Here is a 226725-nt window from a genome sequence, read left to right as displayed (position 1 = left end):
ACAGCTCTGGACGAGGGCGAGATCATCACCTCTGTCCGCTTCCCGGTACCGCAGGCTGCAAGCTATCAGAAGTTCCTGCAGCCCGCGTCCCGCTTTGCGCTTGTCGGTGTCTATCTGGCGCGGTTTGCCGATGGGGTACGCGTTGCCGTGACCGGGGCCAGCGAAGATGGAGTGTTCCGGTGGTCCGAAGCGGAAGAAGCCTTGAACAAGGAGTTCCGCGCGGATGCGCTGACAGGGCTGAGCATCAACCCGGCCAATATGATCGCTGACCTGCATGGCAGCAAAGCGTACCGCGCGCATCTGGTAAGCGTCATGACCAAGCGGGCCATCGAAGCCTGTATGTAAAAGCCAAACAATCCGAGAAGCCCCGGTGTCATCGCCGGGGCTTTTCTATGTGCGCCTGATTCTGGGGGGCTGGGACGGCCGCCAATAAGCACCCGTGTCCTCTCGGGACTTTTGGTACGCGTCGACGCGTTCGCGCGCGGCGTCTCCGCCAGCTTTGAACAAGTGGCCCAGAAGGCATTCCAAAACAACCATTGCCCCGGCGTAGCTTGCAAAATGATGAAGCGAACGGGTGCTGATTGGAAAGACAACATCCGGTTCAATGCCGGGGGCGACCACCTCGCTGTCGGCGATCAGGATGATCGGCATGGATTTGCGCCGGGCCAATCGCATGGACTGGATGGTATCGGACGAATAGGGGCTGACTGTGATCGCGATCAGGCAGTCAGAGTGGGTGGCGTCCAACAGGTCATCGGTCGCGGAACCCATATGGCGCGGGACAAGGCGCAGGCCGGGGTGCGCCATTCGACCCGCGTAAGAAAAGTAGTACGACAAAGCATAGCTTGCACGCGTGGCCGTAACAAAACACCTGTCAGAGCGTGTCATGATCTCAACCGCTTGTTTGACTTTGGCCGGGTGCATGAGCCGCAGGGACCGCATGACCACGTTTTGCGCGTTCTGAGCGAATTGGGCCTGAGCCGCGCTGAAGGTATCGCCGTCATGCAGATCGCTGAGCCAGGATTGCCCCATATGGTCTTCGCGGTCGGTCACTAGGGCGGTGCGGAACGGGGCGCGGAGGGCCTCGAACCCGTCGAACCCCATGCGATGGGCCAGGCGCACCAGTACGTTCGAGCTGACGCCGATCTTGGCGGATGTTTCGCGGATTGGGTCCAGTCCGAAGTCCGCGGGGTGGTCGAGGATGTACTTTGCAGCTGCCTGCAAACCGGGTGGCAGATCGTCAATCTGGTGCCGCAGGGAGTCGATAAGCTGGTTGAGAGATTGAGTCATTCTTCCAGAAAAACAAATGTTATGAAGATTGCAAATTGAAAACATGCTCTGGACGGATAACTGAGGGGCAAGTTGCTAAGGATGGTCTAATGTCTGAACCTGCGTCCGATACTCAAACAGCGCCAGGGCCTTATGTGCTTGTCGCCCCGAACGGCGCGCGCCGTGGACTAGGGGATCACGCGGAATTACCGGTTGGCTTGGACCAAATCGTTGCCACTGCAAAGGATTGCTGTCGGGCAGGTGCGAATGGCATTCATCTTCACGTACGCGATGACCGGGGACAGCACACGTTGGATCCAGGGCGTTATATGGAAACCATGGCCGAGCTGCGGCGCGCAGTACCGGATTTGCAAGTCCAGATAACAACCGAAGCAGCCGGTGTCTTTGATGTGGCCGCGCAATTGGATTGTTTGCGGACGGTGCAGCCGGAATGGGCCTCGATCTCGGTGCGAGAGGTTGCCCGTGCACCCCAGCTTGCCGGCACTTTGTACGGTTTGTGCGAGGATCAGGGAACACGTGTTCAGCACATCCTTTACGACCGTGAAGACGCAGCCCTGCTGGCGGACTGGCAGGCGCGAGGGATCGTGCGCAGCGAGCAAACAGACCGGTTGTTGGTTTTGGGGCGATACAGCGCAGGCCAACAATCCGCGCCAGAGGATCTGGACAAGTTTCCGCAAGACCCCTCGCAATGGATGGTCTGCGCTTTTGGGCGGCAGGAACATGCTTGCCTGTTGGCGGCGGCCAAACGCGGAGGAGACGTTCGGGTCGGGTTCGAAAACAGTTTGACCGACGGGGACGGAAATACTTGGGCAGACAATGGAGCGTCGGTAGCGGCGCTGGTCGCGGCTTTGAAAGGAGCGCATGAATGAGTAGTCATGTTTTTCCACGTCACACCAAATCGGAACTGCCGGTCGCTGTCGGGGGTGACGGCTGCTACCTGATCGACAATCAAGGTCGGCGTTACCTGGATTGCGGTGACGCGGCGGTGTCATGCCTGGGCCATTCGAACCCTGCGGTGATCAAGGCCGTGCAGGATCAGGTTGAACAGATCGCCTTTGCTCATACCGGTTTCATGACGTCGGAACCGGCCGAAGCCTTGGCGGACCTGCTGGTCAAGCATGCGCCGGGTGATCTGGATCGTGTGTATTTCGTTTCCGGCGGGTCCGAGGCGACCGAGGCTGCGATGAAGTTGGCCCGGCAGTACTTTCTGGAAATCGGACAGCCCGAGCGTCGCCGGGTGATTGCGCGGCGGCAGAGTTACCATGGCAATACCCTTGGTGCTTTGTCGGCAGGTGGTAATGAATGGCGGCGGGCTCAGTTTGCACCCATGCTGATTGAGATGACGCATATCGCGCCGTGTTACGAATATGCCGAAAAGCCCGATGGTGAGAGCAGCTTTGACTATGGCCAGCGCGTCGCCAACGAATTGGAGACCGAGATTCTGCGCCTGGGCCCCGAGACGGTTATGGCCTTCATGGCAGAGCCGGTTGTCGGGGCAACCCTGGGCGCGGTGCCAGCCGTTGAAGGGTACTACAAACGTATCCGCGAGATCTGTGATCAGTATGGCGTCTTGTTGATATTGGACGAAGTGATGTGCGGCATGGGGCGGACAGGGCATCTGTTTGCCTGCGATCATGACGGAGTTGCGCCGGATATCCTGTGTATCGCCAAAGGCTTGGGGGCCGGGTACCAGCCGATCGGGGCGATGATGTGCACCGGTAAAATCTACGACGCGATCCGCGACGGGTCGGGATTCTTTCAGCATGGTCACACCTATATCGGCCACCCGGTCGCAACGGCCGCGGCCTTGGCTGTGGTTACCGAACTGACAACGCGCGAACTGCCCGCGCGGGCGGGTATCATGGGGGATAGGCTGCAAGCCGCGCTGCAGGCCGAGTTTGGCCAACACCCAAGTGTCGGCGATATCCGAGGCCGGGGATTGTTTCGCGGGGTAGAGCTGGTCGCAGACCGTGAAACGAAAACGCCATTTGACCCGTCGCATGGCGTTGCAGGCAAGATCAAAAAGGCTGCACTGGCCGAAGGGCTGATTTGCTATCCCATGTCTGGCACCCGGGACGGGCGGCTGGGGGATCACGTTCTGTTGGCCCCGCCATTCATCATCGAAGACAAGCAGATTGACGAACTGGTCGGAAAGCTGAACCGAGCATTTGCTGCGTCGATCCCGGCGTGACGGGTTTCCCAGCTCCGTTAATCGCACGAAAAAAACCCTGTCAGAGAGGTCTCTGACAGGGTTCCAAAATCGAAAAGCGCGGGGCTTATTTCTGCGGCAGCGGGCCGATCATCATGATCATCTGACGGCCTTCCATTTTGGGCATGTTTTCGATCTTGCCCAAATCCTTGATGTCTTCGGCGACACGCTCCAACAGCTCGCGCCCGAGATTCTGGTGTGCCATCTCACGACCGCGGAAACGCAAAGTAACTTTGACCTTGTCGCCGTTTTCAAGAAATTTGAACACGTTCCGCATCTTGACGTCATAGTCATGCGTGTCGGTGTTGGGCCGGAATTTGACCTCTTTCACCTCGATGATCTTTTGTTTTTTGCGGGCTTCGCTTTCGCGCTTCTGCTGCTCATATTTGAACTTGCCAAAGTCCATGATCTTGCAGACCGGCGGGTTCGCGTTGGGCGAAATCTCGACCAGATCAAGTCCGACATCTGCGGCCATCTGCATGGCTTTTGCGGGATGAACCACCCCGACGTTTTCGCCTTCGGCGCCAATCAGGCGAATTTCGGGGGCACGGATCTTATCATTGACGCGGGGGCCGGTGTCTCTCTGCGGCGGCGCGTTGTGAGGTCTGCGAGCTATGGGTTCATTCCTTTGATGATTGCAGAAATTCGAGCCCGAAATCTAGACTGGCCTGCACGCCGTTTCAAGCGGCATAAACAACAGCCAACGTGAAAATTCCGGGTTTTGTCAGAGGTTTTTGTGGGTTCCGGGGCAAATCATCCCGGAACCGGCGTGTTGGATTAACCAACAAAGGCTTTTTCGATGACGAATTCCTTAGGTTCAGAGTTTGCGCCTTCGCGCAGACCGAACTCTTCCAGAATCTCTTTGATGTCCAGGTTGAACGCCAGCGAACCACAAACCATGGCGCGGTCAGTGTCCGGGTTGATCCCGCCTTCGATACCCAGATCGGCAAATACGGTGCCGTCTTTCAGCAGGTTGGTGATGCGGCCCATCTTGGGGCTCTCTTCCCGTGTGGTGGTTGGGTAATAGCGGATTTTGTCCGCGAAACCTTCGCCCATCAATTCGGCCAGCAATTCGTCCTGGCGGATGCTTTCAATCAGCTGACGGCCATACTCCAGCTCGGCCACTTCGCGGCAGGTATGGGTGATGATGACCTCGTCATAATCCTCGTAGGTCTGCGGTTCACGCAGCAGCGACGCGAAGGGCGCGAAACCGGTGCCGGTGGCAAAGAACCACAAGCGCTTGCCGGGCAGCAGGGCATCGTGGACCAGCGTGCCAACGGGTTTGGGCCGCAGGATGATCTGATCACCCGGTTGGATGTGCTGCAGCTTCGAGGTCAGCGGGCCGTCCTGCACCTTGATCGAGTAGAACTCCAGCTCTTCGTCCCACGAAGGCGAAGCGATCGAATAGGCGCGCAGCAACGGCTTGCCGTTGTCGCCCAGCAGACCGATCATCACGAACTCACCCGAGCGGAACCGCAAGGACGCGGGGCGCGACACCTTGAAGGAGAACAGGCTGTCGGTCCAGTGTTTGACATCTGTTACTGTCTGGGCGTCCGGAAGGACGGGGGCCTTAACGGCGGTTGCTTCGGTCACGGGCTTCATCTCTGTCATCGTTGTCACTGTCGGCTGGGTAAACCGACATCTCCGTTTAATCTTTGATCCAAGTCAGGAAAAGGGGCTTAATGCCCCTTTCAAGTCACAAGCTGGCGATTGTCGGTCTTAGCCGCGCAGGCGGGCCTGATAGTTGTGGTTCTGCCAATCGGAACGGGCAAGCCACTGATCTTCGGGCTGGCGGGTGGCCAGCGCGTTGTCGATCTCGACCTCGTCAAATCCGCTGCGGCGGGCCATGGCGTATTGATCGGCCAGAACGTGGCCCTTGGCGCGCAGCCGACCTGTATAGCCTTTCAGCCGCAAGACGCGGGCGATTGTAAATCCGCGACCATCAGCCGAGGACGGAAAGTCCACGCGGACCATCTGGGCGCTGCCCAAACGATCAATCAGCTCATCCGGGTCCGTGTCCGACGCGACGTCCAGCGCCACGACATCATTTGCCGCGTCTTCCAGAGTGACAAAGCCGTCGGTCCAGTCATCGGGGGCAAAACCCCCATCCGTTACGATTACGTTCATGTTTTCTCTCCAGCCCGCACCATCTTGCCGTCGACAAAATGGATGCCGCATTCTTCTTTGTTCTGATCGCGCCAGCGTCCGGCGCGGGGGTCTTCGCCTTCTTTGACCGGTGAGGTGCAGGGCGCACAGCCGATCGAGGGGTAACCTTTGGCCACCAGCGGATGCCGGGGCAGGTTGTTTTCGTCCATGTAGGCACGCACATCTTCGGGCGCCCAGTGGGCCAGCGGGTTGACCTTGATCCGGCCAGTGCCGTCTTCGACTTCAAAAAAGTCGAGCGCGGCGCGGGTTCCGGACTGAAACCGTTTACGCCCGGTGATCCAGCCGTCATATCCCGCCAAAGCCTTTTGCAGCGGGAAGGTCTTGCGCAGGTTGCAGCAGGCATCCGTGTCGCGCAGGCGCAGTGCGCCATAAGGGTCTTCGCGTTGTACGTCCTCATCCTCGGCCCGGATGATCTGGACGTTCTTCAGGCCCAGACGTTCGCTGACCTCGTGCTGGTATTCCAGCGTCTCAGTAAACAGCATCTGCGTGTCCACGAACAGAACTGGGGTCAACTTGTCGACCACAGCGGCCATGTGCAGCAACACCACCGATTCCGCCCCGAAACTAGAGACCAGAGCAAGCTCTTCGATCTCGTCCAACGCACCATGCATGACATCATGGGCGCTGTGGTGGCGGAACCGGGTGTTCAGCGCGTCGACCTGTTCGGTCAGTTCCGCGCGGTCTTTGCCCAGTTCCGTCTGGATCAGGTCAAGCGGCATTGGCCTGCGCCTCGGGGTAAAGCGCCGCTTTGAACGGTGCCATGCCTACGCGGCGATAGGTTTCCAGGAACGTTTCTTCGGCGCTGTCACGCTGTTCCAGATAGGTGTCCACGATGCGCTCGACGGCTGGCACGATCTCATCATAGGCAAAGCCCGGACCGGTGCGGTCGCCAACGGCGGCCGTTTCGGTCGCGTCACCACCCAGAGTGATCTGGTAGTTTTCGACACCAGCGCGATCCAGACCGAGGATGCCGATATGGCCGACATGGTGGTGACCACACGCGTTGATGCAGCCCGAGATCTTGATCTTCAGGTGACCGATGTCATGTTCCAGCTTCAGCTCGTCGAAGCGGGTCGCAATCTCTTGCGCAACCGGGATCGAGCGGGCCGTGGCCAGCGCGCAGTAGTCCATGCCCGGGCAGGCGATGATGTCGCTGATCAGGCCGATATTGGCGGTGGCCAGCTCGTATTCCTTAAGCTTCGCGTGGATCGCGGGCAGGTCCGATTTGTGGACATGCGGCAGGATCACGTTCTGCTCGTGGCTGATGCGCAGCTCGTCATAGGCGAACTCTTCGGCCAGATCGGCCATTACGCGCATCTGCTCAGCAGTCGCATCACCCGGTGTCTGGCCGTGCTTCTTGATCGAGATCGTGACGATCGCGTGGTCCGCGTTCTTGTGCGGCGCGATATTGGTGTCGACCCACGAACGGAAAACCGGATCGTTGGTGTAGGCGCTTTCAAACGATGCAACCGAGCCCTGACGGAAATCCGGCGCAGCAAAGTGGCCCTTGATCTCTTCCAGCAACGCCATGTCAGCGCCTTTGAACTGCGGGCGCACCTGCAAGAAGCGCTCGTTCACCTTGGCGCGGATCGCGTCGATGCCATGCTCATGCACGGTGATCTTGATACGTGCTTTGTACTTGTTGTCGCGGCGACCGATTTGGTTCCAGACGGAAATCGTGGCTTCTAGATACGCCAGCAGGTCGTCGAAGGCGACGAATTCGGACAGTTCCTTGCCGATCATTGGGGTACGGCCCAGACCGCCACCCACGATAACGCGGGCACCCAGAACGCCGTCACGCTCGACCAGTTGCAGGCCAATGTCATGCGCTTTGATCACGGCGCGGTCGTTTTCCGATCCGGTGATGGCGATCTTGAACTTACGCGGCATGAATTGGAATTCCGGGTGGTCGGTGGACCACTGGCGCAGCAGTTCAGCATAGGGGCGCGGATCGGCGATCTCGTCCGCGGCGGCACCGGCGAAATGGTCGGCGGTTACGTTTCGGATGGTGTTACCCGAGGTCTGGATGGCGTGCATGCCAACTTCGGCCAGCGCGTCAAGCATATCCGGTACGTCGTTCAGCTTTGGCCAGTTGTACTGGATGTTCTGACGTGTGGTGAAATGGCCATAGCCCTTGTCCCACTTTTCAGCCAGCAGGGCCAGTTGACGCATCTGCGCGCTGGACAGCGTGCCATAGGGGATAGCGACTCGCAGCATGTAGGCGTGCAGCTGCAGGTACAGGCCGTTCATCAGGCGCAGGGGTTTGAATTCGTCTTCGGTCAGCGAGCCGTCGATACGACGCTCGACCTGTGCGCGGAACTGTGCGTTGCGCTCAGCCAGGAATTCTGTGTCAAACTCGGAGTAGCGATACATGTCTAGCTGTCCTTAGTTGCAGCCCCGGTACTTTGGGGCCTTGAAAAGGGGAGAGAGAGAAGGCCAGAGGTCAGGCCCGGGGCTGCGTGGATGTTTCTTGTTTGCCGTGGGCATAGTTGGACGGGCCGGTGCGGCGGAAGTCTTCGCGGAAGTGGGTCGGCTCGGGGCCGTACTCACCGGCGACTGCGTCGGCCAAATAGGCACCGACGATCTTGTTGGCCTGACGCGCGGCATCCAACAGGCGGACCTGCGCGTGAGCTTCGTCCGTGATCAGCTCGGCCTCGGACAGTTCGCGCGACCAGCGGTCGTCTTCGGTTTGATAGATCACATCACCTTCCAACAAATCGTTGGCAGTGACCACTTTGGGGGTAAAAGCGCGGGCCATCAGGCGTGCTCCTTCTTGAATTCAGTCAGGGCCTGGGCCGCTTGGCGCGGGGCAAGGCCGTAGAATGTCAGTGTTGGGCCGTCCATCTCGGCGGCGTTCAGATCGGTGGGCAGCTGATCCAGAGTCGTTTCCAGAACCCGCTGATCGGGGCGCGAGGCGTTTTCGATCAGGGTCACGGGCGTCTGGCGGTCGGCACCGTGCATGATCAGGCGGCCTTGGATAAAGCGGGCGGATTTCTTGCCCATATAAATCGCCGCGACCGAACCCGCGCGTGCCAGCGCAGCCCAGTCGTGATCGGCAAATCCCTTCATGTCGTGGCCGGTCAGAAACCGAACCGAAGAATTGCGTCCGCGCCGCGTCAGGCTTTGTCCAATTCCGGCCACAGCAGCGGATGCTGCGGTGATACCCGGCACGATCCGCCACGAGATGCCAGCGGCCTCAACCGCTTCGATCTCTTCATCCAGGCGGCCGAACACGGTCGGGTCACCGGACTTCAGACGCACGACGCGATGGCCATGCTGGGCGTAATCGACCAGCAGGGCATCAATGTCTTCCTGTTTCCAGGACGGACCGAAGCCGGCCTTGCCCACATCGACAAGTTTTGCGGTCTTGCCAGCCAGTTCCAGCACCTCTGCGCTGATCAGGCGGTCATGCAGAACGACGTCCGCGCGCTCGAAAGCATTCAGCGCTTTGAGCGTCAGCAATTCCGCATCGCCCGGACCTGCGCCGACAAAGTCGACATGGCCGTTGGCATTATGTGATTGCGTAAGCTGCATTTCCGGTCTCGGGCGTTGTTTGACTTAGGTTGCAATATAGGAAATATTCCCGCCAAAGCGCCATATGGGCGGATAAATAAGGACAAACGTTCTGTTTGGGTTGGCCTTGGGAACGTTTGTTTCGAAACAAAAGGAAAAATGGAATGTCGGTGCGGATTGACGATACGGATCGGAAAATTCTGATCGAGCTGCAGCGTGATGCAAGCCAATCGCTGGACGAAATAGCCGCGCGTGTGGGCAGTTCCAAGACCCCGGTCTGGAATCGGATACGCAAGCTGAAAGGGGCAGGAGTGATCGGCCAGCAGACCGTTCTACTGGATGCCGAGGCGCTGGGGTTCGAGGCTACCTTCTTTGTGCTGATCCGCACCTCAGAGCACGAGGCTGATTGGCAGCACAAGTTCCTCAAAGCCCTGCGCGACAGGCCCGAAGTGCAAGAGGCGCACCGGCTGGCCGGGGACATTGATTACATCCTCAAGGTGCGGGTCAAGAACGCGCGCGCCTATGATGAGTTCTATCAGGCGCTGATCTCAGAGGTTCGTGTGCATAACGTGACCGCGCTGCTGTCTATGGAAGAGATCAAATCGACCACGATGCTGCCGTTGAACGCACTGATCGAAAACTAGGTTTGCACCATCAATTTGGTTAGCCCGTGAAAATGGTAGGTGTTCGAGTATTCCGGTTCAGCGCTCAGGCGCAGGTTGGGGCAACGGTCGAATAACACGGAAAGGCCAATGCGCATCTCCATCCGCGCCAGTGGCGCGCCAACGCAGAAATGCAGGCCGCCGCCGAAACTGGTGTTCGTGACGATAGGGCGCGTGGGGTCGAACCGGTCGGGGTCGGACCAGACCGCAGGATCGCGGTTCGCAGCACCCAGCAGCAAAGCAACCTCATCGCCGCGTTTGAAGGTATGGTCGAACGCCTCGATGTCTTCATAGGCATAGCGAGTGAACATATGCAGCGGAGGATCGTAGCGCAGGATTTCTTCGACCGTGCCGTCGATGGTATCTGGCATGAAGGCTTGCCGCCCGATACCCAATTGAAGAACCGTTTTCACTCCGTTTCCCAATGAATGAACCGTCGCCTCATGCCCGGCATTTAACAGCAGTATGCACGTGGCCACCAGTTCGTCGCGGGAGAGTTTCTCTCCATCCTCCTCAGCGGCAATCAATCGTGTGATCAGATCGTCCTGCGGGTCGGTGCGTCGTTGCTCGATATATCCCATCAAAAAGTCGGTGAATTCCTGCGATGATCTTGCCGCGACGGTCTCAGTCTCGGGTGTGCGGCTGGCCTGATACATCGCCACCATGTCATGCGACCAGCGCAGCAGGCTGGGTGCCATATCCTCGGGCACGCCCAAAAGGCGGCAGATCGTGATGACCGGGATCTGGGTGCAAAACGCGGGCAACAGGTCGAATGGCGCATCAGGAAAAGAATCGATCAGCGCGTGGCTGAGTTCATGGATCGTTGGCTCCAGCGCCGCAATCGCGCGCGACGTAAACGCGCGCATCACCAACGCACGCAAACGCGTGTGCCGGGGCGGCTCGGCTTCAAGCAACGAGTGCGCCTCGACCGCCAGCCAAGGGGCCAGATGTGCGGGGCCGGGCGTTTGCAGTTCCTCAGGCACCTCACGGCCAAAACGGCGATCTTTTAGCAGGGCGGACACTGCGCGATGCGATACCGCTGCGACCTTGCCGTAGTCCTTCCAGTAGACGAGGTCGCCATACGCGCGGGCCTTATCATAAAACGGATAGGGATTTTGAACGAAACCCGGATCGACCGGAGATTGAATGACCGTCTTCATGCGGCGCAGACTTGCCATGCGGCGCGCTGAATGCAAGACCCTATGTCATGCACAGAGTTTGGGTCATCCTGGGATTTCTGTTTGCCGTCGGGCTGTTGTCCGCTGGCGTCTGGTCCTATGGCTATCGCCAGGCGCTGTCGCAACTGAGCGAAAAGGCCGAAGCCGATCTGGAATTGGCCGCAGACCGGCTGAGCACTCAGATGCAGGTTTATCAGGAACTGGCGGTGTTGATGGCCACACATCCCGTTCTGCGGAGGCTTGAAACACCTGCACAGAAACGGGCGGCGCGGGCGATACTGTTGGATGTGGCCGACAAGACCTCGGCCGTTAACATGATGTATCTGGATCGCAGCGGTAGGGTGCTGGCCTCGGCCCAGCCAATCGCTCAGGAAAGCATGTCTGACCATCCAGCGTTTCAGCGCGCCATGCAGGGGGCGATGGGCAGCGCACACGGGGTCGTGGATGTCAGCGGGGATCGCACCTATTCTTACGCGGCTCCGACCTTTGGCCTTGATGGTCGTGTCGAAGGTGCGTTGATCGTGGTGGCCGATGTGCAGGATGTGGAACAAACCTGGCGCGGCAGTACCGAGGCGGTGTTCTTCATCGACGGGGACGGCGTTGTCTTTATCTCGAACCGGTCGGACCTTCTGTTCTGGCAACGGGACGAGGGGCAAGTGGGTCTGAAACCTCCGGGTGGTGAAGCGGTCGAGTTCGCCTCGGTCATGGTTGGCCCACATGAGGTGTGGCAGTTGAACTGGGGGCGTTACCTGCCCAGCCGGGCATTGCACCTGATGCTGGATCTGCCGGTGATCGACATGACAGCCGAAGTGCTGGTGGACGTGGCGCCAGCACAGCGTCTGGCAGGGCTGCAGGCCGCGACGGTCGCTGCAATCTGTTTGGCCTTTGGTGCGCTTCTGTTTCTGGCGACCGAGCGCAGGCGCACATTGGCTGAGGCAAACGCCGTACTGGAAACCCGTGTCGCGCAGCGGACGCAGGCTTTGACAGCCGCCAACATGGCGTTGCGACGCGAAGTGCGTGAACGCGAGGACGCCGAGGCTGCCCTCAAACACGCGCAGGAAGAGTTGATTCAGGCCGGTAAGTTAAGCGCTCTGGGGCAAATGTCGGCGGGCATCAGTCATGAATTGAACCAGCCTCTGATGGCAATCCAGCAATTCGCGGATAACGGGTCGGCGTTCCTGTCTAAGGGGCGCGAGGAAAAGGCCTCGGAAAACCTGACGCGGATCTCGGCCATGGCCGCTCGGATGGCGCGGATCATCAAGAACCTGCGCGCCTTTGCCCGAAATGAAAGCGAACCGATGGGCAAGGTCAATCTGGTGCAGGTCATCGACACGTCGGTCGAACTGACTGAGGCGCGATTGCGAAACGAAGGCGTGCGGATGGACTGGCACCCCCCTAAAAACCCTATCTTCGCTTGGGGTGGCGAGGTGCGCTTGGTTCAGGTCTTCGTCAATCTGATCAACAACGCCGCAGACGCCATGAGCGGCCAAGACGACCGCCTTATCCGCATCAGAATAGAAGGCGGCGACAAGCTGGCGGTGACCGTGCGCGACATTGGGCCGGGTATTGAAAACTCGGAAAAGCTGTTTGAGCCGTTTTATACAACCAAGGCCGTCGGGTCGTCCGAAGGGATGGGACTCGGGCTTTCGATCTCATATGGTCTGGTTCAGAGCTTTGGCGGTAATATCCGGGGCACCAATCTGGAGACCGGCGCTCAGTTCACGGTCGAGCTTGAACCGTTCTCGGAGCACGAAGTCGCATGACACGGAAAATTCTACTTGTGGATGACGATGCCGCTGTGCGAGAGGCCCTGGCGCAGACTTTGGAGCTGGCGGATTACGATCCAGTTACAGCAGGATCATTCGTGGCGGCCAAGGATCACATCTGTGCGGACTTTCCCGGTGTGATCGTGTCGGACATACGGATGCCCGGCCGTGATGGGTTTCACCTATTGAACTATGCCCGCGAAGTTGATCCCGATCTGCCGGTCATCCTGCTGACCGGCGAGGGTGACATACCGATGGCAGTTCAGGCCATGGGGCAGGGCGCGTTCGACTTTCTGGAAAAACCCTGCGCTGCGGCGGACTTGCTGTCGGTGTTGGAGCGCGCGGTGGACGCTCGTACGCAGGTGATCGAACAGCGCGTTTTAAAGTCCGAGCTAGAGCGCGGGGATCCGGCCGCGCGGTTGCTGTTCGGCTTGTCCGCACAGGCTGAGGCATTGCGTGAACGGGTCCGGTCCGTTGCGCCCACAGGCGCTGAGGTGCTGGTCACCGGACCGCCGGGCAGCGGGATATCCAAAGTGGCCGAAGTGGTGCATCTGATGTCACCGGTCGGTCAGGGGCCGTTTGTCAAACGTCCGGCGTCAGGACTGACGTCCGAGGGTCTGGCGCGGGTCTGCGAGGATGCAGCAGGCGGCTCCTTGTTTCTGGATGAGGTCTCGGCCATGCCAGAAGCCACGCAATACACCGCTTTGGAATTGGTCGAGCAACGTCCCGGCGCACGGATTGTGGCGGGGACAACCGCCGATCTAGCGGTGTTGTCAGAGCAGGGAAGGTTCAACGCAGACTTGTTCTATCGGTTGGATGTCATGCGCGTCCGCATCCCGTCTCTGGCCGAACGGCCCGAGGACATCCCGGTTATCTTTCGCCACTACGTCGCGCAAGCGGCTGAGCAGGCCGGGATCGCCGAGCCCGAGATCACCTCGGAACATCTGGCGTTGCTGATGGCCAGTGACTGGCCGGGGAACGCGCGATCTTTGATGTCGGCCGCAATGCGATTTGTTCTTGGTATGCCCGAAGAAGTCGCACGCGCAACTGATCTGGGATTGAGTGAGCAAATGGCGCGGGTGGAACGCTCGTTGCTGGTCGCGGCGTTGGGGCGGCATAACGGCAAAGCCTCGGACGCTGCGAAAGCGCTGAAGCTGCCGCGCAAGACGTTCTACGACAAGCTGGCGCGGTATCAGATTCGCCCTGAAGACTACCGCCGCTAGAATTGCTCCCGCCTGCTTTGACCGCATTATCATGCGTTTAAAGCCGTTGGGCCGGGCAGCCCGCTGACGCGGGCTGCGGTCGGTCTTGCGGGAATCATTCCTGTGGATTGCCCACGTTGATTCGCAGCTCGTGCGGAAATCCGCACAGCGCGCTCTGAGCGTGTGCGGATTTCCGCACAGGTGAAAAGGTCCGTGTCACTAGAAGCAGGCGATGCGCCTTTTAAGCTTATGAAATAATGTAAAAAAACATGGTGTGATGAAAGTTTGAACAAAAAGTTGAGCGGTGATCCGCGATTCGGTTCACTTCGCGGCATACGGCGTCCTTTTGGGCGTCGGCGAAAGGTTTCATGGAAGTCTGGGAGGAAAAGACAGATGAAATTCCTTACTACTGCTGCCACCGCATTGGCGCTGAGCGTTACGGCATCGGCCGCCATGGCCGCCTGTGACGATGGCGAGATCGTGGTCAAGTTCGCGCACGTGACGAACACGGACAAACACCCCAAGGGCATCGCGGCCTCACTGTTGGAGCAGCGCGTCAATGACGAAATGAACGGCGTGATGTGCATGGAGGTCTATCCGAACTCCACGCTTTATAACGACGACAAAGTGCTTGAGGCGATGTTGCAGGGCGACGTGCAACTGGCCGCGCCGTCGCTATCCAAGTTCGAGAAATTCACCAAGCAGTTCCGTCTGTTCGACCTGCCGTTCATGTTCAAGAACATCGACGCCGTTGACGCGTTCCAGGCCTCGGCTGATGGTCAGGCGATGAAAGACAGCATGCAGCGCCGCGGCCTGCAGGGGCTGGCGTTCTGGCACAACGGCATGAAGCAGATGTCGGCGAACAAACCTCTGGTCGATCCGTCGGATGCAGATGGCCTGAAGTTCCGCGTTCAGTCCTCGGACGTGTTGGTTGCGCAGATGGAAGCCATCGGCGGTAGCCCGCAGAAAATGGCGTTCTCGGAAGTCTACGGCGCGCTGCAGCAGGGCGTTGTGGACGGGCAGGAGAACACCTGGTCGAACATCTACGGCAAGAAGTTCTTTGAAGTTCAGGACGGCATCACCGAAACCAACCACGGCATCATCGACTATCTGGTCGTGACCTCTGTGGATTGGCTGGACAGCCTGGATCCCGAAGTGCGTGATCAGTTCCTGACCATTCTGACCGAAGTGACCGAGACCCGGAACAAGGAAGCCTTTGCCGTGAACGAAGCGGCCAAAGCCTCGATCACCGACGCGGGCGGCATCATTCGTGAGCTGAACCCCGAACAGCGTCAGGCCTGGGTCGACGCGATGAAACCCGTTTGGGATCAATTCGCAGGTGACGTTGGTCAGGACAAGATCGACGCTGCTCAGGCGATAAACGCCGGGTTCTGATCCCGGTCCAGGCCGCGCGTCCGGGAACTGGGGAGTAATCGACGCGCAGGCCGGGCGGGCCGTATAGAGGCCCGCCAACCTTACTCTCATCACCAATAATGTGGGGACAGATATATGTCTGGTTCGAAACCCGGCCAAGGCGGGCTGGTCGACCATATCGAAGAGACCATGATTGCGGCGTTGCTGGGGCTGATGACCGTCGTGACCTTCGCCAATGTCATCGCGCGCTTTGTATTCAATTCCAACATCTTGTGGGCGCTTGAGCTGACAGTGTTCACCTTTGGCTGGCTGGTTCTTCTGGGCGCATCTTACGCGGTCAAGAAGCACGCGCATCTGGGTGTAGATGCCATCCTGAACATGCTGGGCCCGGCACCACGCCGTATTTTGGCGCTGATTGCCGTTGCGTGCTGTTTGGTGTTTTCGCTGCTGTTGCTGAAAGGCTCATACGACTATTGGGCAGTGTTTGCGGACTTGCCGCCCACCTCGGGCCGCTGGTTCCCGACCGGGTTCAATTTCGACGCGCGCAGCCAGAGCTTCTACGAGGTGGACGATATCCCCATGGTCGCGCCGCTGCGTTTCCTGGAAGACATGATCAACTATGGCGAGGGGTACGAAAAACTGCCCAAGGTGGTGCCGTATCTGGTGCTGCCGGTGTCGATGCTGCTGCTGGTGATCCGCTTTGCCCAAGTCGCAGTACAAATCTGGCGTGGTGAGACAGACCGTCTTGTCGCCAGCCACGAAGTCGAGGACGAGATCGAAGAAGTCCGCGCTCAGCAAGGAGAGCATGACTAATGGACGTCGTACTTTTATTCTCGATGGTCATCGGCCTGCTGTTGATCGGTGTTCCGATTGCCGTGGCGCTTGGCCTCAGCTCGACCCTGTTCCTGCTGATCTATTCCGACAGTTCGCTGGCGTCAGTCGCGGGTACACTGTTCGAGGCGTTTGAGGGGCACTTTACGCTGCTTGCGATCCCGTTCTTTATCCTCGCGTCGTCCTTCATGACGACGGGCGGTGTGGCGCGGCGGATCATCCGGTTCTCGATTGCTTGCGTGGGGCATTTGCCCGGTGGTCTGGCGATTGCGGGCGTGTTCGCCTGTATGCTGTTCGCTGCGCTCTCCGGGTCTTCTCCGGCAACTGTGGTCGCCATCGGTTCGATCGTGATCGCAGGAATGCGGCAGGTTGGCTATTCCAAGGAATTCGCCGCCGGTGTGATCTGTAACGCGGGTACTCTGGGCATCCTGATTCCGCCGTCCATCGTGATGGTGGTCTACGCTGCGGCCGTTGAGGTTTCGGTCGGGCGCATGTTCCTTGCGGGCGTCATTCCCGGCCTGATGGCGGGCCTGATGCTGATGGTCACGATTTACGTCATGGCCAAGGTCAAAAACCTACCCAAAGGCGACTGGAAAGGCTGGGGCGAGATCTTTGTCTCAGCGCGCGAAGCCGGGTGGGGTCTGTTCCTGATCGTGATCATTCTGGGCGGTATCTACGGTGGTATCTTCACCCCGACCGAAGCTGCCGCGGTTGCTGCCGTCTATGCTTTCTTCATCGCCAGCTTTGTCTACAAGGATATGGGGCCGCTCAGCACGGAAGAGGGCACACCGAACCTCCCGTTGCTGAAGAAGCCTTATGCATTGCTCACGGCGTTCTTCCACCCGGACACCAAACATACCCTGTTCGAGGCTGGCAAACTGACGGTCACGTTGCTGTTCGTGATCGCCAACGCGCTGATCCTGAAACATGTGTTGACCGACGAGCAGGTGCCGCAGCATATCGCGAGCGCCATGCTGTCCGCAGGTCTTGGGCCGGTGACGTTCCTGATCGTGGTCAACGTCATCCTGCTGATCGGCGGTCAGTTCATGGAGCCGTCGGGCCTTTTGGTGATCGTGGCACCGCTGGTGTTCCCGATCGCCATCGAACTGGGCATCGACCCGATCCATCTGGGCATCATCATGGTGGTCAACATGGAGATCGGAATGATCACCCCTCCGGTTGGTCTGAACCTCTTCGTGACCTCGGGCGTCGCTGGTATGCCGATGATGAGCGTTGTGAAAGCGGCCCTGCCGTTCCTGGCGGTGCTGTTCGTCTTCCTGATCATGGTCACGTACATACCGTGGATATCGACCTTCCTGCCGAACACCTTCATGGGGCCGGAGATCATAACGAACTAGCGATACACGCTACCTAAGAAAGGCCGGGTCTTCGCAGATCCGGCCTTTTTTATACCCCGTATTTGTTCAAATAATCCGCGACCCATTCGATCCCGCCAAAGGCGCGGCGGCGGCGTGAACCCCAATAGCCGATGCTGTCATCCAACAGCTCATTCGGGTTGGGGCGGCCATTGAAGATCACGATTTTCGGCCTTTTGGGGCGCTTTTTGTACTTTTTGAAGATCAGGCCAAACGGCCAGTAGTAAACCAGATGGATAATGCCGATGCACCAATTCTTGGGATAGCATTTCCGGTTGGTTGCAAGGGCCGAAATATAGTTCTGGTCGTTCTCGTATTTCGGCAGGTCCTTGGCCCCATCGAAGTCATCGAACAGGTGAAACTGCTCGGCCGGGACGTATCCAACGATCGACGAATTCCCGCGTGTCACCTTGTTCATGACCCACGGAATATGGTCCCAGATCACAGCGGGGATCATGCGCCAGACAAACCCGCGGAATTTGGGCATCAGGTATAGCCCGCCTTTCTCAAGCATAATTGTCAGCAACGGATCCAACTGCCCAGTGACGACCAGATCCAGGTCGAGGAAAAGCGCGGCGTCGTACTCTCCGACAATCTCACGGTCGAACATCAACAGCTTGGGCCACTTGCCGTGAATCCAAAGGTCTCTGTCCAGTTGAGGGAAGGCAAGGGGGGCTACCTTGATGCCCGGCTTTAACCCTTCGGTATTGTCGGTGATACAGATGAAGTCATGGTCCAGCGACATATGGTCCTGAACCGCAGCATACAGCAAATTGACGTAGTCAGGACCAAAAGCCTCGCCCCATTTCATGCAGATGATGCATGTCTTTGGCGATTTTGGGACGGCACTTTCCATTCTTATTCCTTACCAGTGGAGGTTCTGAACAGACGCAGCTGAAGGTAAAAAACACATCGCTCATAGGGCCATGCACCTCGCATCCCCTTGAAACCCGGTCAAGAGAATTTATCTGATGGATTGAGGACGACCTCGCCAATTTGGCCGATCATTCGGGACGACCCGAACAGATACGAGGTGTTCTTATGCCCTGGATATTATTGTTGTTCGCCGGTCTTCTGGAAATCGTCTGGGCGGTTGCCATGAAACAGTCCGCCGGTTTTTCGCGCGTGTGGCCCACCGCTGTGATGGGTGTGTCCATGATTGGTTCATTTGGGCTGCTGGCCCTTGCGATGCGGGATTTACCGCTGGGTACGGCATACACGATCTGGACGGGTATTGGCGCGGTCGGCGCTTTTATGGTTGGCATCATGTTTCTGGGCGAGGCGCTGACTGCACCCCGCCTGATCGCGGCGGCCCTGATCATTGCAGGGCTGGTCACCATGAAACTGGCCTGACCTCAGGCTTTTTGCAGTGCGTCGATGATGCCCGAGAAGTCCTGCGCCTTCAGACTAGCGCCGCCGACAAGCGCGCCATCTACGTTTGAGACTGCAAAGATGTCACCGGCGTTGCTCGGTTTGACTGAGCCGCCATACAGCAACCGGACCGAGCGGCCGACGCCTTCGCCGAAACGCCGTTCGAGCCGGGCGCGGATAAAGTCATGGACCTCTCCGATTTCGTCCAGGGTGGGGACCTTGCCGGTGCCAATGGCCCAGATCGGCTCATAGGCGACGATCAGGTTTTCGCCGGTCGATTGATCGGGGATCGAGCCGGACATCTGACCGCCGATTATGTCCAATGTGTTTGCAGCGTCGCGCTGTTCCAGGCTCTCGCCAACGCAAATGATCGCTTTCAACCCTGCGTCCATCGCGGCTCGCGCCTTGGCGCGCACGTCTTCGTTTTGTTCGCCGTGATCTTCGCGCCGTTCCGAATGGCCCAGAATGACGGCGGTCGCACCTGCATCCAGCAGCATCTGAGCGCTGATATCTCCGGTATGTGCGCCCGAGTCTGCAGCGTGGCAATCCTGACCACCCACAGTGATCGCCGCGTCCTGCACGACATCGGCGGCACGGTGCAGCAACGTGGCGGGCGGGCAGATCAAGACATCCACCGAAGCGCTGGGGTAGGAGGCGGCCAGCGACTGAAGCTCGGGCAAAGCAGCCGTGGTTCCGTTCATTTTCCAGTTTCCTGCTGCCAACTTACGCCGCATAGTGCTTACCCCCAAGATTAGTCATTGTTTGCCTTCGGATAACACCGGAAGCCCCACCTGACAATTCCGGTTGCAAAGGTGCGAACACAACGGCAGTTTTCCCGCCAGACAGGAGGACCCGATGATCGACGATCTGGATCTGGAGAAACTGGACCGGCGCGAGGCGTCGGAACTGGCCAAACTATTGCGCGCAGTGCGCGAGGTCGGGTTCCTGACTGTATCGAACACGGGTCTGCGCGCCGAACAGGTGCGTGACGTGATCGAGGCCTATCGGGATTTCTTTCACCTGCCCGAAGCCCAGAAAAAGACAGTAGACATGGCGGTGACCGGCTCGAACCGAGGGTGGGGTGCGCCGCATTCCGAACAGGTCGACCCCAACGCCAACCCGGATTTCAAAGAAGTGTTTGACTGCGGCTATGAACTGCCGCCCGGCAATGCTTATGCTGACAAAGGGCTGAGTGTTTATGCGCAAAACCTTTGGCCTGAATATCCTGTTGAATTTCAAAGCACTATTCGGATTTATTACAGCGATGCATGCAGCGTAGCGATGCGGATCCTAAGGGCGATTGCTGTGGCCTTAGGACGTGATGAAGCCAGTTTTGACAGGGCATTCGACACGCCTATGGCCTTGTTGCGCGGCAATTTCTATCCGGAACGTCCCTCGTGGGCCGGGGATCGTGATTTTGGCATTGCGGCGCATACCGATTACGGGTGTCTGACCTTGTTGGCCACCGACGGCTCCTCGGGGCTTGAGGTTCGTATGCCGGACAACAGCTGGCAACCGGTCGCAGCCGAGCCCGGCACTTTTGTCATCAACTTCGGTGAGATGCTTGAATTTTGGACCGCCGGTCAGGTCAAAGCGACTGAGCATCGCGTGGTCGGCGGCACACAGGAACGCATTTCCGTGCCGCTGTTCTTGAACCCATCCTATGATACGAACGTGGCCCCGCCGGGATCAGGTCAAACAATCAGCGCAGGCGAGCATCTGACGAACAGATACAACGAAACCTATGTCCACCTGCAGACGACTTAGGATTGCGAGGACAGCGCGTCGTCGAATTTGATGGATTCGCCGCAGCCGCACGCGTCGACAACGTTCGGGTTGCGGAACTTGAAGCCGGATTCCAGCAGCGAGACTTCATAGTCAATCTCGGTTCCGAACAGGAACATCTGCGCCATCGGCGCGATCATGATGCGGGCACCATCCTGTTCAACCACTTCGTCGTTGGTGTCAGCTTCATCAACGTAGTCCATGGTATATTCCATGCCTGCGCAGCCGCCTTTTTTCACACCAATGCGCAACCCGGCATGACCGCCGGACGCCATCAGGCGTGCGATTTGCTCGGCCGCTTTGGTCGTCAATGTCACGGCTTGTTTGCCGGGAATGCCAAACATGGTGGTCTCCGTTGCGCTCAGGTATCCCTAATCTAGGGCTCCGAGGCGTCAGGCTCAAGACATAGCAGGCCTGCTGACCTAACTTTTACTTTCGTTGTGGCTGCAGGAGGGGTTAGGCGAAAGTAAACTTGCGTCAAATACGTCCTTCGCCTTAGCCTGATTGCAGGATCACCGAACTTCGGAAAAAGGGTATTTGAACATGACCAGGCACGGGCAGTTATTGTTGAAAAAGCTAACATTGAAAACCGCTTGCGCGGTTCTTTTAAGCGCAGGTGTGGCTTCGGCCGCTGATGAAAAGCGGCATCCGGTGAACTGCGCGACGGCAGAGGGCGATCTTCGGGCCATCGCGTCCGAAAAGAAACACGCCCAGGATCAGCAAGCCGAAAGCATCATTGCAGTCACGCCAGCGGGGGCGTTGCTTGGACTGGTGACCGGGACGGAAAAGAAGCGGCTTAGCATGCTGAACGGCGATTACGTCAAAGCGCTGGACGAACGCGCGGCCGAGATCAAAGAAACCTGCAACGTGGAATAGCGTATGCACCTTTCCCAAAAGAACAGGCCGCCCAAAAGTGGAGCGGCCTTTTTATTCAATATCTTAGGAAGCAATCCTAAACTTACGTTACATGAACCCAAGTTCAAGGCGGGCTTCGTCCGACATCATCTCCATACCCCAAGGGGGTTCCCACGTCAGTTCGACATCAACCTCTTTGACGCCAGCGACGGGTTCGATGGCCTCGACGATCCAGCCGGGCATCTCGCCCGCAACCGGACAGCCCGGCGCAGTAAGGGTCATGATCACCTTCACTTCGTTTTCTTTGGTGATGTCGATCGTGTAGATCAGACCCAAGTCATAGATATTCACGGGAATCTCGGGGTCAAAGACGGTCCGGCAAGCCTCGACCACGGGCTCGTATAGTGGATGATCGATGGTTGAAGGTGCAATCAAAGGCGTTCCTTCAAACTGTTCACTTGGGTGCGTCATTCATGCCTCGGGGCTGTTACCTGAGCAAATATATAGGGAAAGCATAGGGCAGCGTCCAGTGGTGCCGTGGTACCAACGGACGCTGCGTCTCTTAGATCATTCGTTGATGTCGTGGTTGAAGGTTTTCACCTGACCATGGGGCAGGGCGAACATGCGCCGCAGGATCAACCAGGCCACAAGCGACAGAACGGCAAAGATCAACAGAAGCACGGGAAGGCTTGGTGCAAAGCCCGGAATTACAAGCAAAAGCCCCGTAACGGCCGCGCCAATCGCAAAGCCAAGAAATATGAACCCCGGCAGCACGATCTCGAGTATGCCCAGAGCCAGAGCTCCGGCCAGCCAAATCCACCATGTCAGCCAGAAGGGATCCGTCATTACTTTGCTCCTTTCAGCATCTTAAAGGCATCGCCAAAAGCTTCCAAGGCGTTAGCGGGCACCACGATCGTCTGCGAACCAGTGCCGTTACCCAGCGCGTTCAGAGCTTCGACCTGTTTCAAGGCGACCTGATATTGCGCGGCCTCGATCCCATTGTCTTGAATGGCTTTGGCGACCACACCGGTTGCATAGGCTTCGGCCTCTGCTTGGATACGGCGCGCCTTGGCCGTTTGTTCCGCGGCATAGAGTTCAGCATCAGCGCTCAGTTCGACGGCGCGTTTCTGACCCTCGGCTTCGGTCACCTGCGCACGGCGCGCACGTTCGGCGTTCAACTGCTGAAGCATCGCATCGCGGGTGGCCTGATCCAGATTCACGTCCAGAATTTCAGCGCGCGTCACTTCGATGCCCCAGTCGTCAACAGCCGTTTCGACGCTTTCCTGGATGCGCGCAATCAGTTGCGCCCGGTTGGATTGAACCTCGTCGAGGTCCATTTTACCGATCTCCGCCCGCACAATACCTGCTACGGTTGTTGCAATCGCGCCATCGACGTCGCGGATACGGTACACAGTTTTTTCAGGTTCAAGAATGCGGTAGAAAACCGATGTATCGATTTGCACCAGAACGTTGTCCTTGGTGATCGCGTCTTGTGTCGCATTGGGCAGCTGACGCTCCAAAATGGATATCTTGTGGCGTGCAACATCCAGAAAAGGGACGATAAAATTGATTCCTGGGCCAAGGACCGAATGCAGGCGGCCAAAGCGTTCAACCACGTATTTTTCAGACTGTGGCACGATCTTGATGCCTTTGAAGATCACGACGACAACCAAAACCGCGGCGAGCACGTAAATGATATTTGATGTCAGCAATCCAATGATCTGGTCTTCTGTCATAACTGTCCTCTGTTTTTGTGTACTATGGTATACACTTGGGGATTGTTTGGCCAAATTTCAACTCAGGTATGGCGGGAATGGATGCGGATGCAAATCGATGAAACCATGTTTTCCGAACGGAAATTTGCAAATGTGGCTGCTTTGCATCCGGCCGCCGATTGCGCTATCGGGCGGGGATGAAACTGATTATTGACACGGATCCCGGCATCGACGACGCGATGGCCATCGCCTATGCCGCGGCAGCCCCCGATATTGACCTGATCGGGTTGACCACCATTTTTGGGAATACACATGTCCACCAATCCAGCCGTAATGCGCGGTTCTTGTTGGATAAACTGGGTTTGCAAGCGCCGGTTGCTGAAGGTGCCCCGTTTCCCTGGGGCGCCGAAGGTCATGCGCCGTCGGAACATGTGCACGGCCCGGAAGGGTTTGGCGACATCACCGAGATTCCGCAGGTCGGATCGAACCACCCTTTGGCGGCGGCGGAATACCTGGTGGATCAGGCGCGGGCGCATAGGGGCGAATTGGTCGTGTGCGCCGTTGGCCCGTTGACAAACATTGCTGATGCAATGCGACTGGACCCCGAGTTCGCCAGCAACCTCAACCGGTTGGTTATTATGGGCGGGGCGGTCTTTTGCCCGGGCAACATCACCGAACACGCAGAGGCCAATATCTATCATGATGCAAAGGCGGCGGATGCGGTCTTTGCGTCTCCGCCCGATACGGTTCTGGTGGGACTGGATGTAACCTTGAAGACGCTCTACGAAACTGCGGATTTCGAAGCATTGGCCGAACGCTCGGTCGAAATGGGCGGGTTCCTGCGGGACATCTCAAGGTTTTATCTGAAGTTCTACAAGGACATCGGCGGGTTGGAAGGCTGTGGTTTGCATGACTCAACCGCTGTGATCGCCTGCACGCATGCGCCCATGTTCGAGATGGTGGAAACCGGTATTCGCGTCGTCTCAGACGGACCACAAGCAGGGGCCACTGTACCTGATGGCGACAGACCATCTGTTCGTGTGTGCCGGGACGTGGACGGGGCAGGGGTTGTCGAGTTGTTCACCGAGCGTGTCGCGACACTGCCCTGACGGCTTGCAATAGCAGCGAAGATCAGGCAATTGCTGCCCGGTTCAGCGACCCTGAGGCATTCACATGACAGACCGTTTCTCTTTTGACCTGAAGGCCACCGATGGCAAGGCCCGCACCGGAGTCATCCATACTCCGCGCGGTGACGTGCGCACGCCTGCATTTATGCCGGTCGGCACGGCGGCCACGGTCAAAGCGATGATGCCGGAAAGTGTGCGGGCCACGGGCGCGGACATTTTGCTGGGCAACACGTACCATCTGATGCTGCGCCCGACCGCCGAGCGGATCGACCGTTTGGGTGGACTGCACAAGTTCATGAATTGGGAGCGACCGATCCTCACGGATTCCGGCGGGTTTCAGGTTATGTCGCTGGCCGGGTTACGTAAACTGACCGAAAAGGGCGTGACCTTCAAATCTCATATCGACGGGTCAAGGCACGAATTGACGCCCGAGCGGTCGATGGAGATTCAGCGCCTGTTGGGGTCGGACATCGTGATGTGCTTCGATGAATGCCCGGCGCTGCCTGCGGACCGGGATCGCATAGCTGAATCGATGCGCCTGTCGATGCGGTGGGCGCAGCGGTCGCGGGATGCTTTTGGGGATCGTCCCGGACACGCGCTGTTCGGCATTCAACAGGGCGGTCTTGAGCAAGACTTCCGGGAGGAATCGGCCGAGGCGCTGAAAGAGATTGGCTTCGAAGGCTATGCCGTCGGCGGTCTGGCCGTTGGCGAGGGGCAGGAGGCGATGTTCGATGTTCTGGACTTTGCCCCCGACATGCTGCCGGTGGACAAGCCGCGCTATCTGATGGGTGTCGGCAAGCCGGACGATATTGTCGGGGCGGTCGCGCGTGGAATCGACATGATGGATTGCGTTCTGCCGTCCCGTTCGGGGCGCACGGGGCAGGTGTTTACGCGTCACGGTGTCGTGAACATCAAGAACGCCCGCCACGCTGATGACCCACGCCCGCTGGACGAGCACTGCACCTGTCCGGCGTGTTCGAACTATTGCCGCGCGTACTTGCACCATGTGTTCCGTTCGAATGAGATGATCTCGGGCATGTTGCTGACCTGGCACAACCTGCATTACTTCCAAGAGATCATGCAGGGCATGCGCGATGCGATTGCGGCAGGCACTTTTGACGCCTGGCAGGCCGAGTTTCACGCGCAACGCGCGCAAGGGGACATTGAGCCACTTTGATGGGCGTTTGGCGATTTGATGACCAAAATCGCCGATTAGTCCATCAGGCGCCTTGCAGTCCCGAACACCTCGGGTCATTCTCATCACGAGAGATGGCGGTGAGGTTGAAATGGGGCACATACTGCCCCACCTTTATCGTCCAAGACAGGAGACGGCCGGGCGTTGCCTCTATGAGGGACCAGAGCCGTCTTGCCAATGATAAGGATAGAGCATGCAAGAGCCCCTGAACTCCTCATACCCAGTGCTGCCGCTGCGCGATATCGTGGTCTTCCCGCATATGATCGTGCCGCTGTTCGTCGGTCGGGAAAAATCCGTCCGCGCACTGGAAGAAGTGATGCAGGACGACAAGCAGATTCTGTTGTCCAGTCAGATCGACCCGAGTGATGATGACCCCACCGTGGATGGCATCTATCGGTCGGGCGTGCTGGCCAATGTGTTGCAATTGCTGAAATTGCCGGACGGTACCGTGAAGGTGCTGGTCGAAGGTCAGGCACGTGTGCAAATCACGGAATTCCTTGAAAACGAAGATTTCTTTGAGGCCCGTGCCGAGTATCTGACCGAAATTCCGGGCGATGTCACCACGACCGAAGCGCTGCAGCGCACGGTCGCGGATGAGTTCGAGCGTTACGCAAAAGTGCGCAAGAACATCCCCGAAGAAGCCTTGACCGCCGTGGGCGAAACCACCGAACCCGCCAAGCTGGCCGATCTGGTGTCGGGTCACTTGGGCATTGAGGTCGAGCAAAAGCAGGAACTGCTGGAAACCCTCAGCGTCAGCGAGCGGCTTGAAAAGGTCTATGGCCTGATGCAGGGCGAAATGTCGGTTCTGCAGGTCGAGAAAAAGATCAAGACCCGCGTCAAATCCCAGATGGAGAAGACGCAGCGCGAGTACTATCTGAATGAGCAGATGAAGGCCATTCAGAAGGAGTTGGGCGATGGCGAGGACGGCAGCAACGAAGTCGCAGAGCTGGAAGCCAAGATCGCTGAGACCAAGCTGTCGAAAGAGGCGCGCGAAAAGGCCGAAGGCGAGCTGAAGAAGCTGCGCAACATGAGCCCGATGTCGGCTGAGGCCACCGTTGTGCGCAACTATCTGGACTGGATTCTGGCTCTGCCGTGGGGCACCAAATCCCGCGTCAAAAAGGATCTGGGACGCGCGCAGGAGATTCTGGATGACGATCACTATGGCCTTGAAAAGGTCAAAGAGCGGATCGTTGAGTATCTTGCCGTTCAGCAGCGTTCGAAAAAGCTGAAAGGCCCGATCCTGTGCCTTGTTGGCCCTCCGGGTGTGGGTAAGACCTCGCTGGGTAAGTCGGTTGCCAAAGCCACGGGGCGCGAGTTCATTCGCATCTCGCTGGGTGGTGTGCGCGACGAATCCGAGATTCGCGGTCACCGCCGGACCTATATCGGTTCGATGCCTGGCAAGATCATCCAGGCGCTGAAAAAGGCAAAAACCACGAACCCGCTCATCCTGCTCGACGAGATCGACAAGATGGGTCAGGACTTCCGTGGCGATCCGGCCTCGGCGATGCTTGAAGTGTTGGACCCGGAACAGAACAGCACGTTCATGGATCACTATTTGGAGGTCGAGTATGACCTGTCCAACGTGATGTTCCTGACCACGTCCAACAGCTACAACATGCCTGGGCCTCTGCTGGACCGGATGGAGATCATCCCGCTGGCCGGTTACACCGAAGAGGAAAAGAGCGAGATCGCCAAGCAGCACCTGATCGGCAAGCAGATCAAAAACCACGGTCTGAAGGCCAAGGAATTTGAGCTGACCGATGAAGCGCTGCAGAAGATCATCCGCACCTACACGCGCGAGGCGGGTGTGCGGAACCTCGAACGTGAAATCGCAAAAGTGGCCCGGAAATCGCTGACCAAGATCGTCAAGAAAGAAGCCGACGAGATCACCGTGACGCCGGAGAACCTTGATGACTTCCTGGGCGTGCCAAAGTACCGCTATGGTCTGGCTGAACAGGACGATCAGGTCGGTGTGGTCACTGGTCTGGCCTACACTTCCGTTGGTGGCGATCTGCTGCACATTGAGGCGCTGAAATTGCCGGGTAAGGGTCGGATGAAGACCACCGGTAAGCTGGGCGATGTGATGAAGGAATCCATCGATGCGGCCTCGTCCTATGTGCGGTCGATTTCGCCCCAGATCGGGGTCAAGCCGCCTAAGTTCGACAAGCTGGATATTCACGTCCACGTACCGGATGGGGCGACGCCCAAAGACGGTCCGTCAGCGGGCTTGGCCATGGTGACGTCTATTGTGTCCGTGTTGACCGGTATTCCGGTTCGCAAGGATATCGCCATGACAGGCGAGGTCTCGTTGCGCGGCAATGCGATGCCGATCGGTGGTTTGAAAGAGAAACTGCTGGCGGCGCTGCGCGGTGGTATCAAGACCGTTCTGATCCCGGAAGAGAACGAAAAGGATCTGGCCGAAATCCCGGACAATGTGAAGGAAGGCCTGAAGATCGTTCCGGTCAAGCACGTGTCCGAAGTTCTGAAAGCAGCACTGGTCCGCGAGCCCGAGCCCATCGACTGGGATGAGGCCGCAGAAGAGGCAGCGGCCGCCGCCGCAAAGACTGCGGACAGCGCAGGTCCGGCGGCGACAACGCACTAAGTGTGACAAACACACAAAAAAGGCGGGGGAGACCCCGCCTTTTTTTTGTTACAGGCCGATGACGGGCTGTTTGGGGTCCAGAATTTCCTCTTCTGCGATATATTTCTGGAACTTTTCGACCGACAGGGCCGAGCGTACTGCGAGCCCGAAAATCACAGCTGAAAACAGGATGCACAACGCGATGTCCCATCCGAAGAGGATTTGTTTTTGCGCACCTTCCCCGAACTGACCCAGATACGAGATCAGGCCGATTCCGGCGAAATAGGGCACCAGCCAAAGCGCCTCGGTCACGTCCATCTCATCCAGGCGATTTCGGAACCGGGCCAGCAAGAGAGCGCCGCCGACGATAAGTGCGATGCCGAGCCGCCAGACCGTATCCCAACCGCTCCAATAAACGATCAGGGTTGCGATGGAGAAGGCCGAAACGGCAACGATTTTCACCATCGGGATGCGGATCGACCTTGGGTGATCCGGCATCAGGTGACGCAAGCACACAACCGCGATGGGACCCACCGCGAAGGACATTACGATGGCCGCGCCATTCAGGGCGATAACCGTGGTGAACGGCACCGTAAGAAGAAACAGCACGCCAATCAGGTAGTTCAGGGCCAAGGCCCAGAGCGGCACCCCGAACGAAGATAACACTTGCAGCCGTTTGGGGAGAAAGCCATTTTTGGACAGGGCAAGCGCGATCCGCGCGTTTGATCCCGTGGATACAAGGCCATTCCCAAACGGGCCAATGATCGAGCCGACGTTCAGCACGCTCAGAAACCAGACGATCCCGACGGACAGGATCACTCCGTCCAGCGGTCCCTGACCACCAAAGGACAGGTTTGCCCAACCGTTCTGTATCAACGTCGGATCAAGAGCGCCGATAAAGGCGATTTGCAGACCAATATAAATAGCCGCGCACAAAACAATGGACAATACCAAGGCGGCCGGGATGGCGATCTTGGGGTTCTTGACCTCTCCGGCCATGTCGACCACGTGGCGAAAGCCTATGAAGGAGAAGATGACTCCGCCCGTTGAAACGGCTGCCATGATTCCTTGCAGGCCGTAGGGCGCAAATCCGTCCGGTGAGGTGAAGTTCGCGGTATCGAAACGGCTGGCAATCAGAAGCACCGAAAGCACAATCGGGATAGCGATCTTGGCCCAGGTGAGGGTCGCATTGACCTGCGCAAAGAACTTCACACCCAGCGCATTGATCACCACGAAAAGCAGCATGAAGAACAAGGCCACCGTGATACCCGCGCCGGTCAGGTCACCCGTGTCGGCGGCATGCAGCCACGGCGCATAAGGCGCGAGATATTTCAGCATTGCCTCGACCTCGATCGGGGCTGTGGTGTTGTACCCAATCCAGGCGGTCCATCCCATTGCCATGGAAACGATATTGCCGTGCGAGAACTGCGGAACGCGCGCGATGCCTCCGGGAATGGGCAACATGGCCGAAATCTCGGCAAAGGTTATCGCCAGAACGAACATGGCCGTCGCACCGATGACCCACGACAGGATCGCGGCTGGCCCAGCGTGTTGAACCGCAAGCAATGGACCAAATAGCCAGCCAGACCCGATGATTCCGCCAACCGAGATGAAGGTCAGGCCAAGAAGGCCAATGTCCCGCTTCAGTTTGGCCATTTCATTAACCCCGCCGATCAGCGCCGCTGAAGGTTACGGCGGACAGAAGGACGATACGCAACAGATGCGCGACCTGGCAAGCTTTGCCGATTCAAGTGCTTAGCTGGCGCAAGGGCTCAATAAGAGGATGGTGGGTGATAAGAGATTTGAACTCCTGACATCTTCGATGTGAACGAAGCGCTCTACCACTGAGCTAATCACCCGTAGACGGTGCAGTTACAGCGAGTCGGAAGGCTTGGCAAGATGGTCGGGTGCGAAATCGGGTCGTTGGTTCCACAAGCGGGTTTTTCACGGTCGCGGGCAGGGGGCCAATTCGGAAAAAATCAGCTTCTTCGAAAAAACTTCAAAACGCCGCTTGACGATGTCGGGGCGTAGCCATAATACACCCAAACGTTCAGCGATGAACGAACAGCGGGCGGTTGTAGCTCAGATGGTTAGAGTACCGGCCTGTCACGCCGGGGGTCGCGGGTTCGAGCCCCGTCAACCGCGCCACTGCTGTCAGCCTGGATCCGGGTTAAGGGATCACGAAAATAGATGCGCGGTTGTAGCTCAGTTGGTTAGAGTACCGGCCTGTCACGCCGGGGGTCGCGGGTTCGAGCCCCGTCAACCGCGCCATTTTCTCCTTCGCTTAGGGCAATGTGGTTAAGTTTTGTACGGGCAGCGATGCCTTGAAACGCATGATGTCAGGATGTGTCGGCAATAAACCGATTGTTCACACTTTGTTCTAACTTTTCTGTTGGAGACTCAGCCCGGCTCGCCTATTTCTAAGACACTTGTGTGTTGGGGGCCAAAATGGCTGAGCTTAAGAATATCGAGGTGCGCGGCGCGCGCGAGCATAACCTCAAGGGGATCGATGTAGACATCCCGCGGGATCAGCTGGTGGTGATCACCGGTTTGTCGGGGTCTGGCAAGTCGTCCTTGGCCTTTGACACGGTTTATGCCGAAGGCCAGCGCCGTTATGTCGAAAGCCTGTCGGCCTACGCGCGCCAGTTCCTCGACATGATGGAAAAGCCGGATGTTGACCACATTAGCGGTCTGTCCCCGGCGATTTCGATCGAGCAGAAGACAACCTCGAAAAACCCTCGTTCGACCGTCGGCACCGTGACCGAGATTTATGACTACCTGCGTTTGCTCTTTGCCCGCGCAGGGACGCCTTACAGTCCGGCCACCGGCCTTCCGATTGAGGCCCAGCAGGTTCAGGACATGGTCGACCGCATCATGACGATGGAGGAGGGGACGCGCGGTTACCTTCTGGCTCCGATCGTGCGCGACCGTAAGGGCGAGTACAAAAAAGAGTTTCTGGAATTGCGCAAGCAGGGTTTCCAGCGTGTGAAAGTCGACGGAGAGTTCTACGAACTGGACGAACCGCCCACGCTGGACAAGAAATTCCGCCACGATATCGACGTAGTCGTGGATCGTCTGGTCGTACGCGAAGGGATGGAGACCCGGCTGGCCGACAGTCTGCGCACGGCCTTGGACCTGGCCGATGGCATCGCGATTCTGGAAACCGCCCCCCGCGAAGGCGACCCGGAACGGATCACGTTCAGCGAAAACTTTGCCTGTCCGGTCAGCGGGTTCACGATCCCCGAAATCGAGCCGCGCCTGTTTTCGTTCAACGCACCGTTTGGCGCTTGCCCGGATTGCGACGGTCTAGGGGTCGAGCTGTTCTTTGACGAACGCCTTGTGGTGCCTGATCAGACGCTCAAGCTGTACGATGGGGCACTGGCGCCGTGGCGCAAGGGCAAGTCCCCATACTTTCTGCAAACCATCGAAGCGATTGCGCGACACTACGAATTCGACAAGAACACCCCGTGGAAAGATCTGCCAGCCAAGGTGCAGCAGGTGTTCCTGCGCGGCTCGGGCGACGAAGAGATCCAGTTCCGCTATGACGAAGGCGGGCGGGTCTATCAGGTGACCCGAAGCTTTGAGGGCGTTATCCCCAATATGGAGCGTCGCTATCGCGAGACCGACAGCGCGTGGATCCGGGAAGAGTTCGAACGGTATCAGAACAACCGGCCCTGCGGCACCTGCGAAGGGTATCGCTTGCGGCCCGAAGCTCTGGCCGTCAAGATCGCGGGTCTGCATGTCGGGCAGGTGGTTCAGATGTCGATCAGAGAGGCTCTGGCCTGGATCGAGGATGCGCCGAACCATCTGAGTGTTCAGAAAAACGAAATCGCCCGTGCCATCCTCAAGGAAATCCGCGAGCGGTTGGGTTTCCTGAATAACGTGGGTCTCGAGTACCTTACGCTGTCGCGTTCAAGCGGCACTCTGTCCGGCGGTGAAAGCCAGCGCATTCGTCTGGCCAGCCAGATCGGGTCGGGTCTAACCGGCGTGCTGTACGTTCTGGACGAGCCCTCTATTGGCCTGCATCAGCGTGACAACGACCGATTGCTGGGGACCCTGAAAAACCTGCGGGATCAGGGGAACACCGTGATCGTGGTCGAGCACGACGAGGAAGCCATTCGCGAAGCCGACTACGTGTTTGATATCGGCCCCGGTGCTGGTGTGCACGGTGGTCAGGTGGTCAGCAAGGGCACGCCTGCGGAAATCGCGTCGGACGCGGCCTCGATGACCGGTCAGTATCTCGCGGGCGCGCGAGAGATTTCGGTTCCCGCAGAGCGCCGGAAGGGCAACAAAAAGAAAGTCACCGTTGTCAAGGCGACCGGGAACAACCTCAAGAACGTGACCGCAGAGTTCCCATTGGGTAAGTTTGTTTGCGTCACGGGTGTCTCTGGCGGTGGTAAGTCCACCCTTACGATTGAGACATTGTTCAAAACGGCCTCGATGCGGCTGAACGGCGCACGACAGACGCCTGCGCCCTGTGAGACGATCAAAGGGTTGGAGCACCTTGACAAGGTCATTGACATTGACCAACGACCGATTGGGCGAACTCCGCGTTCGAATCCAGCGACTTACACCGGTGCCTTCACTCCGATCCGCGACTGGTTCGCCGGTCTGCCAGAGGCCAAAGCGCGCGGGTATAAGCCGGGGCGGTTCAGCTTTAACGTCAAGGGTGGCCGGTGTGAGGCGTGTCAGGGTGACGGCGTCATCAAGATCGAGATGCACTTTCTGCCCGACGTCTATGTGACGTGCGAAACCTGCAAAGGAGCGCGGTACAATCGCGAAACTCTGGAGATCAAGTTCAAGGGCAAGTCGATCGCCGATGTGCTTGATATGACAGTGGAGGACGCGCAGGAGTTCTTTAAGGCCGTTCCCTCGATCCGCGACAAGATGGACGCGCTGGCGCGTGTTGGGTTGGGTTACATCAAGGTCGGTCAACAAGCCACAACCCTGTCCGGGGGTGAGGCCCAGCGGGTTAAGTTGTCGAAGGAACTATCTAAACGTTCAACCGGTCGAACGCTGTACATTCTGGATGAGCCGACCACCGGCCTGCACTTCGAAGATGTTCGTAAGTTGTTGGAAGTGCTGCACGAACTGGTGGACCAAGGGAACACGGTTGTCGTGATCGAGCACAATCTGGACGTCGTCAAAACGGCGGACCACATCATCGACATCGGCCCCGAGGGCGGCGACGGCGGGGGTGAGATCGTAGCGACCGGAACCCCCGAAGAGGTGGCCGAGGTCGAACGCAGCCATACCGGCCGGTATCTCAAACCGATGCTGGAAGGCAAAAAAGTAGCGGCCGAGTGAAGTTCGCGCACAGAACAGTCTTGGCGGCTGGTTTTGTTATTTCAGGAACTTACGCCGCCGCCGGTGTTTGTTCGTTGGCGCAACTGCACTGCGAATGCAGTGCGCTGTTTTCGGTGATAGAAACTGACGACCCAAAGTTTGATTCCAGATTGCGTGAGATCGCTTCACGCCTGCGAGTCGAAGCATATCCCGGTAATGGTAGGCAGCCGGTCGACGCTTATATTAACAGCTTGATAAAACAGTGGCACGCAACACCCTTCGATCACGATGGTTCTGTAAAGCTCGCCAACGCATTGGCCAGATGCGACAGATTTGTATCGGGCGATGTAAAACCGCCCAAAATCATAGTCAGCCCATAACTGGTCAAACTACGACCGCCCGCGCTTTTCGAACCGCGGAAGCATCGCCGAGAAATCCTTGCCCAGACCGTTTTCCGACTCAACAAACTGTTCATACAGTTCGGTTGCAACCTGACCCATTGGCGTATCTGCATCTGAGCTTTCGGCGGCCTGCTGGCTGAGACGTAAGTCTTTCAGCATCAGTTCCGCGGCAAACCCGGGCTGATAATCATTGTCCGCTGGACTTGCGGGTCCGACGCCCGGCGCCGGGCAATAGGCGTTCATTGTCCAGCTATAGCCCGAGGATGTGCTGACCACGTCAAACATCTTTTGCCGGTCCAGTCCAAGTTTGTCTGCCAACGCAAAGGCTTCGCAGGTGGTTATCATGGTCACGCCCAGGATCATGTTGTTGCAGATTTTTGCGGCCTGACCGGCACCGGCCTCGCCGCAATGCACGGCCTTTTGGCCCATGATCTCGAACAGAGGGGCAGCCTTTTCGAAAGCCGCGTCACTGCCACCGGCCATGAATGTCAACGTTCCTGCAGCCGCGCCACCGATACCGCCCGATACTGGCGCATCAACGGCTAAAACACCTGCATCCTTCGCCTGATCCGCTACGGCCCGCGCGCTGTCGACATCGACGGTGGAACAATCAATCCAGGTAGAGCCCGCGCTCATCGTGGGGATAATTTCACCCGCTACAGCCCGCAGGATTTGCCCGTTGGGCAACATGGTGACAACGATGTCTGCACCTGTCGCTGCCTCAGCGCCAGAGCTGGCCATGGTTACGCCTGGTACGCTGACATCCGCCATGTCGAAACCGACCACGTCATGCCCCGCTTTGGCGAGGTTGGCCGCCATCGGATTGCCCATGTTGCCAAGGCCGATAAACCCGATCTTCATTGTTATTCCTCCTCGAATGTCAGAGTGTCCGCACCCAATGGCTGCAGCATGTTCGAAACGGCCACGGCGGGGACGCCTTGGCCCTGATGCTGCCAGCTTGGGTTGCGATCCTTGTCTATGATCTGCGCCCGAATGCCTTCCAGAAAATCCCCGTGCTCCATCGCGCGATAAGTAAAGCGATACTCCATCTCCAATGCCTTGCGCATGGTCAGAGTTGGTGAGCGAAGCCGGTGCAGGATTTCCACGGTGCACGCCATGGACAACGGGGAGTTCCGGCCGATCAACTTTAACGCTGCGGCGGCATTATCATTGTCCGAGTTTTGAAGGCTGTTCAGGATATCACCAAGGGTCTCACCGCCAAAATCCGCGTCAATCTGGGATTGAAGGGTGGTCAGATCGCCTTCGGGCGGGGTCTCGGAATGGGTTTCAAGGCTGTCGGTGCTCCCGGATGCCTCGAGCATTTCGATCAGGTCTTGCCAGTGTTCGATCGGGATGTAGTGATCCGCGAACCCGGCCAAAATCGCGTCGGCAGGACCCATCCTTTGCCCGGTGATGCCCAAGTATTCCCCCAACCGTCCGGGCGCGAGCGCCAGCATCAATGTGCTGCCCACATCCGGAACCAACCCAATTGAGCATTCGGGCAGGGCGATTTGCGAGCTTTCGCCGACGATGCGATCGCTGCCATGGCAGCCGATGCCAACTCCACCACCCATGGTGAAGCCCTGCAGAAAACTGACCACCGGCTTGGGATATTCGAAGATCAGAGCGTTCAGACGATATTCATCCCGCCAGAACGTGCGCCCGTATTCATAATCCCCTTTTATCCCGGTGTCATAAAGCTGGGCGATGTCACCGCCGGCGCAAAACGCCTTTTCGCCCTCGGCGTCCAGTATGATCAGGTCTACGGCATCATCTTCGCGCCAGTTGCGCAGGGCGGTGTCTATGGCCATGCACATATCATAGCTAAGCGCATTCAAGGCCTTAGGCCGGGTCAGAGTAATGCGCCCGGCGCGGCCCGTGGTGCGGATGTAGATATCTGACATGACGTCCTCAGCGTTGAGAAAGCATCTGGCGCGCGACGATGACGCGCATGATCTCGTTCGTGCCTTCCAGAATCTGATGCACGCGAAGATCGCGCACAAGCTTTTCGATACCGTAATCGGCCAGATAACCATAGCCGCCATGCAACTGCAGGCACTGGTCGACAACTTTCGATCCCGTCTCGGTGACAAACTTCTTGGCCATGGCGCAGAACTTGGTGGCATCAGGCGTGCCCTGATCCAGTTTCCACGCAGCTTGTCGCAGGAAAGTCCGGGCGGCCTGCAGTTCGATCTCCATATCCGCCAGCCGGAATTGAAGCGCCTGGAATTGGTCGATGGACTGCCCAAAGGCCTTGCGTTCCGACATATACTGCAGCGTCATGTTCAGTCCGGTTTGGGCCGCCCCCAATGAGCAGGAGGCGATGTTCAGGCGACCGCCATCCAGACCCATCATCGCGTATTTAAAGCCGTCGCCTTCGACCCCGACTAGATTGTCAGAAGGGATTTTGCAGTCGTCGAACTGCACCTGGGCAGTGGGTTGGCTTTTCCAGCCCATCTTCTGTTCCAGCGCGCCAAAGCTGAGGCCGGGGGCACCATCCTCGACATACACGGTCGAAATACCCTTTGGCCCGTCCTGACCAGTGCGCACCATGCAGACATAGGCGTCCGAATATCCGCCACCCGAGATAAACGCCTTGGTGCCGTTCAAAGTGTACCCCTCGTTCGTACGTTCGGCGCGGGTTTTCAGTGCGGCTGCGTCGGAACCCGATCCTGGCTCGGTCAGACAATAGCTGAGCACGGTGTTCAGGCTGAGAACATCGGGCATGATCCGAGATTTCAGTGTGTCACTGGCGAAACTGTCCAGCATCTTGGCACACATGTTGTGGATCGACAGGAACGCCGCGACCGAGGGGCAGGCCATAGACAGCGCCTCGAACACAAGTGTGGCGTCGAGGCGGGACAGACCCGATCCGCCGCTTTCTTCGGAAACGTAAAGACCGCCGAATCCCAACTCACCAATTAGGGGCCACAAATCTTTGGGGATGGTGCCTTCGGCCTCCCACTGACGGGCGAAGGGAGCGATGTGTTCCTGCCCAAAATCATAGGCCATATCGAAGATCGCGTTCTGCTCTTCGGTCGTTGCGAAATCCATGGTGTGCCTCCCACGCTGCCCAATGAATTGAACGAGTGTTTATTTCCCAATCCTTACAGAAATTTTGCACGACCAGCAATCACCTGCATGACATGACAGCCAAGAGGCAGCGGATGTTCAAAGGTCCTGATGAAACTCTTCGATCAGGTGTCGGACGACCGCCCGTCCTGGGTCTTCGCCTTTGGCAGAGGCTTCGGCATGAACGCGGCGTTGACGGGTCGACGATGTGCCGTTCTGGGCAATTTGCACCAGTTTCGCCAGTTCAGGCATGGTGCCCAGTGCCTCGGCATCTTCGGCCAGCATCCCCATCAATTCACCCATAAGTTCAGGCATTGGCTTGATGGAACGTTCGCCAAAGTCGATCATCCCTTCGCCCACGCCATAACGTTGCGCGCGCCAACGGTTTTCGCCGATCAGGAAGCGGTCATATTGCCGCCAGCGCAGGTTTCGGTCCTTCAGCCGGCACAGCATCCGAGTTAGGGCCTGCACCATAGCGGCAAGCGAGAGGGTGTGTTCCAGCCGTGGCTGCACGTCCATGATGCGGGTTTCCAGCGTAGGAAACCGGTGCGACGGGCGCAAATCCCACCAGATTTTCGTCGTGTCCTCGATCACACCCAACTCAACCAGAACACCCGTGGTGCGTTCATATTCGGACCAGCTTGAGAAGACCGGCGGCAGGCCGGTGCGGGGCAGGTTGTCAAACACGGTCAAGCGATAGGACGAAAGACCTGTGTCCTCACCATTCCAATAGGGGGATGAGGTCGACAGGGCCAGCAGATGCGGAAGGAAGTACGAAAGCTGCGGCATCAGATCGGCGCGCAGGGCCTGATCTGCCACGCCCACATGGACGTGCATGCCGCAAATCAACATCCGCCGCGCCACGCCACCCAGCGCGTGTTGCAACGCGTCATAGCGGTCTTTGCGCGTGTGATGCTGTTTCTTCCAATCGGCAAACGGATGGCATGAGACAGCGATCGGGGCCAGATTGTGCTCGGCTGCACGCTTTGAAACGCATGACCGCAGGCGCTTCAGATCCTCACGCGCTGAGCTGATGGTGACATGGGGCCGTGTTCCGACCTCAATCTGGCATTGCAGGAATTCGGGGCTGACCTGTCCTTCGAAATCGGCCTGGCAGGCTTCCATTAGTCCCGCTGGAGCTTCGGCAAGTTCAAGGCTGTCGCGATCGACCAGCAGATACTCTTCTTCGATGCCCAGCGTGAAGTCTTGCTGCATTCCGGCCCTCGCAATTGTGTTCGGACCAGTGAATACGGAAATCGCCTTTTTGCCAAGTGTTTGCCTGTCGGGTTCTTGCAGAGGCCCTATCCGCACGGGTAAGGAGGCGGTGAACATGTGACCAAACCCGGAGCCCTTCGTGAAACCCAGGAAATTCCCGCGGCTGAACGCCGTTCTCGACCGGTTTGGTGTGAAGCTAATCGACAAGGTGACCGAACGCGATGAGCGTGCCCGCCTTGAGGCGTTTGAACGGGCAGGTGGGTTGACCCGTCCGGCCTACGCCCTGTCACCGGGGATGGAGGGGTTCGACATCAGCCAATTGGTGGTGGAGCATCAGGAACACGCTGAGGCGCTTAGTGCATTGAAAGACCCGGAGCGGAACAAAACCGGTTATCGCATCAATAACGGCTACTACGACAGCCCGGATGCGGATGCTCTGTATCTGATGATCCGCCGGTTCAAGCCCAAGCGCGTGATCGAGGTCGGTTGCGGCAACTCGACCCGTGTAACCCGGCAAGCGATCATCGATGGCGGTCTGGACACAGAAGTCACGGCCATTGATCCCTATCCAAGGGCGGATATCGCCCATGTGGTGGACCGGTTCGAGCAGAAACGGCTGGAAGACGTCGACCCGGCCCTCTTTGAGCAGCTTGAGGCGGGCGATGTCCTATTCATCGATTCCAGCCATGTTGTGCGCATGAGCAATGACGTCGCGCATTTGTTTTGTCGCATCATTCCGGCCCTGAAACCCGGTGTCGTGATCCACGTGCACGATGTTTTTCTGCCCTATGAATATCCCAAGCGGTTCTTCTATGACTGCCCAGGCTGGGGTGAGCAGTACATGCTCCATGCTTTGTTGCAATCTGGTTCATATTCAATGCTTTGGCCTGGATTCCTGTTGCAACAGGATCGCCCGGACGCCGTCGAAGCCCTGCCGTTTCTGAAGGACGGCCGCGCCCAGAGCATCTGGGTTCAGGTAAAATAATTCTGATCCTTTTGTGATCCGGTGCGTCAAAACGCCCGTACCCCTTTCCATAACAAGCTGGAGAGGAGTTTACAGCCATGTTCCGCCGTACGTTTATGGGCGCCGCCGCCGCACTTGCACTTGCACTGCCCGTCAAAGCGCAGGCCGCAGATATCGTTGACACCGCCGTATCGGCCGGGTCGTTCAACACCCTGGTCGCCGCCGTTCAGGCCGCCGGTCTTGTCGGCACGTTGAAAAGCGATGGTCCGTTCACCGTATTCGCGCCCACAGACGAAGCGTTTGCTGCGCTGCCCGAAGGTACGGTGGAAACACTGCTGCTGCCGGAAAACAAAGACCAGCTGGTCGAAATCCTGACTTATCACGTGGTTCCCGCCAAGGTGATGTCGGGTGACATCGCAGGTAAGCGCGCGAAGGTGCTGACCGTGCAGGGCGACCGCCTGAGCGTGAACGCCAAGCGCGGTGTCAAAGTGAATGATGCCGAAGTTATTCAGGCCGATATCGAAACCAGCAATGGCGTGATCCACGTTGTGGACGCAGTCATCCTACCGGAATAAGAGTTTTCAAATAAGAAAAAGCCCCGGTCCTTGTGGCCGGGGCTTTGTCGTCAGACCAGTCTGACCTGAGTTCCGATTTGGACCAGCGGATAAAGCTCTTCGACATGCTGGTTGTACAGACCGATACAGCCTGACGAGCTTTGGCGTCCGATTTTGCGGGTGTCATGGGTTCCATGCACCAGGTAAGCCGGCCACCCCAGATACATCGCACGTGTGCCCAGCGGGTTGCCCGGTTCGCCGCCTTCCATCCGAACCGGCAAAAGCGGATCACGTTCGCGCATCGAGGCGGTCGGGGTCCAGCTTGGGTTTTCGGCTTTGCGAACAACCTTGGTATATCCACGTTTGGTCAGTTCCTCGCTCATGGGAACCGAACTTGGATACAGCTTGTAGGTGCCATCCGGGCCCCAATAGTGAACCGCACGGCTGGTGATATCGGCCAACAAAGCGCCTACACCCAACGTATCAAAGTGGTCCTGCCAGCTTTGCTGTGAGAAAGACGAGATGTTGCGGCGCACCGGCAATTGCGTGCTGATCGCCTCTTCGGTTGTGGGGAACGCATCTGTGCTTTGGGCACGCACAAGGGCAGGCGCTGCTACAAGGGACGCAGCCCCCAGCAGGGCCGAGCGGCGGGTCATACGGGAGTTGGACACGAAAGCCTCCGACAGTTCAAACTGCTTAATCACATGATTGCGAGTAAATTATTTGCGGCGGATGGGAATTTCCAGCCTTTCAAAGCTGAATTTATCGTGAAGGCGCAGGTTTTATGAGGTTATGGCGAGTCTTTGCCACAGAAAAACCCGGCCGGGATCGGCCGGGTCTGGTGTTTTGCCAGCCTGGATCAGTCCATGGCCTTGAAGTTGAACTCGCCACCTTCCTTGATGCCCGACGGCCAGCGGGCCGTGACGGTTTTGGTGCGGGTGTAGAACTTGAAGCTGTCAGGTCCATGCTGGTTCAGGTCACCGAACATGGATTTCTTCCAACCACCAAAGGTGTGATAGGCCAGCGGAACCGGGATCGGGACGTTGATGCCGACCATGCCGATATTCACACGGCTGGCAAAATCACGCGCGGTGTCGCCATCGCGGGTGAAGATCGCGGTACCGTTGCCGTATTCATGATCCATCGCAAGTTTCAGTGCTTCTTCGTAGGAACCCGCGCGCACGGTCGACAGAACCGGGCCAAAGATTTCCTGTTTGTAGATGTCCATTTCAGGCGTCACGTGGTCGAACAGGTGCGGTCCGACAAAGAAGCCGTCCTCATAGCCCTGCAGGCTGAAATCGCGGTTGTCGACGACCAGTTTGGCGCCTTGTTCGACGCCCGAGTTGATCAGGCCAAGAATACGCTCTTTCGCGGCACCCGTGACAACCGGGCCCATGTCGACATCGTCGCCAGCGGTGTAAGGGCCGACTTTCAGCTTTTCGATCCGCGGAACCAGCTTTTCGATCAGTGCATCGGCGGTTTCTTCACCAACCGGAACAGCGACCGATACGGCCATGCAGCGTTCACCCGCTGCGCCGAAACCGGCACCGACCAGCGCGTCTGCAGCCTGATCCATGTCGGCGTCAGGCATGACGATCATGTGGTTTTTTGCGCCGCCAAAACACTGCGCGCGCTTGCCATTCGCGGTTGCGCGGGAATAGATGTACTGCGCGATCGGGGTCGAGCCAACAAAGCTAACGCCCTGAATGATCTCGCTGTCGAGGATGGTATCTACGGCCTCTTTGTCACCGTTCACCACCTGGAAGACGCCCTTGGGCAGTCCCGCTTCGACGAACAGTTCGGCCAGCATCAAGGGAACCGAGGGGTCACGTTCGGACGGCTTCAGAACCACGGCGTTGCCGCAGGCCAGCGCCGGACCAACGTGCCACAGCGGCATCATTGCGGGGAAGTTGAACGGCATGATCGAGCCGACGACGCCCAAAGGCTGACGCATGGAGTACATGTCGATACCCGGACCTGCGCTGTCGGTGAATTCGCCCTTCAGCATCTGCGGCGCGGCGATGCAGTATTCGATCACTTCCAGACCGCGCTGCAGGTCGCCTTTGGCGTCGGGGATGGTCTTACCATGCTCGCGGCTCAGCGCTTCGGCCAGTTTGTCCATGTCGCGGTTCATCAGGTGAACCATCGCCATCATGACCCGTGCGCGTTTCTGCGGGTTGGTCGCGCCCCATGCAGGCTGTGCAGCGGCGGCGCTTTCGATGGCCGCGGTCGTTTCTGCCGCGCTTGCCATTGGGCACTTGTACTGCACCTCGCCAGTGGCGGGGTTAAAGACGTCGTCAAACCGACCCGAGGTTCCGGCGACGTTTTCGCCGTTGATGAAATGGGACAGCTCGGTCATGGCAGATCTCCTCCGAATAGAATTGCGCGCAGGATAGGCTTGCATAATTTGCATGAACAGAGGCAATGTCTCAAAGAAGTTTTGCAAAAATGCAAAGGGCGGGTTTTGACACCAAATTGGGATGACATGCGGGTCTTTTTGACGGTTGCGCGCGAGGAAAGCCTGTCAGCCGCCGGACGGCAGTTGAAAATCGATCCCGCGACGGTTGGGCGTCGGATTGCACGTTTAGAGGCTTCTTTGGACGCCCCGCTGTTTACCAAGTCGCAGCAGGGCTATTTGCTGACAGAAGCGGGCGCGCGGTTGATGGAACACGGCTTGAAAGCCGAAGAGGCGATGCGTGCTGCAGCAGGAGCCATGGCGGGCACGTCCAAGACGCTCAGCGGTCAGATACGGATCGGCGCGCCGGATGGATCGGCCAACTACCTTTTGCCTCAGGTTTGCGCGAAAATCAGCGATGCCAACCCGGATCTGGATATTCAGATCCTTGCCTTGCCACGTGTGATCAACCTGTCCCGGCGCGAGGCCGACATGGCCGTAACTGTCAGCGCACCAACTGCGGGCAGTCTTTTGGTGCAGAAGATCACCGATTATAAACTGCATCTGGTCGCAACGCGCGACTATCTGGCTGCGCATTCCGAAATCCGGTCGCTCGAGGATATCAAAGGCCATCGTATGATTGGCTATATTCCCGATATGATCTTTGACCGCGAGCTGGACTATCTGGTCGATATCGGTGTTGACCGTGTTCCGCTTGCATCGAATTCGGTGTCGGTGCAGCTGCGTCAAGTGACGTTGGGCACAGGTATCTGCGTGGCGCATGATTTCACGCTGCCATTCCATCCGAACTTGCAAAAAATCCTAACGGATCAGGTGAGTTTGACCCGCAGTTTTCACCTGGTGCGCCATCAGGGTGACCAGCGGAACGAACGCTTGAACCGTTTTGCACAGGCCCTGTCGCATGGCATTCGTGAAGAGGTTGAGCGGCTTGAAGCCGAAGTGTCACCTTGACAGGTTTATTCATTCCGGCAACGCTTTGGAAAACAGGACATTATTTCGGAGGTTAAGCATATGCTCGTTCAGGCCATTCTGAAGTCCAAGGCCACCGGAGGGGTCGTCACTGTTGCGCCAACGATCACGGTGTCTGACGCTTCGAAGATCTTGTCGGAAAAGCGCATCGGTACAGTGGTCGTGTCTGAGGATGGTGGCGAGACGGCAATGGGCATTCTGTCGGAACGTGACATCGTACGCGAACTGGCCGCCAGTGGTAGCGGATGTCTGAACCAGCCGGTCAGTGCCTACATGACGCATGATCTTGTAACGGCCACGCAGCAAGACACTGTTCAGGACATCATGAGCCGTATGACCGAAGGGCGATTTCGCCACATGCCAGTTGTCGAAGAGGGCAAGCTGGTGGGGATCGTGACGCTGGGCGATGTGGTCAAGGCTCAGTTGGCTGAACTGGCCATGGAGAAGGACGCTTTGCAAGGCATGATCATGGGCCACTGACATCCTATGACCTAACGCTGCCCCTTGCGTCCGCGGCAGAGTTATGTTTGCTGGCGCAGAATGATTGTTGCGCAGGAGGCCCTGATGAGGGTTGGATTATATCCGGGAACTTTCGATCCAATTACTCTGGGTCATATCGATATCATCCGGCGTGCTGCGGCGTTGGTCGACAAGCTGGTCATCGGTGTCGCCATTAACCGTGACAAAGGGCCTTTGTTCTCATTAGAAGAACGCGTGGCCATGATTGAGGCCGAATGCGCCCATCTGACCGAGCAAACCGGAACCGAAATCGTTGCGCATCCCTTTGAAAACCTGCTGATCGATTGCGCCCGTGATGTCGGAGCGCAGATCATCGTGCGCGGTCTGCGCGCGGTTGCGGACTTTGAATATGAATTCCAGATGGTCGGGATGAACCGGGCGCTGGACGACTCGATCGAGACCGTCTTTTTGATGGCCGAGGCGCGGCATCAGGCCATCGCGTCCAAACTGGTCAAGGAAATCGCCCGGTTGGACGGGGACGTGTCGAAATTCGTCACGCCCGCCGTCAAAGCCGCTCTGACAGAGCGTTTAAGCTAGGGCGCCCATTGCGGCTGCGGTGTCCAGCATCCGGTTCGAAAAGCCCCATTCATTGTCATACCAAGCCAAAACGCGCACCAGGGTACCGTCGGTCACCTTGGTTTCTGGCAGTGAAACGGTTGAGCTATGCGAGTCGTGGTTGAAATCCACCGAAATCAACGGGCGGTTCTCGGCCGCCAGAACTCCGGGGATTTTGGCCGCGGCATCCACGAACAGTTTGTTCACTTCTTCTTCGGTCGTGGGGCGCGAAACCTCGGCGACCAGGTCGACCACGGATACGTTCGGAGTGGGGACCCGAATGGCCTGACCGGTTAGCTTGCCAGCCAGTTGTGGCAGGACAAGCCCAACGGCCGAGGCTGCGCCGGTTGTGGTCGGGATCATCGACAGGGCAGCAGCGCGCGACAGGTAGGGGTCTTTGCCCGCCGTGTCGTGGACTGGTTGGCTGGCGGTATAGGCGTGCACCGTGGTCATGTTGCCATGCACAATGCCAAGGCCCGCATCCAGTGCGGCGGCCACGGGCGACAGGCAGTTGGTCGTGCACGAGGCGTTCGAAACAACGGTGTCCTCAGCGGTCAGTTCGTGATCGTTGACGCCAAACACAATGGTTTTCACCGCGCCGTCTCCACGAGCAGGGGCCGAGATCAGCACTTTTTTCGATCCGTTTTCAAAGTGACGAGACGCGGCTTCGCGTGTGCGGAACACGCCGGTGCATTCCAAAACCACGTCGATGTCCGACCAATCCAGCTTTTCGGGCTCACGTTCACTGGTCAGACGGATTGGGCCTGCACCAACATCCAAGCCGGCTTCGGTCAGAGTGACCGGTTTCGAATAGCGGCCATGCACGCTGTCGAATTCGAACAGATGTGCATTCATTTCGGGCTTTGCCAGATCGTTGATGGCTACGATTTCAACATCCGTGCGGCCCGATTCCATCACTGCGCGCAATACGCCGCGTCCGATCCGTCCAAATCCGTTGATTGCCAGCTTGAGTGTCATGTCCTGCTCCGTCCGAAATTTGGCAAAAATGAAGTTAGCGCTAACAACGCTAGTTGAGCAGAAAAGTCAAGCGAAACCTGAGTCAGCGCCAGAAGGCGAGCCAGTCCAGAAAGAAGTATAATTTCTTGCCGAGGAACAGCAGGTGTTCGGTTCCAAACAGCGCGTAGTCGATCAAAAACAGGCTCAGGATCAATAGGGCAAGCCAAATGGCGATTTGATTGGTCATGATGGCCCCGGACGAAAACGCCCGCCCAGATAACCTGAGCGGGCGAAAAGGTTCAAGATTTCAGAGGTATCTTAGTTAAGCCGACCCATCGCAACAGCGACGTCCGCCATACGGACCGAGAAGGCCCATTCATTGTCGTACCATGCCAGAACGCGGACCATGCGGTCGCCGACAACGCGGGTCTGGTCGGGTGCGAAGATCGAGCTTTCCTCGGTGTGGTTGAAGTCGGTCGAAACCAGCGGGGCAGACTCATAGCCCAGAACGCGCTGCATCGAGCCCTGCGCGGCTTCGCGCACGATGGCATTCACTTCCTCGGCTGTCACGTCACGCGAGGCGCGGAAGGTCAGGTCAACAGCTGAAACGTTCGGGGTCGGGACGCGGATGGCGGAACCGTCTAGACGACCTTTCAGGTTGGGCAGAACCTCGCCCAGAGCTTTCGCGGCCCCGGTCGATGTCGGGATCATCGACATTGCTGCAGCACGGGCACGGTACAAGTCGCTATGGCGACGGTCCAGCGTCGGCTGGTCGCCGGTATAGGCGTGGATCGTGGTCATGATGCCGTGTTCGATGCCGATACCTTCGTCCAGTACCTTGGCAAGCGGAGCAAGGCAGTTGGTGGTGCAGGATCCGTTCGAGACCATTTTGTCGTCAGCAACCAGGCTGTTGTGGTTCACGCCGTAGACGATGGTCTTGTCAACGTTTTTGCCGGGGGCGGACAGCAGAACTTTTTGCGCGCCGCGCTCAAGGTGCGTGTTGGCCTTTAGTCCGTCGTTGAATTTGCCGGTGCATTCCAGAACGACGTCACAGCCGTCCCAGTCCAGCTCGCTCATTTCGTAGGTCGAGAACATCTCCATCGGGCCGCGGCCGAGATCCATGGTTTTGCCTTCGATAGCGACGTCGCGGGGAAAGCGGCCGTGGATGCTGTCGTATTTCAGCAGATGCGCCGTGGTTTCCAGCGGACCAGTCGCATTGACCTTGATCACTTCGATATCGTTCCGGGCGGATGCCGCGATATGCGACAATGTACAACGGCCGATGCGGCCAAAACCATTGATGCCGACCTTGATGGTCATGTGACGTCTCCAACTGCGCTTGCTTTGCAGGCCATATAGCCGCCATTGCCTATTCTCAAAAGAGTAAAAGTGACATATTTTTAACGTGTTAGCGCAAACCTACGCCGGTTGCGCTAACGCTTGCGCTAGCCGTCGGATCAGGTAGGCTCCGAGTGCGGCAGGTGAGATGAAAGGAAGCACCATGAGCGGTCTGTTGGCCCTGTTGGATGACGTTGCGGGTATTGCAAAGGTTGCGGCGTCGTCCGTGGATGATGTGGTCGCAGCAGCAGGCAAGGCGGGGGCAAAGACGGCCGGGGTCATCATCGACGACGCGGCAGTTACCCCGAAATACGTTCAGGGATTCGCCCCGGCGCGGGAACTGCCGATCATCTGGCGCATTGCACGTGGGTCTATTTTTAACAAAATCATCTTATTGCTGCCCGTCGCCTTGTTGCTGTCCAATTTTGCCCCGTGGATGATCACGCCCTTGCTGATGCTGGGGGGGTCATATTTATGTTTCGAAGGGGCCGAAAAGATTTTCCACGTCCTTTTCCCGCACGGCAGTCATGTCATCAAAGAAGATATGGCCATTCGCGATCCCGGTCACCTTGAGGAACAAAAGGTCAGAGGGGCGATCAAGACCGATTTTATTCTGTCCGCCGAAATCATGACGATTGCGCTGGCGGCGGTTGAAGCTCCGAATCTGTGGATGCAAGCAGCCACTCTGGCCGTCGTCGGCATCGGTGTCACAGTGGCAGTTTATGGCTCGGTGGCGCTGATCGTAAAGATGGACGATGTTGGGTTGTACCTGGCTCAGAACGCCTTCACCCCGATTGGCCGTGGATTCGGTCGTGGATTGGTCAAGGCGATGCCGGTGGTGATGAAGGTTCTGTCCGTCGTCGGTACAGCGGCAATGCTGTGGGTGGGTGGATCTATCGTCATTCATGGGATGGAGGTTCTGGGCTTTGGCTGGTTGGGCCACCACATCCACGATTGGGCCCATGCGATCGGTCATTCCGTATCCGAACAGTGGGTTGGGGTGGTCGAATGGGTTTCCAAGGCAACGATGGACGGCGTGTTCGGCTTGGCCTGGGGGATGGTGTTGATTCCTTTGGCGACCAAGGTGATCTCGCCTGCTCTTAAGGCGATCAAAGGCAATTCCGAGGGGCACTGACGCGAGGTTACTGATGTTCCGCGCGCGAACGCTACATATTGTCGGCGCGAGCTGAAGGAACCAGAGCCCATGTCCGAACTTACACTGTCCCAGACACTTAAGTCAGTTGCACGTGTCGACGAAACGTTGAACTACCCGTTGCCGCCGAACTGGATGCAGGGTCGGACGGGTTTTGGCGGGTTCACGGCCGCGCTCTTGCTGCATACGGCGCGCGCGCAACACCCGAATTTACCGCCTTTGCGCTCTGCCATGATCAATTTTACGGCTCCGGTTACCGAAGGGCCCGGCGTCAATGCTGAGGTCCTGAGGCAGGGCCGCAACGTGACGACGCTTTTGTCGCGGGCGCAGGTCGGGGGTCAAACGGCTGCTGTCGGAACCTTTTCTTTTGGAGCCCCGCAACAAAGCCAGATTGCGGTGGAACACCCGGCGCAGATCGCGCCAGTTCCGGAGGACACGCCCAGTTATCTGCCGCAGGGTCTGACCAAGGCACCAATCCCATTTCTCGATAACTTTGACCTTCAGTTGATCGACGGACAACTGCCCTTTGCCGGTTCCGACAGGGGATATAACCGCGTCTGGGCCCGTCATAGGGACCCGCAAATGTGGGACAGACTGGAGGGATTGGTCGCTCTGGCCGATGTACTGCCGCCAATGGTTTTCCCGCTGTTGAAAGCGCCGACAGTCAATTCTTCGATGAACTGGATGATAAATCTGTTGTCCGAGTCTGTTCAAACCCGTGACGGGTGGTGGTTGATGGAGAACCAGTTGACCGCTGGCCGCGATGGCTACAGCTCACAAGTGATGCGGATGTGGAACACGGATGGAGAACTGGTGGTCGATGGCATGCAGTCCGTAATAATCTTCGGCTAAGCCTTTCTAAAGCAAGTAAAAAGCCCCGGGCAGTTCCGGGGCTTTTCTTGTTTCTGACAAGGGGGTGCGGGTTTACCCCAGCAGTTCCTTAACCTTGGCAACTGTTGCCTCGGCTGTGATACCGAAGTGTTTGTACAGCTCACCTGCAGGTGCAGATGCACCAAAGCTGTCCATGCCGATAAAGCCTGCTTTGGCCTCACGACCACGCTCACCCAGCAACCAGCGATCCCAGCCGCCGGCGCGGACTGCGGCCTCGATTCCGACACGGACCGGGCCGCCCGGCAGGACGCGCTTACGATAGGCTTCGTCCTGCTCGGCGAACAGTTCCATCGACGGCATCGAGACGACGCGGGTACCAATGCCTTCGGCCTCAAGCATTGCTTTGGCTTCCATCGCCAGAGACACTTCGGAACCGGTGGCGATCAGAATGGCCTGACGTTTGGAGTCCGCATCAGCCAGAACGTAAGCGCCTTGTGCGGTCAGGTTCTTGGTCTTGTGGTCCTTGCGAACGGTCGGCACGCCCTGACGGGTCAGCGACAAAACCGACGGGCTGTCCTTGAAGGTCAGCGCCAGTTCCCAGGCTTCCGCTGTCTCAACCGTATCGGCGGGGCGGAACACATAAGTGTTCGGTGTCGCACGGCTGATTGCCAGATGCTCAACCGGCTGGTGGGTCGGACCGTCTTCGCCCAGGCCGATCGAATCGTGGGTCATCACGAAGACCGATGGGATTTTCATCAGCGCGGCCAGACGCATGGAGGGGCGGGCATAGTCGGTAAACGCCATGAACGTGCCGCCATAGGGGCGGATGCCACCATGCAGCGCCATACCATTCATTGCAGCGGCCATACCATGTTCGCGGATGCCGTAGTGGATGTAACGGCCCTTGCGGTTTTCCGGCAGGAACACGCCCATATCGGCGGATTTGGTGTTGTTCGAGCCGGTCAGGTCAGCAGAACCGCCAACGGTCTCGGTCATGATCGGGTTCACGACGTTCAGAACCTTTTCAGACGAGGCGCGGGTGGCCAGTTTCGGCTGATCTTCCGACATCTGCTTTTTGAACGCGCGGATGGCACCTGCCAGCTTCTTGGGTGCTTCAAACGCGTATGCGCGGTTGAACTCGGCCTGTTTGCGCTCGGACAACTGGGCAAAACGCTCTTCCCATTCTGCTCGCTCGGCAGCGCCGCGGGCACCAATGGCTTCCCAGGCCGATTTCACTTCGGCCGGGATTTCAAAGGCAGCGTGCGGCCAGCCATAGCCGTCTTTGGCAGCTTTGAGCTGATCCTGATCCGTCAGCGCGCCGTGACCCTTCGAGGTATCCTGTGCTGCGTGACCCAGAGCGATATGGCTTTCGCATGCGATCATGGTCGGTTTGTTCGACTGTTTTGCCTGGACGATGGCTGCATCGATCGCTTGCGGATCGTGGCCGTCGATTTCAATCACGTGCCACCCCGAAGCCGCAAAGCGGCGAACCTGATCGGTGCGGTCGGCGATATCAACAGTGCCGTCGATGGTGATGTTGTTGTTGTCCCAGAAGACAATCAGCTTGCTCAGTTCATGACGACCGGCCAGCGTTATGGCTTCTTGGCTGACACCCTCCATAAGGCAACCGTCACCTGCGATCACATAGGTATAGTGGTCAACGACTTTTTTGCCGTAATGCGCGCGCTGGATTTCCTCGGCCATGGCAAAGCCAACAGCGTTTGAGATACCCTGACCCAGCGGCCCGGTGGTGGTTTCGATCCCGTCGACCAGGAAGTTTTCCGGGTGACCTGCGGTCTTTGCGCCCAACTGGCGGAAGTTCTTGATCTCATCCAGCGTCACGTCGGCATGGCCGGTGAGATACAGCAGCGAGTAGACCAGCATCGAGCCGTGACCTGCCGACAGGATGAACCGGTCGCGGTCCGGCCAGTTCGGGGCCGTGGCGTCGAATTTCAGGTGCTTTTCAAACAGCACGGTCGCCACATCGGCCATGCCCATGGGCATGCCGGAATGGCCGGAATTGGCGGCGGCGACGGCATCAAGAGTCAGGGTGCGGATGGCCGCAGCCTTGTTCCAGTGTTCAGGATTGGCATTGCGCAGCGCAGTCAGGTCCACGGGCGTTGTTCCTTTGGATTACAGGCAGATGGGGCGCTCAATACCATTCACCCCTCAAAGTGCAAGCAGAACCCGGGGTTGCGGTCCGTTGATGCTTCAAGAATGCTGTCCAAGTGGTTGAAAGCAAACAGTGGGTATTTTCCGTTCCGTTCGGTTAGACTAGGGCAATACTCGGCCCGTATTGATTCGGACGGGCCCTCGAAAAAGTGAACCTTGGTAAAGAGGTGGCAGGGGCATGAGCCAAATCGAAGACTTACAGCGCCGTATCATTGCCGCGATGGATAGGATCGGAGCCGGAATGGACGCGTTGCGCGACGCGCCGGTTGCAAGTGGTGACCAGGATTCCGAGTTGCGCACGGCGCTCGAAGACGAACGCGTCGCAAACGCGCAGTTGGAAGAGCGGCTGAAATCTCTGAAAGAACGGCATGAAAAGGAAGTCGACGCCATGCGCGCCGACATGGAGGCGCTGAAATCTGCGCCTGCCGAAGATCCCGAGAATGGCGCGTTGCGTCAGCAGTTGGCCGAGGCGTCGGCCAAACTGGCCTCTGTCGAGGCGGCCAGAGCTGAATTGGCCGAGGCCAAGGCTGCGCTGGAAAACCACGATGAACTGGCCGCACTGAAATCGGAAAATGAAGAGCTCAGGGCGGTTGTCAGCAAGGCACAGGCCCTGGAACAGGAAAACAACCGCTTGCAGTCTGAACTGGCCGACAGCGAGCGAGTGGCCGAACTGAACGCCGAGCTTGAAATGCTGCGCGCCGAACGCACCAGCCACGGTGCGGCGATGTCGCGTCTGGATGATGACCTGCAGCGCATGCGCAAGGCTAACGAACAGTTGCGCGAGTCCGTGGATGAGTTGCGCGCCGCCAGCGAAGGCGGCCTGCCAGATGCCGAGCTTCTGAACCGCGCCACGGTGGCCGAACTTGAGGCGACCAAGGCTGCACAGGCAACAGACGCCGCCGAGGCCCAGGCTGTACTGGCTCGGCTGGAACCATTGCTGTCGCAGGCTAAACTGGCTGAGGGAGAGGTAGAATAATGCCCGAATTGACCATTCATATCGGTGGGCGCGGCTTTGATGTCTCGTGCCAGGATGGCGAGGAACAGTTCCTGCAAACTGCCGCCAAGATGTTGGACGATGAGGCGCAGGTTCTATCCGATCAGATTGGCCGGATGCCCGAGGCGCGGATGCTGCTGATGGCTGGCCTGATGTTGGCCGACAAAACTGCAGCGACGGATGACAAGCTCAAAGCGGCTGAGGCCAAACTGTCTGCACTCGAGGCTGAGTTGCAGGGACTGCGCAATCAACCTGCGCCCGAACCCGAGCGGGTCGAGGTCGCCGTAGTGCCGCCTTCCGTCACGGACACACTGGCCGAACTGGCCGCCCGGGCCGAAGCACTGGCCACGGTGATCGAGGAGAAATCGACAAAATGAACGCGTTGAAAACCGTTGCGATTGCAGGCCTGTTCGGTCTGCAGGGCGGGGCTGTGTGGGCGGATATGGATATCCTGCCGGTTACGTTCACCTGCGAAAATGGCGTGCCGCTGGAGGTTGCGTATTTCAACGCGCCGGATGGGTCCAGCGCCGCTGCAATGCTGGTGGACAACCAATTGGTCGCTTTGCAGCAGGTGCCCAGCGGATCGGGCATTCGCTATGAATCGCAGGGTTCCAACGGGTCTTACATCCTGCGTTCAAAAGGATGGGATGCGACCGTCAGCTTTCTGGCGACCGGTGGGGCCGCCAGTGAGCAGGTTGTTCTACAGAATTGCTCCAGCCGCTGATCAGGCGTTCGCTTCGCGGATCTTGTCGGCCGCTTCCTTGTTGTAGCCGACACCGTTTTCGTCAAACAGCGTGTCCAACTCGCCGGACAGGGTCATCTCGGTGATGATGTCGCAACCGCCGACGAATTCACCTTTGACGTAAAGCTGCGGCACGGTCGGCCAGTCCGAGTAGTCCTTGATCCCCTGACGAACTTCCTCATCGGCCAGAACGTTCACATCAGCATAGTCGACGCCCATATAGTTCAGCACTCCGGCGACGCGGGATGAGAACCCACATTGAGGCATCTCTTTGGTGCCCTTCATGTAGAGAACCACATCGTTGGCTTTGACGGTTTCGTCAATCTGGGTTTTTACGTCAGTCATTTCGCGTTTCCTTTGCTCTTCGGCATAATCGCTTTGGCGTACTCTTCTGGGTTCTTCCGAACATGGGTCTGCGCCGAGTTAATTGCACCGTCATGTGACTTGTAGGAGGAATGCAGGAGGTGCTTTCCATGCTCGGGTTGCGATCCTCGTCTTGATTTGCGTCCAGTCTTTGAATTGTTCCACGCAATGAGCGCGATCAGCAGAACAAAGACGGATACTGCAATTGAGATTACGATCGCATGCTCCATGTCACTCCGGCACTTTGGTGGTCAGCGCCAGCGCGTGCAGGTCTCCGTCGGGACCGTCCATCTTGCCTTTCAGGGCCGCATAGACAGCACGTTGCTGTTGAACTCGGTTCTTCCCTCGAAAGCTCTCGTCCACGACCATCGCGGACATATGGACGCCGTCATGCCCGCCAACCTGAATTTCCGCATCCGGGAAGGATTCACGCAGCAGGGCTTCGATTTCGTGGGCGCTCATCGGCATGTAGGTTTCTCCTGAAGGTCTTTCCCAAGATGTAGAGCGCGCGGACGGGGCGCGCAAGGGTGTGATGGGAACCAAAAAACAAGAAAACCTGCGCCGGGCAGGGCGCAGGTTTCTGAAGGCTTCACGCGCCTGGGCGTCAGGCCACGGCCTCAGCAAAGCTGCTGCGGAACGTGGTGGCCAGTTCTTCCAACGAGGCTTCCGAGCTGCCGATCCGGACCGCTTCTCCGGTGAACCGTCCGACTGAGACCAGCGGCACTCCCGCCTGACCAGCGGCGATCATCAGTGCTTCGGCCTGATCGAAGTTACAGGCCACCAGATAGCGCGCCTGATCTTCGCCGAACAGGAATTCGGTCGAGGCGTCGTCGAGGTGGACGCCGACGCCCGCGGATTCAGCCAGTTCAAACGCGGCCAGAGCCAGACCGCCATCGCCCAGATCGGTGCAGGCCTTGATCATGTCCCGGTTGGCGCGGATGAATTCTCCGTTGCGCTTTTCGGCGTCCAGATCGACATGCGGCGCATCGCCGTCTTCGCGGTTAAACACTTCGGCCAACAGGGCGGATTGGCCCAGATGGCCGTTGGTGTCGCCGATCACCAGAGCAACATGACCCTCGCGAACTTCGTTGCCGATGATTTCGTCAGTGTGGCTCAACAGGCCGACAGCGCCAATAGTCGGGGTCGGCAGGATCGCTTGACCATCGGTTTCGTTATAAAGCGAGACGTTACCGGACACGATTGGCATATCCAGCGCGGCGACGGCTTCGCCAATGCCTTGGATGGCGCCGACGAACTGGCCCATGATTTCTGGTTTTTCAGGATTGCCGAAGTTCAGGTTGTCGGTGGTCGCCAGAGGTTTGGCCCCGACAGAAGTCAGGTTGCGATAGGCCTCGGCCACCGCTTGCTTGCCACCCTCAACAGGGTTTGCGCGGACATAGCGCGGGGTCACGTCACTGGTGAAGGCCAGAGCTTTGTCGGTGCCGTGCACGCGGACCATGCCAGCACCCAATCCCGGTGTGCGGGCGGTGTCGGCCATGACCATGGTGTCATACTGTTCGTAGACCCATTGCTTGCCCGCGTAGTTGGGCGAAGCGAGCAGGGCGCGCAGACCGTCAATCGGATCAATCTGGGGCACCTCGGCCAGTTCTTCTACCTCTGGCGTCGCCTCCCACGGGCGGTCGTATTCAGGCGCAGTCGAGGAGAGTTTCGACAGGACCAGATCGGCTTTGACTTCGCCATTGTGTACAATCAGGAAGCGATCCTCGGCAATCGTTTCGCCGACGATGGCGAAATCGAGATCCCATTTCTCGAATACGGCGCGGGCCTCGGCCTCAAGCTCTGGTTTGAGGACCATCAGCATACGTTCCTGAGACTCGGACAGCATCATCTCATATGCCGTCATATTCTCTTCGCGCTGGGGCACATTCTCCAGATCAAGGCGCACACCCAGACCGCCCTTGTCGCCCATCTCAACGGCGGAACAGGTCAGACCAGCCGCGCCCATGTCCTGGATCGAGATCACGGCGCCGGTCTGCATCAGCTCGAGCGTGGCTTCCATCAGGCGCTTTTCAGTGAAAGGGTCGCCGACCTGAACGGTGGGGCGTTTTTCTTCGATGGTGTCATCGAACTCAGCCGAGGCCATCGTCGCGCCGCCTACGCCGTCACGGCCCGTCTTTGCGCCCAGATAGACGACGGGCATCCCGACGCCTGAAGCAGCCGAGTAGAAAATCTTGTCACTGTCGGCCAGACCAGCGGCGAATGCGTTCACAAGGCAGTTGCCGTTATAGGCCGGGTGAAAGCGAACTTCGCCGCCGACACAAGGCACGCCGAAACAGTTGCCGTAGCCACCGATGCCTTCGACCACACCGTTCACCAGTTGGCGGGTTTTGTGGTGACCGGGTTCACCAAAGGACAGCGCGTTCATCGAGGCAATCGGGCGAGCACCCATGGTAAAGACGTCGCGCAGAATACCCCCCACGCCGGTCGCCGCACCTTGGTATGGTTCGATATACGAAGGGTGGTTGTGGCTTTCCATCTTGAACACCACGGCCTGACCATCGCCGATATCGACCACACCCGCATTCTCGCCAGGGCCGCAGATCACCTGCGGGCCAGAGGTGGGCAGGGTGCGCAGCCACTTTTTCGAGGACTTGTACGAGCAATGCTCGTTCCACATGGCCGAGAAGATGCCCAGTTCGGTGAATGTCGGCTCGCGCCCGATGATCTCGAGGATCATGTCATATTCGTCGGGCTTGAGCCCATGTGCGGCGATCAGATCGGGTGTGATTGCGGGCTCTTGCATCTTCTGTCCTGTGTCCAAGTGGGCCGAGATTGCGCGCCTTGTAGGGCAAGGACGCGCCGGTGGGAAGAGTTAAGACCTGCGAGGCATAGTTTGACGCGGCCCGAGCTCAAAAAAACGGCCGCCGGGCAGGGTGCGCCAGGCGGCCGTTTTGGTCTTTATGGTGTCGTGCCTTTATTCCGGTGCACCGTGGGCAGAGCCGGGTTTCTGAGCCTGCTGCTCTGCTTGCTGGTTGGCAGCTTCACCGGCAGCAGCGCCAATGGCGGCCTTTTGCTCGTCACTCAGATGGTCGGCATCCTCAAGGCCCGGAATGGCAACGCGCACCTCGCGGCGGGCAAAGTCGATGCCGTTTTCCTTGAACGCGGCCTTGACCCGGTTGAAGATTTCCTTGCGCAGCGTGAATTGTTTGCCCGGCTTGGCCATGAACTTGCCGCGGATGATCATGCCGACATCGTCAAAGTCGAACACGCCCTGAGATTTGAAGGGCTGCAGGAAGCCATCCTTGTGGGTCTCATCCTCCATCATCTCGGCACCGATCTTTTTGAAGATCTTCTTGACCTTGTTCGGATCCGTGTCGAAGGGCACCGTGAACTTCAGCTTCATGATGACCCAGTCGCGGCTGTAATTGGTCAGCTTCTGAATCTCACCATACGGAATGGTGTGCACCGGACCGCGGTGGTGCCGCAGTTGCATGGAACGGATCGAGATTTTTTCGACCGTACCTGTCGTGCCGCCCACGTCTACGTATTCACCCACACGGAAGGCGTCGTCGATCAGGAAGAAGATGCCGCCCACGATGTCCGAGACCAGTTTCTGCGCACCAAAACCGATGGCCAGACCCAGGATACCGGCACCAGCCAGAAGCGGCGTGATATCCAGACCCAAAGCCCCCAGAGCGAGCAGGGCAAAGATGACAGCAATCGCGACCTGAGCAGTTACGCGCAGCAACGGCAGGACCGTCGCCAGGCGCGAACCGCCCGAACCACCGCCTTCGCCGGCTTCTTCGTCAGGGCTTTGTTCAGCTGCGGTCTGCTCTTTCGCCAGACGACGGTTGATCCAGAGCGATACGATTTCGTTCAGGATGTAGCCAATCGCGATGATGATGAAGAACTGGATCACCTCACTGCCGGCGTCCGAACGCCCGCCCGCAACTTGCTGAAGATCCAGATCCCACGCATCCGCGATCATGAGGATCACAAAGATGCCCGCAAGAACGCGTCCGATGCGGATGTAGCTGCGCTTAGTGGATTTATAGGCGCGTTCAGCGACAGGACCGTCGCCCAGCATGGGCGGTTGAAGGTGCCGCACCAAGCCCCGGATCAAAGTGTCCAGAGCAGGCGCAATCAGCAGCCAGAACATTGTGATGAAGTGCGCACCATGCGCCAACAACGCAAAGACTGCCGGGTTCCGCTGCGCGGCCAGATACTCGACCAACAGCCAAATGCCCGCAGACACACCGATCGCAAAATAGGGGTAAAGGCGCGCAACCTCTTCGTCGAATTTGGTGCGATCTGGGTCCGAGCCGCGCATCATATCGGACAGGCCGTCGCGGGCCCGCCATGCGATCAGGCCGACATAGATGTGGATCGCGGTGTTCAGCCAGAAGCCCAGACGGGACTCGCCGGGCGGAACGCCATTCAACGCGTTGAAGTCCAGAATGAACATCGTGAAGCCGATCAGAAGGAACAGGCCGATCAGGTTGCGATGCAGGTATTTTGCCCAATGATCGTCAACGTTTACCAGCCTCAGCCGGTGCTGATTGGGTGCCAGGATAAACCGGGAAATCGCGGCGCCCAGGCGTGGAAACCAGATCAGGAAAAAAACAAAAGGTGCCGCCTGCGCGATCTGTTGTTCGTCCAGCAACCGCCTGCCGACAAACACCAGTGTATAGTAGAAGACCAGAAGACCCAGAAATTCGAATATGAACCGTTTGAACAAAAAGGTTACCGCACCACGCAGATCCGATGAGGCATCGCCATCGATCACGTGGACCCAGCGGCGGGTCCAAAGGCCGACCAGTTTCTCGGCCGCATATCCGATTGCCAAAGCAAGAAATGTGAAACCGAACAGCGTCATCAAGCCGTTCGCACCGAACGTGTTTCCAAAATTGGAAAACGCTTCGACCTGAGCAGAGATCAGGACGGGGATTTTACGGATCACATCCAGCCAGGACGCGATCATGCTGTTGAAGGTCTCAGTGGTCGCCTGAATGAGGCCGCGCCGAGTAGGAGTTGCCTCGGCTTGTTTGGCGGCTACCGCGTCCAGTCGTTCCAGCAGGATCGCACGGACCTGATCATCGGACATGCGCGCTACCAGATCGTCTACCTGATCGGGTGTCAGATCTTCGGGAATGGTGACCGGGGCCGGCGTGCTTGTGCCGGTGGTGGTGCTGTGCTGTGCAAGCACCGGCCCTGATAACAAAACAATGGAAAACAACGCCATTAACAGGCGAGTGAGGTGAAACATCGAATCTGTCCTCGACCTAAAGTCTTGATGATTTTTTCGGGATCATACGACTAAGTGCCGGATTTTCCCAGATGTTTCACCGACTGGAACGCGAAATCAGAGCCAAGGGCAAAAAAAAGGCCGAGCACTAAGCTCGGCCGAAGTCCAACAGGGAGGTATGAAGATGATGAGCGTTTCAGCATCACCACCTTCGAGTGCTGATTTAGGGAGCAGTCTGTGAACGATCAAGGGTTTTAAGACTGACCATTGCACATGTCCGCTATGCTATTTGCGCATAGCTACAGTTTTCCCATTTGTTTCAGGTGTTTGCGCTGCGCAATGATCTCATCTTGGACAAAGTCACGGAAGGCCGCGACGCGCTTGGAATGGCGTAGTTCCTCGGGGTAAGCCAAATACACGGGAACATCGGCGGTTTCGATGTCCGACAGGACCGTCACGAGGTGCGGGAAGTCCTGAGTGACGTAGTCCGGCAACACGCCGATCCCCAGGTTGTGCAGCACACCCTGCAAAACGCCAAAGTAGTTGTTTACTGTCAGCAACGAGGTCGGGTTATACGTCATCAGATGCCGTACCATCATCGCGCTGGCACCGACCTGAGGAGCCGAAGGTGTCTGGCAAATCAGCCGGTGGTTCGAAATTTCTTCGGGCGTGGCTGGATTGCCGTGCTCTTCCAGGTATTCCTGCGTCGCGTACAGCTGCATTTGAACCGTCATCAGGCGTTTGCGGACAAGATCGGCCTGGCTGGGCTCTTTCATGCGGATGGCGACGTCCGCCTCGCGCATGGGCAAATCCAGGACACGCTCTTCCAACATCAGGTCGATGTTGAGATCGGGGTATTGCTCATAGAGTTTCGGCAGACGGGGGGCCAGCCAGAGCGTTCCAAAACCGAAGGTCGTCGTGACCCGCAAAACGCCAAAGACTTCTTCTTCGCTATCGCGAATGCGCGCGGCCGCGGCGTCCAGACGTTTTGACATGGCGGAGGTTGCGTCAAACAGCAACTCACCCTGTTCGGTCAGGATCAGACCTCGGGCGTGGCGGTGAAACAGGGTCGAATCAAGCGACTCTTCAAGCGCTCTGATTTGGCGACTGACAGCAGATTGAGACAGATTCAGCTTGTCTCCTGCATGAGTCAGGCTGCCCGCATCGGCAACCGCGTGAAATATCCTTAGCTTGTCCCAATCCATCGCCGCAACTTTCGTTATCCTTCCGAAGCCCTATATGAAATAGGTAACAAGTTCTACATTCAAACAGTTGAAAGGTTACAATAACTGTGCAGCGGACGCTATACAGGTCAGCATTTTTGACCTAAACTGCAAAGGAATGAAGCACACTGATCTGACGAGGGGAGGCGTCTGATGAGTCAGCCACAAATATCACTGAATGACCGTTTCGACCTTGAGAAGAACCCGGTCCTTTTGAACGGCACGCAAGCGCTGGTGCGTTTGATGCTGATGCAAAAGGCGCGCGATCGGCAGGCCGGGCTGAACACGGCGGGTTTGGTTACCGGTTACCGCGGGTCGCCACTGGGTGCAGTCGACCAGCAGATGATGCGGGCCCAAAAGCAACTGGCGGACAGCGATGTCACCTTTCAGTTCGGCCTGAACGAAGACCTTGCGGCCACGGCGCTGTGGGGCAGCCAGCAGGCGGGTCTGCGGGGCGATGGCAAATTCGATGGTGTGTTTGGCCTGTGGTACGGGAAAGGACCCGGTGTGGATCGTTCCGGTGACGTGATGCGCCACGCAAACATGGCTGGCACTGCCAAACATGGCGGCGTACTGATGGCGATGGGGGATGACCATACCGGCGAAAGCTCGACCGTTCTGCACCAGTCCGAGTGGTCGCTGGTCGACATGTATATGCCGGTGGTCAGCCCGGCGGGTGTGCAGGAAATTCTGGACTATGGGATCTACGGGTTCGCGCTCAGCCGGTTTGCGGGGGTTTGGGTCGGCCTGAAGACGATGAAAGACACGATCGAGGTTACTTCGGTCGTCGATGGCAGCCCGGATCGAATGAACGTGGTGGTGCCAGAGTTCGACATGCCCGAGGGCGGTCTGAACATTCGCCTGGGCGACACGCCACATCTGCAAGAGGCGCGGGTCATTGATTATAAGCGTTTCGCGGCCGAAACTTTCTCGCGCGCGAACAAGATGGACAAACGCGTCTGGGGCAAATCCGGCGCGAAAATCGGGTTTGTTGCGGCGGGCAAGAACTGGCTGGATCTGACCCACGCCATGTCCTTGCTGAATATCGATGAGGCCGAGGCCGAGCGATTGGGGATCACCACCTACAAGATCGGCCAGACATTCCCGCTGGACATGACAGGGTTCCATGACTGGGCCGAAGGGTTGGACCTGATTGTTATCGTTGAAGAAAAACGAAAACTAATCGAGGTGCAGGTTAAGGAAGCCATCTTTGACGACCGCCGTGGCCGCCGTGTTTACGGCTGGTACAAGGGCGGAGCCGGGACGCTGCACCGCGAAGAGCTGTTCCCGACACGCGGTGCCTTGGACCCGATCATGATTGCCGAGAAACTGGGCGACATTCTGATCGAAGAGGGGCGCGATACCGATGGCGTTCGCGCCGGCATGGCCAAATTGTCCGAGGCGCGCCGGGCAGACAATGCCGAGGAAATTGCAACGCGACTGCCGTATTTTTGCTCGGGCTGTCCACATAACAGCTCGACCAAACTGCCGGAAGGTAGCCGCGCCTATGCAGGGATCGGGTGTCACTACATGGTCCAGTGGATGGATCGTGAGACCACCGGGTTCACCCAGATGGGCGGCGAGGGCGCGAATTGGATCGGCGAAGCTCCGTTCTCGACCACCGACCATGTGTTCCAGAACCTTGGTGACGGAACCTATAACCATTCGGGTGTACAGGCGATCCGGGCCGCGCTGTCGGCCGGGACAAACATCACCTTTAAAATCCTGTTCAACGATGCGGTTGCCATGACCGGTGGGCAGGGCAACGAAGGCGACTTGAGCGCCGAAAGGATCGTGGCCGAGGTCAAAGCGATGGGCGTCAGTAACGTCGCGCTGGTCTATGACGAAAAGGAAGACGTGAATTTCAAGGCCCTGCCATCCGGCATCGAAACCCATGAGCGCGCTGAATTAATGGACGTGCAAAAGAAGTTTCGCGAGATCGAAGGCGTCTCGGTCATCGTCTACGTCCAAACCTGCGCTGCCGAGAAACGCCGCCGCAGAAAACGGGGCACTTTCCCGGACCCGGATAAGCGCGTCTTCATCAATTCGGACATTTGCGAAGGTTGCGGCGATTGCGGCGTGCAATCGAACTGTGTCTCGATCGTTCCCAAAGAAACCGAATTGGGCCGCAAACGTGCCATCGACCAATCCAGTTGCAACAAGGATTTCTCTTGTTTGAAAGGGTTTTGCCCCTCGTTCGTGACGTTGGAAGGGGCCAAAATCCGCAAGGAAGCCACAACCGAGATCGATCTGCCTGATCTGCCGATGCCGCAACTGCCGGCGATCAACGGCACGCATAACGTGGTCATCACCGGCATCGGTGGGACCGGGGTCGTCACTCTGGGCGCGGTGCTGGCGCAGGCCGCTCAGATCGACGGCAAGGGTGCCGGAATGATGGAGATGGCGGGGCTGGCCCAAAAGGGTGGGGCCGTCCACATCCACTGTCGTTTGGCCAACAAACCCGAAGACATCAGCGCTATTCGTGTCGCTACAGGCGAAGCGCACGCGCTGATCGGGGGTGATCTTGTTGTCTCGGCCGGGGCCAAGACCCTTGGACTGACGCGCACGGGGCAAACCGGTGCCGTGGTGAACAGCCACGAAACGGTCACGGGGGACTTTACCCGGGACACCAATTTCCAGATCCCCGGTGATCGGCTTGAATTGGCATTGCAGGCGCGGCTGAAAGACGATCTGTCGCTGTTCGACGCCACCGATCTGGCCCGCGCGGTTATGGGGGATTCGATCTATTCGAACATGATGGTCTTGGGCGCGGCCTGGCAGCGCGGGCTATTGCCGATCAGCCATGAGGCAGTGCTTCAGGCGATTGAGCTGAACGGAACCGCAGTTGAGCGTAACAAACGCGCGTTTGACATCGGTCGCTGGGCTGTATTGCACCCGCAAGAGGTCAGCGAAATCCTCAGCCCGAAACTGACCGAACTGCCCAAGACTCTGGACCAGTTGATTGAGTTCCGGACGACCCACCTGACTGAGTATCAGAGCGCGCGCTTGGCCAACCGATATCGCAAGTTGGTTGACGGGTTCGAGAACGAGACGGTCAAGGAAGCAGTTGCACGAGGGTATCATAAGCTTTTGTCCTACAAGGATGAATACGAAGTTGCGCGCCTTTTGCAGCGCAGCCGTGAACAGGCCAAGGCCGAGTTCGACGGAGACTTCAAAATGACGCTGCACCTCGCGCCACCGATCCTAGGCGGCAAGGACAGTGACGGACGTCCGCGCAAGCGCGCGTTCGGCGAATGGATGTTGGGCCCGCTCAAGCTGCTTTCGCGGATGAAAATCCTGCGCGGCACACCGTTCGACATTTTTGGATACAGCGCTGAACGCCGGATGGAGAGGGCGCTGATCAAGCAATATGAACGCGACATCAAAGAGATAGCGCCCTTGGTTACACCACAGACGCGCGACGCAGTGGTCGCTTTGGCGCGATTGCCGCTTGAAATTCGCGGCTTTGGTCCGGTGCTTCGCGAAAATGAGGCTAAGGCCGCAAAAAGGCGCGAGGAATTGCTGGCAACCATTCGGAACGGAGGGCCGGAGTTGCGTGCTGCGGCGGAATAACCCGTCACAAGGCTGTCACGAAAGCTAGGCAAAATTGTCACTTGCTATTATCTAGCAGGTGCCAACAACCGGAGTATTCGATGCCTTCGTCCCGCCACGTCGCTCGTGACATCTCATATTCTTATTCCGCCGAAACCAAGGGCGGACGCATGTTCATTCGGCTGATGGAAAACACCACCGGCCGATTGCGCCTGATCAAGCGCGCGGACGGATATGAACAAGAGGTTGCGAATGGCCGCGACTTCTGGTCGGTCATGGTGGAACGTTACGGCCTGTCGCTGAACGTTGTGGATGGGGCCCTGTCGAACATTCCAAAGACAGGTCCTGTGATCCTGATCGCCAACCACCCGTATGGCATTCTGGATGGTTTGATGATGGGTCACATGCTGTCCGAAGCCCGAGGTGACTTTCGCATTCTGGCGCATCGCGTGTTTCGCAAGGCCGAAGATATCAACCGCATCATCCTGCCGATTTCGTTTGATGAGACGAAAGAGGCGATGAAGCTGAACCTAGAAACTCGAAAAACAGCATTGAACTATCTGGGCGAGGGTGGGGCCATCGGGATTTTCCCGGGCGGTACGGTCAGCACGGGCGTAAAGCCGTTTTCTCACCCGATGGATCCGGGTTGGCGCGGATTTACGGCGCGGATGGTGGCCAAGTCGAATGCGACCGTTGTGCCAGTGTTCTTTGACGGCCACACCTCGCGCCTGTTTCAAATCGCCAGCCATTTGCACAACACTCTGCGCATGGGCCTGTTGATTAAAGAGTTCAAAAAACGCGTAGACACACCGGTTGATGTGGTGATTGGAAAGCCCATTGGCCGCGATGTTTTGGACCCCTTGTCCAAGGATACACGCAAGATGATGGATTTCTTGCGCAAAGCCACGTATGAGCTGTCCCCGAAGCCGTTGAAGTCGTATGACTACGGTTATGAATTTGAGGAACGGCATCGCGCCTGAAGGGGCAAATGGCAGTAGGCATCTTTGATTCTGGTCTGGGCGGTCTGACCGTCCTGAACGCCGCGCAGAAACGTCTGCCCGACGTGGATTTTTTGTATTTTGCGGACAGTGCGCATGCGCCATATGGCGTGCGCGATGCCGAGAACATTTATGATCTGACACGCAGTGCTGTCCGCGACCTGTGGAACCGGGGGTGTGATCTGGTGATTCTGGCCTGCAACACGGCCAGCGCGGCTGCGCTCCGTAGGATGCAGGAAGAAGGTGTGCCCGAAGGCAAACGGGTCCTGGGCGTCTTCGTTCCCCTGATAGAAGCACTGACCGAGCGGGAATGGGGCGACAACAGCCCGCCGCGCGAGGTTGCGGTCAAGCATGTTGCTTTGTTTGCCACTCCGGCCACTGTCTCCAGCCGCGCCTTTCAGCGTGAACTGGCGTTTCGCGCCATCGGAGTGGACGTCGAGGCACAGGCCTGCGGCGGTGTTGTAGACGCGATCGAAGACGGCGACATGATCCTGGCCGAAGCGCTCGTTCGGTCTCATGTGGACGCCCTGAAGCGCAAGATGCCGGAACCTCAGGCGGCAATTTTGGGCTGCACACATTACCCGCTGATGGCCGAGACGTTTCAGCAGGCGCTTGGCCCTGATGTTCAGGTGTTCAGCCAGGGTGATCTGGTGGCAGAAAGTCTTGCGGATTACCTGCAGCGACACCCCAATATGCAAGGTGAAGGGACGGGCGGTTTTCTAACCACCGGCAAACCCGATTTTGTGAGCGATCGGGCAACGCAGTTCCTCCGACGACAAATCACCTTCGAGGCCACCTGACTTAGGTCAAGGACGACGCCGAACCGATTCCATAAATCATCGACCGTCACATCGGCGGTCGTACTCAGTGACACACTTGAAGCAAGAGGTCTCACATGACCCACAAAATCGCAATTCTGGGCGCATCCGGTTACACCGGCGCCGAACTGGTGCGGTTGATCGCCGAACACCCGAACATGGACATTGTCGCGCTGTCGGCCGAGCGCAAAGCCGGCCAATCAATGGCGCAGGTTTTTCCGCATCTTCGGCATATGGACCTGCCGGATCTGTGTAAAATCTCCGAGATCGATTTTTCGCAGATTGACCTGTGTTTTTGCGCCTTACCTCACAAGACCAGCCAAGAAGTCATCCGGGATCTGCCCAAAACCCTGAAGATCATCGACCTGTCTGCCGATTTCCGGCTGCGTGACCCGGACGAATACGAAAAGTGGTACGGGAACCCGCATGCCGCGCTGGAGCACCAGGAAGAGGCGGTTTACGGCCTGACCGAGTTCTACCGGGAGGACATTCGGAATGCCCGTCTGGTTGCTGGCACGGGCTGTAATGCGGCGACGGGGCAGTATGTTCTGCGGCCATTGATCTCGGCTGCCGTGATTGATTTGGACGACATCGTGCTGGACCTGAAATGCGCAGTTTCAGGGGCAGGGCGCTCACTGAAAGAAAACCTGCTGCACGCCGAGCTGAGCGAAGGCTACAATGCCTATGCCATCGGTGGAACACATCGGCATCTGGGTGAGTTCGATCAGGAGTTCTCGGCTTTGGCTGGTCGGACCGTACACGTGCAATTCACGCCACACCTGATCCCGGCCAACCGGGGTATTCTGGCGACCACCTATGTCAAAGGGGATCCAAGCAGCGTGTATGAGGCGCTGACCAAAGCCTACGAAAACGAACCCTTTATCCAGATGCTGCCATTTGGCGAGGCCCCGTCGACCCACCATGTGCGGGGCTCGAACTTCTGCCATATCGGTGTGGTTGGTGATCGGATCGAACGCCGCGCCATCGTGATTGGAGCGCTGGATAACCTGACAAAAGGTAGCAGTGGGCAAGCCTTGCAGAACGCCAACCTGATGTTAGGTGAGGATGAAACCCGAGGCCTCATGATGGCCCCACTATTCCCGTGAGGACGGTATGAAAACGCTCAAGAAACGTCGTCGAGTTCAGATTATCATTCTGGCAGCTGTCGCTTTGGCGCTGTCGACGGCGCTGATTGGGTATGCGATGCGGGACGGCATCAATTTCTTCCGTTCTCCCAGCCAGGTCATCGCTGAACCGCCCGCGCCGTCCGAGGTGTTCCGCATTGGCGGACTGGTCGAAGAAGGTTCTATCGTTCGCGGTCAAGGTGAAACAGTTCGGTTCGTGGTGACCGATGGCGGCGAAAGCGTGCCTGTTGCATTTACCGGGGTGCTGCCGGATCTATTCTCGGAAAACCAAGGTATGGTCGGCACGGGCTCTTATGTGAACGGTGTCTTTGAAGCCACTGAAATTCTGGCCAAACATGACGAAACCTACATGCCGAAAGAAGTGATGGATGCTCTGAAGGAGCAGGGCGTCTATAAAGGGGACGAACAAAGCTAAACTCGGCATTCAGTGTCTGAAAGATGTAGCAGGGGCGTTGCGCCGGTTGGCCGGGCAGCGCCCTTAGGCGTTTTTGGATGTTAACAGGATTGATGGACGGTTTCCCCACACAACTGGCTGGGGAGGCGTCATGCAATCAGTACGGCAAATCGCAGACGACATCGTGGGGCGTGAAGGGGGCTTTGTGGACGACCCGGATGATCCGGGTGGCGCGACGAAACACGGCGTCACGGTACACACGATGCGGCATTTGGGGTTGGACCTGTCAGGTGATGGCGTGATTGATGGGCTGGATGTACGGCGACTGAGCAAAGCTCAGGCGGTCGAAATTTTTGTGCGGCACTATTTCGAGAAGCCCCGTTTGGGGCTGCTGCCCGAGGTCGTTCAACCGTCAGTGTTCGATATGTACGTCAATGCCGGTAACCAGGCGGTGCGGATCCTTCAGCGTTTACTGCGTGACATGGGGTTCGAGCTTGTTGTTGACGGCGTTGTTGGTCCTCAGACCGCCCGCACTTGCCAACGCGCGGCCGAACCGGATCCGGTGACATTTGCGGATGCATACGGGATTGCGCGGCGGAACTATTACTTCCGTCTTGCAGATCGCAGGCCGTCATCGCGGAAATATGCCCGCAGCCGGGCCGGGGGCAAAGGTGGCTGGATCACGCGTGCAGAGGAATTCGTATCGCCAACATACCACTTGTCGGACGCAGAGTTTCAACGGAGGGTTTCGGGATGGGATTGATCTCAGGCGTGTTGGCCTTTTTGTTTGGAAACGACCGGAACATTGTCCGCGAAACAGCTGAAGTATTTCGGGAAAACGCCGAAAACGGAGCCCAGCGGAGCCTTGCGACCCGTCAGCAAGCGGTCCAACAGTTTGGGGCAGAATTCCAGCTGGGACAGAAAACGCTGTTCAATCGCTTTGTAGATGGTCTGAACCGATTGCCGCGACCGGCAATGGCGCTGGGAACGCTCGGCCTGTTTGTCGCCGCGATGGTCGATCCCATTTGGTTTTCCGCTCGCATGCAAGGGATCGCCTTGGTGCCTGAACCGTTATGGTGGTTGTTGGGCGTTATCGTGTCCTTCTACTTCGGCGCACGTCACCAAGCCAAGGTGCAGGATTTGCAGCGTGAGATTTCCGCAACGATGATGCGCACGCCCCAGGTCGTCGAGAATTTGAAAACCCTGGACGAATTGCGTCTCAGTTTAGTTGGTGCAGCCAGCCCCGGATCTGATACCGAGTTGGCCCGGCAAGCCGAGCGACCAGAAGGGAACCCCGCGCTCGAACAGTGGCGACGCAATCGCAGGGGCTGACCCGCGACACTATGTTCGGAGTGTCAGGTCGAAAGTGATTGGTGCTTGTCCTGCAACCGGATTATATCCGGAGGCATGATTACAGAACTCGGCCATTTCGCTCTGATCCTCGCGTTTCTAGTCGCTATCGTGCAATCGATCGTGCCTCTGATTGGCGCGTCAAAACGGTGGGTCGGCTGGATGAGTTTTGCCGAACCCGCCGCAATTCTACAATTCCTGCTTGTCGCGTTTTCGTTCGGTGCGCTTGTCTATGCCTTCGTGACTTCGGACTTTTCGTTGCGCATCGTCGTTGAAAACAGCCATTCGGCCAAGCCGATGCTGTACAAGGTCAGCGGGACATGGGGTAACCACGAGGGCTCGATGCTGCTGTGGGTGCTCATCGTCAGCCTGTTCGGTGCGATGGCCGCGTTTTTTGGTGGCGGTTTGCCGCCAACGCTGAAGGCGCGTGTTCTGTCGGTTCAGTCGATGATCGCCGTGGCGTTTTTTGCGTTCATTCTGTTCACTTCGAACCCGTTCGATCGCCTGATCGTTGCCCCGTTTGATGGGCGCGATCTGAACCCATTGTTACAGGACCCCGGCTTGGCCTTCCACCCGCCTTTCTTGTATTTGGGATATGTAGGGCTGAGCATGGCGTTCAGCTTTGCAGTCGCCGCCCTGATCGAGGGCCGCGTTGACGCGGCGTGGGGCCGCTGGGTGCGCCCATGGACTCTGGCCGCTTGGGTGTTTCTGACCATCGGCATCGCGCTTGGGTCCTGGTGGGCCTATTACGAACTGGGCTGGGGTGGCTTCTGGTTCTGGGATCCGGTCGAAAATGCCTCGTTCATGCCGTGGTTGCTGGCCGCTGCATTGTTGCATTCGGCCATCGTAGTCGAAAAACGCGAGGCGCTTAAAAGCTGGACGATCCTGCTGGCGATTATCGCCTTCGGCTTCTCTTTGATCGGAACGTTCATCGTGCGCTCGGGCTTGCTGACATCCGTGCACGCCTTTGCCACAGACCCCGAACGCGGCGTCTTTATTCTGATGATCCTGGTTGTCTTTATCGGCGGCGCGTTGACTCTGTTTGCGGCGCGCGCGCAAGCGATGGAGGCCAAGGGTGTATTCGGAATGGTCAGCCGCGAAAGCGCACTAGTGCTGAACAACATCCTTCTGGCGGTCAGCTGCTTTGTCGTATTCTTTGGCACGATGTGGCCAATGGTGGCTGAGATGGCGTTTGATCGTAAGCTTTCGGTCGGGGCGCCGTTCTTCAACGCAGCGTTCACGCCGTTCATGGTGGCGTTAGGGCTTGCCTTGCCAATCGGGTCAATGCTGCCGTGGAAGCGGGGCAAACTGGGCAAAACAGCCTATTCGCTGCGTTATGTTTTCATATTGTCCGTCGCGTTGGCCATGCTGGTTTGGGCCATGCAGACCGGGCGCAGTGCGCTTGGACCCGTTGGTCTGTTCCTGGGGGCATGGATCACCTTTGGCGCAGCTTTCGACCTGTGGAGGCGCACGGGCCGCAACGGCAGCCTCAAGCGCCTGTTCCGACTGCCGGGTGCGGATTGGGGCAAAGCCGTCGCGCATACCGGTTTGGGCGTCACCATTTTCGCCATTGCCGGCCTGACCGCGTGGGAGGTTGAAGACATCCGCGTTGCGCAACCCGGCGAGCCGTTCAAGGTGGGGCAGTTCACCCTGACACTCGATGATGTACGCGAAGTGGAAGGACCCAACTATTTCTCGACCACTGCAGATGTTCGGGTGGAAAAGAACGGCCGCTCCATGGGTATGCTACATCCCGAGAAACGAAACTATCCTGTTGCACGGATGCCCACCACTGAGGCCGCGATCGATTATCGTTTCTTGGGTGATCTGTATGTCGTGATTGGCGACCAGCAGGCCGATGGCGGCTGGGTCATGCGTACGTATATCAAACCTCTGGCAAACTGGATCTGGGGCGGGTGTATCCTGATGGCGTTGGGTGGTTTCATCAGCCTTTCCGATCGCAGGTTCCGCGTTGCCGCCGGCGCGCGCAAGGCCCCTTCGGGCGGAGTACCCGCAGAATGAAACGCCTGATCCTGATTTTCGCTCTGATCGCATCGCCACTATACGCGGTGCAACCCGATGAAGTGTTGGACGACCCGGTTCTGGAGCAGCGCGCCCGCGACCTGAGCACCGGCCTGCGCTGTCTGGTCTGCCGAAACGAGAGCATTGATGAAAGCAACGCTGAACTGGCTCGTGATTTGCGCCTACTGCTGCGCGAACGGTTGGTTGCTGGCGACACCGACGAACAGGCGATCGCGTTCATCGTGGATCGCTACGGTGAATACGTTCTGCTGAAACCGACTGTCACCGGGTCGAACCTGATGCTTTGGCTGGCCGGGCCTATCATGCTGCTGATCGCTGCCGCGGTCGGCTGGAGCTTTTTGCGCAAGCGGTCACAAGCTGCTGGGGCCGAAGCCAAAGATAGCCTCAGCGACGCTGAGAAAGAGCGCCTGCGTCAGATTCTCGAGGACTGACCCACCCTATTTCTTTCCCTTGACCTCTAATTGAGTCAGTCTTCTGTCGTAGCATGGGAGAAGACTACATGGATTATGAGGCTATACGGATTGAAATCACTGACAATTTGGCAGTGGTTACCCTGAACCGACCTGACAAGATGAATGCGTTGACCGCTCAGATGCGGGCAGAGGTCACCCATGCGATGACCCACGCGGCTCGCCATGCGCGGGCCATTGTGCTGACCGGTGCAGGGCATGCGTTTTGTTCGGGTCAGGATCTGGGGGATTCGTCGACAACCGGCAAGCTCGATATCGAGAGGACCCTGCGCGATGAATATGACCCGATGCTGGAATCCATCTACAACTGTCCGGTACCGACCGTCGCGGCCGTCAACGGACCTGCGGCCGGGGCAGGGGCAAACATAGCGCTGAGCGCCGACGTGGTGATCGCTGCCGAAAGCGCGTATTTCCTGCAGGCTTTTTCGCGCATTGGTCTGATGCCGGATGCAGGCGGAACCTGGTTCCTGCCGCGTCAGATGGGCTTTGCCAAGGCGATGGGGGCCGCGCTTTTCGCCGACAAGATCAGCGCCCGGCAGGCGGACGAGTGGGGGATGATCTGGGAAGCGATTCCCGATGCCGAGTTTGACGCCCATTGGCGTAAACGCGCGGCGTATCTGGCCAAGGGTCCAACAGCCGCGTTCGGCGCAATCAAGCAGGCGATCCGAGGCACTTACGACAATACTCTGCCGCAGCAGCTAGAGGTCGAGGCGCATCTGCAGGGCGAATGTGGTCGTTCGCGCGATTTTGCCGAAGGTGTCGTGGCCTTCATGGAAAAACGCCCCCCGAATTTCGAGGGGCGCTGATCACGTTAAGCCCGGCGGCGGCGGCGCGTGCGCCGCTCTGGCACTGCTGCGCCCTCTTCGGTGCCGTCCGAAGCGGATGAGAACGGGCCCAGGGCATCCGCAATCTGGTCCAGAGTTGGGCGCGTTCCGCGGTTGGTTGTGTCCAACGCCTCACGCATTTTGCGCAGGTGATCGGGCATGGTGCCGCAGCACCCGCCGATGATCGTAGCGCCCGCATCCCGTGCCATGGCGGCATACTGCCCCATCAACTCGGGCGTGCCGTCGTAGTGGATGTGACCATCAACGTATTTGGGAATGCCCGCGTTGCCTTTGGAGATCACAGGGCGTTCCGTTCCTTGTGCCGCGAAGCCCAATACCGTGCGCAGAATATCTGATGCGCCGGTGCCGCAGTTGGCCCCGAAGGCAATCGGTGGATTTGGAAGGGTTTCAACCAGTTGCGCCAGATCCGCCGAGGTTACACCCATCATGGTACGCCCTGCGGTGTCAAAGCTCATGGTGCCGCACCAAGGCATGTCAGCTAGGGCAAAAGCTTCGGCAGCGGCTTTGAACTCTTCGGGTGCGCTGATGGTTTCGACCCACAGAACATCAACACCGCCGGCCTTAAGGGCTTCGGCCTGTTCGTGGAACATCTCGACCGCGCCTTCGTGGGACAGGCTTCCGACGGGTTCCATGATCTCACCGGTCGGGCCAACTGACCCGGCGACAACAACGGTGCGGCCGGCCTTGTCGGCCACTTCGCGGCCAAGTTCAGCGCCGATCCGGTTCAACTCACCAACGCGATTGTGCGCATCGTGCAGCTTCAGTCGCGCCGAGGTGCCACCAAACGTATTGGTCAGGAACAGGTCACTGCCGGCGTCAACCGACCCTTGATACAGGGCCCGGATCTTGTCCGGGGCCTCGACATTCCACAACTCGGGCGCGTCACCCGATTGCAGACCCATGTTGAACAAGTTCGTGCCCGTGGCCCCATCGGCCAGCAAAGCGTCTTTTGTTTCCAGAAGTTTATTGAGCGCGTTTGTCATGGGGGCATTCCCAAAGGGCCGTTTTTGGCCGTTATAATTTAGACGCCCCGTGTCTCATGACCGGGGCGTCAAATCAAATTCATAAAACTCATGAAGATCATGAGCAGAGTGGCTGGTTACTCGGTTTCGCTCATCACCTGAGCTTTGGCTTCGGGCAGAAGCTCGGCCATTTTGGCGCGGATCTCGTCATCCGAAGACAACGAGCCCAGATCACCCGATACCTTGCGGACCACGTCTTCGTGGCCAGCTTCTTCCATATCGGCGATCACAACCGTTTTGGCATAATCTTCCGCAGCCTCACCGGACTTGCCCAGTTTTTCTGCAGCCCAGAGGCCCAGCAGCTTGTTACAACGCGCCTGCGCCTTGAACTGCATTTCCTCATCATGTGCGAATTTTGCCTCAAAAGCGTTTTCGCGTTCGTCAAAAGTGGTCATTGGTTGGGGACCTCATATTCCAGAATCTTGTTAAACAGATAAAAAAATCACACTGGAATGTATAGCGAAAACAGCCGTTGCGCGACCAAATGTACTGTGCAACCAAATGTTGCAGGGGGCTGCATAAGGCTCCGTATAAGTATAGTATTTTAGGAGAATATGATGGCTCTTTTTTCGCGACTGCGGGGCGGCTCTTCTCAAGACACGTCCATTGCCCGTGCGGTCTTGGCCCCCGCTGTTCTAACGATGGCTGCGGATGGCCGTATCGACGATGCTGAAGTTATTCAATTGACCAACATGCTCACATTCAGCCCGATCTTTTTGCCGCTGGGTGGCAAAGCAACTGGCGAACTGATCAAGACAGTTCTGAAAGACCTGCAAAAAAGCGGCCCGGACAAAGTGATTACGGAAAGTGCGCAACTTTTGTCGCCTGCCTTGCGGGAAACAGCGTTCTGTTTTGCAATGCGCGTCGCGATGGCCGACGGAGTGCTGGAGGAATCCGAAAAAAACGTGCTGTCGGGCACTGCCTCGCGCCTGCAACTAAGCGATCAGGCGTTTGAAAGCATCGTTCACGTCGTCACCATGATGCAAAGATCAGCGGCGGCATAAATGGGAGCAAAGGACGGAGACGAGGATCGCGTCGGATTCAGTGCCTATATTTTGCTGTCTGAAGCTATTCAGTTCAATTCAGCCGAGATCGAACAGGCCCTGCTTGAAGATTACCCGTCGCTGGAACTGCGGACTGAGACCGGGTTCGGGATGAATCAGGATTGCGATACCGATCAATTCATCACCACGCCGATTCTTTTGGGTGCCGAGGGGGCGGACAGCACAATTGCGACACTGATCCGCTTGCCCGGTTATGGCACATGGGATCCGGAACAGCTCACACCTTGGCAAAGGTTGACCTTTCCCGAGGTGACGCAAGCGCTGCAGTACAACAAGTCTTACATTTGTGTAACGACCGGGGCTAAAGCAGGCGATGAAATACAAGCGTTTCGGGCGGCCCGTCTATGTTCTTGCATAGCAGCTCTTTTCGCCAAGCTTCCCGTTGCGTTAGCCGTGTATTGGGAAAGCGCTGATCACTTCTTACGCCCGTCAGACGTGGTCGCCATGGCCGACAAGGCGATTTCGGACGACATTCCGGTTGAACAATGGGTCGGCATGCGCCTGAACGGGTTTAAAGACAATGGCAAACAGCTCGTGGGGGGTGTCACCAACGGCCTGAGTCCGCTCAAGGGGTGTGAAGTGAGCCTAGCGGCCGCGCCGATTGATCTGGAAAACGCGGCCGCAACGCTTAGCATGACCGCAGCAATGTTGGCTGCCTTTGGCCACAGCTTCAATGATGGCGATACGCTGGGACACGAGGGACAGTCGCGCGAGGACTCCATGCGTATCCGGTTCGCGCCCAAGGGCACGAACGGGTCTTCCTGTGACGCATGGGTGCTTGTGCACCCAAAAAGCCCGTTTGACCACGAAGAGGAAATTGGAGAGATGCACAGCAGTCCTCCGCCGCCGGGGCAGGAAGTTCAGGTACGATCTAGAATGGGTTTCTTTAAACGAATGATGAGAGGTGGGCGCGACGCCTGACAACTTGCGGGTAGCGGCGCGCTGCACTATGAGGGCGGCAACTGCGCGGTATTCGCGTATTGCCGATATGGAAGGGGCCCCGATGGCGCGTCGCAAAAAGATCTACGAAGGCAAAGCGAAGATTCTGTATGAAGGCCCCGAACCGGGCACGATCGTCCAGTATTTCAAAGATGATGCCACCGCATTCAACGCGGAAAAGAAAGACGTCATCGACGGGAAAGGTGTTCTGAACAACCGCCTGAGCGAGTTCTTCATGACCGGCCTCAATCAGATTGGGGTGCCGACACACTTTATCCGCCGCCTGAACATGCGCGAACAACTTGTTCGTAACTGTGAGATTGTCCCGCTTGAGGTCATCGTTCGCAACTATGCGGCCGGTACGATGTCCAAGCGTTTGGGTATTGCCGAAGGGACGCAACTGCCACGCCCGATTGTCGAATACTGCTACAAGGACGACTCGCTTGGCGATCCGCTGGTGACCGAGGAGCATATTGCGGCCTTCGGCTGGGCCAGTCAGCAGGACATGGACGATATCCTAAGCCTCGCGCTACGCGTGAATGATTTCATGAGCGGCGTGATGCTGGCCGTCGGCATTCGGCTGGTCGACTTCAAGATCGAGACTGGCCGCGTGTTCGACGGAGATTTCCAGCGCCTGATCGTGGCAGATGAAATCAGCCCTGACAGCTGCCGCCTGTGGGATATCGAAACAGGCCAGAAACTGGACAAGGACGTGTTCCGACGCGATCTGGGCAACCTGACGGACGCTTATTCCGAGGTTGCGCGTCGTCTGGGCGTCTTGCCGCAAAGCAACGTCACAAAGCCTACGCTGATCAACTGATCGGCTAAATAAAAGGCAGAACCATTCAAAGCGCTGCGTCGAAGGACGTGGCGCTTTTTGCTTTGGAATTGGTTGTTTGACACGATGGGTTACTGCCTTCATTGTCGGACTGACCTGAAACCAAGGTAAATTCATCCCATGGCCGAACTCTTTGATCACGCTGTCTTTTTGAAGTACTTCGCGGCATTGATGGCCATTTTCAATCCGCTCTACGGCATCCCGATCTTTCTGAGCATGACCCAAGGCTACACGGCCGCCGAACGTAAGCGCGTTGCCTTGATTGTCACGGGGTCTGTGGTGGCATCGTCGATTGCCGTCGTGCTGGTCGGAGAGGAGATTCTGGCCGTCTTCGGTATTGATGTCGCGTCATTCCGAATTGCCGGTGGCCTGATAATCCTTGGGATCGGAATGTCGATGCTGAATACCGCAGAACCCTCGCAAAGCGATCAAAAAGCGGTGGATGCAGGCCACGAGAAAAAGTCCAACATTGCCGTGGTGCCTCTGGCCATTCCTCTGACCTTTGGGCCGGCCACGATCGCAACGACGATCGTGTTTGCGCATACCTTGTCAGATGGCGCGGAAATCGTGACGCTGGGTGCCGCTATTCTGATCGCCTGTGCGATAACCGGGGTCGGACTGCTGTTTGCCGTTCCGATTTCACGGTTTCTGGGTTCGACAATGATCAACGTCCTGACGCGGGTAATGGCGATCATTCTTGTGGCAGTCGCGGTTGAGATGGTGCTGACAGGTGCGTTTGACGCGGTTGATGCCCGCTATCCCGGGCTGACTGGCGGGAATTGAGTTTGGACGTGCCACAAACTGTGTGCCGACAAGGGTTGTCGAACGCCCATCGGCAGGTTATCCCCCGCGCAACGGAACGGGTCTGAACCGAGGCCCTCAGCTGGAGTTGCGAGAATGAAAGCACGTGTGCATGTGATGCTCAAAAACGGGGTTCTGGACCCGCAGGGTGAGGCAGTGCGTCACGCATTGGGTGCCATGGGCTTTGATCAGGTCGAAGGCGTGCGTCAGGGCAAGGTCATCGACCTTGAATTGGCCGAGGGCGCGACCGAGGCGGACATCACCGAGATGTGCGAAAAGCTGTTGGCCAATACTGTCATCGAGCGCTACGAGATCGAACTGGTCTGAACCGATGCGGGCTGCGCGTCTGATCACCTATCGTCAGCCCCTTGAGCTGGCGACCGTTGCTGACCCGGAACCGGCAGAGGACGGCGTTGTCGTGCGTGTGCTGGCCTGCGGCGTTTGCCGCTCGGATTGGCACGCGTGGTCAGGCTCGGACCCCGATGTTGTTCTTCCCATGACCCCGGGGCATGAATACTGCGGCGAGGTGGTCGCAGTCGGCCCGCGTGTCAGCCGTTGGAAGGTCGGGGACAGGGTGATCGCACCTTTTATCCTGGCTTGTGGTCATTGCCCGGATTGCGCCCAAGGACATCAGACCATCTGCGCGGATCAGGTCGTGCCGGGCTTTACCTGCGACGGGGCTTTTGCCGAATATATTGCTGTCGCGCATGCAGATGCCAATCTGACGGCGCTTCCTGATACGCTTGCTCCGGAAATTGCAGCGGCGCTGGGGTGTCGCGTTACAACTGCATGGCAGGCGCTGGTCGGGCGCGCGCAGTTGCAAGGCGGGGAATGGCTGGCCGTATACGGCGGCGGCGGTGTTGGGATTTCAACGCTGTTGCTGGGCAAGGCGTTGGGCGCACGCGTTGTCGTGGTCGATATTGCCGACGACAAACTGGCCTATGCCAAAAGCCTTGGCGCCGACGCGGTGGTGAATGCTGCAACGGACGATGCGCCTCAGGCCGTCAAAGACATCACCGGCGGTGGTGCTCATGTCGCGATTGAGGCTTTGGGGATTGAAACCACCACCGTTGCTTCCCTCAAGTCTCTGCGCAAACTGGGGCGTATGGTACAAATCGGCATGCCAACCGGCGATCATGCCGAGATGTCCCTGCCGATGGATGTTCTGTACTCGGGTCAATTGGCCGTCTATGGAACGCGGGGTATGCCAAGCTGGCGGTATCCCTCACTTATTTCGCTGATTTCTGGCGGATCAGTTGATCTGAGCCCGCTCGTGACGCGAAAGATAACCTTGAATCAGGTGAGTGATGAGCTTGCCGCTTTCGACCATCCAGCACCGCCGGGTGTTGCCGTGGTCACCGATTTTGTCTCGTAGGAGGGCCCGCCATGCGCGCAGCTGTCATCGTATTCCCCGGGTCCAACTGTGACCGTGATCTGGCCGTCGCTTTTGAACAGGCGGGGTTTCAGGTCGATATGGTCTGGCACAAGGATGCCGCACTGCCTGCGGGCGTGGACATTGTCGGTGTGCCGGGTGGTTTTTCCTATGGTGACTACCTGCGCTGCGGTGCCATCGCCGCGCAATCGCCGATCTGCAAGGCCGTGGTCGAACATACAGAACGTGGTGGATATGCGCTCGGCGTCTGCAACGGGTTTCAGATCCTGACCGAAACCGGCATCCTGCCCGGTGCACTGCTGCGCAATGCCGGTCTGAAATACATCTGCCGTACAGTCGGCCTGAAAGTGGAAACCAGCGACAGCGCCTTTACCGAGGGCTATAACGCTGGCGATGTGATCGGTATCCCAATCGCGCACCACGACGGCAACTTTTTCGCGGATGATGAGATGCTGGCCAAACTGAAAGACCAGGATCGCATCGCGTTCACCTATACCGAGAATCCGAACGGCTCGGTCGGTGACATTGCCGGTATCCTGTCCGAGAACCGCAGGGTCTTGGGGATGATGCCACACCCCGAACGTGCGGCGGACGAGGGTCACGGTGGAACTGACGGGACGGCATTGTTCCGCGCATTGTCTGGCGTTCTTGCTCCCGCGTGACTTGAGCTTGCGCCCCAGCCCGCGTAACTTTCCGGGATGAGTTCCGAAGTTCGCTCTAGCTGGTCCTTTCTGACAAAACCATTTCGCGGTGCGCCATTGGGTTGGCGGCTGCGGGCGGCGGTCATTTTCTTGTTGATCGCGACGGTTACGACAGTTTACGTGACCAACCGGCTTCTGACCGACCGTTTTACCGAGTCAACTCGGAACCGCGCCGAGGTGCGGCTGGCCCTGTACTCCGGGAACCTGCTAAGTGAACTCCGCAGGAACGCGATTGTTCCTCAGCTTCTGGCCCGCGATCCCACCCTGATTTCTGCCCTGCAATCCAGTGACTATTCGCTTTCTACTCAGCGTTTGATCTCGTTCGTCGAAGAGATTGGCGCGGCGTCGCTGATGCTTTTGGACGGGGATGGGCGGTCGGTTGCCGCAACCGACCGGGCGCGGTTGGGTGAGGCGCATCGCAACTCGCCCTATTTCATCGACGCGATCCGGTCGAACTCGACGATCTTTACGGTGATCCAGACCGAGTCCGGCGGCTACAGCTTTGTCTATTCACGCAGAATCGAGGCCAACTCTGAGATTCTGGGTGTTATCGTGGTTGAGGTCGATCTGCAGAAATTCGAACGTGCCTGGGCCGGTATCTCTGATGCGGTGATGGTGACCGACAGTACCGGAGCCATCATTCTGACGACCGAACCGCAATGGCGCGGCCTTGAAGAAAATGCCGCAATGCTGCGCCAGCCTCCGCAGGGTGCCATTCAGCGCGCTATTCGGGCAACGACCGATTGGACAGCACTGCCGCCTGATGCCTATCTGCAGGGCGAAGCGGTGATGCGGATGGAGACGCGCATCCCGTTCCGGGGATGGAAAATGACGTCGTTCACCACCTATCAATCGATTCGCGAAAAGGTGAACAGCGTAATCGCGCTCGAGATCATGGGCTTTGCGATTCTTCTGGCGTTGACCTTTTACGCGCTGAGCCGCCGCGCCACGTTCCGCATGGCTTTGTTCCAGCGCGAGTCGGCAGAGCTTCGCGCATTGAACACAAGGCTAAAGCGGGAAATTGCTGAGCGCGAACGGGTTGAAAAGACGCTGGAAGTTGCCGAACAGACCCTGGCCCAAAGCTCGAAACTGGCAGCCCTGGGCGAGATGTCAGCTGCCGTCAGTCATGAGCTCAATCAACCTCTGGCTGCAATGAAGACATATCTCGCCGGCGCGCGCCTGTTGTTACGCCGCAACCGCTCGGAAGAGGCGCTGGCAAGCTTTGGCCGGATTGACGGGCTGATCGAGCGGATGGGGGCGATTACCCGGCAGCTTAAGTCCTATGCGCGAAAGGGGGCGGACGCGTTTTCCCCTGTAAATCTTAGCGAAGCACTGGCCGCATCCCTGTCGATGATGGAGCCTCAGCTGAGGCAGCGGCATGTCAAGATTACCCAGATCCTGCCGGATGAACCGGTGTTGGTTATGGGGGACCGAATGCGGATCGAACAGGTCATGGTGAACCTCTTGCGCAACGCGCTGGACGCCACCAAATCGGTAAGCGAGCCGGACGTGGAAATCATACTGGCGGCAGGTGATATGGCGGTGCTGACCGTGCGCGATAATGGCTATGGAATCGAGGACATCGAAAACCTGTTCGAACCGTTCTATACTACCAAGCAACCCGGTGATGGGGTTGGTCTGGGGCTTGCCATCTCTTCCGGGATCGTGAACGACCATGGCGGACGGCTGACTGCTCGCAACAGCCCGCAAGGTGGGGCGGTGTTCGAAATGCAGTTGCCGATACTTGGAAGCGACGGCCTTGAAGCCGCGGAATAACGAGGAATGATTATGGCACAGGCCATGAAGATCGCCATTGTGGATGACGAACAGGACATGCGCCAGTCGATCAGCCAATGGCTGGCACTGTCGGGATATGACACGGAAACCTTTGCCAGCGCCGAGGATGCGTTGAAGGTTTTGGGACCCGAATATCCGGGCATCGTGATCTCGGACATCAAAATGCCCGGTATGGACGGCATTCAATTGCTGAAAAAGCTGATGGGCGCAGACAGTACGCTGCCGGTCATCATGATCACCGGCCATGGCGACGTACCCATGGCGGTTGAGGCGATGCGCGTTGGTGCGTTTGATTTCCTGGAAAAACCCTTCAACCCGGACCGCATGTCGGAACTGGCCAAACGTGCCAGCAATGCGCGGCGTTTGACCCTGGACAACCGGGCCCTGCGGCGCGAGCTGTCGGGTGGCACGCAGATCATGAACAAGCTGATCGGGGCGAGCCCGGTCATGGAGCGGCTTCGCGAAGACATTCTGGACCTGGGGCAGGCCGACGGTCATGTGCTGATTGATGGCGAGACCGGTACGGGCAAAACCCTGGTGGCACACGCGCTTCATGCCGTTGGCAGCAGGGCGGGCAAGAAATTCGTTCTGGTCTCTTGCGCGGCGCTTGAGGAAGAAGCGCTGTCCAAGCGCCTGTTCGGCCCGATGATGCCTGAAGACGCACAATTGCCCGCCATCGAAGAGGCGCGCGGTGGCACCCTTGTGTTGGAGGATGTCGAAGCGCTGAGCGATACGCTTCAGGCGCGCCTTTTGAGCGTGATGAACGATCAGGGAACCCCGGCCGAGACGCGTATCATCGCAATCTCCAACCTGCAGGAGGCAGGCAAGACCAGCGAAGACGTTCTGCGCCCCGACCTGTTCTATCGCCTAGCAGCGCTCCGGATCACCATGCCGCCATTGCGTCAGCGGGGAGAGGACATCCTGACGCTGTTCACGCGGCTGAGCGAGCAATTCTCGGAAGAATACGGGTGCGAAGCGCCGCAGGTGAGCGCTCAGGAGGCTGCTCAACTGTTGCAAGCCCCCTGGCCAGGAAATGTACGTCAGTTGATTAACATCGCGGAACGTGCGGTCCTTCAATCGCGCCGCGGCTCGGGCACGATTGCGTCGCTATTGATGTCCGATCACGAGGAAATGCAGCCGGTTATGACGACCGAAGGCAAGCCTCTCAAGGAATATGTCGAAGCGTTCGAGCGGATGCTGATCGACAATACGATGCGTCGCCACAAGGGCTCTATAGCCTCTGTAATGGACGAGTTGTGCCTGCCGCGCCGGACGCTAAACGAGAAGATGGCGAAATACGGGCTGCAGCGCTCGGACTATCTGTAAGGCAAAGAGGGGGCCAGCCCCCTCTTGAGCCTGCGGCTCAATTCACCCCCGGGATATTTTTGGCCAGATGAAGAGATCCCGGGGCCTCGTATTGGTCTTCTCGCAGTTTGCCCATTGTGTTTTCCACAGGACTGCTTTTATTGTGTCCGAACGGGCAGGGCTAATTTGCGCCCAAAAGTCCCGAATCTTTGAGTTTCGCTGCTCTGCTGTGGATGGTGATCAATCCCGCGCGGCAAAGCAGACCGATTGTGCCCCATAGGGGCAGTAGAACGCCTGAGCCCGCAGATGTGGGCGAAAGGAACAAATGGGCAGGCAGCGGCCAGAGCCGCACCTGTCGGAGAAGAACCGCGATGACGCGCGCGCAACGATTGAGTGTACGGGCAGGGGGCCACAGCGCCAGACCCTGCCGCGCGCCGTCCGATATCGCCCTGACAAGACACCACCCCAAAAGCGCCTGTCCTCCCGGACGGGTAAGGACAACGCGTTTGGCGCGGTGCACCAAGGAAACATGGCTAAGAAAATGCTTATCGATGCCACCCACGCGGAGGAAACCCGCGTCGTGGTGGTTGACGGAAACAAGGTCGAGGAGTTCGATTTTGAATCCGAAAACAAACGTCAGCTTGCTGGCAACATCTATCTTGCAAAAGTAACTCGGGTTGAGCCGTCCCTGCAGGCGGCCTTTGTGGATTACGGCGGAAATCGGCATGGTTTCCTGGCGTTTTCCGAAATTCATCCTGACTACTACCAAATCCCTGTCGCTGACCGTGAGGCGCTGATGGAGGAAGAGCGCGCCTATGCCGAAGCAATGAAGGCGCGGGATGAGGCCGAAGAATCCAAGCCGAAAAAGCGTCGCTCGCGGTCGCGGACGAAAGCCGCGGATGTGAAATCCGATGATGCGGTCGAGTCGATTGAGGTTTCGAACGAACCCACCGGCATGGAGACAATTGATCTGGATGAAGGTGAAGAGGGGGCAGATGTGCCTGTGCCTGAAGGCACCTCTCCGGTCGAACTTGTTGCTGAAACGCCTGTCGAAGAACCAGAAGATACAGTCGAAGAACCTGCTGAGGCTGAATCCGACGCAGTCGAAGACGAAGCGCAAACTCCAGTAGCGGAAGATTCGTCGGAACAGGAAGAGCCATCAGAGGCCGCGGCCGAAGAAGCCGCTGAGCCCGACGCGCCAGAGGCTGTTAAAGAACAGCAAAAAGACGCAGACGTTGAGGACGCTCAGGCGTCCGCAGAGGTCGAGGAAGAAAGCGCGAAATCCGAAGACGCTGATGAGACCGAAGCGCGTTCAGATGCGACGGAGAAAGACGACTCGATCGAATCCGTGGCCGACGAAGATGACAGCGAAGACATCCGTCCGCCGCGCAAACCGCGGCCGCGCCGGTACAAGATTCAAGAAGTCATCAAAGTTCGTCAGGTCCTGCTGGTGCAGGTCGTCAAGGAAGAGCGTGGGAACAAAGGCGCTGCGCTGACCACATACCTGTCGCTGGCCGGTCGCTATTGCGTTCTGATGCCCAACACAGCGCGCGGTGGCGGGATCAGCCGCAAAATCACCAACGCGCCGGATCGCAAGAAGCTTAAAGAAATCGCTGCGGATATCGATGTGCCGACGGGTGCTGGTCTGATTATTCGGACCGCGGGCGCCAAGCGTACGAAATCCGAGATCAGACGCGATTATGAATACCTCCAGCGTATGTGGGAGCAGATTCGCGAACTGACCCTGCAATCCATTGCGCCAGCGAAAATCTACGAGGAAGGTGATCTGATCAAAAGATCGATCCGCGACCTCTATAACCGTGAGATTGATGAGGTTCTGGTCGAAGGCGAAGGCGGATACCGCATCGCAAAGGACTTCATGAAGATGATCATGCCGTCCCACGCCAAGAACGTGAAGCGGTATGAGGACGCGCTGCCGTTATTCGCACGCTATCAGGTGGAAAGCTATCTGGCCGGGATGTTCAACCCGACCGTACAGCTGAAATCCGGCGGCTATATCGTGATCGGCGTGACCGAAGCGCTTGTGGCGATTGATGTGAACTCGGGCCGGGCCACGAAGGAAGGGTCGATCGAGGAAACCGCGCTTAAGACCAACCTTGAGGCCGCCGAAGAAGTCGCGCGCCAGCTGCGTCTGCGTGACCTCGCAGGTCTGATCGTTATCGACTTTATCGATATGGACGAGCGCAAAAACAACTCGGCTGTCGAAAAACGTCTGAAGGAAAAGTTGAAAACCGACCGTGCGCGTATTCAGGTGGGCCGCATCTCGGGCTTTGGCCTGTTGGAGATGAGCCGTCAGCGTCTGCGCCCCGGTATGCTTGAAGCGACCACGCAACCGTGCCCGGCGTGTCATGGCACCGGTCTGATCCGCTCGGACGACAACATGGCACTGTCGATCCTGCGTCAGATCGAAGAAGAGGGCACCCGCCGTCGCTCTCGTGAAGTATTGGTCCGTTGCCCTGTCAGCATCGCCAATTTCCTGATGAACCAAAAACGCGAGCATATCGCGCAAATCGAGGCACGCTATGGTCTGTCTGTGCGCCTGGAAGGTGATGTGCATCTGGTCAGCCCCGATTTCTCGATGGAGAAGTTCAAGACCGCCAGCCGGGTTGTTCCCGAAGCCAGTGCGCCTGTGGTCTCGGTCGATGCGTCCCTGATGGATCTCGTCGACGCGGACGAAGAAGAACAGTTCCAAGAAGAGGCGGTTCAGTCGGAAGAAGAGACCAAGCCCAAGCGCAAACGCCGCCGTCGTCGTCGGAAGAAAAGCAATGGGTCCGGTGAAACCCCCGAGGTGAATGCCGAAGAGGGTGACGCAGCGGCTGCTGAAGCCAAGACCGGCGCTGAAGACGAAGCGAAACCCGAGGGTGAAAGCGCTGAGCCTGCGGAAGAGGAAAAGGCGGCAAAGCCGAAACGCCGCCGCGCACCCCGTCGCAAGAAGAAAGACGCAGAAGCGGTTGAAGCAGCAGAAGAAACTGCTACCGAAGCTGCAACGGAAGAAACTGCGGAACAAGCTGTTGCGGAAGGCGCGGATGCACCGGCGGAGACTGCTGTTGAGGCTGTTTCGGAAGAACCGCCATCGGAAACGGCTAAAGAAGCTGCCGAAGATGCGGAACCGGTTGCTGCCGTAGCCGAGCAGCCCGAGCCCGACGCGGAAACCGTGGCCGAGGTTGAGCCCGTTCAAGCAGAACAGCCAGAACCAGCGGCGGAAATCGCCTCCAATGAGCCGCAGGAGCCTGCGGACGTAGCGGTCGAAGAGAAACCCGAACCGGTACTGGAGGTCGTAGCCGAAGAACCGGAGCAGCCTGCCAAGCCGAAACGACGCGGCTGGTGGTCGCTAGGTCAATAACCAGAAAAGGCGGGCCAGGTGCCCGCCTTTTTCTTTTCAACCCTCAGTCGGATTTTTGGATCAGATAGATCTGGTGCCCGTCAGCTTCTTCCTGCGATAAAAGTTGATGGCCGCTTTCGACGCAGAAATGCGGGACATCGACTATAGCGGCCGGATCATCAGCCAGCACACGCAGCACGGCCCCGGCAGGCATAGATTTCAAGCGTTTGCGCGCTTTGAGAACGGGCAGAGGGCACAAAAGTCCCAGCGCATCGAGTGTTTCTGACGGATTTGACATAAGGTTCAGATATTTCCACTTTGGCGCGGTGTCCAGCATGCAACCACGAGGATGTGACCGAATAGCCCCGTGACGCCGCCGCTCAGGTAACATATGTGCTGATGCATGTTCGGAATTGACATCATAGACGCGGGCCTGCTGCCTGCCATGTTCATCGCGCTGCTGGGTGGTCTGATCAGCTTTCTGTCGCCTTGCGTGCTGCCCATCGTGCCGCCTTATCTGGCGTATATGAGCGGCGTGACAATCCATGAGATGCAGGATCAGGCCCAGGCGCGGCGTAAGGCTACTCTGGCTGCTTTGTTCTTTGTTCTGGGCCTATCCACGGTGTTTTTGCTGTTAGGGTTCACGGCCTCCGCCTTCGGGGCCTTTGTGCTGCAGAATCAAGTTCTGTTTGCCAAGCTCTCGGGCGCGGTGGTGATTGTCTTTGGTCTGCACTTTCTGAACGTATTCCGGATCCCGTTTCTGGACCGCGAAGCGCGGATCGAGACCGGCGATTCCGGTGGGTCCGTATTTGGCGCCTATATTCTTGGTCTGGCTTTTGCCTTTGGCTGGACCCCATGCATCGGGCCCCAATTGGGGGCGATCCTGTCGCTTGCAGCGTCCGAGGCCTCGGTCGCACGTGGTACTTTGCTGCTGGGTGTCTACGCCGCTGGTCTGGGTATTCCGTTCCTGCTGGCGGCTATGTTCCTTAACCGCTCGATGTCGGTGATGAACCGGATCAAGCCCTATATGGGCACGATCGAGAAGGTGATGGGCGGCTTGTTGCTGTTCGTCGGCATCATGCTGATCACCGGCCTGTTCACCGAGTTTAGCTGGTGGCTGTTGGAAACCTTCCCGGCATTGGCGAATTTCGGGTGATCCACTGATCCGGCTTACCTTGACGCTCAGCCTGCGTTAACCTGCACCGCAGAAGGTAAGGCCATGAGCAGTCGGAATAATCATCCATTGGTGCGCAAACGCCGGGTATTCTACATTCCCGGCTACGATCCGATTCCGCCGCGCCGCTATCGCGAGCTCTACCGCACCGAAAGCGCCCTGCAGGCCGAGATCTCTGACTACCAGATCTCGGTATCAGCGAAATCAGGTGATGGTCCCTATGGCTGGCACGTGACATCCAGGCAGGGCGGGGTCGAGGTGTCGGTGGACCTGGATGTTCTGGTCTGGTCCGATATCGTGCGCGACAGTATGTCAACGTCGATCCCAGCAACTTACCTGCAGCTGTTTCGTACCGCGTGGACCTATATCTCGACCGGTACGCTGCGGCGTCTGATGCGGTTGCGAAAGGGGCCGGTGATAGCGGCCCTATATCCGGTTGGGATGCTTTTGGCGCAATTGTTTCTGGCGATTGTTCTGACACTCGCCCTGTCGTGGGCATTCCGCCCGTTCCTAGGATGGATTGGGATGATCCCAGCCGTTGCTGCGGCCTGTGGGCTGCTCATCTGGTTTCGCAAGCTCGATGGCAAGTTATACGCCTATTATCTGATGCATGATTACGCCTATTCCGCGCGGCTCAGAGGCGCGACACCGAACGAACTGCACCAGCGTTTGCGCAGCTTTAGCGCTCAGATCCGCGACGCGTTGCAGTCGGATGTCGATGAGGTACTGGTCGTCGGTCATAGCTCGGGCGCGCATCTGGGGGTAAGCGTGCTGGCCGATCTGATCCGAGCGGGTGGACTGCGCAAGGATAGGCCAGAGCTTTCATTCCTGTCATTGGGGCAGGTGGTGCCCATGGTCTCGTTCCTGCCAGACGCCCAGGATTTGCGGGCGGACCTGCAGCTTCTGTCTACGCAAGATGACCTGACATGGGTTGACGTCTCAGCCCCCGGTGACGGGTGTTCCTTCGCTTTATGCGATCCAGTCGCTGTCAGTGGTGTCGCGGGAACGGGCAAAAAATGGCCGCTGGTCCTGTCAGCCGCGTTTACCCAGACGCTGTCGCCTGAACGGTGGGAGGCGCTGCGCTGGAAATTCTTTCGCCTGCATTTCCAATATCTTTGCGCGTTCGATTATCCTGAACGATACGACTATTTCAGCATCACAGCCGGCCCTCAAACCTTATGGCAACGGTTTCGGGATCGCACTCCGTCGAAATCCAGGGTGGAAGAGGCGGTCTCGAAATACACAACGGTGAAGGCATGACACCGCCCAAGCCCTCACCACGCCCGGACAAGGTCTCGCTCTGGCGGTATATGAAGCTGTTCCGTAAGGACATTCTTTCAGCTCAGCCGCAAAGACTGTACCGCGCCTGGATGGCCGAGTTTCGTACGCCTTTCTTTCGATCCTACCTGATAAACCAGCCCGAACTTATTGATACCGTTCTGAAAAAGCGTCCCGAAGATTTCCCTAAATCGAACAGGATCAGTGAGGGGTTGAGACCCTTGCTAGGCGAGTCCGTGTTCCTGACAAATGGCGAGACTTGGAAGCGTCAGCGGCGGATCATCGATCCGGCGTTCGAAGGCGGTCGCCTGAAAGATACCTTTTCTGCGATGCATGTCGCGGGTCAGGCCGCAGTGGACCGTTTGCACCCGCAAGTTGGCGCGGTCGTGGAATGTGAAGAGATCACCAGCCACATCGCGGCAGACGTGATCTTTCGCACGTTGTTTTCGGTCCCCATTGAACACGAGGTGGCAGCGCAAGTCTTCGATAAGTTCCGGAGCTACCAACGCGAACAGCCTATTTTGAATCTCGCGGCCTTTGTCCCGCTGCCAAAATGGTTGCCGCGTCTTCACTCAAGGCGCACCCGGAAAAATGCAAAAGAAATCAGAAGGCTAATCCAGCGTCTTACAGCAGAACGCACCGAGCTGATCGCGCGCGGACGTGCTCCTGATGATCTGGCGACTAAGATCATGACGACGCGTGACCCTGAAACTGGGCATGGTTTCGACACGCAGGAAATGGTCGACCAGGTCGCGATCTTCTTTCTGGCGGGCCATGAAACCAGCGCCTCGGCACTGGCTTGGACGCTGTACCTGATGGCGATGTACCCCGAATGGCAGGCCAGGGTGGCCGAGGAGGCCGTGGCGCTCGACACGGCTGACTTTGCTGTCATGTCCCGACTAAAGCTCAGCCGGGATGTGTTCCGCGAAGCGCTGCGGCTTTATCCGCCGGTTCCCATGATGGTGCGCGAAGCCACCTGTCCCGAGCGGTTTCGCGACCGGGACGTGCCCGAAGGCGCGCAGATTGTCATCAGCCCATGGCACTTGCACCGTCAGGAAAGGCTCTGGGACCGCCCGGATGCCTTTGACCCAACCCGGTGGGAGACCGAGAACGGTAAAACCTGTCAACGCAACGCCTTTATTCCGTTTTCGGCTGGTTCGCGGGTGTGCACAGGGGCGGGGTTCGCCATGATCGAAGGCCCACTGCTTTTGTCTATGCTGCTAAGGCACTATCGGTTCGAACTGGTCGAAGGCCAAACGCCCGTTCCCGTGGCTCATTTGACCGTTCGATCGAAGGACGGCATTTGGTTGCGGTTGGTTGAGCGCTAACAAACTACCATCGCTGATCGGCTTGCTGTATGCGGTTTGAAAATGCGGAATCATATTGAACGGGAAAGTCTTATGTCCTTAGCAGAACAGCGCGCACAAATGTCCAACGGCGCAGGTTTTATCGCAGCATTGGATCAAAGCGGTGGTTCGACCCCAAAGGCGCTGGCGCTGTATGGCGTGGACGCCTCGGAATACAGCTCGGATGAAGAGATGTTCGGTGAAATCCAGCAGATGCGCGCGCGGATCATCCTGGCGGATGACTTCACCAAGGACAAAGTGATTGGTGCTATCCTGTTCGAACGGACCCTGGGCGAGGAAATCGACGGTCGAAAGGTGGCCGACTATCTCTGGTCGGTGAAAGGCATCGTGCCATTTCTCAAGATCGACAAGGGCTTGGAAGACCAAGCAAATGGCGTTCAGATGATGAAACCCATTCCCGGTCTCGCAGACACGCTGGCCAAAGCAGAAGGTGTGTTCGGTACCAAAGAACGTTCCGTCATTCACGAAGCCAACGCCGAAGGCATCGCCGCTGTGGTGGCGCAGCAATTCGATGTCGCGCGTGAAGTCGTCGCCGCAGGCATGGTTCCGATTGTCGAGCCCGAGGTGAACATCAACTCGACGTCGAAGGCCGAAGCCGAAGACATTCTGAAAGCTGAAATCCTGAAGAACCTCGACCAGTTGGACGATGGGCAGGACATCATGCTCAAGCTGACCATCCCCAGCCAGGCGGACCTGTTTGACGAATTGGCGGATCACCCGCGTGTTCTGCGTGTGGTGGCCCTGTCGGGCGGCTATTCGACCGAGCAGGCCTGTGATCTGCTGGCGCAGAACGGCAAGATGATCGCGTCTTTCTCGCGCGCTTTGACCGAAGGCCTGTCGAAACAGCAATCCGATGCCGAATTCAACTCGGCCCTGGGTGGAAACATCGACAAGATCTTCCGCGCGTCTGTCTGAGCGCTAGACGGGTTTGGTGAAATCGCGGCGCAAACGCGCCGCTTTTTCCCGCATCACGCAGTCTGTAGCGTGGTCATTCACCAAACCCATCGCCTGCATAAAGGCGAAAACGGTCGTGGGGCCGACGAACTTCCATCCGCGTTTCTTCAGATCCTTGGACATGGCCACGGATTCAGGCGACGTCGAGGCGGTCTGAGGGGCAGGCGGCACCTCTGCCTCATATCGCCAGACATAAGTGGCCAGAGAACCCTCGGCGGCGATCAACTCTTGTGCGCGACGGGCGTTATTGATGACGGCCTCGATTTTTCCGCGGTGGCGTATGATGCCGGCATCTTGCAACAGCCGAGCGACGTCCACATCACTAAACGCAGCCACTGCATTGATTTCAAAGCCTTTGAACGCTTCGCGAAAGTTCTCGCGTTTAGCTAATATCGTGCGCCAGCTGAGACCTGACTGAAAGCTTTCGAGGCACAGCTTTTCGAACAAGCGCTGGTCGTCTCTGACCGGGTAACCCCATTCCTGATCGTGGTACTCAAAAAACTCGGGCGCGGCTTGGCACCACGCGCAGCGCGTTTTGCCATCTGGTCCGTCAATAGTGCTGGTCATCTAAGTTCCCCATTTGTTCCAAATGAGAATACTCCGATGCAGCCTTGCGTCGCAAGGGTCAACCGCGGTCGCGATACCAGTTCAGGACAAACACCCGAATAGCCGATGCCAGCCCGGTTCCAGGGTCTCGCGCGACATCTATATCTGCCGCTAACGCGTTGATCGGTTGATTTTTCTCTTCCGCGATGTCGCGAAAAGCACGCCAGAATTCATCTTCAAGCGAAACCGACGTGCGATGCCCCTTGAGCGTCAGGGAGCGCTTTATGGGCCGACCGCTCATTCATCCAGTTCGTGACCGTCGAGGTCACGCTTCTGTTTTTCTTGCTGCAGTTTGTCGGCATTCTTTTCGGCCTTCGTTCGCCCAAACGCCACAGCGTTTTGGTCTGCGCGGGCCTTGCTTTCGGCCCGCGCTTTTTCTTTTCTGAACCGGTTCAGGTTGACCGGCTTGCCCATCAGTCTTTCGGGCCGATCATGTGTTCGGGGCGAACGACCGCGTCAAAGGTCTCTTCATCGACAAAGCCCAGCGCGATGGCCTCTTCCTTGAGGGTCGTGCCGTTCTTATGCGCCGTCTTGGCGACAGTGGTGGCGTTGTCATACCCGATGGTCGGCGCCAGCGCGGTCACCAGCATCAGCGATTCCTTCATCAGCTTGTCGATGCGCGGCTCATTGGCCTTGATGCCCAGCAGCATCCGCTCGGTAAAGCTGTCGGTGGCATCGCCCAGCAGTTGGATGGACTGCAGAAGGTTGTACGACATCATCGGGTTGTAGACGTTCAGCTGGAAGTGGCCCTGTGAGCCCGCAAACTTCATCGCCGCGTCATTGCCCATCACATGAGCCGCCACCTGTGTCAGCGCCTCGGCCTGTGTCGGGTTGACCTTGCCGGGCATGATGGACGAACCGGGTTCGTTTTCCGGCAGGATCAGCTCGCCCAGACCAGAGCGCGGACCGGAGCCCAGAAAGCGGATGTCGTTGGCGATTTTGTAGCAAGAGCCCGCAATCGTCGCCAAAGCACCCGACAGGAAAACCATCGCGTCATGGGCCGCCAGAGCTTCGAACTTGTTGGGGGCGGTGACGAAGGGCAGGCCGGTGATGTCGGCCATGTTCTTGGCCACGGCCTCATCCCAGCCGCCATGCGTATTCAGACCTGTCCCAACGGCGGTACCGCCTTGGGCCAGTTCATATATACCGGGCATTGCGGCCTCGACCCGGGCGATGCCCTGACGGATTTGGTGCGCATAGCCACCGAATTCCTGTTCCAGCGTCAGCGGCGTCGCGTCTTGCGTGTGCGTACGACCGATCTTGATGATGCCTGTGAACTCTTTTGCCTTGGCTTCCAACGCCGAGGCAAATTTCTCCAGACCCGGCATCAGCACGTCACGCACACTCATCGCAGTGGCGATGTGCATCGCGGTCGGGAAGGTGTCGTTCGAGGACTGGCCCATATTGCAGTGGTCGTTCGGGTGCACCGGATCCTTGGAGCCGATCACGCCGCCCAAAATCTCGATCGCGCGGTTGGCAATGACCTCGTTCGAGTTCATGTTCGATTGTGTGCCCGAACCGGTCTGCCACACGACCAGAGGGAAGTTGTCGTCAAACTTGCCCTCGACCACTTCACCCGCAGCCTGAATGACAGCATCCGCGATCGTTGCGTCCAGCTTGCCGATGGCTTTGTTCTCTATCGCGCAGGCCTTTTTGATCACGCCCAGCGCGCGCACGATGGCTACGGGCTGTTTTTCCCAGCCGATCGGGAAGTTCATGATCGAACGTTGCGTTTGAGCACCCCAATACTTGTCGGCGGGAACCTCCAACGGGCCAAAGCTGTCGGATTCGGTGCGGGTCTGGGACATCGGTCACTCCGTCTTGTATGCAGTCGCATGCCGTTTACCCGTGACAGCGTCATCGCGCAATCGGCCAGTTGGGCGCACCATAAGCTCAACACTGCCAAAGGTATAGGCGCATGGGTGCGTCATTTTTCTTTTGCACAGGGACATTAGGGCCATTGTGTGCGCGCAGCGCTCGGCTAGAATGACAAAATCACAGAACCGGAGGGTCCAGTGCTCCTGATTTCCCGAATTCACCCGCACAGGCTGATTGCAATGACCTTTGGTGCATTGTTTTGGGCGGCTTGTTTTACCCTTCAGGCGCAGGCGGGTGACATAAAGCCCTTTGTCGGAGATTATGTCGGTTCTGCCAATGTAGTCGATGACGATGGCACTGAAACGCCCCGGGACATGAGTGTGTCTATCCATGAGACGAAAGAGGGCTTCAACGTCAGCTGGAAGACCACGACCTACAAACCCGATGGCCGTGTCAAAGAGCAGTCGTTTTCAATCGACTTTAAACAATCGGATCGGTCTGATGTCTACTCGGCTGCGATGAAGCGCAATGTGTTCGGCCATGAAGTGCCTTTGGACCCGATGCAGGGCGAGCCCTTTGTGTGGGGCCGGATCGAAGGCCAAACTCTGACCGTGTTTTCGTTGTTCATCGATGAAAAGGGTGGCTATGAGCTGCAACAGTTCGACCGCACACTGGCAGAAGGCGGGATGAACCTGTCGTTCTCGCGGTTCCGTAATGGTGTGAAGTCGCGGTCTGTAGAGACCTTCCTCGAGAAAAAATAAACCCCGCGCGCGGCGGGGTTTACAGGTCGAAGCTTACTTTCGGAAGCTGTCCAGCGAGACGACGTCAGCGTCATGTTGGACCGGTGGTTCCTCGACCTCGATCGTTTCCTCAACGATATGCGTGGCGACCTCATCCTCATCCTCGGGGCTTTCGAAGCGCAGTCCGAATTCAACGGACGGGTCCACGAACGTTTTGATCGCCGTATAGGGGATATACAGCGGCTCTGGCGCATCGCCAAAGTTCAGCGTGATCGCAAAGCCCTCGTCACCAACTTCAAGGTTTTCGAACCAATGCTGCATGACAATGGTCATCTCTTCTGGATACCGGTCATGGAGCCAATCCGCCAGTTCGACACCGTCTTGCCTTGTATCGAAAGTGATGAAGAAATGATGTGCCCCAGGAAGGCCGTTCTCGGCCACGTTGGTCAGAACCTTCTGGATCAACCCGCGCATCGCGGTGTGCATCAGGGTTCCGTAATCAATGTCCTGCGGCATGTGTCATCCTCAAAAGTGGTTATCCCAAGCATAGGCGATTCCTTGGGAAACGAAAGACTGCGCGTAACTGGATTGTTTAAAGAAAGTGCAACCCGAGTCCGACTGCAGCCATTATGGTCAGCGTCAACCCCATGCCGAATTTTAGCTTGAATATCAACACCCCGGCCGCGACCGTCAGAGCCAAAGCCTGCAGGTTCAATGTCGCCACCTCGGGCCATGGCAGGCTTAGGATACCCCATGATTTTTGTGGGATCGTTCCAAAAAGAACGTTCAGCGCGAACCACACCGAAAGGTTGAGAATCACGCCAACCACCGCGGCCGTTATCCCATGCAGAGCGGCAGATAACCTGGGTCGCGCCGCCAACTGGTCAAGATATGGCGCGGCAAGGAAAATCCATAGGAAGCAAGGCACAAATGTCGCCCACAATGCGACCGCACCTGCCGCCAGTGCCAACGGCATGCCCCCGGTGATCTGACCAGTCAGCATGGCCACGAACTGGGTCACCAGGATCAGCGGTCCAGGCGTTGTTTCTGCAAGGCCCAATGCGTCAATCATCTGATCGGTCGTAATCCACTGATACTGATCCACGACGGTCTGGGTCATGTACGCCAGTACTGCGTAAGCCCCGCCAAAGGTGACCACGGCGAGGCGGGCAAAGAACCAGCCCAGATCGCTCAACAGGTCCTGTCCGGTCACAGTCAGCAAAACTAGAGGGCCCAGCCAAAGCGTAAGCCAGACAGCACTGGTCCGCAGCGGCCGTGCGGCACTTGAAGCGGGTGGGGCAATGCCTGTTGAGGCGTCGCCCTTGAAACTGAAATAGCCCCAAACAGCGGCAGCCAGAATGATCAGCGGGAAGGGCAGATCAAAGGCAAAGATGGCTATGAAGCCAAGCCCGGCAATGACCTTGTGCTCAGAATCCGTCAGAGCCTTGCGAGACAGGTTTCTGAGCGCCTGCAGAACGATGACGATGACTGTCGCCTTAACGCCCAGAAAACCAGCCTGCACCAAAGGCAGATCGCCGAATGCGGCATACAGGCCGACCAGCACAGCGATGATCATCGCGCCGGGCAGGACAAAGAGACCACCGGCGATCAGCCCTCCGCTTACGCCGCGCAACCGCCAACCCGCATAGGTGGCGAGTTGCATCGCCTCGGGGCCGGGCAACAGCATGCACAGTGACAGCGCGCGCAGGTAGGTCTGCTCGTCCAGCCAGGAGCGTTTCTCCACCAGTTCCTGATGCATAAGCGAAATCTGTGCAGCGGGCCCCCCGAAGGACAGCAAGCCGATGCGTCCAAAGATGCGAACCAAATCCGTCAGTGAAGGAGTCATGACTTGCGATCCGTTGGCCAGTCATGCCGTTCTTCGAACCCATCCCGCGCCCAACGGTACAGTGCATCATACAAATGCATACCCGCCGCCAAAGCTTCGTGGTCGTCGCGATATTGGCGGGACAAGCCCACTGATACGGCCAGCAGACCCGCCGCTTCGGGGGCAAGGTCGTGGCGATTGGTGTCGGCCGCACGCACCACGGTTGCCAGCCGATCCAGCGCGGGAGAGCGCAGCGTGAACTCGTCCAACATGGTGTCAAAGGTGCAGCGGTCCTGTCGATGGCTCCAAAAGGTGTTCTCGATATCGAACGGGGTCGCGTCAAAGATGGCGGCGGCGGCTTCGACCTCAGAGGGCGCGACAAACATGAACCGGGCGCGGGGATCGACAAAACGACGGATCAACCAAGGGCAGGCGATGCGGTCGATCTTTGGGCGATGTCGGGTGATCCAAAGCGAACCCTCTGGCCGCAGCATCTTGAGCATTGAGGCCGGTACACGGGGCGCATCTGTTGTCTCGCGCCAAGCGACCATTCCGCCTTCAAGGTATTCAGCTTGTGCGCCGTTGCTGCGAAGCATCGAAACAACGGCTTGGCTGAGCTTTTTGCCTTTTTGGCAGATCACGACGGCGGGGCGGTCAGCGATCAAAGCCGCCAGCCCCGCGACGTCGCGGGCTGAATGGCGAACCGAGCCTGGGATCAGATAAGGATCGGCCTCAAAATCCGCGTCGACACAGATATCGATCAGCATCGGCGCCTTGGGCGTTCCGATGAGCTTTAGCAATTGCTTTGGGGTTATGGCATTGGGCGCGGGCACAGCATGTCTCCTGGTTTTGTCGGATCCATGCGAAACTTGGGCTGACGCCTCACGGGGTGTTCGCAATCTTACCCCATGGCTCTAGCTACCGCGTAAGCGCCAGAGGGGTCAAGATTGCGAAAGACTTCAGGCCCAGTCCAGCCGTTGACCGGTCATACACACCGGTAGTGTGTCCTGCGGAAACTGTCCAAGCTGTTCGAACAGCGAAATAAAGTCGAACTGATTATACGCCTCAACCATGCGGCCATCCTTGATCCGGCCAAAGACACTGCCAGTGGCTTGTAGCGGCGCGCCGTTGTCGGCCCGTGTTGTGCGCAAGTGAATAATGGCCGAAACCCAATCGCCGTATTCGACGACTTTAGGCATTTCGACTTTGATATCACCCAGGATGTGGCGGAAAGCCATGACCAGATCGCGAAAATCGTCCGCGCCGACCTGCATCTCAGGAATAAGGCCTTCGGCCGTGGTGTCCGGCGTGAAATACTGATCGATGGCGTCGGTATTCCCGTTTTCCCAAACCTCTGAATACCATTCTCTGAGTAAATCTGCGTGCGACATCCCAGCTCTCCTGATTCTGTTGAGGTCAGCATGAGACGAAAGAATGAAAAAACTCTGAACATGTGCACGTTCAGGCAAAAAACTCAGACTTTAAGTGGGAAATGCAGGTTTCTGTTGCCAGGTACCTGCGAACCCCGCCTTACGCGGCTAGGCGTAAGGGCTTAAGTTTCGGTCTTGTTACTGCTTACGCAGCAACTGCAACCGGAGCACGATTGTCGTTTGCAATTGTACTATTTTCGCCGGTAACGGTGGCAGACAGCCGAGACAAAGCTAACCCCTTTAGACGTTCGTCGATCCTATTTCGGCCCCCCGATTCTGAAAGAGTTCCTCAAACGAAGGATACCTCCAGAAGGTATATGGTGGAGCCGCCGGGTACCGCCCCCGGGTCCGATCCGCTTATTACGAGCGCGTTTATGTCCATAGTCCCGAAGGACATACCCTATATAGGAGAGCCGCCGACCGGATGCAAACCGGGAATTCGCATCGCGATAGCAATTGATAACAGAGACTTAAGTCGCCCTGTTGATGTTCGCCAAAATTAACCAAAGTGCCAGAACCAGTTCGATTCCACCAAAAGTCGCTGCTTTGACCAAGGGCGGGTTGTCCAGAGCGACCGACACGAACCGACCCAAGGCCGCACCCGCATAGACCACGCCCAGCATCGCGTAGGCCATTGGGTTGTTCAGCCATAGAACAGCTATTCCGGTAACAACGAACAGCCCACCGACCGAGGCGCGCATCTCGCTCAGGCCCATGTTGCTGTCGGTTGTCGTCAGATCCAATGCCCCCAAGGTGAAATTGGGTGCCAGAAAGCCAAACATGCCAAACGCGATCGTCAATAGCGCGGCAATCACGTTCAAAGCAGTGGTCATCCTGATCTCCTTACGCGGGTTTACGGCGCTGTTGCGCGACATCCTGCGCCAATTGTCGCGTGTAATTCTCTAACTCAATCAACGTCACATCAACCTTTTCCCCATCCCGGCTTTCCAGCGCATCGGCAATCTGGCTGTGAAGGGCGATGATCGCTTCGCGGGAACGCGCGGTGAAGGTGATCATATTCATCAGGGGCTGCATAGCCTCGACCGCCCCGGCGAGTTGATAAGACAGAACGGGGTTGCCGGCACCATCCACAAGGGCCCGGTGAAAGGCCACATCCGATGCGCAGAACGCCTCGTCCGTCAGGCCCGGCTGGCTTTGTCGGTGAATCTCGGCCCGCATAGTGGCCAGTTGATCTGCGGTTCGACGCTGTGCCGACAGGGCAGCGCAAGCCCGTTCAAGCGCAAAGCGCGCCTCGCACGCGGTGTCGAAGCTGACGGCGTTCATTGACAGCAAGAGGGTCGAGGTCGTTATCTGCTGCGAATACGCATTCTCGAAACTCAGGCGGTTCACAAATGCACCACCGCTTGCGCCACGTTGCGTGCGGATCAAAGACTGTGCCGCAAGCCGTTTCAACGCCTCGCGCACAGTAGGGCGCGACACTTGGAACTGTTCGGACAGTTCCGCTTCGGACGGAAGGCGTTCGTCCACGATCAATTGTCCCGAAATGATGGCGTCGCGGATAGCCTGCGCAATCTGCGCCGACAGATCGGCAGGTTTTTTTGGGTCGATTTTCATATTCCGGGGACCATTGGTGAGATTTTATTTGTCTGACATTTAAAAGTCTGACATTTCAAAAGCAAGAACTGAGTCGGGAGGAAAGCGTGAGTCGCGCAGTTCTGAGGAATGGCCTTTGGCTGGGATTTTACGCCCTGATCCTGTGGGCGTGGTGGGTCATGTTCACCATGAGCCGGGATATGGATCTGGATTTGATCGGTCGCCCCGGTCCGATTGGTCAGGCGATGGCCGCAATGGACCCGCGCATGGACATGTACATGCCGATGGCCAATTTTGGCCCGTTGTTCTGGATGTGGGCAATCATGATGGCGGCAATGATGCTGCCGACGCTGGTCCCAACGCTCCGCGGCTATGAGGATCTGATCCGCAGCGCCAATGGCTCGCGCGCCGGGTGGTTGGGTGTGTTGAGCGGGTATTTGTTGGTCTGGGTCGGATTTGCCGCCCTGATCACCGGTGTGCAATTGGCGCTGCTGTTTGGCGGAGTGGTGGACATGCTGGGCATCGCCAAATCGGCGTGGTTCGCCGGAGGGCTGATGATCGCCGTCGGCGCGTTCCAGTTCACCCGCGCCAAAGAGGTCTGTCACGGTGTGTGCCACGCCCCCATGACGTATTTCCTGGGCCATTGGCGAACCGGGTTTGCTGGAGGCCTGCGGATGGGGCTCGGGCTGGGTGCATTCTGTGTAGGATGTTGCTGGGGATTTATGGCGCTTGGCTTTGTTGGCGGTGTCATGAGCCTGTTGTGGATGGGCCTGGCGACCCTGTTCATGGTTTTGGAAAAACTTCCCCAGATCGGGCATGCAGTGACCCGGCCAATGGGATTTGCATTGATTGCGGGCGGTCTTGTTCTGCTCGTCTATCCAATAAGCTACGGAGGATAAGCCAATGGCTAAGAACAGAAAACCCGAGGCCGATAAGCTGCCGATCAGCCAGCGCATTGACAGCCGTATGCCCAATCCCAAGCGGCGAGAGATGAGCCCGACCGACTGGTCCATCAAGGGTGAGTTGATCCTGAACTGTTCCTGCGACGTATTCTGCCCCTGTGTTGTGTCGCTGGGTGCGCATCCTCCGACTGAGGGGCATTGTCACGCTTGGATGGGCGTCATAATTGATGAGGGCCATTACGAAGGCGAAGACTTGTCTGGTCTGTGCGTAGGTCTGCTGGTCGATATTCCGGGCCGCATGGGCGAAGGGCAATGGAAAGTCGCCGCTTATGTTGACGAACGCGCCAGTGGCAAGGCGTATAACGGGCTGCTGCAAATCTTCAGCGGTCAGGCCGGTGGAACCACCGGCCTGTTTACCATGCTGGTGAGCGAGATCATCGGGGCGGAACGAGCTCCGGTTCAGATCGAACGCGACGGCACCAAGCGCCGCATCATGATCGGCCGCAAAATCCAGGGCGAGATCGAGATGCTGGCCGGTAAAGACGCGGATCACCCGGTCATGGTCTCGAACTCCAAGTACTGGATGGGCCCGGACATCATCGTGGCGCGCGGCACCAAATCCAAGGTGCGCGACTATGGTCGGGTATGGGATTTCGGCGGGAAGTCAGCCGAGATTTGCCCCATCGATTGGCACGGCCCCAAGTAACGATCACTGGCGCCTTTTGGCGTGGTTTGAACTTTTTGCCTGAGGAGGCTTAAGTGGCTCAAATTGCACTCTCGCGCCGCCTGCGCCGAACACCGTTCTCGGACGGGGTCGAAGCGGCTGGCGTTAAGGGATATACGGTCTACAACCGTATGTTATTGCCCACGGTTTTTGAATCCGCCGAGGCGGACTACCACCACCTGAAAAGCCATGTTCAGGTTTGGGATGTGTCCTGTGAGCGGCAGGTCGAATTGCGCGGACCGGATGCGGCACGGTTGATGCAGATGCTGACACCGCGGGACCTGCGCGGCATGCTTCCGGGGCAGTGCTATTACGTCCCGATCGTCGACGAAACGGGCGGTATGCTGAACGACCCGGTGGCCGTGAAGCTTTCAGAAGATCGCTGGTGGATTTCCATCGCGGACAGCGACTTGCTGCTGTGGGTCAAAGGCATTGCCAACGGATACCGGCTGGACGTGCTGGTGGACGAGCCCGATGTCTCTCCACTAGGTGTGCAGGGGCCGAAGGCGGATGATCTGATGGCCCGCGTCTTTGGCGACAGGGTGCGCGATATCCGTTTCTTCAAGTTCGATAAGTTCGAGTTTGAAGGCCGGGAGCTTGCGATCGCGCGATCGGGTTACTCCAAACAGGGTGGGTTCGAGATTTACGTCGAAGGGTCCGAGATCGGTATGCCCCTGTGGAACGCCCTTTTTGCGGCGGGTGAAGACCTGCAGGTCCGGGCGGGCTGTCCCAACCTGATTGAGCGGATTGAGGGTGGGTTGCTGTCTTACGGCAACGATATGACAGACGATAACACGCCGCATGAATGTGGTTTGGGCAAGTTCTGCAATACGCACACAGCGATTGGCTGTATCGGCCGGGACGCTCTGCTGCGCGTGGCAAAGGAAGGGCCGGTGCAGCAAATCCGCCCCATCGCAATCGACGGCGACCCGGTTCCGCCTTGTGATCGGCCATGGCCAATTGTTGCGGGGGGCAAAAAGGTTGGGCAGGTGACTTCCGCCAGCTGGTCGCCGGATTTCTCGACCAATGTGGCGATTGGAATGGTCAAGCTCAGCCATTGGGAGCCCGGTACTCGGGTCGAAGTTGAAACTCCGGACGGTCTGCGCGGCGCGACCGTGCGGGACACGTTCTGGATTTGATTGGGAATACGGGCATCAGCATTGGCTGGTGACGCTTTGAAAAAGAAGGGAAAGTTGAAATGTTCAATGCATTGGTGATGGATAAGGACGAAGACAGCGGTCTGGCAAGCGCGTCGGTCAAACAGCTTTCCGAAAGCGATCTGCCTCATGGCGAGGTGACGATTGCCGTTGAGTATTCGACCGTAAACTACAAGGACGGGCTGTGCATGTCGCCCAAGGGTGGTGGTCTGGTGCGCAGCTATCCGCATGTGCCTGGCGTCGACTACAGCGGCACGGTCGAGGCATCCTCGGACGAGCGTTACAAGCCCGGCGACAAGGTGGTTCTGACCGGCTGGCGTGTGGGTGAGGCGCATTGGGGTGGCTATTCGCAGAAAGCAAATGCGCTGGCCGACTGGCTGGTGCCGCTGCCCGAAGGTCTGGACACGCGGCAAGCAATGGCCGTCGGCACCGCCGGATTTACCGCAATGCTGGCCGTTATGGCGCTTGAGGATCAAGGCATGGAACCGGGGCAGGGTCCAGTTCTGGTGACGGGGGCTGCAGGCGGTGTTGGTTCTGTCGCGACCGCCATTCTGGCCAATCTGGGCTATGAAGTGGCCGCTGTAACCGGCCGACCAGAGGCAGGCGATTACCTCAAGTCCCTCGGTGCGACCACGATTGTTCCGCGCGAGGACCTCAATGAAACCGTGAAACGCCCGCTGGAAAGCGAGACCTGGGCTGGGTGTATTGATGCGGTCGGGGGCGAGATGCTGGCGCGTGTACTGGGGCAGATGAAATACGGGGCCTCGGTCGCAGCGGTAGGTTTGGCTGGCGGGGCAGGGTTGCCTGCCAGCGTCATTCCGTTCCTGTTGCGGGGCGTGAACCTTCTGGGCATCGACAGCGTGATGCAGCCCTACGCCAACCGCGTGCGCGCATGGCAGCGCGTTGCGACCGATCTGCCGATGGACAAGCTCGAGGCGATGGTCCACCCCGCAACCTTGAGGGATCTGCCACAATTGGGTGCTGATATCCTCAAGGGTCAGGTCAAGGGTCGCGTGGTCGTCGACGTTAACGCTTGATTCCCGCACGAAGGATTGGACCGGTCATGGCGCGCCCAGATCGGTCCTTTTGCCTTTGAAAGAACCCGAAATTGTCAGAAACACCTCTGGCCATTGGCGCAATTCCCGATCATCATTGCTATACATCCCAATTGCGATGGACTATGAGCCATGCAAACAGCACCTGAAGACGGGGAGTGAGCAGCATGTCTGACGATTTTGAACTGGACACCGACGATCTGAAGCGCCGCATGGAAGGCGCGATGGGCAACCTGAGAACGGAATTCGCCTCGTTGCGAACAGGCCGTGCGTCGGCCTCGATGCTGGAACCGGTGATGGTTGACGCTTATGGCTCGATGACCCCGATCAATCAAGTTGGTACCGTGAACGTGCCCGAGCCCCGCATGGTCACTGTGAATGTCTGGGACAAGGGCCTGGTGGGCAAGGTCGAGAAAGCCATCCGTGAAAGCGGTCTGGGTATCAACCCGCAGCTGAACGGCACTATAATCATGCTGCCGATCCCCGAACTGAACGAAGAGCGCCGCCGCGAACTGGGCAAAGTCGCCGGACAATATGCCGAACACGCCCGCGTTTCGATCCGTAACGTCCGTCGCGATGGTATGGACCAGATCAAGAAAGCCAAGGCCGACGGCATGTCGGAAGACGATCAGAAGTTCTGGGAAAGCGAAGTTCAGGATCTGACCGACGAAATGATCAAAACCGTTGACGCCGCGCTTGAGACCAAGCAGGCGGAGATCATGCAGGTCTGAGCCCCGGATATGCCCGATACCGCTCAAACGCCGAAAGGCCCACGCCACGTTGCCATCATTATGGATGGCAATGGCCGTTGGGCACAGGCACGCAAACGGCCCCGGCTGTTTGGGCATCAGGCAGGTGCAAAGCGCGTCCGCGAAGTGGTCGAGGCATGCCCCGGGTTGGGCATCAAGTATCTTACGGTTTTCGCGTTCTCGACCGAGAACTGGAAACGGACTCAGGTCGAAGTGGCCGGACTGATGAACCTGTTTCGCCGCTATATCGTCAAAGAGACGCGCAACCTGACGCAGGCTGGTGTGCGGGTCCGCTTTATCGGCGACCGCGTGCGACTGGACTCCAAGCTGATCGACCTGATGGACACGCTGGAAGCTGCCACTCAGCACAATGACTTGGTGCACCTGACCATCGCGCTGAACTACGGCGGTCGAGATGAGGTTGCGCGGGCAACCAAGCGTCTGGCGCGCGACGTGGCCGAAGGACGCTTGCGCCCCGAAGATGTGGATGAAGAAACGCTACCCAAGTATCTGGATACACGTGTTCTTCCCGATCCTGACCTCGTCATTCGCACCAGCGGCGAAGCGAGAATTTCGAACTTTCTTCTGTGGCAGTCGGCCTATTCGGAATACGAATTCATCGACACACTATGGCCCGACTTCACCTCGGCCGAGTTGGAGCGTCTGTGCCGCAGCTTTGGACGCCGCGACAGACGATTTGGAGCTGTCCCGGCATGAGCGAAGGCCGATGGTCTGACCTGACCGCACGCGTCCTGTCGGCGGTGGTGCTGGTCTGCATCGGCGCGGTCGAGGTTTGGCTCGGCGGCCTGTGGTTCGAAACCTTCATTGCAATCGCTTGTGGGCTGATGACCTGGGAATTGGTCCGAATGATCGACCCGAGTCGAAACGGCGTCGCAATCCAGCTTGGCATATTAACCGGCGTGGCGGTTATCCTGAGTTACCACCTTCCACCGCTTTATACGTTGCCGATCCTGTTGGCCCCAGCACTGGTTGGGGCAGGGCAGGTCGGCCGGTCCAAAGGAACCTATGTGTTGTTTGCCATCTGGATCGCAGCTTCTGGTCTGGGTTTCATCTCGATCCGCGAAAACATGGGCTTTGGCTGGATGGTCTGGTTGATCTCGGTGGTCGTGGCAACGGACGTGGCGGGGTATTTTGTGGGCAAAACCTTTGGTGGCCCTAAGTTCTGGCCCAAGGTCAGCCCTAAGAAAACATGGTCCGGCACCGCGGGCGGTTGGGCCGCTGCAGCTGTTGTCGGAACGATTTTTGCCGTCCACGCTGGATTTGGCGTATTGTTTGTCGTGATCTCGGTGCTTGCCTCGATGGCCAGTCAAGCTGGAGACATCGTCGAAAGCGCGACCAAGCGTAAGTTCGGTGTCAAAGACAGCTCGAACCTTATTCCGGGCCATGGCGGTTTTCTGGATCGGTTCGACGGCATGATGGGCGCAGCCTTATTCGTTTTGATCGCGGGAATTCTCTATTCCCCCGGAGCCATGTGATGCGCAAAATCTCAATTCTGGGCGCGACCGGATCCATCGGGCAAAACACCGTTGACCTGATTGACCGCGATCCGACAGCTTATGACGTGGTCGCGCTGACGGGCGGGGCCAATATCAACAAATTGGCCGAGGATGCCCGTCGCCTGAATGCAGATGTCGCGGTTACGGCTTATGAAGACCGATTGCCCGATCTTCGCGCGGCGTTGGCGGGCTCCAACGTCGAAGCTGCGGCAGGCCCAAAGGCACTGGCCGAGGCCGCGGCTCGATCAGCGGACTGGGTCATGTCGGCAATCGTTGGCGCTGCTGGGCTGGAACCCGGCCTTGAGGTCCTCAAACAAGGCGCGACGTTGGCCCTGGCCAACAAGGAAACCCTGGTCTGCGCCGGAGCGCTGGTTCTGGAGACAGCCAAAGCGAACAATGCCCGGCTTTTACCGGTGGACAGTGAACACTCAGCCGTGTTTCAGGCCCTTGTGGGCGAAAACATGGATGCGGTCGAACGTATCATCATCACGGCAAGCGGCGGCGCATTTCGTGACTGGCCCCTGAGCGATTTGGCCAAGGCGACGGTTGAACAGGCCTCAAGCCATCCAAATTGGAACATGGGGCAGCGGATTACGATAGACAGCGCATCGATGTTCAACAAAGCGCTTGAGCTGATTGAAACCAAAGAGTTCTTTGGCGTTTCCCAAAAGCAGATCGAGGTTCTGGTACATCCTGAATCCATCGTCCACGCACTAGTGGGTTTCAATGACGGTGGCGTCATGGCCCATATGGGCGCGCCGGACATGCGACATGCTATCGGCTACGCTTTGCATTGGCCGGATCGCCGCGATTTGCCCGTCCCACGGCTGGACCTGGCGAAACTGGGTCAGTTGCGGTTCAACGAACCGGATGAAGCGCGCTATCCGGCCCTGCGTCTGGCGCGCAATGTGATGGAACGTGGCGGACTGTCGGGGGCCGTGTTCAACGCAGCGAAAGAACGGGCGCTGGATCGGTTCATCGCGCGCGAGATTGGCTTTCTGCAGATGGCCGATATCGTCGAAGCCGTTCTGGACAGATTTGGGGCCTCGGACGGCCTTATTGATGCCCCTTTAACTCTTGATAACGTGGTGCGAACGGACCATTTGGCACGTACGTGGGTTGATGACTTTGTCATCCAACGAGCAGGATAAAACTTTGGACGTAATCTCTCTGATCCCTCAGTTCGGCAACTTGCTTTATACGATTGTTGCCTTTGTCATCGCGCTTTCGGTGATCGTGGCAGTGCATGAATACGGTCATTACATTGTTGGGCGCTGGTCGGGCATCCATGCCGAGGTGTTCTCGATCGGGTTCGGTCCCATTCTCTGGAGCCGCGTCGACAAACGCGGTACCCGCTGGCAGATCGCGGCGTTACCCTTTGGCGGATATGTGAAATTCCTTGGTGATGCCAATGCCGCTTCGGGCAAAGACGAAGCCGCCATGAACGAGATTGTCGAACAAAGCCCCGAGAATTTGCGTCGCACCATGCATGGCGCACCACTTTGGGCGCGTGCTGCCACCGTTGCCGCCGGTCCTGTGTTTAACTTTGTGATGTCGATCCTGGTGTTCGGGATGATTTTTCTGACACAAGGCGTGACCAAAGAGCCTCTGACCGTTGGGGCATTGCATCCGCTACCGGGTACTGTTCAGGAACTGCAGGACGGGGATGAGATCATTGCCATCGCTGGCATTCCGCTGCCCGATTCCGAGGTGGAGGGCGCGTGGAGCGAATTCACTGACGCACTGCCGGTCGAGCCGGTTCTTGACTATACGATCATCCGGGATGGGCAAACACTGGATGTGTCTGCCCCATGGCTGTTCCCGCCTTTGATTCAGCAGGTTGCGCCCCGCAGCGCTGCAATGGACATTGATCTGAAGCAGGGTGATGTCATCACCTCGGTCAACGGTGACCCGATCTTCGCGTTCGAACAATTGAAAGAGCACGTCGAAGGATCTGACGGTAAGGTGTTGCTGCTGAACGTTTGGCGCGATGGGGCCGATCTTGAGTTTGCGCTCGCCCCAAGACGCACGGACGAGCCGCAACCCGAAGGTGGATTTGTAACCCATTGGCGCATTGGCATCGTCGGCGGCATGATGATTGAACCGGCAACCGAAGCCGCGGGACTGTGGGATTCGCTTGCAGGTGGTGCTCGTCAAACCGTTCGGATCATCGACGGGTCGCTGTCCGGGATTTGGCACATGATCACCGGTGCCATCAGCACCTGTAACATGTCCGGCCCGATTGGCATCGCCGAAACCTCGGGCGCAATGGCCAGCCAGGGCGCGCAGAGTTTCATTTTCTTTATCGCGGTTTTGTCGACGGCAGTCGGTCTGCTGAACCTGTTCCCAATCCCGGCGCTGGATGGGGGTCACCTTGTGTTCTACGCCTATGAGGCAGTCACCGGGAAGCCACCCAGCGACGGTGCCTTGAAGGTACTGATGGGCGTGGGCATTTCACTGATCCTGGGCTTGATGATCTTCTCGGTATCGAACGATCTCTTCTGCTGATTGTGGCCGACACCTCATACAAAAGCCGCATTTTTGCCCCAATCCAAACCTAAACTCTGACACGAATGTTTTTTGTGTCAGAGGCTCAAAGTGACCAAAGCGCTGCGGAAATCATACAAAAGCTTTAGTTTCCTGTTCATGTTGAACTGGGACAACTTCCTGTTTTTTGGCATGACCGCTTTGGCCATGGCCGGATGGGCCTACGTGATCACTTTGTGATTCTCGCTTTGATCTGAGTGCAATCGAACAGCGGTCCACCGGGCCGCTTTGTTTTTTCCTGTTTTGACAAGGAAACTTAATCTCGCTACTCAACACTAAAGTCCTAAAATTCTGGGTAGAGAAAAAAATGACTGATAGGCGAGGCGCAGGCACATCCTGCGGGGGGCAGAAGCCAACAAACAAGATTTTGTGGCAGACGCTACTAATTTTTTCCTTTGTTTTTATAGCAGGCTTTACCTTCCGACCCGAGGTCGCGCAGGCTCAAAGCTACACCATCAATTCGTTCGATGTTGAGGGTAACAGACGGATCGAAACGTCTACGATTATCGCCCGAACCGGTATCCAACCGGGGCAGACCGTCACTGCCGGACAATTGAATGACGCCTTTCAGCGTTTGCTTGACAGTGGTGTTTTTGAAACAGTCGAACTGACACCACGCGGCAATACTCTGGTCATCGAAGTTGCCGAGTATCCGACCATCAATGCGATCAGCATCGAAGGAAACCGTCGGGTAAAAGACGACGTTCTGCTTGAGGCAATCAACTCGCAGCCGCGCCGGGTCTTTACGCCGCAGGCTGCCGAAGCAGATGCCGATCAGATCGCTGCGATCTATTCCGCGCAGGGTCGCGTCGCGGCCACGGTTATTCCCCGTATCATCCGCCGCAGCGACAACCGGGTCGATCTTGTCTTTGAGATTTCCGAAGGCACAACGATCGAGGTCGAGCGTGTCAGCTTTGTCGGCAACCGTGCATTCTCGGATCGGCGTTTGCGTCGCGTTCTGGAAACCAAGCAGGCGAACTTCCTACGGACCTTCCTGCGGGGCGACACGTTCATTGCCGACCGGATCGAATTCGACAAACAGGTGATCCGCGACTTCTATCTATCGCGCGGTTACGTGGACTTCCGGGTCAACAGCGCCAACGTAGAGTTCACGCGCGAGCGTGATGCGTTCTTCCTGGTGATGAATATCACCGAAGGGCAGAAGTTCTCGTTCGGCCAAATCAGCACCGTCAGCGAGATTCCGGGCGTGGACCCGGCGGCATACCAAGCTGCGTTGAAAATCAGACCGGGTGTTACCTATTCGCCGTCGCTGATCGAAAACTCGATTGCGCGTCAGGAGCGACTGGGCCTGAAGCAGGGTGTGGACTTCCTGCGGGTTGAACCGCGCGTGACGCGCAACCCACGTGATCTGACGCTGGATGTTCAGTTCGTTCTGACCCGTGGCCCGCGTATCTTTGTTGAGCGTATCGACATCGAAGGCAACACAACAACGCTGGACCGCGTGATCCGCCGACAGTTTGACACGGTCGAAGGTGACCCCTTCAACCCGCGCGAAATTCGCCAGAGCGCCGAACGTATCCGCGCCCTGGGGTTCTTTGCGGTGGCAGATGTCGAACCGCGTGAAGGGTCTTCGCCGAGCCAGGTGATCGTGGACGTGGATGTCGAGGAACAACCCACCGGCTCTCTAAGCCTCGGCGGTAGTTACTCGGTCTCGGACGGTTTCGGGATCGCAATTGGCCTGAACGAGTCGAACTTCCTCGGCCGTGGTCAGAACCTGGGCGTGACCCTGTCGACTGCGCAGGACTCTGAGCAATACATCCTGAACTTCACCGAACCCTATTTGCTGGGTCGCCGGTTGCAGTTTGACTTGGGTCTGGGTCTGGCCTCTACCAACTCCAGCTTTGCCAGCTACGACACGCAGCGGATCTTCTTTAACCCGCAGTTGAGCTATGCCATTGGCGAACTGTCATCCTTACGTGTGCGCTATGGCTGGGACCGCAGCGAGATGACACAGCAGGACGACGAAATAAACGGTGCCGTCATCTCGTCGGAAATCGATCAGGGCAAGCGAACGTCCAGCTCTTTGGGTGTCTCGTACGTCTATGACAGCCGTCTCGGTGGTCTGAATCCCAACGCGGGTGTCCTGTTCGAGATTGGCGTTGATGCGGCTGGTCTTGGCGGCGACAATGAGTACTACAAGTCCACCGCTCGCGGTATCGCCCAAACACGTGTGTTGAGCGAAGAGGTCGTGTTGCGCGCCACTCTGGAATTGGGCGCACTGCATTGGCGTGGCGACGATTTCAGCCGGACGATCGACCGCTTCCTGCTTGGCCCTCAGACGTTCCGTGGCTTTGAGCCTGCGGGTCTGGGTCCGCGTGACCTGTCCAACGGTCAGGATGACGCGATCGGCGGTAACTACTACTGGGTTGCGCGTTTCGAATCCGATTTCCCGCTGGGTCTGCCCGAGGAACTGGGCCTGCGGGGCGGCGTATTCTATGACGTCGGTAACCTGTACAACATCGACAATGTGAACACCGCTGGCGCCAACATCGTTGGGGCAGACGGATCCATCCGCCACGTCATCGGGTTGTCGGTTCTGTGGGAAACACCCTTTGGTCCGCTGCGCTTCAACTTCTCGAAAGCTCTGAAGAAAGAGGACTTCGACAAGGAACAAAGCTTTGACCTGACCGTTCAGGCAAGGTTCTGATCCCCGGATGTTGAACTCAATTTACTCGATTGTGCAGGGCCCTTCGCGGGCCCTGTGCATTTTGTTGGCTTTGATCGGCGGCTCGGCTCTGCAGGCCCAACAATTGGGCGTGCCTCAGGCCGAGGTGCTGACCTTGTCAAGCGACCGTCTGTTCACCGAGTCGCAATTTGGCCAACGCGTTTTGCGTCAGGTCGAATCCGAAAGCGCCTTGCTGGCCCAGGAAAACGAACGCATTGTTGCCGAACTCAGCAAGGAAGAAAAAGACCTGACCGAAAAGCGCGCCGAACTGGAACCGGAAGAGTTCCGCCCCTTGGCCGAGGCCTTTGACAACAAAGTTCAGTCTCATCGCGAGGGCCAGCGCGCCAAGCTGGACGCTCTGGCACGCCAAAGCGAAGAGGCGCGGCAGACCTTTTTCGAGCTCGCACAACCTATCCTGATAGAGCTGTTGCGCGAATCCGGGGCATCCATCGTGATTGAACGATCCAACGTGTTTCTCAGCTCGGATCGAACGGACGTGACCGATGCAGCAATTGCACGGATCAACGAGCTGATTGGCGACGGCAGCCAACTTGAGAACCAAGGCCGCGAATAGGTTCGCTTGCCCTTGGGGCGCTGTGTTGCTAACCACGCCACAAAGAGAAATCCATAACGGGACGACTGCAAAATGACCACGGAAACCAAAAGCGCAGACATTCAGCTGATTCAGCGGATCTTGCCGCACCGCTATCCGTTTCTGCTGGTGGACAAGGTGGTCGACATCTCGGGCTATCAATCGGCGGTCGGCATCAAAAACGTCACCATGAACGAGCCGCATTTCCAAGGCCACTTTCCTGGTACACCGATCATGCCCGGTGTAACCATTGTCGAGGCCATGGCACAGACTGCCGGCGTGATGCTGGGTGTGGGCATGGATGTGATCGACAGCGAGCTGCTGATCTATTTCATGAACATCGACAAATGCAAATTCCGCCGCAAAGTGATCCCGGGCGATGTGCTGGAAATGCATGTCGAAACCGTGCGCGGTAAGAAGGGCGGCAAAATCTTCAAATTCGCAGGCCGCGCGACGGTCGAAGGCGAGGTTGCAGCCGAAGCCGAATTTTCCGCCTATGTTGATTGGGACATGGAAAAGACAACATGAGCGGCATCCACCCAAGTGCAATCATCGAAGACGGCGCGCAGATCGGCGAGGGCTGTGTCATCGGCCCATTCTGTTTTGTCGGCAGCCAGGTCAAACTGGGCGACCGGGTCGAGCTGAAGTCGCATGTTGTTGTCACCGGCGATACCTCGGTTGGTGAGGATACGGTGATCTTCAACTTTTCGGTTATTGGCGAGATACCGCAGGACTTGAAGTTCGGCGGCGAGAATACGAGCCTCGAGATCGGCAAGCGCAACCGGATCCGCGAGCATGTCACGATCAACACCGGAACCGACGGCGGCGGTGGGGTGACCCGGATTGGCGATGACTGCCTGTTCATGGCAGGCGTCCACGTGGCCCATGACGTTCAGATCGGCAATCGTGTGATCATGGTGAACCATGCCGGCGCCGCAGGTCACTGCATTATCGAGGATGATGTCATCGTCGGCGGTATCTCTGGCCTGCACCAGTGGGTGCGGGTCGGTCGTGGCGCAATCATTGGCGCGCTGACTATGGTGCCGAATGATGTCATTCCATACGGTCTGGTTCAGGCCCCACGGGGTGAGTTGGACGGCCTGAATCTGGTTGGCCTTAAACGCCGCGGCGTATCGCGCGAAGACATTGCCGCGTTGCGCGCAGCTTTCCGCGAATTGTCCAAGGGCGACGGCACATTCATGGAACGGGCGCATCGGGTCGGGATCGACAACGAAAGCGAATACGTTCAACGTATCGTCGATTTCGTGACCGGCCACTCGGACCGGTCTTTCCTGACACCGGGGAAGTAACTCATGTTGGCGCTGATTGCGGGAACGGGCGTTTTGCCGGGTGAGGTCGTCGCGCAATTGGGCGAACACCCGGTTATCTGCGCAATGGAAGGCTTTCGCCCCGATACTCTGACGCCGGATATCGAGTTTCCGTTAGAGCAGGTCGGCAGCTTTATCACCGAGATCAAGGCCCGCGGCGTGACCCAGGTTTGCATGGCCGGTGCCGTCGGTCGTCCTCCAATTGATCCCACGCGGATTGATGCGGCGACGATGCCCTTGGTCCCGATCCTGCAACAAGCCATTATGTCGGGCGACGACGCTGCCCTGCGCGCGGTGATCGGTATTTTCGAAGATGCAGGTCTTGAGGTGAAGGCCGCGCATGAAATCGCGCCCAACCTTTTGCCCCAAATTGGATGCCTGACCCAGGCGCAACCGTCCGAAGCAGATCTTGCCGATGCAGACCGTGCCTCAGGCATCGTGCGTGCGATGGGGGCTGCGGATGTCGGGCAGGCCTGTGTGGTCTCAAAACGGCAGGCATTGGCCATCGAAAGCATCTTTGGCACTGCTTGGATGTTGCAATCACTAACGCAGCGTCCCGACGCCGGTGGTGGCGTGTTGTTCAAAGCGCCCAAACCGGATCAGGACCGCCGCGCTGATCTTCCGGCAATTGGGCCAGAGACTGTTTCAGGCGCGGTTGCGGCTGGTTTGTCGGGGATCGTGATCGAAAAGGGCGGTGTTCTTGTTCTTGAGAAAGATCGCGTGATTGCGGAATGTGACCGGCTGGGCCTGTTCCTGTACGTGCGCGAGCGGACGAACTGATGCGGGTTTTCGTCGTTGCCGGTGAACCTTCTGGGGACCGGCTGGGCGGAGCGTTGATGGAAGGGCTGCGTACACTTGCGCCTGAGGTGGAATTCCACGGCGTCGGCGGCCCTTTGATGGAAGCGCAAGGCTTGGACAGCCTATTTCCCATGTCCGAGCTTTCGGTCATGGGGCTGGTCGAAGTCCTGCCCAAGTTCTTTCACCTCAAACGGCGGATTGCCGAGACTGCACAGGCCGTTCTGGACACCAAACCGGATGTGTTGATTACCATAGACAGCCCCGATTTTTCGCTGCGTGTCGCAAAGCTGGTCAAAGCACAGAGCAGCATTCGGACCGTGCACTACGTTGCCCCCAGCGTTTGGGCCTGGCGGCCGGGGCGCGCGGACAAGATGGCCAAGGTCATCGACCATGTGCTGGCCCTGCTACCGTTCGAGCCGCCCTATATGGAGCGCGCGGGCATGGAATGCGACTTTGTCGGCCACCCGGTCGTGGGCGAACCGGTCGCCACCCATCAAGACATTCAGGCGTTCCGCGAGGCGCATGGCTTGGGGCAAGCACCCCTCGTTCTGGCCCTGCCAGGCTCGCGCCGGGGTGAGGTCGACCGGTTGGCCCCGGTTTTTGGTGAGGCGCTGCGCTTGTATCTGGAAAGCCGCCCGAATGCTCGTGTCGTGGTCCCGGCTGTCGCTCATATGGTTGATGCGGTGACCGAACATGTCCGCGATTGGCCCGGATCGCCAGTTGTAGTAGATCCACGCAACTTGCCTTCGGATCAGGCTCAGGTGCAAAAGCGGGCGGCGTTTGCCGCGGCAGATCTGGCGTTGGCCGCATCCGGCACAGTCTCGCTAGAGCTGGCGGCGCAGGCGACCCCAATGGTGATTGCGTATAACCTGAACTGGCTGACCACATTGATTGCCAAGCGAATGGTCAATCTGGACACCGTGACACTGGTCAATCTGGTCTCGGACACGCGCGCTGTGCCGGAATGTCTGTTGGACGATTGCGAACCGGTCAAGATTGCCGCGGCGTTGTCAGACGTGGCCACCAACCCTGCTACGCAGCAGAACGCGATGGACCTGACGATGGATCGCCTGGGCCGCGGCGGTGAAGCACCGGGTTTGCGCGCCGCCCGAGCGGTTTTGAACAGACTGCCCGATCATCATGCTTGAACATATCCTGTTCGCCATCTCAGCTGCGATTGTGACCGTCTCGACCAATCTGGACAATCTGGTCGTCCTCTTTGGCCTGATCATGGTGATCCAGACCCGCCGCGCGGTAGTCGGGTTTGCCGTGGCGCAGACCATCATCCTGGGCGTGGCGCTGATTATTGCCACTGGACTGGATCAAAGCAGGTTTCTGGATTGGGTTGGGTATCTTGGGATCATACCGCTGTCCCTTGGACTGTACGGTATTTGGCAACAAGCCAGGGGCTCGGACGTGCGTCGACCTCCCAATTCGGGGGCGACGCCTTCAGTCATCGCGCTGTTTCTAAGTCTTTCGATGGACACGCTGGCGGCAATGACGCCACTATTTGCAGATTCGGCGCCGGCGTTTCGCGTGACGGCCCTTGTTGGGGCGGGTTGTGCCCTAACAGCGTTGATCCTAATCGCCAGCTGGGGTGCGCCGCGTGCGCAGGTGCTGGGGCCGCGTTTCGCAAGACTAGACAGGATCGCCCCTTACATCATGGTTGCCGTCGGCCTGTACATCCTTGTGAACAGCCCGACAGACGTTTTGTGATCCCCAAGGTTTAGTACCCGCGCCAGATCCAGCCGCCGCCAAAGATCCGGCTGCCTTCGTTGGCGTAGAACACGCAGGCCTGACCGGGTGAGATGCCTTCTTCCGGCGTCAATAGCTCGACCTCGGCGGTGGTGTCCGACAGGGGACGAACGATGGCCTCACGCGGAGGGCGCGTGGACCGGACTTTGACCGACAGGTGCCATTCATCACGGGATGTGAAGGGTTCGTCTCCCAGCCAGTTGATCTCACGCACAGGAACAGTGCGTGTCGCCAGCATCTCTTTCGGGCCGACGACAACCTGTTTTTTGTCCACGTCCAGTTTCACGACGTATAGCGGCTCGGTCAGTCCGCCGATCCCCAGACCGCGGCGCTGTCCAATGGTGTAGTGGATCACGCCGTTGTGCTGGGCCAGTACGCGACCGTCGGCATGAACGATCTCACCCGGCTCGGCCGCGCCGGGGCGCAGTTTCTCGATCACGCTGGCATAGTTGCCATTGGGCACGAAACAGATGTCCTGGCTGTCGGGTTTGTCGGCCACCGACAGGCCATATTGCGCGGCCATCTCTCGGGTTGCGTCTTTCGAAGGCAGGTGGCCCAGCGGAAAGCGCAGAAAGTCCAGCTGCTCGGGCGTGGTCGAAAACAGGAAGTACGACTGATCCCGGTTCGCATCCTCGGCGCTGTGCAGCTCGGGTCCATTGGCGCCCATCTTGCGTTGGATATAGTGGCCGGTCGCCATGCAGTCGGCCTCAAGATCTTTGGCGGTTTCCAGTAAGTCCTTGAACTTCACTCGTTCGTTGCAGCGGATGCAAGGGACGGGCGTCGCACCGGCCAGATAGCTGTCTGCGAACTCATCGATCACGGCGTCCTTGAAAATGTTCTCGTAGTCCAGAACGTAGTGCGGAAAGCCGCGCTCTTCGGCCACACGCCGTGCATCGTGAATATCGATCCCCGCGCAACAGGCACCTTTCTTGGCCAGAGCCGCGCCGTGGTCGTACAGCTGCAGCGTCACGCCAACCACGTCATAGCCCTGATCGGCCAGGTATGCGGCGACAACGGAGCTGTCCACGCCACCGGACATGGCAACAACCACCCGTGTTTCCGACGGGGGTTTGGCAAAGCCAAGCGAGTTCAGCGGTGTCTCGGTATCGAGGGCCATGACGATTCCAGTGCGGGTTAAGAAAGACCGGCAGAATATAGGAAAATTCTACACACTCTCAAGGGGCGGTTTCACGCGGCATTAAGTAGGCTGTTGGCAGCTTTGTCGCAGTTGAAAAAGGGGCGAGAGATGTTTTTGCACAAAGTCGAAGGGCCAAGGTCTGTAACCCTGCCTGATGGAACGGTTTTATCGCGCGCTGATCTGCCACCGGCCGAGACGACCAGATGGGTCGCTTCTCGCAAGATCATAGTGGTACGCGGCGTTCTTTACGGTCTGATTTCGCTATCAGATGCCAAAAAACGGTACGGCCTCAGCGATGAAGAGTTCAATTCCTGGGTTTCTGCAGTGGCTGAACACGGAACAGACGCTTTGAAGGTCACGGCTCTAAAAAAATATCGACAACTTAAAGATGAATGTGAATAAATGATTCAACGGTAACGTCAGATTAACCATTTTTGATCAGGCTCATTTTGAAATTGGTAAGTTGACTAAATTGGAGCAGTAAATGCGTATACTTCTTGTCGAGGATGATCCTACCACGTCCAAAAGCATCGAATTGATGCTGACACACGCCAATCTGAATGTTTATGCCACAGACTTGGGCGAAGAAGGCATCGATCTTGCCAAGCTGTACGATTACGATCTGATCCTGCTGGACCTGAACCTGCCGGACATGAACGGGCACGAAGTTCTTCGACAGCTTCGCATCGCGCGGGTTGAAACGCCCATTCTGATCCTGTCTGGCGCTGATGATACCGAAAGCAAGATCAAGGGCTTCGGCTTTGGTGCCGACGACTACATGACCAAGCCCTTCCACCGCGAAGAACTGGTCGCCCGCATTCACGCGATTATCCGACGGTCCAAGGGGCATTCGCAGTCGGTCATTCATACCGGCCGTGTGGCTGTTAATCTCGATGCCAAGACCGTCGAAGTTGAAGGCAAGGCCGTGCATCTGACCGGTAAGGAATACCAGATGCTCGAACTGCTGAGCCTGCGCAAAGGGACCACTCTGACCAAAGAAATGTTCCTGAACCACCTCTACGGCGGCATGGATGAACCTGAGCTAAAGATTATCGATGTGTTCATCTGCAAGCTGCGCAAGAAACTCAGCAACGCAACAGGCGGTGAAAACTATATCGAAACGGTCTGGGGCAGGGGGTACGTTCTGCGCGATCCCCAAAGCAACAGCGTGGATGACCGCCGGATCGCGGTTGGCGCCTGACCTTTCGTGAACTTTGGTCGCCACCGGTCCAGGGCGGCCCCCTCACTCACTGAACAGCACGGCTGGACCTAGCCATGCCCTCGCCCTATCACTGGGATCAAATACGACGTGACAGGGCGAGGGCATGAGCGATTCAATTTCAATAACCGAGCTGACAGAAGAACAGGCACGCGCAGAACTTGAGCGGCTGGCCGGACTGATTGCGCGTGCAAACACGCTGTATCATGCAGAAGATGCCCCTGACATTTCCGATGCAGAGTATGACGCGCTAAAACGGCGCAACGCGGATATCGAAGCGCGTTTCCCTCAGTTGAAACGACCCGACAGCCCCTCGGATCAGGTGGGTGCCCGCCCTGCGGAAGGCTTTTCGAAAGTCGAGCACGCAGTACGCATGATGTCGCTGGGCAATGCGTTCGATGATGAAGACGTTGCAGATTTCGATCGCTCGATCCGAAAGTATCTGGGGCTGGATGACGCAACCGCGCTGTCCTTCACGGCCGAACCGAAAATAGATGGTCTATCCCTGTCCTTGCGATACGAACAGGGCAAATTGGTGCAGGCAGCGACGCGCGGCGACGGAGAGGTCGGTGAGAACGTCACTGCAAACGCCTTCACCATTGCTGATATACCGCACAGCATCGACGACGCTCCGGATATTCTGGAAGTGCGCGGCGAAGTTTATATGTCTCACGATGATTTCGAAAAGCTCAACGCTCGGCAGGCGGAACAAGGCGAGAAACCCTTCGCCAACCCGCGCAATGCGGCTGCAGGGTCGTTGCGACAGCTTGATTCAAACATCACACGATCCAGACCGTTGCGCTTTTTTGCCTATGCCTGGGGCGAACTGTCAGAGCCGTTGTCCGAGACACAAATGGGGGCCATCGAACGATTGGCTGGATTTGGTTTCTCGACCAACCCTCTGACTGCATTGTGTGAAACGACCGAGCAGATGCTTGATCACTACCGCAGCATCGAAGCGCAACGCGCGACGTTGGGCTATGATATCGACGGCGTGGTCTACAAGGTGAACGATCTGTCGTTGCAGGCCCGCTTAGGTTTCCGGTCCACGACGCCACGCTGGGCGATTGCTCATAAGTTTCCGGCAGAGCTGGCTTGGACGCGGCTTGAAGCGATCGATATCCAGGTTGGTCGAACTGGTGCACTCAGCCCGGTCGCACGGTTGCATCCGGTCACCGTTGGCGGGGTCGTGGTGTCCAATGCGACGCTGCACAATGAGGACTATATTGCCGGTCGCGACGCCAAGGGTGGCACGATCCGCGATGGCAAAGACATCCGGGTTGGCGATTGGGTGCAAGTCTACCGCGCCGGTGACGTCATCCCCAAAGTAGCGGATGTCGACATATCAAAACGCCCGGAAGGTGCCGAACCTTATGTCTTTCCCATGTCCTGCCCTGAATGCGGCAGCGATGCAGTCCGTGAGGAAGGCGATGCTGTTCGACGCTGTACCGGCGGCATCATTTGCCCGGCGCAGGCTGTTGAAAAACTGAAACATTTTGTTTCTCGGAAAGCCTTCGACATCGAAGGTCTGGGCGCGAAACAGATCGAAATGTTCTACGACGACCCCGACCTGCCGGTCAGAACGCCCGTCGACATATTCACTTTGCAAACCCGCGATGCGGCAAACCTCAACAAGTTGGCCAACCGTAAGGGTTGGGGCGCGCAAAGTGCCGGGAACCTCTGGGCTGCGATTGATGAAAAGCGTCAGATTCCCTTTGGTCGCTTGTTGTTTGCCCTCGGTATTCGCCATGTGGGTGAGGCTGCGTCCAACCTGATCGCGAACCATTATGGCACCTGGGCGGGTTTTGAACGTTCGATTAGCGCCGCCGCCGATTTCGAAGGCCCCGAATGGGACGATCTGCTGGCGATCGACGGTGTTGGTGAGGTTATGGCCCGCGCGCTGGTGTCCGCCTTTGCACAGCAAGCCGAACGCGCCAGCATAGATGCTCTGGTCGCGCAGCTGGACGTTCAGGATGCAAAACGCCCCGACACTTCGGGCAGCCCCGTTGCGGGCAAAACGGTTGTCTTCACTGGCACGCTGGAAAAGATGACCCGGGCCGAGGCCAAAGCCCGGGCCGAGGCACTTGGGGCTAAGGTCTCGGGCTCGGTCAGTAAAAAGACCGATCTGCTGATCGCGGGTCCGGGTGCAGGATCGAAAGCCAAGAAGGCAGCTGAGCTTGGTATCGAAACGCTGGATGAGGACGAATGGCTGCATCTGATCGGCACCGCATGAGTGGCCGTCCCGAAACGCTGTTTCCGCTATTCGCAGGGCTGGAAACGCTTGAGGGCGTGGGTCCCAAAACCGCGCAAACCATGGTGCAGGCGGGGATCGAGACGCCGCGCGATGTGCTGTTTGGCTTACCTTATGCGGTCGTCGACCGCCGACGGCGCGATACGATCAAGGGGGTCGACCTTCCCACAACGTTGACCGTTGAAGTCACAGTTGGCACGCATCGGCCCTCACGCAATCGGGGCGGAGCCTATCGTGTTCATGTCGAAGACTCGCAGTCCGATTTCCAGTTGGTCTTTTTTCACGCGCGCGGTGATTACCTGAAAAAGGTTCTGCCAGAGGGCAGCCGCCGGGTGATCTCGGGCAAGCTGGAGCTGTTCGATGGCATGGCGCAGATGGTTCACCCTGATCACATGCTGCCGGTGGACAGCGCGGGCGACATACCAGAGTTCGAGCCAGTCTATCACCTTACGCAAGGCATCACCCAAAAGACCGCGTATAAGGCTGCCCGCAGTGCGCTGGCTCGGGCACCGAAGCTGGCGGAATGGATTGATCCAGCGCAGGTTGCACAGCAAGGTTGGGCAGATTGGGCAACGGCCGTATCTTCGGCCCACAATCCGCAAGGCGCAGATGATGTGGCGGCCCATGCGCCAGCCCGCGAACGGCTGGCATATGATGAGCTTTTTGCCCATCAGGTGACACTGGCCCTTGCGCGTCAGCGCGAGCGTAAGGCGCGTGGGATTGTGAGTGTTGGGTCTGGGGCGCTGCAGTCCAAAGTTCTGGACAGTCTTCCATACAAACCGACGGACGCTCAGATGCGGGCGATCAAAGAAATCACTGCGGATATGGGGTCGGACGCGCGGATGAACCGCCTGCTACAAGGTGATGTTGGCGCAGGGAAAACTTTGGTGGCCTTCATGGCGCTTCTTGTCGCGGTTGAGGCGGGTGGTCAGGGCGTGATGATGGCTCCGACCGAGATCCTGGCACGGCAGCACCTCGAGGGTCTGCGCCCGCTGGCAGAAGAGGCTGGCGTGGTGCTGGAGATCCTGACGGGCCGCGACAAAGGTTCCGAACGACGCGCCAAGCTGGCCGCACTGAAACAGGGCGACATTCAAATTCTGGTTGGCACCCATGCGGTGTTCCAAAGCGATGTTGAGTTTCAGGCCCTGCGGTTGGCCATTGTTGACGAACAACACCGCTTCGGGGTGCGACAGCGGATGGAGTTGTCGGAAAAAGGGCAGGGCGCCGATGTTCTGGTGATGACGGCCACGCCAATCCCGCGCAGTTTGGCCTTGGCGCAATACGGGGACATGGACGTCTCGGTTCTGGATGAAAAACCGCCAGGTCGGAAGCCGATCAAGACGGCCATCATCAGCACGGACCGGATGGAGGAGGTCGTCGCGCATTTAAGGAAAGCGATCGATGACGGCCGGCAGTGCTATTGGGTGTGTCCTCTGGTCGACGAATCCGAGGTTTCGGACCTGACCGCCGCCGAAGAACGTTTCAAACGTCTGCGCGCAGTTTTGGGCGAAGGTATGGTCGGGCTTGTTCATGGCCAGATGCCCGCCGCTGACAAAGATGCAGCCATGGCCGCGTTTCAGGATGGTCGCACAAAAGTTCTGGTCGCTACGACCGTAATTGAGGTGGGGGTGAACGTACCCAATGCCTCGATCATGGTGATCGAACGGGCCGAGATATTCGGTCTGGCCCAGCTGCACCAGTTGCGTGGGCGGGTTGGGCGCGGAGAGGCGGACTCGACTTGCCTGCTGATGTATCAACCACCACTCAGCGAGGGTGGACGAAAACGTCTTGAGGTTCTGCGCGAGACCGAGGACGGGTTCAGAATTTCCGAGACGGACCTGCAGATGCGCGGCGCGGGCGACCTGATTGGAACCGCCCAGTCCGGGTTGCCAAAGTTCCGCATTGCGGATTTGGAGCGGCAGGCCGGATTGATGGCTGTCGCTCAGTCCGACGCGCGCAACCTGTTGAGCAAGGACCCAAAACTAACCTCGGACCGGGGACAGGCGGTGCGTATTCTGTTGTGGTTGATGAAACAGGATCAGGCTATCCGTTTAATTTCAGTAGGTTAGCGAAAGCGTTCCCATAAGTTCACAAATGTTCTCAAAAAGTTCTTTACCGACTCGGCAAAATATGAGAACAAAAGGTCAACAAAGGATTAAAACCCGACCGGAGGTGAGACCATGCTGACCCAGATCAAAACCGCCATTAGCCGTTCGCAGTCCACGCTTTTGCAGGATGCGGCGGGCGCGGTGTCCCTGGTGGTTATTTTGGTCGTTGCCCTTCACCTACCCGGAACGTTCTGACCCTTTCTGCCTGCGATCTCGTGCCGAAAACACCGTGCTGTCGTCCCCATTTCAGTCAAGGGTGACCTGCCTGTCCCAATTCCCTTGAAAGGGCCATGCCTCGGCCCTGCGCGGAAAACCGGATCCCACACGAGACACGCATAGCCTGCCGCCGCCCTTTCCGCCCGGAAGGTGCGGCGGTTTTTTTATAACTGCCCGGTCTTGAAGATTTCCAACATCGCAGACAGAACCGAATTTACTGCGACCGAAGCCAAGATCATGCCCATAATCCGGCTGATAATCGCAGCGCCCGAGTGGCCGATCAGACGAATGATAGGCTCGGCCAGCAGCATCAAGACAAAGGCGACAGCCACAACCGACAGCATGACCAATGCGGTAATGCCTTGATCGGCCGCGCTGTAGCGGTTGTTGTCGGTCAGAATTACCACTGCCAGCATCGCACCCGGTGACGCCAAAGAAGGCACCGCCAGCGGGAAAATTGCAGGGTTGTGTTGATGGAATTTGTCTTCTTGATCATCCTCAGCAGCGCGTTGCTCGATCTCTTGCTTGCTTTCACCAAAAATCATGGTCAGCGCGAACAGGAACAGAATAATCCCACCCGCCACCTGGAATGAGTTCAACCCGATATCCAGGGCCTCGATCAGCAATTGTCCGAAGACAAGGAAGAACAACAAAACGCCAGCACTGATGATTGCGGCCAACAAGGCCGTTTTGCGCCGTGCGGCAGCGCCTAGCCCGGCGGTGACGGCGATGAAAACGGGGATGGTGCCAATCGGGTCAATGACCACCCAAAGGGTGACGAAATGTTCCAGTAAACTGTTCAAACCAAAAAACTCCCCAATGCTGCGCGGAGGTTAGATTGGTTTGCGTTGAATTACCATGCTCAGGCGCAATTGGCCTGTTCGGCTTGCTCAACCGCCTCTGCGGTCGCGTCCAACGCCAGTAGGATCGAGGCATGACGGTTCTTGTACTCGCGCGCGGGCATCAGCACTTCCAACCCGTCAAATGGCGCGTCCGGGGCCGGGCCGTTTTTTTTCAGCATATCCGACAGCTGATCCCGAGCGGTTTCAATCTGTGCCCGCGTGGCACCGATTACAGCGGACCCAACAACCGAGGCCGAGGCCTGACCCAAGGCGCACGCTTTGACATCCTGACCGAATCCGGACACGTGACCATTCTCAACCTTGACGTCCACCGTTACGGTTGAACCACACAGCGGCGAGCGTTTTTTGACGGTCGCATCGGGATTCTCAAGCCGCTCCAGATGCGGAATATCTGCGGCAAGGGCCAAAATGCGCCCGGAATACAGCTTGATCAGGTCGTTCTCGCCGGACATGGCTTTCCCTCGTTGCGTGTTCCCCATACATAGTGGCCACGCACCGGGATGCAAAAGGTTTTTATAATGTCCGAGACCATCACATTTGATCCATCAAGCCTGAAGTACAATGAGGCCGGTCTGATCCCGGCCATCGCGCAGGATGAAGCCTCAGGCGAAGTTCTGATGATGGCCTGGATGAATGCCGAAGCAGTTGAAAAAACACTGGAAACGCGCCGAGTGACCTATTGGTCGCGTTCGCGTCAGTCGTTCTGGATCAAGGGCGAGACCTCGGGCCATGTCCAGGAGTTGGTCGATTTCCGCGTGGATTGCGACCGCGATTGCCTGTTGGTTCTGGTGCGACAGACCGGGGCGGCCTGTCACACGAACCGGCGGACCTGTTTCTATACGGCTGTGCGCGACGGTAGCGAAGTTGAGCTGATGAAGCCGATGGAATAGGTCAATTACAGCCCGACAGTGGCCCTGATCTGTTCTGTCGTTGCGCCTTCGGTTCGGTATTTTGCGATGGCTCGGGCGTCGTCCCGTTTGGCCAGGCGTTTTCCCGCGTCGTCTCGTATCAGCATGTGATGGTGATAAACGGGTGTCGGCAGGCCAAGCAGTGCTTGCAACAACACATGTATACGCGTGGCCTCAAACAAATCCTGCCCACGCACCACATGCGTAACGCCCTGAGCTGCGTCGTCCAGCACTACGGACAGATGATAGGACGTCCCCATGTCTCGACGGGACAGGACCACGTCCCCAATGGTGTCCGTCAGCTCTTGTGCATTGAACGCGATTTGCCCGGTTTCACCGTTGGGGCCCGTTCCAAATTCAATGAAAACACTATTTTTGTGAATGACTTCTGGGGTAGCGTTAAACAAACCCGACGCACCGGCCGCCTTTGCGATGTCCAGACGCAGGGGTGTATCGGTTGGCATGGGGCCGGACCGCTGGGATCTATGCCGACAGGTACCGGGATAGATGAGTCCATCAGGTCCATGCAGGGGCACGCCTTCCTGTGGCGCTCCGGCAGCGGCGGCAATGTCCCGGCGGTTGCAGGTGCAGGGGTATAGCAAGCCGCGCGACCAGAGTTCTCTCAGCACGTCTTCATAGGCTGGCAAACGTTCAGACTGACGCATCACCGGGACCGGCCAGCGCAAACCAAGCCAACTCAGATCGTCATAGATCTGATCTTCCCAATGCGTGCGACAGCGCGAACGGTCAATGTCCTCGATCCGCAACAAGAACTGACCGCCGGCCGCAGCCGCCAAGTCACTGGCGAGTAGTGCAGAATAGGCATGACCAAGGTGAAGCGGCCCCGTAGGAGATGGGGCAAACCGAGTGATAAATGTCACGTTTTCTCAACAACATATACGTCGGACTTCAGGTCCATTCCCGGCAGATGCGGTCCGTATTCTCGAAAGAGCAGTCGAGCGGCTCCCATGTCCAGCCAATCGCTGAGGCGGGTGGTGAACGTCGGATCATCAAGCGTGTGGTCGTTGAACGAGAAGGCCAGCAATCCACCTTTCGGAAGGGCTTTCATCAGCATATCGAATGTCTCTGGCGGCGCGGCGCCTGTGCCGATGACGCCAATTGCCGTAATCGCTTTGTACGCATCCTGCTCTAGCGGGTTTGGGTCTGTAATCTCAAACGTCGTCAAACGCCGGTAGACACCCTTCGCTTCGGCCCCTTCAAGCATTTTGGGCGAGGGATCAACGCCATCAATCACCTGAAACCCAACGTTACTTAGCGCTTTGCCCGAAAGACCGGTGCCACAGCCATAATCTAGAACCGGTGTCTGAGGTTCGGACATCTTGGACCAAAGAGCCTCGGCAACCCGGCCAGGTGTGGCATAACCGTTTGATCCGACCTCGGCATCGTAAGACGAAGCCCATTTTTGATAATGCGCCCGGGTGTCCTCGGGTGTTTCAAGATCGTACGTATCTTTTAGGTATTTGTCGCTCATGCCGACATGTTAGGCCGGTTGGGCACAACGCGTCCAGTCAGCAATGCGCCAGCCAGTCGGTCCATTCTGCCTTGGCCCGGTCGGTATAAGCCTTATAGCGGTCCTTGCGACCCCGGCGACCGCCTTTTAGGCCATCTACGGGACGGAACAGGCCGAAATTCACGTTCATTGGCTGGAACGTCTTGGCCTCGGCCCCGCCAGTGATGTGGTGGATCAAGGCGCCCATGGCGCTGTCCTGAGGGATTTCAGGCAGGGGACGGCCCAGGATTTCCGCCGCCGCCAAGCGACCGGCCAGCAACCCCATGGCAGCGCTCTCGACATAGCCCTCGACACCGGTGATTTGACCAGCAAAGCGGATGTTCGGCTTTGTTTTCAAGCGCATCTGTGCATCAAGCAATGTAGGCGAATTGATGAAGGTATTCCGATGAATCCCGCCCAGACGGGCAAAGCTGGCGTTTTCCAAACCCGGGATCATCCGAAACACTTCGGTCTGCGCGCCGTACTTCATCTTGGTCTGAAAGCCGACAATGTTGAACAAGGTGCCCAGGGCATTGTCGCGCCGCAACTGCACCACCGCATGAGGTTTTACATCCGGCTGGTGTGGATTGGTCAGGCCGACCGGTTTCATCGGCCCGTGGCGCAGTGTTTCGCGGCCGCGTTCCGCCATGACCTCAATGGGCAGGCACCCATCAAAGTACCCGGCGGTTTCGCCTTCGTGGAATTCGGTTTTGTCCGCCGCCAGCAGGGCGTCGATGAACGCCTCGTACTGATCGCGATCCATCGGGCAGTTCAGATAGGCTGTGCGCTCTTCCTCGGTCTCGCCCTTGTCATAGCGCGACTGCATCCAGGCTTTGCTCATGTCGATGCTGTCGGCATAGACGATCGGGGCAATCGCATCGAAAAAGGCCAGAGCCTCGGCGCCGGTTTCCGCACGGATCGATTCGCCCAATGCAGACGAGGTCAGCGGACCGGTCGAAATGATCCAGTGGCCGTCCTCGGGCAGGGCAGTGACCTCGTCGCCTGTGACCTCAACACGAGGATGCGCCAGCAATTTCGCGGTGACCGCCTCGGCAAAAGGATCGCGATCCACGGCCAGCGCACCTCCGGCGGGCAAGCGATGCGCATCTGCGGTAGTCATGATCAGCCCATTGGCCGCGCGCATTTCCCAATGCAGCAGACCAACCGCGTTCTGTTCATCGTCATCCGACCGGAACGAGTTCGAACACACCATCTCGGCCAGGTTACCGGTTTGGTGCGCAAAAGTGCCTACTTTGGGTCGCATTTCGTGAATCACCACGTCCACGCCCATTTCCGCCGCCTGCCAGGCTGCTTCGGACCCGGCCATGCCGCCGCCCACGATATGCAATTTCTGTGTCATGGGGTGCCACATAGGGCAGAGCAACGCACAACGCAACATGGCCTGCGCGCGGTCAAAAAAACCTAGTGATTTAAGGGGGTACTTGGGGTCGCCGCAGCGGGAATGTCAACGCCGGTGAGAGAAACCAGCTTGGAGGGACCTTCCGCTTACAGCGACCCAAAAGCGTATCTGGGGCCTAAGCCTTGTCTCAGCATTGCCACAGTGTTGCCCTTTTGAAAAGTACAAAAATGCGAACAGTGGCGAAAATTTCGCCTAACAGTCCCCTTATTGTTCCCAATTTGGTGGTCTTTTTTCGATAAATGCGGAAATCCCTTCTTCGGTATCCCGATGCATCATATTCTGTGCCATTACCTCTCCGGTATAGGCATAGGCCTGTTCGATGGGCATTTCGAGCTGCTTGTAGAAGGCCTCTTTTCCGACTTTCACGGCTGATCCAAGCTTGTCTGCAAGCTGCTCAGCCAAAGCGTTGGTTTCATGTTCCAACTGCATCTCAGGCACCACACGATTGATCAGCCCCAGTTCAGCCGCGCGGTCCGCCGGGATGAATGCGCCGGTCGTCAACATCTCGAACGCCTGTTTGCGGGGGATATTGCGGCTGAGCGCCACCATAGGGGTGGAACAAAACAGCCCGATATTGACGCCGTTCACGCCAAACCGCGTGCCCTCGGCCGCTACGGCCAGATCGCAGGTGGCCACCATCTGGCACCCAGCGGCCGTGGCGATGCCGTGGACCTGGGCAATCACCGGTTGGGGCAGGGACTGGATCGACAACATCATCTTGGCGCATCTGGCAAAGAGATCCTGAAAATAGGCCTTGCCGCCATCCTCGCTTTGGCGGCCGGCGGTCATCTGTTTCAGGTCGTGGCCAGCGCAAAACGCCTTGCCTTCACCGGACAGGATCACCGCGCGGACACTGCTGTCGTTACTCAGGGCGTCGAACTCGGCCTGAAGGGCGGCCAGCATCTCGTCACTCAGGGCATTCAGGCGCTCAGGCGCGTTCATTTTCAGCCGTGCGACGCCGCCCGTGTCGTTACGTTCCAGAATTCCCATCTTGCTCTCCGATCTGATGTCGGGCCAACTCTAGGGCGGCAAGTCGAGGAGGGGAAGTATGTCGTTGGTTTTGAACCGTGAACAACTGTCAGAGTATTTGGCCCATGTTTTTCCGCAGGTCGAGCGTGACTTTGCCATCGAAGAGGTGGACGACAGTTCGATCACCGTGCGGCTCAAAGTTGAGGACAGGCACTTGCGGCCGGGGGGTACGGTATCTGGACCGTCCATGTTCAGCCTTGCCGATGTCAGCGTCTATGCATTGATCCTTGCGCTGAAAGGACGGCAGTCGCTGGCCGTCACAACCGGTTGTTCGATGGATTTTATGCGCAAACCTGACGGTCGGGCCGATATGATCGCGCGGTGCACGTTGTTGAAACTTGGCAAGACACTTGCCGTGGGCGACGTTCTGATGTTCTCGGAAGGCGCGGATAAACCTGTGGCGCGGGCTACAATGACCTATTCATTGCCGCCCGCGGGATCTGCCGCAGCAGCGTTTGGATAAAAAAGGGCCGGGAAAACCCGGCCCAGGAAGAGGTCCCGTTAGGGACTGGGGATTGGTTAATACTGCCAGAAATGGCGTTTGACCTCGCGGTTGGCCTGCGAACGGGTCAGACCCACGTCTTTCAACAAGCGATCGTCCAACTGCGACAGGTTAATCCTGCTGCGGCGCTGTCGTTCCCACATAGTGACAGTCGCCGCAAACCGCACGGCCAGCGCGGCGATCATCGGCAGCCGGGGACTGTCGTTCAGCAGCAAGAGGGCGGGGTTGTGCATATGGCGTGTCATCTTGGGTATCCTTTCAAATTGTATTGACACAAAGCATAAATGTTCGGTACATGTGATTGATACATTCATGATTGTGTCAAAAGCAAAGGAAGAATTGTAATGGATACAATTTGGCCGGAAGCACTGCCAAAGTCCAAAGGCCCCAAGTATTCCCTGGTGGCTGACACAATACGAAAAGCGATTGAGAACAAGGCGCTGGAGGTTGGAACCAAACTCCCGCCGGTCCGCGAACTGGCGTATCGATTACAAATCACCCCTGGCACAGTGGCGCGGGCCTATACGATTCTGACGGACGAGGGGTTGCTACAAGCCGAAGTCGGACGTGGTACATTTGTCGCCCCTCCAAAATCGCCTTTGCTGGATGACGTCTGGGCGCGCCAGCTTCACCTGCGCGAAGACAAATACAGCGCCGAGGTCAGCCTGTTTAGCCCGCGACTGCCAGATATGGGGCAGGTGGCTTTGATCCGGGAATGCCTGAAGAAAGTGTCGCAAGCCGATCCCCGATTGCTGATGAACTATCCGACCCGCGACGCTTATCAACCGATGCGCCAAGCTGTGGTCGAGTGGCTGTCGGACCTCCCGCTGGGTCCAGTGACCCATGATGACGTGGTGCTGACCCATGGCGGTCAGAACGGGCTGTGCCTAGTGTTTCAGACGATTTTGCGTGGCCCCAAGCCGGTCGTTTTGGTCGAAGACCTATCGTACGCCGGTTTCCGTCGCGCAGGGGAGTTGATGCGCGCCGAAGTCGTCGGTGTCAAAATGGACAAGTGGGGCATTGATCCGGCAGCGATGGAGCATGTTCTGCGACAGACCTCGGTGCAGGCAGTCTGTGTCTCGCCCGAGGTACAGAATCCGACAGGAACCCATACCCCGCTGGAGCGTCGCAAAGAGGTTGTCGAGGTCGCGCGCCGCTATGATCTGCAAATCATCGAAGACGATTGTTACCGTATGGGGGACGCGCGCGAACCCAGCTATCGCGCTTTGGCACCGGAGCGAGGGTGGCACGTCTCGTCGATCTCGAAAATTCTGACGCCTGCTTTGCGCGTTGGCTTTGCAATTGCCCCGCGCGAACGCAGTGTGGATCTGCGGCGGTCCGCGGAATATGGGTATTTCGGCCTTGCTCAACCACTGGCCGAATTGACCCGGTTGCTGTTGTCCGACCCTCGCACGGCGCAAATTGCCAAAGATGTCCGTAGCAGAATGGGGGAATACGTTCGGGTGGCCGTCAACGCCTTGGGTGGGTTCGATCTGAATTGGGCACCGGATGTACCCTTTGTGTGGCTCAATTTGCCGTCCGGCTGGCGCGCCGCAGCCTTTAGCCGCGCGGCGGAACGCGAGGGGATTCAGCTGCGTTCAGCCGATGAATTCGCCCTGCGAGACGGCCGCGCGCCCAATGCGGTACGCATTGCGATGAATGGGCATGTGTCGCTGGATCGGTTCGAAGATGCCATGCAACGCTTGCGCCGCTTGCTGGACAATCCGCCGGAACAGATCAGCGTCTGAGGTCTTAGACCAACGGGGCAGGGTCCCCGAAAAAACCAGCCAGATGCGAAATCTTACACTGATCATTCAACAGAACGAAATCATGGCCAGCTACCATAACGACGCCGTCGGGGTCGACCATGTGCCAGGTAAAGTGCACGACATCGTGATGCTTGTTCGGTGTGCTGGTCAGTTCTACCCGACCACCCGAGCTGTGCAGGACCTCCCCAATATGATTGCACAGGTTTGAAAGCCCGCTTACGTCCGCTGTTGGATCGACATACCTGCCATCTTCGGCAAAACATCGGTTGAGAAGGTCACGACGTTTGGTTTGGTCTGCCTCTTGCCAGGCCGCCCCATAGTCAGCGATGGTTTGCTGCCAATCCATTCTGCGTCCCTTCTATTTTCTGGTCATTGGTCCCAGCAGTATATCTCGCAGCAACCTTTTGCGGAAATTGAAGGTGGATTGATGGGGTAAAATAATACCTAATTTATAAGACATTGTTTATTATGGCTTTTAATACGTTTGATGTTGTTGACCTGCACGACAAGGCCCTCTAAATACGCTCCATCGAATTCGGGCCGCTCCGCCTTGGGGCGGTCTTTCACATCAAACAGGACTATCCTGCCATGAAAACCTTTTCTGCAACACCTGCAGACATCGACAAGAAATGGATCCTGATCGACGCCGAGGGCGTTGTTCTGGGTCGTCTTGCCTCGATCGTCGCCATGCGCCTGCGTGGCAAGCATAAAGCGTCGTTCACCCCGAACATGGACATGGGCGACAACGTCATCGTGATCAACGCTGACAAAATCCAGATGACCGGCAAGAAGCGCGAAGAAAACTTCTACTGGCACACTGGCCACCCGGGCGGCATCAAGTCGCGCACCAAGCAGCAGATCCTCGAGGGTGCACACCCCGAGCGCGTCGTGACCCAGGCGGTCAAGCGCATGCTGCCGGGCAACCGTCTGGCGCGTCAGCAAATGACCAACCTGCGCGTTTATGCCGGTGCCGAGCATCCCCATGAGGCGCAAGCGCCCGAAGTTCTGGACGTTAAGTCCATGAACAAGAAAAACACCCGGAGCTAATGACCGATGGCTGATCAGATCAATACTCTCGAAGAGCTGAGCGCCGTCGCAGGCGTTGAAACCGTAGCCGAAGAAGTCGTTGTACGTGAACCCGTACGTGACGAACTGGGCCGCTCCTACGCCACCGGCAAGCGTAAAGACGCTGTTGCCCGCGTGTGGATCAAGCCGGGTTCCGGCAAGGTCACCGTAAACGGCAAAGACCAGGACAAGTACTTTGCTCGTCCCGTTCTGCAGCTGATCCTGCGCCAGCCTTTCCAGGTTGCCGGCGTTGAAGGTGAGTTCGACGTTGTTGCAACCGTAAAAGGCGGTGGCCTGACCGGTCAGGCCGGTGCGGTCAAGCACGGCATCTCGAAAGCGCTGCAGCTGTACGATCCCAGCTTGCGTGGCGCGCTGAAAGCTGCTGGCTTCCTGACCCGCGACAGCCGCGTTGTGGAACGTAAGAAATACGGTAAGCGCAAAGCGCGTCGTTCGTTCCAGTTCTCGAAGCGTTAATTCGCTGCCGAGTGCACAAAATCAAAGGGCTCGCATCTGCGAGCCCTTTTTCGTTGGAGCGGGAACGAGGATTACTCCTCGTACACCATTTTCCACGCGCCGTTTTCGACAACATTTACATAGACCGAGTCAGCGCCCTGGTGATCTTCAGGACCAAAGGTCATGTGATTGCCGACGAGGTCATCCTGATAATCCAGCGTCTCCATCGCGGCGATAAAGCTCTCCTGGGTCAGATCAGGGCCTGCGGCCTCAAGCGCCCGGACCATCATATCCGCAGCGGCATATCCCAGCATGGCAAAGCCAACCGGGTCTTCACCGGTCGCAGCTTTGTACTCTTCGATAAAGGCAGCTGGGGCGGGTTCGTCGGCCCGAGCCCACAGATCCTGCCATGAGGCTGCGGCATAAAAGCCATCGGTCACACCACCGGGAACCTGTGCGACCACGGTCAGGAAACTGGCCGAGGTGCCGAGGAACTTCATGTCTTCAAGGCCCATCTTTTTAGCAGTTCCGACCACGGTAATTGCCTGGCGCACACCCAAAGCGATTGTGACGATATCGCAGCCTTCTTCCTTGAGCTTGCTGAGCGAGCCCACGAAATCGGCTTCGTCGGGTTTGTGAGTTGTCTCAGCGGCAAAGGTGATACCGGCTTCTTCCGCTCCGGCCTTGCTGCCCTCTAGGATTTCTTCGCCAAAATCGGTCGGCAGATACATGGTGCAGACATTCTGCGCGCCAAACTGCTCGGCCAGATACTTCACTCCGACGCGGCTCTGATCGAAATAGGTCGAGAATGACGTGAATTTGTTGTCCATCGGATCCTGCAGCATTTGCCGCGCGGCGGTCAGGGGGGCAACGTTCGGAATGCCCTTTGGATCCAGCAGTTTAAACCCGGCCAGGTTCATCGGCGTGCCCAGGGATTGCAGCATGGCAAACACCTTGTCGCGGTTCAGCAGCTTGTTATAGCCCTGCATCGCGCGCGGCATCTGGTATCCGTTATCTTCGACAACATAGCGAATTTGACGCCCGTGCACGCCGCCTTCGGCATTGACGCGGTCAAAATAGACATTGGCCCCTTTGATCGCCGGAACGCCAACAGCCGCGAAGATGCCGCTCAGGTCATTGACCGACCCGATGACAACCTCATCATCGGTGACGCCTTGGGTCTGTGCGCTGGCGAAACTTGCCGCAGCTGTCAAAGCGGTGGCAGCTGCCAGCCGCGTGATCACATTCCTCATCTTAGTCCTCCCTTTGGGTTATCCCTTTTACTATTTGTACATGTCTTCGATCAGATGACCGTGTTTCTTTTCCACAAAGCTGCGTTTTAGCTTCATAGTCGCTGTCAGCTCATCGTCATCTGCTGTCAAAAGCACGTCTATCAGGCGAAAATCCTTGACCTGTTCGACGCGGGCAAAGTCCTTGTTGACCGCATTGATCTCGGCCTGGATCTGATCTTTGACCTCAGCAGCAGCGCACAGCGAGGCAAAGTTCGAAAACGGGATTTTCCGGTCCTGCGCGAATTTCTCAACGTTTTCCTGATCTATCATGATCAGCGCCGTCAGGTATTTGCGTTTGTCGCCAATGATCACCGCGTCCGAGATGTAGTGGCTGAACTTCAATCGGCTCTCAATCTCGGCCGGGGTGATGTTCTTGCCCCCGGCGGTGATGATGATGTCCTTCATCCGGCCCGAGATGGTGACATACCCGTCGTCATCAATATACCCGATATCGCCGGTGCGCAGCCATCCGTCTGCAGTGAACGTTTCCGCCGTCTTGGCGTTGTTGCGCCAATAACCCTGAAAGATGTTCAGACCTTTCAGCTGAATCTCTCCTTCGTCCGATATGCGGATGTCATTGCCCGGAACCCTGCGCCCGACGGTTCCTATCTTGTTATGTTCGATCGTGTTCAGCGTGGCGAGGCCCGAGGTTTCGCTCATCCCGAACCCCTCGATCAACGGCACGCCAATGGCCCAGTACCATTTCAGCAAATCGGTCGAGATCGGGGCCGCACCTGATCCGCCACGGCGCATTTTATCCATGCCCAACATCCGGCGCAAGTTGCGCAGAACCAGCCGGTCCCACAGCCAGTATTGAGCTGCCACTCCGGCAGGTACAGGTTTGCCCTCCAAAATGCATTCGGCGCGCGCCAACCCGGCTTTGATTGCCATTCCATAAGCAGCCCGGCCAGCAGGCGTGGCATCCTGAGCCATGATCTGAACCTGGGAATAGATCTTCTCCCACACGCGCGGCACAGCGGTGAAGGTCGAGGGCGAGACCTCTTGCAGGTTGGCAAACACCGTCTCTGGGCTCTCGGCGAAATTGACCGTGCATTTCGCAGCCAGTGGGAAGTAGACTGAAACGTCGCGTTCCAGGATGTGACACAGCGGTAAAAAGCAGAGCTGTTCGTCGTCACTGTGCGTTGGCAGGGCATGGGCGCCGCATTCGATGGCTGCCAGAATGTTTTCATGGCTCAGCATCGCGCCTTTGGGCATGCCGGTGGTGCCTGAAGTATACACCAAAAGGGCAGTATCCTGCGGCGTGGCCATTGCGATCTCGGCTTCGAACCGGCCAGGGTCCTCGGTCTCGACTTGCTGACCCAGTTTGTAGAATTCGTCAATCATCATGCAGCGGGGATGGTTCAGGTCATGCAGCCCTTCATCATCCAGAATGATGACTTTCAGCAGCTCGGGCACATCGTCCTCAACCTGCAGGAACTTGTCCAACTGCTCTTCATTCTCGACGATGAGAAAACGGCTGCCGCTGTCATTGACCAGGTATTTCAACTGGCTTGCTGAATCTGTGGTGTAGATGCCTGAGGCGATACCACCAACCGCCTGAATGCCCATATCGAACCAGACCCATTCCTTGCGGTCCTCCGACAGGATCGAGACAGCCTCACCTCGCTCCAGCCCCAATTTTCGTAAGGCCAGACCGATCCATTTGGCATGGTTCCAGTAGTCGGTCCAGGAGTAGGACCTCCAGATGCCAAAATCCTTTTCGCGATGGGCCGTACGATCGCCCAGTTCAGCGCAGCGTTTCTGGAAAAGCTCGCAGATCGTAACGCACTCGTCGACGCGCACGGGGCGCTGGCCGGGCGTCGCGTTCAGGCGAACGCCGTTGACCGTGATCTGAGGGGGCAGGGTGCTGATATTCATCTGTCTCACCTCCACGTCTTCTTACGTTTCCAGCGGCGGTTTTCCCGTGCGCCTTCTTCCTGCACGCCCAGATAGAAGTTCTGGATGTCCTCGGACTGCATCAGAACCTTCGCCGCGCCGTCCATCACGATGCGACCGACCTCCATCACATAGCCATGGTGGGCCAGTTCCAGCGCGGCATTGGCGTTTTGCTCGACCAGCATCATCGTCATGTTCTGTTCGTCGTTCAGCCGTTTGAGGATGCCAAAAATCTCTTGCACCAACAGCGGAGACAGGCCCAGCGACGGCTCGTCCAGCAGCATGATCTTTGGGTTCCCCATCAACCCACGTCCGATAGCCAGCATCTGCTGCTGCCCGCCAGAAAGGGTGCCAGCCTCTTGGTTGCGGCGTTCCTTGAGGATCGGGAAATACGAAAACACCAGATCGCGATCATGGTCGACCTGTCCTTTGTCCTTTAGCGTATACGCCCCAAGGCTTAGGTTTTCGTCCACTGTCAGAAGGGGGAAAACCTCACGCCCTTCGGGGACATGAACGATACCTTTCTGGACCACCTTGTGCGGTTCAGACCCCTGAATGTCTTCTCCGTGGAACGTGATTTTTCCCTTTTCCGGGTCCATCACACCCGACACGGTTTTCATCAGCGTCGTCTTACCCGCACCGTTTGCGCCAAGGATCGAAACGATCTGGCCCGGATGCACATCCAGCGATACGCCGCGGATGGCCATGATTGGGCCGTAAAAGCTTTCGATATTTCGGATTTTCAGGACGGGCTCGCTCATGACGCCTTCCCCAGATAGGCTTCGATCACCGCCGGGTGGGACTGGACCTCGGCCGGCGTGCCAAGCGCCAGCTTCGCGCCGTCTGCCATGGCCAGAACACGGTCGGACACGCCAGAGACCAGCCCCATGTCATGTTCCACCATCAGAACCGTGGTACCCATCTGCCGCCGGATATCGTCAATCCACCAGCGCATATCGGTCGTCTCTTCGACCGACAGCCCCGAGGCCGGTTCGTCCAGCAACAACAGCTTGGGATCGGTGGCCAACGCGCGCGCGACCTCGACCACTTTGCGGACGCCGTAGGGCAGGCCCGAGATCATCTTGTCGCGGAACGCCTGAAGATCGAGGAAATCGATGATCTCTTCGACTTTTTCGCGGTTTTCCAGCTCTTGCCGCCGTGCGGAGGGCAAGAACAGCACCTCGGACAACACGTTGGTTTTGCGATGGCGATGCCGCCCAACCAGAAGGTTCTGCAGCACTGTGGCATGTTCGAACAGCTCGATATTCTGAAACGTCCGCGCCACGCCATAGGCCGCCACGCCCGAGGGCTTGACCGCCAAAAGGTCGTGCCCGTCAAATCGGATCGAACCCGCGTGCGGATCATAAAACCGCGAGATCAGGTTAAAGACCGTAGATTTGCCCGCACCATTTGGGCCAACGATGGCAAAGACCTCTCCTTCTTCGACCTCGAAAGACAGGTCGTTCACTGCGGTCAGGCCACCGAATTTCAGGGTGACATTTTCAAACTCAAGCAAGCTCATCTCAGGCGCTCCGTCTTGAGGTAGGATTTCTGACGTTTGAACATGTCCTTTCGGTAGAAGGGGAACAACTCGAACCAGGTGCGGATTTTCAGCCAGCGGCCATACATGCCCATCGGTTCGAACAGGATGAAGGCGATCAGGATCATGCCGAAGATACCAAACTCCAGCCCCGGAATGGCAACGGTATTTCCGCCAAACAGCGCGCCGACATATTCCTTCGAGATCGACAGGAATTGCGGCAGGAACCCGATGACGATCGCGCCAAGAAACGCGCCGTGGATCGAACCCAATCCGCCGATTACGATCATCATCAACAGCTGGATCGAGATCACAACGCTGAACGTCTCATTGTTGAACGCGCCGGCATACATGCCCATCAGCGCTCCGGCCCAACCGGTCACCGCGCACGACAGCGCGAACGAGATCATCTTGGTGCGGGCAATGTCGACGCCCATCGCCTGAGCCGAAACCTCGGAGTCGCGCACCGCGATAAAGCTGCGCCCAAGCGGCGCGCGCAGCAGGTTGATGTATCCGAGGGTCACCAGAACGGCCACGCCCAACACCAGCCAGAAGAACTGCACCGGTGTCCCCCAGCGATCAACCAGAAAGCCGAAGATTTCAACGCCGCCAAGATACTTGCCCGACACACCGCCTGTGATCGGCTCGGCCAGAACGATGACGTCATCCATCAAGATGGACAATGCCATGGTGAAAATCGCCAGATAGATGCCATGCAGACGCAGGGCAGGGATCGCGACCGTCACCCCAGCCAGACCCGTCAGGATGCCCGCGAGCGGGAAGGCGATCAGGAACGGAACGCCTGCTTCCAGAAGGATGACGTTGGCATAGCAACCAAAAGCCAGAAACGCCGCGTGACCAAGGCTAACCTGTCCGGTATGGCCGGTCAGAACCATCAGACCCAGACCCGCGATGGCCCAGATCAGAACATTGGTCAGTTCTCCCAGATAAAACGCATCCAGCCACCAAGGCGCAGCGAAGATAATCGCAAGCAGGATCAGATAGAGGCTCAGCTGGTAGGTGTCCTTCCAGGGCCGGATGTCCTGCATGTAGTTAGTTTTGAAGATAACCCGCATCGCTTACACCTTCTTGACCCGAACCTGGCTGAACAGCCCATTGGGGCGGAAGATCAGCACGGCCAACAACAAGGCATAAGGCGCGACCTGGCTGTACCCGGCAGCGATATACCGGCTGGCGAAGGGTTCGATCACGCCGACAACCAGCCCTCCGGCCAGAGCGCCGGGCAGACTGCCGAAGCCACCGATGACCGCAGCTGCGAAGGCTTTGATCCCGAGCAAACCGCTGCTGGGATCAACCGAGCCCTTGGCGGCGAACAGGATGCCGGCGATCCCGGCGACCACGCCGGCGAGGGCCCAGATGAACCCCTGCACGCGTTTGACCGGGATACCCATGTAATAGGCCGCCAATTGGTTCTGAGAGGCACCCTGCATCGCGAGACCCAGCTTGGTGCGGCTGAAGAAAACATAAAGCCCCCAGGTCAGTAGGATGGTAACGACGATGACCGCCACGTCCTCCATCCCCAGAACCAGTCCGCCGAAACGCACTTCTTTCCCGGCCAAGGGGTTTTGCAGTGTCTGCGGCTCGTGCCCCCAGATCAGCCCGGCCACGAACCGGATTACAAATCCCAATGCGATGGTCAGGATCACCACGGCTGTTTGGCTTTCTCCGAACAATCGCCGGATGATCAGGCGATCCAGAAGGTATCCCAAAGCCGCCATGATCCCCAAAGAGATTGGCAATGCCAGCCAGAACGGCAGCCCCATATATTCGGTATTCGTCAGTCCGATGGTGACAAAGGCACCCAGCATCATGAAGTCGCCTTGAGCGAAATTCACGGCTTCAGTTGCCTTGTAAATCAGTACAAATCCAAGCGCGATCAGGCCGTAGACACAGCCATTCGCCAGCCCGCTGATCAGCAGCTGCGCGTTATCCAATTTTCTCCTCCCATGCCGGTAGGCCCGGCGTTTTTTAGGCCCCAAACGCCCTCCTACGTTCGGGGCCTTGTTCTACTATGGCGTGATCAGAACCTTTCCGTCACTCTTTTTCAGCGCGTCGGCCAAATTTCCTACGACGTCACGCAGCTTAAGTCGTTCCGAAACATCCGTTTTCCAGCGCCCATCGGCAAAGCGAGCCTGAACTTCCGCAACCACGCGCATCTGGTCGGCAGGCGGGGTCGAGGTCATCCATTGCGTCAGCCAGAACCCCTCGATCCGCTTGTTCATGAAAATCAATTGGCCCGTCTGTGTCAGCTTTGGCAGCTCGGGGCTGAGTTTTCCGTAAACAACCCATCGCGCGCCGTTGGGCATCGCGCAAAATATCTGTTCGGACAACTGATCCGCCACCGCATCCAGAAAGACACGGGGCTTTAGCTCATGGCTCAGTTCGGAGAATTTCTGGACCACACCCGGGTCCGTGGTAACCAGAACCTCATGCGCGCCATGCGCTTTCATGGATTCAACTGCCTCGGCCCGGCGCACAAGGGCAATGGGTTTCAACCCTAGATCCCGCCCCAGAGCACACATCAATTTGCCCAACTGGCTGGTTGCGGCAGACACCACAAAAGCCTCGCCGGCGCTGCGCGCGATATCGACCATGGCCATCGCGGTCATGGGGTTCACGATCTGGGCTGATCCGTCCTCATCCGAAATGTCGGGCCGCAGCGGGATGCACATGAGTGCCTGCGTCACCACGTATTCTGCCCAAGCCCCAGAGCCTGCCGCGACAAAGGCAACCCGCTGACCCTGCAACGCCTCGGCCCCTTTGCCGGTTGCCACAACGTCGCCGCAGCCTTCAAATCCGGCGGGCATACCTTTGACTCGCGGCTGCCCATATTCGCCTTTGATAAAGTGAATGTCGGAAGGGTTCACCGAGGCAGTGCGCAGTTTGATCAGAACCTGCCCGGGACCGGGTTCGGGAACATCAATCTCAGCCTCGGCCAGCCAATCGGCGGCGTCCTCGATGAACGGTCCAGACGGAGAACCGGTGTACCCGTCATGGGTTTGAATTACGGCGAACATTTTGGGGGGCAGGGTGGTCATGCTGTCTCCTATCCACTGTGCAGGCACAGGACCGACCGGGTCTGGTGCGTCTGGTACTGAGATTTAGGAAACAGCCAACCAAACGACCGCCCATACGTCAATCAAAGTGGGAACTGACGTAGCGGGAGCTTGCCCGCAACAAAAAAGGGCCGCTCGGAAACGAACGGCCCGGCAAGCTTATTGCTGCGATGTCAAAAGTGTACGCAGCTCTTCGATTTTCTCAGCGATCAACTGAGGCGACGCCTTGATTTCATCGAGGATATTGAGCGCCTGAGTCTTCATGTCTTGCGACAGCTGACTTTCCTGAACCGAAGCGACAATGGCATCATAGTCAAAATTCTGAACGGAAAGTGTCCCTTCTTCGATCCAGGAATTCACCAGATCCTGTCCCTGCGTGGCCAGTGACGCAACCTGATCGCTGGCTTGGTTTGCCAGATCGGTGGCTGCCTGTCCGGCTTGCTCGGCGGCTTCGGTGGCCTGCTCTGTGATGGAAGAGGCTGCCTCATTCGCCTGTTCGGTCGCCGCATCGACGGCGTCGTTTACAGCGTCACCGGCCTCTTGCGCGGCTGATTGCAGCCGTTCGGCCGGCGTGGGTTCCGGTTGGTTGAGGTAATAATAGATGCCAGCACCAAGGCCAGCGACGATAACTGCAAGTATAAGAGTACGCGACATAGGGGGTCTCCTTGAAATACGTGTCGCCCAGATGGGTTGAAAATACCGGAAATCAAAGGGGAATTCCCCGAAGTTCATTTCAAATCCGGGAATTGAGCCAGCCTGCGCCGATCAGATCGTAACGGATGGCAATAACACGCCGTCAGATGATCGATATGCGTGTTTAAGTTGAACACGGCCGTCATCCAAAGGGGATAGTGGCGGAGAGACAGGGATTCGAACCCTGGGTGGGCTTGCACCCACAACGGTTTTCGAGACCGCCCCGTTCGACCACTCCGGCACCTCTCCGCGGGGGTCTGTGAGGGGGGGATTTAGTGAGGAACGCGCGGCGGTGCAAGCAGAAAATTCCGAAAATTAACAAAGCTGGGATTTTCCGTTGCCTGACGCCGTAATTCGCCTAGGCTCTTGCGTATGACCTATGCTCGACACCGCGCCGCCGCGCCGCTTTTAGCCCTTGTTTTCACCCTTGCCCTTCTATCGCAGCAGGCGTTTGCGGCCAGTCGGGACCGGATCGAAGCGTTTTTGACCACAACCGGCTTTGACGTTGCCCTTGAAAGCATAGCGCTGGCCTCTGCATCGGCGCCGCAGATGCTTGGCATTGACCCTGACGGCTTTGGATCGGATTGGACCCGTCTGACCGAAGAAGTCTTTGATATCGAAGACATGCACAACACCGCCGTTTCGATTCTGGAACAAACGCTAAGCGATGATGCGTTGAACCACGCGGTCGAGTTCTATGCCTCGGATCTGGGGCAGCGCTTGGTTCAGGCCGAAAACGCGTCGCACATGATTGAAGACGATGAGGCCAAGCAGTTGGAAGGGCAGGAAATCGTATCGGGTCTGATCCAGGATGGCTCGAAACGGGTCGAAGAACTCAAACGCATGAACCGTGCAATTGATTCCAGCGGCACTTCTTTGCGTGCGTTACAAGAGATTCAGTTGCGCTTTCTTCTTGCGGCCAGCGCTTCGGGTGTGATCGACCTGCAACTGAGCGCAGATGAGCTGCGCGAAATGCTTCGACGTGGCGAGACCGGAATGCGTCAGGCTCTGCAACTGTCTGCTCTTGCTGGGGCGGCCTACACCTATCAGGACTTCTCGGACGCTGAGGTCGTTGCCTATGCCGACGCGCTTGAACAACCTCTGATGCAAGAGGTGTACGAGCTCTTGAACGCCATTCAATACGAAATCATGGCCATGAAATTCGAGGATTTGGCCGTTCGAATGGCAGAGCTGCACCCGGCACAGGATATCTGATGCGCATTGCTGCGGCCTGTTTGTCCTTTCTGCTTTTGGCTGTTCCCGCGGCAGCCTCAGATCGGGTTGAGCGTCTGATGCAGGCTCTCAAGATCGAACAGGTCGTTGAGATCCTGCGGGATGAGGGCAGGGTGCAGGGACAAGAGCTTGACGAAACGTTTCTGGGCAACACCGGTGGGCCCATTTTTGAAAGTCAGGTTGAGGAAATCTACAATCCGGCGCGGATGCAGCAGCAGATCGCTCAGACTTTCAAAAGCCGCCTGACGGACAGCCAGATGGACCGGGCAATCGTTTTCTTTGAAAGCGATCTGGGGCAAACCATCATAACGCTGGAAAACTCGGCGCGACTGGCATTCGCGGATGAGACCATCAAGGACATGGCACGCGAGGCTTACCTGGACAGTGCGCAGGACACCTCATTGTACCTGCTGGTCGATGAGTACATTTCGGTCAACGATCTTGTTGAACGGAATGTCCAAAGTTCCCTGAGTTCGGACTACAACTTTTTTCGCGGCCTGAGCGGCGAAACGGGCGCGAACCCCGAAGACATTCTGGCGCAGCTGTTGTCGGATAAGGACAGCGTTACGGAAGAGACCCGTACATGGCTGTACTCCTTTTTGCTGCTGGCTTATCAGCCCCTGACCGAAGCCCAGATGCGCGAGAACATCGCCTTTTCCCGCACCGATACGGGACGTGCCATGAATGAGGCCTTTTTTGTCGGCTTCGATCTGATCTATGATCAAGCCTACTTTGAACTGGGGCAGGCGGTCTCGCGCGCGCTCAGTGCATCGGATCTCTGACCTTCTATTTGCTGTTGACTTTCCCGGTCATTCTATGGATAAGCGCGCATCCCGGCCGGTTTCTCCGCGCCGGGTCTCGTTATTATTGACCCAAGGGGTTGCCCGAAAGGTCGTCACACAGCCCGAAAAGGGCGCGCTGTTCGAGGTGGCATAGGCCAGCAACACCCGGAAGGGGACCACAGAACGCGGGTTTGAAAAGGAAAGACGCATGTTTGCGGTCCTCAAGACTGGCGGCAAGCAGTACAAGGTTCAGGCGGGCGATGTGCTCCGCGTTGAAAAACTGGCTGCCGACGCAGGTGAAAAAGTTCAATTCAACGATGTTCTGATGCTGGGCGGTGACGCTCCGGTTGTTGGTGCACCTTTCGTTGAAGGCGCGGGCGTACAGGCCGAAGTGATCGAACAGATCAAAGGTGACAAAGTCATCAAGTTCGTCAAGCGCCGTCGTAAGCACAGCTCGAAGCGTACCGTTGGCCACCGTCAGAAGCTGACTCTGGTCAAAATCACCGACATCCTGGCATCGGGCGCTGACAAGTCTGGTATCAAAGCTGCAACTGGTTCGGCTCCGGCTGGCGAAGCTGCTCCGGCGGCGAAAAAGCCTGCCGCGAAGAAAGCCGAAGCCAAAGCAGAGGCACCCGCCGCTGCTGCTGCCGCTGACGATCTGACCAAGCTGAACGGTGTCGGCCCTGCCGCTGCCAAGAAGCTGGCAGAAGCTGGTATCGAGAGCTTTGCCGCTCTGGCCGCCTTGTCGGACGAGCAGATTGCTGCTATCGAAACGGTCAAAGTGAAACCCGAGTGGGTTGAGCAGGCCAAAGAGCTGGCCAAAGGCTAAGGAGAGAGAGAATGGCACATAAAAAAGCTGGCGGTTCCTCCCGTAACGGTCGCGACTCAGCTGGTCGCCGCCTTGGCGTGAAACTGTACGGTGGCCAAGCAGCCATCGCAGGCAACATCATCGTGCGTCAGCGCGGCACCAAGTTCTGGCCGGGCGAAGGCGTAGGTATGGGCAAAGATCACACCATCTTTGCAACCACCGATGGCGCCGTGAAGTTCCACAAGGGACTCAAAAACCGCACCTTCATTTCGGTCCTGCCAGTGGCGGAGGCCGCAGAGTAAGCCGAGACCCAGAAGGTTTAGAAAAATTCATGGGGGACCGGCAGAAGATGCCGGTCCCCTTTCTCGTTTTCAGGAGCGGTCCCATGACCGAAGTGATCAAAACAGAACGTCTTGTCCTACGCCGTTTCCGGCGTGAGGATTCGTCGCGTTTGGTCACGCTTCTGAACGAACTGGACGTCGTGCGCTGGCTGACCGTGGTACCGTATCCTTATGACACCGCGCATTCGGCCGAGTTCATCGACTCCATGTCCTACGACCAAGATGCCTTTGCGATAACCAATGAGGGTGTTCTGATCGGTTGCGTTTCGACCGGGTCTCAACTGGGGTACTGGATCGGAAAAGGGTCTTGGGGGCAGGGCTTTGTCACTGAAGCCTGCCGCGCGATGCTGGATCGGTTCTTTCGGTCTGATCGGGATGAGCTGTCATCGGGTTACCATCTTGGGAATGATCGTTCCAAAGCGGTCCTGTCAAATCTCGGGTTCAAGCCCAGCGGGCAGCATGCAGCCACAGTCCGGTCAACCAACGAAGATGTGACCATTCAGGACATGCTTTTGACCCGCAGGGATTGGGAGGCGACGCAATGACCGTTGCCACCACCAGTTTCCTGATCTTCGCAGCCTCTCAGGTGGGAACCCCCGGACCGGCCAATATGGTCCTGCTGGGCACCGGCGCGCGTTACGGGTTTCGGGCGGCACTGCCGTTTGTAGCTGGCGTGATCATGGGCAAACAGCTGATCATCTGGCCGGTTGGCTTTGGTCTGTTGCGGCTCGCAAATCAGGCCCCGATGGTCTTTACCGTGCTGAAATACGCCTCGGCGGCGTATATTTGCTGGTTGGCCTGGAAAATCGCCAACCTGCGCCTGTCGCGCAGTGAAACGACCGGAGAGGTGCCTGGGTTTTGGGCCGGGTTGATCGTGCACCCGCTTAACCCAAAGGCCTGGGCCATGATCATCGCCGGGTTTACCGGGTTTGTTGCGGCTGGCACGCCTACCTTTAACGCAACGTTCACGATCGCTTTGTGTTTATTGCTTTGCCAGGTGGTTTTACACCCGATCTGGACATTTGCCGGAGATAGAATTGCACACGCGGTTGAAGGGCAGCCGGTGGAAAAATATCTGATGTGGACGTTAGCTGGTCTGACTGTTGCGTCCGTACTTTTTGTGTTGTTCGGAGGAGGAACGCACTCATGAAACTTGAGACAATAATAAACCAGCCGGTCATCGAAACCGAGCGGTTCGATCTGCGCCCATTGCGTCGGTCGGATTTGGGTCTCATTGAGCATTACGCTGGCGATGAGCGCGTGGCACGCATGACCACGTCGATCCCGCATCCCATTCCACCGGGTTCAGTTGAGGCGTTTGTCACACGCTCAATGTCTGAAGAACGAACTGAGGACGTATGGGCGATGGATGCCACCAAGGATGGTGGTCCCGAACTGATCGGGCTGATCTCGCTTGAAAGACTGGACCGCAACCAGTCCGAGGTCGGCTATTGGGTTGCACCTGTCTATTGGAACACGGGCGTTGCATCATTGGCCGTTGAAGCTCTGGTCAATGCCAACCCGTTGGAAAACGCCACTATGTTTGCCAGCGTGTTTCAGGACAATCCGGCCTCGGCCCGGGTATTGACCCATTGCGGGTTTGAATACCTTGGGGATGCCGAAAGCTATTCGGTGGCGCGCGATGCGAATGTGCCCACCTGGACTTACAGTAAAAAACTCTGACTTGTGGCCGATGGGGCCTTTGCAGTAGGGGACACACATGAAATTTCTCGATCTTGCAAAGGTCTACATCCGGTCCGGGGCCGGAGGTGGCGGCTGCGTCAGCTTTCGGCGCGAAAAATACATCGAATACGGCGGTCCCGATGGCGGTGACGGCGGTAAAGGCGGGTCTGTTTGGGCCGAAGTTGTGGATGGGCTGAACACCTTGATCGACTTCCGCTATCAGCAGCATTTCTTTGCCAAGAACGGCCAGCCTGGTCGCGGTCAGCAGCGGACGGGTAAGGATGGCGACGACATCATCCTGCGCGTGCCCGTTGGGACTGAGATTCTGGACGAAGACGAAGAAACCGTCATCTGTGACCTGACCGAAGTTGGGCAGCGCTTTCTGCTCGCCAAGGGCGGTAATGGCGGCTTTGGCAACCTGCACTTCAAATCGGCCACCAATCAGGCCCCGCGCCGCGCCAATCCCGGTCAAGCAGGGATTGACCGCACGATCTGGCTGCGTCTGAAGCTGATTGCGGATGTGGGCCTGCTGGGTATGCCCAATGCGGGCAAATCCACCTTTCTGGCGGCCACATCAAACGCGCGCCCCAAGATCGCTGATTATCCGTTTACGACCCTGCATCCCAATTTGGGCGTCGTAGGGGTCGATAACGTCGAATTCGTTGTGGCAGATATTCCGGGTCTTATCGAAGGTGCCCACGAAGGGCGTGGTATCGGGGATCGTTTCCTGGGTCATGTCGAACGCTGTGCAGTGCTGCTGCATCTTGTCGACGGCACGTCAGAGACTGTCGCCGAAGACTACCGCACCATCATTCATGAGCTTGAAGCCTATGGCGGCGAACTGGCGAAAAAACCCCGCATTACCGTGCTGAACAAGGTCGATGCGCTGGATGAAGAGGAATTAGAAACCCAGAAGGCCGAGTTGGAAGAAGCTGTGGGTGGCCCCGTGATGACCATGTCCGGCGTGGCACATCTGGGCGTGACCGAGGTGCTGCGCGCGCTCCGCACACAAATCGACGAAAACCGCCTGCGCCAAAAACCCGTTGAGGAGAAGACGACGTGGCAACCCTGACTTCCGCGCGTCGCCTCGTAGTCAAGATCGGGTCCGCCTTGCTGGTGGACCGCGACACGGGTTTGTTGAGGTCGGATTGGTTGCACTCGCTGGCGCAGGACGTGGCGTGGCTCAAAGGGCAGGGGACCGATGTTATTCTGGTCTCGTCTGGCTCAATCGCGTTGGGGCGCGGTGTTTTGGGTTTGCCGATGGCGACCTTGCCTCTGGAACAATCACAGGCCGCCGCTGCTGTGGGCCAGATCCGATTGGCGCGCTCTTATGAAGAGGCGCTGACCCCGTACGACATCACCACCGCGCAGGTTCTGGTAACGCTGGAAGACAGCGAAGACCGCAGACGCTATCTGAATTCTCGCGCAACGCTTGAGACCTTGCTGAGCCTGGGCGTCGTGCCGATTGTCAACGAAAACGATACAGTTGCAACGGATGAGATCCGTTATGGCGACAATGACCGACTTGCCGCGCAGATCGCCGTAACCGTTGGCGCCGATCAGTTGATCCTGCTGTCGGATGTGGACGGCTTCTATACCGGTAACCCCAACGAGGACAGTACAGCCAAGCGGTTCGATGTGATCGAAACCATCACGCCCCAGATCGAGGAAATGGCGGGCGATGCCGGGTCCGGTCTGTCCAAGGGTGGGATGAAGACCAAACTGCTGGCCGCCAAAATGGCAACGGCAGCAGGGTGCGACATGGCGATAACCGAAGGGTCGACGCTGAACCCTCTGAAAACGCTGGAAGAAGGCGCAAACTGCACGTGGTTCACCGCAACACTTGATCCGCACGCGGCGCGCAAGCGCTGGATTTCAGCCATGAAACCGCGCGGCGAGATCGTGGTGGATGCCGGCGCGGCCAAGGCGTTGGGCAATGGCAAAAGCCTGCTGCCCGCGGGTATTGTCGAAGTCACCGGTGATTTTGGCCGCGGGGATCCGGTGGCTATCATCGATCCGCAAGAGCGTCGGCTGGCGCAGGGTCTCAGCCGCTATACCGCGCAAGAGGCGGACGCAATCAAGGGGCGGAAGTCTTCAGAGATCGAGGCTACGCTGGGCTATCCGGGCCGCGCCGTTTTGATCCACCGTGATGATTTGGCGCTGTAAGGGCGCGATGATAAAAAAAGACCGACCGAAAGGCATATGAGATGAAGGATTTCGACAACATTCCCGCCCTGATGGCCGATCTTGGAAAACGGGCCAAGGCAGCATCGGCCGATCTGGCCTTTGCCAGCGCCGAGCGTAAACACGCCGCGTTGATCGCAGCGGCAGATTCTGTTTGGGCCAACCGCGTCCAGATCATCGAGGCGAACAAGAAAGATCTGGAGTTCGGTCGCGAAAAGGGCCTGAGCCCGGCGATGATGGACCGCCTGATGTTGGACGAAGCGCGCGTGCAAGGCATGGTCGACGGCCTGCGCACTGTCGCGGATCAGGCCGACCCTGTCGGCGAGGTCCTGACCGAATGGGACATGGCCTCGGGCCTCAACATCCAACGAGTCCGTACGCCTTTGGGCGTGATCGGGGTGATCTATGAAAGCCGTCCGAATGTCACCGCCGATGCAGGCGCGTTGTGCCTGAAGTCGGGTAATGCGGTGATCCTGCGGGGCGGGTCCGAGAGCTTCCACTCATCAACCGCCATTCACGCCTGTCTGGTTGAAGGCTTGAAGGCCGCGAACCTGCCCGAAGACGCGATCCAACTGGTCCCCACCCGCGACCGAGCTGCGGTACAGGAATTGCTGACCATGACGGACTATGTGGACGTGATCGTCCCTCGCGGTGGCAAAGGTCTTGTCGGGCTGGTGCAGCGCGAAGCACGGGTGCCGGTATTCGCCCATCTGGAAGGCATCGTGCATATCTATGTCGATAAGGCCGCCGATCCGCAAAAAACGCTGGATGTGGTGCTGAATGCAAAGACTCGGCGAACGGGGATATGCGGTGCCGCTGAATGTCTGCTGATCCATCAGGACGTGGCCGAAACACTGGGCCGTGACATCATTTCAGCGCTGCTTGCAGCCGGTGTTGAAGTCCACGCCGAAGGCACGCTGGCCGTCGACGGTGCGGCCGCCGCAACCGCTGAGGACTGGGGCAAGGAATTCCTCGACAGCATCATCGCAGCCAAACCGGTCGCGGATATCAACGCGGCGATTGCACATATCCGGCAATACGGCTCGAACCACACTGATTGCATCATGACAGAAGATGCCGATACCGCCGCCCGGTTCTTTGAGCGGCTGGACAGCGCGATCCTGATGCACAATGCCTCAACCCAGTTTGCCGACGGGGGTGAGTTTGGCATGGGCGCCGAGATTGGCATTGCCACCGGCAAAATGCACGCGCGCGGCCCGGTCGGGGCCGCCCAGCTGACCAGTTTCAAATATCTGGTGCGCGGCAACGGGACGGTTCGGTCCTAGAAACGGATCACAACGCGGGTTGAGGTGGTTTCCGACGCAACCCGCCGTCCCATGGTCGCAGCCGTTTGCGGCAAGAGGGCGAATTGAACATGCGCGGGCGTGACTTTGTTGGCAAACTGCCCCTTGGGCAGGTTTTTCCAAAGGTCGGCGTCGACATTTAGCTTGTCGGCAACCCCGGTCACGGTCCAGGCACCACCTGTGTTTGCAACGGTAACGTCACCGCCCATCGGCATGGCACATTCGCAGCACATCAAAGCCAGAAACGCGAGTTTGACCTGATTGCGCGGCACCGCTTCGGTCACGTGCCAGTTGACGCGCACACGGCCGACGCTTTCAACGTCTTTCAACAGTTCGGAGACCTCGGTCCGACCCAAAGGCTGATCGCTGGCCGAGCCGAATGCGACGCGGAAGAACCGGATTCTTGCCCCCGCACTGCCGACACTGCCCGATATCAGCTCCATCTCGGGGCCCTGCACGGATCCGACCATCTCAAGCAGTTCCAAGCCGTTGGTGATCGCTCCAATCGGGCTGATCAGATCGTGGCAAATTCGCGATCCGATAAGCTCGGCCAGATTGACGTTGGTGTCGCCCATGCGTACCTCTCCTGTTGTATCTGCCGCCGGACCGGAGCCCGAACATGACAGACCTCAATGCTATACTCGCACCGGGCATGTACGTCCGCCACCCCGATTTCCCCGAATGGGGCATTGGACAGGTTCAGTCCAACATCGCTGGCAAGATCACCGTGAATTTCCAGGAACAGGGAAAAGTGGTGATTGACGGAAATCGCATCGCCCTGACGCCCGTCTTTGATCCGTGAAACTGGTTTAAGATTGGTTAACGCCTGCAACGGCGCCGCCGGTTGCCATCCTGCCGAAATCTGCGGTATCAGCGCGCAAACAAGAACGGAAACGCCGATGCCGAATGCAGGCCCCACTTTCACCGTCAAGCTCGCAGAGTCCGAGGCTGAATTGCGCGCGGCGCAAAGGCTGCGCTACGACGTATTCGTCCGCGAACTGGGCGGCGGGGGCGAGATGGTGGACCACGAGGCCGGGCTGGAGCAGGACCGGTTCGATCCCTATTTCGACCACATGCTGGCCTATGACGATGCCACAGGCGAAGTTATCGGCGTTTACAGGCTGTTACCGGGCGAACGTGCACTGGAATTGGGGCAGTTCTACTCCGAGGATGAGTACGATCTGACCGTTTTGAAGCAGAGCGGCCGCAAGCTGTTGGAGCTTGGTCGCTCTTGCCTGCATCCCGACTATCGCGGTGGCACAGCGATGTATCACCTGTGGAACGGTTTGGCCGCCTATGTAAACGAGCGCCAGATTGAGGTGTTGTTTGGTGTCGCTAGCTTCCATGGCATCGACGTGCAGAAACTGGCGCAACCGCTGTCGATGCTGCACCACAATCACATCGCCCCAGAGGACCTGAGGGTCAGGGCACAACCGGATGTGTTTCAGTCCATGGATCTGGTCGCGCCCGACGCGCTGGATCGGCGCGCGGCGATGGTGCAGGTACCCGCTTTGATCAAGGCCTATCTTCGGTTGGGCGGCTTTGTGGGCGAGGGGGCGTTTATCGATCATGCGTTCAACACCACCGATGTCTGCCTCATCCTGGACACCGCACGCATGAACGAACGCCAGCGCCGCATCTATGGCGGAGCCTGACCCGGTGTCCGAACCACTTTGGGATAGCGAGGACGCGCCTGACCCAATCGAACTGGGCGTTCTGGGTTGGCTACTGGTGATCCTTCGCGGCGTGCCGCTGGCATTGCTAGTTTTTGGGGGGCTGATCGTCCTGCTGGCCGTCCGTCTTGTCGAATACCCATTGTTCGGTCTTCGTCGTCCGGTCACGCCGTTTATCGCACAGTTTGTCTGCCGCAATGCGCTCCGGCTGCTGGGCATCGGTATTCGTTATTCTGGGGAATTGATGACCGAGCGGGGCGCCGTGGTTGCCAACCACACCTCCTGGCTGGACATCTTCGCGCTCAATGCGCGCAAACGGGTCTATTTCGTATCAAAGGCAGAAGTCGCCAAATGGCCCGGCATCGGCTGGCTGGCCCGTGCAACCGGCACCGTGTTCATTGAGCGCGACCGGAAGAAGGCTCGAGAACAGACACAGGTGTTCGAAGAACGCTTGAAAGCCGGGCACAAGCTGCTGTTTTTTCCCGAGGGCACATCGACCGACGGATTGCGAGTTTTGCCTTTTAAAACAACGCTCTTCGCCGCGTTCTTTGCAGATGAGCTGCGGGATTTCATGTATGTGCAGCCGGTCTCGGTGATCTTTCATGCACCCATAGCTCAGCCCGACAGGTTCTATGGCTGGTGGGGCGATATGGAGTTCGGGCCGCATCTGCTCAAGACCTTGGGCGCGCGCAGGCAGGGCGCGGTTGAGCTGATTTATCACACCCCGGCCAAGGTCAGCGACTTTCCCGACCGCAAAGCACTAGCCGCGCATTGCGAAGAGGCCGTGCGCCACGCGCATTCGTTGGCGCGCCTTGAAAAATAAGGGCGATTGGCCCTTGCACTGCATTCAAACCTGCCGTATACGCGCGCCATTCAAACCCGCAGGCGGGGTTTGGGCTTTGTAGGGGAGACATCCTTATCTGGCCCGCCGGTTGGAGCATCCGCTTCTTTCACCCCCGCCGAGGCGTAAACCGGAAAAGGAAAATAGCATGGCTCTTCCCGAGTTCACCATGCGTCAGCTGCTGGAAGCTGGCGTTCACTTTGGTCACCAGACACAGCGTTGGAATCCCCGCATGGGCCCGTTCATCTACGGCTCGCGCAATGGCATCCACATCATGGACCTGACCCAGACCGTTCCGATGCTGGACCAGGCTCTGCAGGCCGTTCGTGATACCGTCGCAAAAGGTGGCCGCGTTCTGTTCGTAGGCACCAAGCGTCAAGCCGCTGGCCCGATCGCCGAAGCCGCTGAAAAGTCGGCTCAGTACTACATGAACCACCGCTGGCTGGGCGGCACGCTGACCAACTGGAAAACCGTTTCTCAGTCGATCAACCGTCTGAACCAGATCGACGAAGCCATGGAATCGGGCGCTGAAGGCCTGACCAAAAAAGAGCGTCTGGGCATGGAACGTGACCAGTCCAAGCTGCAGGCTTCGCTGGGCGGTATCCGTGAGATGGGCGGCGTTCCTGACCTGCTGTTCGTCATCGACGTCAAAAAAGAAGCACTGGCCATCGCCGAAGCCAACAAGCTGGGTATCCCGGTTGTGGCTGTTGTCGACACCAACTGCTCGCCTGATGGTGTCGACTACATCATCCCCGGCAACGACGACGCAGCCCGTGCGATCGCTCTGTACTGCGACCTGGTTGCACGTGCCGCTCTGGACGGCATGACCGCTCAGATGGGCGCTGCTGGCGTTGACATCGGTGCCTTCGAAGAAGCTCCGGCCGAGGAAGCCGTTGCAGAAGAAGCACCCGCCGAAGCAGAAGCACCTGCCGAAGCGTAAGCTGCCCGTCACGTAAATGACATATGGGGCAGGGTATGACCTGCCCCAATTCCGTTTGAATTGAGGAGAGCCTAAAGATGGCAATCACAGCAGCAATGGTTAAAGAACTGCGCGACTCGACCGGCGCAGGCATGATGGACGCAAAGAAGGCGCTGACCGAAACCGGCGGCAACATGGACGAAGCCGTTGACTGGCTGCGCACCAAAGGTCTGGCCAAAGCGGCCAAGAAATCCGGCCGTACCGCAGCCGAAGGTCTGGTTGCAGTGCATGTCGACGGCGGCAACGGTGTTGCTGTCGAGGTGAACTCGGAAACCGACTTCGTCGCGAAGAACGCCGAGTTCCAGGAAATGGTTGGCAAGATCGCTTATGCGGCTGAAGGCGTCGACAATGTCGAAGCTCTGCTGGCGGCTGACCTGGGCGGCAAGAACGTTGCCGACACCCTGACCGACAAGATCGCCACCATCGGCGAGAACATGTCGGTGCGTCGTATGGCCAAACTGTCGGGCGACACCGTTGTGTCCTACGTCCACAACGCGGCCACCAACGGCATGGGCAAAATCGGCGTTCTGGTTGCTCTGTCCGGCGGCGACGAAGCCATCGGCAAGCAGGTTGCGATGCACATCGCCGCCGTGAACCCGGCTGCTCTGTCCGAAGCGGACATGGATCCGGCTGTTGTCGAGAAAGAAAAGCAGGTTCAGATGGATATCGCCCGCGAATCCGGTAAGCCGGAGCAGGTGATCGAAAAGATGATCGAAGGCCGCATGAAGAAATTCGTCGCGGAATCGACCCTGCTGAACCAGCAGTTCGTTGTGAACCCTGACCTGACTGTTGAAGCGGCAGCCAAAGAAGCAGGCGCCACCATCACCGGCTTCATCCGTCTTGAAGTTGGCGAAGGCATCGTGGTCGAAAAAGAAGACTTCGCAGCCGAAGTTGCCAAGGCAGCTCAAGGCTAAGCCAGACCGAGGCCCTGCAAGGGGCCTCAACCTGCACAAATAGGAAAACCGACTACGGAAACGTAGTCGGTTTTTTCGTGCGTGTTACGGCACTTATCCATCACTCACTTGAAGGGATTGAGGGGCCCCGCAGATGGGGATGGTCGAGGCCCCTCAAAGATTCCGACACAGAAACGCGGACAAATAAACGCCCTTATGCCAGAGTGATCGGAGAGCCCTGAAATTGCAAAGATCCGACCAAAACGTTCCCAGGCTAAAGCCACCACTCACGGAACAATATCACTTTGCAACTGGGCCTCAGATTCGGGAAGTCATGATTTCCTTACCCTACGTAAATTGACGCAAATTAGCGTCAAAAAGGGCACATCATGCTTCCATGATGAACATCTGGTTTTGCAAGGATGCCTTGAGGACCGCCTGCGCCGTCGTTTCCACGCTCAAAGCCTCTCGTGCGAGCCTGAGGTGCTTTTCGACGGTCGCTGCCGTCAGCCCCATCAGCAGGGCGATGTCCTGCGTGGTCTTGCCATCGCCAACCCATTCCAGCGCTTCGCGCTGTCGTTTGGTCAGCGCCCTGTTCGGCGCGTTATAGGGCAGGGTGAGGATTTTCAGATGCGCGACATTGTTCATAAGCAGAATGTCTTCGCCATGTTCAGCCCATATGTCATCAACCTCTTGCTGGCTGCGCCCGCCACCTGCTGATAGCGAGATGGCCCCTTTGGATCGCATTGAGACCGAGGTGAAGCTGATTGTATAGCCCGCAACAACACCTTTTGAGCGGTTGAACTCATGGACCCGACGCTCCTCGGCACTCATCGAGCCGTCGGCGCTCATGTCCTGGATCATTTTCCAGCTGGCCGCGCCTTCGTTGTTCAACGCCCATTTCAGCATCGGGGCGTTAAAGTACAGGCCGTCGCGCAGAAAACCATCCAGATACCCCTTGCCGTGGTTCGTCAGGATGGTGAAGTCTTCCGGATCGCCCAGCGACGTTTCCGTTCTGTAACGCGTATAGCCATAGAGCAAGCGATCAAATCCGAATTTCGCCATCTGACGGCAATGGGCATCCCAAAGCTCTTCCAGAGTTTTCACGTAACTGAGGAAATTCAGATACTCGCTTAGCTTCATACAGCCCCCTTGTCCCGAAAATGCGCTGACAGCGCATCCAGCGCCATAACGTAGCTTTGCAGCCCGAATCCGCAAATTTGGCCCAGTGCAACACGTGCAATGTAGGATTTGTGGCGGAAAGCTTCGCGCGCGTGGATGTTGGACAAGTGAACCTCGACCACTGGCAGCTCGACCGAGCTGATCGCATCCATCAACGCGATGGATGTGTGTGTGTAGGCCCCGGCGTTCAGAACGATCCCGTCCTGATTGCCCTTGGCACCATGAATGGCGTCGATCAGCGCACCCTCGTGGTTCGATTGCAGATGCGACACCTCCAATCCAATGGAGGCGCCGTGGCTGACACAGGTTTCTTCAACCATTTTCAACGTTGTATGCCCGTAAACCTCAGGTTGCCGTGTTCCTAGCAAATTAAGGTTCGGACCGTTCAAGATCAGAACTTTATGCATCAATTCATTGTCCTCGTTACCGGTTCATAAACTCGAATAGGTACGAATGTCCACCGGGCTAGGACTAACTGACCGCTTTGGGCCCGTAAGACATCCGTCACAACTCAGCTTTCCGGCATCGTAACCACAACTTTTCCGAGAACGGTTCTGTCGTTCAAGAGGGTCAAGGCCTCGCTGGCTCGATCCAATGAAAACCGCGCGCTGATTTGCGGTTTGATCTGAGCTTTCGCGTAGAGGTCAAACAATTCGCTGATGTTTTCGCTGTGGCCCTTGGGATCGCGAAAAACCGAGGCGCCCCAGAACACGCCCACGACCTGACACCCTTTCAGCAACGGCAGATTGAGCGGGATTTTCGGAATGCCAGCAGGAAAGCCAACGACCAGAAACCGTCCATTCCACGCCATGCTGCGCAGCGCAGGTTCCGCATAATCACCCCCAACGGCGTCATACACGACATCCACACCATTCGCGCCGGCCAATGTCTTGATTTCGGACGAGAATGCCTTTTGCGCGTCCCGGTCCATGTCGCGTGCATAGACGATGGCTTCATCCGCACCTACCTGAAGGCAAAATTCGGCCTTTTCCTCTGACGACACCGCCGCTATCACGCGGGCTCCCATCGCCTTGCCAAGCTCGATCGCGGCGCTTCCGACACCACCTGCAGCGCCCAGAACCAACAGCGTTTCGCCGGGTTGCAACGCGGCACGGTCTTTCAGCGCGTGATACGAGGTGCCATAGGTGAAGATAAAGCAGGCCGCGTCTTCAAAGGGCATCGTGTCGGGAAACTTGATGGCAGAGGCCGCCTTGACCGTCAGCCGAGTGGCAAAGCCACCATGTCCGGTCAGCGCCAGAACCCGGTCGCCGGGCTCAAACCCCGTTACGCCTTCACCAACGGCCAGAACCTCGCCCGCGATCTCTCCGCCCGGGGCGAAGGGACGAGGCGGTTTGATCTGATACATGTCCCGGATCATCAGCGTGTCGGGGAAATTGACCCCGGCTGCTTTGACGCCGACCAGCAACTCGCCTTTTTTAGGTTCGGGATCGGGCAGTGTCGTCAGTTCCAATGTGTCCGGCCCGCCCGGAGCGACGCTGAGTAAAGCTTGCATAATGATCCTGTTGTCCTTGTTATTCAGTTTAGGAGGAACTTTGGCGCAGCAGCAGATGTTGTCAAGAATCCAGCGGGATGGAAGTCTCGCCCATGACCGCCGTGCGCGCCGACACACAAAAACCGAGGAGCAGACCATGACCCCTGAAACCTTATTCTCACTGCAGGGTAAAACCGCGCTTGTGACCGGCGGCGCCACAGGGATTGGCCGGATGGCGGCCGAAGCTCTTGTCAGGGCAGGGGCTCGCGTCCTGATCGCGTCGCGCAAAGGAGACGCGTGTGAGGCGGTTGCCGCTGAGTTAAACGCGCTGGATGCGCCGGGCCATGCCGAGGGGTTCAGCGGCGATGTCGGCACGGAAGAGGGCGTTCAGGCCATGCTCGACGAGGTGAAGAGCCGAACGGATACCATTGATATCCTGATGAATAATGCCGGCATCACGTGGGGCGCACCGATGGGACAGTTCCCGTATCACGCTTGGGAAAAGGTTATGTCGGTCAATGTCGCAGGCCTGTTCGAACTGACACAGCGCCTGTTGCCGATGCTGATGAAATCGGGAACACCGGATGACCCTGCGCGTGTCGTCAATATCGGATCGGTGATGGGCGAGGTTCCGATGGGCGACGGCGCCTACAGCTATTCCGCCTCAAAGGCCGCTGTGCTGCACTTGACCAAGATCCTGGCAAAGGAGCTTGCGCCGTACCATGTCACCGTCAACGCCCTTGCGCCCGGACCGTTCGTTTCGCGCATGACCGCCTTTGCTACAGGCGACGAAGGAACTCGTGACAAGGTTGGAAAATCGGTGCCGCTGGGCCGTGTCGGGCGAGACGATGACATCGCCGGATGCATGTTGTTTCTTTGTGGGCGTGGTGGCAGCTATGTGACCGGGGCCGTAATCCCTGTTTCCGGCGGGATCAATGTCGTAACGGCTGGCAACATCTTTGCCGAAGCACTTTAGGATGTGGCGATTAGATGTCTGAAACAGATAAGAAATCACAACTCGATCTCGCCGCATTGGATGCGTACCTCAGCGCGCATCTGAAGGGTTATCAGGGTCCGCTGGAAGCCACCAAATTTGCAATCGGCCAATCGAACCCAACGTTTGAGTTGCGTACTCCGACCAAGACCTACGTGCTGCGCCGCAAGCCGCCGGGCGTGTTGTTAAAATCTGCGCATGCGGTTGATCGGGAATTTCGCGTGCAAACTGCACTGGCCGACAGTGCCGTTCCTGTTCCGCGCATGATTTTGTTATGCGAAGATGACAGTGTCATTGGCTCGTCCTTCTACGTGATGGAACGGCTGGAAGGGCGCGTGTTTCTGGAACCCACGATGGACGATGTCGACAGGGCCACCCGAACCGGGGTTCTGGACGAAATGAACCGCGTTCTGGCCGATCTGCATGAGGTTGACATTGATGCTGTCGGTCTGTCCGACTACGGCCCGCCAGGGAACTACTTCGAACGCCAGATCGCGCGCTGGACCAAACAGTATCGCGCGTCCGAGACCGCAACCGTCCCTGAAATGGACGAACTGATCGCGGCGCTCGAGGCCTCCATTCCCGAGGACGATGGCCAACGCACCCTGGTGCATGGGGACTATCGCATCGACAATCTGATGTTTGAACAGGACGGGACACGCTGCATCGGCGTTCTGGATTGGGAACTGTCGACGATCGGCCACCCCTATGCAGATCTGGCTGCGGTGATCATGCAGTGGCAACTGCCCCCCGGAAAAGAGGGGCGCGGTTTGGCCGGCATCGACCGCCAAGCGTTAGGATTGCCGTCAGATCAAGAGTTTATCGACCGGTATTCACAGCGCCGAGGATTGCCGGGGATCGATAATTTTGGGTTCTATCTGGCCTTCAACTTCTTCAGAATGGCCGGAATTCTGCAGGGCGTTTATAAGCGCGCGCTGGACGGCAATGCCTCGGACCCGAAACGCGCGCAGGTGTTTGGGGCATACGTTCCGATCTTCGCCCAGCACGGGCTTGCCGCTCTGAAAGACTAGTCATCTCATGCTGGCGCTTGGGACAGTTCCAGTTCGAGGTTTGCAAGGCTGTTCTTGCCAAAGAACATCTCGGTGCCCGCGAACATGGTGGGCACCCCAAAAACACCACGTTTCACCGCAGCTTTCGATTGCTCCTTGAGTTGCTGTTTGATCTCGGCATCAGTCATTGCTTCTCGAATCTTGCGGGCGGGCAGTTCGTTCTCTTGCAGGATGTCCATCAGAACGTTCAGTTCATCCACCTTTTGCCCGTGCACCCAGATTGCATCAAATATCGCGTCTATATATCTGGATTCCCAAGCTTTACCGGACGCAAAAAGTGCACCGCGCATGGCAAACTTCGTGTTCACCGGGAAATGCGGGCTCATGTGAAAGCTCACCCCGCGGCGTCTGGCATAGCGGTGCAAATCATGGGTTAGATAGGCAGTCTTTTGGCGGTTTTCCGAGAACGCCTCGAACGGGTTTTGATTGTTGGTGGCCTTGAAAACCGTCGGCAGCAGAACCGGCACGTAACGCACCGTTTGATCGTGCCGCTTCGTTAGTTCGGGCAATACCTTGTGCGCTAAAAACGCGTTGGGGCTGCAGAAGTCAAAAATGAACTCTATGGGCTGCGTCATGGTCTGCCTCCGATAATGCGATCAACGAATTGCACTCTGAACCACCAATCGAATCTGTAACGCGTTCAGTGTAACAGTTGCACGAAGTGTGGCGCAGCATCCGACTCTCGAAACGCAAAAAAATGTGAATTACCCTGTTAATTCAGTGTGTCACCGGCCATGCTTGGACCATCGCCCGAGGAGGTTCAATCAAAATGTGCAGCCAGACGAGTTTTGATCCCGACCGATTGAACTGCGTTCGGGACTGGATGCAGCGCTATGTCGACGAGCGGAAGTACCCCGGCAGCTCGCTGCTGATAACTCAGCGTGGGTCAGAGGCATTTTTTCATAGTTGTGGCTTCAGAAGCGTCGAACAAGGCCTGCCGTTTGAACGCGATACCCTGGTGCGCATCTATTCGATGACAAAACCCATTACCTCGGTCGCGGTGATGATGCTGGCCGAGCGCGGTTTGTTTCACCTTGACGCGCAACTTTCTGATTTTCTGCCGGAATTTGGATCCATGCAAGCCTTGATTCCAGGCGCAGAGCGTTTGGATCAGACCGAGGACGCTCCAACTCCGACACTGCATCAGTTGCTGACGCATACCAGCGGTTTCAGCTATCCGTTCAACCCCGGTGTCCTTCCAAAGGCGATGGACGCGCAGGACCTCATCTTTGGTCCCGATCAAGGGCCGTTAACGGACCGAATCCAAGCGTTGGCGAGCCTGCCGCTGGCCTTTCAGCCCGGCAGTCGCTGGGAGTATTCGGTATCCACAGACGTTCTGGGCCGTGTTGTCGAAGTAGTCTCGGGCCAATCGCTGGAAGAGTTCTTTGCGCAGGAAATTTTTGAGCCACTAGGCATGACCCAAACCGGCTTTGCAGTGCCCAAAGGGGCAGGGGATCGGTTTGCCTCGCTCTACACCCCATTGGCCGGTGATGCGATGGCGTTGAACTCTGCGGAAACCGGAGACGATACGCTGCGCCTGACGGATCAGGCGGGTGAGTCGCCCTTTGAACACACGACCACCTTCTCGGGCGGTGGCGGATTGATCAGCACGATCGACGACTACGCCAGGTTTGCCGAGATGTTGCGAAGCCGCGGGCAGGGCAACGGCAACCGATTGCTAGGCCCCAAAACGGTAGATTTCATGTTGCACAATCACTTACCGGGCGACATTGCGTCGATGGGGCCGCAGAGTTTTGCCGAACAACCGATGGATGGTATGGGTTTCAGTCTGGCCGGTGCCGTTGTTGTGAACCCCGGCAGAACGCGAACAGCCGGGTCCCTGGGGGACTTCAGCTGGGGTGGCATGGCGTCGACCTTTTTCTGGATCGACCGCACCAACGATTTTTCCGCCGTGTTTTTCACACAGCTGTCTCCGTCAAGCTCTTATCCATCACGGGCCGAACTCAAGGCGCTTGTGTTGGGCGCGTTGATTGAATGACAAACGTCACCCTGATACGCCTTGCCCGTAGCCAACCGGAGACTCGCCAATGACCGAAGCTGAACGTGTCCTTCTTGACCTTTTGGACCTGGAAAGACTCGAAGTGGATTTGTTCCGTGGCACAGGGTCGGGGGGCGAGACGCCAACCCGGATTTTTGGCGGGCAAGTGGTTTCCCAAGCTTTGGCGGCAGCGTATCGAACGGTTGAGGATCGCATGTGCCATTCTCTGCATGCCTATTTCATTCGGCCAGGAGACCCATCCATTCCGGTTATTTATCAAGTGGATAGAGCGCGAGATGGAGGTTCTTTCACGACTAGACGCGTCGTCGCCATCCAGCACGGCAAACAGATACTGAACCTATCCGCATCCTTTCATATTCAGGACGAAGGCTGGGACCATCATCACCAGATGCCACAGATTGAGGCGCCAGAGAGCTATCCGTCTCGAACGGAATTGCGTGAAAAATACGCTCCGTTGTTGCCAGAGAAACTGCGCATGGAACTGACCCGCGAACGCCCGATCGAGGTGCGTGAGGCCAGTCATCTTGATCCGTTTAAACCGGAAAAGTCCGACGACCGAAATCAGGTCTGGTTCCGCATGCCCGGTGCAGTCGGAGCGGACGCCGCCACGCAACAGCTTTTGCTGACATATGCCTCAGACATGTATCTGATGGGGTCAGGCATGCGGCCGCACGGGCTCAGCTGGTTCACGGGCGAAGTCAACGCGGCCAGTCTGGACCACGCGATGTGGTTCCACGCGCCGATCCATTTTGAAAACTGGCACATGTATTCGATGGATTCACCGTGGAGCGGGCGAGGGCGGAACTTTAACCGGGGATCGATCTACGCGCAGGATGGCACTTTGGTCGCGTCCGTCACACAGGAAGGCCTGATGCGCAAAGCGCAACGCAAACCTTAAACATCCTCGATAAACGCCTGATTTAACTTCATCATTCCGCCCAACCAGCGATCATAATCACCAGCCTTGTGCCGGATGTAATCCAGCACCTGACCGTGCGGCAGGATTAGAAACTGCTCAGCTTCTATTCCATCGACGCAGGCCTGAGCCACATCTTCGGGTTCCAGCATCCCGTCGATAGACGCAACCGAGTCCTCGTGGCCACGTGTCATTTCTGACCGGACAGCCTGCGGACACAAAACAGAAACGCGCAGACCCTTGTGGCCATAGGTCAACGACAGCCACTCGGCAAACCCAACAGCCGCGTGTTTCGTGACGCCATAAGGCGCTGCACCAGGCTGGTTGAGCAATCCGGCGGCGGAGGCCGTCGTCATGATGTAACCGCCACCGCGTGAGATCATGCGTGGCACCAGATGCCGCGCGGTCCAGACATGCGACATAACGTTGATCTTCCAGATCCGGTCCCAGTCTTCGTCCGGCACATCCAAGCCGCCAAGTGTCAGAATACCCGCGTTGGCACAGAACAGATCGATTGGTGCGATCTCATCCTCAACGTGATTGATCAGAGCTTGGATGCTGTCTTCATCCGCAACGTCGCAGGTAAACGCATGTCCGCCAATTTCCTTTGCAACGGACTGAGCGGCAGCGGCGTCGATATCGGCGCAAACAACAGTCGCACCTTCGTGTGCAAAGCGGATGGCCAAACCTTTACCAATGCCATTCGCGGCGCCGGTTACAACGACAGTTTTTCCATTCAGGTGCATCCAAACCTCCGTAAGACACGTTCAGGAAAGGATCCTAAGGCATTGGCGATATGAGGAAAGCCCCAATCGCGCAATGCCGTTTATTTACCATAATACCGATTACACGATAATTGAAATATCCTAGTAGAAGGCCTGCAAACCAGTCTGGGCACGCCCCAGGATCAACGCATGCACATCGTGTGTCCCTTCATAGGTATTGACGGTTTCCAAGTTTACCATATGGCGGATCACCTGGAATTCCAGCGAGATGCCATTGCCGCCGTGCATGTCACGTGTCATCCGCGCGATATCCAGCGCCTTGCCACAGTTGTTGCGTTTGACGATCGAGATCATCTCGGGCGCGGCTTCGGCTTCATCCATCAAACGTCCGACGCGCAAGCTGGCTTGCAGACCCAAGGCGATTTCGGTTTGCATATCCGCCAGCTTTCGCTGGAACAGCTGCGTCTGCGCCAGAGGCTTGTTGAACTGCTTGCGATCCAAGCCGTATTGCCGTGCACCGTGCCAACAGCATTCCGCGGCCCCCATGACGCCCCAGCTGATCCCATAGCGCGCGCGGTTCAGACAGCCGAACGGACCTTTGAGACCTTGGACATGCGGCAACAATGCGCCCTCGTCCACTTCGACGCCGTCCAGAACGATTTCGCCGGTGATCGAGGCGCGCAGGCTCATCTTGTTTTGAATCTTTGGCGCGCTCAGACCTTTGAGACCTTTGTCCAGAACAAAGCCGCGGATCTTGCCGTCATGGGCATCGGACTTGGCCCAAACGATAAACACATCAGCAATCGGAGAGTTCGAGATCCACATCTTGCTGCCGGTCAAACGGTAACCACCGTCAATTTTCTCGGCACGGGTTTTCATGCCCGCAGGATCCGAGCCCGCATCAGGTTCTGTTAGGCCAAAGCAACCGATCCACTCGCCACTGGCCAGTTTTGGTAGGTACTTTCGGCGCTGTTCTTCGCTGCCATAGGCATAGATGGGATACATCACCAGTGAGCTTTGCACCGACATCATCGAACGATAGCCCGAATCCACACGCTCGACCTCACGTGCGACCAAACCGTATGACACATAGCCCGCGCCCAGGCCGCCATATTCTTCGGGAATTGTGGTGCCCAGCAGACCCATATCGCCCATTTCGCGGAAGATTTCCGGATCGGTTTCTTCGTTCTGAAAGGCTTCCAAAACGCGCGGCTGCAGCTTTTCCTGCGCATAGGCCTGCGCGCTGGCGGCGATCATACGCTCGTCTTCGCTGAGCTGATCCGCCAGACGGAACGGATCATCCCATGAAAAAGCGCCCATGTCTGGTGCATCTTTGGCGCGCAAAGTTGGTTTTGTGTTCGGGGCGTTCATCTTGCTTCTCCGCTCAATCAGCTTTTCCGCAAGGTAACCTGCAGACACCGCAAAAAACAGTCAGAGTTTCGCATTGAACTATGAGTAAACCGCATAGACCAGGGCGCGACCGCCCTGCCCTGATTGTATCACCCCAAGGCGTAGCCCGCGCCGCGTACCGTGCGCACCGGGTCTTCGCCGCCATGCTGTGTCAGCGCCTTGCGCAAGCGGCCGATGTGTACGTCAACTGTTCTGGTATCGACATAGATGTCGCGGCCCCAAACCCGATCCAGCAACTGTTCGCGGCTCCAGACACGGCCAGGTTTCTCCATGAACGTGCTCAGCAGACGAAACTCGGTCGGGCCCAGTTTCAACGGCTTGCTGTCGCGGCTGACCTTGTGGGTCTCGGAATCCAGGATGATGTCATCGAATTCCAACCGGATACCAACCGTTGCCGGACGCACACGGCGCAGCTGTGTACGAACGCGGGCCATCAGTTCCACAACCGAGTATGGCTTGACGACGTAGTCATCCGCCCCGGTCTCTAACCCGCGCACCTTGTCGACTTCTTCGGAACGGGCCGAGAGCATGATGATCGGGATCGAGCGTGTATCAGGCCGTGTCTTCAAACGACGGCACACCTCTATCCCGCTCAGGTTAGGCATCATCCAGTCCAGTACGATGATGTCGGGACTGTCTTCATCCACCAGCAGCAACGCCTCGTCACCGCTGCCCGCTTTGGAAACGCGAAACCCTTCTGCCTCAAGGTTGTAGGCCAGCACTTCGCGCTGGGCCAGTTCATCTTCGACCACCAGAACTGTAGGTTGATCAGCCGACATACCCAGTTACTCCTATACGGATTGCGAGGTGATATCGGCCTTTGGCCGCGCCTCGGCCGGGCGTTCACCGGTCACAAGATACACAACCTGTTCTGCAATCGCGGTCACGTGGTCGCCCATTCGCTCGATGTTCTTGGCGATGAAATGCAGGTGCATACAGGATGAGATGTTGCGCGGATCCTCGGCCATAAAGGTCAGGAATTCGCGAAACAGACCATTGTACATCTGGTCGACTTCTTCGTCTCGGTTGATCACATCGGTCGCCAGTTCGGCATCGCGCTGGATGTAGGCGTCCAGTGCGTCGCGCAGCATACGCTCAACCTCGCGCGCCATACGGCGCAGCGCGGCGGCGCTTCCGTTGATCTCACCAGCGTTGACCAGAACCGTGGTGCGTTTGGCGATGTTTTTCGAATAATCACCGATCCGCTCAAGGTTGCCAGAGACCTTCAAGACCGAAAGCACAAGGCGCAGATCGCTGGCTGTCGGTGCGCGCAAGGCAATCAGGCGCGCGGTCTCTTCGTCGATCAGCTCTTCCAGGGCATCAATGGCCTTGTCGCCCTGACGAACCTCTTGTGCCAATTCTTCGTCCCGAGTTTCCAGCGACCGGGCGGCTCCCATGATTGCGGCCTCGACCAGACCGCCCATTTTCATGATATGGGCCTGTATCGCCTCGAGATCGCGGTCGAATACGGATGCAATATGTTGTTCGCTCATGTTCAAATACCTGTCCTCAGCCAATACGGCCGGTGATGTAGCTTTCCGTGCGGGGATCTTCGGGGTTGGTGAAGATCTGCCCGGTTTCACCAAATTCAACCAAGTTACCTAAATGAAAAAATGCTGTCTTCTGGCTAACCCGCGCAGCCTGCTGCATCGAGTGCGTGACGATCACCACCGAATAGCGCGAGCGCAACTCGTCGATCAGTTCCTCGACCTGAGCGGTCGCGATCGGGTCAAGCGCCGAGCACGGCTCGTCCATCAGCAGGACCTCAGGCTCGGTTGCGACAGCGCGAGCGATGCACAAACGTTGCTGCTGACCGCCTGACAGGCCGGTGCCCGGAGCGTCCAAGCGGTCTTTGACCTCATCCCAGATTGCACCGCGGCGCAGGGATTTCTCAACGATCTCATCAAGTTCCGCCTTGTTCTTGGCCAAGCCGTGGATGCGCGGCCCATAGGCCACATTGTCGTAGATCGACTTGGGGAACGGGTTCGGCTTTTGGAACACCATGCCCACCTTGGCGCGCAGCTGCACCGGGTCGACGCGCTTGTCATAGATATCTTCGCCGTCCAGCTTGAACGACCCCATGACGCGCGCGACGTCGATCGTGTCGTTCATCCGGTTCAGACACCGCAAGAAAGTGGATTTACCGCACCCCGAAGGTCCGATGAATGCGGTGACTGTCTTATCTTCGATATCGACATTCACATCTTTGATGGCGTGGGTGTCACCGTAGTACACTTGGCAGTCACGGCACTCCAGCTTGATTTCATTGGTGTCCACTTGTCTCTCCACTCGCGACATGTCGTTCATTGTAGTGCCCTTCCTTACCAGCGGCGTTCAAAGCGGCGGCGCAGGATGATTGCGATGATATTCATGGTCAGCAGGAACATCAGAAGGATGATAATTCCGCCCCAGGCTTTTTCATAGAAGCCAACGTCCGCCCGTGCGGCCCAGGTATAGATCTGAGCGGGCATGGCCGAGTTTGGCTCGGTAAAGCCGGCCAGGAAGCCGTCGGGGTAACCGCGGGCAACAAAGCCCACCATTCCGATCAGCAGCAGCGGCGCGGTTTCACCCAAGGCCTGAGCGAGACCGATGATGGTTCCGGTCAGGATACCCGGCGCGGCCAGCGGCAGCACATGGTGGAACACGGCCTGCATTTTCGAGGCCCCTACCCCAAGTGCGGCATCTCGGATCGACGGCGGAACCGCCTTCAACGACGCGCGGGTCGAAATGATGATCGTAGGCAGCGTCATCAGCGTCAACACCAGACCACCGACCAGCGGCGCTGATTGCGGCAGGTGCATGAACTGGATAAAGACCGCCAGACCCAGAATACCGAACACGATGGACGGAACCGCCGCGAGGTTCGAGATATTCACCTCGATCAGGTCGGTAAACTTGTTCTGCGGTGCGAACTCTTCCAGATAGATCGAGGCGGCCACACCGATGGGCAGCGACAAGACCAGAACCACCAGCATCATGAAGAACGAACCCACGACCGAGGCACCGATACCCGCTCCGCCGGGGTTGTCCACGCCGGAATCCGCGCCGGTGATGAAGGGCCAGTTGAAGGCTTGCTTGATGATCCCCGCCTCTTTCAGCGCGTCGACCAGATCAAGGTCGCTCAACTGCAGGAAACGGCTGTCCTGCAGCGTATCGCGCGACACGCGGCCCTTGAAATAGCCGTCAACACGACTGGAGGCCGCCAGATCAAATTCGATCGGCTCACCCAGCCTATCCGGGTTTTCGGTGTAGAACGCTCGGATCGTGCCCCCGACTTTACCCAAAAGACGCTCGATCGCAGCTTCGTCAAAGTCGACACTGATACCGCTTTCGGCCAGTTCTTTGTTCAATTGAGCGATGAACAGGTCAGAATAGGCCTTCGTTTTAAACAGTGTACCCTCTGCCTCTTCGCGTTGTTCCGGCGTCAACGTGAACTCAACGCTCACAACGGTGCGGGTGAAGGCCGGGATGCCCTCTCGCAGGATCGACGCGAAGAGTACGACCAGAAAGAACAGACCGGTTGCGATGGCGATGATGCCATACAGGCGAAAGCGCTTCTCAGCCCGCGCCCGCTTGCGTGTCCGCTCATCCGTCGCCGTGAGCGATGTGCCGCGACGGCCCGTCTCGGGGGTTTGCATGCTGGCGTCGGTCATTCGTACTGCTCCCGGTACTTACGCACGATGTAAAGGGCGAACACGTTCAGCCCCAGCGTTAGGATGAAAAGGGTCATGCCGAGCGCGAACGCAACCAGCGCTTCGGGGGACGCAAAATCCGCGTCGCCGGTCAGCTGGCTGACGATCTTGGCGGTCACCGTTGTCATGGCCTCAAACGGGTTAAGGCTGAGCCGTGCAGCAGCACCAGCGCCCAAGACCACGATCATGGTTTCCCCGATGGCGCGCGAGGCCGCCAGCAGGATCGCACCGACGATACCCGGCAGGGCCGCAGGCAGAACCACCTGACGGATGGTCTCGGACTGCGTGGCGCCAAGGCCATAAGACCCGTCACGCATGGCCTGCGGCACCGCGTTGATGATGTCATCCGACAAGGACGACACAAACGGGATCAGCATGATGCCCATGACCAGACCCGCTGTCATCACAGCGGTACCGGCCTTCATCCAGCCCAAACCATTGTCGCCGAACACGTCCAGCAGCAGCGGGCCAACTGTCAGCAGCGCGAACAGACCGTAGACGATGGTGGGGATACCAGCCAGAACCTCAAGCAGCGGCTTGGCAAAGGCACGAACCCGTGGCGACGCATATTCGCTGAGGTAGATCGCAGCGAACAGGCCAATCGGAACGGCGACCAGAAGGGCAACGATCGAGATGTAGAACGTGCCCCACAGCAGCGGGATGATGCCAAGCTCGGACGAGCCGCCACGACCAGAGAAGCTGGGCGACCATGTGGTACCGAAAAAGAAGTCGGACGCGGGGTAGAGTTTGAAGAACTCCCACGTGTTGAACACCAACGAAAGGACGATGCCGATCGTGGTCAGAATGGCAATCGAGGCGGCGGCTAGCAAAAGGACGCGGACGCCCTGCTCTACCACATTGCGCGCGCGGTAATCTGCGTGGGTTTGCCACCACCCAATCGCTGCTCCGGCCAATGCCAGCAGGATCACCACGACAGACATGACGCTGTAACCGACGGCGTTCATGCTCGTATAGCTTTGGGCCGCATTCAGAATGGGCTGCGTGATCTCGGAGGTGACGACCTGACCCGCGTCTTTCAGACCTTGCGTTACGACAGCGACGTCCGCGTTCGGATCACGGGCGACCGAAGCTGGCAACTGACCCTGAGAAACCGCAGCGTCCAAACCGGAAGCTGCCCGGCGAACCTCGGCCATGACCAGGCTGCGCGAGGAGCCTTCCTTGATCGCTGTATCCGGGATCAAGCCGGACACCTGGGAATCGACGTAGAGAGGCTGCACCAGCAGCCAGATGATCAAAAGACCAAAGGCAGGCACCACGGTTTTCAGCATAACATTCGCACCGTAGAAGTTCGGCAGCGAATGCAAGCCACGTATGTCTCCGCCCGCGCTTTGCAGCGCACGGGACCGCCCCATTGCATAACCGATCACCGAAATTGCGGCGACGATCAGAAAGAGCCAAAGAATTGGCATGACACCCTCACTGGTCTCGATTGAAAGTTCAAAGCAGCACAGGGGCGACCAAAATGGCCGCCCCCTGCAAGTCGTAGATAGCCAAGATTAGCTGCCCGAGCCCATGGTCACTTCGTTGGCAATCGCTTCCTGAGTTTTTGCCAGCTCAGGGTCAGCAACGAGGCCGTAGTTGGCCAGCGGGCTCGAAGGACCAGCGATTTCGTCAGCAGTGAAGAACTGAGCGTATTCTTTCAGGCCAGGGATCACGCCGATGTGGGCTTTCTTCACGTAGAAGAACAGCGGACGCGAAACAGGGTACTCACCGGTCGAGATGGTCTCGGTCGACGGTGCGATACCCGACATGGTCGCGACTTTCAGCTTGTCGGTGTTGTTTTCGTAGAACGCCAGACCAAAGACGCCGATGCCGTTCGGGTTGGTGTCGATACGCGCCAGAGTTTCGGTGTAGTCACCGTCGATGTCGACCGACTTACCGTCTGTACGCACGTTCAGGCATGCGTCTTCTGCGTCGTCTTCGCTCATGCCGCCAGCGATCATGGCTTCCATGGCGCCGGTTGCTTCACAGCCGATCAGCAGAACTTTTTCTTCAAACACTTCACGGGTGCCGTGCTTGGTGCCGGGGATAAAGCCAGCGATCTCAACGTCGGGCAGATCCGCGTTGAATTCGGCCCAGGTGTTGTAGGGGTTGTCGACGACTTCGCCGTCTTTCAGAACTTTTGCGCCCAGAGCGTTGAAGATGTCCGACGGCTCGAACGCGTTGAAGGCGGGGCCGGACTGCTGGCTTGCGAAGACGATGCCGTCATAACCGATGCGGACTTCCATGATGTCGGTCACGCCGTTTTCGGCACAGGCTTTGATTTCTTTTTCGCGGATTGCGCGCGATGCGTTTGCAACGTCGATGGTGTTCTCGCCAACGCCTTCGCAGAAGCGCTTGAGGCCAGCGGACGAACCACCCGATTCAACAACCGGTGTCGGGAAGTCAGTGTTTTCACCGAACAGTTCTGCGACGATCGAAGCATAAGGCAGAACGGTCGACGAACCTGCGACTTGAACGTTGTCACGAGCAGCGGCGGTGGTGGCCGAAACAGCAGCGATAGCCAGCGCAGAAGCCGACAGTTTTACAAAGGACATTTCAGTCTCCCTGAAAAGTTTGATTGTGATCACCCCCATGATGATCCTGCGGGCACCCCTAAGTGCCGTGCGTAAGCCTTTTGTGACAGGTATGTAACAGCTTTATGACAAGTCACGATTTACTTAGGGTTTCTTAACTTGACGATGCGTAAAGTTGATCCCACCGAACAGCGGCCACTTGGAAAACGTACACATCAACGTGGCAGAATTACTGTGAAAACAGAGCCCTTGCCCAAATCGCTTTCCACGCGCAACCGACCACGGTGGCGGTTAACGATATGCTTCACGATTGCCAGGCCAAGCCCGGTTCCACCCAGCTCGCGCGACCTATGGCTGTCCGCGCGATAGAATCGCTCGGTCAAACGCGGCAGATGAACGGCATCGATTCCCGGTCCCTTGTCACAAATCTGTACACGCACGGCCGGGCCTCGCATCGCGGTGTCCCGTTCGGATGAGGTCAACCGTACATCCACAACGCCGCCGCTACCGCCATACTTGATCGCGTTTTCGATCAGGTTGGTAAAAACCTGACGCAACAGGTCGCTGTCACCGGTCAACGTAATCGGTTCGGACGGCGCATCCAGCGTGAGGGTGACGCTGGCATTCTCGGCCAGTGGTCGCAGAGAGTTCAACGTGGACTGCAATAACCCTATCAGCTCGACCTGTTCTTTCGGCCGGACCCGCTCTTCGCTTTCGACACGGTTCAGCGACAGCAGATCGCCCACCAGCCGGTTCATACGGTTGGCCTCATCCGTCATGATCTGCAGGAACCGCTCACGCGCGGCGACATCGTCCCGCGCCGGACCGCGCAGTGTTTCGATGAACCCCATCAAAGCGGTCAACGGCGTGCGCAACTCATGGCTGACATTGGCGACAAAATCCCGACGCATCTGGCTTGCCTGCTCTAGATGGGTCACATCCTGAAACACGGCCATGACCGCACCGCCCTCTACTGCACCTACACCCTTCATATACCGGCACTGAACCTCGAACGCCGTATCCTGGGCACCATCATTGGCCAAATGCCGGGTTTTGGCAGGGCCTTTTGTGCGCAAGCTCTGTTCCATCGCGTCGATGACCTGCGGCTGGCGCAGAATGGTCGCATAGTGGCGACCTTCGATGTTTTGGCCCAATAGCGTCTTGGCGTCCGTATTGGCAGCGATGATCCGTTCGGTCTGATCCACCATGAGTGCAGGCATGGGAACGGCCGAGATCATTTCGGCAAGCAGATCTTGGGGCATTTCAGACACTTTCGACAGATTTGCGGACGACCTAAGGCAGGGATGTCAAAGTTTCGCGAAACTTGCGCATGTTCTGCTGATAATGCAGCGCGCTGAACGTGATCTTTTGCGCCGCCGCTTCATCCAATTCCCGCACCACCTTGCCCGGTGAGCCCATGACCAGAGAGTTATCAGGGATCTCTTTACCTTCCGTGATCAAGGCCCCTGCCCCGATCAGACAGTTCTTACCGATCTTCGCCCCGTTCAGAACAATGGCACCCATCCCGATCAGAGTGTTCTCTCCAATCGTGCAACCATGCAGCATGACCTTGTGACCAATGGTGCAGTTCTTGCCAATAGTCAGAGGGAACCCGGCATCAATATGCATGACGCAGTTTTCCTGCACGTTGCTGCCTTCGCCCACGCGAATTTCTTCGTGGTCCGCGCGGATTGTGCAGCCGAACCAGACCGAGGCCCCCTGTTCCAGCACCACTTTGCCGATCAGATTGGCGTCCGGCGCGACCCAAGTGTCTTCGTGGATTTGCGGTGCGTGTTCACCCAAAGCATAGATCGTCATGACGTACCTTCGAATTCATTCTGCAGGGTTCGGACATGCTGTTGCAACGTGGGTTGCTGGATACGGCGCATACGCTCGGCGCTGACGATGGTTTTCAGCTTTTCCTCGGTCGCATCCAAATCGTCATTTATCAGCACATAGTCGTAATAGCCCCAGTGGCTGATCTCATCCCAGCTTTTCAGCATGCGCTTGGCGATGACGTCTTCGCTATCCTGCCCGCGGCTTTCCAGCCTGCGGCGCAGTTCGGGGATGGACGGCGGCAAGATAAAGATCGACAGCGCGTGCTTACCAAGGTCCGAGTTACGGATCTGCACTTCGCCCTGCCAGTCCACGTCAAAAAGGACGTCACGCCCGGCGTTGATCGAGTCGCGCACCGGACCTGCGGGCGAGCCGTAGAAATTGCCGAACACATGCGCGTGCTCCAGCATCTGGCCTTCAGAGACTTGCTGACGGAACTCATCCTCGCTCAGAAAGTAATACTCGCGACCATGTTCTTCGCCCGGGCGTGGCGCACGCGTGGTGGCCGAGACCGAGAACTCTAAATCGGAATCCCACTGCATCAGCCGCTTGGCCAGGGTCGATTTACCCGCCCCCGAAGGCGAGGACAGAATGATTAAAAGACCGCGTCGATCCGCCATTTGCGTGCTCCTGTGGTTATTCTACGTTCTGCACTTGCTCGCGCATCTGATCTATTACGGCCTTCAACTCAAGGCCAACTGCCGTCAGGTCCGCGCTTTGCGCCTTTGAACACAGCGTGTTTGCCTCGCGATTGAATTCCTGCATCAGGAAATCCAGCTTGCGCCCAACCGGTGCATCCTGCGCCAGCAAATCACGTGCCGCCACAACATGCGCTTTCAGGCGGTCGATCTCTTCTGTGATATCCGCCTTGACGGCAATCAGCGCCAGTTCCTGTGCGACGCGATCAGGATCGGCCCCTTGGGCATTGTCCATCACGCGGGCCAAGTTGTCCCGCAATGCCTCGGCCATCTTGTCTTTGCGCTGTTCAGCCAAGTCTGCGGCTTGGGCGGTCAGGGTCGCAACCTGACCAAGCTGTTCTTGCAGAATTGCGGCCAATGCCCGGCCTTCGGTCTGGCGCATTTCGATAAAGTCGGCCAACAAACCTGCGAATTCGGTCGTCAACTGCGCCACCAACGGGCCGGGATCATCGACTTCGCTGCCCGCATCCAACATTCCCTTAAGCGCGACCAGATCTGCCGCCGACGAGGGTGCCAGCGTCACATCGCGGGCAATGGCCATCTCTTGCGTGCGGGCCACGGCCTCGAGAACAGCTCCCATTGCGGCTTCGTTCAGGACGAGGTCGGGTTGGGATTCATCCCGGCTCAGGCGCAGCGACAGCGTCACGTTGCCCCGGCTTAGTTGCTTTGACATTTCAGCGCGCAGCGCCGCCTCAAGCCCGGTCAGCCATTCCGGCACACGCAAACGCATGTCCAGGCCCTTGCCGTTGACACTGCGCAGCTCCCACGTCCAGCTATGAGGTCCAAACACCCCTTTACCCGAGGCGAAACCGGTCATGGATTTTATCATGCCTGCCCTTTCAATAGCTGCCCGTTTCAGTTTGCTGGGCGCACCTAATGCGAACTGCGCGGTTAGGGCAAGAGTTTGCTGACTTTGGCTTTGTTCGCCAGTCGTTAACCATTCGTTAAAGATTTGCTCCAAAATTGAATCAACCCGCGTCAATCTTACACCTGCGCACGCTGGTCTCTGTCAGAGGTCCCCAGTCGTTCGCATTTTAGGAAAATGACGGTCGATAGACGCCAGGGTGATAGTAATGAAAACCATTTTCGTGAACGGTTTCGGGTCAAGTTTTGGGAAGATCGTCGCAATGGATCGTTTAGACAGCGGGCGCAGCCTTTCGCCCATCCGACAGGCCGAGGCCTATTGGACCGCACTTCTGACCGGTGACCGCGTTCCCATGCGGTCACAAATTGACCCGCGCGGGCTTGAGAACATCCTGGAATACACGTTTGTTTTGGAACGTATTGCCCCCGGACTGACGCGATTTCGTCTTGCGGGCAGCCATTTGAACAAGCTGGCCGGGATGGAGGTGCGTGGCATGCCTCTGACCGCCTTTTTCGAAGCCAGCGCGCGGGATCGGGTCAAAGAGATCTCGGAACAGGTCTTTGCCCAACCGGCGATTGCCCATTTGAACCTGACCTCTGCGGGTCGTATGGGACGCGTTCAGCTACAGGCTCGGATGATCCTGTTACCGCTCCGAAGCGATCTGGGCGACGTCAGCCGCATTCTCGGCGTTATGGTCAGCGATGGTGCAATAGGCGCAACGCCGCGGCGCTTTGCACTTTCCGAAGACAACCTTCGCCCGGTGTCAGAGGTTCAGACGCCACAATCACAACCGCAAATTCTTGAGACCGGGTTTGCCGAGGAACAAGAACGGTTTGAACGTCCCCGCTCACATCTGCGGTTGGTTGTCTCGCGGGACGATTAAGCAAAGAAAAAGGCGGGCCATTTCAGCCCGCCTTTTCATTTCTTTCGAAAAAAACTTAGCTGGCTGCGCGCTTGCTGCCGTTGCGGCGCAGGTTTGTCAGCTCTTCGGCAACAAGGAAAGCAAGCTCCAGCGATTGCGACGCGTTCAGGCGCGGGTCGCAAGCGGTGTGGTAGCGATCAGACAGGTCCTCTTCGGTCACCGCACGAACACCGCCGGTGCATTCGGTGACGTCCAGACCGGTCATCTCGAAATGCACGCCACCGGGGATGGTGCCTTCTGACTGATGTACACCAAAGAAATCGCGCACTTCGCGCAGGACCGAGTCGAACGGGCGGGTTTTGTACCCGGTTGCCGACTTGATCGTGTTGCCATGCATCGGATCGCAGACCCAAGTGACTTTGGCACCTTCTTCTTTCACGGCCTTGACCAGACGCGGCAGATGCTCACCGGCTTTGCCTGCACCGAAACGCGCGATCAGGGTCAGGCGACCCTCTTCGTTTTCCGGGTTCAGCTTGGACATCAGAACCTTGAGGTCCTCTGCCGTCGTGGTCGGACCACATTTCAGACCAATCGGGTTCAGCACGCCACGGCAGAATTCGACATGAGCCCCGTCCGGCTGACGCGTCCGGTCGCCGATCCAGATCATGTGACCGGACCCGGCAAGCCAGTTGCCAGAGGTCGAATCAAGGCGGGTCAGCGCCTCTTCATATTCCAGCAGCAGACCTTCGTGGCTGGTGTAGAACTCCACGGTCGAGAATTCATGGGTGGTGTCAGCCGTAATGCCAGCAGCCCCCATGAAATCAATGGTGTCCTGAATACGGTCCGCGATTTCCGAGTATTTCTGAACGTCCTGTTCATCCGTGAAGCCAAGCGTCCACGAATGCACCATGCTCATATCGGCGAAACCACCGGTCGAAAAGGCGCGCAGAAGGTTCAGCGTCGCAGCAGCCTGCGTGTAGGCCTGCAGCATCTTACCGGGATTCGGAATGCGCGCTTCGGGTGTGAAGGCCAGTTCGTTGATGATGTCACCGCGATAACTGGGCAGCTCGACGCCATCCACCACCTCGGTCGGGGCACTGCGTGGTTTGGCAAACTGGCCGGCCATGCGGCCCACTTTGACCACCGGCACCTTGGCGCCATAGGTCAAAACCATCGCCATCTGCAGCATTACCTTGAACGTGTCCCGGATCGCATCCGCACTGAATTGTTCAAAGCTTTCAGCACAATCCCCGCCCTGCAACAGGAAGGCCTCGCCGCGACCGGCGGCACCCAGATGTTGCTTGAGACGCCGTGCTTCGCCCGCAAAGACCAGCGGGGGATACTGTGAAAGCTGAGCCTCGACTTTGGCCAGCGCGGCCGCGTCGGTATAATCTGGCATCTGAACCCGGGGCTTGTTGCGCCAGTTCGTTTTTTGCCATTCGGTCATAGCTTTGATCTCCGCTGAAGTAATCAGGTCGTCTCTATACAAAATGATATGAAGACTGACCATATCCTTTTGCGCCTCTTGACGGGGGAAACAAGCTTTGGTCATGGTGGCTGGCAATAACGACGCCGGACGCCACGGAACACGGCGCCGAATCAAGGACACCAAGCCATGCAAGAGCAACGCCAAGTTGTCACAGTGGAAGGCACTGAGGCCAATCCTCACCATTTCGTCTTTGTCCTTTTGGACAAGTTTTCCCTGCTGTCTTTTGCCTCGGCACTGGACAGCCTGAGAATTGCCAACCGCATGGCGGACAAACCGCTTTATTCGTGGACGTTGGCCGGAGAAGGCGGCGATATGATGAGCTGCTCGGCCGGGACCACGTTCAAGTTGGATTCTGATCTGAACGAGTTACAGCGCGATGACGTTGTGCTGATCTGCGGCGGCGTAGACGTTCAGTTGGCAACAACCAAACGCGTTCTGAACTGGGTCCGGCGTGAGGCGCGGCGCGGTCTGCGCATCGGCGGGCTGTGCACGGCAGCTTACACCTTGGCAAAGGCAGGATTGCTGGACGGCAAGCGCGCCACGATCCACTGGGAAAACTCGGACAGTTTCATCGAAGAGTTTGACGAAGTCGAGCTGACCAAATCCGTCTTTCAGATTGACGGCAACCGCATGACCACAGCGGGCGGCACCTCGTCCATCGACCTGATGCTGAAGATCATTGCCGACGATTATGGTGAAGATCTGGCCAACGCCGTGGCGGATCAGATGATCTATTCATCGATTCGCACCGACCAGGATACGCAGCGACTGTCGACGCCGACCCGGATCGGGGTGCGGCACCCAAAGCTCAGCCAGGTCATCCTGATGATGGAGAAAAACATCGAAGAGCCGATCTCGCCTTCGATTCTGGCCAAGGATGTCGGCATGTCCACGCGTCAGCTGGAACGCCTGTTTCGTCGGTATCTCAGCCGCTCACCCAAGCGCTACTACATGGAGCTGCGCCTGCACAAAGCGCGCAACCTGCTGATGCAGACGGATATGAGCGTCATCAATGTTGCGCTGGCTTGCGGTTTTGCCTCACCCAGCCATTTTTCGAAATGCTACCGGGCGCACTACAACACTACGCCCTATCGCGAGCGTGGCGCGCAAAGCGGACGCTTATCTGTCTAACCCGACGGGATCATTTGGTAAACGGCGCCCTGACCCACTGAAATAAACCAGATCGAGCCGTCGGGGGCTTCGACGATGTCCCGGACACGTTCGGTTTCCGGGCCTTTGATCTGTTCGACCTCGCGCAGCGGCGAACCCTCAAGGCGTGCGATGTAATCGAATTTGAGAGATCCGACAAAGATATCACCGCGCCATTCCGGCCAAAGCTTGCCGGAATAGACCAACAACCCCGAAGGAGCGATGGACGGGTCCCAATAGAATTCAGGTTGTTCCATTCCCGGTTTCGACGTGCCCTCGCCGATCTTTTGGCCCGAGTAGTGAACACCGTAAGAGATCACCGGCCAGCCATAGTTTCGGCCCGCTCGAACCAGATTAACCTCATCACCGCCACTTGCGCCGTGTTCTGAAATCCACAAACGCCCCTGCCGGTCGAGGCCCGCGCCCTGAGGGTTTCGATGCCCATACGACCAGATCTCGGGCCGGATATCCGCCTGCCCTACGAACGGATTGTCAGCAGGTACCGAGCCATCGCGGTTGATGCGGATCACGGTACCCATATGGTTCGATCGGTCCTGTGCTGTCGGACGATCCCCCCGATCGCCTATCGTCACAAACAAAGTGCCGTCCTGCGCCTCGACCACGCGCGAACCGAAGTGACGGCCGGTCGAACCGCCAGGAACGGCCTCGAAGATGACGCGCACATTTTCCAGTTGCGCGCCGCTGTCAGAAAGCCGTGCAACGGCCACCGCTGTTCCGGCTCCTCCACTCTGCGGCTTGGAAAAGGTCAAAAACACTTCGCGCGATTGCGCAAAATCCCGCGCCACCGTGACATCCAGCAAACCTCCCTGCCCGTTCACCTCCACCTTGGGCACGCCGCTCACACGCGTCGCTTTGCCTTGCGACACAAAAAGAAGATCTCCGTCGCGTTCGGTGACCAAAAGGCCACCACCCGGCAGAATTCCGATGGCCCATGGCGTGTCCAACCCCTGAACGACAGCGGTCACGCGCACCGGACCCGCCGAAGTTTGCAGAGTGTCTGCATAAATTGGACCGCCAAAAATCGACAAGACCAGAATCGCAACTGCCCGCAGCATTACAATCTCCATTTCCGAAAATCAGCGACAAGTACATAAGAACAAATAGGATTGTTTCTGGCAAAAACACATTTGCGTTAGGACTTTTCTTTTCCAGACAGCTTGCCTAGGGTCTTGCCCAGAACGAATACGTTCCAATAAGGGAGTAACCATATGAAAAAGCTGCTTACAGCAACTGCAGCATCCGCTCTGCTGGCTGGTCCGGCGCTGGCCGAAGATGTCACTCTGGGCGTTCTGTTTGGCTTCACCGGCCCGATTGAATCGCTGGCGCCCGCCATGGGGTCCGGCGCGGAACTGGCGATGGCCGAAGTCACCGAGTCCGGCAAACTGCTGGACGGCTCGACCGTTACCGCATCGCGCGCCGACACCGGCTGCATCGACAACGGTCTGGCCACCTCGAACGGTGAACGCATGATCGCGGACGGCGTTGCGGGCATCATCGGCGGCGACTGCTCGGGCGTCACCGGCGCGATCCTGCAAAACGTCGCGATTCCGAACGGCATGGTGATGATCTCGCCGTCGGCAACCTCGCCCGGCCTGTCGACCATGGAAGACAACGGCCTGTTCTTCCGCACCGCACCGTCGGACGCGCGCGAAGGTCAGGTTATGGCTGACATCCTGCAGGACCGCGGCATCAACTCGATCGCGCTGACCTACACCAACAACGACTACGGCAAGGGTCTGGCGGACGCGATCCAGTCCTCGTTCGAAGCAGCCGGTGGTGAAGTGACCATCGTTGCCGCGCACGAAGACGGCAAGGCCGACTATTCGGCCGAAGTTGGCGCGCTAGCCTCGGCCGGTGGCGACATTCTGGTCGTGGCAGGCTATCTGGACCAAGGTGGTCTGGGCATCATCCAGTCCTCGCTGGACAGCGGTGCATTCGACACCTTCGGTCTGCCTGGCGGCATGATCGGTGACTCGCTGCCTGCGAACGTCGGTCCCGACCTGAACGGTTCGTTTGGTCAGATCGCCGGTTCGGGTGGTGAAGGTGCTGAAAAGTACTTTGCCATGGCCGAAGCTGCGGGCTTTGACGGCTCGTCGCCCTATTCGCCTGAATCCTATGACGCGGCGGCCCTGTTCATGCTGGCTATGCAGGCCGCGGGTTCGACCAACCCGGCGGAATACGGTGCCAAGATCATGGATGTTGCCAACGAACCCGGCGAAAAGATCTATCCGGGTGAACTGGCCAAGGGTCTGGAACTGCTGGCTGCAGGTCAGGACATCGACTATGTCGGAGCATCGGGTGTTGAGCTGATCGGCCCCGGTGAAAGCGCGGGTTCCTACCGCGAGATCGAAGTGACCGACGGCGAGAACAAGACCGTCAACTTCCGTTGATCCGGCGCTAAACGCCATAAATTCAAGCAGCCCGGGCCTTGTGTCCGGGCTGTTTCAATGAAAAAAGGCCGCACCTCACCTTTTCGGTTCGAGGAAGCAGAAACACCGGTAACGGTGGCTAGGGGAAAAGATGATCGTCGTCGAGGACGTGCACAAGCATTTCGGCGGGTTTCACGCGGTGGATGGGGCCTCGCTGGAAATCCAAAAAGGGTCCATCACTGGCCTGATCGGGCCAAATGGAGCGGGCAAAACCACTCTGTTCAACGTGATCGCGGGCGTTCTGCCGCCGACCAGCGGTCGAGTTTTCATGGATGGTGAAGAAATCACCGGCTTGCCGCCGCACGATCTGTTTCACAAGGGACTGCTTCGAACCTTCCAAATTGCGCACGAGTTTTCGTCGATGAGCTGCCGCGAGAACCTGATGATGGTCCCCGGCGCGCAGTCCGGCGAGTCGCTGTGGAACACCTGGTTCGGTCGCAAGCGCATCGCCGATGAAGAACGTGCTCTTAGGGCAAAGGCCGATGAAGTACTGGAGTTTCTGACCATCGAACATCTGGCTGATCACAAGGCCGGTCAGGTCTCGGGCGGTCAGAAAAAGCTGCTGGAACTGGGGCGGACCATGATGGTCGACGCCAAGATCGTTTTTCTGGATGAGGTCGGCGCAGGTGTGAACCGCACCTTGCTGATGACCATCGCCGACACGATCCTGCGCCTGAACAAGGAACGAGGATATACTTTCGTCGTTATCGAGCATGACATGGATTTCATCGGCAAGATCTGCGACCCGGTCATCTGTATGGCCGAGGGTAAAGTGCTGGCAGAGGGTACCTTGGACGAGATCAAAGCCAATGAACACGTGATCGAAGCCTATCTGGGCACCGGCCTAAAGAACAAAGACAAGCTGGAGGCCGGCGCATGAGCGACAATCCCTATCAGGATGACAAGGGCAACAAGGATGCCTCGATCACCAATACCCACGGGGTTGGCACCATGACGCCCGCTCATACAAAAAGCGGCGACACGCACAAGGTCGATGGCGGCCCGTTTCTGATCGGCGACACCATGACTGGTGGTTATGGCAAAGGGCCAGACATCCTGCACGATTGCACAATTGCCGTCGACAAGGGTGAGATTGCAGTGATCGTCGGCCCGAACGGTGCCGGCAAATCGACCGCAATGAAAGCCGTGTTCGGCATGCTTGATGTCCGCTCGGGCGCAGTGCGGCTGGATGGCGAGGACATCACCAACCTTACCCCGCAGGATCGGGTGATCCGCGGTATGGGCTTTGTGCCGCAGACCTCGAACATCTTCACGTCGATGACGGTTGAAGAAAACCTCGAGATGGGAGCCTTCATCCGCCGCGATGACATCAGCGAAACGATGGAGCAGGTCTATGACCTGTTCCCCATCCTGCGTGACAAGCGGAACCAACCCGCCGGAGAGCTATCGGGTGGCCAGCGTCAACAGGTCGCCGTGGGCCGCGCGCTGATGACCCAGCCCAAGGTCTTGATGCTGGACGAACCAACCGCCGGTGTTTCGCCCATCGTTATGGATGAACTTTTTGACCGGATTATCGAAGTGTCCCGCACCGGCCTTCCGATCCTGATGGTCGAACAAAATGCCCGCCAGGCGCTTGAGATCGCTGATAAAGGCTATGTGCTTGTTCAGGGACGCAACGCATACACCGGTACGGGTAAAGAGCTATTGGCGGATCCCGAAGTACGGAAAAGCTTTTTGGGGGGATAATCCCCCCAACTCACCGAATTACCCGATTGGCTCGCCGCAAGACCCAAAGTCCTGCGCGGCATGCGGACCTTTGATTGACATGTCGTAGTTGCGGTCCTCGAAGTCGACCACAAAGGTTACGACATCCTTGTCCATGATATGCAGGAAGGTCAGTGAATTCAGCCCCGAGATGATCGTGGCCTCACCCTTGATCTCGTCGGTGACAATAAAGCCTTTGTCCGTGGCCCCCGACCGCGCAAGCGTTACCGATCCGCCGGTGCTGTCCGAGATACAGTTCACAACGAAATCTGCACCGTTCAGCGGATCGCTCTGAGCTGCTGCGAGCCCGGGCGTTGCCAGCGCCAAAAGCATCGTCACCGTGTATTTCATGTCTTGCCTTCCTATTCCGTGGACCGTTGTTCGGCGGCCCGTATTCTTTGGTCTGGGCACTGCAGAAAACTGCGGGCCGCTCAGAAAAGTTAGGCAAATTCACCCAGGATCAAACCGGTGTTTGGCGCGTTTCACTTCATCTTGAGGTTGCGTGAGGCCGCCGGCAACCCGATGCCCCTGTGTTGCGAACAATCCCCGACGTAAACGATTCTGGATGTTACAATTCCAAGGTAGCTGAAACGGTCGGACGTTACAGGATGGGGTCGCGAAATGTGGCTGAATTAAGGCGACTGCGCGCGACCATCTGCTCAAATCACCAAGCGGATCCAAAATTTTACCTGCATTTTCAATACACATTACCGATGCGCGTCGCGAAAAAGAAATTTTCCACTTCAGAATTCTGACCCCGGAAGGATCAATTCTCGCCATTTTCCCAACCTAGTCAGGCGACGAAACCGGACCCATCCAAGGCTGGTTCTTCTGCAATCGGACCGATCTTTCGGCCAACATCCTTTAGGAGAATCTCAATGAAATATCTGGCCGCTCTTGCTGCCTTGATCCTGCCCGCTGCTGCGCAGGCCACAACGCAGAAAACACCGGGGGCTGAGTATGTTTACGAGTGTCAGATTGAAGAAATTTGCAAGTCCGGGAAATGCAGCCCTTTGACCACGCCGACCAAGATCACACTGAAACGGATCGAGGGCGAGTCCAAGGGCACCGTGACCATCAACGGCGAGGTGTCGGAACTTCATGTTTTCAAAGGGCTCGGCGCTCATGAGTTCCTGCAACTCGCCCAGGGCGGTAGCGTGGGTTACACGGTCGACGCAACAAGCGGCTCGCTGGCCATCCGGGCCACCGGTGCGAACAGCCGCAATGAGCGCGGAACATGTGTTGTTAACTGACAAACCCATCTCAATGCGGCTATGCAAGCCATCCTGAAACGCCCAATCAGGCGGGGGTTACCCCGCCTGAAAGCCCCCAAACCCAAACAGAACCGTATCGACAGTCGAGCACGGTCCAACTTTGTGGTTTTCAGATCAGAATTTTCCCGAAATAAGCCCAGAAAACGCGCGGGAATGATTGTGCATATGGCAAAACGCATGCCATAAAGCCGCACCCGAAAGAACGAGACGATCACATGGACTTATTGAACGCGTTAGTCGCGCTGGCAAACTTTGTCATCGTGCCTGCGGTTGCTTACGGCAGCCAATTGGCGCTTGGGGCGCTGGGGGTCACACTCATCTATGGCATCCTGCGGTTTTCGAATTTTGCCCATGGCGACACAATGGCATTTGGCGCGATGGTTGCGGTGCTGGTCACGTGGGGTCTGCAAGCCGCAGGCGTCAGCTTTGGGCCCTTGCCGACCGCCCTGTTGGCCCTGCCCTTTGCGATTCTGGGCTGTATCGTTCTGGTGCTCATCACAGATCGGCTGGTCTATCGGTTCTATCGGGAACAAAAGGCCAAACCGGTGATCCTTGTGATCGTGTCCATGGGTGTCATGTTCATCATGAATGGCCTGGTACGTTTTATCATCGGACCGGATGATCAAAGGTTCTCGGACGGCGCGCGGTTCATTGTTTCTGCCCGTGACTTCAAGGCGATGACCGGTCTGCGCGAAGGTCTGGCGATCAAGACATCGCAAGGCATCACCGTGATTGTTGCAGTTGTCGCCGTGGCACTTCTGTTCTGGTTTCTGAACAAGACGCGCACCGGCAAGTCGATGCGCGCCTATTCCGATAACGAAGATCTGGCGCTGCTGTCGGGCATCAACCCGGAACGCGTCGTGATGATCACATGGATCATCGTTGCAGCCTTGGCCACCACCGCAGGCGTGCTGTACGGGCTGGACAAGAGCTTTAAGCCCTTTGTCTATTTCCAACTGCTGCTGCCGATCTTTGCCTCTGCCATCGTGGGTGGCCTCGGCAATCCTCTGGGCGCCATTGCCGGTGGGTTCATTATCGCGTTTTCCGAGGTGACCATCACCTATGCGTGGAAAAAGGTGCTGACCTATATTGCACCTGAAAACCTTGCCCCGTCCGGTTTGGTGCAGTTCCTGTCTACCGATTACAAATTCGCCGTCAGCTTTGTCATCTTGCTGATCGTGCTGCTGTTCAAGCCTACGGGCCTGTTTAAGGGGAAAGCGGTATGACCGAGTCCGTCAAAAACACGCTGCTTTTCATCGTCGTCGGCGGCCTTATCCTGCTGACCGGTTTCACGCAAAGCTGGAACACGGCAATCCTGATCCTGAACATGGGGCTGATCTCGGCCATCATGGCGATCGGGGTGAACCTGCAATGGGGCTTTGCGGGCCTGTTCAACGTTGGTGTCATGGGCTTTGTCGCGCTGGGCGGTCTTGCGGTTGTGCTGATCTCGACCCCACCGACGCCGGGGGCTTGGTCCTCGGGCGGATATGGCATTGTTTTGGCGCTGTTGCTGGGCGCGGCGACGGTTGTGGCCGCCGTGATGGTCGCGACGCGCATGCCCAAAGGCCGGATGCGCACGCTGACGATCATCGCCATCCTGATCGTGGGATTCTTTGTCTATCGCGCTGTATTTGATCCCAACGTGGCCGGGGTCGAGGCGATTGACCCTGCCATCGCAGGTAACCTTGGTGGTTTGAACATGCCGGTGCTGCTGGCCTGGCCTGCGGGCGGTCTACTGGCCGCCGGTGCCGCCTGGTTGATCGGCAAAACAGCGCTGGGTCTGCGCTCGGACTATCTTGCGATTGCGACGCTGGGTATTGCCGAGATCATCATTGCGATCATGAAGAACGAGGATTGGTTGGCCCGCGGCGTCAAAAACGTCTACGGCATCCCGCGCCCCTCGCCCGTGGTTGGGTACGAGGTCGAACTCCAGAACGACCCGAGCTTCATTGCCCGCGCCGAATGGTTTGGACTGGATCTGGTTACAGCTTCGACCCTGTCGGTCAAGCTGGGCTATTCGCTGCTGTTCCTGATTGTTTTGCTGGTTCTGCTTTGGATGGCGCAGAAGGCGTTGCACAGCCCCTGGGGCCGTATGATGCGCGCCATCCGCGACAATGAGGTCGCCGCCGAGGCGATGGGCAAGGACGTCACCCGCCGCCACTTGCAGATCTTCATCCTGGGCTCGGCAATCTGCGGGATCGCCGGCGCGATGATGACCACGCTGGACGGGCAGCTGACGCCCAGCACCTACAACCCGCTGCGGTTCACCTTTTTGGTCTGGGTCATGGTGATCGTCGGAGGATCCGGCAACAACTTTGGCGCGGTTCTGGGGGCGTTCCTGATCTGGTTCCTTTGGGTTCAGGTCGAGCCAATCGGCCTGTGGCTGATGAACCTGATTACCGCCGGAATGCCAGATGGCAGCGCGCTCAAGGCGCATCTGATCGAAAGCGCCGCGCATATGCGTCTGTTCACCATGGGACTGATCCTTTTGATCGTTCTCAGGTTCAGCCCACGGGGTTTGATCCCGGAAAAGTAGGATCACAGACAATCAATTCTTGAAACCGCGCTAAACCTTTGGCGCGGTTTCTTGATTTTATGGGGTATACCGATTAGACGAACCCAGTACCGTCATGATCCAGCCCTCTTTTTGGCCAGAATTTACGCTAATTTGACGCTTGGCCCGCGATCATCCGGGAAACCTACGAGTAGAAGAAGAGTGCGCATGAATATTTCTCTCACCAAAACAATCCTCATCGTCCCGCTGTTCGCTGCCCTTGCCGGCTGTATCCCGACACCGGAAGATCTCGAGTCCACTCCGGTCAAAGTGCAAACGCCCAAAGGCGAAGTCACTTGTCAGCTGTATCGCCAGGACCGTGTGACCTGGGATCGCGCGATCAATTTCCCGGCGACCAAGATGTCTGTGCCCGAAGCGGACGCCTATTGCCGTCAGGAAGGCCAACGCCGTCTGAAGTAACGTGTCAGGCCTCGGGCAGGTCTAACCTGCCCGGCCCTTTGCCCGTCAGCGAGCCTTGAACAACCCGCCCAGAATGCCGCGCACGATGCGGCGTCCTGTCGTGCCTTTCAGTTCTTTGATTACCGCCTCGCTCATCGCGGTTGCGAATGTATCTTTCTTGCGCATGACGCGAGATGAGGATCGACCGACGCGGCTGCCGGAATAACGTCGCGCTGTTGCGAATTCCCGTTCTGCCGTCGATTGCGTCTCGATCTGTTCTTCGGCTTCGGCCGCTGCCTGCGCCGCTGCGTTTGCGCGGGCTTGCAGGATTTCAAAGGCTGATTTCCGATCCGCCAGCTTTCCGTATTTAACCTTCATTGCCGAAGCATCCATCAGCGCCTTGCGTTCGGTCTTGGTGATCGGACCAAGCTGCGATCCCGGCGGGCGGATCAGTGTTCGTTCAACAATCCCCGGAACCCCTTTTTTCTGCAGCATCGAGGTTACGGCCTCGCCAACACCAACCTCGCGGATGGCTTGTTCCGTATCGAAGGCCGGGTTTTCCCGATAGGTCTCGGCTGCAAGACGCAGGTTTTTACGGTCCCGTGCCGTGAACGCGCGCAGGGCGTGCTGCACCCGGTTGCCCAACTGGCCCAGAATGTCTTCGGGAATATCCGCCGGATTTTGCGAGATAAAATAGACGCCCACGCCTTTGGAACGAATAAGCCGCGCGACCTGTTCGACCTTGTCCACCAACACCTTGGGCGCGTCATCGAACAGCAAATGCGCCTCGTCGAAAAAGAAAACCAGCTTTGGCTTGTCCGGGTCGCCAACCTCGGGTAGTTCCTCGAACAATTCGCTCAGCAACCACAGCAGGAAGGTTGCATAGAGGCGTGGCGAGCCCATCAACTTATCGGCGGCCAGGATGTTCACGAAACCCTGCCCGTTTTCGTCCACGCGCATCAGATCGGCCAGTTCCAAAGCCGGTTCGCCAAACAACTTGGTGCCGCCCTGATTTTCGAGCACCAACAGACGGCGCTGGATCGCTCCGATCGAAGCGGTTGAAACATTGCCGTAGCGCAAAGACAACTGCGCTCGGTTCTCTCCGATCCAGACCAGCAGAGATTGCAGATCCTTGAGGTCCAGCAATGGCAGGCCTTCTTCGTCGGCCACCCGGAATGCGATGTTCAAAATCCCTTCTTGCGCCTCGCTCAGATCCATTAACCGCGACAGCAACAAGGGGCCCATTTCGGTTACTGTGGTCCGAACGGGGTGCCCCTGTTCCCCGAAAAGATCCCAAAAGGTGACCGGACAAGCGGCATAGGAATAATCGGCAAAGCCGATGCGTTGCGCCCGTTCCTGAAAAGCCTGGTGGAGTTTGTGACCTTCGCTGCCCGCCTTTGCCAGACCGGACAAGTCGCCTTTGACATCTGACAGAAAAACCGGAACGCCTGCTTGCGAAAACCCTTCGGCCAGAATTTGCAGCGTCACGGTTTTGCCGGTTCCAGTCGCCCCGGCGATCATGCCATGGCGATTGGCATATTTCAGCGTTAGCGACTGCGGTTGGCTATAGTCGTTGCCCGAACCGCCCAAAAAGATGTTTTCGTCCATGAATGTAAGGCCTTGTTTCCACCGATCTGCGGCCAGCATACAAATTTAACCTTTGCCTGCGAAAGTCTAATTGCTGTCCCCCGGCTGTGGTTGTGGGTCAGCATATTTCCTCCCTGTCGACTGACCGCGCCTCCGGGCGCGGTTTTTTTCACAAATCATGGTCGTAACATTAAAAATTCAGGTTAGCAGTTGACCGCTGCGTCTGCCTTTCGTAACGTCTGCGCATAACTAAGTCGGCCAGTCCGACGGGGAGAAAATTATATCGAAGGGAGCCGCTCTATCGGCTCCCTTTGTCGTTTGTGAGCTTGCCCTTTTCTGCTCCTCGAAAGGCGGCAAAAATCCGATCACATCTTGAATTGCGCCACCTTAGCCGCTGACACTGTTGGCGAGGGATGATAGACGAAAGAAAAAGTCCAACACACACATTGCCGAGGCACTTATGATCAAGAACATCCTATCCGTAAGCCTGGTGACCGCCGCCTTGTGCAGCGGCGCTGCATTTGCCCAAGAGGCGACACAGGACACCGAAACCCAACCGCAGACCGGGGTCGGTTCCGATCTGGACTTGGGCGAAACTGGCCCCCGTCTGGGAGAGCAATACATCAAAGAGGAACAAGGCGACTGGGCCATCCTTTGCATCAATACCAACAACGAAGAAGATCCCTGCGCGATGCGCCAGATCCTGACCGGTGAGCAAGGTCAACCGATCGCAGAGATCACCATTGAACGGCTGCCCGAAGGCGTTGCCGCCGTTGCGGGTGCAACTGTCGTGGTTCCGCTGGAAACTATGCTTCAGGCACAAATCGCCTTTTCGATCGATGGCGGCCCGGGCAAACGCTATGACTATCATCACTGCAACCCTGTTGGCTGCCTTGCTCAGCTCGGCTTTACCCAAGGGGATGTGGACGCGATGAAGGCCGGCTCGACCGCCAAGCTGTCGCTGGTATCCGTTCTGGCCCCCAACCAGCTTTTGGAACTGCAAGTTTCGCTGTCCGGCTTCACCGCCGGGTTCGAAGGTTTGAACGTTCTTCAGAACTGATCTACGCTCAATAAAATAAGCGCCGCCGAAGTCCTTCGGTGGCGCTTTTTTATATCAGGTCGTTGGCTTAAACGCGTTTCAGCGCCAGCACCGCGTTCAAGCCGCCAAAGGCAAACGCGTTGCTCAGGACTACATCGACACGCGCCTCGCGCGCTTCGTTCGGCACGATATCCAACGCGCATTCTGGATCGGGTTCTTCGTATCCAATGGTGGGCGCGATCACACCGTCCCGCAACGCCATGATGCAGGCCAACAGCTCAACCGCGCCTGTGCCTCCGATCAGGTGACCGTGCATCGACTTGGTGGATGAGATCATCAGTTCATCCGCGTGCGGGCCAAACACATCCGCAACGGCCGCGCATTCCGTCTTGTCATTGGCCGCAGTACCGGTGCCGTGGGCGTTGATATAGCCAACCTTGTCTGCGCTGATCCGCGCATCGGCCAGCGCGCCGGACATGGCCCGCGAAGCCCCTTGTTTGCTGGGCATCACGATATCTGCAGCGTCGGAGGACATCGCGAAACCGACGACCTCGCACAGAATATCAGCCCCACGGGCGCGCGCGTGTTCGTACTCCTCGAACACGAAGACACCTGCGCCTTCGCCCTGAACCATCCCGTTCCGGTTCGCGCTGAACGGGCGGCAGGCGTCCTTGGACATCACGCGCAGCCCTTCCCAGGCTTTCACCCCGCCAAAACACAGCATCGATTCCGAACCGCCCGTCACCATGGCCGGGGCTGTGCCGCTGCGCACCATTTGGAACGCCAGCGCCATAGCGTGGTTGGACGAAGCACACGCGGTCGAGACCGTAAAGCTGGGCCCTTTCAGGTTGTGTTCCATCGATACGTGGCTGGCGGCTGCGTTGTTCATCAGTTTCGGAACGACAAACGGGTGAACCCGGTTTTTGCCATCCTCATAAACAGAACGGTAATTGTCGTCCCAGGTCGAAACGCCGCCACCGGCGGTCCCAAGCACCACACCAGACCGCGCCGCCAGATCGCCGTGAAACTCAATCCCGGACTGGTCTATCGCCTCTTTCGTTGCGGTCAGCGTGAATTGAGTGAACCGGTCATACAGGCTCATTTGTTGACGGTTGAACCGGCCCTCGGCCTCAAAGCCACGAACCTGCCCACCGATCTTGATGGCCAAACGCTCGACATCCCGAAACTCGAGGTCAGAGATGCCACAACGCCCTTCCCGCATGGCCTCGAGCGTATCGGCCACCGAATGGCCCAGTGAATTGATCGTACCGGCCCCGGTAATAACGACGCGTTTCATGAGATTATGTCAGACCTTTTCCGACACCAGCTTTTCGATCCCGGCGATGATCGCCGCAACGTTCGTGATGTCAAAGTCGCTGGCGCTGGGTTCGTTGGCATTGAACGGCACCGAAATGTCGAACTCTTCCTCGATCGCAAAAATGCTCTCGACCAGACCAAGGCTGTCGATGCCCAGATCCTCGAGCGTGCTTTCGGGGGTCACATCAGACGGCTCCAGCACGGCCTGCTCTGCAATGATTGCGATGACGCGGTCGCTGATGCTCATGACGATCCTCTGATTATCCTGTTGAGGGTGATTTAATCACTCGAAGGCAATTTGGAAACAGCCTTTTTCAGCGCCTCTACGTCACGCGCCAAACGCGGCAGACGCCGCTGCGCTTTGTAAATGTCTGTATGGCTTTCCATTTTGATACCCGGATAGCCCATGATCACACGCCCTTTAGGCACATTGGACAGAATTTTTGTCCCCCCGCCCGAGATCACACCATCGCCGATAAAGATGTTGTCGACCACCCCAGTCTGACCGCCCAGAACAACGTTGTTTCCGATCTCTACAGAACCCGACACGCCGGTTTGCCCACACAACAGGCAATCGCGACCCACACGTGTATTGTGCCCCACGTGGACCAGGTTATCGAGTTTTGAACCGTCGCCGATGCGCGTATTCCGAATAGTGCCGTTATCGACGGTACAATTCGAACCGACCTCGACATCGTCACCGATTTCCACGGCACCGAGGGAATGGATGCGCAGCCAACTTTGCGCGCGAGCCTCGCCCTGATCGCCCATTGTCTTTCGGGCGTTTTCCGCACCTGAGACTTCGGGGGTTACAAAGCTGAACCCATCGCCACCGATCCGGGCCCCGGGTTGCGCGATAAATCGATCCCCGATCTGCGCCCGTGCGCCAATGCTAACCATCTCGCGCAGAATGGCACTATCACCCAGAACCGCATCCATGCCGATGACACAGTGCGGGCCGATCACCGCGCCCTTTCCTATGCGCACCCGCGCTCCGATGACGGCCAATGGACCGATCGCAGCTCCTTCGCCAATTTCTGCTGTCGGGTCGATCACGGCCGAGGGGTGAATACCCGGTTCAACCCCCTGCCCGCGATCCAGCATCGCCGTGATGCCAGCCATCGCCATGCGCGGACGCGGCACAAATATCGCTGCGCTCAAACCCAGGGCTTGCCAATCGGCACCTTCCCACAACACGGCAGCACGAGCAGCCCCGGCGCTGAGCGCTTCGGTGTATTTCGGCGACATCGCCATGGCCAGATCGGATGGTCCCGCATCGGCCGGTTCTGCGGCGCGCTCGATGATAACGCTCAGATCGCCCTGGCTTTCGGCACCCAGGGCTTCGGCGATCTGCTGAATGGTATACTGCATGACGGGCTTCCCGAATTAAGGACCTGCCCCCGGTGCTTACCCCTGAACGTCCGGCAGGGCCACCCCTGCTTTCTGCAGAGCCTCCCAGATTTTCCGATCCCGGTCATAGACGTCGCGGCGATACTGCACCTCACCTTTCGGGCCAATATAGGCGGTGCGATAGATCAGATGAACCGGAACATGCTGTTCCAGCGGAACTGTCGTTTCCTTGCCGGTTGCCAGAATGCGATGGAAAAACGCCTTTGGATCTTCCTCTTGCTTGGCCAACAACGCATATGCAAACTCGAACGGCTGCGCCAATCGGATACACCCATGCGAGAACGCCCGCACCTCGCGCGCGAACAGAGATTTCTGAGGCGTATCATGCAGATAGATGTTGTACTTATTGGGGAACATGAACTTCACCAGACCCAGCGCATTACTTTTGCTGGGCGGCTGCCGCATCGCAAACGGGAAGTTCCGAGTGTTGAACTGCGTGAAATCCACGGCACCCCGGTTCACAACGCGACCGCTGCGATCCGTGATCTGGATATGCCCCACAGCGTTCGGGTTGGACTGCAGTTTGGGCAAGTACTCCTTGGTGATGATCGAGCGCGGGACATACCAGCTGGGGTTGATGACCATGTGCTCCATCTCGTCCGAAAACTCGGGGCTACGGCGATCATGAACGTTTTTGCCAATCACGGCGCGGGTTTCAAACGTGACCCGGCCTTCATCAACGATCTTGGCCGAGAAATCCGCCTGATTTACCAGAATGTGCCGCTCACCCCTCTCGCGCGGCAACCAACGCTCGCGTTCCAGGGCGACATAGACGGCCTTCAGGCGCTCGGACGCGGTCCGGTTCAGCTCGGTAATCGTCCCTTGACCAGCGACACCGTCCGCAGCCAGACCATGCGCCTGCTGAAAATCCTTTACCGCAGCCAGCAACGCGTCATCGAACACCGGGTTGGCTGTGGGCTTGAGATAGCCCATTGAAATCAAACGGTTCCGCAGCTTAATGACATTGGGGCCTGTGTCCCCAAGCTCCAGCTTGTCCACCGGAACGGACGCACCCCATCCACCCTGATGGACGAGCGCCTCAAGAGCCAGCTTCTGTTTCATCAATGCTCGGTACTGAACCGATTGCGGCGCGAGTTCGTCGAAATACGCGTCTCCGTCAGCGGCCGTCAGCGCCTGCAAGTGTTCTGCGGCGGACAGTCGTGAGACTTTGCGCACCAGCCCATCGTCAATTTGCGCAGGCCGCAACGCGCCTGCGTAGAGGTCATCTGCATAGCGGACAAACGCGCGGCTCAGCGCAATTTCAACCGCGCCCAGGTCCCGCAGCGAACGTGCGTCCTGCATCTGAGACATAAGGGACGACACGTCGTAGTCGCCTTGCGGCAATCCATGCAAATCCGTCGACGACAACGCCCGGATCAAACGGGCCCGGCGCGCCTGATGCTCCGCGCTTTCACCAACCCAGATCGGGGCAAAATTGTTGCCGCGATAAAAATCCGCCAGTCCTGATCCGGAAGGCGCGAACTCGGCCACCGCCATTTGAAACGCGGTATCCGGAGCAGACTGGGCATTTGCCACAGATGCTGCCGCCGAAACAAAAGCGGCGAAAATAAGACGTGTTGGCAATCGTAAAAAAGCTCGCATGGGATGGCCCTGATTATTCAATACTTTGCGCGTTCTGAGGCGCATGTCGGTAAAATATGGTTTTCAGCCGAAGGATTTGTCCATTCACAAATGCATCAAATTGATGCATCCCCTTCTGCCTGATGCGCGTTTGCATCGGCTGCAGTACGCCAATGCTTAATTGCCTCAATATTATACCGATTTGCATCACCTGCGCAAAAAACTGCCGAAAATTCCCCCTTGAAAAGGTGAATTTCAAAGACTTCTTGGCGGCCGTTCACGGCTGTGTCATAAATCCCGCATCTGGGATGGGAAAAAATTAACACCGCGCGCGTAACATCGTGTGCAGGCAGGAACAGTACGGGACGAAACTGAAATGACGATGAGCAGTACATCGGGCTTGACCCGGCGTGCCCTATTGGGCGCATTTGCAGCAACCGCAGTTGTAGCAGCACCAACTTATTCCAACGCAGCAGGATTCTTGCGCGGCGGCGGCGATATCCGTCGTATCCGCATGTATTCGGGCCGCACCGGCGAACGGATCGATATGATCTATTGGGTGGATGGCAAATACATCAAGGACGCCGTCAAGGAAGTGAACCACTTCATGCGCGATTGGCGCACCGATCAGGTCAAATCCATGGACCTGCGCACCATCGATATTATGGCGGCTTCGCACAACCTGCTGGACGTAAACGAGCCTTACACGCTGCTGTCCGGCTATCGCTCACCACAAACAAACGCAATGCTGCGCTCGCGCTCGCGCCGTGTGGCAAAGAACTCGCTGCACATGAAAGGCCAGGCCGCTGACCTGCGCCTGTCGTCGCGCTCGGTTTCGCAAATGGCCAAAGCGGCCATGTCCTGCCGCGCCGGTGGTGTTGGCAAGTACTACCGTTCAAACTTTGTCCACATGGACTGTGGCGAGGTCCGCAGCTGGGGCGGTTAACGCCCCTGATCTCCAGAATGCCGTTCCTACTTTGATTGAGCGTCGTCCCGCGCTCAGTCTTTGCAGTAATAGGCCGGCATCGGATTACGCACCTCGAACACCTTGTCCGATCACCAGCTTATCGTGATCGAAGCAACTGCACCCGGCTCTGTCCCGTACGAAACACCAACGTTGCCGTAAATGCGGTCGTTCAACTTCATACCGACCAATCCCGAGTACCCGGTCTCTCCATCATAGTACCCAAGACCGAAAGATGTCTGGATTCCGTCGTAATGTGGATTCTGCTGCAACGCCGCCAAGGACATTGCCGCCGCGATTCCGGCCGTATTGTTGGCGATGTTTTCCGCATTGCGCGCAATAGCATTCCGGTTTGAGGCAATCTCGTTTTGCAGAGGAATCATGCGCGCATAGTCAACTTGTCCCGTTTCACCCTGCGGCCCCACATCGCCTTGTTGCCCGGTTTCACCCTGTGGTCCGGTCGCGCCTTGCGGGCCTTGTGGTCCGGCAGGACCGGATTGCGATGGATTGTAAGCCTGGTTGCCCGCGGCCTTGGTTTTGGTTGTGCTTTCACCGTTGAAATAGGCTTTGTGCGTCTGAGCGCCGTTACCTTTTCCCCCGTAAACGATTGTTGTACCCGGGTTGACGACGAACTCTTTGTCGAACGTCCCGCCATACTGTTGCAACCGCACGGTTTGAGGCGCATCCAAATCGTTCGTGATGCGCCAAACTGTGGTTCCATCGCTCAGACGACCCAAACTCGTAAGGTTGGCCGCATTGACCACCCCCGCGGCCAGCAGGCTGCCCGGTATTGCCAGAATGGCGGCACTGATTTTGTTTTTGACTTTCATGGTGATGAACTCCTTTCTTCGAACGCGAGTTATTTCGATTTCAGGAGGGCTGCATTTGATGTCCAGCCACGGACAGCGGCGTCTGTTAATATTTGTGGCAGAACATGAAAAAGCGCCGGTTTATTCGCGGTCACTTCATTGCGCCGAAGTCGCATGTTCAAAGACAAAGTAGCGCCGTTTCAGGCGATCTGCCGTAGATATCCGGAACGATCTGTATCGGCGGCATGGGTTGATAGCATCGCTTCTACCTCGTCCATTTCTCTTGGGATGAATCCCGCAACTACCAGGCTAACGGCAAAGGAACAGTTGTGAAACGACCGGCGCGCTCGGGCGCGACCCGTGTTGTCGTCCGTTGGAAGCAACACTTTAGCAAAAGGGCGGGTGCCTTTGCCTTTACTACGGAAACCCGAAGGTTTTGTTGCCAAAAATGATTGATTAACCACGGATTCTGAAATTAATTTGAGTGTATTCACAAGTACCCTAGTGATACCTTAGGCTCAGTAATCTAAAGGCAGCGTGCTGCCGTTGTGTTCAGGACGTTACCCGTGATTTCGTTTACCATTAATGCCTTAGCCTTGTTCTTGCTGGCTGTGGCACTGTATTTAGCATACCACGCCGGGGCCTTTCAGCACGAATTCAAAAACAGGAAGAAACGGCCACCTGTGGTCATTTTTGCCATTGTTGTTGCGTTGTCTGCCTACCTGCTGCTGGTTTTCGCTTCGCGGTTTTAAGCGAAACGCAAGCAACAACAACCAACTGCAATCCAATCGCACCACTTGGACGGTGGCGTATCATCCATATCAAAAAGCCAAATGCGCTTATGGGCCTGCGCGAACCGTCGGGTTTTGACGTGATCTGGACGAAGAAGTGGCGCACCTGAGAGGATTCGAACCTCTGGCCTCTGCCTTCGGAGGGCAGCGCTCTATCCAGCTGAGCTACAGGTGCCTTGGCCGTTAGCTAACCTTGTTCCGATCCGGGTGCAACTGCAAATCTTCCCGGATCGGTCAGGATTCACGCAAACAAATCATGCGCCAGTTCGAGCGCATCGATCAGTGTGTCGACCTCGTCCGTGGTGTTGTAAAGGCCAAAGCTGGCGCGGCAAGTGGCCGTGACACCGTAGAAATCCATCAGCGGCCCGGCGCAGTGGTGGCCGGCGCGCACGGCTACGCCCTTTTTGTCCAGAATGGTCGAGACATCGTGTGCGTGCCCTGCCCCATCCAGTGTGAAGCTGAAGATCGCGGCCTTGTCGGGACGTGTGCCCTGTACCTGCAGCCAGTTCAGACCCGTCAGTTTCTGCATTGCGTAGTCGCGCAGACCAGCCTCGTACGCAGCGATGTTCTCCATCCCCAGGTCCATCATATAGTCCAGAGCAACGCCCAAACCGATGGTCTGTACGATACCGGGCGTGCCGGCCTCGAACTTCATCGGTGGATCGTTGTAGATCACCTGATCCTTGCTGACCTCTTTGATCATGTCGCCGCCGCCAATGAAGGGGCGCATTTCGGCCATGCGTTCGGATTTGATGTAAATCGCGCCTGAACCGGACGGACCGTATAGCTTATGCCCGGTGATGGCGTAGAAATCGCACCCGATATCCTGCACGTTCACCGGCATATGAACCGCGCCCTGGCTGCCATCGACCAGCACCGGAACGCCCTTGGCATGAGCGCCTTCGGTGATGGCTTTGACATCAACCACCGTGCCAAGAACGTTGGAACACTGGGTAACGGCAACCAGTTTCGTCTTGGGCCCGATCGCGTCGATCACCGCCTGCGGGTCCAAACCGCCGTCTGCATCCACATCGACCCATTTCAAAACAACACCCTGCCGTTCGCGTAGAAAATGCCAGGGAACGATGTTGGCGTGATGCTCCATCACGCTCAGCACGATCTCATCCCCAGCCTGCAAGTGCGGCATTGCCCAGCCGTAGGCGACCAAATTGATCCCCTCGGTGGTGCCCGAATTCAGAACGATTTCATTCTCATCCGCGGCCCCCAGAAAACGGGCAATCGTGCCGCGGACAGATTCGTACTTTTCCGTCGCGAGGTTGGACAGGTAGTGCAGCCCGCGATGGACGTTCGAATACTCTTCGGCATAGGCGCGTGTGACCGCGTCGATCACCACCTGCGGCTTTTGTGCCGAAGCGCCGTTGTCCAGATAGGTCAGCGGCTTGCCATTCACCTCCCGTGACAGGATCGGAAAGTCTGAGCGAATTTTCTGCACGTCATACATGGTCTTTTTCCCTATACCGGGCCGCCCGGCGTAAGTGCGAGGACAAGGGGAACTGCCAGCAAGGCAGATAACACGATGACCCCAAAGGATTTTGCAAGCGAACCGAATTGATGCGCTTCATTCAGGAAATGTAGCGTGACATAAAGGCTGATCACGGCTGTTGCCAACAAAAACATCACCATCAGGAACGGCAGAACAATCGTGATCGCCAGCGTTACCACCATCGCGGCGATCTGCAGAAATTGAAGCCAGATCGTCAACGTCAGAATGTCCTCGAACGAGGCGCGACCACCCAGGAACCGACCGACGAATAGAAACGCAGCAACGCTCAGCATCATGGTACCGGCCGAGCGCAGCAGGCCCAGAAAGATCGGCTCTGGCGGAAGAACCGGTTCCCCTTCGGGCACCGGAACCATCTGTTCAATCCCCAACTGGATTATGCCGTTCAATATGACAGCAAGGGCAAAGGCAAGCCACAGAACCTCGCGCCCCGGACGCAGCGCCAAAAGCTGGCGGGCTGCTTGGGCCGGGTTGGTCAAGGTCAGTACGGCAAGTTGGGCAATGCCTGTGGAATTCATTCTTGTTGCCTTTGCGCTTGGCTGAGACCTGCCACCCAGAACCACAGGAAGACGGCGAACCAGAGAGCTCCCACAATTGTCAGAGCGGGTCCAGAGCCGATAAATCCTGCAACAAGCCCATTTAACAGAACCAGCGGCGTCGAGGAAAGTAGCGCCCAAAACAGCGCCAGCCTTGCACCATATGATGTACCCTTACCTCCAGCCAGCCGCGCCGCGCCATAAGAGACAAAAGCCAGCAGGTAAAAAAACAGAGGCAGGATAAAGACAGTGCCCATCAATGCACCGCCCATAAGCATATCAAGCTCAAGGCCTTCGATGTGCGCGCGGCGTGCGAGGCTGGGCAATTGGGCGATGAATGCCACGACGCAGAACGCCATGACAAACACCAATGCCCTATCTTCGCGCGGACCAAGATCAAGAAGCCGGCGCACAACTCGCCCCGGCCCCCGATAGGTGGCCACGATATCCGAAGTCACAGGCATCAGCTATGCCGCGACAACCAGCCTTCGAGGCGGGTGACGATGGCTTCGGCCAGCGCCTCATCCTCGATCTCATCGACGGCCTCTGCCAAAAACGCCAGCGTCAGCATGTTGGTGGCGTCCTTCACCGGCACCCCGCGCGAGCGCAAGTAGAACAGTGCCGTCTCGTCGATCGCGCCCGAGGTCGAGCCGTGCGAACATGCAACATCGTCGGCGTAAATCTCAAGTTCCGGCTTGGCGAGGAACTGGCTGTCGTCATCCAGCAAAAGCGACTGGCTGATCTGATAGCCATCCGTCTTCTGAGCACCCTCTTTCACCAGGATCTTGCCTTGGAACACACCGGTCGCACCATTGCGCAGCACTTTCTTGAAGACCTGGCGGCTTTCGCAGTTCACCGCGTCGTGGGTAACAAACACGGTATCATCATGGTGAAAGTCACCATCGCCCACGCACGCGCCTGCGACGTGGGCCACCGCATCGTCGCCGGTCAGTTCGATGACCTGTTCATTCCGCGTCAACACTCCGTTCACAGTCAGCGTGAAGGACTTATAGGTCGATTCCTGCCCCAGACGGGTGAACATGTGTGTTGCTGCGCGGCGTTCGTGGTCCCTGCCCTGCGCGCGCACGTGATGCAACGTGCCGTTGTCGGCAATGTCGATCTCCATACACTTGTTAAAGCGCGAGGCTGCGGGGCCAGTTTCCAGGATGGTCGCCTCGGCATCGCTTTCCACACGGATAACGTGGTGCAGGATCGCGTCTGATGTCGCGGATGCGTGGCGGTAGATCAGGTTGATCGGCTTCGACGGTTTGCCCGTTACATGGATCGCAACACCATCCGACGCAAAGGCCGTGTTCAACGCAGCCAGAGGGCGCTGAACCGGTGTCTGCCCGCGCGCTTCCAGCACGCCGTACAAGTCCTTGGCCCAGTGAATGTCCTTGCAACAGATATCTTCGAGCCGGTCGATCGAAACACCTTCCATCGACAGATCGTCGGATTCATCGGCGTTAAAGACACCGTCCACGAACACGATTTTCAGACGGTCGAACTCGCTGAACACCAGCGACTCGTCATCAGCAAAAACCGCAGCCGGAGTTGCATCCGGTACCACAAGGCTGTCGGGGCGCGTGTATTTCCAATATTCGTCGCGACGACCCGGCAAACCCATTTCCAGCACGCGCGCCAGCGCATCCTCACGCGCGGCGCGGGTACACCCGGCGTCGGGCATGGTCAGCGTGGCCAACCGCGCCTCGGTCGCAGTTTGTTTAACTTCGGGCAGCGCCATCAGTTCACCTCGGCCAGAATGTCAGAGTAACCATTGTTTTCGACTTCCAGCGCCAGATCAGGCCCGCCGGTTTTCACGATCCGACCATCTGCCATGATATGCACAACATCAGGTTTGATGTGATCAAGCAGACGCTGATAGTGCGTAATGACCAGGAAACCACGGCCCTCGTCGCGCAGCGCGTTCACACCTTCGGCCACCAGCTTCATTGCATCGACGTCAAGACCCGAGTCCGTTTCGTCCAGGATGCACATCTTAGGCTCCAGCATGGCCATCTGCAGGATTTCGTTCCGCTTCTTCTCACCACCCGAGAAGCCAACGTTCACCGGACGCTTGAGCATATCCGCGTCGATCTTCAGCGATTTCGCCTTGGCGCGGACCAGTTTCAGGAAGTCGGCAGCCGACAGTTCGTCCTCGCCCCGGGCCTTGCGTTGCGCGTTCACAGCGGTCCGCAGGAAGGTCATGTTGCCAACGCCGGGAATTTCTACCGGGTATTGGAACGCCAGAAACACACCAGCTGCGGCGCGCTCTTCCGGTTCCATCTCAAGCAGGTCTTCGCCGTCCAGAGTGGCCGAGCCTTCGGTCACTTCGTAGCCGTCACGCCCCGAAAGCACATAGCTGAGCGTCGACTTCCCCGAGCCGTTCGGCCCCATGATCGCATGCACCTTGCCAGCTTCAACCGTTAGGTCCACACCTTTGAGGATTTGCTTGTCTTCTTCCTCAAGTTTCACGTGCAGGTTTTTGATTTCCAGCATTTCTTGTCCTTTAGCGTATCGCAAGAGGGCACTTGGCGCCCTGTATGTTCTGAATTCAGGGAAAGTCGGGGTTAACCCACGGATCCTTCGAGGCTGATCGCCACCAACTGCTGCGCCTCCATGGCAAATTCCATCGGCAGTGCCTGCAGGACGTCCTTGCAGAACCCGTTAACAACCAGCGCCACGGCCTCTTCCTCGTCCATTCCGCGCTGACGGCAATAGAACAGCTGATCATCGTCCACCTTCGACGTCGTCGCTTCGTGCTCGACGCGCGAGGAATTGTTACGGACCTCGATATACGGAACGGTATGCGCCCCGCATTTGTCGCCGATAAGCAAGCTGTCGCACTGGGTATAGTTCCGACTGTCTTTCGCTTTCGGGTGCATCGAGACCAGCCCACGATAGGTGTTCTGAGCCTTACCCGCGCTGATGCCTTTCGACACAATGCGCGACTTGGTGTTCTTGCCCAAGTGAACCATCTTCGTGCCGGTATCGGCCTGCTGATAGTTGTTGGTAATTGCGATCGAATAGAACTCACCCTGGCTTTCGTCACCGCGCAGGATGCAGGACGGGTACTTCCAGGTCACGGCCGAGCCAGTTTCAACCTGCGTCCACATCACCTTGGACCGGTCGCCCCGGCAATCGGCGCGTTTGGTCACAAAGTTATAGATACCGCCCTTGCCGTTCTCGTCACCGGGGAACCAGTTTTGAACAGTCGAGTACTTAACCTCGGCGTCTTCCTCAACGATGATCTCGACCACAGCTGCGTGCAACTGCGCCGTGTCGCGTTGAGGCGCGGTGCAGCCTTCCAGATAGGACACGTAAGAGCCCTTATCGGCGATGATCAGAGTGCGTTCGAACTGACCGGTGTTTTCCGCGTTGATGCGGAAATACGTGCTCAGCTCCATCGGACAGCGGACGCCCGGCGGGATATAGACAAACGACCCGTCCGAGAACACAGCCGAATTCAGCGTGGCATAGTAGTTGTCCGAAACCGGAACAACGCTGCCCAGGTACTTTTTGACCAGTTCAGGATGCTCTTTGATCGCCTCGGAAATCGAGCAGAAGATCACGCCGGCCTTTTTCAGCTCGGCCTGAAAGGTCGTGCCTACAGATACCGAGTCGAATACGGCATCCACAGCCACCTTGCGGCCTTCGGCTGGTGCATCTTCTGCGCCTTCAACGCCTGCAAGGATCATCTGTTCTTTCAAAGGGATGCCCAGCTTTTCGTATGTCGCCAACAGCTTGGGGTCGACCTCATCCAACGACTTGGGTTTTTCCTCCATCGATTTCGGACGGGCATAGTAATACTGGTCCTGAAAATCGATCGGCGGATAGTGCACCATGGCCCATTTGGGCTCTTCTTTCTGGGTCCAGCGTTCGAACGCGGCCAGGCGCCATTCGGTCATCCATTCGGGCTCTTCATTCTTTTCAGAAATCAGTCGCACGATATCCGGGTTCACGCCTTTGGGCGCGTACTCCATTTCGATATCTGTATCCCAGCCGTATTTATAGGTTCCGACCTCGCGTACCGCATCAACGGTTTCCTGATCGACACCCTCTTTTACCTGGGTCTGGTCCAAAGCGGCCATATGACACCCTCCGTCAGATCACGCAGCACGCGCGCGATGCTTCTTTTCTTTTTCAAGCCACGTTTCGGCGAAACGCAGCACGTCTTCTTCCGTAGTCCGAGGCCCCAGCGACACGCGGATTGCGCTGGCTGCTGTCACCTCATCAAATCCCATTGCGGTCAACACCGCGCTGGCCCGAACCTTGCCACTGGAACAGGCCGAGCCCGCACTGACAGCGAACCCCGCCAAATCCATCTGCATAACCTGCGTTTCCCCCTTCCAGCCCGGGGTGGCGAAACAGGTGGTATTTGGCAGGCGGTCCTGACCTTTCCCGACAAAAATAGTAGATTTAGAACCAGCCTCAAGGGCAATTTCTAGAATATTTCTAAATTCACGAACCTGTTCCCAAACGCCGTTCGACAAATCCCGTGCGGCTGCTTCAGCTGCGGCCCCGAACCCCGCGATTCCAATGACATTTTCGGTACCCGAGCGGCGACCCATCTCTTGCCCGCCACCCTTGATCATCGCAGGCAGATCCGTGCCTCGTTTCATAACAACCGCGCCAATCCCTTTCGGGCCGCCCAGTTTATGAGCAGAAATCAGCGCCATCTGCGCGCCCATCCAGTTGAAGGCCACCGGCAATTTGCCAAAAGCCTGCGTAGCGTCGGTAACCGCCAGCCCCTGCGGCAGCGACTGCACGATCCCCGTTTCCGAATTGGCCAACTGCAGAGTCGAATGCTCGGGATTGGCCACCTCGACCAAACCATTGGGCGCAGTCGGCAAGTCTTCGTCGATCCACGACCGGATCGCGTCATGTTCCACCGAGGACCCATGCAAACCTCGCCCGGCAAGTGTCAGGGCCGCGCCTTCGGTCGAGCCGGAAGTAAACACAACGTCCTCCCCATCGGCCCCAAAAGCCGCCGCGATCTGGGCGCGCGCGCGTTCAACCAGCGATTTGGCCGCCCGCCCCTCGGCATGGACGGATGAAGGGTTCCCGCACAACTCCATCGCGGCCATCATGGCCTCGCGCGCCTCCGGGCGCAGCGGAGTGGTTGCGTTATGGTCCAGATAAACGCGATTCATGGATGCATCTTTTCCTGAACACAAACGGGGCAAATCACAGCCAGCATCGGATCACTCATCCACAACAGAAAACAGACTGGGCACCGCCGGGCACGGGGCCAGGTCGTTCTTGATCACGTCCGACAAACGGGTCTGATGCAGAAACACATAGACATGCGCGCTGAGGCTTTCCCACAAACGGTTGGTCAGCGATTGTGCCCGGCTTCCCGAAGACGCCCCCGATGCACCCGCACCTTTCTGCAGCGCATCCACGGTCTCATCCACTGCAGCCAAAATCTCGACCACCCGAATCTCGGACGCAGGGCGCGCCAAGCGATACCCACCTCCCGGGCCACGTACAGATGCCACAAGCTCGGCCCGGCGCAGCTTGACAAAAAGCTGCTCCAGATAAGGGAGTGAAATGTCCTGACGCTCAGAGATTTCGCCCAGCGTCACCAAGCCCTCGGAGGGCTGTAGGGCAATGTCAGCCAATGCAACCATCGCGTAACGACCCTTCGTCGAAAGCTTCATTGTCTTTCCCTCATGGCAGGTTATACGCGAAAACATTGACGCCGCCGCCGCCAGTGCGTATCTCCGACAGGCAGCGCCTTGCGCATAGCATCACAATTAGAACCGTTCTAAAGTGCCTTACGAATACCGTCAAGTATATCGTGGCATCAGGAAGAAAAAGACAGGACCAAAGCACACATGCCCGAGGTGATTTTTCCCGGACCCGAAGGCCGCCTGGAAGGCCGCTACCACCCGCAAAAGGAAAAAGACGCACCGATCGCCATCGTGCTGCACCCGCATCCACAGTTCGGCGGGACCATGAACAACAAGGTGGTCTATAACCTGCACTATGCGTTCTACAACATGGGTTTCACTGTCCTGCGCTTTAACTTCCGTGGCGTTGGCCGCAGCCAGGGCGAATACGACCAGGGTGTGGGTGAGCTGAGCGATGCCGCCTCGGCACTGGACTACCTGCAGTCGATGAACAACAATTCCAAGCATTGCTGGGTCGCGGGTTTCTCGTTCGGTGCCTGGATCGGAATGCAGCTGCTGATGCGTCGCCCCGAGATCACCGGCTTTATCAGTGTGTCGCCCCCCGCCAACATGTACGACTTCTCGTTCCTGGCACCCTGCCCGTCCTCTGGCTTGATCATCAACGGCTCGGCCGACCGCGTGGCCCCGCCTGCGGACACCACTGCGTTGGTCAACAAACTGCATGAACAAAAAGGCATCACCATCACTCATAATGAGGTCGAAGGTGCCGATCACTTCTTCCAGGATCGTCACATGGACACGCTGATCACCGATGTCAGCGACTATGTGAAACGCCGCCTGACCGAGAACACGCGCTGATGTCAGACACCATCAACACCCTCGCCTCCAAACTGGCCGAGGACACGATGAAAGTGATGGATGAAACGGGCAACGACCGGTTCTTTGTCGAGGTGGGCGAGCTGCTGGGTGCGTCCTCTCAGACTTTGGAAGAGGCGTTCTTGACCGAAATCCGCGTGCGGATGGCAGAACGCAAAGCGCGCAAGTTCGTCATCGATACGCTGACCAAACACCGATCCCAAGTGAAAGCGATTGAAAAGAAATGACCGAAAGACTGTCCGCGCAACTTGAGTTCCTGAAACGCGCGGACAGGCTAAAGTCAGTCGATCGCGCAAACGCTCTTCTGGACCAGTCCCGATCCGAAAACGCCGCTGAACACAGCTGGCACCTTGCCCTGTGGGCTTTGGTGATGCAGCCGCTGGCGGCCGATGACGTTGATATCAACCGTGTCATTCAAATGCTGCTTTTGCATGATCTGGTCGAAATCATTGTCGGCGATCACCCCATCCATCTGGACACCGACTGGACCGCTGTCGAGCGCGCCGAACGTGCGGCCGCGGACCAATTGTTCGGCCTGCTGCCGGACGATCAGGGCGGGACTTTTCGCGCCTTGTGGGAGGAGTTCGAGGCCGACAAATCCCCGGACGCCAAGTTCGCCAAGTATCTGGACCGGTGCCAGCCGCTGTTTCAGGTTCTGTGCGCTCCGGCTCCGAATCCCCAGCATGTCGAGGTCGCGCGAGACAACCTGCGAGACGGACGCGCCGCCTATCTGGCGCACGAATTGCCAGAAGCCCACGCTTTGGCAAGCGCCCTGTTGTACGGGCAACCCGCACCAAAGACCGCCTTCTCTGAGCGCCTGCCGTTTTTGACCGAGGCAGATCAGTTGAAATCCGTCTACCGCGCCTCGCGCATTTTGTCCGGTGAGCGGTTTGAAAACTCAGCCGAACATTCCTGGCACATCATGCTTTTTGCCTGGGTGTTGGAAGAATACGCACAACCGGGCGTTTCCATGGATCGCGTCCTGCAAATGCTCTTGCTGCACGACATCGTCGAGATCGACGCCGGAGATCACCCCATCCATGGTCAGGTCGACCACGCAGCCCAAGAGGCCGAGGAACAAGCCGCGGCAGAGAGGCTTTTCGGATTACTGCCCGAGACACCGCAAAAGGCGTTCATGGCGCTCTGGCAAGAGTTCGAGGCCGCCGAGTCTGCCGATGCACGCTTTGCAAAAGCCATCGACCGGTTCCAAACGCCGATTGGCAATCTGGAAACAGGTGGCGGGTCCTGGGTGGATTTTGACGTCACATTCGCCCAGATCGAACACCGTGTTGGCACGCCGGTTCAACGCGGCGCACCAGACCTTTGGGCATGGTTGCGCCCGCAGTTGAGCAACTTTTTCACCGAAAAAACACCGGGATGAACGCGATTTAGCGCTCAACCCGGTTGGGTGACCGAATGCTGCCCCCTCTTGGTTGCATCGGTGTCAGCGGACACACTGCCCGCCAGCCAACCAAGCGTTACGATCAAAGCCGAAGCCGCAATAACGGATATTGCAAATCTGGTCACAAAAAGTACTCGCAAAAAATCACTCTAAACACGAAATAGATACCAGGCTTTTTTCTATTGAAACAGTACGGTTATCCTGACCAGTGCAGGCGTTTTCTCGTCTGGAAGCCCGTGTTTGAAATTCGTCGGCAGGCCGCGAGAATCCCCTTGCCGCCCAGCAAGAATTCGTGCTCAACCGGATACAGGAAACCCGGATTGAGAAACCCCGTGCCCAAAGCCTATTTGATACTCTTGCTGGCCGTGATCGCCGAAACGATTGGAACGACGGCGTTGCAGGCCAGCCAGCAGTTCACCCGGTTCTGGCCGTCGGTGCTGGTCGTGGTGGGTTACGGCGTTGCATTCTATCTGCTGGGTCTGACCCTGAAATACATGCCTGTCGGCATCGTTTACGCCATCTGGTCGGGTCTGGGGATCGTGTTGATCGCCATCATCGGGTTCATTGTGTTCGGTCAGCGACTGGACTGGCCTGCGGTGATCGGTTTGGCGATGATTTTGACCGGAATTCTGATCATTCACCTGTTTTCCAAGACTGCAGGCCACTGACGACCGGTTAGGGCTGGCCTATTCGGTAAATCCGCGTTATGCGCGCGGCAACTTCCCGTTCAAAGGCTGACCTCTCATGGACCTGCGCAACATCGCAATCATCGCTCACGTGGACCACGGTAAAACGACCCTGGTGGATGAGCTGCTCAAACAATCCGGCGCGTTCCGGGAAAATCAGGCCGTGGCTGAACGCGCCATGGACAGCAACGATCTGGAGCGTGAGCGCGGGATCACCATCCTGGCCAAGGCCACATCGGTCGAATGGAAAGGCACCCGCATCAACATCGTCGACACCCCCGGCCACGCCGATTTCGGTGGCGAGGTCGAGCGGATCCTGTCGATGGTGGACGGTGTTGTCCTGTTGGTAGACGCCGCCGAAGGCCCGATGCCGCAGACCAAGTTCGTGACCTCCAAAGCGTTGGCTCTGGGCCTGCGCCCCATCGTTGTCCTGAACAAAGTCGACAAGCCGGATGCCGAGCCTGACCGTGCGCTGGACGAATGCTTTGACCTGTTCGCCAATCTTGGCGCTGACGATGATCAGCTGGACTTCCCGGCGATGTACGCCTCGGGCCGCTCGGGCTGGGCTGATATGGAACTGGACGGTCCCCGCAAGGACCTGACCGCCCTGTTCGACCTGATCGTCGAGCACGTCCCTGCCCCAAAGCAGGCCGACAAGAAGGACGAACCTTTCCGCATGCTGGCCACCACGCTGGGCAGCGATCCGTTCATCGGTCGTATCCTGACGGGTCGCGTGGAAAGCGGAACACTGAAGGCAGGCGACAGCCTCAAGGCCCTGTCCCGCGACGGCACGCTGATCGAAAACTTCCGCGCGTCGAAAATCTTGGCCTTCCGTGGCCTGGCACAACAGCCCATCGATGTTGCCGAAGCAGGTGACATCGTCACCATCGCAGGTATGAGCAAGGCAACCGTGGCCGACTCGTTGGTCTCACCGCAGGTTGACGAGGCCCTGCCCGCTCAGCCCATCGACCCGCCGACCATCACCGTGACCTTCGGCATCAACGACTCGCCGCTGGCCGGTCGGGACGGGAAGAAGGTCCAGTCGCGCGTTATCCGCGATCGCCTGATGAAAGAGGCCGAATCGAACGTTGCCATCCGCATCACCGACACGCCCGGCGGCGAAGCCTTTGAGGTGGCCGGTCGTGGTGAACTCCAGATGGGCGTTCTGATCGAAAACATGCGCCGCGAAGGGTTCGAACTGAGCATCTCGCGCCCGCAGGTTCTGTTCCGCGAGGAAGACGGCCAGCGCATGGAGCCTATCGAAGAAGTCACCATCGACGTGGACGATGAATACTCGGGCTCGGTGATTGAAAAAATCACCGGCGCACGCAAGGGCGAGCTGGCAGAAATGCGCCCCGCAGGTGCAGGCAAGACCCGTATCATCGCCCATGTCCCGTCGCGTGGCCTGATCGGTTATCACGGTGAGTTTCTGACGGATACACGTGGCACCGGTGTTCTGAACCGCGTTTTCCACGGCTGGGCGGCCCATAAAGGTCCAATCCCAGGCCGTCGCGCGGGCGTTCTGATCTCGATGGAGAACGGACAGGCCGTCGCGTATGCGCTGTGGAACCTGGAAGAGCGTGGCCGGATGTTCGTCGCCCCGCAAACCGACGTGTATCAGGGCATGGTGATCGGTGAGCACTCGCGCGACAACGACCTGGAAGTAAACCCGCTGAAAGGCAAAAAGCTGACAAACGTGCGTGCCAGCGGATCGGATGACGCCGTGCGCCTGACACCGCATGTTCAGTTCTCGCTGGAAGAAGCGATTGCCTATATCGACGATGATGAACTGGTTGAGGTCACGCCAAACGCCATTCGTCTGCGCAAACGTTTCCTGGATCCGCATGAGCGGAAACGGATGGCAAAGTCAGCTTAAGCGTCTCAGCCTCACTGTTTCTCCACGGGGAACAATGGGCCCAATGTGACATTTTTGCTTCCATTTTGACTATTTTAGCTTCAAATGAGCCCGTTGCTCCAACGGGCTTTTTTGTTGTTTTTCATACAGTTTCGCCAATAGGTTGCATGTTTCTTCACCTTGGGTAGTGACAGCGCAAAGAAAAATGAGGCAGGATACGGCTGTATTTTTGTCAATTCTGTGGCACAATTACTTAGTTCTAAGGTGTAAGTAATGAGTTTAAAGGAGTAGCGCTATGCGCGTAAGGTCCCGTTTATATTCGTTTGTATTTGTATCCGCGACATTCCCATTTATGGCAACTGGCGCGGCATATGCGGCAGAAACCTGTAACGTCAAAACAGCCCGTCAATCCGTATCCACTGAAACGCTTTGTGGTTGCAAAGTGGTCGATAAGCGGATGTTGCGGTACATCCAACGTCGCGCTGACTTTGAGGATATTCTGGCCCGCACCTCTGAGGCCTGCCCTCTTTTCGCGGCAGTTTTGACCGATATCCCAACCGCAACTGTTCGAAACGATACGCGCAACGACGATAACGATAACAATGGCTCAGCAAGTGGTGCCAGCGCGTCGGCCGGCGGAAGCAATGGCTCTGGTGGAAGCGGCGCAACCACAACCCGTGGCGAAACTCGTGACGGCGATGGCGGCGGCAACGGCGGATCCGGAGGCGGCGACGGCGGTTCTGGTGGTGGCGACGGCGGTTCTGGCGGCGGCGGCGGTGGTGGTAACACCGGCGGCGGCAGCGGCGGCTCCGGTGGCGGCACTGGCGGCAGCAACGGCGGCGGCAGCAATGGCAGCGGCGGCAGCAACGGTGGCGCAGACAACAACAGCGGCGGCGGCAGCGGCGGCAGCAATGGCGGCGGCAACTCCAACAGCGGCGACGGTAACGGCGGCAGCAACGGCGGCGGCAATTCCAACAGCGGCGACGGTAACGGCGGCAGCAACGGCGGCGGCAACTCCAACAGCGGCGACGGTAACGGCGGCAGCAATGGCGGCGGCAACTCTGACAGCGGCAGCGGCAACGGCGGCGACAACAACGGCGGCGACGGTGGCGGCAGCGATGGCAGCGGCGGCGGTGATGGCGGCGGCGGCAGCGACGGCAGCGGCGGCGGCGATGGCGGCGGCGGCAGCGATGGCAGCGGCGGCGGTGATGGCGGCGGCGGCAGCGACGGCAGCGGCGGCGGCGGTTCAGCCGGTGGCGGCAGCGACGGAAGCGGCGGCACGCTGTAACGAACCCGCATACACCGCAGCCTGAGCGCGCAAGGTCAGGCTGGGTTGTGAAACAGGTTCAGTAAAGCCGTAAATACGACAGCTGAAAAAATCAGGGGCGACCAGGTGGTCGCCCCTTGTTACCATATCTAAAAAAAGATCAGAGCGATCAGCTTCGGCCGTAAACACCAACCCAATTACTTGGTTTACGAGGGTCTTGCATCCGAAGGAACAGATAGCGCGTCGCTGACCAGGGCTTGATCCGATTCGTCAGATTGTCCAACACCAGATCCCCCGAGGCCGAGCGATAGACCAAAACCGCATGCGCGTTGCGCTTCGTATCCAGCACAGTTGCGATCAGCAACTTGCTTGGATCAACGCCAGCCCGGATGAGATCACGTTTTTTCAACAACGCAAAATCTTCGCAATCGCCACCACGCGAGGTCGGCAAAGCCCACCGCTCGCTTGTACGGTATTGCACCTGATCCGTCACCGCACGCGTCGTCGCGTTGACCTGCCGGTTGATGCGCTGAATGATCTGCATTTCTTGCTGCGACGTCATGCGCGCCGATGCCTTGCTTGAGCAAGCCCAAGCGTATTGGCGACACAGTTGGCGTGCCCCTGATGGCGGAGGAGACGACGCAACTGTGCGAATGAAGTTGCCTTCACTCGCCTCAACTGCAGATCCGGCAAACACCGCCCCGCACACCAAAGCAGTAATCCCCACTGCCCGACCTGAATATGTAACCATCCGCCCAACAGCGGCCCTGAGTCCGATATCCAACGATTTCATGCCTGTACCTCGATCCCTGTCTACTCGGTCGATTGGCGACAAACGGGACCGTATTCGATTAGAACCAACTAACGGTAAACGGTAGCGCTTGTACAATCTGAGGCGACGCTGCAGGGGAAAAAGGGCGGAAATTCGTCACTCAATATGACCATTTCGCGCAAGAATTGCGGGCATGCCGCCACAATCTGGACGGGAATACATCTTATCGCCCACAAAAAATTTTATTAAGGCTCTGGAATCACGACGATTCAGGCAACGCCTAAAGCTGCCACAATACGACATCTTCAAATCGTGATATGTTCGGCTGAAATCCGCCCATCACGCGATATGACAGGCGGATTTTCTGCTCATCAGCCCATTGCGAGGGTTACTCGGTGATCTCAACAACCACAAGTTCACGCTCACTTGCGCCGCGAGCGTGGTCCAGAGCCTGCTGGTATTCGGGCGAGTTGTAGCATTCGACAGCCGCTTCGACCGAAGGGAATCGGGCAATCACGTTTCGCGGGCGCTCTTTCCCTTCCAGCTGTACATATCGCGCGGCACGGGCGATGAACGCCCCGCCGTGCTTGGCGATCGCAGGGCCGGCCAGTTCTGCGTATTTCGCATAGGCGTCTGCATCAGTAACCGTTACATGCGCAATCCAGAGTGCGGCCATATTATCCTCCCAAAACCTGTTCAGCGGCTTTGATCGCCGCATCTGCGTTCGAGGCGTCTTTGCCGCCCCCTTGTGCCATGTCCGGACGACCACCGCCGCCCTTGCCCCCCAGTTCGGCGACCGCTGCGCGGACAAGATCGACCGCCGAGACCTTATCGGTCAGGTCCTCGGTGACTCCGGCCGCCACAGCAGCCTTACCGCCTGCATCCGCAATCAGCAGAACAGCACCCGAGCCCAAGCGGCTTTTGTGCTCATCGATCAGCGATGGCAGATCCTTGCCCGACACGCCGTTCAACGCCTGCGCCAGGAACTTGACGCCATTCACGTCCCGCGCGTCGGCACCACCGCCCTGCCCGGCTCCTCCGGCCATCGCCAGATCGCGACGCAGTTGCGCCACTTCGTTCTGCAGGGCCTTGCGTTCATCCAACAGCGACTTGACCCGGTCCACCACCGTGTCCGGCTGCGCCTTCAGTTCCAACGCAACCTGAGCCAGCCGATGGTCTTGCGCCGACAGATAACGGAACGCCTCATCCCCGGTCAGGGCTTCGATCCGGCGCACACCTGCGCTGCTGGCGCTGTCGCCCAGAATCACGAAGGTTCCAATATCTCCGGTCTGGCGCACATGCGTGCCCCCGCACAGCTCGATTGACCAGGTTTCACCATCCTGCCCTTTGCCGGTCGGCGCTTTGCCCATAGAAACGACGCGGACCTCATCGCCGTATTTCTCGCCGAACAGGGCCTGCGCGCCCAGCCCCCGCGCATCGTCCGGAGTCATGACCCGGGTCTCAACCGTCGAGTTCTGACGGATGAAATCGTTCACGTCTCGCTCGACCTTCTGGATTTCCTCAAGCGTCAGACCTTTGGAATGACTGAAATCAAACCGCAACCGGTCTGCCGCGTTCAGCGATCCGCGCTGTGCGACATGATCGCCCAGCGTCTCGCGCAGGGCTTCGTGCAGCAGGTGGGTCGCAGAGTGATTGGCACGGATGGCCGTGCGACGAGTATGGTCAACCTCAAGCTCGACGGCGTCACCTTTGGACAAAGCGCCCTGATCGACGGTCACCTTGTGGGCATAGATCTTACCGTCGGCGAATTTCTTGGTGTCCTCGACCCGCGCCAAGTCAACGCGTTCCTCCAGACGGCGGATTTCACCGGTGTCCCCAACCTGGCCACCAGCCTCGCCATAAAACGGCGTTTGGTTGACAACGACCCAGCCAGAGCCGCCTTTTTCGATCTTGTCGACCAGCGCACCATCCATGATCAAAGCCGCGATCTGACCTTCCGCCTTTTCGGTGTCATAGCCCAAAAAGTCGGTCGCTCCGGCACCATCCAGAACGTCGAACCATACCGCCTGATCCGCAGCCTCGCCCGATCCGGCCCAAGCCGCGCGCGCCTTGGCTTTCTGTTCTGCCATCGCGGCATCGAACCCGTCCGTATCGACCGTGCGGCCCTTTTCCCGCAGCGCGTCCTGCGTCAGGTCCAGCGGGAACCCGTATGTGTCATACAATTTGAACGCCGCATCGCCGGGCAAAGCCGCGCCATCAGGCAGGCCAGCCACTTCGTCATCCAGCAGCTTCAGACCGCGGTCGAGCGTTTGTTTGAAACGGGTTTCTTCCAGCAGCAGCGTTTCTTCGATCAATGGTTGCGCCTGACCAAGCTCGGTATATTGCGCGCCCATCAGTTGAACGAGGGTCGGCACCAGACGGTGCATAACCGGATCTTTTGCACCCAACAGATGCGCATGCCGCATGGCGCGGCGCATAATCCGGCGCAGGACATAACCGCGACCGTCATTGCTGGGCATCACCCCATCCGCAATCAGGAAGGAGGTCGAACGCAAGTGGTCCGCGATCACCCGGTGGTGCACGTTCTGGTCACCATACGGATCGACCCCGGTCGCCTCGGCCGATGCCTCGATCAGTGTTTTAAACAGATCGGTGTCATAGTTGTCATGGCTGCCTTGAAGCAGAGCGCCGATCCGTTCCAGCCCCATGCCCGTGTCGATCGACTGCATGTCGAGTTCGACCATCGAGCCGTCTTCGAACTGCTCGTTCTGCATGAAAACGATATTCCAGATCTCGATAAAGCGGTCGCCGTCTTCCTCGGCCGAACCCGGAGGGCCACCCCAGATATGGTCGCCGTGATCATAGAAGATCTCGGTGCACGGACCGCATGGGCCGGTCGGGCCCATTTGCCAGAAATTGTCGCTGGTGGCGATGCGGATGATCCGATCCTCGGGCACCCCGACCTTTTTCCAAATCTCGAATGCTTCGTCATCGGTGTGATAAACGGTGGTCAGCAGGCGGTTTTTGTCGATGCCGAATTCTTTGGTGATCAGTTCCCAGGCAAAGGGGATCGCGTCGTGCTTGAAATAGTCACCGAACGAAAAGTTGCCCAGCATTTCAAAGAACGTGTGGTGTCGCGCCGTGTAGCCAACATTATCCAGATCGTTGTGCTTACCGCCGGCGCGTACACATTTCTGCGCGGTCGTGGCGCGCTGATAATCGCGGGTTTCAACACCGGTGAAAAGGTTCTTGAACTGAACCATCCCCGAGTTCACGAACATCAAAGTCGGGTCATTGCGCGGGACCAGCGGGCTGGATGCGACCACTTCATGACCCTGTTTGGCAAAATAATTCAGAAAAGTTGAGCGGATATCGTTCAGCGTGGGCATAAGGCTCTCTCGGCGCGCAATCATTTTGTTCCGAAACGGTTTATCCCCGTCCCCAAGGATAGTCCACAGCATAGGGCGCGCAGAACGAAACAAGGCGGCCAGTTGGGCCGCCTTGTTCCTGATTTCTTACAAAGTCACTATGCCTCGAGGATGTCATCCTCTTCCGCGGCACCGGGCGGCATGTCGAAATCCAGGCCGTGGGCCGCTCGGATCTTGTCTTCGATGTCCAGCGCAATACGGCCGTTGTCACGCAGGTATTGCTTGGCATTCTCGCGCCCCTGCCCGATGCGTTCGTCGCCATAGCTGAACCATGACCCCGACTTCTCGACCACACCGGCCTTGACGCCCAGATCCAGCAGTTCGCCCATTTTGGAGATGCCTTCGCCATACATGATGTCGAATTCCACCTGTTTGAACGGTGGCGCCACCTTGTTCTTGACCACTTTGACGCGCGTTTGGTTACCGACAACCTCATCCCGATCCTTGATCGCGCCAATGCGGCGGATGTCCAGACGAACCGAGCTGTAGAACTTCAGCGCGTTACCACCGGTCGTGGTTTCGGGGCTGCCGAACATCACGCCGATCTTCATCCGAATCTGGTTGATGAAAATCACCATACAGTTCGAGCGGCTGATCGAGCCGGTCAGTTTCCGCATCGCCTGGCTCATCAAGCGGGCCTGCACGCCAACATTGCTGTCACCCATGTCGCCCTCAAGCTCGGACTTCGGTGTCAGCGCCGCAACCGAGTCGACCACGACCATGTTCACCGCGCCGGACCGCACCAGCGTATCGGTGATCTCAAGCGCTTGTTCACCTGTATCCGGCTGCGAGATCAGCAATTCATCCAGATCGACGCCCAGCTTGCGGGCATATTGCGGGTCCAGCGCGTGTTCCGCGTCGACAAACGCACAAACACCACCACGCTTTTGCTGTTCCGCGATGCAGTGCAGCGTCAGCGTCGTTTTACCCGAGCTTTCCGGCCCGTAAATCTCAACAATCCGGCCCATCGGCAGTCCGCCGATCCCCAGCGCGATGTCCAGGCCCAAAGACCCGGTCGAGCTGGCCTCGATATCCTGCTTGGCATCTTCGCCCAGCTTCATAATCGAGCCCTTGCCGAACTGCCGTTCGATTTGCGCCAGCGCGCTGTCGAGCGCCTTTTGCTTGTCTGCGTTTTTCTTGTCGCTCATTGTCAGAAGATCCGCCATTGTCCTGTCGCCTTCTCTTTTGTCACACCCTTGATCGGGCGGCAATCGCTGCTTTGTTCGCCTCTTGTTCCTTATGGGACCAAAATGAGAACATTTCAACTAAAACTTACAGAACTTACTGTTGGGCAATTGTGTTAAAGAGTCGTTTACGCCAATCTGCGCTTGTTAAATTCCTCGACAAAGGGCGACTAAATGCTTGTTTTCTATAAGGAACGCCTTGCGTTTCTGGCTGTCCCAAAAACAGGCAGCACCGCCTATCACACCGCACTTAGCGATCGAGCGGACTTTGTTGTGACGGGCCCGCCCACGTTGAAACATGCCCCGGTCCGGCGCTATGACAGGTTTTTTCAGAACATCTTTCGTAAAATGTATGACACCGAGATGGAGATCATGGCGGTCGTGCGTGAACCGATTGACTGGTTGGGCAGTTGGTACAAGTACCGCAGCCGCGATGACCGCATTGGCCATCCGCATTCAACCCGGGATATGAGTTTTGACGATTTCGTTCAGGCCTACATGCAGACCCCGCGCCCCGAATTCGCGGATGTCGGCAGTCAGAGCCAGTTTTTCAGAACCAGAAACAACGGGTTCGGGGCCAAGCACGTCTTCAAATACGAGAACCAGGATAAGATCCTGAATTTCCTGCAAGATCGCTTGAATATGGAAATCTGTTTGCAGCGAGAGAATGTCTCGCCAATGCGGAAACTCGAATTGCAGGCCGAAACGATAGCGAAGTTCCGCGCCCAGCACGCCGCAGAGTTCGCCTGCCACAACGCTGCGCTCTAGTTGAGCTGCTGGAATACCGCCTCGGTCAGCTGATTCAGGGAAAACGGCTTGGGCAGGAAGGTCGAATTGGAAATCTCTGGCCCCGAATCCCCGAATGCGCCTTCGGTGTAGCCGGACATGAAGATCACCCGCACATCCGGGCGCGTCTCCATCGCCTTGCGCACCCAGGTCGGTCCGTCCATGCCCGGCATGACCACGTCCGTGACAAACGCATCTACATTCAATGATCCGTCTTCCAGCAGATGCAGGGCCTCTTCGGCAGATCCGGCTTCAAGTACGGTATAACCTTTCAAACGCAACGCTCGCGTCGCAAAGGCACGAACGGGCGCTTCATCTTCGACCAGCAGAACGACGCCTTCTCCCTGCCGGGCGCTTGGGCTTTCGGGCAACGCGGCGGTATCATCATCTACCGTCTGCGACGCAACCGAGACCGGCAAATAAACCGTAAACTCGGTCCCCTTTCCCTGAACGCTATCGACGAAGATGAAACCGCCGGTCTGTTTGACGATGCCATAAACAGTAGACAGACCAAGCCCCGTGCCTTCACCGGTGCGCTTGGTGGTATAGAATGGCTCGAACACTTTTTGCAGCTTGTCTGCGGGAATTCCGGTACCGCTGTCGATGACCTTGACGGTCACAAATTCACCCGTCGGCACGGTCGCGCGATCGCGTCTGAGTGGCTCGCTCAGCGACACGACCTCGGTCTCAATCCGCACTTCGCCGCCTTCGGGCATCGCATCCCGTGCGTTCACCACAAGGTTCATAAAGACCTGCTCCAGCTGCCTCTTATCGGCACGCACAGGTTTGAGCACCGGGTCATGGCTAAGCGTCAGGCGCACCTTTTCGCCAACCAGCCGGTTCAACAGATGAATGAGGTCCGAGATCGTGTCACGCAGATCCAGAACCTCGGGCTGCAGGGTCTGTTTCCGCGAGAACGCCAGCAACTGACTGACCAAAGCCGCCGCCCGGTTCGCGTTTTGGTTAATCTGAACAAGATCACCGTAGTTCGAGTCGTTCTGATCATGCCGCAGCAGCAATAGGTCGCAATGGCCAGAAATCGCGGTAAGCAGGTTGTTGAAATCATGCGCCACGCCGCCAGCCAACTGCCCGACCGCCTGCATTTTTTGCCCCTGCACAAACTGGGCTTCAAGCGTCTTGAGCTCGGTCGCATCGTTCAGGACTGCAATCAGGCAGACCCGCCCCTTGTTCACGGCACGGTTCAGCGTGACCTGCAAAAACACCTCTTTGTCCTGACGGGTGAGACGCAGAAATTCCGAACTTGGCGGAGCATCCTCTTGGTTGGCGACGCGGGTCAGCCAGTCCTGAATCGGGTATCCCAGACCGTGCATGATGTTGGTGACATTAGTTTCGCCAAGCGAAACATCTCCGATCAACTTGGTGGCCATGCGGTTGGCGTCCAAAATCTCGCCCTCGGGCGTCAGCCACATAACGGGTACAGGCAAATCGGCAAATCGTGTGTCACCGCCCTGAGCCCCTGCAGAGTTCAGCGGCAGCACCAGCAGATCCCGTACAGTACCTGAATGAGAAAGCTCCGAGATGGTCACCGGCATCTGTCCAGAGGCCGTCTTGGCCAATGCGATGTCTCCCGGTGCTGGGACATCATCTGGGAACACCTGGCTCAGATTGTCCGGCCTGCGGCCCAGAACCGTTTCAGCGACGCCGTTGACTCGCAAAACCGTTCCGTTGCGACCTTCGGTCAACACCGGTATCGCCGCGCCTTCCCACTGCCCCTCCTCATCCAAATGGAAACGCCAACAAAATACGTTTTGGCCAACGCTGAACACTGAGATCGGGACCGTAGAAGCGAAAGTTACAATATCTTCCCGCGTTTTGCCGTGGATTTCAGCGCTGGATTGCAGTCGAAGCAAGATGGCCGCAGGATTTGCAAACATGGATTTCAAGCAGTGTTCAAGACGCGTGCCGGGAAAAGCATGGATTTGTGCGCGCGCCCGAGAATTCGCAGTCAGGATGTCGCCATTGCCGGTTGCGATCACCGTCGGGAACAAATCCTGCTCGGCAAATAAGGCCATAACGTCGGCAGATGTTCGGGCCGACCAATCGGCAATCTGCCCCCGCAACACCACCAAGAGAGCCGTAGCCAGCAATGAAACACCAACAACCACAAGCCCCGTGTTCCAGACAGTTGGCAGGAGATCCACAAATGGGATCAAGATCAGCGACGCACCCAGAACAACCAGCGGGGCAAGGCGCGACAGCGCGGGGGTTTTTCGAAAACTGGGTTCGGAATAAATCTCAGCAGTTTCTGACATAAACAACTCGAATTGAAAGGCGTTGTCACACTCAGCCCAAATAAGGTTAACGCCCCCTTAAAAGGCGCGGCAAATTCCACCTTGAGTTGTTTTTCACTGATGCGTTATCGCGTCAAGTGGGCTAAAAAGAAGCCATCGGCACCGTGTGTCACCTGCCACGTTTTTCGAAACGTATCGGTCCAGTCCGGGTTGTCCTGCCTGAACTTGTCGATGATGGCACCGTTTTCGCAGTCCAGCATCGAGCAGGTCGCGTAGGCCAGAACGCCACTCGGCCCGACCAGATGGGCCGCTTTACTTATGATCTCAGATTGCAGATCGTTCAGCGCGCCCAACCCCTCTTCGGTCAGCGCCCATTTCCCAGCGGGCGCACGACGCCAAGAGCCACTGCCCGAACAGGGCGCATCGGTCAGTACAATATCGAAAGGCGCATGTCTCGCGACCTCATCAGGCGCAAGGCAGGTGACGCGCACCCCGGCCCGCTTTGCCCGCGCTGGTAGATCGCGCATGCGCCCGGTGTTTACATCATGCGCGTAGACCTGGACACCCTGATGCGCCGCCAGCGCCAGGGACTTGCCGCCTCCTCCTGCGCAATAGTCCAGCACCCGCAGCCCTGGTCGCAACTCAAGCGCCTCGACAACGGCCTGACTGGCCGCGTCCTGCAACTCGACCAACCCCTCATTGTAGGCGCGGCTTTGCGCGATCTTTCGGGCACCCTCTGTGACTTCCAGGGCTGTATCGCAGGCCGGATGCGCCTCGGCGCTGATCCCTTCGGCGGCGAGTGATACGATTGCTTCGGCCAGGCCCGTTTTGGCAAGGTTGGCACGCAGATGCACCGGCGCGCGACTTTGCAGCACTTGCGCTGCCGCTTCCGCCTGATCGCCGAGCGACGCCTGAAAGCGCGGCCATAGCCATTCGGGGATATCACAGCGTTCTGCATCTGACTGAAACGCGCGTGGCGCATCGGCCTCGACCAGAGGCTCGGGCGCATGGCGTTCCCCAGTGAACATCGTTTCCGGTGCCTCATCTGCCGCACGCAGCGCGCCAATCATCAGCCCGCGCCCCGTGTCCGAACCACCCAGTGCCGCAAATGAGCGTTTGCAACGCAGTGCCTGAAACACATGGTCACGCACCGCTGCACGATCTTTCGATCCTGCAAACCGGCTGCGCCGCGCCCAACCGGTCAGGGCTTTCTCGACCGGAGCACCGGCGAGGATCTGGTCTAGGATTTCAATCGAAGCCTGAACGCGTGCTGCCGGTGTCATTTAAAAATCCGATCTCGTAGCGCCCTTGGCGGGCCAAAAAGCAAAACGGCGCCCGCGTTGGGGCGCCGCGCTGCAAACGTTGTTGCTTTACATCACCCGGTAGTTCGGGCTTTCGCGCGTGATCTGAACGTCATGCACATGGCTTTCCTTGAGGCCCGCGCCGGTGATTTTCACAAAGTTGCAGTTCTTGCGCATCTCTTCGACCGTCGCACAGCCGGTGTAGCCCATTGCCGCGCGCAGACCGCCAACCAGTTGGTGCACCACCGCACTAGCCGAGCCTTTATACGGCACCTGCCCCTCGATCCCTTCGGGCACCAGCTTGTCGTTCGCCGCGTCCTTCTGGAAATAGCGATCCGCCGAACCGCGCGCCATCGCGCCTAGGCTGCCCATGCCGCGATAGGATTTGAACGAGCGGCCCTGATATAGGATCACCTCGCCCGGGCTTTCGTCCGTTCCCGCGATCATCGAGCCAACCATCGCGCAGGACGCCCCCGCCGCAATCGCCTTGGCAAAATCGCCTGAGAACTTGATGCCACCGTCCGCAATCACCGGAACATCTGCGGCAGCCGACGCGCAGTCCATGATGGCCGTCAGCTGAGGCACACCTACGCCTGCAACCATCCGCGTGGTGCAGATCGACCCCGGCCCGATGCCCACTTTGATCGCATCCGCGCCCGCATCGATCAGTGCCTTGGTGGCCTCGCCCGTGGCAACGTTTCCTGCGATGATCTGAACCTCATTCGACAGGGTTTTCACACGCTTCACTGCGTCCAGAACGCCCTGCGAGTGACCGTGCGCTGTGTCGACCACTATGATGTCGACACCGGAATCCACCAACTGCTCGGACCGCTCAAATCCAGAATCGCCAACCGAGGTCGCCGCAGCCACGCGCAAACGGCCCAGCCGATCTTTGCAGGCGGTCGGGTTCAGCACCGCTTGTTCGGTGTCCTTCAGCGTCAGCAGGCCGGTCAGCTTGCCCTGTCCGTCAACGACAAGCAGCTTTTCGATGCGGCGGGCGCGCATGAGGCTCTTGGCTTCTTCCAGATCGGCCGGTTCCTGCAGCATCGCCAGATTGTCAGCGGTCATCATAGCCTTGATCGGAGTGTCGTCAGACGTGGCAAAGCGCATGTCGCGGTTGGTTACGATGCCAACGACGCGGCCTTCATCGTCGACAACCGGGAAACCAGTGAAGTTATAGCGCTGAACCAGCGCCTGAGCATCCGCCAGCGTCTGGTCCGCGCGCAGGGTTACGGGGTTGTACACGATCCCGGATTCAAACCGCTTGACCCGGCGCACTTCGCGCGCCTGTTCTTCGACCGTCAGGTTCTTGTGAATGACCCCGATGCCGCCCGCCTGCGCCATTGCGATGGCCATGCGCGCTTCGGTCACCGTGTCCATGGCCGAGCTCAGCAGCGGGATATTCATGGTGATCTCACGCGTCACGCGTGTTGTCGTATCCGCCGTCGCAGGCAGCACTGTGGATGCGCCCGGAACCAAGAGTACGTCGTCAAAGGTAAGTGCCTCACGAATCTGCATCTGCTAACCCCATGCAAAAGCCCGTTTGGCGGTGACCCTATTACATGGATTCAAGGCAAGGAAAAGCCCCTGACCTAAACTAGTTTCCCCCTGCGACCCGATACCGCCGCAAAAAACGACGCAAGACGTACAAAACGTGCCGCTGAATGGCTTTCCCTTTGCGCGCAAACGCATATCTTGCCCGGCATACGCGCGAATACAAAAGGCAGGCCTAACATGACCACCGACCCCCTTGTCGTCTTTACCCCGTCGGGCAAACGCGGGCACTTCCCCGTGGGTACTCCGGTTCTGACCGCCGCTCGGCAGTTGGGCGTCGATCTGGATTCGGTCTGTGGCGGCCGTGGCATTTGTTCGAAGTGTCAGATCACGCCCAGCTATGGTGAGTTCCCCAAGCATGGCGTCACCGTTTCCGAGGATGCGCTGAGCGAATGGAACGCGGTGGAACAACGCTATGACGACAAGCGCGGTCTGAAACCCGGTCGTCGTCTGGGCTGTCAGGCGACGGTTCAGGGCGACATCGTGATCGACGTCCCGCCGGAAAGCCAGGTGCACCGGCAGGTCGTTCGCAAGGCCGCCGCTGCACGTGCCATCACGATGGACCCGGCAACAAGGCTGTATTTCGTGGTGGTGGAAGAACCCGACATGCACTCGCCCACCGGCGACCTTGAGCGGCTTGAACGCGCCCTGCGCGAGCAGTGGAACATAGATGCCGTTACTGCAGACCTGTCCCTGATGTCCAAGTTGCAGCCCGTGCTGCGCAAGGGCAAATGGGAGGTCACGGTTGCCGTTCACAAAGGCCACAAGGACGAGGTGGCGAAAGTCGTCGAAATCTGGCCGGGACTGCACGAACAAGGCCTTTACGGTCTGGCCATCGACCTCGGCTCGACCACCATCGCGGCCCACCTGACCGATCTGGAAACCGGTGAGGTCAAGGCGTCCTCGGGCCTGATGAACCCCCAGATCCGCTTTGGCGAAGACCTTATGAGCCGCGTGTCATATTCCATGATGAACCCCGGCGGTGATCAAGAGATGACGAAGGCCGTGCGTGAGGCGATCAACGATCTGACGACCTCGATCGCGGACGAAGCCGGAATCGACGCCGCGTTGATCGTGGAAACGGTCTTCGTGTGTAACCCGGTCATGCACCACCTGCTGCTGGGCCTCGATCCGGTTGAGCTGGGGCAAGCGCCCTTCGCTCTGGCAACATCGGAAAGCATGTCCCTGCCTGCCCGTGAGATGGACCTGACCAACATGAACCCCCGCGCGCAGGTCTATATCCTGCCCTGCATCGCGGGCCATGTCGGCGCAGACTGTGCCGCGGTTGCCTTGTCCGAAGAACCGGGCAAGTCCGAAGACCTGGTTCTGATCGTCGACGTGGGCACTAACGCCGAAATCCTGCTGGGCAATACCAGCCGCGTTCTGGCCTGCTCTTCGCCTACCGGCCCAGCATTCGAGGGTGCTCAGATCAGTTCCGGTCAGCGCGCGGCACCCGGCGCCATTGAACGTATCGAGATTGACCCCGTCACCAAGGAACCCCGCTTCCGCGTGATCGGGTCCGAGAAATGGTCGGACGAGGAAGGCTTTGATCAAGACGTCGCAACAACTGGTATCACCGGCATCTGCGGATCGGGCATCATCGAGGCGGTCGCCGAAATGCGCATCGCAGGGCTGCTGGACGAAGGCGGATTGATCGGGTCGGCCGAACAGACCGGCACCCCCCGCTGTGTGCCCGAAGGCCGCACGCACGCTTATCTGATCCACGATGCCAGCGCCGAAGGCGGGCCCCGTATCACCGTCACCCAAGGCGACATTCGGGCCATTCAGCTTGCCAAATCCGCGCTTTATGCCGGTGCCCGCTTGCTGATGGATGAGATGGAGGTCGATACCGTCGACCGCGTCGTTCTGGCCGGTGCGTTTGGCGCACATATCTCGACCAAACACGCGATGGTGCTGGGCATGATCCCGGACGCACCGCTGGATAAGGTCACCAGCGCGGGCAACGCCGCGGGCACCGGCGCGCGGATCGCCCTGTGCAATATCGCAGCCCGGTCCGAGATCGAACGCGTGGTGCGCGAGATCACCAAGGTCGAAACAGCCATCGAGCCCAAGTTCCAGGACCACTTCGTCGCCGCCAATGCGATCCCGCACAAGACCGACCCGTTCCCGGAGCTGGCGCAGGTGGTCACCCTGCCCTCGCCTTCGTTCAACACCGGCGGGTCCGAAGAAAGCACTGGTCGCAGGCGGCGCAGGCGGTCATAGTTGCCCCCAACACCGGGGGGCAACATGCAGATCGCAAACGAAGAACAGGCCGAATACTGGGGCAAGTCCGCATCCGGCGCGAAATGGTTAACGTACGAGGACAAGCTGGATCAGCTTATGTCTCCGGTTCTGGAGCTGGTACTGGACCGCGCCGGGCTGCAGCCCGGCATGCGAGTGCTGGACGTTGGCTGCGGCACCGGTGCCAGTTCGATTGCTGCGGCACAGGCTGTTGGCGCAGAAGGCCATGTTTTGGCCGCGGATGTCTCACAACCGTTTTTGGATCGCGCCTCGGTGCGGGCGTCCGAGGCCGGGCTGCCGAACATCGCCTTCCAATACGCCGATGCCCAGTCCCACCCATTCAACGAAGGGGATCGGGACGTCCTGATCTCGCGCTTTGGCGTTATGTTTTTTGAAGACACGGTTGCCGCCTTTGCCAACATGGCGCGGGCGTTGAAGCCGGGCGGTCAGATGACGTTTGCCGCGTGGGGGCCGCTGCGTCCCAATCCTTGGTTCAAACTACCGCACGTAGCTGCCACGGAACGCCTTGGAAATCCACCAATTGTTGACCGAAATGCACCCGGCCCCCTCGCGTTTCATGACCGCGAAAGAGTGACCGGGTTGCTTGAAAAGACCGGGCTTTGGGATGTGAGCGCCGAAGCGGTTCCCGTAACGCTGCATTTCAAGGGCTCTTTGCTGGACTGCGCTGGATTGTGCACACGTGTCGGCCCAGCGGCTCGCGTGATCAACCATTTCGACGGCACACCCGCAGATGTCACAGCTATTCAGCATAAAGTGGCCGAGGCCTTTCGCCCCTTTGCGACCGAAGGTGCAGTGCACATCCCGGCCGAGATCAACCTGTTTCAAGCGCGCCGAGCGGCATAGCACATCTGCCCAACCAAAGCGGTCCATCAATGTCAGAAAACGGCTGGAGCGGGTAACGGGAATCGAACCCGTAACAAGAGCTTGGGAAGCTCGTGTGATACCTTTTCACCATACCCGCCCGTGCCGGAAACGGATAGCATTTCGCCACCGCGGGCTGCAAGCTCTGATCTGCGGTATCCGCGCCCTATTCGGTTCGTGCGCGCAAGCTGTCGATCAGATCCCGATCCACCGTCATTACTTCGCGCGCAGCCTCTAGCGTACGCATATCCAAATGCTGCGGGCTCAGATCTAGCCCTTGTGAAAACGCATCAACAATGGTTTCCATCGCTCTGATCCGCGCATATTTTTTGTTGTTGGCGGGGATCACGTGCCAGGGTGCGATTTCGGTCGAGGTGCGCGCAAGCATTTCATCAATGGCCACCTCGGTCTCATCCCATTTCTCCCGATTCCGAAAATCCTCGTAGGTCAGTTTCCACCGTTTGAGCGGATTGTGCAGACGCTCGGTGAACCGGGCCATCTGTTCTTCGGAAGAGATATGGAAGAAGAGCTTGACGATCCGGGTGCCGTCATCAACGACCATCCGCTCGAAATCATTGATTTCTCGGTATGCGGCGCGCCAGCGTTCTTCCGGGGTCAGGTTTTCAAGACGCTCGACCAGGACACGCCCGTACCAACTGCGATCAAAGGCCGAGATCGCACCCTCTGGTGGCAACCGCTCCCAAAAACGCAGCAAGTAGTGGCGGTTCAGGTAATAATTACGCGGGGCCCCGATCGGCCACACTTTGAAGCTGCGCGGGTCAAGTGCTTGACTGATCCGGCGGATTGTCCCGCCCTTGCCTGCCGCGTCCCAGCCTTCAAAGACCAAAACGCCTTTGACGCCGTGAAACAGATAGGCTTGCTGGATCAGCGCCAATTGGGCCTGTAGCTCGACCAAACGCTCGAAGTAGTCTTTCTTGCTCAGTCGCTTGGTAAGATCGGCATCTCCCAGCCGAGGTGGATAATGCTTGCCCATGTGCTCTCCTGACCGTTGCTGCGATACGTTATGAGTATCACAGTGCGATCAGAGGCTGGCGTTGATCCGCATCAATATGAAAAAGGCCGGGCAAAATCTGCCCGGCCTTACAGTCAAACCTTGTGAGCCGATCAGGCGCGACGACGCCGTCCACCGCCGCGACGGCCACCCGCTGCACCAGCAGCCCCGGCCTCTTCTGGCGACTTGTTGAACTTGATCCACTCGCCGCCATGCGCATCGTTGTTGGTCAGCAGGTTGGCGGCACGGATCGCCTCCATTTCCTTGCCAGCGCGCGGTTTGGTCGAACCCAGACCGAACATCTGCACGAACGCCTCGTCATCCATGCCCTCGGGCAGGATGATGCCAGCTGCTGCAACGGCCTCTTTCTTTTCTGCGATCTTTTTCTGTGTGATCGGCAGAGCCACCGGGTTCATGATCGCGGACGTCATACCAGCTCCCATGGCCATTGGCAGGAAGGCGTTGTTGATGCCGTGGCGGTTCGGCAGACCAAACGAGATGTTGGACGCACCGCAGGTGGTGTTCACGCCCAGCTCTTCGCGCAGACGCCGGACCAGAGCGAACACTTGCTGACCAGCCGTTGCCATGGCACCGATGGGCATAACCAGCGGGTCCACGACGATGTCGTGCGCTGGGATGCCGAAATCAGCGGCACGCTCAACAATCTTCTTCGCGACGTCGAAACGGACATCGGGATCTTCCGAGATGCCGGTATCGTCATTCGAGATCGCCACAACCGGAACGTTGTACTTTTTGACCAGCGGCAGAACCAATTCCAGACGCTCTTCTTCGCCAGTGACCGAGTTCAGCAGAGGACGGCCCTCAGCCGCTTCAAGACCGGCTTCCAACGCACCGGGCACCGACGAGTCAATGCACAACGGCACTTCGACCAGACCCTGCACCAGCTCAACGATCTTGCGCATCAGCGGCGGCTCGGTCTCGTTCGGGTTAGGGTTCGAGTTGTAGACAACACCGGCGTTGATATCCAGAACGGTTGCCCCTGCCAGAACCTGTGCCAGCGCGTCTTTCTCGACGGTCGAGAAATCGCCAGCTTCCAGCTCGGCCGCCAGTTTCTTGCGGCCGGTCGGGTTGATCCGCTCACCGATGACACAGAACGGCTCGTCAAAGCCCAGAACGGCAGTTTTTGTTTTTGATTCTACGACTGTACGGGTCATGTCCGTTCCTTAAGCATTTGCCGGCTTTGCCGAAGCGCCGCCGTTGTTGATCGCCCAGTTGGCGTTGGTCTTGATGCCGCCAAGCGGGAAGAAGTGTACGTTGGTGATGTTGAAATCCGGGTTGGCCGCTTTGTGGTTGGCCAGTTCGGTGATCACATCGGTCGGCTCATACGGCAGCAGCAGCTTGGACACGTCCATGGCGCGCTTCTGCAGAACCTTCAGCGACGGGCCAACGCCGCAGGCGATGGCGAACTTGATCAGGGTCTGCAGTTTCGCCGGACCCGCGATGCCGATATGGATCGGCAGGTCGATACCCGCAGCTTTCAGACCATCGGCCCACTCGATAATCGGTTTGGCGTCAAATGCGAACTGGGTCGCCAGCGCCATTTCGGCATCGGTGGTCTCAGAGAATTTCTGTTTCCAACGCAACGCATCATCGACATTCTTGGTCGAGCCGTCCGGGTCGATATCCTTGTTGCCCTCGGGGTGGCCCGCGACGTGCAGACGCTTAAACCCAGCCTTGTCGAACAGGCCGCTTTCCAGCAACTGCATCGAGCTGTCGAAGTCGCCATGCGGTTTGGCAACGCCACCGGCCAGCAGCAGGGCCTGATCTACACCCGCTTCGCCCTGGTACATCGAAATCCAGTTTTCCAGCGTCGCTGCGTCCTTGATGATCCGCGCCGGGAAGTGCGGCATGACCGGATAGCCTTCGTCCGCGATGCGCTTGGCGGTCTTGACCATATCCTCGATGGGTGTGCCTTCGATATGGGCGATGTAAACGCGCGTGCCTTCGGGCAGTAGCGCGCGGAAGTCTTCCACCTTTTCGGCGGTGCGCGGCATCACTTCGATCGAATAGCCCTGCAAAAAGGCTTCGACGGTCGGATTCACCGGGCCGTTTTCGACCGCATCACGTTTCTTGAAGTTCAGCAAAGCCATTGCGGCCTCCCATAGCTGTCTCGGGCTCATGCCCAACCGTCATTGGCGATCAGCGCTTTGATGCGGTCCTGATCGTATTCCGTTTCCAGACGCACGGCTTCCGCCTCGGCGATTTCAGAGGGCTCGCCCTCAACCGCAAAAGGCTCGGCCTTGCGCCATTCCGCCAGGTAGGCATCGCTGTCCTTGGCGTTCACCTTCATGGCCGCGCGGTCGATGGCTTGTTCGAACCGTTCCTCCAACTGCCGCTTTGCGCCACGGCGGCCCTTGCCGACAATGACTTGGGCGGGGATATCGCGCCAGTAAACTATGGTGACGTCAGGCATTGCGTTTGATTCCTCCTAACCAGATGGACCGGTTCTAAACGTCTATGTGGGGGCAAGTCGGTCGATTTTCGACACACGACGCATTTCCAGCGACCTTTTTGCCCACGATGGGATACCGGGCTTGTAACGGAGTCTTCCTCAAAGACTCATATCAAAATTCTCATCACTTTAATGAGCGTCTTGCACGAAGCATGTCCCCGACCTATGGTCGGGGTAACTCGATAATCGGAGGGCGTTTAACATGGCGCCCAAGCGTCCCAAAGGTGCGGGCGCGTTCCCGAAGGCGGTCGAAAGCCCCGCGCCAGCAAGACCCGATCCGGATGCGTTGTATGCGGCGCTGGATCTGGGAACAAATAGTTGCCGCATGCTGATAGCCCAGCCTAAAGGCAGTGGCTTCCATGTGGTCGACAGCTTTTCCAAGTCCGTGCAATTGGGTGCGGGTTTGGAACGGACCGGACGGTTGTCTCGGTCCTCGATGGCGCGCACCATTCAGGCACTTCGCATCTGCCAGCAAAAGCTGAAACGCAACAGGGTCAGACGGATGCGTCTGGTCGCGACCGAGGCATGCCGCCGCGCAAAGAACTCACGCGACTTCATTCGGCAGGTCAAACGCGAAACCGGCCTGACGCTTGAGATCATCCAGCCCGAGGAAGAGGCGCGTTTGGCCGTTATCTCTTGCGCGCCGCTGGTGTCCACCAAGACCGAGCAGTTGCTGGTTGTCGATATCGGCGGTGGCTCGACCGAGTTGGTGTGGATCGACATCTCATCCGTGCCGCGCCGGGACCGGCCCGCAGCGATCATGCGCCTGCATCACGGGTTTCACACCAGCGAAAGCCCCTTTCCTGCGGCCAAGGTCGTCGACTGGATCAGTGTTCCTTTGGGTGTGGCTACGCTGCGCGACCAGTTTCACGATGTCGAGGATGACTCGGCCCGGTTTGCCCTAATGAGCTGGTTCTTCGAGGAAAATCTGGCCGATTTCGCGCCCTACAAGGACGAGCAGGCCCGTGAAGGCTTCCAGATCGTCGGCACCAGCGGCACGGTCACCACTGTCGCCGCCTCGCACCTTGGCCTCAAGCGCTATGACCGCACCAAGGTGGATGGCTTGCGCATGACCAGCGATCAGATTGACAAAGTCATACGTGGGTATCTAGAACTCGGCCCTCAGGGTCGGCGCCGTGATCCCCGGATTGGGGAGGACCGCCAGGCGCTGATCATGTCCGGCTCGGCCATTTTGCAGGCGCTGTTAAGATGCTGGCCCACTGACCGCCTTTCCGTGGCGGACCGGGGGCTGCGCGAAGGCCTGCTTTATGCGCAGATGAGCGCGGACGGTGTATTGGAAGACGGACCGTTCTGATGGCGAAGACACCAAGTGGCAAAAACACCTCGGGTCGCGGGCAACGCGACCTGAAGGTCAAGGTTAAGACGGCGCGCGGGCGTAAGCTCAGCTCGACCCGTTGGCTCGAGCGGCAGTTGAACGACCCGTATGTGAAACGCGCCCAGGCCGAAGGATATCGTGGGCGCGCGGCTTATAAGATACTGGAACTGGACGATAAGTTCCGCTTTCTTGTCCCTGGCGCGCGCGTGGTCGATCTGGGCTGCGCCCCGGGTGGCTGGCTGCAAGTGGCGGTGAAGCGGGTCAATGCGCTGGGCGAAAAGTCCGGCAAGCGGATCGGCACGGTTCTGGGCGTCGACCTGCAAGAGGTCGAACCCGTCGCCGGTGCTGAGGCCCATGTGCTGGACTTCATGGAAGACGACGCCGATGTGAAGGTCAAAGACTGGCTGGGCGGTAAAGCCGATGTGGTGATGTCCGATATGGCTGCGGCCTCATCGGGTCACAAACAAACCGACCACCTGCGCATCATGGCACTGTGCGAAACGGCGGCCTATTTCGCATTTGACGTGCTGGATGAAGGCGGCACTTTCGTCGCCAAGGTGCTGGCGGGTGGTGCCGAAGGCGATCTGCAGAAGCTGTTAAAACAGAAATTCGACAAGGTTGCGAATGTGAAACCGCCTGCGTCGCGCTCGGACAGTTCCGAGAAGTTCGTGGTCGCGACCGGATTCCGCGGCTGAATCAGTCGTCCAACGAAATTCGATCTTCGGTCAGCACCTGTTCGCGCAGCGATGCGACCGCGATGCCTTGCAACAAGAGCGCCTCGCCGTGGTTGATGTATTGTGGCGGTCGGGCGCGTAACTCTTCGACCCGCTGGCACACCGCCAATGGCCGTTTCATTTGGGACGTGTGGACCGGTTTCAGAAACATCGCTCACCTATACGCTGCGGCAGATCTTGCCTCAGCGTGAGGGATACTCGGGAATTTTGCCGGGAACGTGGCCGAAACCGGGCCAAGCCAAGCCGATTCAGCGGCCCAGCTGGTCCTGCAATTGCAAAAGGTTTGGGTCATCGGGGATGATCTCCAGCCCCTGTTTCAGCACCTCACGCGCAGCCTGAGCCCCGCGATTGATCTGCGCCAACTGGACCAGCATGGGCCAGGCCTCGGCCCGTTGCGGATCAAGTGTCACGACCTCTTGGAATGCTTGTTCGGCGGCTCTGGCGTTGCGGAACGTCAGGGCCATTCCCCCCAGAACCAGATGGGTTTCTGGGAAATCCAGTCGGTTTGAGATCGCCATTTGCCACTCGGACATGGCCTGCCCTGACGCTTGCTGCTGCGTGCGGGAAAGCGCCTGCGGCGGTATGTTCAGGAACTCTTTTGCTGCGGATATGCGGACGTTTCGCAGCGGGTCCGACAACAACGGTTCAAGACGCTGCACCTGATCAGGTAAGCTGGCCTGACGCTGCAACGGCGCTGCATTGGCGCGCACCAACGGATCCTCATCAGTCAGCAAGCCGACCGTCTGTGCTGCGACATCCGCAGAGCCATAGGGCTGTAAAAGATAAGCCGCTGTTGCGCGAATGATACCGGGCTGATCCATGTCAGTCGCAATCCCCAGCAAGTCCTCAGGCCCATCAGCGACGCCCAGCGTGGCGGCCTGAAAGGCCGATCCGAAATGCGGTTCTCTGTGCGCGCTATCCGGGAACCATCCTGCGATCTGTTGCGCAGCCCAGTCTTGGTCCTGATCCTGATGGCAATCCGTACAGGTGTCCTGTCCAAGCCCCAAGTCGGGACGCGGGATACGGAAACTGTGGTCGCGACGGCCGTCCACACCCATGTAGACGCGCTCGATCATATGGCATGTCTTGCACTGCGCGCCCTTGCTGCCGTCAGGGTGGTGATGATGCTCGGGCGAGTCGTACTCTTTCGCACTCAGCGTCGGGAACCGCGGGTTCGCAGCCGGAGAGTGGCATTGCGTGCACACCCCGTTTCCGTCTGCCTTCAGGGATGCGCTGTGCGGATTGTGGCAATCCATGCACCCTACCCCGCGATCATACATCTTGGACTGCAGGAACGAGCCATACACGTAGACCTCGTCCAGAATCTGCCCGTCAGGGTGATAGAGGCCGGGGCGCAGCACGGCCAGGTTATACGCGTCGTGAAACGGTGTACCCGGCAGCGGGTTGCCGTCGCCATGTGCCTCGCGCCGGGAATGGCAGCCCGCGCATTGCTGGATCTCAACCTCGGTCTGGCCCCGCCCCCAATCGATCAGGAAACCGGTGTCGCCGAGGCCCTCGGGCAAGCTCTGCCCCCCGACCCAGTCGATATGCGCCGAGCCGGGGCCGTGACAGGCCTCACACCCGACACCAATCTCGGACTGGGTCGAGCTATAGGTTCGGGTTTCGGCGTTGTAATTCTTTTCAAAGCCGGTGGCGTGGCATTCGGCGCATCGCGCGTTCCAGTTCTTGTACGGTCCGGTCCAATGCAACCCGTCATCCGGCGGCAGATCCTGATCAGGGTAAAGGTGAAACCACTCTTTGTTCTCGGTGTCCCAGACCACGTCAAAGCTTTGCAACCAGCCGGGTTCGGTCTGGAAAAGGTACTGTTGCAGCGGCTCGATGCCGACAACGGAATGCACACCATATTCGGTGGTAACCCCGTCTTTTTCGGTGACTGCCGCGCTCAATTCTCCATCCGTGTCCGAAAACTCCACCGACATGCCGTCATGTTCGAACCGGGTGCCGTCAAAATCAGCGACAACAGAGCTGTCTTTAACCTCGGTCCAGGCCAACGCGTGATGG

The 226725-nt window shown here is 58.0% G+C and carries 228 protein-coding genes, 6 tRNA genes and 1 other RNA gene (2 of these 235 running past the window's edge); 122 read left to right on the top strand and 113 right to left on the bottom strand.

Annotation, left to right across the window (positions count from 1 at the left end; all coding sequences use genetic code 11):
- Window positions 1–345: the 3' end of a xanthine dehydrogenase family protein subunit M gene (locus J7416_RS05325; protein WP_209223673.1), read on the top strand. Its footprint begins 447 nt before the window's first position; the window shows 345 of its 792 coding nt (coding positions 448–792); the start codon falls outside the window, past its left edge; it ends in the stop codon at window positions 343–345.
- Window positions 346–390: 45 nt separating this feature from the next.
- On the opposite strand, the gene J7416_RS05320 is transcribed toward J7416_RS05325, so the two are convergent.
- Window positions 391–1290 (bottom strand): MurR/RpiR family transcriptional regulator, encoded by a 900-nt coding sequence (locus tag J7416_RS05320; RefSeq protein ID WP_209223672.1) that lies wholly within the window; start codon window positions 1288–1290, stop codon window positions 391–393.
- A gap of 89 nt (window positions 1291–1379) precedes the next feature.
- On the opposite strand from J7416_RS05320, the gene J7416_RS05315 reads away from it, so the two are divergent.
- Together J7416_RS05315 and J7416_RS05310 are read left to right on the top strand one after the other, a co-directional pair.
- Complete coding sequence (locus tag J7416_RS05315; protein ID WP_209223671.1) at window positions 1380–2159, top strand: 3-keto-5-aminohexanoate cleavage protein; 780 nt, start codon at window positions 1380–1382, stop codon at window positions 2157–2159.
- Complete coding sequence (locus J7416_RS05310) at window positions 2156–3481, top strand: aspartate aminotransferase family protein (protein ID WP_209223670.1); 1326 nt, start codon at window positions 2156–2158, stop codon at window positions 3479–3481. Before J7416_RS05315 ends, J7416_RS05310 begins: the two co-directional genes overlap by 4 nt.
- Window positions 3482–3566: 85 nt before the next feature.
- Here J7416_RS05310 and infC read toward each other — a convergent pair whose 3' ends face one another.
- From infC to cobA, 7 genes are all read right to left on the bottom strand, one after another.
- Window positions 3567–4115: a translation initiation factor IF-3 gene (infC, locus tag J7416_RS05305; protein WP_209223830.1), complete on the bottom strand. Its 549-nt coding sequence runs from the start codon at window positions 4113–4115 to the stop codon at window positions 3567–3569.
- Window positions 4116–4276: 161 nt separating this feature from the next.
- Window positions 4277–5110, bottom strand: a complete 834-nt coding sequence (locus J7416_RS05300) for a ferredoxin--NADP reductase (RefSeq protein WP_209223669.1) — start codon at window positions 5108–5110, stop codon at window positions 4277–4279.
- Window positions 5111–5218: 108 nt separating this feature from the next.
- Window positions 5219–5626: a DUF934 domain-containing protein gene (locus J7416_RS05295; RefSeq protein ID WP_209223668.1), complete on the bottom strand. Its 408-nt coding sequence runs from the start codon at window positions 5624–5626 to the stop codon at window positions 5219–5221.
- A complete protein-coding gene (locus tag J7416_RS05290) occupies window positions 5623–6384 on the bottom strand; it encodes a phosphoadenylyl-sulfate reductase (RefSeq protein WP_209223667.1) in 762 nt (253 codons plus the stop codon). The genes J7416_RS05295 and J7416_RS05290 overlap by 4 nt, the downstream gene beginning before the upstream one ends.
- A complete protein-coding gene (locus tag J7416_RS05285) occupies window positions 6374–8038 on the bottom strand; it encodes a nitrite/sulfite reductase (RefSeq protein WP_209223666.1) in 1665 nt (554 codons plus the stop codon). Before J7416_RS05285 ends, J7416_RS05290 begins: the two co-directional genes overlap by 11 nt.
- Window positions 8039–8108: 70 nt before the next feature.
- Complete coding sequence (locus tag J7416_RS05280; protein WP_209223665.1) at window positions 8109–8423, bottom strand: DUF2849 domain-containing protein; 315 nt, start codon at window positions 8421–8423, stop codon at window positions 8109–8111.
- Window positions 8423–9199 carry a uroporphyrinogen-III C-methyltransferase gene (cobA, locus tag J7416_RS05275; RefSeq protein WP_209223664.1) on the bottom strand — a complete coding sequence of 259 codons (777 nt, stop codon included), beginning with the start codon at window positions 9197–9199 and terminating at the stop codon, window positions 8423–8425. Before cobA ends, J7416_RS05280 begins: the two co-directional genes overlap by 1 nt.
- Window positions 9200–9342: 143 nt before the next feature.
- On the opposite strand from cobA, the gene J7416_RS05270 reads away from it, so the two are divergent.
- Window positions 9343–9822 carry an Lrp/AsnC family transcriptional regulator gene (locus J7416_RS05270; protein ID WP_170425294.1) on the top strand — a complete coding sequence of 160 codons (480 nt, stop codon included), beginning with the start codon at window positions 9343–9345 and terminating at the stop codon, window positions 9820–9822.
- Here the strand turns inward: J7416_RS05270 and J7416_RS05265 are convergent.
- Entirely contained in the window at window positions 9819–11000 is a 1182-nt protein-coding gene (locus J7416_RS05265; RefSeq protein WP_209223829.1) for a cytochrome P450, read from the bottom strand. The genes J7416_RS05270 and J7416_RS05265 overlap by 4 nt on opposite strands.
- A gap of 47 nt (window positions 11001–11047) precedes the next feature.
- Here J7416_RS05265 and J7416_RS05260 point away from each other — a divergent pair, with 47 nt between their 5' ends.
- The 5 genes from J7416_RS05260 to J7416_RS05240 all read left to right on the top strand — a co-directional run bounded on the left by J7416_RS05260 (window position 11048) and on the right by J7416_RS05240 (window position 17549).
- Window positions 11048–12781, top strand: coding sequence for an ATP-binding protein (locus J7416_RS05260; protein ID WP_209223663.1), 1734 nt, complete (start codon window positions 11048–11050; stop codon window positions 12779–12781).
- A complete protein-coding gene (locus tag J7416_RS05255; protein WP_209223662.1) occupies window positions 12778–14007 on the top strand; it encodes a sigma-54 dependent transcriptional regulator in 1230 nt (409 codons plus the stop codon). Before J7416_RS05260 ends, J7416_RS05255 begins: the two co-directional genes overlap by 4 nt.
- A 372-nt stretch (window positions 14008–14379) precedes the next feature.
- Window positions 14380–15381 carry a DctP family TRAP transporter solute-binding subunit gene (locus J7416_RS05250; protein WP_209223661.1) on the top strand — a complete coding sequence of 334 codons (1002 nt, stop codon included), beginning with the start codon at window positions 14380–14382 and terminating at the stop codon, window positions 15379–15381.
- 114 nt (window positions 15382–15495) lie between these two features.
- A complete protein-coding gene (locus J7416_RS05245; RefSeq protein WP_209223660.1) occupies window positions 15496–16173 on the top strand; it encodes a TRAP transporter small permease in 678 nt (225 codons plus the stop codon).
- Window positions 16173–17549, top strand: a complete 1377-nt coding sequence (locus J7416_RS05240; protein WP_209223659.1) for a TRAP transporter large permease — start codon at window positions 16173–16175, stop codon at window positions 17547–17549. Before J7416_RS05245 ends, J7416_RS05240 begins: the two co-directional genes overlap by 1 nt.
- Window positions 17550–17598: 49 nt before the next feature.
- Here J7416_RS05240 and J7416_RS05235 read toward each other — a convergent pair whose 3' ends face one another.
- The gene (locus J7416_RS05235; RefSeq protein WP_209223658.1) at window positions 17599–18423 is read right to left on the bottom strand and encodes a hypothetical protein; all 825 of its coding nucleotides are present in this window, start codon (window positions 18421–18423) and stop codon (window positions 17599–17601) included.
- Between the two features lie 185 nt (window positions 18424–18608).
- On the opposite strand from J7416_RS05235, the gene J7416_RS05230 reads away from it, so the two are divergent.
- On the top strand, window positions 18609–18920 hold the full coding sequence (locus J7416_RS05230) for a multidrug efflux SMR transporter (RefSeq protein ID WP_209223657.1): 312 nt from the start codon (window positions 18609–18611) through the stop codon (window positions 18918–18920).
- A 2-nt stretch (window positions 18921–18922) separates the two neighbouring features.
- Here J7416_RS05230 and tpiA read toward each other — a convergent pair whose 3' ends face one another.
- On the bottom strand, window positions 18923–19672 hold the full coding sequence (gene tpiA, locus J7416_RS05225) for a triose-phosphate isomerase (RefSeq protein WP_209223656.1): 750 nt from the start codon (window positions 19670–19672) through the stop codon (window positions 18923–18925).
- 121 nt (window positions 19673–19793) lie between these two features.
- Between tpiA and J7416_RS05220 the strand changes: the two genes are divergently transcribed.
- Window positions 19794–20705, top strand: coding sequence for an isopenicillin N synthase family oxygenase (locus J7416_RS05220; RefSeq protein WP_209223655.1), 912 nt, complete (start codon window positions 19794–19796; stop codon window positions 20703–20705).
- Here the strand turns inward: J7416_RS05220 and J7416_RS05215 are convergent.
- Entirely contained in the window at window positions 20702–21067 is a 366-nt protein-coding gene (locus J7416_RS05215) for an iron-sulfur cluster assembly accessory protein (RefSeq protein ID WP_209223654.1), read from the bottom strand. The genes J7416_RS05220 and J7416_RS05215 overlap by 4 nt on opposite strands.
- A gap of 223 nt (window positions 21068–21290) precedes the next feature.
- On the opposite strand from J7416_RS05215, the gene J7416_RS05210 reads away from it, so the two are divergent.
- Window positions 21291–21599 (top strand): hypothetical protein, encoded by a 309-nt coding sequence (locus tag J7416_RS05210; protein WP_247744095.1) that lies wholly within the window; start codon window positions 21291–21293, stop codon window positions 21597–21599.
- 87 nt (window positions 21600–21686) lie between these two features.
- On the opposite strand, the gene J7416_RS05205 is transcribed toward J7416_RS05210, so the two are convergent.
- From J7416_RS05205 to J7416_RS05195, 3 genes are all read right to left on the bottom strand, one after another.
- Complete coding sequence (locus J7416_RS05205) at window positions 21687–22049, bottom strand: SUF system Fe-S cluster assembly protein (RefSeq protein ID WP_209223652.1); 363 nt, start codon at window positions 22047–22049, stop codon at window positions 21687–21689.
- Window positions 22050–22145: 96 nt separating this feature from the next.
- Window positions 22146–22424 carry a hypothetical protein gene (locus J7416_RS05200; RefSeq protein WP_209223651.1) on the bottom strand — a complete coding sequence of 93 codons (279 nt, stop codon included), beginning with the start codon at window positions 22422–22424 and terminating at the stop codon, window positions 22146–22148.
- The gene (locus tag J7416_RS05195) at window positions 22424–23314 is read right to left on the bottom strand and encodes an SPFH domain-containing protein (protein WP_209223650.1); all 891 of its coding nucleotides are present in this window, start codon (window positions 23312–23314) and stop codon (window positions 22424–22426) included. Before J7416_RS05195 ends, J7416_RS05200 begins: the two co-directional genes overlap by 1 nt.
- A gap of 176 nt (window positions 23315–23490) precedes the next feature.
- Between J7416_RS05195 and J7416_RS05190 the strand changes: the two genes are divergently transcribed.
- The 3 genes from J7416_RS05190 (at window position 23491) to lon (ending at window position 28217) form a co-directional block, all read left to right on the top strand.
- A complete protein-coding gene (locus J7416_RS05190) occupies window positions 23491–24402 on the top strand; it encodes a nucleoside hydrolase (RefSeq protein ID WP_209223649.1) in 912 nt (303 codons plus the stop codon).
- Between the two features lie 64 nt (window positions 24403–24466).
- Window positions 24467–25597 (top strand): tRNA guanosine(34) transglycosylase Tgt, encoded by a 1131-nt coding sequence (gene tgt / locus J7416_RS05185; RefSeq protein WP_209223648.1) that lies wholly within the window; start codon window positions 24467–24469, stop codon window positions 25595–25597.
- Window positions 25598–25808: 211 nt separating this feature from the next.
- Window positions 25809–28217: an endopeptidase La gene (gene lon, locus J7416_RS05180; protein WP_209223647.1), complete on the top strand. Its 2409-nt coding sequence runs from the start codon at window positions 25809–25811 to the stop codon at window positions 28215–28217.
- A gap of 48 nt (window positions 28218–28265) precedes the next feature.
- Here lon and J7416_RS05175 read toward each other — a convergent pair whose 3' ends face one another.
- Both J7416_RS05175 and J7416_RS05170 read right to left on the bottom strand, forming a co-directional pair.
- Window positions 28266–29852 carry an APC family permease gene (locus J7416_RS05175; RefSeq protein ID WP_209223646.1) on the bottom strand — a complete coding sequence of 529 codons (1587 nt, stop codon included), beginning with the start codon at window positions 29850–29852 and terminating at the stop codon, window positions 28266–28268.
- Window positions 29853–29980: 128 nt separating this feature from the next.
- A tRNA-Val gene (locus tag J7416_RS05170) sits at window positions 29981–30055 on the bottom strand.
- A gap of 212 nt (window positions 30056–30267) precedes the next feature.
- On the opposite strand from J7416_RS05170, the gene J7416_RS05165 reads away from it, so the two are divergent.
- From J7416_RS05165 to J7416_RS05150, 4 genes are all read left to right on the top strand, one after another.
- A tRNA-Asp gene (locus J7416_RS05165) sits at window positions 30268–30344 on the top strand.
- A 46-nt stretch (window positions 30345–30390) separates the two neighbouring features.
- A tRNA-Asp gene (locus J7416_RS05160) sits at window positions 30391–30467 on the top strand.
- Between the two features lie 177 nt (window positions 30468–30644).
- The gene (uvrA, locus tag J7416_RS05155) at window positions 30645–33503 is read left to right on the top strand and encodes an excinuclease ABC subunit UvrA (protein ID WP_209223645.1); all 2859 of its coding nucleotides are present in this window, start codon (window positions 30645–30647) and stop codon (window positions 33501–33503) included.
- A complete protein-coding gene (locus tag J7416_RS05150; RefSeq protein ID WP_209223644.1) occupies window positions 33500–33862 on the top strand; it encodes a hypothetical protein in 363 nt (120 codons plus the stop codon). The genes uvrA and J7416_RS05150 overlap by 4 nt, the downstream gene beginning before the upstream one ends.
- 9 nt (window positions 33863–33871) lie before the next feature.
- Here J7416_RS05150 and mmsB read toward each other — a convergent pair whose 3' ends face one another.
- The 4 genes from mmsB to J7416_RS05130 all read right to left on the bottom strand — a co-directional run bounded on the left by mmsB (window position 33872) and on the right by J7416_RS05130 (window position 38170).
- Complete coding sequence (gene mmsB, locus J7416_RS05145) at window positions 33872–34744, bottom strand: 3-hydroxyisobutyrate dehydrogenase (protein ID WP_209223643.1); 873 nt, start codon at window positions 34742–34744, stop codon at window positions 33872–33874.
- Between the two features lie 2 nt (window positions 34745–34746).
- The gene (locus tag J7416_RS05140) at window positions 34747–35787 is read right to left on the bottom strand and encodes an enoyl-CoA hydratase/isomerase family protein (RefSeq protein WP_209223642.1); all 1041 of its coding nucleotides are present in this window, start codon (window positions 35785–35787) and stop codon (window positions 34747–34749) included.
- Window positions 35788–35794: 7 nt separating this feature from the next.
- Window positions 35795–36937 carry an acyl-CoA dehydrogenase family protein gene (locus J7416_RS05135; protein ID WP_209223641.1) on the bottom strand — a complete coding sequence of 381 codons (1143 nt, stop codon included), beginning with the start codon at window positions 36935–36937 and terminating at the stop codon, window positions 35795–35797.
- A gap of 117 nt (window positions 36938–37054) precedes the next feature.
- The gene (locus J7416_RS05130) at window positions 37055–38170 is read right to left on the bottom strand and encodes a carboxylate-amine ligase (RefSeq protein WP_209223640.1); all 1116 of its coding nucleotides are present in this window, start codon (window positions 38168–38170) and stop codon (window positions 37055–37057) included.
- A gap of 139 nt (window positions 38171–38309) precedes the next feature.
- Here J7416_RS05130 and J7416_RS05125 point away from each other — a divergent pair, with 139 nt between their 5' ends.
- Together J7416_RS05125 and J7416_RS05120 are read left to right on the top strand one after the other, a co-directional pair.
- Window positions 38310–39155: a class I SAM-dependent methyltransferase gene (locus tag J7416_RS05125; RefSeq protein WP_209223639.1), complete on the top strand. Its 846-nt coding sequence runs from the start codon at window positions 38310–38312 to the stop codon at window positions 39153–39155.
- Between the two features lie 77 nt (window positions 39156–39232).
- Window positions 39233–39709 (top strand): fasciclin domain-containing protein, encoded by a 477-nt coding sequence (locus J7416_RS05120; protein WP_209223638.1) that lies wholly within the window; start codon window positions 39233–39235, stop codon window positions 39707–39709.
- Window positions 39710–39759: 50 nt separating this feature from the next.
- On the opposite strand, the gene J7416_RS05115 is transcribed toward J7416_RS05120, so the two are convergent.
- On the bottom strand, window positions 39760–40344 hold the full coding sequence (locus tag J7416_RS05115) for a L,D-transpeptidase (protein ID WP_209223828.1): 585 nt from the start codon (window positions 40342–40344) through the stop codon (window positions 39760–39762).
- Between the two features lie 203 nt (window positions 40345–40547).
- Window positions 40548–42047, bottom strand: coding sequence for a CoA-acylating methylmalonate-semialdehyde dehydrogenase (locus J7416_RS05110; RefSeq protein WP_209223637.1), 1500 nt, complete (start codon window positions 42045–42047; stop codon window positions 40548–40550).
- Window positions 42048–42152: 105 nt separating this feature from the next.
- Between J7416_RS05110 and J7416_RS05105 the strand changes: the two genes are divergently transcribed.
- From J7416_RS05105 to coaD, 3 genes are all read left to right on the top strand, one after another.
- Window positions 42153–43055, top strand: a complete 903-nt coding sequence (locus J7416_RS05105; protein ID WP_209223636.1) for a LysR family transcriptional regulator — start codon at window positions 42153–42155, stop codon at window positions 43053–43055.
- Between the two features lie 60 nt (window positions 43056–43115).
- Window positions 43116–43553, top strand: coding sequence for a CBS domain-containing protein (locus J7416_RS05100; protein WP_209223635.1), 438 nt, complete (start codon window positions 43116–43118; stop codon window positions 43551–43553).
- A gap of 84 nt (window positions 43554–43637) precedes the next feature.
- On the top strand, window positions 43638–44129 hold the full coding sequence (gene coaD, locus J7416_RS05095) for a pantetheine-phosphate adenylyltransferase (protein WP_209223634.1): 492 nt from the start codon (window positions 43638–43640) through the stop codon (window positions 44127–44129).
- On the opposite strand, the gene gap (J7416_RS05090) is transcribed toward coaD, so the two are convergent.
- The 3 genes from gap (J7416_RS05090) to gap (J7416_RS05080) form a co-directional block, all read right to left on the bottom strand.
- Window positions 44121–45125, bottom strand: a complete 1005-nt coding sequence (gap, locus tag J7416_RS05090) for a type I glyceraldehyde-3-phosphate dehydrogenase (protein WP_209223633.1) — start codon at window positions 45123–45125, stop codon at window positions 44121–44123. The two genes, coaD and gap (J7416_RS05090), sit on opposite strands and share 9 nt — an antisense overlap.
- 82 nt (window positions 45126–45207) lie before the next feature.
- Entirely contained in the window at window positions 45208–45351 is a 144-nt protein-coding gene (locus J7416_RS05085; RefSeq protein ID WP_209223632.1) for a hypothetical protein, read from the bottom strand.
- A gap of 71 nt (window positions 45352–45422) precedes the next feature.
- On the bottom strand, window positions 45423–46424 hold the full coding sequence (gene gap / locus J7416_RS05080) for a type I glyceraldehyde-3-phosphate dehydrogenase (RefSeq protein WP_209223631.1): 1002 nt from the start codon (window positions 46422–46424) through the stop codon (window positions 45423–45425).
- Between the two features lie 181 nt (window positions 46425–46605).
- Between gap (J7416_RS05080) and J7416_RS05075 the strand changes: the two genes are divergently transcribed.
- Together J7416_RS05075 and J7416_RS05070 are read left to right on the top strand one after the other, a co-directional pair.
- The gene (locus J7416_RS05075) at window positions 46606–47577 is read left to right on the top strand and encodes a DUF808 domain-containing protein (protein ID WP_209223630.1); all 972 of its coding nucleotides are present in this window, start codon (window positions 46606–46608) and stop codon (window positions 47575–47577) included.
- Between the two features lie 69 nt (window positions 47578–47646).
- A complete protein-coding gene (locus tag J7416_RS05070) occupies window positions 47647–48447 on the top strand; it encodes a thioesterase family protein (protein WP_209223629.1) in 801 nt (266 codons plus the stop codon).
- A 72-nt stretch (window positions 48448–48519) separates the two neighbouring features.
- On the opposite strand, the gene tkt is transcribed toward J7416_RS05070, so the two are convergent.
- Window positions 48520–50541 carry a transketolase gene (tkt, locus tag J7416_RS05065; RefSeq protein ID WP_209223628.1) on the bottom strand — a complete coding sequence of 674 codons (2022 nt, stop codon included), beginning with the start codon at window positions 50539–50541 and terminating at the stop codon, window positions 48520–48522.
- Between the two features lie 235 nt (window positions 50542–50776).
- Here tkt and J7416_RS05060 point away from each other — a divergent pair, with 235 nt between their 5' ends.
- From J7416_RS05060 to J7416_RS05050, 3 genes are read left to right on the top strand one after another with little or no spacing between them, the layout of a single operon-like run.
- The gene (locus J7416_RS05060) at window positions 50777–51574 is read left to right on the top strand and encodes a hypothetical protein (protein ID WP_209223627.1); all 798 of its coding nucleotides are present in this window, start codon (window positions 50777–50779) and stop codon (window positions 51572–51574) included.
- Window positions 51574–51969, top strand: coding sequence for a cell division protein ZapA (locus J7416_RS05055; protein WP_209223626.1), 396 nt, complete (start codon window positions 51574–51576; stop codon window positions 51967–51969). The genes J7416_RS05060 and J7416_RS05055 overlap by 1 nt, the downstream gene beginning before the upstream one ends.
- Complete coding sequence (locus tag J7416_RS05050) at window positions 51966–52316, top strand: MliC family protein (RefSeq protein WP_209223625.1); 351 nt, start codon at window positions 51966–51968, stop codon at window positions 52314–52316. Before J7416_RS05055 ends, J7416_RS05050 begins: the two co-directional genes overlap by 4 nt.
- Here the strand turns inward: J7416_RS05050 and grxD are convergent, their stop codons facing one another.
- The 5 genes from grxD to J7416_RS05025 all read right to left on the bottom strand — a co-directional run bounded on the left by grxD (window position 52317) and on the right by J7416_RS05025 (window position 59108).
- On the bottom strand, window positions 52317–52679 hold the full coding sequence (grxD, locus tag J7416_RS05045; RefSeq protein ID WP_209223624.1) for a Grx4 family monothiol glutaredoxin: 363 nt from the start codon (window positions 52677–52679) through the stop codon (window positions 52317–52319).
- 249 nt (window positions 52680–52928) lie between these two features.
- Complete coding sequence (locus J7416_RS05040; protein WP_209223623.1) at window positions 52929–53165, bottom strand: BolA/IbaG family iron-sulfur metabolism protein; 237 nt, start codon at window positions 53163–53165, stop codon at window positions 52929–52931.
- 136 nt (window positions 53166–53301) lie between these two features.
- Window positions 53302–55461 carry a phosphoribosylformylglycinamidine synthase subunit PurL gene (purL, locus tag J7416_RS05035; RefSeq protein WP_209223622.1) on the bottom strand — a complete coding sequence of 720 codons (2160 nt, stop codon included), beginning with the start codon at window positions 55459–55461 and terminating at the stop codon, window positions 53302–53304.
- A gap of 171 nt (window positions 55462–55632) precedes the next feature.
- A complete protein-coding gene (locus J7416_RS05030; protein WP_209223621.1) occupies window positions 55633–57924 on the bottom strand; it encodes a mechanosensitive ion channel family protein in 2292 nt (763 codons plus the stop codon).
- Between the two features lie 278 nt (window positions 57925–58202).
- Window positions 58203–59108, bottom strand: coding sequence for a LysR family transcriptional regulator (locus J7416_RS05025; protein ID WP_209223620.1), 906 nt, complete (start codon window positions 59106–59108; stop codon window positions 58203–58205).
- A 171-nt stretch (window positions 59109–59279) separates the two neighbouring features.
- Here J7416_RS05025 and J7416_RS05020 point away from each other — a divergent pair, with 171 nt between their 5' ends.
- From J7416_RS05020 to J7416_RS04975, 10 genes are all read left to right on the top strand, one after another.
- Window positions 59280–62699: an indolepyruvate ferredoxin oxidoreductase family protein gene (locus tag J7416_RS05020; protein WP_209223619.1), complete on the top strand. Its 3420-nt coding sequence runs from the start codon at window positions 59280–59282 to the stop codon at window positions 62697–62699.
- Between the two features lie 80 nt (window positions 62700–62779).
- Window positions 62780–63658 (top strand): lysophospholipid acyltransferase family protein, encoded by an 879-nt coding sequence (locus J7416_RS05015; RefSeq protein WP_209223618.1) that lies wholly within the window; start codon window positions 62780–62782, stop codon window positions 63656–63658.
- Window positions 63659–63666: 8 nt separating this feature from the next.
- Window positions 63667–64476: an aspartate/glutamate racemase family protein gene (locus J7416_RS05010; RefSeq protein WP_209223617.1), complete on the top strand. Its 810-nt coding sequence runs from the start codon at window positions 63667–63669 to the stop codon at window positions 64474–64476.
- A gap of 95 nt (window positions 64477–64571) precedes the next feature.
- Window positions 64572–65600 carry an N-acetyl-gamma-glutamyl-phosphate reductase gene (argC, locus tag J7416_RS05005; RefSeq protein WP_209223616.1) on the top strand — a complete coding sequence of 343 codons (1029 nt, stop codon included), beginning with the start codon at window positions 64572–64574 and terminating at the stop codon, window positions 65598–65600.
- Between the two features lie 7 nt (window positions 65601–65607).
- A complete protein-coding gene (gene ccmE / locus J7416_RS05000) occupies window positions 65608–66054 on the top strand; it encodes a cytochrome c maturation protein CcmE (protein WP_209223615.1) in 447 nt (148 codons plus the stop codon).
- Window positions 66055–66184: 130 nt separating this feature from the next.
- Window positions 66185–66796, top strand: a complete 612-nt coding sequence (locus J7416_RS04995; RefSeq protein ID WP_209223614.1) for a holin-associated N-acetylmuramidase — start codon at window positions 66185–66187, stop codon at window positions 66794–66796.
- Complete coding sequence (locus J7416_RS04990; protein WP_209223613.1) at window positions 66787–67365, top strand: holin family protein; 579 nt, start codon at window positions 66787–66789, stop codon at window positions 67363–67365. Before J7416_RS04995 ends, J7416_RS04990 begins: the two co-directional genes overlap by 10 nt.
- A 75-nt stretch (window positions 67366–67440) precedes the next feature.
- Complete coding sequence (locus J7416_RS04985) at window positions 67441–69405, top strand: heme lyase CcmF/NrfE family subunit (protein WP_209223612.1); 1965 nt, start codon at window positions 67441–67443, stop codon at window positions 69403–69405.
- A complete protein-coding gene (locus tag J7416_RS04980) occupies window positions 69402–69857 on the top strand; it encodes a cytochrome c-type biogenesis protein (protein WP_209223611.1) in 456 nt (151 codons plus the stop codon). Before J7416_RS04985 ends, J7416_RS04980 begins: the two co-directional genes overlap by 4 nt.
- 68 nt (window positions 69858–69925) lie before the next feature.
- Entirely contained in the window at window positions 69926–70702 is a 777-nt protein-coding gene (locus J7416_RS04975; protein WP_209223609.1) for an enoyl-CoA hydratase-related protein, read from the top strand.
- Between the two features lie 5 nt (window positions 70703–70707).
- On the opposite strand, the gene bmt is transcribed toward J7416_RS04975, so the two are convergent.
- Window positions 70708–71724 (bottom strand): betaine--homocysteine S-methyltransferase, encoded by a 1017-nt coding sequence (gene bmt / locus J7416_RS04970; protein ID WP_209223607.1) that lies wholly within the window; start codon window positions 71722–71724, stop codon window positions 70708–70710.
- 116 nt (window positions 71725–71840) lie between these two features.
- Window positions 71841–72158, bottom strand: coding sequence for a DUF1476 domain-containing protein (locus tag J7416_RS04965; protein ID WP_209223606.1), 318 nt, complete (start codon window positions 72156–72158; stop codon window positions 71841–71843).
- Window positions 72159–72320: 162 nt separating this feature from the next.
- Here J7416_RS04965 and J7416_RS04960 point away from each other — a divergent pair, with 162 nt between their 5' ends.
- From J7416_RS04960 to J7416_RS04915, 10 genes are all read left to right on the top strand, one after another.
- Window positions 72321–72767 carry a tellurite resistance TerB family protein gene (locus J7416_RS04960; protein WP_209223604.1) on the top strand — a complete coding sequence of 149 codons (447 nt, stop codon included), beginning with the start codon at window positions 72321–72323 and terminating at the stop codon, window positions 72765–72767.
- Entirely contained in the window at window positions 72768–73748 is a 981-nt protein-coding gene (locus J7416_RS04955; RefSeq protein WP_209223602.1) for a hypothetical protein, read from the top strand.
- An 82-nt stretch (window positions 73749–73830) separates the two neighbouring features.
- Window positions 73831–74586: a phosphoribosylaminoimidazolesuccinocarboxamide synthase gene (purC, locus tag J7416_RS04950; protein ID WP_209223827.1), complete on the top strand. Its 756-nt coding sequence runs from the start codon at window positions 73831–73833 to the stop codon at window positions 74584–74586.
- A 138-nt stretch (window positions 74587–74724) separates the two neighbouring features.
- A complete protein-coding gene (locus tag J7416_RS04945; RefSeq protein ID WP_209223600.1) occupies window positions 74725–75387 on the top strand; it encodes a MarC family protein in 663 nt (220 codons plus the stop codon).
- 114 nt (window positions 75388–75501) lie between these two features.
- Window positions 75502–75732, top strand: coding sequence for a phosphoribosylformylglycinamidine synthase subunit PurS (gene purS / locus J7416_RS04940; protein ID WP_109311572.1), 231 nt, complete (start codon window positions 75502–75504; stop codon window positions 75730–75732).
- A 4-nt stretch (window positions 75733–75736) separates the two neighbouring features.
- Window positions 75737–76780, top strand: a complete 1044-nt coding sequence (locus J7416_RS04935) for a zinc-dependent alcohol dehydrogenase family protein (protein WP_209223599.1) — start codon at window positions 75737–75739, stop codon at window positions 76778–76780.
- Between the two features lie 11 nt (window positions 76781–76791).
- Window positions 76792–77460 (top strand): phosphoribosylformylglycinamidine synthase subunit PurQ, encoded by a 669-nt coding sequence (gene purQ, locus J7416_RS04930; protein WP_209223597.1) that lies wholly within the window; start codon window positions 76792–76794, stop codon window positions 77458–77460.
- Between the two features lie 36 nt (window positions 77461–77496).
- A complete protein-coding gene (locus tag J7416_RS04925) occupies window positions 77497–79275 on the top strand; it encodes an ATP-binding protein (protein ID WP_209223595.1) in 1779 nt (592 codons plus the stop codon).
- Window positions 79276–79287: 12 nt separating this feature from the next.
- Window positions 79288–80622: a sigma-54 dependent transcriptional regulator gene (locus J7416_RS04920; protein ID WP_108858689.1), complete on the top strand. Its 1335-nt coding sequence runs from the start codon at window positions 79288–79290 to the stop codon at window positions 80620–80622.
- Window positions 80623–81130: 508 nt separating this feature from the next.
- Entirely contained in the window at window positions 81131–83965 is a 2835-nt protein-coding gene (locus J7416_RS04915; RefSeq protein ID WP_209223593.1) for a ribonuclease E/G, read from the top strand.
- 43 nt (window positions 83966–84008) lie between these two features.
- Here the strand turns inward: J7416_RS04915 and J7416_RS04910 are convergent, their stop codons facing one another.
- Window positions 84009–84242 carry a sulfurtransferase TusA family protein gene (locus J7416_RS04910; RefSeq protein WP_209223826.1) on the bottom strand — a complete coding sequence of 78 codons (234 nt, stop codon included), beginning with the start codon at window positions 84240–84242 and terminating at the stop codon, window positions 84009–84011.
- A 105-nt stretch (window positions 84243–84347) separates the two neighbouring features.
- On the opposite strand from J7416_RS04910, the gene J7416_RS04905 reads away from it, so the two are divergent.
- The 4 genes from J7416_RS04905 (at window position 84348) to J7416_RS04890 (ending at window position 88678) form a co-directional block, all read left to right on the top strand.
- A complete protein-coding gene (locus tag J7416_RS04905) occupies window positions 84348–85100 on the top strand; it encodes a cytochrome c biogenesis protein CcdA (RefSeq protein WP_170425098.1) in 753 nt (250 codons plus the stop codon).
- 63 nt (window positions 85101–85163) lie between these two features.
- Window positions 85164–86378: a hypothetical protein gene (locus J7416_RS04900; RefSeq protein WP_209223591.1), complete on the top strand. Its 1215-nt coding sequence runs from the start codon at window positions 85164–85166 to the stop codon at window positions 86376–86378.
- On the top strand, window positions 86375–87724 hold the full coding sequence (locus J7416_RS04895) for a cytochrome P450 (RefSeq protein WP_209223589.1): 1350 nt from the start codon (window positions 86375–86377) through the stop codon (window positions 87722–87724). The genes J7416_RS04900 and J7416_RS04895 overlap by 4 nt, the downstream gene beginning before the upstream one ends.
- Before the next feature lie 72 nt (window positions 87725–87796).
- The gene (locus J7416_RS04890; RefSeq protein WP_209223587.1) at window positions 87797–88678 is read left to right on the top strand and encodes a fructose bisphosphate aldolase; all 882 of its coding nucleotides are present in this window, start codon (window positions 87797–87799) and stop codon (window positions 88676–88678) included.
- A gap of 3 nt (window positions 88679–88681) precedes the next feature.
- On the opposite strand, the gene J7416_RS04885 is transcribed toward J7416_RS04890, so the two are convergent.
- The 4 genes from J7416_RS04885 to fumC are packed head-to-tail and all read right to left on the bottom strand — an operon-like array spanning window position 88682 to window position 91131.
- On the bottom strand, window positions 88682–89284 hold the full coding sequence (locus J7416_RS04885) for a DNA-3-methyladenine glycosylase I (protein WP_209223585.1): 603 nt from the start codon (window positions 89282–89284) through the stop codon (window positions 88682–88684).
- Between the two features lie 58 nt (window positions 89285–89342).
- The gene (locus J7416_RS04880; protein ID WP_209223583.1) at window positions 89343–89564 is read right to left on the bottom strand and encodes a ribbon-helix-helix domain-containing protein; all 222 of its coding nucleotides are present in this window, start codon (window positions 89562–89564) and stop codon (window positions 89343–89345) included.
- Window positions 89561–89737, bottom strand: a complete 177-nt coding sequence (locus J7416_RS04875; protein WP_209223581.1) for a DUF4169 family protein — start codon at window positions 89735–89737, stop codon at window positions 89561–89563. Before J7416_RS04875 ends, J7416_RS04880 begins: the two co-directional genes overlap by 4 nt.
- Window positions 89737–91131 carry a class II fumarate hydratase gene (gene fumC, locus J7416_RS04870; RefSeq protein ID WP_209223579.1) on the bottom strand — a complete coding sequence of 465 codons (1395 nt, stop codon included), beginning with the start codon at window positions 91129–91131 and terminating at the stop codon, window positions 89737–89739. Before fumC ends, J7416_RS04875 begins: the two co-directional genes overlap by 1 nt.
- Before the next feature lie 207 nt (window positions 91132–91338).
- Between fumC and J7416_RS04865 the strand changes: the two genes are divergently transcribed.
- On the top strand, window positions 91339–91902 hold the full coding sequence (locus J7416_RS04865) for a hypothetical protein (protein ID WP_348540245.1): 564 nt from the start codon (window positions 91339–91341) through the stop codon (window positions 91900–91902).
- Between the two features lie 33 nt (window positions 91903–91935).
- On the opposite strand, the gene J7416_RS04860 is transcribed toward J7416_RS04865, so the two are convergent.
- The 7 genes from J7416_RS04860 to J7416_RS04830 form a co-directional block, all read right to left on the bottom strand.
- Window positions 91936–92397, bottom strand: a complete 462-nt coding sequence (locus tag J7416_RS04860; protein ID WP_209223576.1) for a ClpXP protease specificity-enhancing factor SspB — start codon at window positions 92395–92397, stop codon at window positions 91936–91938.
- 76 nt (window positions 92398–92473) lie between these two features.
- Window positions 92474–93727, bottom strand: coding sequence for a chromate efflux transporter (chrA, locus tag J7416_RS04855; protein WP_209223574.1), 1254 nt, complete (start codon window positions 93725–93727; stop codon window positions 92474–92476).
- Entirely contained in the window at window positions 93724–94539 is an 816-nt protein-coding gene (locus J7416_RS04850) for a sulfurtransferase/chromate resistance protein (protein WP_209223572.1), read from the bottom strand. Before J7416_RS04850 ends, chrA begins: the two co-directional genes overlap by 4 nt.
- Window positions 94540–94665: 126 nt before the next feature.
- On the bottom strand, window positions 94666–95097 hold the full coding sequence (locus J7416_RS04845) for an ester cyclase (protein WP_209223570.1): 432 nt from the start codon (window positions 95095–95097) through the stop codon (window positions 94666–94668).
- Window positions 95098–95197: 100 nt separating this feature from the next.
- Window positions 95198–95570, bottom strand: a transfer-messenger RNA (tmRNA) gene (ssrA, locus tag J7416_RS04840).
- A gap of 36 nt (window positions 95571–95606) precedes the next feature.
- Window positions 95607–95969, bottom strand: coding sequence for a DUF4345 family protein (locus tag J7416_RS04835; protein ID WP_209223568.1), 363 nt, complete (start codon window positions 95967–95969; stop codon window positions 95607–95609).
- A gap of 10 nt (window positions 95970–95979) precedes the next feature.
- Window positions 95980–96711, bottom strand: a complete 732-nt coding sequence (locus J7416_RS04830) for a FadR/GntR family transcriptional regulator (RefSeq protein WP_209223566.1) — start codon at window positions 96709–96711, stop codon at window positions 95980–95982.
- 86 nt (window positions 96712–96797) lie between these two features.
- Here J7416_RS04830 and J7416_RS04825 point away from each other — a divergent pair, with 86 nt between their 5' ends.
- The 17 genes from J7416_RS04825 (at window position 96798) to J7416_RS04750 (ending at window position 112461) form a co-directional block, all read left to right on the top strand.
- On the top strand, window positions 96798–97589 hold the full coding sequence (locus J7416_RS04825) for a DUF2182 domain-containing protein (RefSeq protein ID WP_348540244.1): 792 nt from the start codon (window positions 96798–96800) through the stop codon (window positions 97587–97589).
- Window positions 97590–97593: 4 nt separating this feature from the next.
- Window positions 97594–98298 (top strand): DUF1326 domain-containing protein, encoded by a 705-nt coding sequence (locus J7416_RS04820; protein WP_209223564.1) that lies wholly within the window; start codon window positions 97594–97596, stop codon window positions 98296–98298.
- Window positions 98299–98351: 53 nt separating this feature from the next.
- Window positions 98352–99455: a dimethylsulfoniopropionate demethylase gene (locus tag J7416_RS04815; RefSeq protein ID WP_209223562.1), complete on the top strand. Its 1104-nt coding sequence runs from the start codon at window positions 98352–98354 to the stop codon at window positions 99453–99455.
- Window positions 99456–99514: 59 nt separating this feature from the next.
- Entirely contained in the window at window positions 99515–100510 is a 996-nt protein-coding gene (gene acuI, locus J7416_RS04810) for an acryloyl-CoA reductase (protein ID WP_209223561.1), read from the top strand.
- Between the two features lie 185 nt (window positions 100511–100695).
- Window positions 100696–101259: a ribosome recycling factor gene (frr, locus tag J7416_RS04805; RefSeq protein WP_209223559.1), complete on the top strand. Its 564-nt coding sequence runs from the start codon at window positions 100696–100698 to the stop codon at window positions 101257–101259.
- A 9-nt stretch (window positions 101260–101268) separates the two neighbouring features.
- Window positions 101269–101994: an isoprenyl transferase gene (locus J7416_RS04800; protein WP_209223557.1), complete on the top strand. Its 726-nt coding sequence runs from the start codon at window positions 101269–101271 to the stop codon at window positions 101992–101994.
- Entirely contained in the window at window positions 101991–102773 is a 783-nt protein-coding gene (locus tag J7416_RS04795) for a phosphatidate cytidylyltransferase (protein ID WP_209223554.1), read from the top strand. Before J7416_RS04800 ends, J7416_RS04795 begins: the two co-directional genes overlap by 4 nt.
- Window positions 102773–103945, top strand: a complete 1173-nt coding sequence (dxr, locus tag J7416_RS04790) for a 1-deoxy-D-xylulose-5-phosphate reductoisomerase (protein WP_209223552.1) — start codon at window positions 102773–102775, stop codon at window positions 103943–103945. Before J7416_RS04795 ends, dxr begins: the two co-directional genes overlap by 1 nt.
- 4 nt (window positions 103946–103949) lie before the next feature.
- Window positions 103950–105302, top strand: a complete 1353-nt coding sequence (rseP, locus tag J7416_RS04785) for an RIP metalloprotease RseP (RefSeq protein ID WP_209223549.1) — start codon at window positions 103950–103952, stop codon at window positions 105300–105302.
- Window positions 105303–105392: 90 nt separating this feature from the next.
- The gene (locus tag J7416_RS22765; RefSeq protein WP_280636809.1) at window positions 105393–105521 is read left to right on the top strand and encodes a hypothetical protein; all 129 of its coding nucleotides are present in this window, start codon (window positions 105393–105395) and stop codon (window positions 105519–105521) included.
- 127 nt (window positions 105522–105648) lie between these two features.
- A complete protein-coding gene (bamA, locus tag J7416_RS04780; RefSeq protein WP_209223547.1) occupies window positions 105649–108009 on the top strand; it encodes an outer membrane protein assembly factor BamA in 2361 nt (786 codons plus the stop codon).
- Window positions 108010–108016: 7 nt separating this feature from the next.
- Window positions 108017–108601 (top strand): OmpH family outer membrane protein, encoded by a 585-nt coding sequence (locus J7416_RS04775; protein ID WP_209223545.1) that lies wholly within the window; start codon window positions 108017–108019, stop codon window positions 108599–108601.
- 72 nt (window positions 108602–108673) lie between these two features.
- On the top strand, window positions 108674–109147 hold the full coding sequence (fabZ, locus tag J7416_RS04770; protein WP_170425011.1) for a 3-hydroxyacyl-ACP dehydratase FabZ: 474 nt from the start codon (window positions 108674–108676) through the stop codon (window positions 109145–109147).
- A complete protein-coding gene (gene lpxA / locus J7416_RS04765) occupies window positions 109144–109929 on the top strand; it encodes an acyl-ACP--UDP-N-acetylglucosamine O-acyltransferase (protein WP_170425008.1) in 786 nt (261 codons plus the stop codon). Before fabZ ends, lpxA begins: the two co-directional genes overlap by 4 nt.
- Before the next feature lie 3 nt (window positions 109930–109932).
- Window positions 109933–110727, top strand: a complete 795-nt coding sequence (gene lpxI, locus J7416_RS04760) for a UDP-2,3-diacylglucosamine diphosphatase LpxI (protein ID WP_209223543.1) — start codon at window positions 109933–109935, stop codon at window positions 110725–110727.
- A complete protein-coding gene (lpxB, locus tag J7416_RS04755) occupies window positions 110727–111893 on the top strand; it encodes a lipid-A-disaccharide synthase (RefSeq protein WP_209223541.1) in 1167 nt (388 codons plus the stop codon). The genes lpxI and lpxB overlap by 1 nt, the downstream gene beginning before the upstream one ends.
- Window positions 111886–112461: a hypothetical protein gene (locus J7416_RS04750; protein WP_209223539.1), complete on the top strand. Its 576-nt coding sequence runs from the start codon at window positions 111886–111888 to the stop codon at window positions 112459–112461. Before lpxB ends, J7416_RS04750 begins: the two co-directional genes overlap by 8 nt.
- 10 nt (window positions 112462–112471) lie before the next feature.
- Here J7416_RS04750 and mnmA read toward each other — a convergent pair whose 3' ends face one another.
- Window positions 112472–113617, bottom strand: a complete 1146-nt coding sequence (gene mnmA / locus J7416_RS04745) for a tRNA 2-thiouridine(34) synthase MnmA (RefSeq protein WP_170463764.1) — start codon at window positions 113615–113617, stop codon at window positions 112472–112474.
- Window positions 113618–113746: 129 nt separating this feature from the next.
- On the opposite strand from mnmA, the gene J7416_RS04740 reads away from it, so the two are divergent.
- From J7416_RS04740 to J7416_RS22760, 5 genes are all read left to right on the top strand, one after another.
- Window positions 113747–114040, top strand: a complete 294-nt coding sequence (locus J7416_RS04740; RefSeq protein ID WP_209223537.1) for a DUF1153 domain-containing protein — start codon at window positions 113747–113749, stop codon at window positions 114038–114040.
- Between the two features lie 82 nt (window positions 114041–114122).
- Window positions 114123–114839 carry a response regulator transcription factor CtrA gene (locus J7416_RS04735; protein WP_209223536.1) on the top strand — a complete coding sequence of 239 codons (717 nt, stop codon included), beginning with the start codon at window positions 114123–114125 and terminating at the stop codon, window positions 114837–114839.
- A gap of 124 nt (window positions 114840–114963) precedes the next feature.
- Window positions 114964–117090 (top strand): NAD-dependent DNA ligase LigA, encoded by a 2127-nt coding sequence (gene ligA, locus J7416_RS04730; protein ID WP_209223534.1) that lies wholly within the window; start codon window positions 114964–114966, stop codon window positions 117088–117090.
- On the top strand, window positions 117087–119177 hold the full coding sequence (gene recG / locus J7416_RS04725; RefSeq protein WP_209223824.1) for an ATP-dependent DNA helicase RecG: 2091 nt from the start codon (window positions 117087–117089) through the stop codon (window positions 119175–119177). The genes ligA and recG overlap by 4 nt, the downstream gene beginning before the upstream one ends.
- Window positions 119178–119288: 111 nt before the next feature.
- Window positions 119289–119411 (top strand): hypothetical protein, encoded by a 123-nt coding sequence (locus J7416_RS22760; protein ID WP_280636808.1) that lies wholly within the window; start codon window positions 119289–119291, stop codon window positions 119409–119411.
- 185 nt (window positions 119412–119596) lie between these two features.
- Here the strand turns inward: J7416_RS22760 and J7416_RS04720 are convergent, their stop codons facing one another.
- Both J7416_RS04720 and J7416_RS04715 read right to left on the bottom strand, forming a co-directional pair.
- Entirely contained in the window at window positions 119597–120235 is a 639-nt protein-coding gene (locus tag J7416_RS04720; RefSeq protein WP_209223532.1) for a MarC family protein, read from the bottom strand.
- Window positions 120236–120294: 59 nt separating this feature from the next.
- Window positions 120295–120747 (bottom strand): iron-sulfur cluster assembly scaffold protein, encoded by a 453-nt coding sequence (locus J7416_RS04715; RefSeq protein ID WP_209223530.1) that lies wholly within the window; start codon window positions 120745–120747, stop codon window positions 120295–120297.
- A 48-nt stretch (window positions 120748–120795) separates the two neighbouring features.
- Between J7416_RS04715 and hisI the strand changes: the two genes are divergently transcribed.
- Entirely contained in the window at window positions 120796–121185 is a 390-nt protein-coding gene (gene hisI / locus J7416_RS04710; RefSeq protein WP_209223528.1) for a phosphoribosyl-AMP cyclohydrolase, read from the top strand.
- Window positions 121186–121190: 5 nt separating this feature from the next.
- Here the strand turns inward: hisI and gluQRS are convergent, their stop codons facing one another.
- The 4 genes from gluQRS to J7416_RS04690 form a co-directional block, all read right to left on the bottom strand.
- Window positions 121191–122084, bottom strand: a complete 894-nt coding sequence (gene gluQRS, locus J7416_RS04705) for a tRNA glutamyl-Q(34) synthetase GluQRS (RefSeq protein ID WP_209223526.1) — start codon at window positions 122082–122084, stop codon at window positions 121191–121193.
- The gene (locus tag J7416_RS04700; RefSeq protein ID WP_209223524.1) at window positions 122081–122695 is read right to left on the bottom strand and encodes a methyltransferase domain-containing protein; all 615 of its coding nucleotides are present in this window, start codon (window positions 122693–122695) and stop codon (window positions 122081–122083) included. The genes gluQRS and J7416_RS04700 overlap by 4 nt, the downstream gene beginning before the upstream one ends.
- Before the next feature lie 37 nt (window positions 122696–122732).
- Window positions 122733–124073, bottom strand: coding sequence for a methylenetetrahydrofolate--tRNA-(uracil(54)-C(5))-methyltransferase (FADH(2)-oxidizing) TrmFO (trmFO, locus tag J7416_RS04695; RefSeq protein ID WP_209223522.1), 1341 nt, complete (start codon window positions 124071–124073; stop codon window positions 122733–122735).
- A gap of 264 nt (window positions 124074–124337) precedes the next feature.
- Window positions 124338–125123: an enoyl-CoA hydratase gene (locus J7416_RS04690; protein ID WP_209223520.1), complete on the bottom strand. Its 786-nt coding sequence runs from the start codon at window positions 125121–125123 to the stop codon at window positions 124338–124340.
- Window positions 125124–125181: 58 nt separating this feature from the next.
- Here J7416_RS04690 and J7416_RS04685 point away from each other — a divergent pair, with 58 nt between their 5' ends.
- Window positions 125182–125625 carry a PaaI family thioesterase gene (locus tag J7416_RS04685; RefSeq protein ID WP_209223518.1) on the top strand — a complete coding sequence of 148 codons (444 nt, stop codon included), beginning with the start codon at window positions 125182–125184 and terminating at the stop codon, window positions 125623–125625.
- A gap of 56 nt (window positions 125626–125681) precedes the next feature.
- Here the strand turns inward: J7416_RS04685 and J7416_RS04680 are convergent, their stop codons facing one another.
- Window positions 125682–125909, bottom strand: coding sequence for a DUF1127 domain-containing protein (locus J7416_RS04680; RefSeq protein ID WP_209223516.1), 228 nt, complete (start codon window positions 125907–125909; stop codon window positions 125682–125684).
- Window positions 125910–126008: 99 nt separating this feature from the next.
- On the opposite strand from J7416_RS04680, the gene J7416_RS04675 reads away from it, so the two are divergent.
- Complete coding sequence (locus tag J7416_RS04675) at window positions 126009–127412, top strand: PLP-dependent aminotransferase family protein (protein WP_209223514.1); 1404 nt, start codon at window positions 126009–126011, stop codon at window positions 127410–127412.
- 4 nt (window positions 127413–127416) lie between these two features.
- Here the strand turns inward: J7416_RS04675 and J7416_RS04670 are convergent, their stop codons facing one another.
- Window positions 127417–127779, bottom strand: a complete 363-nt coding sequence (locus J7416_RS04670; protein ID WP_209223512.1) for a hypothetical protein — start codon at window positions 127777–127779, stop codon at window positions 127417–127419.
- 242 nt (window positions 127780–128021) lie between these two features.
- On the opposite strand from J7416_RS04670, the gene rplM reads away from it, so the two are divergent.
- Together rplM and rpsI are read left to right on the top strand one after the other, a co-directional pair.
- The gene (rplM, locus tag J7416_RS04665; RefSeq protein ID WP_039536983.1) at window positions 128022–128480 is read left to right on the top strand and encodes a 50S ribosomal protein L13; all 459 of its coding nucleotides are present in this window, start codon (window positions 128022–128024) and stop codon (window positions 128478–128480) included.
- Window positions 128481–128486: 6 nt separating this feature from the next.
- Complete coding sequence (rpsI, locus tag J7416_RS04660; RefSeq protein ID WP_209223510.1) at window positions 128487–128972, top strand: 30S ribosomal protein S9; 486 nt, start codon at window positions 128487–128489, stop codon at window positions 128970–128972.
- Window positions 128973–129043: 71 nt separating this feature from the next.
- Here rpsI and J7416_RS04655 read toward each other — a convergent pair whose 3' ends face one another.
- From J7416_RS04655 to J7416_RS04615, 9 genes are all read right to left on the bottom strand, one after another.
- Entirely contained in the window at window positions 129044–130204 is a 1161-nt protein-coding gene (locus tag J7416_RS04655) for an ABC transporter substrate-binding protein (protein ID WP_209223508.1), read from the bottom strand.
- A 30-nt stretch (window positions 130205–130234) separates the two neighbouring features.
- Window positions 130235–132121, bottom strand: coding sequence for a long-chain fatty acid--CoA ligase (locus tag J7416_RS04650; protein ID WP_209223506.1), 1887 nt, complete (start codon window positions 132119–132121; stop codon window positions 130235–130237).
- Window positions 132122–132126: 5 nt separating this feature from the next.
- The gene (locus J7416_RS04645) at window positions 132127–132900 is read right to left on the bottom strand and encodes an ABC transporter ATP-binding protein (RefSeq protein WP_209223504.1); all 774 of its coding nucleotides are present in this window, start codon (window positions 132898–132900) and stop codon (window positions 132127–132129) included.
- Window positions 132897–133661, bottom strand: coding sequence for an ABC transporter ATP-binding protein (locus J7416_RS04640; protein ID WP_209223501.1), 765 nt, complete (start codon window positions 133659–133661; stop codon window positions 132897–132899). Before J7416_RS04640 ends, J7416_RS04645 begins: the two co-directional genes overlap by 4 nt.
- On the bottom strand, window positions 133658–134755 hold the full coding sequence (locus J7416_RS04635; RefSeq protein ID WP_209223499.1) for a branched-chain amino acid ABC transporter permease: 1098 nt from the start codon (window positions 134753–134755) through the stop codon (window positions 133658–133660). Before J7416_RS04635 ends, J7416_RS04640 begins: the two co-directional genes overlap by 4 nt.
- A 3-nt stretch (window positions 134756–134758) precedes the next feature.
- Entirely contained in the window at window positions 134759–135634 is an 876-nt protein-coding gene (locus J7416_RS04630) for a branched-chain amino acid ABC transporter permease (protein ID WP_170424932.1), read from the bottom strand.
- A 75-nt stretch (window positions 135635–135709) separates the two neighbouring features.
- Window positions 135710–136738: a zinc-binding dehydrogenase gene (locus J7416_RS04625; RefSeq protein WP_209223497.1), complete on the bottom strand. Its 1029-nt coding sequence runs from the start codon at window positions 136736–136738 to the stop codon at window positions 135710–135712.
- Between the two features lie 177 nt (window positions 136739–136915).
- Window positions 136916–137410, bottom strand: a complete 495-nt coding sequence (locus J7416_RS04620) for a hypothetical protein (protein WP_209223496.1) — start codon at window positions 137408–137410, stop codon at window positions 136916–136918.
- A 198-nt stretch (window positions 137411–137608) separates the two neighbouring features.
- Window positions 137609–137698: transfer RNA gene (locus tag J7416_RS04615), tRNA-Ser, on the bottom strand.
- Window positions 137699–137821: 123 nt separating this feature from the next.
- On the opposite strand from J7416_RS04615, the gene J7416_RS04610 reads away from it, so the two are divergent.
- The 10 genes from J7416_RS04610 (at window position 137822) to J7416_RS04565 (ending at window position 145766) form a co-directional block, all read left to right on the top strand.
- The gene (locus J7416_RS04610; RefSeq protein WP_209223494.1) at window positions 137822–138664 is read left to right on the top strand and encodes a DUF2059 domain-containing protein; all 843 of its coding nucleotides are present in this window, start codon (window positions 137822–137824) and stop codon (window positions 138662–138664) included.
- Window positions 138664–139464, top strand: a complete 801-nt coding sequence (locus J7416_RS04605) for a DUF2059 domain-containing protein (RefSeq protein WP_209223492.1) — start codon at window positions 138664–138666, stop codon at window positions 139462–139464. Before J7416_RS04610 ends, J7416_RS04605 begins: the two co-directional genes overlap by 1 nt.
- A gap of 208 nt (window positions 139465–139672) precedes the next feature.
- Window positions 139673–140293, top strand: coding sequence for a 50S ribosomal protein L21 (locus J7416_RS04600; RefSeq protein ID WP_209223490.1), 621 nt, complete (start codon window positions 139673–139675; stop codon window positions 140291–140293).
- A gap of 11 nt (window positions 140294–140304) precedes the next feature.
- Complete coding sequence (gene rpmA / locus J7416_RS04595; protein ID WP_039535512.1) at window positions 140305–140574, top strand: 50S ribosomal protein L27; 270 nt, start codon at window positions 140305–140307, stop codon at window positions 140572–140574.
- An 83-nt stretch (window positions 140575–140657) separates the two neighbouring features.
- Window positions 140658–141158, top strand: coding sequence for a GNAT family N-acetyltransferase (locus J7416_RS04590; RefSeq protein WP_209223488.1), 501 nt, complete (start codon window positions 140658–140660; stop codon window positions 141156–141158).
- A complete protein-coding gene (locus J7416_RS04585; RefSeq protein ID WP_209223486.1) occupies window positions 141155–141763 on the top strand; it encodes a LysE family translocator in 609 nt (202 codons plus the stop codon). The genes J7416_RS04590 and J7416_RS04585 overlap by 4 nt, the downstream gene beginning before the upstream one ends.
- Window positions 141760–142296, top strand: a complete 537-nt coding sequence (locus tag J7416_RS04580) for a GNAT family N-acetyltransferase (protein WP_209223484.1) — start codon at window positions 141760–141762, stop codon at window positions 142294–142296. Before J7416_RS04585 ends, J7416_RS04580 begins: the two co-directional genes overlap by 4 nt.
- Window positions 142297–142333: 37 nt before the next feature.
- A complete protein-coding gene (gene obgE, locus J7416_RS04575; RefSeq protein WP_209223482.1) occupies window positions 142334–143368 on the top strand; it encodes a GTPase ObgE in 1035 nt (344 codons plus the stop codon).
- Entirely contained in the window at window positions 143356–144462 is a 1107-nt protein-coding gene (gene proB, locus J7416_RS04570; protein WP_209223480.1) for a glutamate 5-kinase, read from the top strand. The genes obgE and proB overlap by 13 nt, the downstream gene beginning before the upstream one ends.
- A 41-nt stretch (window positions 144463–144503) precedes the next feature.
- Entirely contained in the window at window positions 144504–145766 is a 1263-nt protein-coding gene (locus tag J7416_RS04565; RefSeq protein WP_209223478.1) for a glutamate-5-semialdehyde dehydrogenase, read from the top strand.
- Here the strand turns inward: J7416_RS04565 and J7416_RS04560 are convergent.
- Window positions 145763–146359, bottom strand: coding sequence for a histidine phosphotransferase family protein (locus J7416_RS04560; protein ID WP_209223476.1), 597 nt, complete (start codon window positions 146357–146359; stop codon window positions 145763–145765). The genes J7416_RS04565 and J7416_RS04560 overlap by 4 nt on opposite strands.
- A 44-nt stretch (window positions 146360–146403) precedes the next feature.
- Here J7416_RS04560 and J7416_RS04555 point away from each other — a divergent pair, with 44 nt between their 5' ends.
- The 5 genes from J7416_RS04555 to tsf all read left to right on the top strand — a co-directional run bounded on the left by J7416_RS04555 (window position 146404) and on the right by tsf (window position 150191).
- Window positions 146404–146586, top strand: coding sequence for a DUF3553 domain-containing protein (locus tag J7416_RS04555; RefSeq protein ID WP_209223474.1), 183 nt, complete (start codon window positions 146404–146406; stop codon window positions 146584–146586).
- 97 nt (window positions 146587–146683) lie between these two features.
- Window positions 146684–147439, top strand: coding sequence for a GNAT family N-acyltransferase (locus J7416_RS04550; RefSeq protein WP_209223472.1), 756 nt, complete (start codon window positions 146684–146686; stop codon window positions 147437–147439).
- Window positions 147426–148280: a lysophospholipid acyltransferase family protein gene (locus J7416_RS04545; RefSeq protein ID WP_209223470.1), complete on the top strand. Its 855-nt coding sequence runs from the start codon at window positions 147426–147428 to the stop codon at window positions 148278–148280. Before J7416_RS04550 ends, J7416_RS04545 begins: the two co-directional genes overlap by 14 nt.
- 166 nt (window positions 148281–148446) lie before the next feature.
- Entirely contained in the window at window positions 148447–149238 is a 792-nt protein-coding gene (rpsB, locus tag J7416_RS04540; protein ID WP_209223468.1) for a 30S ribosomal protein S2, read from the top strand.
- A gap of 77 nt (window positions 149239–149315) precedes the next feature.
- Window positions 149316–150191, top strand: coding sequence for a translation elongation factor Ts (gene tsf / locus J7416_RS04535; protein ID WP_209223466.1), 876 nt, complete (start codon window positions 149316–149318; stop codon window positions 150189–150191).
- 366 nt (window positions 150192–150557) lie between these two features.
- Here the strand turns inward: tsf and J7416_RS04530 are convergent, their stop codons facing one another.
- The 3 genes from J7416_RS04530 to J7416_RS04520 all read right to left on the bottom strand — a co-directional run bounded on the left by J7416_RS04530 (window position 150558) and on the right by J7416_RS04520 (window position 152865).
- Complete coding sequence (locus tag J7416_RS04530) at window positions 150558–151313, bottom strand: LuxR family transcriptional regulator (protein ID WP_209223464.1); 756 nt, start codon at window positions 151311–151313, stop codon at window positions 150558–150560.
- Window positions 151310–151759: a type II 3-dehydroquinate dehydratase gene (aroQ, locus tag J7416_RS04525; RefSeq protein ID WP_209223462.1), complete on the bottom strand. Its 450-nt coding sequence runs from the start codon at window positions 151757–151759 to the stop codon at window positions 151310–151312. Before aroQ ends, J7416_RS04530 begins: the two co-directional genes overlap by 4 nt.
- Window positions 151760–151863: 104 nt before the next feature.
- Window positions 151864–152865: an NADPH:quinone oxidoreductase family protein gene (locus J7416_RS04520; protein WP_209223460.1), complete on the bottom strand. Its 1002-nt coding sequence runs from the start codon at window positions 152863–152865 to the stop codon at window positions 151864–151866.
- Between the two features lie 136 nt (window positions 152866–153001).
- On the opposite strand from J7416_RS04520, the gene J7416_RS04515 reads away from it, so the two are divergent.
- Together J7416_RS04515 and J7416_RS04510 are read left to right on the top strand one after the other, a co-directional pair.
- A complete protein-coding gene (locus tag J7416_RS04515) occupies window positions 153002–153820 on the top strand; it encodes an SDR family oxidoreductase (protein ID WP_209223458.1) in 819 nt (272 codons plus the stop codon).
- A gap of 14 nt (window positions 153821–153834) precedes the next feature.
- Window positions 153835–154869, top strand: coding sequence for a phosphotransferase family protein (locus tag J7416_RS04510; RefSeq protein WP_209223456.1), 1035 nt, complete (start codon window positions 153835–153837; stop codon window positions 154867–154869).
- Between the two features lie 5 nt (window positions 154870–154874).
- Here the strand turns inward: J7416_RS04510 and J7416_RS04505 are convergent, their stop codons facing one another.
- Entirely contained in the window at window positions 154875–155483 is a 609-nt protein-coding gene (locus J7416_RS04505) for a 2-hydroxychromene-2-carboxylate isomerase (RefSeq protein ID WP_209223454.1), read from the bottom strand.
- A gap of 194 nt (window positions 155484–155677) precedes the next feature.
- Between J7416_RS04505 and J7416_RS04500 the strand changes: the two genes are divergently transcribed.
- Window positions 155678–156907, top strand: a complete 1230-nt coding sequence (locus J7416_RS04500; protein WP_209223452.1) for a serine hydrolase domain-containing protein — start codon at window positions 155678–155680, stop codon at window positions 156905–156907.
- A 49-nt stretch (window positions 156908–156956) separates the two neighbouring features.
- The gene (locus tag J7416_RS04495) at window positions 156957–157826 is read left to right on the top strand and encodes an acyl-CoA thioesterase II (protein WP_209223450.1); all 870 of its coding nucleotides are present in this window, start codon (window positions 156957–156959) and stop codon (window positions 157824–157826) included.
- Here the strand turns inward: J7416_RS04495 and J7416_RS04490 are convergent.
- From J7416_RS04490 to J7416_RS04435, 12 genes are all read right to left on the bottom strand, one after another.
- The gene (locus tag J7416_RS04490) at window positions 157823–158590 is read right to left on the bottom strand and encodes an SDR family NAD(P)-dependent oxidoreductase (protein ID WP_209223448.1); all 768 of its coding nucleotides are present in this window, start codon (window positions 158588–158590) and stop codon (window positions 157823–157825) included. The genes J7416_RS04495 and J7416_RS04490 overlap by 4 nt on opposite strands.
- Window positions 158591–158710: 120 nt before the next feature.
- Window positions 158711–159940 (bottom strand): acyl-CoA dehydrogenase, encoded by a 1230-nt coding sequence (locus J7416_RS04485; RefSeq protein WP_209223446.1) that lies wholly within the window; start codon window positions 159938–159940, stop codon window positions 158711–158713.
- Window positions 159941–160068: 128 nt separating this feature from the next.
- On the bottom strand, window positions 160069–160758 hold the full coding sequence (phoB, locus tag J7416_RS04480; protein WP_209223444.1) for a phosphate regulon transcriptional regulator PhoB: 690 nt from the start codon (window positions 160756–160758) through the stop codon (window positions 160069–160071).
- A 12-nt stretch (window positions 160759–160770) separates the two neighbouring features.
- Window positions 160771–161472, bottom strand: a complete 702-nt coding sequence (phoU, locus tag J7416_RS04475) for a phosphate signaling complex protein PhoU (protein WP_209223442.1) — start codon at window positions 161470–161472, stop codon at window positions 160771–160773.
- 16 nt (window positions 161473–161488) lie between these two features.
- Complete coding sequence (gene pstB / locus J7416_RS04470; RefSeq protein ID WP_209223440.1) at window positions 161489–162286, bottom strand: phosphate ABC transporter ATP-binding protein PstB; 798 nt, start codon at window positions 162284–162286, stop codon at window positions 161489–161491.
- Window positions 162287–162300: 14 nt separating this feature from the next.
- The gene (gene pstA / locus J7416_RS04465) at window positions 162301–163632 is read right to left on the bottom strand and encodes a phosphate ABC transporter permease PstA (RefSeq protein ID WP_209223438.1); all 1332 of its coding nucleotides are present in this window, start codon (window positions 163630–163632) and stop codon (window positions 162301–162303) included.
- Window positions 163629–165101: a phosphate ABC transporter permease subunit PstC gene (pstC, locus tag J7416_RS04460; protein ID WP_209223436.1), complete on the bottom strand. Its 1473-nt coding sequence runs from the start codon at window positions 165099–165101 to the stop codon at window positions 163629–163631. The genes pstA and pstC overlap by 4 nt, the downstream gene beginning before the upstream one ends.
- Before the next feature lie 87 nt (window positions 165102–165188).
- On the bottom strand, window positions 165189–166229 hold the full coding sequence (locus J7416_RS04455) for a substrate-binding domain-containing protein (RefSeq protein WP_170424842.1): 1041 nt from the start codon (window positions 166227–166229) through the stop codon (window positions 165189–165191).
- A gap of 194 nt (window positions 166230–166423) precedes the next feature.
- Window positions 166424–167470 carry an ATP-binding protein gene (locus J7416_RS04450; protein ID WP_209223434.1) on the bottom strand — a complete coding sequence of 349 codons (1047 nt, stop codon included), beginning with the start codon at window positions 167468–167470 and terminating at the stop codon, window positions 166424–166426.
- Window positions 167471–167501: 31 nt separating this feature from the next.
- Window positions 167502–168026: a gamma carbonic anhydrase family protein gene (locus tag J7416_RS04445; protein ID WP_209223432.1), complete on the bottom strand. Its 525-nt coding sequence runs from the start codon at window positions 168024–168026 to the stop codon at window positions 167502–167504.
- Window positions 168023–168664 (bottom strand): guanylate kinase, encoded by a 642-nt coding sequence (gene gmk, locus J7416_RS04440; RefSeq protein WP_209223430.1) that lies wholly within the window; start codon window positions 168662–168664, stop codon window positions 168023–168025. The genes J7416_RS04445 and gmk overlap by 4 nt, the downstream gene beginning before the upstream one ends.
- Before the next feature lie 16 nt (window positions 168665–168680).
- The gene (locus tag J7416_RS04435; RefSeq protein ID WP_209223428.1) at window positions 168681–169571 is read right to left on the bottom strand and encodes a YicC/YloC family endoribonuclease; all 891 of its coding nucleotides are present in this window, start codon (window positions 169569–169571) and stop codon (window positions 168681–168683) included.
- A gap of 244 nt (window positions 169572–169815) precedes the next feature.
- On the opposite strand from J7416_RS04435, the gene J7416_RS04430 reads away from it, so the two are divergent.
- Complete coding sequence (locus J7416_RS04430; RefSeq protein WP_209223426.1) at window positions 169816–170490, top strand: PAS domain-containing protein; 675 nt, start codon at window positions 169816–169818, stop codon at window positions 170488–170490.
- Window positions 170491–170545: 55 nt separating this feature from the next.
- Here the strand turns inward: J7416_RS04430 and J7416_RS04425 are convergent, their stop codons facing one another.
- A complete protein-coding gene (locus J7416_RS04425; RefSeq protein WP_209223424.1) occupies window positions 170546–171916 on the bottom strand; it encodes a 3-deoxy-7-phosphoheptulonate synthase class II in 1371 nt (456 codons plus the stop codon).
- A 168-nt stretch (window positions 171917–172084) separates the two neighbouring features.
- On the opposite strand from J7416_RS04425, the gene J7416_RS04420 reads away from it, so the two are divergent.
- On the top strand, window positions 172085–173089 hold the full coding sequence (locus tag J7416_RS04420; protein ID WP_209223422.1) for a GlxA family transcriptional regulator: 1005 nt from the start codon (window positions 172085–172087) through the stop codon (window positions 173087–173089).
- Here the strand turns inward: J7416_RS04420 and J7416_RS04415 are convergent.
- Window positions 173086–174183: a PQQ-dependent sugar dehydrogenase gene (locus J7416_RS04415; protein ID WP_209223420.1), complete on the bottom strand. Its 1098-nt coding sequence runs from the start codon at window positions 174181–174183 to the stop codon at window positions 173086–173088. The two genes, J7416_RS04420 and J7416_RS04415, sit on opposite strands and share 4 nt — an antisense overlap.
- A gap of 153 nt (window positions 174184–174336) precedes the next feature.
- Between J7416_RS04415 and J7416_RS04410 the strand changes: the two genes are divergently transcribed.
- From J7416_RS04410 to J7416_RS04400, 3 genes are all read left to right on the top strand, one after another.
- Window positions 174337–175518, top strand: a complete 1182-nt coding sequence (locus J7416_RS04410; RefSeq protein WP_209223418.1) for an ABC transporter substrate-binding protein — start codon at window positions 174337–174339, stop codon at window positions 175516–175518.
- Window positions 175519–175648: 130 nt separating this feature from the next.
- Window positions 175649–176437: an ABC transporter ATP-binding protein gene (locus tag J7416_RS04405; RefSeq protein WP_170424812.1), complete on the top strand. Its 789-nt coding sequence runs from the start codon at window positions 175649–175651 to the stop codon at window positions 176435–176437.
- Entirely contained in the window at window positions 176434–177264 is an 831-nt protein-coding gene (locus J7416_RS04400) for an ABC transporter ATP-binding protein (RefSeq protein ID WP_209223416.1), read from the top strand. Before J7416_RS04405 ends, J7416_RS04400 begins: the two co-directional genes overlap by 4 nt.
- Window positions 177265–177282: 18 nt before the next feature.
- Here J7416_RS04400 and J7416_RS04395 read toward each other — a convergent pair whose 3' ends face one another.
- Window positions 177283–177633: a hypothetical protein gene (locus tag J7416_RS04395; RefSeq protein ID WP_209223414.1), complete on the bottom strand. Its 351-nt coding sequence runs from the start codon at window positions 177631–177633 to the stop codon at window positions 177283–177285.
- Window positions 177634–178160: 527 nt separating this feature from the next.
- Here J7416_RS04395 and J7416_RS04390 point away from each other — a divergent pair.
- The 4 genes from J7416_RS04390 to J7416_RS04375 all read left to right on the top strand — a co-directional run bounded on the left by J7416_RS04390 (window position 178161) and on the right by J7416_RS04375 (window position 181530).
- A complete protein-coding gene (locus tag J7416_RS04390; RefSeq protein WP_209223413.1) occupies window positions 178161–178535 on the top strand; it encodes a hypothetical protein in 375 nt (124 codons plus the stop codon).
- Between the two features lie 236 nt (window positions 178536–178771).
- Complete coding sequence (locus tag J7416_RS04385; RefSeq protein WP_209223411.1) at window positions 178772–179782, top strand: branched-chain amino acid ABC transporter permease; 1011 nt, start codon at window positions 178772–178774, stop codon at window positions 179780–179782.
- Window positions 179779–181092 carry a branched-chain amino acid ABC transporter permease gene (locus tag J7416_RS04380; protein WP_209223410.1) on the top strand — a complete coding sequence of 438 codons (1314 nt, stop codon included), beginning with the start codon at window positions 179779–179781 and terminating at the stop codon, window positions 181090–181092. Before J7416_RS04385 ends, J7416_RS04380 begins: the two co-directional genes overlap by 4 nt.
- Window positions 181093–181278: 186 nt before the next feature.
- Window positions 181279–181530 (top strand): hypothetical protein, encoded by a 252-nt coding sequence (locus J7416_RS04375; RefSeq protein WP_209223407.1) that lies wholly within the window; start codon window positions 181279–181281, stop codon window positions 181528–181530.
- A 45-nt stretch (window positions 181531–181575) separates the two neighbouring features.
- Here the strand turns inward: J7416_RS04375 and J7416_RS04370 are convergent, their stop codons facing one another.
- Window positions 181576–183117, bottom strand: a complete 1542-nt coding sequence (locus J7416_RS04370; protein WP_209223823.1) for a helicase HerA-like domain-containing protein — start codon at window positions 183115–183117, stop codon at window positions 181576–181578.
- A gap of 439 nt (window positions 183118–183556) precedes the next feature.
- Between J7416_RS04370 and J7416_RS04365 the strand changes: the two genes are divergently transcribed.
- The gene (locus J7416_RS04365; protein WP_209223405.1) at window positions 183557–184156 is read left to right on the top strand and encodes an invasion associated locus B family protein; all 600 of its coding nucleotides are present in this window, start codon (window positions 183557–183559) and stop codon (window positions 184154–184156) included.
- 67 nt (window positions 184157–184223) lie between these two features.
- Here J7416_RS04365 and J7416_RS04360 read toward each other — a convergent pair whose 3' ends face one another.
- Genes J7416_RS04360 through J7416_RS04345 form a run of 4 tightly spaced genes read right to left on the bottom strand, consistent with a single transcriptional unit; the run spans window position 184224 to window position 188464 of the window.
- A complete protein-coding gene (locus tag J7416_RS04360; protein WP_209223403.1) occupies window positions 184224–185432 on the bottom strand; it encodes a beta-ketoacyl-[acyl-carrier-protein] synthase family protein in 1209 nt (402 codons plus the stop codon).
- Between the two features lie 9 nt (window positions 185433–185441).
- Complete coding sequence (locus J7416_RS04355) at window positions 185442–185699, bottom strand: acyl carrier protein (RefSeq protein ID WP_170424789.1); 258 nt, start codon at window positions 185697–185699, stop codon at window positions 185442–185444.
- A 32-nt stretch (window positions 185700–185731) separates the two neighbouring features.
- Window positions 185732–186823, bottom strand: a complete 1092-nt coding sequence (gene lpxD, locus J7416_RS04350; RefSeq protein WP_209223401.1) for a UDP-3-O-(3-hydroxymyristoyl)glucosamine N-acyltransferase — start codon at window positions 186821–186823, stop codon at window positions 185732–185734.
- 36 nt (window positions 186824–186859) lie between these two features.
- A complete protein-coding gene (locus J7416_RS04345) occupies window positions 186860–188464 on the bottom strand; it encodes a L,D-transpeptidase family protein (protein ID WP_209223399.1) in 1605 nt (534 codons plus the stop codon).
- Window positions 188465–188819: 355 nt separating this feature from the next.
- On the opposite strand from J7416_RS04345, the gene J7416_RS04340 reads away from it, so the two are divergent.
- On the top strand, window positions 188820–189389 hold the full coding sequence (locus J7416_RS04340; protein WP_209223397.1) for a DUF882 domain-containing protein: 570 nt from the start codon (window positions 188820–188822) through the stop codon (window positions 189387–189389).
- A 110-nt stretch (window positions 189390–189499) separates the two neighbouring features.
- On the opposite strand, the gene J7416_RS22755 is transcribed toward J7416_RS04340, so the two are convergent.
- From J7416_RS22755 to J7416_RS04290, 10 genes are all read right to left on the bottom strand, one after another.
- On the bottom strand, window positions 189500–190237 hold the full coding sequence (locus J7416_RS22755) for a collagen-like protein (RefSeq protein ID WP_209223395.1): 738 nt from the start codon (window positions 190235–190237) through the stop codon (window positions 189500–189502).
- 868 nt (window positions 190238–191105) lie between these two features.
- Window positions 191106–191182, bottom strand: a tRNA-Arg gene (locus J7416_RS04330).
- Window positions 191183–191248: 66 nt separating this feature from the next.
- The gene (locus J7416_RS04325) at window positions 191249–192469 is read right to left on the bottom strand and encodes a cysteine desulfurase (RefSeq protein ID WP_209223393.1); all 1221 of its coding nucleotides are present in this window, start codon (window positions 192467–192469) and stop codon (window positions 191249–191251) included.
- An 11-nt stretch (window positions 192470–192480) separates the two neighbouring features.
- Window positions 192481–193047 (bottom strand): Yip1 family protein, encoded by a 567-nt coding sequence (locus tag J7416_RS04320; RefSeq protein WP_209223392.1) that lies wholly within the window; start codon window positions 193045–193047, stop codon window positions 192481–192483.
- Window positions 193044–193529: a YIP1 family protein gene (locus J7416_RS04315; RefSeq protein ID WP_209223390.1), complete on the bottom strand. Its 486-nt coding sequence runs from the start codon at window positions 193527–193529 to the stop codon at window positions 193044–193046. Before J7416_RS04315 ends, J7416_RS04320 begins: the two co-directional genes overlap by 4 nt.
- Window positions 193529–194809 carry a Fe-S cluster assembly protein SufD gene (gene sufD, locus J7416_RS04310; protein ID WP_209223388.1) on the bottom strand — a complete coding sequence of 427 codons (1281 nt, stop codon included), beginning with the start codon at window positions 194807–194809 and terminating at the stop codon, window positions 193529–193531. Before sufD ends, J7416_RS04315 begins: the two co-directional genes overlap by 1 nt.
- Window positions 194809–195564, bottom strand: coding sequence for a Fe-S cluster assembly ATPase SufC (gene sufC, locus J7416_RS04305; protein WP_209223386.1), 756 nt, complete (start codon window positions 195562–195564; stop codon window positions 194809–194811). The genes sufD and sufC overlap by 1 nt, the downstream gene beginning before the upstream one ends.
- A gap of 71 nt (window positions 195565–195635) precedes the next feature.
- On the bottom strand, window positions 195636–197156 hold the full coding sequence (gene sufB, locus J7416_RS04300; protein ID WP_209223384.1) for a Fe-S cluster assembly protein SufB: 1521 nt from the start codon (window positions 197154–197156) through the stop codon (window positions 195636–195638).
- A gap of 18 nt (window positions 197157–197174) precedes the next feature.
- Window positions 197175–198218 (bottom strand): cysteine desulfurase family protein, encoded by a 1044-nt coding sequence (locus J7416_RS04295; protein ID WP_209223382.1) that lies wholly within the window; start codon window positions 198216–198218, stop codon window positions 197175–197177.
- 51 nt (window positions 198219–198269) lie between these two features.
- Complete coding sequence (locus tag J7416_RS04290; protein ID WP_209223380.1) at window positions 198270–198728, bottom strand: Rrf2 family transcriptional regulator; 459 nt, start codon at window positions 198726–198728, stop codon at window positions 198270–198272.
- Between the two features lie 177 nt (window positions 198729–198905).
- Here J7416_RS04290 and J7416_RS04285 point away from each other — a divergent pair, with 177 nt between their 5' ends.
- The 6 genes from J7416_RS04285 (at window position 198906) to J7416_RS04260 (ending at window position 204808) form a co-directional block, all read left to right on the top strand.
- Window positions 198906–199559 carry an alpha/beta hydrolase gene (locus J7416_RS04285; protein WP_170424714.1) on the top strand — a complete coding sequence of 218 codons (654 nt, stop codon included), beginning with the start codon at window positions 198906–198908 and terminating at the stop codon, window positions 199557–199559.
- Window positions 199559–199804, top strand: a complete 246-nt coding sequence (locus J7416_RS04280; protein ID WP_209223378.1) for a hypothetical protein — start codon at window positions 199559–199561, stop codon at window positions 199802–199804. Before J7416_RS04285 ends, J7416_RS04280 begins: the two co-directional genes overlap by 1 nt.
- Window positions 199801–200958, top strand: a complete 1158-nt coding sequence (locus J7416_RS04275; RefSeq protein ID WP_209223376.1) for an HD domain-containing protein — start codon at window positions 199801–199803, stop codon at window positions 200956–200958. The genes J7416_RS04280 and J7416_RS04275 overlap by 4 nt, the downstream gene beginning before the upstream one ends.
- Before the next feature lie 353 nt (window positions 200959–201311).
- The gene (locus tag J7416_RS04270) at window positions 201312–201647 is read left to right on the top strand and encodes an SMR family transporter (protein ID WP_209223822.1); all 336 of its coding nucleotides are present in this window, start codon (window positions 201312–201314) and stop codon (window positions 201645–201647) included.
- 76 nt (window positions 201648–201723) lie between these two features.
- The gene (gene typA, locus J7416_RS04265; protein WP_209223374.1) at window positions 201724–203541 is read left to right on the top strand and encodes a translational GTPase TypA; all 1818 of its coding nucleotides are present in this window, start codon (window positions 201724–201726) and stop codon (window positions 203539–203541) included.
- 274 nt (window positions 203542–203815) lie between these two features.
- Complete coding sequence (locus tag J7416_RS04260) at window positions 203816–204808, top strand: hypothetical protein (protein WP_209223372.1); 993 nt, start codon at window positions 203816–203818, stop codon at window positions 204806–204808.
- Between the two features lie 148 nt (window positions 204809–204956).
- Here J7416_RS04260 and J7416_RS04255 read toward each other — a convergent pair whose 3' ends face one another.
- The 4 genes from J7416_RS04255 to recA all read right to left on the bottom strand — a co-directional run bounded on the left by J7416_RS04255 (window position 204957) and on the right by recA (window position 210114).
- The gene (locus tag J7416_RS04255) at window positions 204957–205538 is read right to left on the bottom strand and encodes a transglutaminase-like cysteine peptidase (protein ID WP_209223821.1); all 582 of its coding nucleotides are present in this window, start codon (window positions 205536–205538) and stop codon (window positions 204957–204959) included.
- A 409-nt stretch (window positions 205539–205947) separates the two neighbouring features.
- Window positions 205948–206235: a DUF1330 domain-containing protein gene (locus J7416_RS04250; protein ID WP_209223370.1), complete on the bottom strand. Its 288-nt coding sequence runs from the start codon at window positions 206233–206235 to the stop codon at window positions 205948–205950.
- Window position 206236: 1 nt separating this feature from the next.
- A complete protein-coding gene (gene alaS, locus J7416_RS04245) occupies window positions 206237–208909 on the bottom strand; it encodes an alanine--tRNA ligase (RefSeq protein WP_209223368.1) in 2673 nt (890 codons plus the stop codon).
- A gap of 137 nt (window positions 208910–209046) precedes the next feature.
- Entirely contained in the window at window positions 209047–210114 is a 1068-nt protein-coding gene (gene recA, locus J7416_RS04240) for a recombinase RecA (RefSeq protein ID WP_209223366.1), read from the bottom strand.
- Between the two features lie 192 nt (window positions 210115–210306).
- Between recA and J7416_RS04235 the strand changes: the two genes are divergently transcribed.
- Entirely contained in the window at window positions 210307–210900 is a 594-nt protein-coding gene (locus tag J7416_RS04235) for a sulfotransferase family 2 domain-containing protein (protein WP_209223364.1), read from the top strand.
- On the opposite strand, the gene J7416_RS04230 is transcribed toward J7416_RS04235, so the two are convergent.
- From J7416_RS04230 to guaB, 3 genes are all read right to left on the bottom strand, one after another.
- On the bottom strand, window positions 210897–213191 hold the full coding sequence (locus J7416_RS04230) for an ATP-binding protein (protein WP_209223362.1): 2295 nt from the start codon (window positions 213189–213191) through the stop codon (window positions 210897–210899). The genes J7416_RS04235 and J7416_RS04230 overlap by 4 nt on opposite strands.
- 104 nt (window positions 213192–213295) lie before the next feature.
- Complete coding sequence (locus tag J7416_RS04225; protein ID WP_209223360.1) at window positions 213296–214453, bottom strand: RsmB/NOP family class I SAM-dependent RNA methyltransferase; 1158 nt, start codon at window positions 214451–214453, stop codon at window positions 213296–213298.
- An 87-nt stretch (window positions 214454–214540) separates the two neighbouring features.
- A complete protein-coding gene (gene guaB / locus J7416_RS04220) occupies window positions 214541–215989 on the bottom strand; it encodes an IMP dehydrogenase (RefSeq protein WP_209223358.1) in 1449 nt (482 codons plus the stop codon).
- Between the two features lie 216 nt (window positions 215990–216205).
- On the opposite strand from guaB, the gene J7416_RS04215 reads away from it, so the two are divergent.
- Both J7416_RS04215 and J7416_RS04210 read left to right on the top strand, forming a co-directional pair.
- Window positions 216206–218248: an ASKHA domain-containing protein gene (locus J7416_RS04215; RefSeq protein ID WP_209223356.1), complete on the top strand. Its 2043-nt coding sequence runs from the start codon at window positions 216206–216208 to the stop codon at window positions 218246–218248.
- Window positions 218249–218272: 24 nt separating this feature from the next.
- Window positions 218273–219130 carry a class I SAM-dependent methyltransferase gene (locus J7416_RS04210; RefSeq protein WP_209223354.1) on the top strand — a complete coding sequence of 286 codons (858 nt, stop codon included), beginning with the start codon at window positions 218273–218275 and terminating at the stop codon, window positions 219128–219130.
- 44 nt (window positions 219131–219174) lie between these two features.
- Here the strand turns inward: J7416_RS04210 and J7416_RS04205 are convergent.
- The 5 genes from J7416_RS04205 to J7416_RS04185 form a co-directional block, all read right to left on the bottom strand.
- Window positions 219175–219248, bottom strand: a tRNA-Gly gene (locus tag J7416_RS04205).
- A 66-nt stretch (window positions 219249–219314) separates the two neighbouring features.
- Window positions 219315–220142: a polyphosphate kinase 2 gene (locus J7416_RS04200; RefSeq protein WP_209223352.1), complete on the bottom strand. Its 828-nt coding sequence runs from the start codon at window positions 220140–220142 to the stop codon at window positions 219315–219317.
- A gap of 131 nt (window positions 220143–220273) precedes the next feature.
- Entirely contained in the window at window positions 220274–221335 is a 1062-nt protein-coding gene (locus tag J7416_RS04195) for a methyltetrahydrofolate cobalamin methyltransferase (RefSeq protein WP_209223350.1), read from the bottom strand.
- A 9-nt stretch (window positions 221336–221344) separates the two neighbouring features.
- Window positions 221345–222271 (bottom strand): methylenetetrahydrofolate reductase, encoded by a 927-nt coding sequence (locus tag J7416_RS04190; RefSeq protein ID WP_209223348.1) that lies wholly within the window; start codon window positions 222269–222271, stop codon window positions 221345–221347.
- Between the two features lie 26 nt (window positions 222272–222297).
- Entirely contained in the window at window positions 222298–222594 is a 297-nt protein-coding gene (locus tag J7416_RS04185) for a virulence factor (RefSeq protein ID WP_170424664.1), read from the bottom strand.
- A 241-nt stretch (window positions 222595–222835) separates the two neighbouring features.
- On the opposite strand from J7416_RS04185, the gene J7416_RS04180 reads away from it, so the two are divergent.
- On the top strand, window positions 222836–223948 hold the full coding sequence (locus J7416_RS04180) for a Ppx/GppA phosphatase family protein (protein ID WP_209223346.1): 1113 nt from the start codon (window positions 222836–222838) through the stop codon (window positions 223946–223948).
- Window positions 223948–224664 (top strand): RlmE family RNA methyltransferase, encoded by a 717-nt coding sequence (locus J7416_RS04175; protein WP_170424660.1) that lies wholly within the window; start codon window positions 223948–223950, stop codon window positions 224662–224664. The genes J7416_RS04180 and J7416_RS04175 overlap by 1 nt, the downstream gene beginning before the upstream one ends.
- A gap of 1 nt (window position 224665) precedes the next feature.
- Here the strand turns inward: J7416_RS04175 and J7416_RS04170 are convergent, their stop codons facing one another.
- Window positions 224666–224854: a hypothetical protein gene (locus J7416_RS04170; protein WP_209223344.1), complete on the bottom strand. Its 189-nt coding sequence runs from the start codon at window positions 224852–224854 to the stop codon at window positions 224666–224668.
- 97 nt (window positions 224855–224951) lie between these two features.
- A protein-coding gene (locus tag J7416_RS04165) for a cytochrome c3 family protein (RefSeq protein ID WP_209223343.1) crosses the window boundary here: on the bottom strand, window positions 224952–226725 show its 3' portion. Its footprint extends 128 nt past the window's final position; only the last 1774 of its 1902 coding nucleotides appear in the window; its start codon lies beyond the right edge, outside the window — the gene reads right to left on this strand; the stop codon is at window positions 224952–224954.

Origin of the sequence: Ruegeria sp. R14_0 (assembly GCF_017743975.1) — a bacterium.
Classification (GTDB): Bacteria; Pseudomonadota; Alphaproteobacteria; order Rhodobacterales; family Rhodobacteraceae; genus Ruegeria.
This window is presented reverse-complemented; position numbering and strand designations above follow the sequence as displayed.

Bases quoted from the DNA above. Each gene is read 5' to 3' on its own strand.
- J7416_RS04550 (WP_209223472.1), top strand. From the start codon at position 146,684: ATGCCGAATGCAGGCCCCACTTTCACCGTCAAGCTCGCAGAGTCCGAG.
- J7416_RS05320 (WP_209223672.1), bottom strand. From the start codon at position 1,290: ATGACTCAATCTCTCAACCAGCTTATCGACTCCCTGCGGCACCAGATT.
- argC (WP_209223616.1), top strand. From the start codon at position 64,572: ATGACCCACAAAATCGCAATTCTGGGCGCATCCGGTTACACCGGCGCC.
- J7416_RS05140 (WP_209223642.1), bottom strand. From the start codon at position 35,787: ATGTCAGATATCTACATCCGCACCACGGGCCGCGCCGGGCGCATTACT.
- J7416_RS04380 (WP_209223410.1), top strand. From the start codon at position 179,779: ATGACCGAGTCCGTCAAAAACACGCTGCTTTTCATCGTCGTCGGCGGC.
- J7416_RS04290 (WP_209223380.1), bottom strand. From the start codon at position 198,728: ATGAAGCTTTCGACGAAGGGTCGTTACGCGATGGTTGCATTGGCTGAC.
- J7416_RS04325 (WP_209223393.1), bottom strand. From the start codon at position 192,469: ATGTATGACGTGCAGAAAATTCGCTCAGACTTTCCGATCCTGTCACGG.
- purS (WP_109311572.1), top strand. From the start codon at position 75,502: ATGAAAGCACGTGTGCATGTGATGCTCAAAAACGGGGTTCTGGACCCG.
- alaS (WP_209223368.1), bottom strand. From the start codon at position 208,909: ATGCCCACGCTGAACGATATCCGCTCAACTTTTCTGAATTATTTTGCC.
- J7416_RS04495 (WP_209223450.1), top strand. From the start codon at position 156,957: ATGACCGAAGCTGAACGTGTCCTTCTTGACCTTTTGGACCTGGAAAGA.
- lpxI (WP_209223543.1), top strand. From the start codon at position 109,933: ATGTTGGCGCTGATTGCGGGAACGGGCGTTTTGCCGGGTGAGGTCGTC.
- J7416_RS04645 (WP_209223504.1), bottom strand. From the start codon at position 132,900: ATGAGCGAGCCCGTCCTGAAAATCCGAAATATCGAAAGCTTTTACGGC.
- phoU (WP_209223442.1), bottom strand. From the start codon at position 161,472: ATGAGCGAACAACATATTGCATCCGTATTCGACCGCGATCTCGAGGCG.
- J7416_RS04315 (WP_209223390.1), bottom strand. From the start codon at position 193,529: ATGCCTGTGACTTCGGATATCGTGGCCACCTATCGGGGGCCGGGGCGA.
- tpiA (WP_209223656.1), bottom strand. From the start codon at position 19,672: ATGCGGCGTAAGTTGGCAGCAGGAAACTGGAAAATGAACGGAACCACG.
- J7416_RS05115 (WP_209223828.1), bottom strand. From the start codon at position 40,344: ATGACCCGCCGCTCGGCCCTGCTGGGGGCTGCGTCCCTTGTAGCAGCG.
- J7416_RS04565 (WP_209223478.1), top strand. From the start codon at position 144,504: ATGAAGGATTTCGACAACATTCCCGCCCTGATGGCCGATCTTGGAAAA.
- mnmA (WP_170463764.1), bottom strand. From the start codon at position 113,617: ATGGCCCTCGATACCGAGACACCGCTGAACTCGCTTGGCTTTGCCAAA.
- J7416_RS04640 (WP_209223501.1), bottom strand. From the start codon at position 133,661: ATGAGCTTGCTTGAGTTTGAAAATGTCACCCTGAAATTCGGTGGCCTG.
- J7416_RS04515 (WP_209223458.1), top strand. From the start codon at position 153,002: ATGACCCCTGAAACCTTATTCTCACTGCAGGGTAAAACCGCGCTTGTG.
- phoB (WP_209223444.1), bottom strand. From the start codon at position 160,758: ATGTCGGCTGATCAACCTACAGTTCTGGTGGTCGAAGATGAACTGGCC.
- J7416_RS04800 (WP_209223557.1), top strand. From the start codon at position 101,269: ATGCCCGATACCGCTCAAACGCCGAAAGGCCCACGCCACGTTGCCATC.
- J7416_RS05240 (WP_209223659.1), top strand. From the start codon at position 16,173: ATGGACGTCGTACTTTTATTCTCGATGGTCATCGGCCTGCTGTTGATC.
- gap (WP_209223633.1), bottom strand. From the start codon at position 45,125: ATGACACTCAAGCTGGCAATCAACGGATTTGGACGGATCGGACGCGGC.
- fabZ (WP_170425011.1), top strand. From the start codon at position 108,674: ATGACCACGGAAACCAAAAGCGCAGACATTCAGCTGATTCAGCGGATC.
- J7416_RS22760 (WP_280636808.1), top strand. From the start codon at position 119,289: ATGCTGACCCAGATCAAAACCGCCATTAGCCGTTCGCAGTCCACGCTT.
- J7416_RS04935 (WP_209223599.1), top strand. From the start codon at position 75,737: ATGCGGGCTGCGCGTCTGATCACCTATCGTCAGCCCCTTGAGCTGGCG.
- J7416_RS05245 (WP_209223660.1), top strand. From the start codon at position 15,496: ATGTCTGGTTCGAAACCCGGCCAAGGCGGGCTGGTCGACCATATCGAA.
- J7416_RS05130 (WP_209223640.1), bottom strand. From the start codon at position 38,170: ATGCAGCAAGACTTCACGCTGGGCATCGAAGAAGAGTATCTGCTGGTC.
- J7416_RS05075 (WP_209223630.1), top strand. From the start codon at position 46,606: ATGAGCGGTCTGTTGGCCCTGTTGGATGACGTTGCGGGTATTGCAAAG.
- J7416_RS04670 (WP_209223512.1), bottom strand. From the start codon at position 127,779: ATGGATTGGCAGCAAACCATCGCTGACTATGGGGCGGCCTGGCAAGAG.
- frr (WP_209223559.1), top strand. From the start codon at position 100,696: ATGTCTGACGATTTTGAACTGGACACCGACGATCTGAAGCGCCGCATG.
- J7416_RS05055 (WP_209223626.1), top strand. From the start codon at position 51,574: ATGCCCGAATTGACCATTCATATCGGTGGGCGCGGCTTTGATGTCTCG.
- J7416_RS05100 (WP_209223635.1), top strand. From the start codon at position 43,116: ATGCTCGTTCAGGCCATTCTGAAGTCCAAGGCCACCGGAGGGGTCGTC.
- coaD (WP_209223634.1), top strand. From the start codon at position 43,638: ATGAGGGTTGGATTATATCCGGGAACTTTCGATCCAATTACTCTGGGT.
- J7416_RS04625 (WP_209223497.1), bottom strand. From the start codon at position 136,738: ATGACCACCCTGCCCCCCAAAATGTTCGCCGTAATTCAAACCCATGAC.
- J7416_RS04835 (WP_209223568.1), bottom strand. From the start codon at position 95,969: ATGACCACTGCTTTGAACGTGATTGCCGCGCTATTGACGATCGCGTTT.
- J7416_RS05120 (WP_209223638.1), top strand. From the start codon at position 39,233: ATGTTCCGCCGTACGTTTATGGGCGCCGCCGCCGCACTTGCACTTGCA.
- J7416_RS04685 (WP_209223518.1), top strand. From the start codon at position 125,182: ATGTCGTTGGTTTTGAACCGTGAACAACTGTCAGAGTATTTGGCCCAT.
- J7416_RS04920 (WP_108858689.1), top strand. From the start codon at position 79,288: ATGGCACAGGCCATGAAGATCGCCATTGTGGATGACGAACAGGACATG.
- obgE (WP_209223482.1), top strand. From the start codon at position 142,334: ATGAAATTTCTCGATCTTGCAAAGGTCTACATCCGGTCCGGGGCCGGA.
- guaB (WP_209223358.1), bottom strand. From the start codon at position 215,989: ATGCAGATTCGTGAGGCACTTACCTTTGACGACGTACTCTTGGTTCCG.
- J7416_RS04560 (WP_209223476.1), bottom strand. From the start codon at position 146,359: ATGGGCGACACCAACGTCAATCTGGCCGAGCTTATCGGATCGCGAATT.
- J7416_RS04795 (WP_209223554.1), top strand. From the start codon at position 101,991: ATGAGCGAAGGCCGATGGTCTGACCTGACCGCACGCGTCCTGTCGGCG.
- J7416_RS04365 (WP_209223405.1), top strand. From the start codon at position 183,557: ATGATCAAGAACATCCTATCCGTAAGCCTGGTGACCGCCGCCTTGTGC.
- J7416_RS04230 (WP_209223362.1), bottom strand. From the start codon at position 213,191: ATGTCAGAAACTGCTGAGATTTATTCCGAACCCAGTTTTCGAAAAACC.
- J7416_RS04945 (WP_209223600.1), top strand. From the start codon at position 74,725: ATGGCCGAACTCTTTGATCACGCTGTCTTTTTGAAGTACTTCGCGGCA.
- J7416_RS04860 (WP_209223576.1), bottom strand. From the start codon at position 92,397: ATGCCGCAGGACATTGATTACGGAACCCTGATGCACACCGCGATGCGC.
- J7416_RS04185 (WP_170424664.1), bottom strand. From the start codon at position 222,594: ATGCCTGACGTCACCATAGTTTACTGGCGCGATATCCCCGCCCAAGTC.
- ccmE (WP_209223615.1), top strand. From the start codon at position 65,608: ATGAAAACGCTCAAGAAACGTCGTCGAGTTCAGATTATCATTCTGGCA.
- J7416_RS05315 (WP_209223671.1), top strand. From the start codon at position 1,380: ATGTCTGAACCTGCGTCCGATACTCAAACAGCGCCAGGGCCTTATGTG.
- lpxB (WP_209223541.1), top strand. From the start codon at position 110,727: ATGCGGGTTTTCGTCGTTGCCGGTGAACCTTCTGGGGACCGGCTGGGC.
- J7416_RS05050 (WP_209223625.1), top strand. From the start codon at position 51,966: ATGAACGCGTTGAAAACCGTTGCGATTGCAGGCCTGTTCGGTCTGCAG.
- J7416_RS05060 (WP_209223627.1), top strand. From the start codon at position 50,777: ATGAGCCAAATCGAAGACTTACAGCGCCGTATCATTGCCGCGATGGAT.
- J7416_RS05190 (WP_209223649.1), top strand. From the start codon at position 23,491: ATGAAACTGATTATTGACACGGATCCCGGCATCGACGACGCGATGGCC.
- J7416_RS04690 (WP_209223520.1), bottom strand. From the start codon at position 125,123: ATGGGAATTCTGGAACGTAACGACACGGGCGGCGTCGCACGGCTGAAA.
- rpsB (WP_209223468.1), top strand. From the start codon at position 148,447: ATGGCTCTTCCCGAGTTCACCATGCGTCAGCTGCTGGAAGCTGGCGTT.
- J7416_RS04280 (WP_209223378.1), top strand. From the start codon at position 199,559: ATGTCAGACACCATCAACACCCTCGCCTCCAAACTGGCCGAGGACACG.
- J7416_RS04415 (WP_209223420.1), bottom strand. From the start codon at position 174,183: ATGCTGCGGGCAGTTGCGATTCTGGTCTTGTCGATTTTTGGCGGTCCA.
- pstA (WP_209223438.1), bottom strand. From the start codon at position 163,632: ATGACCGACGCCAGCATGCAAACCCCCGAGACGGGCCGTCGCGGCACA.
- pstB (WP_209223440.1), bottom strand. From the start codon at position 162,286: ATGAACGACATGTCGCGAGTGGAGAGACAAGTGGACACCAATGAAATC.
- J7416_RS04750 (WP_209223539.1), top strand. From the start codon at position 111,886: ATGCTTGAACATATCCTGTTCGCCATCTCAGCTGCGATTGTGACCGTC.
- J7416_RS04985 (WP_209223612.1), top strand. From the start codon at position 67,441: ATGATTACAGAACTCGGCCATTTCGCTCTGATCCTCGCGTTTCTAGTC.
- J7416_RS04435 (WP_209223428.1), bottom strand. From the start codon at position 169,571: ATGATAAAATCCATGACCGGTTTCGCCTCGGGTAAAGGGGTGTTTGGA.
- J7416_RS04275 (WP_209223376.1), top strand. From the start codon at position 199,801: ATGACCGAAAGACTGTCCGCGCAACTTGAGTTCCTGAAACGCGCGGAC.
- J7416_RS05195 (WP_209223650.1), bottom strand. From the start codon at position 23,314: ATGACAGAAGACCAGATCATTGGATTGCTGACATCAAATATCATTTAC.
- J7416_RS04890 (WP_209223587.1), top strand. From the start codon at position 87,797: ATGTCCTTAGCAGAACAGCGCGCACAAATGTCCAACGGCGCAGGTTTT.
- J7416_RS04215 (WP_209223356.1), top strand. From the start codon at position 216,206: ATGACCACCGACCCCCTTGTCGTCTTTACCCCGTCGGGCAAACGCGGG.
- J7416_RS04650 (WP_209223506.1), bottom strand. From the start codon at position 132,121: ATGAATATCAGCACCCTGCCCCCTCAGATCACGGTCAACGGCGTTCGC.
- J7416_RS04580 (WP_209223484.1), top strand. From the start codon at position 141,760: ATGAAACTTGAGACAATAATAAACCAGCCGGTCATCGAAACCGAGCGG.
- J7416_RS04405 (WP_170424812.1), top strand. From the start codon at position 175,649: ATGATCGTCGTCGAGGACGTGCACAAGCATTTCGGCGGGTTTCACGCG.
- J7416_RS05025 (WP_209223620.1), bottom strand. From the start codon at position 59,108: ATGGATTGGGACAAGCTAAGGATATTTCACGCGGTTGCCGATGCGGGC.
- J7416_RS04775 (WP_209223545.1), top strand. From the start codon at position 108,017: ATGTTGAACTCAATTTACTCGATTGTGCAGGGCCCTTCGCGGGCCCTG.
- J7416_RS05015 (WP_209223618.1), top strand. From the start codon at position 62,780: ATGCCTTCGTCCCGCCACGTCGCTCGTGACATCTCATATTCTTATTCC.
- lon (WP_209223647.1), top strand. From the start codon at position 25,809: ATGCAAGAGCCCCTGAACTCCTCATACCCAGTGCTGCCGCTGCGCGAT.
- mmsB (WP_209223643.1), bottom strand. From the start codon at position 34,744: ATGAAGATCGGGTTTATCGGCCTTGGCAACATGGGCAATCCGATGGCG.
- J7416_RS04340 (WP_209223397.1), top strand. From the start codon at position 188,820: ATGACGATGAGCAGTACATCGGGCTTGACCCGGCGTGCCCTATTGGGC.
- tsf (WP_209223466.1), top strand. From the start codon at position 149,316: ATGGCAATCACAGCAGCAATGGTTAAAGAACTGCGCGACTCGACCGGC.
- J7416_RS05235 (WP_209223658.1), bottom strand. From the start codon at position 18,423: ATGGAAAGTGCCGTCCCAAAATCGCCAAAGACATGCATCATCTGCATG.
- cobA (WP_209223664.1), bottom strand. From the start codon at position 9,199: ATGCAGCTTACGCAATCACATAATGCCAACGGCCATGTCGACTTTGTC.
- J7416_RS05020 (WP_209223619.1), top strand. From the start codon at position 59,280: ATGAGTCAGCCACAAATATCACTGAATGACCGTTTCGACCTTGAGAAG.
- recG (WP_209223824.1), top strand. From the start codon at position 117,087: ATGAGTGGCCGTCCCGAAACGCTGTTTCCGCTATTCGCAGGGCTGGAA.
- J7416_RS04485 (WP_209223446.1), bottom strand. From the start codon at position 159,940: ATGAACGCCCCGAACACAAAACCAACTTTGCGCGCCAAAGATGCACCA.
- pstC (WP_209223436.1), bottom strand. From the start codon at position 165,101: ATGCCAATTCTTTGGCTCTTTCTGATCGTCGCCGCAATTTCGGTGATC.
- J7416_RS04295 (WP_209223382.1), bottom strand. From the start codon at position 198,218: ATGAATCGCGTTTATCTGGACCATAACGCAACCACTCCGCTGCGCCCG.
- J7416_RS04450 (WP_209223434.1), bottom strand. From the start codon at position 167,470: ATGCCCCAAGATCTGCTTGCCGAAATGATCTCGGCCGTTCCCATGCCT.
- J7416_RS04875 (WP_209223581.1), bottom strand. From the start codon at position 89,737: ATGGGCAAGCCGGTCAACCTGAACCGGTTCAGAAAAGAAAAAGCGCGG.
- dxr (WP_209223552.1), top strand. From the start codon at position 102,773: ATGCGCAAAATCTCAATTCTGGGCGCGACCGGATCCATCGGGCAAAAC.
- J7416_RS04605 (WP_209223492.1), top strand. From the start codon at position 138,664: ATGCGCATTGCTGCGGCCTGTTTGTCCTTTCTGCTTTTGGCTGTTCCC.
- J7416_RS04585 (WP_209223486.1), top strand. From the start codon at position 141,155: ATGACCGTTGCCACCACCAGTTTCCTGATCTTCGCAGCCTCTCAGGTG.
- J7416_RS04975 (WP_209223609.1), top strand. From the start codon at position 69,926: ATGGATTATGAGGCTATACGGATTGAAATCACTGACAATTTGGCAGTG.
- J7416_RS04675 (WP_209223514.1), top strand. From the start codon at position 126,009: ATGGATACAATTTGGCCGGAAGCACTGCCAAAGTCCAAAGGCCCCAAG.
- J7416_RS05220 (WP_209223655.1), top strand. From the start codon at position 19,794: ATGATCGACGATCTGGATCTGGAGAAACTGGACCGGCGCGAGGCGTCG.
- J7416_RS04445 (WP_209223432.1), bottom strand. From the start codon at position 168,026: ATGACGATCTATGCTTTGGGTGAACACGCACCGCAAATCCACGAAGAC.
- J7416_RS04360 (WP_209223403.1), bottom strand. From the start codon at position 185,432: ATGAAACGCGTCGTTATTACCGGGGCCGGTACGATCAATTCACTGGGC.
- J7416_RS04960 (WP_209223604.1), top strand. From the start codon at position 72,321: ATGGCTCTTTTTTCGCGACTGCGGGGCGGCTCTTCTCAAGACACGTCC.
- J7416_RS04390 (WP_209223413.1), top strand. From the start codon at position 178,161: ATGAAATATCTGGCCGCTCTTGCTGCCTTGATCCTGCCCGCTGCTGCG.
- J7416_RS05205 (WP_209223652.1), bottom strand. From the start codon at position 22,049: ATGACGCACCCAAGTGAACAGTTTGAAGGAACGCCTTTGATTGCACCT.
- J7416_RS04505 (WP_209223454.1), bottom strand. From the start codon at position 155,483: ATGACGCAGCCCATAGAGTTCATTTTTGACTTCTGCAGCCCCAACGCG.
- rplM (WP_039536983.1), top strand. From the start codon at position 128,022: ATGAAAACCTTTTCTGCAACACCTGCAGACATCGACAAGAAATGGATC.
- rpsI (WP_209223510.1), top strand. From the start codon at position 128,487: ATGGCTGATCAGATCAATACTCTCGAAGAGCTGAGCGCCGTCGCAGGC.
- recA (WP_209223366.1), bottom strand. From the start codon at position 210,114: ATGGCGGATCTTCTGACAATGAGCGACAAGAAAAACGCAGACAAGCAA.
- J7416_RS04965 (WP_209223606.1), bottom strand. From the start codon at position 72,158: ATGACCACTTTTGACGAACGCGAAAACGCTTTTGAGGCAAAATTCGCA.
- J7416_RS04370 (WP_209223823.1), bottom strand. From the start codon at position 183,117: ATGGACGAAAACATCTTTTTGGGCGGTTCGGGCAACGACTATAGCCAA.
- J7416_RS05310 (WP_209223670.1), top strand. From the start codon at position 2,156: ATGAGTAGTCATGTTTTTCCACGTCACACCAAATCGGAACTGCCGGTC.
- J7416_RS05265 (WP_209223829.1), bottom strand. From the start codon at position 11,000: ATGAAGACGGTCATTCAATCTCCGGTCGATCCGGGTTTCGTTCAAAAT.
- J7416_RS04885 (WP_209223585.1), bottom strand. From the start codon at position 89,284: ATGACCAGCACTATTGACGGACCAGATGGCAAAACGCGCTGCGCGTGG.
- acuI (WP_209223561.1), top strand. From the start codon at position 99,515: ATGTTCAATGCATTGGTGATGGATAAGGACGAAGACAGCGGTCTGGCA.
- aroQ (WP_209223462.1), bottom strand. From the start codon at position 151,759: ATGCATAAAGTTCTGATCTTGAACGGTCCGAACCTTAATTTGCTAGGA.
- J7416_RS04980 (WP_209223611.1), top strand. From the start codon at position 69,402: ATGAAACGCCTGATCCTGATTTTCGCTCTGATCGCATCGCCACTATAC.
- fumC (WP_209223579.1), bottom strand. From the start codon at position 91,131: ATGTCCCAGACCCGCACCGAATCCGACAGCTTTGGCCCGTTGGAGGTT.
- J7416_RS04180 (WP_209223346.1), top strand. From the start codon at position 222,836: ATGGCGCCCAAGCGTCCCAAAGGTGCGGGCGCGTTCCCGAAGGCGGTC.
- J7416_RS04170 (WP_209223344.1), bottom strand. From the start codon at position 224,854: ATGTTTCTGAAACCGGTCCACACGTCCCAAATGAAACGGCCATTGGCG.
- J7416_RS04715 (WP_209223530.1), bottom strand. From the start codon at position 120,747: ATGTCCGGCGAGAACGACCTGATCAAGCTGTATTCCGGGCGCATTTTG.
- J7416_RS04735 (WP_209223536.1), top strand. From the start codon at position 114,123: ATGCGTATACTTCTTGTCGAGGATGATCCTACCACGTCCAAAAGCATC.
- J7416_RS04530 (WP_209223464.1), bottom strand. From the start codon at position 151,313: ATGAAGCTAAGCGAGTATCTGAATTTCCTCAGTTACGTGAAAACTCTG.
- J7416_RS04990 (WP_209223613.1), top strand. From the start codon at position 66,787: ATGGGATTGATCTCAGGCGTGTTGGCCTTTTTGTTTGGAAACGACCGG.
- J7416_RS04900 (WP_209223591.1), top strand. From the start codon at position 85,164: ATGAGCAGTCGGAATAATCATCCATTGGTGCGCAAACGCCGGGTATTC.
- J7416_RS05175 (WP_209223646.1), bottom strand. From the start codon at position 29,852: ATGGCCAAACTGAAGCGGGACATTGGCCTTCTTGGCCTGACCTTCATC.
- J7416_RS04820 (WP_209223564.1), top strand. From the start codon at position 97,594: ATGGCTAAGAACAGAAAACCCGAGGCCGATAAGCTGCCGATCAGCCAG.
- J7416_RS04955 (WP_209223602.1), top strand. From the start codon at position 72,768: ATGGGAGCAAAGGACGGAGACGAGGATCGCGTCGGATTCAGTGCCTAT.
- J7416_RS04740 (WP_209223537.1), top strand. From the start codon at position 113,747: ATGTTTTTGCACAAAGTCGAAGGGCCAAGGTCTGTAACCCTGCCTGAT.
- J7416_RS04520 (WP_209223460.1), bottom strand. From the start codon at position 152,865: ATGCAAGCTTTACTCAGCGTCGCTCCGGGCGGGCCGGACACATTGGAA.
- J7416_RS04345 (WP_209223399.1), bottom strand. From the start codon at position 188,464: ATGCGAGCTTTTTTACGATTGCCAACACGTCTTATTTTCGCCGCTTTT.
- chrA (WP_209223574.1), bottom strand. From the start codon at position 93,727: ATGACTCCTTCACTGACGGATTTGGTTCGCATCTTTGGACGCATCGGC.
- bmt (WP_209223607.1), bottom strand. From the start codon at position 71,724: ATGACAAACGCGCTCAATAAACTTCTGGAAACAAAAGACGCTTTGCTG.
- J7416_RS04190 (WP_209223348.1), bottom strand. From the start codon at position 222,271: ATGGCTTTGCTGAACTTCAAGAAACGTGATGCGGTCGAAAACGGCCCG.
- J7416_RS04590 (WP_209223488.1), top strand. From the start codon at position 140,658: ATGACCGAAGTGATCAAAACAGAACGTCTTGTCCTACGCCGTTTCCGG.
- J7416_RS04545 (WP_209223470.1), top strand. From the start codon at position 147,426: ATGGCGGAGCCTGACCCGGTGTCCGAACCACTTTGGGATAGCGAGGAC.
- grxD (WP_209223624.1), bottom strand. From the start codon at position 52,679: ATGACTGACGTAAAAACCCAGATTGACGAAACCGTCAAAGCCAACGAT.
- uvrA (WP_209223645.1), top strand. From the start codon at position 30,645: ATGGCTGAGCTTAAGAATATCGAGGTGCGCGGCGCGCGCGAGCATAAC.
- J7416_RS04200 (WP_209223352.1), bottom strand. From the start codon at position 220,142: ATGGGCAAGCATTATCCACCTCGGCTGGGAGATGCCGATCTTACCAAG.
- J7416_RS04610 (WP_209223494.1), top strand. From the start codon at position 137,822: ATGACCTATGCTCGACACCGCGCCGCCGCGCCGCTTTTAGCCCTTGTT.
- J7416_RS04600 (WP_209223490.1), top strand. From the start codon at position 139,673: ATGTTTGCGGTCCTCAAGACTGGCGGCAAGCAGTACAAGGTTCAGGCG.
- J7416_RS05215 (WP_209223654.1), bottom strand. From the start codon at position 21,067: ATGTTTGGCATTCCCGGCAAACAAGCCGTGACATTGACGACCAAAGCG.
- rpmA (WP_039535512.1), top strand. From the start codon at position 140,305: ATGGCACATAAAAAAGCTGGCGGTTCCTCCCGTAACGGTCGCGACTCA.
- sufC (WP_209223386.1), bottom strand. From the start codon at position 195,564: ATGCTGGAAATCAAAAACCTGCACGTGAAACTTGAGGAAGAAGACAAG.
- J7416_RS05135 (WP_209223641.1), bottom strand. From the start codon at position 36,937: ATGGATTTCGCAACGACCGAAGAGCAGAACGCGATCTTCGATATGGCC.
- J7416_RS04635 (WP_209223499.1), bottom strand. From the start codon at position 134,755: ATGCGGGTTATCTTCAAAACTAACTACATGCAGGACATCCGGCCCTGG.
- J7416_RS05295 (WP_209223668.1), bottom strand. From the start codon at position 5,626: ATGAACGTAATCGTAACGGATGGGGGTTTTGCCCCCGATGACTGGACC.
- purQ (WP_209223597.1), top strand. From the start codon at position 76,792: ATGCGCGCAGCTGTCATCGTATTCCCCGGGTCCAACTGTGACCGTGAT.
- J7416_RS04680 (WP_209223516.1), bottom strand. From the start codon at position 125,909: ATGACACGCCATATGCACAACCCCGCCCTCTTGCTGCTGAACGACAGT.
- J7416_RS04195 (WP_209223350.1), bottom strand. From the start codon at position 221,335: ATGACCCGTACAGTCGTAGAATCAAAAACAAAAACTGCCGTTCTGGGC.
- J7416_RS04830 (WP_209223566.1), bottom strand. From the start codon at position 96,711: ATGAAAATCGACCCAAAAAAACCTGCCGATCTGTCGGCGCAGATTGCG.
- J7416_RS04235 (WP_209223364.1), top strand. From the start codon at position 210,307: ATGCTTGTTTTCTATAAGGAACGCCTTGCGTTTCTGGCTGTCCCAAAA.
- lpxD (WP_209223401.1), bottom strand. From the start codon at position 186,823: ATGCAGTATACCATTCAGCAGATCGCCGAAGCCCTGGGTGCCGAAAGC.
- J7416_RS04880 (WP_209223583.1), bottom strand. From the start codon at position 89,564: ATGAGCGGTCGGCCCATAAAGCGCTCCCTGACGCTCAAGGGGCATCGC.
- J7416_RS05300 (WP_209223669.1), bottom strand. From the start codon at position 5,110: ATGACAGAGATGAAGCCCGTGACCGAAGCAACCGCCGTTAAGGCCCCC.
- J7416_RS04845 (WP_209223570.1), bottom strand. From the start codon at position 95,097: ATGTCGCACGCAGATTTACTCAGAGAATGGTATTCAGAGGTTTGGGAA.
- J7416_RS05030 (WP_209223621.1), bottom strand. From the start codon at position 57,924: ATGTTTCACCTCACTCGCCTGTTAATGGCGTTGTTTTCCATTGTTTTG.
- J7416_RS04655 (WP_209223508.1), bottom strand. From the start codon at position 130,204: ATGAGGAATGTGATCACGCGGCTGGCAGCTGCCACCGCTTTGACAGCT.
- J7416_RS04925 (WP_209223595.1), top strand. From the start codon at position 77,497: ATGAGTTCCGAAGTTCGCTCTAGCTGGTCCTTTCTGACAAAACCATTT.
- J7416_RS04995 (WP_209223614.1), top strand. From the start codon at position 66,185: ATGCAATCAGTACGGCAAATCGCAGACGACATCGTGGGGCGTGAAGGG.
- J7416_RS05260 (WP_209223663.1), top strand. From the start codon at position 11,048: ATGCACAGAGTTTGGGTCATCCTGGGATTTCTGTTTGCCGTCGGGCTG.
- J7416_RS04210 (WP_209223354.1), top strand. From the start codon at position 218,273: ATGCAGATCGCAAACGAAGAACAGGCCGAATACTGGGGCAAGTCCGCA.
- J7416_RS05010 (WP_209223617.1), top strand. From the start codon at position 63,667: ATGGCAGTAGGCATCTTTGATTCTGGTCTGGGCGGTCTGACCGTCCTG.
- J7416_RS04425 (WP_209223424.1), bottom strand. From the start codon at position 171,916: ATGACCGAATGGCAAAAAACGAACTGGCGCAACAAGCCCCGGGTTCAG.
- J7416_RS04915 (WP_209223593.1), top strand. From the start codon at position 81,131: ATGGCTAAGAAAATGCTTATCGATGCCACCCACGCGGAGGAAACCCGC.
- J7416_RS04285 (WP_170424714.1), top strand. From the start codon at position 198,906: ATGCCCGAGGTGATTTTTCCCGGACCCGAAGGCCGCCTGGAAGGCCGC.
- J7416_RS04250 (WP_209223370.1), bottom strand. From the start codon at position 206,235: ATGGCCGCACTCTGGATTGCGCATGTAACGGTTACTGATGCAGACGCC.
- J7416_RS04320 (WP_209223392.1), bottom strand. From the start codon at position 193,047: ATGAATTCCACAGGCATTGCCCAACTTGCCGTACTGACCTTGACCAAC.
- hisI (WP_209223528.1), top strand. From the start codon at position 120,796: ATGCAAAAGGTTTTTATAATGTCCGAGACCATCACATTTGATCCATCA.
- J7416_RS04430 (WP_209223426.1), top strand. From the start codon at position 169,816: ATGAAAACCATTTTCGTGAACGGTTTCGGGTCAAGTTTTGGGAAGATC.
- J7416_RS05070 (WP_209223629.1), top strand. From the start codon at position 47,647: ATGTCCGAACTTACACTGTCCCAGACACTTAAGTCAGTTGCACGTGTC.
- J7416_RS04510 (WP_209223456.1), top strand. From the start codon at position 153,835: ATGTCTGAAACAGATAAGAAATCACAACTCGATCTCGCCGCATTGGAT.
- J7416_RS05040 (WP_209223623.1), bottom strand. From the start codon at position 53,165: ATGCCGATGAGCGCCCACGAAATCGAAGCCCTGCTGCGTGAATCCTTC.
- J7416_RS04385 (WP_209223411.1), top strand. From the start codon at position 178,772: ATGGACTTATTGAACGCGTTAGTCGCGCTGGCAAACTTTGTCATCGTG.
- tgt (WP_209223648.1), top strand. From the start codon at position 24,467: ATGACAGACCGTTTCTCTTTTGACCTGAAGGCCACCGATGGCAAGGCC.
- J7416_RS04260 (WP_209223372.1), top strand. From the start codon at position 203,816: ATGCGCGTAAGGTCCCGTTTATATTCGTTTGTATTTGTATCCGCGACA.
- J7416_RS05200 (WP_209223651.1), bottom strand. From the start codon at position 22,424: ATGACGGATCCCTTCTGGCTGACATGGTGGATTTGGCTGGCCGGAGCT.
- gap (WP_209223631.1), bottom strand. From the start codon at position 46,424: ATGACCATCAAGGTCGGCATCAATGGTTTTGGCCGCATCGGCCGTTGT.
- J7416_RS04255 (WP_209223821.1), bottom strand. From the start codon at position 205,538: ATGGTTACATATTCAGGTCGGGCAGTGGGGATTACTGCTTTGGTGTGC.
- J7416_RS05250 (WP_209223661.1), top strand. From the start codon at position 14,380: ATGAAATTCCTTACTACTGCTGCCACCGCATTGGCGCTGAGCGTTACG.
- J7416_RS05270 (WP_170425294.1), top strand. From the start codon at position 9,343: ATGTCGGTGCGGATTGACGATACGGATCGGAAAATTCTGATCGAGCTG.
- J7416_RS04355 (WP_170424789.1), bottom strand. From the start codon at position 185,699: ATGAGCATCAGCGACCGCGTCATCGCAATCATTGCAGAGCAGGCCGTG.
- gmk (WP_209223430.1), bottom strand. From the start codon at position 168,664: ATGGCGGATCGACGCGGTCTTTTAATCATTCTGTCCTCGCCTTCGGGG.
- J7416_RS04455 (WP_170424842.1), bottom strand. From the start codon at position 166,229: ATGTCCTTTGTAAAACTGTCGGCTTCTGCGCTGGCTATCGCTGCTGTT.
- bamA (WP_209223547.1), top strand. From the start codon at position 105,649: ATGACTGATAGGCGAGGCGCAGGCACATCCTGCGGGGGGCAGAAGCCA.
- trmFO (WP_209223522.1), bottom strand. From the start codon at position 124,073: ATGACACAGAAATTGCATATCGTGGGCGGCGGCATGGCCGGGTCCGAA.
- ligA (WP_209223534.1), top strand. From the start codon at position 114,964: ATGAGCGATTCAATTTCAATAACCGAGCTGACAGAAGAACAGGCACGC.
- J7416_RS22755 (WP_209223395.1), bottom strand. From the start codon at position 190,237: ATGAAAGTCAAAAACAAAATCAGTGCCGCCATTCTGGCAATACCGGGC.
- J7416_RS05280 (WP_209223665.1), bottom strand. From the start codon at position 8,423: ATGGCCCGCGCTTTTACCCCCAAAGTGGTCACTGCCAACGATTTGTTG.
- typA (WP_209223374.1), top strand. From the start codon at position 201,724: ATGGACCTGCGCAACATCGCAATCATCGCTCACGTGGACCACGGTAAA.
- J7416_RS04420 (WP_209223422.1), top strand. From the start codon at position 172,085: ATGCAAGAGCAACGCCAAGTTGTCACAGTGGAAGGCACTGAGGCCAAT.
- sufD (WP_209223388.1), bottom strand. From the start codon at position 194,809: ATGGCGCTGCCCGAAGTTAAACAAACTGCGACCGAGGCGCGGTTGGCC.
- J7416_RS04620 (WP_209223496.1), bottom strand. From the start codon at position 137,410: ATGTCGCGTACTCTTATACTTGCAGTTATCGTCGCTGGCCTTGGTGCT.
- J7416_RS05285 (WP_209223666.1), bottom strand. From the start codon at position 8,038: ATGTATCGCTACTCCGAGTTTGACACAGAATTCCTGGCTGAGCGCAAC.
- J7416_RS05255 (WP_209223662.1), top strand. From the start codon at position 12,778: ATGACACGGAAAATTCTACTTGTGGATGACGATGCCGCTGTGCGAGAG.
- J7416_RS05110 (WP_209223637.1), bottom strand. From the start codon at position 42,047: ATGACCGAGCTGTCCCATTTCATCAACGGCGAAAACGTCGCCGGAACC.
- J7416_RS04175 (WP_170424660.1), top strand. From the start codon at position 223,948: ATGGCGAAGACACCAAGTGGCAAAAACACCTCGGGTCGCGGGCAACGC.
- lpxA (WP_170425008.1), top strand. From the start codon at position 109,144: ATGAGCGGCATCCACCCAAGTGCAATCATCGAAGACGGCGCGCAGATC.
- J7416_RS04410 (WP_209223418.1), top strand. From the start codon at position 174,337: ATGAAAAAGCTGCTTACAGCAACTGCAGCATCCGCTCTGCTGGCTGGT.
- J7416_RS04905 (WP_170425098.1), top strand. From the start codon at position 84,348: ATGTTCGGAATTGACATCATAGACGCGGGCCTGCTGCCTGCCATGTTC.
- J7416_RS04490 (WP_209223448.1), bottom strand. From the start codon at position 158,590: ATGCACCTGAATGGAAAAACTGTCGTTGTAACCGGCGCCGCGAATGGC.
- J7416_RS04395 (WP_209223414.1), bottom strand. From the start codon at position 177,633: ATGAAATACACGGTGACGATGCTTTTGGCGCTGGCAACGCCCGGGCTC.
- J7416_RS04895 (WP_209223589.1), top strand. From the start codon at position 86,375: ATGACACCGCCCAAGCCCTCACCACGCCCGGACAAGGTCTCGCTCTGG.
- J7416_RS04700 (WP_209223524.1), bottom strand. From the start codon at position 122,695: ATGAGCGACAAATACCTAAAAGATACGTACGATCTTGAAACACCCGAG.
- J7416_RS04375 (WP_209223407.1), top strand. From the start codon at position 181,279: ATGAATATTTCTCTCACCAAAACAATCCTCATCGTCCCGCTGTTCGCT.
- J7416_RS05085 (WP_209223632.1), bottom strand. From the start codon at position 45,351: ATGACCAATCAAATCGCCATTTGGCTTGCCCTATTGATCCTGAGCCTG.
- J7416_RS05230 (WP_209223657.1), top strand. From the start codon at position 18,609: ATGCCCTGGATATTATTGTTGTTCGCCGGTCTTCTGGAAATCGTCTGG.
- purC (WP_209223827.1), top strand. From the start codon at position 73,831: ATGGCGCGTCGCAAAAAGATCTACGAAGGCAAAGCGAAGATTCTGTAT.
- J7416_RS05290 (WP_209223667.1), bottom strand. From the start codon at position 6,384: ATGCCGCTTGACCTGATCCAGACGGAACTGGGCAAAGACCGCGCGGAA.
- sufB (WP_209223384.1), bottom strand. From the start codon at position 197,156: ATGGCCGCTTTGGACCAGACCCAGGTAAAAGAGGGTGTCGATCAGGAA.
- J7416_RS04225 (WP_209223360.1), bottom strand. From the start codon at position 214,453: ATGACACCGGCAGCACGCGTTCAGGCTTCGATTGAAATCCTAGACCAG.
- J7416_RS04500 (WP_209223452.1), top strand. From the start codon at position 155,678: ATGTGCAGCCAGACGAGTTTTGATCCCGACCGATTGAACTGCGTTCGG.
- purL (WP_209223622.1), bottom strand. From the start codon at position 55,461: ATGCAAGAGCCCGCAATCACACCCGATCTGATCGCCGCACATGGGCTC.
- J7416_RS04555 (WP_209223474.1), top strand. From the start codon at position 146,404: ATGACAGACCTCAATGCTATACTCGCACCGGGCATGTACGTCCGCCAC.
- J7416_RS04400 (WP_209223416.1), top strand. From the start codon at position 176,434: ATGAGCGACAATCCCTATCAGGATGACAAGGGCAACAAGGATGCCTCG.
- J7416_RS04910 (WP_209223826.1), bottom strand. From the start codon at position 84,242: ATGTCAAATCCGTCAGAAACACTCGATGCGCTGGGACTTTTGTGCCCT.